The sequence below is a fragment of the Koromonas humicola genome (genome assembly GCF_059726255.1).
In genome coordinates, this window is sequence record NZ_AP040873.1 from 3,690,009 (window position 1) to 3,920,694 (window position 230,686).

Annotated in this window: 171 protein-coding genes, 1 other RNA gene and 1 pseudogene (1 of these 173 running past the window's edge); 69 read left to right on the forward strand and 104 right to left on the reverse strand. The window is 54.9% G+C overall.

The genetic code is table 11. The annotated features are described in order from the left end of the window. Window positions 1–170: 170 nt before the first annotated feature. Window positions 171–1,508, forward strand: coding sequence for a DUF8744 domain-containing protein (locus AC6IZD_RS16170; protein WP_497784479.1), 1,338 nt, complete (start codon window positions 171–173; stop codon window positions 1,506–1,508). Between the two features lie 72 nt (window positions 1,509–1,580). Next, window positions 1,581–2,705, forward strand: coding sequence for a TIGR04053 family radical SAM/SPASM domain-containing protein (locus tag AC6IZD_RS16175; RefSeq protein WP_497784481.1), 1,125 nt, complete (start codon window positions 1,581–1,583; stop codon window positions 2,703–2,705). Between the two features lie 120 nt (window positions 2,706–2,825). On the opposite strand, the gene AC6IZD_RS16180 is transcribed toward AC6IZD_RS16175, so the two are convergent. Further along, window positions 2,826–4,454, reverse strand: coding sequence for a hypothetical protein (locus AC6IZD_RS16180; protein ID WP_497784482.1), 1,629 nt, complete (start codon window positions 4,452–4,454; stop codon window positions 2,826–2,828). Between the two features lie 178 nt (window positions 4,455–4,632). Here AC6IZD_RS16180 and AC6IZD_RS16185 point away from each other — a divergent pair, with 178 nt between their 5' ends. The 5 genes from AC6IZD_RS16185 to AC6IZD_RS16205 all read left to right on the forward strand — a co-directional run bounded on the left by AC6IZD_RS16185 (window position 4,633) and on the right by AC6IZD_RS16205 (window position 8,990). Beyond that, window positions 4,633–4,998 (forward strand): VOC family protein, encoded by a 366-nt coding sequence (locus tag AC6IZD_RS16185; RefSeq protein WP_497784484.1) that lies wholly within the window; start codon window positions 4,633–4,635, stop codon window positions 4,996–4,998. 100 nt (window positions 4,999–5,098) lie between these two features. Beyond that, the gene (rpiB, locus tag AC6IZD_RS16190; protein WP_497784485.1) at window positions 5,099–5,554 is read left to right on the forward strand and encodes a ribose 5-phosphate isomerase B; all 456 of its coding nucleotides are present in this window, start codon (window positions 5,099–5,101) and stop codon (window positions 5,552–5,554) included. 5 nt (window positions 5,555–5,559) lie between these two features. Next, window positions 5,560–6,240, forward strand: coding sequence for a GDSL-type esterase/lipase family protein (locus AC6IZD_RS16195; RefSeq protein ID WP_497784486.1), 681 nt, complete (start codon window positions 5,560–5,562; stop codon window positions 6,238–6,240). Window positions 6,241–6,321: 81 nt separating this feature from the next. Beyond that, window positions 6,322–7,614, forward strand: a complete 1,293-nt coding sequence (glyA, locus tag AC6IZD_RS16200; RefSeq protein ID WP_497784488.1) for a serine hydroxymethyltransferase — start codon at window positions 6,322–6,324, stop codon at window positions 7,612–7,614. Between the two features lie 230 nt (window positions 7,615–7,844). Then, window positions 7,845–8,990 carry a glycosyltransferase family 4 protein gene (locus tag AC6IZD_RS16205; RefSeq protein WP_497784489.1) on the forward strand — a complete coding sequence of 382 codons (1,146 nt, stop codon included), beginning with the start codon at window positions 7,845–7,847 and terminating at the stop codon, window positions 8,988–8,990. 120 nt (window positions 8,991–9,110) lie between these two features. Here the strand turns inward: AC6IZD_RS16205 and AC6IZD_RS16210 are convergent, their stop codons facing one another. Then, entirely contained in the window at window positions 9,111–11,729 is a 2,619-nt protein-coding gene (locus tag AC6IZD_RS16210; RefSeq protein ID WP_497784491.1) for a M1 family metallopeptidase, read from the reverse strand. Window positions 11,730–12,000: 271 nt separating this feature from the next. Here AC6IZD_RS16210 and aldA point away from each other — a divergent pair, with 271 nt between their 5' ends. From aldA to xth, 3 genes are all read left to right on the forward strand, one after another. Further along, window positions 12,001–13,467 (forward strand): aldehyde dehydrogenase, encoded by a 1,467-nt coding sequence (aldA, locus tag AC6IZD_RS16215; protein WP_497784492.1) that lies wholly within the window; start codon window positions 12,001–12,003, stop codon window positions 13,465–13,467. Between the two features lie 104 nt (window positions 13,468–13,571). After that, entirely contained in the window at window positions 13,572–16,637 is a 3,066-nt protein-coding gene (locus AC6IZD_RS16220; RefSeq protein ID WP_497784493.1) for a glycoside hydrolase family 2 protein, read from the forward strand. Beyond that, window positions 16,634–17,404, forward strand: a complete 771-nt coding sequence (xth, locus tag AC6IZD_RS16225; protein WP_497784494.1) for an exodeoxyribonuclease III — start codon at window positions 16,634–16,636, stop codon at window positions 17,402–17,404. Before AC6IZD_RS16220 ends, xth begins: the two co-directional genes overlap by 4 nt. 171 nt (window positions 17,405–17,575) lie before the next feature. Here the strand turns inward: xth and AC6IZD_RS16230 are convergent, their stop codons facing one another. Continuing rightward, entirely contained in the window at window positions 17,576–19,147 is a 1,572-nt protein-coding gene (locus AC6IZD_RS16230; RefSeq protein ID WP_497784495.1) for an Ig-like domain-containing protein, read from the reverse strand. 467 nt (window positions 19,148–19,614) lie between these two features. Here AC6IZD_RS16230 and AC6IZD_RS16235 point away from each other — a divergent pair, with 467 nt between their 5' ends. The 4 genes from AC6IZD_RS16235 to nusB all read left to right on the forward strand — a co-directional run bounded on the left by AC6IZD_RS16235 (window position 19,615) and on the right by nusB (window position 22,208). Beyond that, entirely contained in the window at window positions 19,615–19,863 is a 249-nt protein-coding gene (locus AC6IZD_RS16235; protein WP_497784496.1) for a hypothetical protein, read from the forward strand. A 155-nt stretch (window positions 19,864–20,018) separates the two neighbouring features. Beyond that, the gene (locus AC6IZD_RS16240) at window positions 20,019–20,813 is read left to right on the forward strand and encodes an enoyl-CoA hydratase-related protein (RefSeq protein ID WP_497784497.1); all 795 of its coding nucleotides are present in this window, start codon (window positions 20,019–20,021) and stop codon (window positions 20,811–20,813) included. Window positions 20,814–20,928: 115 nt separating this feature from the next. Beyond that, window positions 20,929–21,762 (forward strand): 6,7-dimethyl-8-ribityllumazine synthase, encoded by an 834-nt coding sequence (gene ribH / locus AC6IZD_RS16245; RefSeq protein WP_497784498.1) that lies wholly within the window; start codon window positions 20,929–20,931, stop codon window positions 21,760–21,762. Between the two features lie 14 nt (window positions 21,763–21,776). Further along, window positions 21,777–22,208: a transcription antitermination factor NusB gene (gene nusB / locus AC6IZD_RS16250; protein ID WP_497784499.1), complete on the forward strand. Its 432-nt coding sequence runs from the start codon at window positions 21,777–21,779 to the stop codon at window positions 22,206–22,208. 96 nt (window positions 22,209–22,304) lie between these two features. Here nusB and AC6IZD_RS16255 read toward each other — a convergent pair whose 3' ends face one another. Next, entirely contained in the window at window positions 22,305–22,685 is a 381-nt protein-coding gene (locus AC6IZD_RS16255; RefSeq protein ID WP_497784500.1) for a VOC family protein, read from the reverse strand. Window positions 22,686–23,002: 317 nt separating this feature from the next. Here AC6IZD_RS16255 and AC6IZD_RS16260 point away from each other — a divergent pair, with 317 nt between their 5' ends. From AC6IZD_RS16260 to AC6IZD_RS16285, 6 genes are all read left to right on the forward strand, one after another. Next, the gene (locus tag AC6IZD_RS16260) at window positions 23,003–23,731 is read left to right on the forward strand and encodes a polysaccharide deacetylase family protein (protein ID WP_497784501.1); all 729 of its coding nucleotides are present in this window, start codon (window positions 23,003–23,005) and stop codon (window positions 23,729–23,731) included. Window positions 23,732–23,928: 197 nt separating this feature from the next. Continuing rightward, window positions 23,929–25,461 (forward strand): 2-isopropylmalate synthase, encoded by a 1,533-nt coding sequence (locus AC6IZD_RS16265; protein WP_497784502.1) that lies wholly within the window; start codon window positions 23,929–23,931, stop codon window positions 25,459–25,461. Window positions 25,462–25,700: 239 nt separating this feature from the next. After that, complete coding sequence (locus AC6IZD_RS16270) at window positions 25,701–26,282, forward strand: hypothetical protein (protein WP_497784503.1); 582 nt, start codon at window positions 25,701–25,703, stop codon at window positions 26,280–26,282. Window positions 26,283–26,321: 39 nt separating this feature from the next. Next, window positions 26,322–26,855, forward strand: a complete 534-nt coding sequence (locus tag AC6IZD_RS16275; RefSeq protein ID WP_497784504.1) for a hypothetical protein — start codon at window positions 26,322–26,324, stop codon at window positions 26,853–26,855. A 111-nt stretch (window positions 26,856–26,966) separates the two neighbouring features. Then, an RNA gene (gene rnpB / locus AC6IZD_RS16280) (RNase P RNA component class A) lies at window positions 26,967–27,390 on the forward strand. Between the two features lie 782 nt (window positions 27,391–28,172). Beyond that, a complete protein-coding gene (locus AC6IZD_RS16285) occupies window positions 28,173–29,363 on the forward strand; it encodes an alpha/beta hydrolase family protein (protein WP_497784506.1) in 1,191 nt (396 codons plus the stop codon). A gap of 200 nt (window positions 29,364–29,563) precedes the next feature. On the opposite strand, the gene AC6IZD_RS16290 is transcribed toward AC6IZD_RS16285, so the two are convergent. From AC6IZD_RS16290 to AC6IZD_RS16300, 3 genes are all read right to left on the reverse strand, one after another. Further along, window positions 29,564–30,151, reverse strand: a complete 588-nt coding sequence (locus AC6IZD_RS16290; RefSeq protein WP_497784507.1) for a hypothetical protein — start codon at window positions 30,149–30,151, stop codon at window positions 29,564–29,566. Window positions 30,152–30,261: 110 nt separating this feature from the next. Beyond that, on the reverse strand, window positions 30,262–30,606 hold the full coding sequence (locus tag AC6IZD_RS16295; RefSeq protein ID WP_497784508.1) for a hypothetical protein: 345 nt from the start codon (window positions 30,604–30,606) through the stop codon (window positions 30,262–30,264). Between the two features lie 168 nt (window positions 30,607–30,774). Beyond that, window positions 30,775–32,838: a sigma 54-interacting transcriptional regulator gene (locus tag AC6IZD_RS16300; RefSeq protein ID WP_497784509.1), complete on the reverse strand. Its 2,064-nt coding sequence runs from the start codon at window positions 32,836–32,838 to the stop codon at window positions 30,775–30,777. A 97-nt stretch (window positions 32,839–32,935) separates the two neighbouring features. Here AC6IZD_RS16300 and AC6IZD_RS16305 point away from each other — a divergent pair, with 97 nt between their 5' ends. Both AC6IZD_RS16305 and AC6IZD_RS16310 read left to right on the forward strand, forming a co-directional pair. Then, on the forward strand, window positions 32,936–33,361 hold the full coding sequence (locus AC6IZD_RS16305; RefSeq protein WP_497784510.1) for a nucleoside deaminase: 426 nt from the start codon (window positions 32,936–32,938) through the stop codon (window positions 33,359–33,361). A gap of 228 nt (window positions 33,362–33,589) precedes the next feature. Next, on the forward strand, window positions 33,590–35,695 hold the full coding sequence (locus tag AC6IZD_RS16310) for a YncE family protein (protein ID WP_497784511.1): 2,106 nt from the start codon (window positions 33,590–33,592) through the stop codon (window positions 35,693–35,695). Between the two features lie 62 nt (window positions 35,696–35,757). On the opposite strand, the gene AC6IZD_RS16315 is transcribed toward AC6IZD_RS16310, so the two are convergent. Further along, complete coding sequence (locus AC6IZD_RS16315; protein ID WP_497784512.1) at window positions 35,758–39,228, reverse strand: tetratricopeptide repeat protein; 3,471 nt, start codon at window positions 39,226–39,228, stop codon at window positions 35,758–35,760. Window positions 39,229–39,595: 367 nt separating this feature from the next. Here AC6IZD_RS16315 and AC6IZD_RS16320 point away from each other — a divergent pair, with 367 nt between their 5' ends. Continuing rightward, a complete protein-coding gene (locus tag AC6IZD_RS16320) occupies window positions 39,596–40,426 on the forward strand; it encodes an SDR family NAD(P)-dependent oxidoreductase (protein ID WP_497784514.1) in 831 nt (276 codons plus the stop codon). A 428-nt stretch (window positions 40,427–40,854) separates the two neighbouring features. Continuing rightward, complete coding sequence (locus AC6IZD_RS16325; RefSeq protein WP_497784515.1) at window positions 40,855–41,634, forward strand: 3-oxoacyl-ACP reductase family protein; 780 nt, start codon at window positions 40,855–40,857, stop codon at window positions 41,632–41,634. A gap of 37 nt (window positions 41,635–41,671) precedes the next feature. Here the strand turns inward: AC6IZD_RS16325 and AC6IZD_RS16330 are convergent, their stop codons facing one another. The 7 genes from AC6IZD_RS16330 to AC6IZD_RS16360 form a co-directional block, all read right to left on the reverse strand. After that, on the reverse strand, window positions 41,672–42,256 hold the full coding sequence (locus AC6IZD_RS16330; protein ID WP_497784516.1) for a poly(R)-hydroxyalkanoic acid synthase subunit PhaE: 585 nt from the start codon (window positions 42,254–42,256) through the stop codon (window positions 41,672–41,674). A gap of 82 nt (window positions 42,257–42,338) precedes the next feature. Beyond that, on the reverse strand, window positions 42,339–42,926 hold the full coding sequence (locus AC6IZD_RS16335; RefSeq protein ID WP_497784517.1) for a hypothetical protein: 588 nt from the start codon (window positions 42,924–42,926) through the stop codon (window positions 42,339–42,341). A 160-nt stretch (window positions 42,927–43,086) separates the two neighbouring features. After that, window positions 43,087–43,905 (reverse strand): 3-oxoacyl-ACP reductase family protein, encoded by an 819-nt coding sequence (locus AC6IZD_RS16340; RefSeq protein ID WP_497784519.1) that lies wholly within the window; start codon window positions 43,903–43,905, stop codon window positions 43,087–43,089. A gap of 600 nt (window positions 43,906–44,505) precedes the next feature. Next, window positions 44,506–45,318, reverse strand: a complete 813-nt coding sequence (locus tag AC6IZD_RS16345; RefSeq protein WP_497784520.1) for an alpha/beta fold hydrolase — start codon at window positions 45,316–45,318, stop codon at window positions 44,506–44,508. Window positions 45,319–45,479: 161 nt separating this feature from the next. Continuing rightward, on the reverse strand, window positions 45,480–48,134 hold the full coding sequence (locus AC6IZD_RS16350; protein WP_497784522.1) for a chitobiase/beta-hexosaminidase C-terminal domain-containing protein: 2,655 nt from the start codon (window positions 48,132–48,134) through the stop codon (window positions 45,480–45,482). Window positions 48,135–48,156: 22 nt separating this feature from the next. After that, the gene (locus AC6IZD_RS16355; protein WP_497784524.1) at window positions 48,157–49,587 is read right to left on the reverse strand and encodes a glycoside hydrolase family 30 protein; all 1,431 of its coding nucleotides are present in this window, start codon (window positions 49,585–49,587) and stop codon (window positions 48,157–48,159) included. Between the two features lie 117 nt (window positions 49,588–49,704). Further along, window positions 49,705–53,460 (reverse strand): carboxypeptidase-like regulatory domain-containing protein, encoded by a 3,756-nt coding sequence (locus AC6IZD_RS16360; RefSeq protein WP_497784526.1) that lies wholly within the window; start codon window positions 53,458–53,460, stop codon window positions 49,705–49,707. A gap of 420 nt (window positions 53,461–53,880) precedes the next feature. On the opposite strand from AC6IZD_RS16360, the gene AC6IZD_RS16365 reads away from it, so the two are divergent. Further along, the gene (locus AC6IZD_RS16365) at window positions 53,881–56,067 is read left to right on the forward strand and encodes a winged helix-turn-helix domain-containing protein (protein WP_497784527.1); all 2,187 of its coding nucleotides are present in this window, start codon (window positions 53,881–53,883) and stop codon (window positions 56,065–56,067) included. A 49-nt stretch (window positions 56,068–56,116) separates the two neighbouring features. Here AC6IZD_RS16365 and AC6IZD_RS16370 read toward each other — a convergent pair whose 3' ends face one another. From AC6IZD_RS16370 to AC6IZD_RS16410, 9 genes are all read right to left on the reverse strand, one after another. Beyond that, window positions 56,117–57,751, reverse strand: coding sequence for a carboxylesterase/lipase family protein (locus tag AC6IZD_RS16370; RefSeq protein ID WP_497784529.1), 1,635 nt, complete (start codon window positions 57,749–57,751; stop codon window positions 56,117–56,119). A gap of 42 nt (window positions 57,752–57,793) precedes the next feature. Continuing rightward, window positions 57,794–58,801: a DUF362 domain-containing protein gene (locus tag AC6IZD_RS16375; protein WP_497784530.1), complete on the reverse strand. Its 1,008-nt coding sequence runs from the start codon at window positions 58,799–58,801 to the stop codon at window positions 57,794–57,796. Between the two features lie 5 nt (window positions 58,802–58,806). Beyond that, the gene (locus AC6IZD_RS16380) at window positions 58,807–59,814 is read right to left on the reverse strand and encodes a DUF362 domain-containing protein (RefSeq protein ID WP_497784532.1); all 1,008 of its coding nucleotides are present in this window, start codon (window positions 59,812–59,814) and stop codon (window positions 58,807–58,809) included. 31 nt (window positions 59,815–59,845) lie between these two features. Then, complete coding sequence (locus AC6IZD_RS16385; protein WP_497784533.1) at window positions 59,846–60,346, reverse strand: DUF6599 family protein; 501 nt, start codon at window positions 60,344–60,346, stop codon at window positions 59,846–59,848. Then, window positions 60,343–62,013 (reverse strand): 4Fe-4S binding protein, encoded by a 1,671-nt coding sequence (locus tag AC6IZD_RS16390; RefSeq protein WP_497784534.1) that lies wholly within the window; start codon window positions 62,011–62,013, stop codon window positions 60,343–60,345. Before AC6IZD_RS16390 ends, AC6IZD_RS16385 begins: the two co-directional genes overlap by 4 nt. 162 nt (window positions 62,014–62,175) lie before the next feature. Beyond that, window positions 62,176–62,913, reverse strand: coding sequence for a PEGA domain-containing protein (locus AC6IZD_RS16395; protein ID WP_497784536.1), 738 nt, complete (start codon window positions 62,911–62,913; stop codon window positions 62,176–62,178). Window positions 62,914–63,032: 119 nt separating this feature from the next. Next, window positions 63,033–63,854, reverse strand: a complete 822-nt coding sequence (locus AC6IZD_RS16400; RefSeq protein WP_497784538.1) for an SDR family NAD(P)-dependent oxidoreductase — start codon at window positions 63,852–63,854, stop codon at window positions 63,033–63,035. After that, complete coding sequence (gene metX, locus AC6IZD_RS16405) at window positions 63,838–64,995, reverse strand: homoserine O-acetyltransferase MetX (RefSeq protein ID WP_497784540.1); 1,158 nt, start codon at window positions 64,993–64,995, stop codon at window positions 63,838–63,840. The genes AC6IZD_RS16400 and metX overlap by 17 nt, the downstream gene beginning before the upstream one ends. 2 nt (window positions 64,996–64,997) lie before the next feature. Continuing rightward, window positions 64,998–66,341, reverse strand: coding sequence for a homocysteine synthase (locus tag AC6IZD_RS16410; protein ID WP_497784541.1), 1,344 nt, complete (start codon window positions 66,339–66,341; stop codon window positions 64,998–65,000). A 311-nt stretch (window positions 66,342–66,652) separates the two neighbouring features. Between AC6IZD_RS16410 and AC6IZD_RS16415 the strand changes: the two genes are divergently transcribed. After that, the gene (locus tag AC6IZD_RS16415) at window positions 66,653–67,111 is read left to right on the forward strand and encodes a hypothetical protein (protein WP_497784543.1); all 459 of its coding nucleotides are present in this window, start codon (window positions 66,653–66,655) and stop codon (window positions 67,109–67,111) included. A gap of 62 nt (window positions 67,112–67,173) precedes the next feature. On the opposite strand, the gene AC6IZD_RS16420 is transcribed toward AC6IZD_RS16415, so the two are convergent. After that, the gene (locus AC6IZD_RS16420) at window positions 67,174–68,787 is read right to left on the reverse strand and encodes an acyl-CoA mutase large subunit family protein (RefSeq protein ID WP_497784544.1); all 1,614 of its coding nucleotides are present in this window, start codon (window positions 68,785–68,787) and stop codon (window positions 67,174–67,176) included. 583 nt (window positions 68,788–69,370) lie between these two features. Between AC6IZD_RS16420 and AC6IZD_RS16425 the strand changes: the two genes are divergently transcribed. Both AC6IZD_RS16425 and glgC read left to right on the forward strand, forming a co-directional pair. Then, window positions 69,371–69,640, forward strand: a complete 270-nt coding sequence (locus AC6IZD_RS16425) for a hypothetical protein (RefSeq protein ID WP_497784545.1) — start codon at window positions 69,371–69,373, stop codon at window positions 69,638–69,640. 159 nt (window positions 69,641–69,799) lie between these two features. Beyond that, the gene (glgC, locus tag AC6IZD_RS16430) at window positions 69,800–71,050 is read left to right on the forward strand and encodes a glucose-1-phosphate adenylyltransferase (protein WP_497784546.1); all 1,251 of its coding nucleotides are present in this window, start codon (window positions 69,800–69,802) and stop codon (window positions 71,048–71,050) included. A 60-nt stretch (window positions 71,051–71,110) separates the two neighbouring features. Here the strand turns inward: glgC and AC6IZD_RS16435 are convergent, their stop codons facing one another. Further along, window positions 71,111–72,220 carry an NAD(P)/FAD-dependent oxidoreductase gene (locus AC6IZD_RS16435; RefSeq protein WP_497784547.1) on the reverse strand — a complete coding sequence of 370 codons (1,110 nt, stop codon included), beginning with the start codon at window positions 72,218–72,220 and terminating at the stop codon, window positions 71,111–71,113. Between the two features lie 17 nt (window positions 72,221–72,237). After that, window positions 72,238–73,287: a type III polyketide synthase gene (locus AC6IZD_RS16440; protein ID WP_497784549.1), complete on the reverse strand. Its 1,050-nt coding sequence runs from the start codon at window positions 73,285–73,287 to the stop codon at window positions 72,238–72,240. 369 nt (window positions 73,288–73,656) lie between these two features. On the opposite strand from AC6IZD_RS16440, the gene AC6IZD_RS16445 reads away from it, so the two are divergent. The 7 genes and pseudogenes from AC6IZD_RS16445 to AC6IZD_RS16475 all read left to right on the forward strand — a co-directional run bounded on the left by AC6IZD_RS16445 (window position 73,657) and on the right by AC6IZD_RS16475 (window position 79,956). Next, window positions 73,657–73,851, forward strand: coding sequence for a hypothetical protein (locus AC6IZD_RS16445; protein ID WP_497784551.1), 195 nt, complete (start codon window positions 73,657–73,659; stop codon window positions 73,849–73,851). A gap of 44 nt (window positions 73,852–73,895) precedes the next feature. Then, window positions 73,896–74,648, forward strand: coding sequence for an iron-containing redox enzyme family protein (locus AC6IZD_RS16450; protein ID WP_497784552.1), 753 nt, complete (start codon window positions 73,896–73,898; stop codon window positions 74,646–74,648). Beyond that, window positions 74,649–76,916 carry a protein kinase domain-containing protein gene (locus tag AC6IZD_RS16455; protein WP_497784553.1) on the forward strand — a complete coding sequence of 756 codons (2,268 nt, stop codon included), beginning with the start codon at window positions 74,649–74,651 and terminating at the stop codon, window positions 76,914–76,916. A 2-nt stretch (window positions 76,917–76,918) separates the two neighbouring features. Continuing rightward, window positions 76,919–78,598, forward strand: coding sequence for a S53 family peptidase (locus tag AC6IZD_RS16460; RefSeq protein WP_497784554.1), 1,680 nt, complete (start codon window positions 76,919–76,921; stop codon window positions 78,596–78,598). 54 nt (window positions 78,599–78,652) lie between these two features. After that, window positions 78,653–79,204, forward strand: a complete 552-nt coding sequence (locus tag AC6IZD_RS16465; protein ID WP_497784555.1) for a sigma-70 family RNA polymerase sigma factor — start codon at window positions 78,653–78,655, stop codon at window positions 79,202–79,204. Beyond that, a pseudogene (locus AC6IZD_RS16470) lies at window positions 79,201–79,296 on the forward strand (zf-HC2 domain-containing protein); the annotation flags it as partial. The gene AC6IZD_RS16465 and the pseudogene AC6IZD_RS16470, both read left to right, overlap by 4 nt. A 207-nt stretch (window positions 79,297–79,503) precedes the next feature. Beyond that, entirely contained in the window at window positions 79,504–79,956 is a 453-nt protein-coding gene (locus AC6IZD_RS16475; RefSeq protein WP_497787605.1) for a hypothetical protein, read from the forward strand. Window positions 79,957–79,962: 6 nt separating this feature from the next. Here the strand turns inward: AC6IZD_RS16475 and AC6IZD_RS16480 are convergent, their stop codons facing one another. From AC6IZD_RS16480 to AC6IZD_RS16500, 5 genes are all read right to left on the reverse strand, one after another. Then, window positions 79,963–80,391 (reverse strand): c-type cytochrome, encoded by a 429-nt coding sequence (locus AC6IZD_RS16480; protein WP_497784557.1) that lies wholly within the window; start codon window positions 80,389–80,391, stop codon window positions 79,963–79,965. A gap of 13 nt (window positions 80,392–80,404) precedes the next feature. Continuing rightward, window positions 80,405–80,902 carry a heme-binding domain-containing protein gene (locus AC6IZD_RS16485; RefSeq protein ID WP_497784558.1) on the reverse strand — a complete coding sequence of 166 codons (498 nt, stop codon included), beginning with the start codon at window positions 80,900–80,902 and terminating at the stop codon, window positions 80,405–80,407. Window positions 80,903–80,908: 6 nt separating this feature from the next. Next, the gene (locus AC6IZD_RS16490; RefSeq protein WP_497784559.1) at window positions 80,909–81,907 is read right to left on the reverse strand and encodes a metallophosphoesterase family protein; all 999 of its coding nucleotides are present in this window, start codon (window positions 81,905–81,907) and stop codon (window positions 80,909–80,911) included. A gap of 210 nt (window positions 81,908–82,117) precedes the next feature. Continuing rightward, window positions 82,118–82,759 carry a cytidylate kinase-like family protein gene (locus AC6IZD_RS16495; protein ID WP_497784560.1) on the reverse strand — a complete coding sequence of 214 codons (642 nt, stop codon included), beginning with the start codon at window positions 82,757–82,759 and terminating at the stop codon, window positions 82,118–82,120. Window positions 82,760–82,890: 131 nt separating this feature from the next. Next, window positions 82,891–84,189 (reverse strand): 4Fe-4S dicluster domain-containing protein, encoded by a 1,299-nt coding sequence (locus AC6IZD_RS16500; protein ID WP_497784561.1) that lies wholly within the window; start codon window positions 84,187–84,189, stop codon window positions 82,891–82,893. 271 nt (window positions 84,190–84,460) lie between these two features. Between AC6IZD_RS16500 and AC6IZD_RS16505 the strand changes: the two genes are divergently transcribed. Continuing rightward, window positions 84,461–86,098: a glycosyltransferase family protein gene (locus AC6IZD_RS16505; RefSeq protein WP_497784562.1), complete on the forward strand. Its 1,638-nt coding sequence runs from the start codon at window positions 84,461–84,463 to the stop codon at window positions 86,096–86,098. Between the two features lie 58 nt (window positions 86,099–86,156). Here AC6IZD_RS16505 and coaA read toward each other — a convergent pair whose 3' ends face one another. Beyond that, window positions 86,157–87,143 carry a type I pantothenate kinase gene (gene coaA, locus AC6IZD_RS16510; RefSeq protein ID WP_497784563.1) on the reverse strand — a complete coding sequence of 329 codons (987 nt, stop codon included), beginning with the start codon at window positions 87,141–87,143 and terminating at the stop codon, window positions 86,157–86,159. A gap of 149 nt (window positions 87,144–87,292) precedes the next feature. Here coaA and AC6IZD_RS16515 point away from each other — a divergent pair, with 149 nt between their 5' ends. Both AC6IZD_RS16515 and AC6IZD_RS16520 read left to right on the forward strand, forming a co-directional pair. Then, on the forward strand, window positions 87,293–87,727 hold the full coding sequence (locus AC6IZD_RS16515; protein ID WP_497784564.1) for a TOBE domain-containing protein: 435 nt from the start codon (window positions 87,293–87,295) through the stop codon (window positions 87,725–87,727). A gap of 52 nt (window positions 87,728–87,779) precedes the next feature. Next, complete coding sequence (locus AC6IZD_RS16520; RefSeq protein ID WP_497784566.1) at window positions 87,780–89,111, forward strand: MFS transporter; 1,332 nt, start codon at window positions 87,780–87,782, stop codon at window positions 89,109–89,111. A 343-nt stretch (window positions 89,112–89,454) separates the two neighbouring features. Here AC6IZD_RS16520 and AC6IZD_RS16525 read toward each other — a convergent pair whose 3' ends face one another. From AC6IZD_RS16525 to AC6IZD_RS16545, 5 genes are all read right to left on the reverse strand, one after another. Continuing rightward, window positions 89,455–90,762: an amidase gene (locus tag AC6IZD_RS16525; protein WP_497784567.1), complete on the reverse strand. Its 1,308-nt coding sequence runs from the start codon at window positions 90,760–90,762 to the stop codon at window positions 89,455–89,457. A gap of 1 nt (window position 90,763) precedes the next feature. Further along, a complete protein-coding gene (locus tag AC6IZD_RS16530; protein WP_497784568.1) occupies window positions 90,764–91,642 on the reverse strand; it encodes an LpxI family protein in 879 nt (292 codons plus the stop codon). Window positions 91,643–91,767: 125 nt separating this feature from the next. Further along, window positions 91,768–92,544 carry an acyl-ACP--UDP-N-acetylglucosamine O-acyltransferase gene (lpxA, locus tag AC6IZD_RS16535; RefSeq protein ID WP_497784569.1) on the reverse strand — a complete coding sequence of 259 codons (777 nt, stop codon included), beginning with the start codon at window positions 92,542–92,544 and terminating at the stop codon, window positions 91,768–91,770. Beyond that, the gene (fabZ, locus tag AC6IZD_RS16540; RefSeq protein WP_497784570.1) at window positions 92,544–93,056 is read right to left on the reverse strand and encodes a 3-hydroxyacyl-ACP dehydratase FabZ; all 513 of its coding nucleotides are present in this window, start codon (window positions 93,054–93,056) and stop codon (window positions 92,544–92,546) included. Before fabZ ends, lpxA begins: the two co-directional genes overlap by 1 nt. 102 nt (window positions 93,057–93,158) lie before the next feature. Next, window positions 93,159–94,508: a DUF6531 domain-containing protein gene (locus AC6IZD_RS16545; protein ID WP_497784572.1), complete on the reverse strand. Its 1,350-nt coding sequence runs from the start codon at window positions 94,506–94,508 to the stop codon at window positions 93,159–93,161. 169 nt (window positions 94,509–94,677) lie between these two features. On the opposite strand from AC6IZD_RS16545, the gene AC6IZD_RS16550 reads away from it, so the two are divergent. After that, window positions 94,678–95,835 carry a M20 family metallopeptidase gene (locus tag AC6IZD_RS16550; protein WP_497784573.1) on the forward strand — a complete coding sequence of 386 codons (1,158 nt, stop codon included), beginning with the start codon at window positions 94,678–94,680 and terminating at the stop codon, window positions 95,833–95,835. Window positions 95,836–95,960: 125 nt separating this feature from the next. After that, window positions 95,961–96,137, forward strand: coding sequence for a twin-arginine translocase TatA/TatE family subunit (gene tatA / locus AC6IZD_RS16555; RefSeq protein ID WP_497775105.1), 177 nt, complete (start codon window positions 95,961–95,963; stop codon window positions 96,135–96,137). A 79-nt stretch (window positions 96,138–96,216) separates the two neighbouring features. Here tatA and AC6IZD_RS16560 read toward each other — a convergent pair whose 3' ends face one another. Further along, a complete protein-coding gene (locus AC6IZD_RS16560) occupies window positions 96,217–96,816 on the reverse strand; it encodes a Maf family protein (protein ID WP_497784574.1) in 600 nt (199 codons plus the stop codon). Between the two features lie 48 nt (window positions 96,817–96,864). Here AC6IZD_RS16560 and treZ point away from each other — a divergent pair, with 48 nt between their 5' ends. After that, complete coding sequence (gene treZ, locus AC6IZD_RS16565; protein ID WP_497784575.1) at window positions 96,865–98,613, forward strand: malto-oligosyltrehalose trehalohydrolase; 1,749 nt, start codon at window positions 96,865–96,867, stop codon at window positions 98,611–98,613. A gap of 69 nt (window positions 98,614–98,682) precedes the next feature. Here treZ and AC6IZD_RS16570 read toward each other — a convergent pair whose 3' ends face one another. From AC6IZD_RS16570 to AC6IZD_RS16585, 4 genes are all read right to left on the reverse strand, one after another. Then, on the reverse strand, window positions 98,683–99,441 hold the full coding sequence (locus tag AC6IZD_RS16570; RefSeq protein WP_497784577.1) for a PEGA domain-containing protein: 759 nt from the start codon (window positions 99,439–99,441) through the stop codon (window positions 98,683–98,685). Window positions 99,442–99,664: 223 nt separating this feature from the next. Beyond that, window positions 99,665–100,258 (reverse strand): hypothetical protein, encoded by a 594-nt coding sequence (locus AC6IZD_RS16575; RefSeq protein ID WP_497784578.1) that lies wholly within the window; start codon window positions 100,256–100,258, stop codon window positions 99,665–99,667. A 198-nt stretch (window positions 100,259–100,456) separates the two neighbouring features. Then, window positions 100,457–104,845, reverse strand: a complete 4,389-nt coding sequence (locus AC6IZD_RS16580) for a chitobiase/beta-hexosaminidase C-terminal domain-containing protein (RefSeq protein ID WP_497784579.1) — start codon at window positions 104,843–104,845, stop codon at window positions 100,457–100,459. Between the two features lie 1,842 nt (window positions 104,846–106,687). Further along, complete coding sequence (locus AC6IZD_RS16585) at window positions 106,688–107,269, reverse strand: hypothetical protein (RefSeq protein WP_497784580.1); 582 nt, start codon at window positions 107,267–107,269, stop codon at window positions 106,688–106,690. A 387-nt stretch (window positions 107,270–107,656) separates the two neighbouring features. Between AC6IZD_RS16585 and AC6IZD_RS16590 the strand changes: the two genes are divergently transcribed. Both AC6IZD_RS16590 and AC6IZD_RS16595 read left to right on the forward strand, forming a co-directional pair. After that, the gene (locus AC6IZD_RS16590) at window positions 107,657–110,161 is read left to right on the forward strand and encodes a hypothetical protein (protein ID WP_497784581.1); all 2,505 of its coding nucleotides are present in this window, start codon (window positions 107,657–107,659) and stop codon (window positions 110,159–110,161) included. Further along, window positions 110,158–113,475, forward strand: a complete 3,318-nt coding sequence (locus tag AC6IZD_RS16595) for a site-specific integrase (RefSeq protein ID WP_497784583.1) — start codon at window positions 110,158–110,160, stop codon at window positions 113,473–113,475. Before AC6IZD_RS16590 ends, AC6IZD_RS16595 begins: the two co-directional genes overlap by 4 nt. 976 nt (window positions 113,476–114,451) lie before the next feature. Here the strand turns inward: AC6IZD_RS16595 and AC6IZD_RS16600 are convergent. The 4 genes from AC6IZD_RS16600 to AC6IZD_RS16615 all read right to left on the reverse strand — a co-directional run bounded on the left by AC6IZD_RS16600 (window position 114,452) and on the right by AC6IZD_RS16615 (window position 115,848). After that, window positions 114,452–114,697, reverse strand: a complete 246-nt coding sequence (locus tag AC6IZD_RS16600) for a hypothetical protein (RefSeq protein ID WP_497784584.1) — start codon at window positions 114,695–114,697, stop codon at window positions 114,452–114,454. Window positions 114,698–114,772: 75 nt separating this feature from the next. Further along, window positions 114,773–115,198 (reverse strand): type II toxin-antitoxin system VapC family toxin, encoded by a 426-nt coding sequence (locus AC6IZD_RS16605; RefSeq protein WP_497784586.1) that lies wholly within the window; start codon window positions 115,196–115,198, stop codon window positions 114,773–114,775. Then, on the reverse strand, window positions 115,195–115,509 hold the full coding sequence (locus AC6IZD_RS16610; protein WP_497784588.1) for a type II toxin-antitoxin system Phd/YefM family antitoxin: 315 nt from the start codon (window positions 115,507–115,509) through the stop codon (window positions 115,195–115,197). The genes AC6IZD_RS16605 and AC6IZD_RS16610 overlap by 4 nt, the downstream gene beginning before the upstream one ends. A 105-nt stretch (window positions 115,510–115,614) precedes the next feature. Further along, window positions 115,615–115,848, reverse strand: coding sequence for a hypothetical protein (locus tag AC6IZD_RS16615; RefSeq protein ID WP_497784589.1), 234 nt, complete (start codon window positions 115,846–115,848; stop codon window positions 115,615–115,617). Between the two features lie 225 nt (window positions 115,849–116,073). On the opposite strand from AC6IZD_RS16615, the gene AC6IZD_RS16620 reads away from it, so the two are divergent. The 3 genes from AC6IZD_RS16620 (at window position 116,074) to AC6IZD_RS16630 (ending at window position 120,192) form a co-directional block, all read left to right on the forward strand. After that, window positions 116,074–116,283: a hypothetical protein gene (locus AC6IZD_RS16620; RefSeq protein WP_497784590.1), complete on the forward strand. Its 210-nt coding sequence runs from the start codon at window positions 116,074–116,076 to the stop codon at window positions 116,281–116,283. A 179-nt stretch (window positions 116,284–116,462) separates the two neighbouring features. Continuing rightward, window positions 116,463–118,868 carry a DEAD/DEAH box helicase gene (locus AC6IZD_RS16625; protein WP_497784592.1) on the forward strand — a complete coding sequence of 802 codons (2,406 nt, stop codon included), beginning with the start codon at window positions 116,463–116,465 and terminating at the stop codon, window positions 118,866–118,868. Next, a complete protein-coding gene (locus AC6IZD_RS16630) occupies window positions 118,858–120,192 on the forward strand; it encodes a ribonuclease H-like domain-containing protein (RefSeq protein WP_497784593.1) in 1,335 nt (444 codons plus the stop codon). The genes AC6IZD_RS16625 and AC6IZD_RS16630 overlap by 11 nt, the downstream gene beginning before the upstream one ends. 105 nt (window positions 120,193–120,297) lie before the next feature. Here the strand turns inward: AC6IZD_RS16630 and AC6IZD_RS16635 are convergent, their stop codons facing one another. The 3 genes from AC6IZD_RS16635 to AC6IZD_RS16645 form a co-directional block, all read right to left on the reverse strand. Beyond that, the gene (locus AC6IZD_RS16635) at window positions 120,298–121,434 is read right to left on the reverse strand and encodes a metallophosphoesterase (RefSeq protein WP_497784594.1); all 1,137 of its coding nucleotides are present in this window, start codon (window positions 121,432–121,434) and stop codon (window positions 120,298–120,300) included. A gap of 98 nt (window positions 121,435–121,532) precedes the next feature. Then, window positions 121,533–122,204, reverse strand: coding sequence for an NAD(P)H-binding protein (locus tag AC6IZD_RS16640; RefSeq protein ID WP_497784596.1), 672 nt, complete (start codon window positions 122,202–122,204; stop codon window positions 121,533–121,535). Then, window positions 122,201–123,172: an SDR family oxidoreductase gene (locus AC6IZD_RS16645; RefSeq protein WP_497784597.1), complete on the reverse strand. Its 972-nt coding sequence runs from the start codon at window positions 123,170–123,172 to the stop codon at window positions 122,201–122,203. The genes AC6IZD_RS16640 and AC6IZD_RS16645 overlap by 4 nt, the downstream gene beginning before the upstream one ends. A gap of 89 nt (window positions 123,173–123,261) precedes the next feature. On the opposite strand from AC6IZD_RS16645, the gene AC6IZD_RS16650 reads away from it, so the two are divergent. From AC6IZD_RS16650 to arsM, 3 genes are all read left to right on the forward strand, one after another. Further along, the gene (locus tag AC6IZD_RS16650) at window positions 123,262–123,900 is read left to right on the forward strand and encodes a TetR/AcrR family transcriptional regulator (RefSeq protein ID WP_497784598.1); all 639 of its coding nucleotides are present in this window, start codon (window positions 123,262–123,264) and stop codon (window positions 123,898–123,900) included. Window positions 123,901–124,343: 443 nt separating this feature from the next. Beyond that, complete coding sequence (locus tag AC6IZD_RS16655; protein ID WP_497784600.1) at window positions 124,344–124,736, forward strand: ArsR family transcriptional regulator; 393 nt, start codon at window positions 124,344–124,346, stop codon at window positions 124,734–124,736. Window positions 124,737–124,748: 12 nt separating this feature from the next. After that, window positions 124,749–125,567, forward strand: a complete 819-nt coding sequence (arsM, locus tag AC6IZD_RS16660; RefSeq protein ID WP_497784602.1) for an arsenite methyltransferase — start codon at window positions 124,749–124,751, stop codon at window positions 125,565–125,567. 190 nt (window positions 125,568–125,757) lie between these two features. Here arsM and arsB read toward each other — a convergent pair whose 3' ends face one another. The 7 genes from arsB to AC6IZD_RS16695 all read right to left on the reverse strand — a co-directional run bounded on the left by arsB (window position 125,758) and on the right by AC6IZD_RS16695 (window position 133,291). Continuing rightward, the gene (gene arsB, locus AC6IZD_RS16665; protein ID WP_497784603.1) at window positions 125,758–126,849 is read right to left on the reverse strand and encodes an ACR3 family arsenite efflux transporter; all 1,092 of its coding nucleotides are present in this window, start codon (window positions 126,847–126,849) and stop codon (window positions 125,758–125,760) included. A gap of 231 nt (window positions 126,850–127,080) precedes the next feature. Continuing rightward, entirely contained in the window at window positions 127,081–128,199 is a 1,119-nt protein-coding gene (locus AC6IZD_RS16670) for an XdhC family aldehyde oxidoreductase maturation factor (protein ID WP_497784605.1), read from the reverse strand. Window positions 128,200–128,284: 85 nt separating this feature from the next. Continuing rightward, window positions 128,285–130,060: an arsenical pump-driving ATPase gene (arsA, locus tag AC6IZD_RS16675; protein WP_497784606.1), complete on the reverse strand. Its 1,776-nt coding sequence runs from the start codon at window positions 130,058–130,060 to the stop codon at window positions 128,285–128,287. A 15-nt stretch (window positions 130,061–130,075) separates the two neighbouring features. Next, window positions 130,076–130,438, reverse strand: a complete 363-nt coding sequence (arsD, locus tag AC6IZD_RS16680; protein ID WP_497784608.1) for an arsenite efflux transporter metallochaperone ArsD — start codon at window positions 130,436–130,438, stop codon at window positions 130,076–130,078. 1 nt (window position 130,439) lies between these two features. Further along, window positions 130,440–130,925: an arsenate reductase ArsC gene (locus AC6IZD_RS16685; protein WP_497784609.1), complete on the reverse strand. Its 486-nt coding sequence runs from the start codon at window positions 130,923–130,925 to the stop codon at window positions 130,440–130,442. Beyond that, window positions 130,922–131,293 (reverse strand): ArsR/SmtB family transcription factor, encoded by a 372-nt coding sequence (locus AC6IZD_RS16690; protein ID WP_497784611.1) that lies wholly within the window; start codon window positions 131,291–131,293, stop codon window positions 130,922–130,924. Before AC6IZD_RS16690 ends, AC6IZD_RS16685 begins: the two co-directional genes overlap by 4 nt. Before the next feature lie 714 nt (window positions 131,294–132,007). After that, window positions 132,008–133,291: a prolipoprotein diacylglyceryl transferase gene (locus tag AC6IZD_RS16695; RefSeq protein WP_497784612.1), complete on the reverse strand. Its 1,284-nt coding sequence runs from the start codon at window positions 133,289–133,291 to the stop codon at window positions 132,008–132,010. A gap of 182 nt (window positions 133,292–133,473) precedes the next feature. On the opposite strand from AC6IZD_RS16695, the gene AC6IZD_RS16700 reads away from it, so the two are divergent. The 5 genes from AC6IZD_RS16700 (at window position 133,474) to AC6IZD_RS16720 (ending at window position 138,943) form a co-directional block, all read left to right on the forward strand. Continuing rightward, complete coding sequence (locus AC6IZD_RS16700; protein ID WP_497787595.1) at window positions 133,474–134,571, forward strand: tyrosine-type recombinase/integrase; 1,098 nt, start codon at window positions 133,474–133,476, stop codon at window positions 134,569–134,571. 236 nt (window positions 134,572–134,807) lie between these two features. Continuing rightward, window positions 134,808–135,965 (forward strand): iron-containing alcohol dehydrogenase, encoded by a 1,158-nt coding sequence (locus AC6IZD_RS16705; protein ID WP_497784613.1) that lies wholly within the window; start codon window positions 134,808–134,810, stop codon window positions 135,963–135,965. 308 nt (window positions 135,966–136,273) lie between these two features. Then, window positions 136,274–137,044: a hypothetical protein gene (locus tag AC6IZD_RS16710; RefSeq protein ID WP_497784614.1), complete on the forward strand. Its 771-nt coding sequence runs from the start codon at window positions 136,274–136,276 to the stop codon at window positions 137,042–137,044. Window positions 137,045–137,058: 14 nt separating this feature from the next. Next, on the forward strand, window positions 137,059–137,556 hold the full coding sequence (locus AC6IZD_RS16715; protein WP_497784615.1) for a hypothetical protein: 498 nt from the start codon (window positions 137,059–137,061) through the stop codon (window positions 137,554–137,556). A 142-nt stretch (window positions 137,557–137,698) separates the two neighbouring features. Continuing rightward, complete coding sequence (locus AC6IZD_RS16720; RefSeq protein WP_497784616.1) at window positions 137,699–138,943, forward strand: type II toxin-antitoxin system HipA family toxin; 1,245 nt, start codon at window positions 137,699–137,701, stop codon at window positions 138,941–138,943. A 398-nt stretch (window positions 138,944–139,341) separates the two neighbouring features. Here the strand turns inward: AC6IZD_RS16720 and AC6IZD_RS16725 are convergent, their stop codons facing one another. After that, entirely contained in the window at window positions 139,342–140,082 is a 741-nt protein-coding gene (locus tag AC6IZD_RS16725) for a hypothetical protein (protein WP_497784617.1), read from the reverse strand. 567 nt (window positions 140,083–140,649) lie between these two features. After that, the gene (locus AC6IZD_RS16730) at window positions 140,650–141,360 is read right to left on the reverse strand and encodes an XRE family transcriptional regulator (protein ID WP_497784618.1); all 711 of its coding nucleotides are present in this window, start codon (window positions 141,358–141,360) and stop codon (window positions 140,650–140,652) included. Between the two features lie 979 nt (window positions 141,361–142,339). On the opposite strand from AC6IZD_RS16730, the gene AC6IZD_RS16735 reads away from it, so the two are divergent. The 8 genes from AC6IZD_RS16735 (at window position 142,340) to AC6IZD_RS16770 (ending at window position 150,780) form a co-directional block, all read left to right on the forward strand. Further along, the gene (locus tag AC6IZD_RS16735; protein WP_497784619.1) at window positions 142,340–142,831 is read left to right on the forward strand and encodes a Csu type fimbrial protein; all 492 of its coding nucleotides are present in this window, start codon (window positions 142,340–142,342) and stop codon (window positions 142,829–142,831) included. Between the two features lie 42 nt (window positions 142,832–142,873). Next, complete coding sequence (locus tag AC6IZD_RS16740) at window positions 142,874–143,611, forward strand: fimbrial biogenesis chaperone (RefSeq protein ID WP_497784621.1); 738 nt, start codon at window positions 142,874–142,876, stop codon at window positions 143,609–143,611. Between the two features lie 37 nt (window positions 143,612–143,648). Beyond that, complete coding sequence (locus tag AC6IZD_RS16745) at window positions 143,649–146,051, forward strand: fimbria/pilus outer membrane usher protein (protein WP_497784622.1); 2,403 nt, start codon at window positions 143,649–143,651, stop codon at window positions 146,049–146,051. Between the two features lie 20 nt (window positions 146,052–146,071). Further along, on the forward strand, window positions 146,072–146,884 hold the full coding sequence (locus AC6IZD_RS16750; protein WP_497784623.1) for a Csu type fimbrial protein: 813 nt from the start codon (window positions 146,072–146,074) through the stop codon (window positions 146,882–146,884). 398 nt (window positions 146,885–147,282) lie between these two features. Continuing rightward, window positions 147,283–147,561, forward strand: coding sequence for a hypothetical protein (locus tag AC6IZD_RS16755; protein ID WP_497784624.1), 279 nt, complete (start codon window positions 147,283–147,285; stop codon window positions 147,559–147,561). A gap of 229 nt (window positions 147,562–147,790) precedes the next feature. Continuing rightward, window positions 147,791–148,570, forward strand: a complete 780-nt coding sequence (locus AC6IZD_RS16760) for a tyrosine-protein phosphatase (protein WP_497784626.1) — start codon at window positions 147,791–147,793, stop codon at window positions 148,568–148,570. A gap of 1,094 nt (window positions 148,571–149,664) precedes the next feature. After that, window positions 149,665–149,868, forward strand: a complete 204-nt coding sequence (locus tag AC6IZD_RS16765) for a Com family DNA-binding transcriptional regulator (RefSeq protein WP_497784627.1) — start codon at window positions 149,665–149,667, stop codon at window positions 149,866–149,868. Between the two features lie 300 nt (window positions 149,869–150,168). Continuing rightward, on the forward strand, window positions 150,169–150,780 hold the full coding sequence (locus AC6IZD_RS16770) for a heparin lyase I family protein (protein ID WP_497787596.1): 612 nt from the start codon (window positions 150,169–150,171) through the stop codon (window positions 150,778–150,780). An 83-nt stretch (window positions 150,781–150,863) separates the two neighbouring features. On the opposite strand, the gene AC6IZD_RS16775 is transcribed toward AC6IZD_RS16770, so the two are convergent. The 14 genes from AC6IZD_RS16775 to nusG all read right to left on the reverse strand — a co-directional run bounded on the left by AC6IZD_RS16775 (window position 150,864) and on the right by nusG (window position 168,756). After that, the gene (locus tag AC6IZD_RS16775) at window positions 150,864–151,634 is read right to left on the reverse strand and encodes a heparin lyase I family protein (RefSeq protein ID WP_497784629.1); all 771 of its coding nucleotides are present in this window, start codon (window positions 151,632–151,634) and stop codon (window positions 150,864–150,866) included. Then, on the reverse strand, window positions 151,631–152,863 hold the full coding sequence (locus AC6IZD_RS16780) for a glycosyltransferase family 4 protein (protein WP_497784630.1): 1,233 nt from the start codon (window positions 152,861–152,863) through the stop codon (window positions 151,631–151,633). Before AC6IZD_RS16780 ends, AC6IZD_RS16775 begins: the two co-directional genes overlap by 4 nt. A gap of 509 nt (window positions 152,864–153,372) precedes the next feature. Further along, window positions 153,373–154,521, reverse strand: a complete 1,149-nt coding sequence (locus AC6IZD_RS16785; RefSeq protein ID WP_497784631.1) for a glycosyltransferase family 4 protein — start codon at window positions 154,519–154,521, stop codon at window positions 153,373–153,375. After that, a complete protein-coding gene (locus AC6IZD_RS16790) occupies window positions 154,518–155,519 on the reverse strand; it encodes a D-glucuronyl C5-epimerase family protein (protein WP_497784633.1) in 1,002 nt (333 codons plus the stop codon). The genes AC6IZD_RS16785 and AC6IZD_RS16790 overlap by 4 nt, the downstream gene beginning before the upstream one ends. After that, the gene (locus AC6IZD_RS16795) at window positions 155,509–156,816 is read right to left on the reverse strand and encodes a hypothetical protein (protein WP_497784634.1); all 1,308 of its coding nucleotides are present in this window, start codon (window positions 156,814–156,816) and stop codon (window positions 155,509–155,511) included. Before AC6IZD_RS16795 ends, AC6IZD_RS16790 begins: the two co-directional genes overlap by 11 nt. Window positions 156,817–156,819: 3 nt before the next feature. Then, window positions 156,820–158,136, reverse strand: coding sequence for a glycosyltransferase family 4 protein (locus AC6IZD_RS16800; RefSeq protein WP_497784636.1), 1,317 nt, complete (start codon window positions 158,134–158,136; stop codon window positions 156,820–156,822). Then, window positions 158,099–159,403 (reverse strand): nucleotide sugar dehydrogenase, encoded by a 1,305-nt coding sequence (locus tag AC6IZD_RS16805; RefSeq protein WP_497784638.1) that lies wholly within the window; start codon window positions 159,401–159,403, stop codon window positions 158,099–158,101. Before AC6IZD_RS16805 ends, AC6IZD_RS16800 begins: the two co-directional genes overlap by 38 nt. Before the next feature lie 12 nt (window positions 159,404–159,415). Further along, the gene (locus AC6IZD_RS16810; protein WP_497784639.1) at window positions 159,416–160,828 is read right to left on the reverse strand and encodes a hypothetical protein; all 1,413 of its coding nucleotides are present in this window, start codon (window positions 160,826–160,828) and stop codon (window positions 159,416–159,418) included. Then, window positions 160,818–161,945, reverse strand: a complete 1,128-nt coding sequence (locus tag AC6IZD_RS16815) for an acyltransferase family protein (RefSeq protein WP_497784641.1) — start codon at window positions 161,943–161,945, stop codon at window positions 160,818–160,820. The genes AC6IZD_RS16810 and AC6IZD_RS16815 overlap by 11 nt, the downstream gene beginning before the upstream one ends. A gap of 150 nt (window positions 161,946–162,095) precedes the next feature. After that, the gene (locus AC6IZD_RS16820; RefSeq protein WP_497784643.1) at window positions 162,096–163,088 is read right to left on the reverse strand and encodes a polysaccharide biosynthesis/export family protein; all 993 of its coding nucleotides are present in this window, start codon (window positions 163,086–163,088) and stop codon (window positions 162,096–162,098) included. A gap of 59 nt (window positions 163,089–163,147) precedes the next feature. After that, on the reverse strand, window positions 163,148–165,487 hold the full coding sequence (locus AC6IZD_RS16825) for a GumC family protein (RefSeq protein ID WP_497784644.1): 2,340 nt from the start codon (window positions 165,485–165,487) through the stop codon (window positions 163,148–163,150). 197 nt (window positions 165,488–165,684) lie between these two features. After that, the gene (locus AC6IZD_RS16830) at window positions 165,685–167,178 is read right to left on the reverse strand and encodes a sugar transferase (protein ID WP_497784645.1); all 1,494 of its coding nucleotides are present in this window, start codon (window positions 167,176–167,178) and stop codon (window positions 165,685–165,687) included. Between the two features lie 152 nt (window positions 167,179–167,330). Continuing rightward, a complete protein-coding gene (locus AC6IZD_RS16835; protein WP_497784646.1) occupies window positions 167,331–167,978 on the reverse strand; it encodes a TetR/AcrR family transcriptional regulator in 648 nt (215 codons plus the stop codon). Window positions 167,979–168,255: 277 nt separating this feature from the next. After that, window positions 168,256–168,756 carry a transcription termination/antitermination protein NusG gene (nusG, locus tag AC6IZD_RS16840; RefSeq protein ID WP_497787597.1) on the reverse strand — a complete coding sequence of 167 codons (501 nt, stop codon included), beginning with the start codon at window positions 168,754–168,756 and terminating at the stop codon, window positions 168,256–168,258. A 2,552-nt stretch (window positions 168,757–171,308) separates the two neighbouring features. On the opposite strand from nusG, the gene AC6IZD_RS16845 reads away from it, so the two are divergent. Continuing rightward, entirely contained in the window at window positions 171,309–173,645 is a 2,337-nt protein-coding gene (locus AC6IZD_RS16845; RefSeq protein ID WP_497784647.1) for a WD40/YVTN/BNR-like repeat-containing protein, read from the forward strand. Between the two features lie 380 nt (window positions 173,646–174,025). On the opposite strand, the gene AC6IZD_RS16850 is transcribed toward AC6IZD_RS16845, so the two are convergent. Next, window positions 174,026–177,085 carry a TonB-dependent receptor gene (locus AC6IZD_RS16850; protein ID WP_497784648.1) on the reverse strand — a complete coding sequence of 1,020 codons (3,060 nt, stop codon included), beginning with the start codon at window positions 177,083–177,085 and terminating at the stop codon, window positions 174,026–174,028. Window positions 177,086–177,632: 547 nt separating this feature from the next. Here AC6IZD_RS16850 and AC6IZD_RS16855 point away from each other — a divergent pair. Next, a complete protein-coding gene (locus AC6IZD_RS16855; RefSeq protein WP_497784650.1) occupies window positions 177,633–178,655 on the forward strand; it encodes a S1/P1 nuclease in 1,023 nt (340 codons plus the stop codon). 37 nt (window positions 178,656–178,692) lie between these two features. On the opposite strand, the gene AC6IZD_RS16860 is transcribed toward AC6IZD_RS16855, so the two are convergent. Continuing rightward, window positions 178,693–181,296 (reverse strand): DNA topoisomerase 3, encoded by a 2,604-nt coding sequence (locus tag AC6IZD_RS16860; RefSeq protein ID WP_497784651.1) that lies wholly within the window; start codon window positions 181,294–181,296, stop codon window positions 178,693–178,695. 108 nt (window positions 181,297–181,404) lie between these two features. Next, the gene (locus tag AC6IZD_RS16865; RefSeq protein ID WP_497784652.1) at window positions 181,405–181,608 is read right to left on the reverse strand and encodes a hypothetical protein; all 204 of its coding nucleotides are present in this window, start codon (window positions 181,606–181,608) and stop codon (window positions 181,405–181,407) included. A gap of 603 nt (window positions 181,609–182,211) precedes the next feature. On the opposite strand from AC6IZD_RS16865, the gene AC6IZD_RS16870 reads away from it, so the two are divergent. Beyond that, window positions 182,212–183,081 carry a hypothetical protein gene (locus AC6IZD_RS16870; RefSeq protein WP_497784653.1) on the forward strand — a complete coding sequence of 290 codons (870 nt, stop codon included), beginning with the start codon at window positions 182,212–182,214 and terminating at the stop codon, window positions 183,079–183,081. A 468-nt stretch (window positions 183,082–183,549) separates the two neighbouring features. Here the strand turns inward: AC6IZD_RS16870 and AC6IZD_RS16875 are convergent, their stop codons facing one another. Together AC6IZD_RS16875 and AC6IZD_RS16880 are read right to left on the reverse strand one after the other, a co-directional pair. Continuing rightward, window positions 183,550–184,239, reverse strand: coding sequence for a hypothetical protein (locus AC6IZD_RS16875; protein ID WP_497784655.1), 690 nt, complete (start codon window positions 184,237–184,239; stop codon window positions 183,550–183,552). Between the two features lie 530 nt (window positions 184,240–184,769). After that, the gene (locus AC6IZD_RS16880; RefSeq protein ID WP_497784656.1) at window positions 184,770–185,030 is read right to left on the reverse strand and encodes a hypothetical protein; all 261 of its coding nucleotides are present in this window, start codon (window positions 185,028–185,030) and stop codon (window positions 184,770–184,772) included. Between the two features lie 583 nt (window positions 185,031–185,613). On the opposite strand from AC6IZD_RS16880, the gene cas5c reads away from it, so the two are divergent. The 3 genes from cas5c to cas7c are packed head-to-tail and all read left to right on the forward strand — an operon-like array spanning window position 185,614 to window position 189,158. Next, entirely contained in the window at window positions 185,614–186,378 is a 765-nt protein-coding gene (gene cas5c / locus AC6IZD_RS16885) for a type I-C CRISPR-associated protein Cas5c (protein WP_497784657.1), read from the forward strand. Window position 186,379: 1 nt separating this feature from the next. Next, window positions 186,380–188,320, forward strand: coding sequence for a type I-C CRISPR-associated protein Cas8c/Csd1 (gene cas8c, locus AC6IZD_RS16890; protein ID WP_497784659.1), 1,941 nt, complete (start codon window positions 186,380–186,382; stop codon window positions 188,318–188,320). Further along, the gene (gene cas7c / locus AC6IZD_RS16895) at window positions 188,313–189,158 is read left to right on the forward strand and encodes a type I-C CRISPR-associated protein Cas7/Csd2 (RefSeq protein WP_497784660.1); all 846 of its coding nucleotides are present in this window, start codon (window positions 188,313–188,315) and stop codon (window positions 189,156–189,158) included. The genes cas8c and cas7c overlap by 8 nt, the downstream gene beginning before the upstream one ends. A gap of 937 nt (window positions 189,159–190,095) precedes the next feature. Here cas7c and AC6IZD_RS16900 read toward each other — a convergent pair. From AC6IZD_RS16900 to AC6IZD_RS16955, 12 genes are all read right to left on the reverse strand, one after another. Further along, complete coding sequence (locus AC6IZD_RS16900) at window positions 190,096–190,305, reverse strand: hypothetical protein (RefSeq protein ID WP_497784661.1); 210 nt, start codon at window positions 190,303–190,305, stop codon at window positions 190,096–190,098. Between the two features lie 1,021 nt (window positions 190,306–191,326). Next, window positions 191,327–193,399 carry a cytochrome c3 family protein gene (locus AC6IZD_RS16905; protein ID WP_497784663.1) on the reverse strand — a complete coding sequence of 691 codons (2,073 nt, stop codon included), beginning with the start codon at window positions 193,397–193,399 and terminating at the stop codon, window positions 191,327–191,329. Further along, on the reverse strand, window positions 193,381–195,237 hold the full coding sequence (locus AC6IZD_RS16910; protein ID WP_497784664.1) for a hypothetical protein: 1,857 nt from the start codon (window positions 195,235–195,237) through the stop codon (window positions 193,381–193,383). Before AC6IZD_RS16910 ends, AC6IZD_RS16905 begins: the two co-directional genes overlap by 19 nt. Next, window positions 195,238–196,257: a peptidylprolyl isomerase gene (locus AC6IZD_RS16915; RefSeq protein ID WP_497784665.1), complete on the reverse strand. Its 1,020-nt coding sequence runs from the start codon at window positions 196,255–196,257 to the stop codon at window positions 195,238–195,240. Between the two features lie 61 nt (window positions 196,258–196,318). Then, on the reverse strand, window positions 196,319–197,179 hold the full coding sequence (locus AC6IZD_RS16920) for a hypothetical protein (protein ID WP_497784666.1): 861 nt from the start codon (window positions 197,177–197,179) through the stop codon (window positions 196,319–196,321). 128 nt (window positions 197,180–197,307) lie between these two features. Continuing rightward, window positions 197,308–198,585: a 6-bladed beta-propeller gene (locus AC6IZD_RS16925; protein WP_497784667.1), complete on the reverse strand. Its 1,278-nt coding sequence runs from the start codon at window positions 198,583–198,585 to the stop codon at window positions 197,308–197,310. 1 nt (window position 198,586) lies between these two features. Then, complete coding sequence (locus AC6IZD_RS16930) at window positions 198,587–200,014, reverse strand: cytochrome c3 family protein (protein ID WP_497784669.1); 1,428 nt, start codon at window positions 200,012–200,014, stop codon at window positions 198,587–198,589. A gap of 268 nt (window positions 200,015–200,282) precedes the next feature. After that, window positions 200,283–201,212, reverse strand: coding sequence for a VWA domain-containing protein (locus AC6IZD_RS16935; RefSeq protein ID WP_497784671.1), 930 nt, complete (start codon window positions 201,210–201,212; stop codon window positions 200,283–200,285). Window positions 201,213–201,476: 264 nt separating this feature from the next. Next, window positions 201,477–201,947 (reverse strand): hypothetical protein, encoded by a 471-nt coding sequence (locus AC6IZD_RS16940; protein WP_497784672.1) that lies wholly within the window; start codon window positions 201,945–201,947, stop codon window positions 201,477–201,479. A gap of 144 nt (window positions 201,948–202,091) precedes the next feature. Beyond that, on the reverse strand, window positions 202,092–203,372 hold the full coding sequence (gene hemA / locus AC6IZD_RS16945; protein WP_497784673.1) for a glutamyl-tRNA reductase: 1,281 nt from the start codon (window positions 203,370–203,372) through the stop codon (window positions 202,092–202,094). Between the two features lie 217 nt (window positions 203,373–203,589). Further along, a complete protein-coding gene (locus tag AC6IZD_RS16950) occupies window positions 203,590–205,086 on the reverse strand; it encodes a sigma-54-dependent transcriptional regulator (protein ID WP_497784674.1) in 1,497 nt (498 codons plus the stop codon). A 78-nt stretch (window positions 205,087–205,164) separates the two neighbouring features. Then, window positions 205,165–206,220, reverse strand: a complete 1,056-nt coding sequence (locus AC6IZD_RS16955; RefSeq protein WP_497784675.1) for a sensor histidine kinase — start codon at window positions 206,218–206,220, stop codon at window positions 205,165–205,167. A gap of 257 nt (window positions 206,221–206,477) precedes the next feature. Here AC6IZD_RS16955 and AC6IZD_RS16960 point away from each other — a divergent pair, with 257 nt between their 5' ends. After that, the gene (locus AC6IZD_RS16960; RefSeq protein WP_497787598.1) at window positions 206,478–207,371 is read left to right on the forward strand and encodes a YihY/virulence factor BrkB family protein; all 894 of its coding nucleotides are present in this window, start codon (window positions 206,478–206,480) and stop codon (window positions 207,369–207,371) included. 52 nt (window positions 207,372–207,423) lie between these two features. On the opposite strand, the gene ccsA is transcribed toward AC6IZD_RS16960, so the two are convergent. The 14 genes from ccsA to AC6IZD_RS17030 all read right to left on the reverse strand — a co-directional run. Continuing rightward, complete coding sequence (gene ccsA, locus AC6IZD_RS16965; protein ID WP_497784676.1) at window positions 207,424–208,842, reverse strand: cytochrome c biogenesis protein CcsA; 1,419 nt, start codon at window positions 208,840–208,842, stop codon at window positions 207,424–207,426. A gap of 31 nt (window positions 208,843–208,873) precedes the next feature. Further along, the gene (gene resB, locus AC6IZD_RS16970) at window positions 208,874–210,331 is read right to left on the reverse strand and encodes a cytochrome c biogenesis protein ResB (protein WP_497784677.1); all 1,458 of its coding nucleotides are present in this window, start codon (window positions 210,329–210,331) and stop codon (window positions 208,874–208,876) included. A 505-nt stretch (window positions 210,332–210,836) separates the two neighbouring features. Next, window positions 210,837–211,493: a tetratricopeptide repeat protein gene (locus AC6IZD_RS16975; protein WP_497784678.1), complete on the reverse strand. Its 657-nt coding sequence runs from the start codon at window positions 211,491–211,493 to the stop codon at window positions 210,837–210,839. A gap of 294 nt (window positions 211,494–211,787) precedes the next feature. Next, on the reverse strand, window positions 211,788–213,164 hold the full coding sequence (locus AC6IZD_RS16980; protein ID WP_497784679.1) for a hypothetical protein: 1,377 nt from the start codon (window positions 213,162–213,164) through the stop codon (window positions 211,788–211,790). Between the two features lie 104 nt (window positions 213,165–213,268). Beyond that, complete coding sequence (locus tag AC6IZD_RS16985) at window positions 213,269–215,497, reverse strand: tetratricopeptide repeat protein (RefSeq protein ID WP_497784680.1); 2,229 nt, start codon at window positions 215,495–215,497, stop codon at window positions 213,269–213,271. A gap of 141 nt (window positions 215,498–215,638) precedes the next feature. Then, window positions 215,639–217,498 carry a cytochrome c3 family protein gene (locus tag AC6IZD_RS16990; RefSeq protein WP_497784682.1) on the reverse strand — a complete coding sequence of 620 codons (1,860 nt, stop codon included), beginning with the start codon at window positions 217,496–217,498 and terminating at the stop codon, window positions 215,639–215,641. A 101-nt stretch (window positions 217,499–217,599) separates the two neighbouring features. Beyond that, the gene (locus AC6IZD_RS16995) at window positions 217,600–218,649 is read right to left on the reverse strand and encodes a 6-bladed beta-propeller (RefSeq protein WP_497784683.1); all 1,050 of its coding nucleotides are present in this window, start codon (window positions 218,647–218,649) and stop codon (window positions 217,600–217,602) included. Between the two features lie 35 nt (window positions 218,650–218,684). Continuing rightward, the gene (locus AC6IZD_RS17000; protein WP_497784684.1) at window positions 218,685–220,487 is read right to left on the reverse strand and encodes a hypothetical protein; all 1,803 of its coding nucleotides are present in this window, start codon (window positions 220,485–220,487) and stop codon (window positions 218,685–218,687) included. Between the two features lie 34 nt (window positions 220,488–220,521). After that, a complete protein-coding gene (locus tag AC6IZD_RS17005; RefSeq protein ID WP_497784685.1) occupies window positions 220,522–221,595 on the reverse strand; it encodes a peptidylprolyl isomerase in 1,074 nt (357 codons plus the stop codon). 86 nt (window positions 221,596–221,681) lie between these two features. Then, window positions 221,682–222,719, reverse strand: coding sequence for a hypothetical protein (locus AC6IZD_RS17010; RefSeq protein WP_497784686.1), 1,038 nt, complete (start codon window positions 222,717–222,719; stop codon window positions 221,682–221,684). A gap of 127 nt (window positions 222,720–222,846) precedes the next feature. Continuing rightward, complete coding sequence (locus AC6IZD_RS17015) at window positions 222,847–224,133, reverse strand: SMP-30/gluconolactonase/LRE family protein (protein WP_497784688.1); 1,287 nt, start codon at window positions 224,131–224,133, stop codon at window positions 222,847–222,849. Window positions 224,134–224,148: 15 nt separating this feature from the next. Beyond that, window positions 224,149–225,558: a cytochrome c3 family protein gene (locus AC6IZD_RS17020; protein ID WP_497784689.1), complete on the reverse strand. Its 1,410-nt coding sequence runs from the start codon at window positions 225,556–225,558 to the stop codon at window positions 224,149–224,151. A gap of 291 nt (window positions 225,559–225,849) precedes the next feature. After that, complete coding sequence (locus AC6IZD_RS17025) at window positions 225,850–227,994, reverse strand: hypothetical protein (protein WP_497784691.1); 2,145 nt, start codon at window positions 227,992–227,994, stop codon at window positions 225,850–225,852. Between the two features lie 734 nt (window positions 227,995–228,728). Continuing rightward, window positions 228,729–230,686, reverse strand: partial view of a YDG domain-containing protein gene (locus AC6IZD_RS17030; protein WP_497784693.1) — the final stretch only. It continues 9,547 nt past the right edge of the window; the window shows 1,958 of its 11,505 coding nt (coding positions 9,548–11,505); its start codon lies beyond the right edge, outside the window — the gene reads right to left on this strand; the stop codon is at window positions 228,729–228,731.

Genomic DNA, 230,686 nt, shown 5'->3' on the forward strand with positions numbered 1-230,686 from the left:
AAACGATGACCAAAGTCACGGGCGCACAAAATTCCGGTTCTTACTTCCGGAAAGCCCGGCTTTGCCCTGCGAGTGACCTTAGTCATGGCGATTGCGAGTCAACCAAACTAGCCTCAGGTCACAGGCGGTTCCGGCGCAAACTCCTGGATCCGGCATGGAGGCTTCATCTCATGGCAGCACACGAGACAAACCTGGCACACATCAGCCCTTCCCTCACCGCGCAGGTAGAAGGAACAAAGCAGCGCGAGCGCGCTCTCGCCCGAATGGTAATGACTTACATCTCCACCGGATTAGCTTTCATGCTTTTGCCAGGCACGTTCCTCGGGGTTTGGAATCTGCTCTCGATCAGCGATAAGCACGCCGCAAACTCTGTCTCTGCCGCATGGATACAGGCCCACGGCCACGCACAGGTATTTGGCTGGATCGGCACTTTCATTCTCGGCATCGGCTTCTATTCCATTCCTAAGATGAAGCACGCCAAGCCATTCGCCATGTGGGAAGCGTGGGTTTGCTGGGCGATGTGGACAGCGGGTGTTCTCCTACGCTGGGCCGCGACCGTCTATGAATGGCACTGGCGCATTTCGCTTCCGGCTTCAGCAGCGCTTGAGTTGTTTGCTTTCTTGCTCTTCTTCAAGACTGTCTCTTCGCATCGCCCCGCCGAGCGCTCGAATGCCAAGCCAAAACTCGATCGATGGATTTTCGTCGTTATTGCCGGAACGATCGGTCTGATGGGCACGCTGATCGCAAACCTCATCGGCTCAATCCAAGTTGCGCTTCATGCAACCTCGCCAGCCTTCGAGCAGAGCTTTGATCAGCGCTTCCTTGTACTAATGGCGTGGGGCTTCATGGTTCCATTTGTCTGGGGATTCAGCGCCCGCTGGTTGTCCGTCTTCGTCGGACTGCGTCCTGCTTGCGAACGCGGCTTGATGGTGCTGATCACCGTAAACTCCATCGGAGTTCTCTCTGCGCTCTTTGGATATTTCCGCGTCGCTGTATTCCTGCTGCTCGCCGCATCGATACTGTCCCTGTTTGCCCTCAGAATCGCATTCCGCGCTGCGCAGCCCGCAAAGATTCAAGGCGTTCACGGCTCATTCCCGTACTTCGTGCGCCTCGCCTACGCGTGGCTTGTTGTCGCCGCGCTGCTCGGAGTGTGGGCGGCCCTTATCGCTCATCCTGATGGCATCTGGGGAGCGTCTCGCCATGCGCTCACCGTAGGCTTCGTTTCCACCATGGTTTTCGCCATCGGACAGCGCGTCCTTCCTGCATTCAGCGGAATGCGCCTGCTCTACAGCCCGCGGCTTATGGGCACTAGTCTCGTTGTTTTGACCATCGGATGCTTCCTGCGCGTCACATCCGAAGTGCTGGCTTACCAGGAGTTCGCGCTGACTGCATGGAAGGTTCTGCCGGTCTCGGCCGTTATCGAACTCAGCGCAGTCACGCTTTTCGCCATCAATCTTGCAGCAACATTCCTCACCAAGCCTCCTTCGCGGCTGGTGCAAATCAAGTAGCTTGCCTCGTGACCTAAGTCATTTTCGCCGGGAGCTTCGCAATGCGAAGCTCCTGTACTTGGGGGAGCATTCATGACATCAGCAGCAACGCTAACTGGTCCGGCGGCATTCAAGGGCATCGACTTCGACGAGCGTCCGTTCCTCGTCATATGGGAAGCTACTCAGGCATGCGATCTCGCCTGTGTTCATTGCCGTGCCTGCGCGCAGCCTGCCCGCAATCCACTGGAGCTCTCGACCCAAGAAGCCAAGCGCCTGATCGATGACATCGCCGCGATGAAAGCACCGTTGTTCGTAATCAGCGGCGGTGACCCTCTGAAGCGTCCTGATGTTTATGAACTTGTAGAGTACGCCGCCGGCCTCGGCTTGCGTCCATCCATGACGCCCAGTGCGACTCCGCTCCTCACTCGCGAAGCAATCGCAAAACTCAAAGACAGTGGTCTCGCGCGACTCGCCATCAGCCTCGACGGTCCCACTGCCGAAATCCACGACGGATTCCGCCGCGTAAAAGGCTCGTTCGATCTCACCATCCAGGGAGCACGGTGGGCGCGTGAACTCGGACTCTCCGTGCAGATCAACACCACCATCACACGCCACAATCTCGAGCACCTCGATAGCATCATCAAATTGCTTGAGGACCTCGACATCGCGCTCTGGAGCGTTTTCTTCCTCGTGCCCACCGGACGAGGCTCTGACATCGACCTCATTTCAGCCGAGGAGTTCGAGGACGTTTTCGCCAAGCTCTACGAAACATCGCGTCGAGTGAACTTCGACATCAAGAGCACGGAAGCTCAGCACTATCGTCGTTATCTCCTGCAGCGCCGCACCGAACTCAAGCGCCAGGGGCAGACCACCCAACTTCCGCCCGTGCTCGGCACTGCCTCCGAAGATGGCATCGGTCGCGCACCAAAGGGCATCAATGACGGCAAAGGCTTCGCTTTCGTGTCGCATATCGGCGAAGTCTTCCCTAGCGGCTTCCTTCCAATCTCTGCTGGAAACGTGCGCAAACAGCCGCTCTCAACCCTCTATCGCGAGAGCCCGCTGTTTCAATCTTTGCGCGATGCAAACAATCTCGAAGGCAAATGCGGGCGATGCGAATATAAGCAGATCTGCGGAGGTTCCCGCGCTCGCGCTTTCGCTCTTACTGAAAACGCGTTTGCCGAAGAACCATGCTGCGTCTATCAGCCGCGATCAAATTGAGCGCGGCTTTAGAGTGATTTCACTGTGCTCGCGGGTGCCCCACCTTCGACGCGCATTTTGTGCGCGGCTAAGGTGGGATGCAAAGGCCAATGGAACATCAACCCTGGCCCCCGCGGTTGATCAGTGCGATTTCTGGTAGATGTCATAGCACTCATATTCCGACACCTTGCCCATCCAGAACTGCGCTCCGCAAAATTCCTTCGTTCGCTGGAAATGATGATTGAGAAGCCGTATGTTCGCCGCAGCCGACCTCGCAGGCTTAGGCGACGCTAGCCCACCGGCAGGGACAACAATGATCGCGTTGCTCGGCGGTGCGTCCAGCACTCGGCTTGCGTCTGCGGATCTCTTCATAGACCATGTCCAGTACGCTTCATGCCAGTTGGCAAAGATGTTTTTGCCGAAGTACGGCTCCATGCCAACTCCGTAGAAGTTCACACAGTAGATCGGCCTGTGTCCCACATACGACGCTAGATAATTGGCCGTGGCTTTCGCTGCCGAATACGGTCCTTGAATCTCCGCATAGATCGTTTTCGCTGTGGACGGTATTTGTAACATCACCAGCACTGCAACCATCACCGCGAGTAGCCTCTTTGGTGCTTCAGACTTCGCTAGCTCCGCGCTCGCCCACGCGCCCCACACCGACACAAGGAATGCCGTCAGCGCCATTCCATAGTGCCACGGCCTCGACCACACAAATCCCATTGCCAGCACTGTGAACAGAAATGGAAGCGCGCAAAGGAACTGTCGCACGGCGATAAACCACAAAAGCACCATCGTAAGAATCACGACGCCCTGCACGATCCCAAACGGTTCCTTACCAGTGCTGATCGGATATATCAGAAGCAGCCCACTCGCAATTACGACGGAGACGAATCCGCCCTTACGCGTAGCGACGAGCCAGATCGCAACGATCAGAATCAACACAACTACCCACGAAGGCTCCATCCCACTCGCCTTCGCAAATGCCGAGAAGCCATCCAGTGCACTGGTTAAGCTCTCTAGCCTTGCTCCCTTCTTCAACTGAACAGCGGCTTTGAAACTGCAATCGGGATATGGTGCAGCGAGAACTTTGGCCACGAGCGCGGAAACCATCACCAGCGCGCCGCCCGCGAGTACCTCCATCAGTTGCGTTCCCCGCAACCGTCCGTTCCAGAACTCGCGAAACGTTTCCCACGCAAACGCAATCGTGATCCCCATCGCGATCGTGAATCCGTGCATGTTGGTCTGTGCCAGCAATGCCAACGCAATCGCAAACGGAATCACACGTACGGGCTTCGTCCTCCAAAGTGCTGCAGCCGCAAAGGCGAGGAAAGTCGACAGCGCGTAGCTTCGAGTTACCACCGGATATTGGTATTGATAGTAGAAAGCGAACGGGATCAGAAATCGTACCGGCTTTGGTAGAGGACTCCACCGCAGCCAGATGTACATTCCTCCGGCGACCAGCGCGACAGAGATCCACCCCAGGAACGCATATGGCATCTGCAGCCGGGCAAACAGCCACAGCAGCAAATGCCACAGCGGAGGACTTCCCTCATAACCCATCTGGTGCAGAATCCCCGGAATGCTGAGGTCCCGCGCGATCAACCAAGCCTGCGCCTCATCTGACCAGGGCTCGTGAAACCAGGAAGCTATCGCCGCAATTCCCGTGCACAGAACGAGGATCACCCATTCAGCCCAGGAACTTACGCTCGGCCTACGAATCGCAAACCTAACGCCCGTCGTTCTGGATTCCTGTTGGCGTACAGTCACAGGCGATTCCTGACAAATTGTTTGCAAACTGCCATCCACAACCGAACGTAGCACAAACATGACTAGGGTTTAAGAGTGAACATCTTCTAATCGATTGGGCGCTATTTGAATTTTCCGGTACACTTTGATTTTTGTAGACGTAAGCTCTCGATGAACATTCCTCGCAATAGGAGGCTGCATGGCTTCAATCACTGGCTTTGGCGGAGCATTCTTGCGCGCAAATGATCCAGAAGCTCTGTACCGATGGTACGAGCAGCACCTCGGTCTAGTCCGGTCCCAGGGATGTTTCACGTTTCCGGCCTCCACTCTGCGCGCTCCGGTTGTTTTCTCCTTTTTCGGACAAGAGGATGCATACTTTCCTCCGGCACAGAAAGCGATTATCAATCTTCAGGTCGATGACTTGGATCAAGTGTTGGACCGTTTGGTGGATGAAGGAGTCACCGTCGACCCAAAACGCGAAACCTACGATTTCGGAAAGTTTGGCTGGTTCACAGACCCAGAAGGAAATCGAGTCGAGCTTTGGCAGCCTGTCGCAACTGACTGATGCCGAACCAACTTACTTTGGGCATGGCCTGGGCCAACGCACGTACCAGATGAATCAAGGAACCTGTCCACCCAGAACTGACTCCGGGTACAATACTGGAATGAAAATCGCTTTGGGCGCTGACCACGCGGGCTATCTTTTAAAGGACCAGATTCGGCAATACGTGGCTGCCCTCGGCCATCAGGTGATCGACGAGGGTACGAACACTTCCGACTCGGTTGACTATCCTGATTTTGCAGCCAAAGTCGCTGAAGACGTGGCCGCTGGCAAAGCCGAACGTGGCATTCTCGTCTGCGGCTCCGGAATCGGTATGGCAATCGCGGCCAACAAGGTCCCGGGCGTCCGCGCTGCAAACATATGCAGCGAATACGAAGCGCAGATGTCTCGCGAGCACAACAACCTGAACGTGCTCACTCTAGGTGCGCGCATTCTGGACGAAAACTCCGCCAAGCACATCGTGCAGATCTGGCTCGATACACCTTTCTCCGGCGGACGTCACTCCGGGCGCATCGAAAAGATTCACGAGATAGAGAAGACACACACACTTCAGAGCTAAGCCTGATGCCCGCTGAATGGGAGGACGACAGAGTACTCGGTGAAGACTGGGCCGCACTCGACCAGTTTCGCCATGCAAACGCCACTCTGCCTCCGCCATCTTCCGGCGAGCCCCGCGTAGTGTTGATCGGTGATTCGATCACCGAAGGCTGGCGCTGGACCGTCACGCCGCACGGCCCAGAAATGGGCCGTTTCTTTCCATGCAAGCCCTACATCAATCGCGGCATCTCCGGACAGATCACCTCGCAGATTCTCATTCGCTTCCGGCAGGACGTCATTGAACTCCATCCAGCAGCAGTCGTGATCCTTGCTGGAACAAATGACCTCTCCAACAGTCCGCGCGAGAGCACGATCAAGACCATCGAGAACAACTTGGCCAGCATGGCTGAATTGGCTCACCTGCACGGCATCAGCGTTGTGCTCAGCTCAATCACTCCGGTCGCCGAGTACCCATGGAGTCCGGAGATGCGTCCGTTTCCTCGCATTGTAGCCATTAACAAGTGGGCGCAGGAGTATTGCACAGCCAACGACCACACCTATCTTGACCTGTTCACCCCGCTCGCGACGCCCTCTGGAGCCATGCGCCCTGATTTCAGCGATGACGGCGTTCACCCGAACGACGCTGGATACACGGCAATGGCGCCGCACCTTGAGCGAGCAATCGCAACCGCGCTGAAACCAAGCTAGTGCGCAGCTCAATCGACCGCTGCCCTTTTCACCCGTGCCCGTTCCGTCGTACCCTATTTATTCAGTCCCACAGGAGCTCTTATGTCGAATTCGACTATGTCGCGGTCGCTTAGCGCAGTGGACCCCGAGATCGCACAAGCAATTTACAACGAGGAAAATCGTCAGCACGAAGGCCTCGAACTGATTGCGTCCGAAAACTTTGTGAGTGAAGCGGTATTGGAAGCAGCAGGTTCGGTCTTCACCAACAAGTACGCCGAGGGCTATCCCGCGAAGCGCTACTACGGTGGATGCGAGTTCACCGACATAGTCGAGAACCTCGCTCGTGATCGGGCCAAGCAGATCTTCGGAGCCGAGCATGCCAACGTGCAACCGCACTCCGGTTCGTCCGCCAATATGGCTGCTTACGCCGCCATCATTCAACCGGGCGACACCATCATGGGACTCGACCTCGCTCATGGCGGCCACCTCACGCACGGCCACAAGTTGAGCTTCAGCGGCAAAACTTACAAAGTCGTCAGCTACGGAGTGACTCGGGAGACTGAGACTCTCGACTATGACGAGATGGAGCGCATTGCCGTGCGCGAGCAGCCAAAGCTAATCATCGGCGGCGGCTCTGCTTACCCGCGCATTATCGACTTCGCCCGCATGCGCCAGATCGCGGATAAGGTTGGTGCCTATTACCTGGTGGACATGGCACACTTCGCTGGTCTCGTCGCTGGAGGCGCGCATCCTTCTCCGGTGCCGCACGCGCACATCGTCACCACTACGACCCACAAAACGCTGCGCGGACCGCGCTCGGGAATGATCCTCAGCAAGCAGGAGTTCGCGGCAGCCATCGACAAGTCAGTATTCCCCGGATGCCAGGGTGGACCGCTCGTTCACATCCTTGCCGCAAAGGCTGTCTGCTTCAAGGAAGCACTGCAACCCAGCTTCAAGGAGTACGCCGAGCAGATCGTGGCCAACGCAAAGGTACTCGCGCAGGTGCTGGCCGACGAAGGCTATCGCATCATCTCCGGCGGAACCGACACTCACCTGATGCTCGTCGATGTCTTCAGCAAGGGCATGCTGGGCAGTGAAGCCGAGAAGGCTCTGGGAGTGGCTGGAATCACGGTCAACAAGAACGCGATTCCGTTCGACACCAATCCGCCGATGAAGCCTTCGGGCATTCGCCTTGGCACTCCGGCGTTGACCACTCGCGGAATGAAGGAAGCCGAGATGAAGCAAATCGGCCACTGGATCGCCCGCTCGCTCGAGCAGCGCAATGACGAGGCAGCGCTGAAGGCAATCCGAAAGCAGGTGTTCGAGTTTTGCGAACAATTCCCGCTCTATCCGGAGCGTCGCAAGGCACACGAGCCTGAGACTCTGCACGCATAACGAACTTCTGAACAGAAAGCACGGCTTCGGCCGTGCTTTTCGTTTGAAGAAGAAACGCCTCTGCATTTACTGAAAAGTCTATAGCTCAAAGCGCTCCAGGTGACCAGTCAGGCAATGGTTTGTCTCGCTGTCGAATCCATTAACAATTCAATCACTCCTGATGCTCCGAACCATTATCGCCAAAGTTAATAGTTCACTCCGCGCATGCTCTACTCGGATACACTTAGGGCATGCGAATCGCCATCGACGTTCGACGGATGTACGAGTTTGGTCTTGCGACCTACATCCGCAATGTCGTGCGCACTCTGGGCCAGATCGACTCAACGAACGAGTACTTTCTTGTGGGTGCGGCGCAGCGCTTCGAGCAACTCGGTTCACTGCCAGACAATTTCCATCTGCTTCCACTGCAGAATCCGGAAGCCACCTTCGCCACTTATGTCGAGATGCACAAGGTGATAGCCGCGCACGAAGTGGACCTGGTCCATGTGCCGCATGTGTCGTGGCGACCTATCATGTTGCGGGCTCCGTACGTGGTTACAGTTCACGACCTGCTGGATTACATGTATCGCGCGCGCACAAACAACGGCCTACGACGCATGGTGCACTCGTACATGACAAAACAAGTTGTGCATCATGCGGCACGGATATTCGCGGTCTCCAACTTCACAAAGCGCGATGTGGCCCGCTACTTCGGAGTGGAGCCAGAGAAGATCGAAGTGGTGTACAACGCGCTTGACGAAACCTTCCAGCGCGGTCACGCCACTCCAGCCGAGCAGGAAATGATTCGCGGACGTTACCAGGTGGACTCGCCGTTTCTACTGTATGCGGGGCGCATCAGCCCACACAAGAATGTTGCCCGCATCATCGAAGCGTTCTCGGCCCTAAAAGCGGAGTTAGCAAAGGAAGGCGCATTTCCTGACCTGAAGCTGATCATCATCGGCGACGAGGTTTCGAAGAATCCCGATATACGGCGTGCGGTGATTCGCAGCGGCATGCAGCACGACGTGCGATTCCTCGGCTATGTGTCCATTGATGTGCTGCGCATCTTCTTCGACATGGCCAAAGTGTTTGTGTTTCCGTCGCTGTACGAAGGATTTGGATTGCCACCGCTGGAAGCGATGGCGCACGGAACTCCCGTGGTCGCCTCGAATACTTCTTCCCTGCCCGAAGTGGTGGGAAATGCCGCACTGCTGGTGAATCCGGAAAACGTTTTTGAGATCAGTCGCGCGCTGCAGAGGGTGCTGACGGATCAATGCTTGCGCGACCGCATGAAATCTGCCGGCATCGAGCAGGCACAGAAGTTTTCTTGGGAGACATCGGTCAGAAGCATGCTCAAAGTGTATGAGCAGGTTGTGGCGGAGCGAAAGCGGCAGTAAAGAACTTCAGATCTGAAAATCGAAAAATCAAAAGCAAGAACCCCACATCTGCTGATACGGCAGATGTGGGGGCACCATACCAAATTCTCAATTCCAGATTCAACCCTCAAGGTTGCTGCGCTACTGCTGGCCCGTCGCGGTGCTGGCTCGGTGCTGAGTGAGCCACTGGGATAGAGGCGCGGCGTTGCGCTGTTTCATTTCTACACAGCCGGTCGAGGTTTCCTGAGCCTCGCGCATTTCGCGTTCGGCACCGGGTTCAGGATGCTGCGCTAGAAACTCATCGGCTTCCTTGCGTAGGTTAGGATCGCAGAACGAACTAGTAGCGCTGATGATGAAGCGCGGACCGCGATCGGTGGACTTCTTCTTGTAATCGTCATAGTGAGACTTCACAAACTGCCAGCTCTGCTCGGTCGCGAAGCCATTCTGAAGCACTATGCCGGTCACGAACAGATCCTGATTGCGCACGGCAGGGGTGAGAGTCCACTCAAGAGTGCGGCGCAGCAGGGCGGGGTCGCGGAAATTGGCGAGGGCCATGAAGTACGTGTAGTACTCCTGCGGGCTCTCGGCAGTATTCAGCTTCTGGCGGAATGCGTCGTAGAGCTGCGCATCGCCGTGTTCGGCGGCGACGCGGACAGCAGCTTGCGCAAGGTTTGGCTCCACCGACTTGGGATCAGACATGTAGGACTTGGTCAGTTGGCGGCTGTGCGCGATGACCTTGGTATCTTCGCCGATGTTGCCGAGAGTTCGGAAAGCCAATGCGCGAAGCGATGCAGTTTCGGGTGATTCGCCCGGCTTGGGCGCTATACCAGTTTGGTCGAGCATGGGCTGGAGGTAGGCGCGAACAAAGGACTGGAACTGCGGGCGGTCCGCGTCAGTCAACAGGTAGCGATACATGTACGTGAGGCGAGTGACAGCTTCCTCAACCAGAACGCGAGTGTGATCCTGACGCAGGTTTTCGAGAAGCGAAAGATAGTCGGGCACGCGATGGGCTCCGGAACGCACGAGGGCCCATTCGTTGTCGAGCAGAGAAATGCGCTCGGCAGGAGTGAGGGACTGCTCAAGGTTGGTGCCGGTGCGCTGCAACGTGCTGGGGTCATACCCATAACGGTAATAGCCCACGGCGTTGGAATTGGGAAATACCCACCCGCATCCCTGCACCGTGAAGCTCTGCTGCGCGGCACCGAGGAGCTGGCAGTGCTGAGTTCCGGCATTATCTCCGGCGACCTTCATACAAAGTGGAATCTGCCAGACGGTCCCAGTCGAAGCATTGAACAGCTTTGAATCAAAGAAGAAGCGCTTCTGCGAGGCGTCGATGTGTGTAGTGCCGTTGGTGCACTGAGATGCGAGTTGCACGAAGGGCACGCCAGCCTGGGTAACAAAGGATGGCATGATCTTATCCACGGGCTTGCCCGAGGAGGCGGTCATAGCGCCCCAGAAATCTTCGGCGGTAGCGTTGGCAAATGAGTGAGCCGAGAGATAGCTGCTTACGCCTTTGCGAAACTCTTCGTGTCCTAGATAGGACTCGAGCATATCGAGAACCGCAGCGGTTTTGCCGTAGGCGATGCCGTCAAAGAGCGCATCGATTTCCTTGGGCGTGGACGCCTGGTTGCGAATGGGGCGCGTGGCTTGCACGGAGTCCACATCCATCGATTGGCTGGCGCGGCGCACGCGATCAAGTTCGACCTTCCACTCGGGCTTCCATGCTTCCAAGGGCTTGGAGGCCATCCACGTGGCGAAGCCTTCGTTGAGCCAGATGTCGTCCCACCACTTCATAGTGACAAGATCGCCGAACCACTGGTGCGCCATCTCGTGAGCGATCACAGAGGCGATCTCGCGCTTGTTGCCTTGGGACATGGTCTTCTCGTCGCCGAGCAAGAGTGGCTCACGATAGAAGATTGCTCCGGTGTTTTCCATGGCTCCGGCTTCGAAGTCGGGAACAGCAAGCTGATCGAGCTTCTTGAACGGATACTTGATGCCGTAGTAGCGGTCGTAGAACTCGAGGATGTGCTTGGTGGCTTCGAGGGCGTAGGCACCTTGCGCTTCCTTGCCCGGGACGGAGCAGATGCGAAGAGGAATGCCGTCCTGCTCGCCACTGATGCACTTCCAGTCGCCGATGGCGAGGGCGACAAGGTAGGTGGACATCTTGGGACTGGTGCTGAATTTGATGGTGTGCTTGTTGCCGGGGCCGGGCGTGTCGGACACGATGCTGCCATTCGAGATGGCGGTGTCTCCGGCATCGACGACGGCGGCTATGTCAAACGTGGCCTTGTAGGCGGGTTCGTCGAATGACGGAAACGCCCAGCGCGCACTGGTGGATTCGAACTGTGTCACCGCGTACTTGCGATGGGTACCCTGACTGACATAAAGGCCACGCAATTTGCTGTTGAGCACGCCTGTGTAGTGAATCGTGAGCGTGGCAGCGCCGGCGGGGATTGCGTTGTCGAAGGTGAGCGTTGCCATCTGATCGGCGGCGTTGAGCGCAATCTTCGCAGTCTGGGTGTTTCCGGCGGCGGTCACAGTGGCGCGATCAAACTTGATATCGACGGCATTGAGAGTAATGGTGCGCGTGGGTGCTGGCACCTGGACATCAATGGTCTCATCACCGATGAAGGTGTTGTTGGAGAACTCAGGCTGAAAAGTGATTTGATAGTGCGTGGGAATGGCAGACGCCGGAAGGCGTTGTGCCCAGGCTCCAGCGCAACTCAACCAGAGCGAAATAAACAGCAAAAGTTTCTTCATAAGCTCTCCTCTACAACATAGGAAATTGGTTAGCTTCTCAGATGCGAGCCGAAGTTGAAATGCCGCCAGGCAGGAACTAACGATGACGAGTGGCAACGCGGCTGTTCCCTGCAGGCCTTAGTCCCTCTTCCAGAAACTTCTATTTTTTACGAATAGCAAATTGCAGTCAAAATTTTGCTTCGATAGCACTGCGTCCTTGGCGGGAGCGGGAGGATAATTTGCTCCGCGATTGCCACCTATGCAGGATGCCATCGTGAGAAGGAGTTATCTGATGAATCATACGGTCGCGAGTACACACTACAGAATGTTCATCGATGGTCAATTTGCCGACACGTCGAGCGGCAAGACGATTCCAGTTATCAATCCGTCAAACGAAGAATTCATAGCAGAAGTTCCCGCGTGCACTGCTGCGGACGCAGATGCGGCAGTGCTGGCGGCAGAAAAAGCGCAGAAGAGCTGGGCAAAACTGCCTGCGATTCAGCGTGCAGGCTACCTGCGAGAGATTGCATCCATCGTTCGCGCGCATGTGGATGAGATTGCTCACACGCTGAGCGAAGAACAAGGCAAGATCCTGAGCCTGGCCAAGGTCGAAGCAGAATTCACGGCGAGCTACTTCGATTACATGGCTGAGTTCGCACGTCGCTATATGGGTGAGGTTATCCAGAGCGATCGCCCGAATGAAAATATACTGCTATTCAAATTGCCAATCGGCGTGATTGCCGGGATTCTGCCCTGGAACTTCCCGTTCTTCCTGATCGCTCGGAAGATGGCTCCGGCGCTGGTGACAGGCAACACAATTGTGATTAAACCCAGCAGTGAGACCCCTCTGAATGCGTATTTGTTTGCCGAACTGGTGGCGAAATCAACATTGCCGAGAGGCGTGTTCAACCTCGTGTCTGGTTCTGGATCAGTTGTGGGCAACGCACTGGCTGGCAATCCGAAGGTCGGCATGATTAGCATGACAGGCAGCGTAGAAGGCGGCGTAGCCGTGATGAGGGCTGCATCCGAAAACGTGACCAAGGTGTCGCTCGAACTCGGCGGCAAAGCTCCGGCAATAGTGACGCCGAGTGCGGACTTGGATTTGGCGGCAAAGGCAATTTGCGCATCGAGGATCATCAACACGGGCCAAGTGTGCAATTGCGCAGAGCGCGTGTATGTCCACGAATCTGTAGCCGACAAATTCGTAGAGAAAGTCACGAAGCTGATGAAAGCCACAACAGTAGGCGATGTGCTAGCGCAGCCCGAAGTCGAGATGGGTCCACTCGTCAGCAAGCAGCAGTTGGAGAATGTCACTGCAGCGGTGGAGAAAGCCGTAAACGACGGCGCCAAAATCGTCACGGGCGGCAAGAGGATGGCGACGAAGAAGGGTTTCTACTTTGAGCCGACGGTGCTGACCGAATGCAAGCACGAAACGCAGATCATGCAGAAAGAAATCTTTGGACCGGTGCTGCCAGTGACCACGTACAAGGATCTGGATGAAGCGATCGAAAAGGCCAACGATTGCGAGTACGGACTAACGTCGTCCATCTACACGACTGACCTCGACACGACAATGCGCGCCTGCAATGAATTGAAGTTTGGCGAGACATATGTGAATCGCGAAAACTTTGAAGCCATGCAGGGATTCCACGCAGGATGGAGGAAGTCGGGTATCGGTGGCGCGGACGGCTCGCACGGGCTGGACGAGTATTTGCAAACCCATGTTGTGTATCTCGATTACGACCGCGACAAGAAGTAAGGAACTGCGAGTTATAGGAACGGCTCTTGTGCTTGAATGCACGAGGGCCTTTCTATTTGCGGGCATAGAATGGTGTCGTTGAAAAAACGTTGGGCAGGAAGAGCATGGGAAAGATTTGTCGTGCGCCGAAGGGATGGTTGAGTGCGTTGTTGTTTTTGCTGCTATGCGAGCAGTTGTTTGCTGCACCACAGGTGGAACGCAAGATTTGGAACTTTGACGCGGACTGGCGGTTTACAAAGTCGGACCCGGCTGGTGCGCAGAGGATCGCATTCGATGATGGTGCATGGGAGTCGGTGTCGCTTCCACATACATTCAATGATGTCGATACGTTTGACGACTGGTCGCTGCCAGGACACCGCGGCGAGCAGAATCAGTGGAGCGGAAGGACGTGGTATCGAAGACGGTTCAGGCTGCCACAGGAGTATCGCGGAAAGCGAGTGTTCATCGAGTTTGAGGGAGTGCGGCAGGTTGCCGAAGTTTACTTGAATGGCGTGCTGCTGGGGACGAGCAAGACGGGGTTTACGCCATTTGGATTTGAGCTGACGGAGCAGTTGAAGTTTGGCTCACAGGAGAACGTGCTGGCAGTGATGTGCGACAACCGGTTTGCACGGGATCCGCTGGATGCGGGAACAGCGGAGGCTCTGCGAAAGGCAGGGGCGCTGGGGCCGGTGGTGAATACCGATCTGGTGGCGATGGCGCGAGAGCAGAATGAGGCGCTGCCGGACAAGATAGAGGAACTGAGGGCGGATCAGATTCCGTGGAACAATCCGCACTGGCATCCGGCGCATGGAGGGATTTATCGCAACGTGCGGCTGTATGTGGTGGACCCGCTGCATGTGGAGCTTCCGCTGTGGAGCTTTTTACAGACGGCGGGGCCGTATGCGTATGCAACGAAGGTGGAGAACGACGCAGCAGAAATTGCGGTGGAAGTGCCGGTGGTGAATGGGCGCACAACACGACAACACTGCGAACTGCGCATTGAGGTGGTGGATGAGAGCGGGAAGGCGGTGGGAGCGGCTTCGCAGCAGGTGGCGATGGAGGCGGGAGAACGGAGAACGTTCACGCTACGGACGAGGATTGGGAAGCCGGAGGCATGGTCAACGGAACATCCGACGCTGTATAGCGTAGTGAGCACGATCGTCGTGAAGGGCGCGGCGGTGGATCGGAGCGAGATTCCGCTGGGGATTCGGGTGGCGAGGTGGGATGCGAAGCGAGGTTTCTTTTTGAATGGCGAGCACGTAAAGCTGCACGGCTGGGGACAGAAGCCTACAGATGAATGGCCGGGACTGGGTGCGGCGATGCCGGACTGGATGCATTTTTACACGCTGCAAATGATGAAGGATGCAGGCGGGAATTTCGTGCGCTGGGGACACGCGGCTGCAGGGGAGGCGCAGATTGCGGCTTCGGACAGGCTGGGGATGGTGGTGGATCAGCCGGGGGTGGATGGAGAATCGGACACGGTGAAAGCGGCATGGAAGCTGAGGGTGGAGGCTTTCAGGGATGCGGTCCTCTATTTCAGGAACAATCCGTCGATTGTGATGTGGGAGGCGGGAAATCAGAAAGTCACGCGCGAGCATGCGAAAGAGCTGCACGAGATTGTGGATCGATTTGATCCGCATGGCGGGCGCGTGGTGGGGTATCGGAGGGCCGACAAGACGACGACAGAGTTTATGGAAGTGGGAGTGGGGACCGAGGGCGGACGCGAAATCGCCGAGTTACCGGTGGTGGAGGGTGAGTACGATCGAGAGGAGTCTCCGCGAAGAGTGTGGGATACGGCGACACCGCCGAACTTTGGGTATCCGGAAGCGAAGGGGCAGACGTACCAGTTGACGTCCGAACAGTTTGCAGTGAATCAGGTGGCGCAGTATGTGAGGAAGCTGGGAGCGCGAGATCACTCGGGCGGAGCGAACTGGATTTTTTCGGACTCGACGAGCGGCGGACGCGTGGGAGTGGAGGTGGCACGCGCGGGTGGCGAGGTGGACGGCGTGCGTCTGCCGAAAGAGGCTTATTTCGTCTGCGCGACGATGTGGAGGGGCGATCCGCAGGTGCATATCGTTGGGCACTGGAATTATTCGGAGGGGACGAGGAAGCCGGTGTATGTGGCATCGAACGGCGAGGCGGTGGAACTGTTTCTGAATGGAGTGTCGCTGGGGCGAGGCGAGAGGTCGGACGGGTATCTGTTTACGTTTCCTGATGTGCGGTGCGCGGCAGGTGAACTGCGGGCAGTGGCGTATCGGCAGGGGAAGGTGGTTGCCGAGGATCGCAGGCACACGACTGGAGCAGCGGTGGCGCTGACGATGACACCGATCACGGGGCCAGGAGGATGGAGGGCGGATGGATCGGATGTTGCGCTGGTCGACGTGGAGGCGGTGGACGCGAGGGGCGAGCGGGTTCCGACTTGGCAGGGGCGAGTGGATTTTGAACTGAGCGGGCCGGGAGTGTGGCGCGGGGGGTACAACAGCGGCAAGGTGAAATCGACGAACAATCGGTATCTCGATTTAGAGGCGGGAGTGAATCGGGTGGCAATTCGGGCGACGAGGACGGCGGGAGTAGTTACGCTGGAGGCGAACAGCGATGGACTCAGCGCAGCGATGCTGCAGTTGGAATCGAATGCATTTGTGGCGAAGGATGGACTGGCAACGCAAATGCCCGCGGTGCCCGAAGCGCATCTGGTAAACAGCTCGGGAGAGATCGAGTCGGTGGCGAGTCCGGCGCGTGAGTCGGCGGGAAGGTTTTTGCTGGCATTCAACTATTCCGGGCCAGCTGGGACAGCGGTGCACGTCGAGTCCGCGGCGGCGAATGGGAAAAGCGCGTATTATGATGCGCCATCGGCAATGACGGAGCTGCCACGAGAGTTGGCCGGTGCGGAGTGGGTGCAGGCGAGCTACCGCGAGAGCATGTATTCGGCGGTGGACTTGATGCAGTTGCGCATTGTAGGTGGTAGCGCGGTCTACATCGCTCATGATGAACGCCTCGGAGTACCGGGCTGGCTCTTGCAGCAGTTCAAGCCGACAGCGATGACCATTGGGGTGAATGGAGTAGCCATGCGGGTTTATTCGCACATGGCAGCGCAGGAAGAGAGCTTGACGCTGGGTTCCAATACCGACGATGCAGCGGGCAAGCAGGGGATGATGTACGTGGTGTTTGTGAATTCCAACCGGGAGAGATGACTATCAAAATCGCTAGCTGGAATGTGAATTCGATACGTGCGCGGATGGAGCATGTGAAATCGTGGCTCGGCGCCGTGCAACCGGACGTGCTGCTGATGCAGGAACTGAAGGGAACGGAGTTTCCGGCAGAGGCGTTCAAGGAGCTGGGATACGAGAGCGCGGCGGTGACGCAGAAGGCATACAACGGCGTGGCCACGTTGTCGCGAACTCCGATAGAGACGCTGTGCACTGCGCTGATGGGCAATGAGCAAGATAGCCATGCGCGATTCCTCGAAACGAAGATCGATGGAATTCGCGTAGTGAACGTGTATATGCCAAATGGAAATCCGGTGGGGAGCGAGAATTTTGCCTACAAGCTGGCGTGGATGGAACGAGTATCCAAGCAGATGAAAGTGTGGGTGGACGGGGGGCTTCCGGTGGTCGTGGCAGGAGATATGAACGTCATTCCCGAAGACCTGGACTGCCATAAGCCAGCATCGTGGGCGAAGGATGCTCTATTCCAACCAGAGCCGAGAGCGGCGTATCGAGCACTGCTGGAGATGGGATACACGGATGCGTTCAGGAAGCTACATCCGGGAGAAGCGGGGTGCTTCACGTTCTGGGATTACTTCCGGCAGGCGTTCCAGAACAATCGCGGGATCAGGATCGATCACTTCCTACTGTCGCCCGCGCTGGCGGACAGGCTGGTGCGATGCGAGATCGACAAAGGGCCGCGAGGGATGGAGAAGCCTTCGGACCATACGCCCATTGTGTTGGAGTTGCGGTAGAGCGGATGCATCGTAGGGGCGCGGGGGACTGGTGGTTGGTGACCTCGGGCGGCGGTGAAGATGCAGGCGGCGGCCGGGGTCCTTCGCTTCGCTCAGGATGACACCCTCAAAGCAACATAAAAAGAGGGGCGAGTTAATCGCCCCTTCAGGTTTTGTTGCAGTTACCGCTTGTTACTTCACGGTGATACTGAGGCTCGTCTTGTAGATCGCACCTTTGCTGTCCCAAGCCTGCACGGTGACTGCGCGCGTGCCGGTGCTCAGCGTCAGGCTAGTGTTGAGGCTCGCCGTATAGGTTAGATATTTGCTCACACCATCCACGTAGATCCGCATGGAGGTGATCGGATTTGCAGACCTTGCGGTTGCGGTGAAGTTCACGGCTCCGCTTACGGTTGCATTCGGTGTGGGAGAGGTCACGGTGACGCCGTAGCTGCTACTTGTGGTTGTGCTTGTGGTGGGCGGATTCACACCGATGTTAAGCGGTACGGCGCCGGTCATGTGATTCTTCATGAAGGGCTTCCCTACTGCTTTGACGAACACCTTGTAGCTTCCGGAAGCCAGGGCGAAACCGCTGAAGTCATACGAGGTCTGTGTGACGGGCACGTCTGCAACCTTCATCAGATTGGTGCCATCGGTTGAAACGAAGACACGGTAGTAGCTGAGAGTGTTGCTGTTGCCGCTGATACTCCAGGAGACCTTGGATCCCGAAGACGAACCGCTGATGCTGACGCAGTTGTCGATGCCGCTCTCGAGTTCCGTTCCCTCTTCGTAGTCGTTCCAGGTGGCGAGTTGAACGGCGAACATCTGACGAGCCGAAGAGTAGTACTTCGCCATCTGGGCAAAACCGTTCAGGAAGGTCTGACCGCAGTTCTGATACATCACGCGGTTGGCGCTCCAAGCTGCGAGTTTGTCGTTGAAGCCCTTGTAAAGAGTGCCGTAGGCGAGGTCAGGCAGGTTGTTGACGGCGGTGTTGTAAAAGTTCTGGAGATAACCACTGCCGATGTCCGAAGGATTGGAAGCATTCGGGGAAACCCATGCGAAGGCGCCGCCAAAGGCCGAGTTGGTGAAGGCACTGGCATTGCGCTGGATGAAGATGGGATTTCCGGGAACGCTCGACTTCACACGCGCCCAGTCGATTGAATACCTCTCGACTCCGAAGAAGAAGACGACGGGACGACCGTTGTAACGGATGTAGGTGGAAGAGGTTTCGAAATTGTTGTAGGCGTACGTCAGATCCGAAATCATCTGGGTGGTGACGTTGCAACCATAGGTGGCGGCGCAAGCCTTCAACGCACCCACATCTTCCATGATGGCGAACTGGAATCCGCTGCGCTTCTCGGCTTCGGCGCGCAGCAACTTCGTTGCGCCATTGACGCGGGTGTTACCAGGGCCATACCAATCAACGATGGCACCATCGAGTCCGCGGCTGGCCATATCGGCAACCTGCTTGGCGACCTGGGTGGAGTTGTTGGACTCGTAGCCGACGTTCATGTGGCTGGTGCTGCCAAACCATGCCATCAGGTGGGCGTAAACCTTGCCGTTAAATCCGGGATAGAAAAGCGACTTGATGGAAACTTTGCTGACATTGGTGGCGCCAATGTTGCCGTTCGATTGCGTCTGGAAGGTTGAAGCCGCGCTGGTGTTATTGCTGGTTTCGGCGGCAAGAGTTGTGTTTGGCACCACGGGGGTGCTGGCGGAAAGCAAGGACGAGGTTGCGAGGACTAGCGTCAATACGAATCGTTTCATTAATACTTCCCCTCAAGGCCCAAGCATTTGCTTCGTGACGAAGTGGCACTTGCTCACGAAACCGCGATCCAGCTCAGAACTCGGTACTGCAGAAAATCGGTACTGCAGATGAATTGGTATTTTTGGACTGACTGGAGGGTAAGCTGTGCAGGGCGTAACTGCTGTTCGCTGAAAGCCTAAGGGGACGCTGTTTTTCTGCCCGATTACCTAAGCTGCTCGACCTCAGGGGGGTGCAGGCAGATAGGTAATTAAGAGGTGAATACAAGGCGAAGGATCGGGAATCTACACTAGTGCGTTTTGCGGAATCAGCAGGTTGCGACTATAGTTTTGCTGGTCGGCCCTAAGAGTCTGACTCGAGGTTGTACGGAATGGGGTCCGGGCATTTTGTCCCTCAGGGCTTCCATTGGACGCCGCACCTCATCCATAGATTTCTCAGCGCCAAGCGAGATTACAAGCAGAGGAGATTCATGTCCGAACCAAATCCCGAATCAGTGCAAAAGATTCCTTTGCCGATTAGCAAGGAACTCCGCACGCTTGCGCATGACCTCAGCAACTCCATCGAAACCATCATGCAGGCCACGTACCTCCTCAGTCAGGCCAAATTCGATGACACTAATAAGAAGTGGATCGACCTCATTGACCAAGCAACGCGTGATGCCGCCAAGATTAATCGTGAGATACGCGATGTGCTGCGTACGCGCAGTGAAGAATCCTAAGCCGTAAAACTCCGCCTAATAGAAGTCCGATACCCAGGATTGCGTCTGCAGTCGCGGTCGCAACCTGGGTCACGACTCACATTTCCCTTCCCGCCAGCCGGATTGTCTGCATCATCTTCCATTGGTACACTCGTGGGTCATTCAGGAGAACGTCTATGCCTGCGTTGCCGCCATTTGAAAATCTCCGGTACGAAAAAAGAAGTCAGATAGCATTCATCACCATTGCGCGCCCGAAGGTGCTGAACGCCCTGAACAACGCCACACTTCGCGAACTAATGCTGGCCTTCCAGTCGGTTCGCGACGATGACGATGTGCGGGTAGCGATTATCACGGGCGAAGGGGACAAAGCTTTTGTCGCGGGTGCCGACATCGCCGAACTCGCCAAGTTGAACGCAACCGAAGGCGAAATGTTGGCGCAGCGCGGTCAGGCTGTGTTTTCGCTAATCGAAAACTGTGGCAAGCCAGTGATCGCGGCAGTGAACGGTTTTGCTTTGGGCGGAGGCTGCGAACTGGCACTCGCCTGCACGATTCGCGTTGCCTCGGAAAATGCACGATTCGGACAACCAGAAATCAAGCTAGGTCTGATTCCCGGTTATGGTGGATCGCAGCGCCTGCCCAGGCTGGTTGGAAAAGGCGTGGCGCTCCACATCGTCTTGACTGGCGAGATGCTGCGGGCGGAGGAAGCGTATCGGATCGGGTTGGTGAACGCAGTTCTGCCAGCTGCCGAATTGCTGACTCATGCCGAAGCTTTGGCCCATCGCATCATTGCCAATGCGCCGCTGGCGACCCGATACTGCTTGGAAGCGGTGAACAGGGGCATGGAGATGCCACTCCGCGAAGCATTGTCTTATGAAGCTTCGCTGTTTGGTCTGTGCTGCGCCACCGAGGACAAGAACGAGGGAACGCGGGCGTTTCTCGAAAAGCGCGCGCCTCAATTCAAGAGCGCTTAATAGCCGAATGGGTGAGCACGTCTCGGATGAGCACCAGGTTCAGATTCGGTCATGTAACGCGTGACTGCCGCCCTTGGTGCTCCTGAGGAGCCGGTACTGTGATAAAAAAGAGGATGTGATTCGCTCATTTCATCGCTTAATGCTGCCTGCCTCGGACGAGGACTTCCGCTCGCTCGAAGAGTTCTTTTCCGCACTGGGCTTCGCTCCAGGCGAGTCCTGGAATGGACGCCGCTCCCAAGGACGCAAATTCGAAGCTTTTGAATCGGGTGTCGAACTGGCGATAGGCCAGGATATGCCTCCGGCCGAACTCGTGGTTGAGGTCGACAACGCCGATATCGTCGCTGAAGCTGCGCGTGCGAAGGGCTATAAGTTCGTTCAGGAAATTGCGGATCACGATTGGGGCGCGCGCGTGTTCGTGCTGGAAATCCCAGCAGGTTTCGGGCGACTAGCTGTTTTCAGCTACAACGAGAATTGGCGACAGCCGACAAAAGAATCGCAACTGGACGCGACGGGCATGAAGTTCGCCGTGATTGTCTCGCGATTCAATGCTTTTATCACCGAGCGACTGCTGAGCGGTGCGACTGACGCACTTCGGCGCACCGGTGCCGTCGCATCTGATATCGAGATCATTCGCGTTCCGGGAGCATTCGAAATCCCTGCCACGGCCAAAATGCTGGCCGAAACTGGAAAGTATGACGCCCTGGTCGGTATCGGCTGCCTGCTTCGTGGAGACACCGCGCACTACGATGTAATCGTGAACGAAGTGACGCGCGGCATTGGCGAGGTCACGCTTGCAACAGGTGTTCCGATCGGCTTTGGCGTGCTCACTTGCGACACTCTCGAACAGGCCATCGATCGCGCAGGATTGAAAATGGGCAACAAGGGTTTTGAGGCTGCATTGGCCGCCCTGGAATTGGCTGCACTGAAGCGCACGCTCCAGAACAAGTAACAACAGAAGGAATCATGGGTACAAGACGTAAATCACGCGAACTGGCGCTGCAAATGCTGTTCCAGGCTGATATGGGTAAGCAGTCGGTCGAACACGTGCGCAAAACTTTTTGGGCCGAGCGCCGCGACCTCGAAGACAGCGTCCGCAATTTTGCGGACGACATTTTCCGGGTTGCCATGGAGCGCTATGACGAGATCAGCCAGTTGCTCGAAGGTCACACCGAGCACTGGCGGCTGGAGCGCATGGCGGCCGTGGATCGCAACATCCTACGCGCAGGAGTGGCGGAATTCCTTGGATTCCCGAAAACTCCGCGCCCGGTAATTATCAACGAAGCGCTGGAAATCGCACGCAGATTCTCCACCCCTGAGTCGGTGCAGTTTATCAATGGCGTGCTCGACTCGGTCGCCCGCAAGCTGGAACCCCAGACAGCAGCGACGAAGAAGTAATATCCGCTGCCGCTCCTGTCTTTCGCTCATATCAACAAGCACTCAGATACTCCACATATGCCCGAGCGGCATATGTGGATTGAGTTGCCACCTGCCTTAGTAGTTTGAGATTTCAACCAAATTCTTGTCGGGGTCGCGAAGATAGATGGAACGCATTCTACCCATCGCTCCGTTGCGCTCCACGGGACCATCCTCGATGCGAATCTTTTGTTCGTTGAGTTCGCGAATTACTTCATCAAGAGGAGTCGAGGTAATCAAGCAGATGTCGCCTGCTCCGCTAGTGGGATGGGCCGCCTTGGGGTTGACCTCGTGCCCGCGCTGCTGAAGCTTGATCATCTGCTCGCCGAAGGCAAGGGCCTTGCGGCCATCTACGGTTGATAACTCCATGCCAAGCACTTCCGTGTAAAAGTCAACGGCGGCATCCAGGTTGGCGACGGTGAGAACCAAATGATCGAGCGAATCTATGGTGATGGCCATGTCAGACGGATCATACTCGCACCTGTGCCGCCTCGCTCACAATCTTTTGCATAGAAGCCTTTGCGGATGGATGACGACATCGCGGTGCGTGAGCTATCCCATTTCTGGGTGGTGTATTAGGAATTCGATTCCCAGAGTTGGAAAATCGCCAACAGATGGGCCACCCTGTCGCGGGGAGACCGTAATTGTGGAACTTGGCTCTGATAGAGCGTAAAGTGCTGGCTGTGGTGATCGAACGAAAACTGCGAAAGATGATTACTGAACCTCGCGCACGTGTTCTCCTGCTTTGCCTTCTCCTGCTTCTGTGTCAATCGGTCTTGGCTTCAGAAAAGGCTCCGGATTCTGCTCCCTTTCGCTGGGATCAAGGTGCGATTGTTCGCGGCGATGTGTCGCAAAAACGTATTGCCCTGGTATTCACTGGCGGCGATTACGGCGAAGGTACGGACGCAATACTCACTACGCTCAAGCAGTTTCAGATTAAGGCAGGCTTCTTCGTGACCGGCGGGTATTTGCAGCACGAAGGACGTGGGGACCTGCTGCGGCGCGCGTTGCGCGATGGTCACTATGTCGGGCCCCATTCGGACCAGCATCCGCTCTACTGCTCATGGGAGGATCGGGGGAAAACTCTGATCACCCGAGAACAGTTTGAGAACGACCTGAAGAAGAACATCAACGATTTGAAAAAGCTTGGCGCGCTTTCTTCCGGGCCAGTCTATTTCATTCCGCCTTACGAGTGGTTCAACGCCGAACAGGCGGAATGGGCACGGCAGATGGAGGTGCGGATGTTCAACTTCTCTCCGGGGTCTGGCTCCAACCGTGATTACATGCCGGAGAGCGACCCTCGGTTCGTGTCGTCGCAGAAGATTGCGGAAGGCATCCTGGAGTACGAGAAAAAGGACCCGAACGGGCTGAACGGGTACATTCTGCTTTTGCACCTTGGGGCCGATCGCAACGACAAAATGTTCCGCCAACTCGGGCCTTTGCTCACCACGCTGAAAGAGCGAGGATACACGTTCGTCCGAATAGACGAACTACTGCACAAATGAACGTCGCGAAACAGGAACCATTTCGGAAGCAGTAGTTTTTCGAGATCCGGCAGGTTTCGCCGATTGTTCCGGGGCAAACTGATCCATCCATTCGAACGGCTTATAGTGCCGGGACTAATCTGCTCCTGCTGTATGCTGGAACGGTAAGGCTTCCCTCCGTCAGCATATCCAACAACATTCAATTGAGGAACGCGGGAATGAAAATTACTTCGAAGATAGCTGTATTTGACACCACATTGAGAGATGGCGAACAAGCAGCAGGAACACGGCTCGGCAGTCGCGACAAGATGACGCTTGCCCGCCAGCTTGCACGCCTCAAAGTGGACATCATCGAAGCTGGGTTTCCGGCGTCCTCGCCTGAGGATTTCGACGCGGTAAAGAAGATCGCGCAGGAGATCGAGGGTCCAACGATCTGCGCATTGTCGCGCGCAGTGGAAGCAGACATTGAGGCCTGCGGCAAAGCATTGGCCAAGGCGTCGAAGCCGCGTATCCATACGGGTATCGGCGTTTCAGACATTCACATCATGGGCAAGTTTCGCGACGATCGCTATGGCAAAACGCTTGAAGCCAAGAAGGCGAAGCTGATCATGCTGGCAGTGGATGCGGTGAAGCGCGCAAAGAACCTGGTGAAGGATGTCCAGTTCTATGCCGAAGACGCAGGGCGAGCGGAGCCAACCTATCTTCACCGGATGCTCGAAGCAGTGATCGACGCCGGCGCGACGGTGGTGAACATTCCCGACACCACGGGCTACACTGTGCCGGAGCAGTACGGGGCCCTGATTGCTGGTATTCGCGACAACGTGCCGAATATCGCGAAAGCGACAATCAGCGTGCACTGCCATGACGATCTCGGACTGGCGGTGGCGAACTCGCTGGCCGGTATTCGCAACGGCGCACGACAGGTAGAGGGCACGATCAACGGCATTGGCGAGCGGGCGGGAAATGCGGCGCTGGAAGAAGTGGTGATGGGCATCCGAACTCGCGCCGACTACTACGGACTGAGCACAGGAGTAGAGCCGAAAGAGTTTTACCGCACGAGCCGCATGGTTTCAGACATGCTCGGCATGCCTGTGCCAGCGAACAAAGCCGTGATTGGGGCAAATGCTTTTTCGCACAGCTCGGGCATTCACGTCGACGGGTTCCTGAAAGATCGCGAGACGTACGAGATCATGCGCCCGGTAGATGTGGGATTTGAGGACAGCAAAGTCGTGCTGACGGCCCGCACGGGACGACACGGCCTGCGCTCGCGTCTGGAGAAGCTTGGGTATGAGCTTTCGCGGACAGAGATGGAAACGATGTATCAGCGCTTCTTGACCGTCGCGGACAAAAAACAGGAAGTGCTGGATGAAGATCTCGTCGCACTGATTCACGACGAGCTTCCTCCGACGGAGCAGGCACTGAAGTTGGAATATCTACACAGCTACAGCGGGACCGCAGCGATTCCAACGGCGACAGTGCGTTTGCTGATCAAAGGCAAAACACACGAGGGCGCAGCGATCGGCGATGGGCCGGTCGATGCTGTTTACAGGGCGATCTCTGTGGTGACCGGAACAAAGGCGAAGCTCGTGCGATACGACATTCGGGCTGTAACTTCGGGAACGGAAGCCGTTGGTGAAGTGACGGTTCATCTAGAGATGGACGGTCGTCGCGCGATGGGCCGCGGAGCCTCGACCGACATCATTGAAGCCAGCGCTAAGGCTTATGTGGATGGACTGAATCGATTAGGGTGATGAACACCTTTGCATGACCGAGGCCCGCATCAGCAGATGTGGGCTTTGCTGTTTGCGCGATATTTGGTTGCACTCGCTACTACATTCGTAATTTGAATTCGTAGCACTACATTCCGCACCACTGCAATGTTGCCTGTCGATAGGCCACCTGAGAGCGTGCGTCCGAATCCCATTCACTAGCCAGCGGAAAGCAAAACTCAGCTTGTGGAGAATTCTCCGAAGGAGAATGGGGAAGGCCCATGAACCTCTCTCAAATTGATCCGAAGTATATCGTGCTCGCGGCGGTAGTGATCGTCGCGATTATTGTTTTGGCGGCGATCTACGCACGGGATCGAGCCAGAAACCGCGCCAGACTTCGCGAGCGCTTCGGGCCCGAATACAGCCGGACCGTGCGCGAAGAAGGCTCTGAGCGTCGGGCCGAAGCACAGCTTGCGCAGCGTGCACAGCGGGTTGAAAAGCTCAGCATTCGCGAACTCAATCCGATGGAACGCGACAGGTTCATCAATCAATGGAACGCGTTGCAACTCCGGTTTGTCGATTCACCTAAGGGAGCAGTGGCCGAAGCTGATGACCTGATCGGCCTGGTAATGCAGACGCGCGGGTATCCCGTGAGCGACTTCGAGCAGCGTGCTGCTGACATTTCGGTGGACCATCCGATCGTGGTTGAGAACTATCGCGCGGCTCACGCCATTGCAAACCGTGTGCGCAACAACGAGGCAGGAACCGAAGACCTGCGCAAGGCGATGATCCACTACCGTACGCTTTTCGAAGACATGGTGAGCGTACCGACCACAGGACAGAGCAATCGCGAAGTAGCGTAACCGCTACGAACAGACCAACGACAGGGACGAGGAATATCCATGGCACAATCCAACATACAGAAGCGCGAAATCACCACGGCCGAACTGGCCGGCTATCCGGTCAAGGAAACCGCCGATCCACAGGGAGGTCCCCGGCTGGTGAACAGGGAGGCTGAGGGTGAAGCGCAGATGCAAAACGCAAAGCAGGACATGCGGGAGCGCGTGCAGGATGAACGAGTGCGCGAGCACGAGGTAGCTGCCGCAAATGTCAGAACTCAAGACAACCGCGTGCAGCAGACGAACGTTCGTCCGAATGCTTCGAGCCCGATGCCACTGTTCTCGGAAACTGAGATGAACAACTTCCGCTCACAGTGGATCAGGGTGCAGACCGGGTTCGTCGACGAGCCGCGACGTACGGTGCAAGACGCCGACCAGCTTGTGGCTACCGTAATGCAACGCTTGGCGCAAGGCTTTGCCAACGAACGATCCACGCTTGAAAAGCAATGGGATCACGGCGATAACGTCTCGACCGAGGACCTACGTCTGGCGCTACAGCGCTACAGATCGTTCTTCGACCGCCTCTTGAGCATCTAGGCGCATGAACATGGGCCACTGAAAAGTGGCCCATTCGCTTGCCTAAAAAAGCCAGGGCGACCAAGGATCGCAAGAAGCCTCTGCTCCCCCTGTATAATCAAACGAAGTTAGCGTTGGGATCGGGTGATCGCCGCCCGTACGGCTTACGTCGGCTTTGGCTGGACAGTGTCGCGCGGGGGGAGGAAAGTCCGAACTCCATAGAGCAGTGTGCCGGATAACGTCCGGGAGCTTGGCTTCAAGGCCATTCGACGGAAAGTGCCACAGAGAAGATACCGCCTCTCGCGAGGTAAGGGTGAAAAGGTGCGGTAAGAGCGCACCGGGCGTTCAGTAATGAACGTTGCATGGCAAACCCCACACGGAGCAAGACCAAATAGGGACGGAGTGATCAGGTGCGCAAGCGCCTGATCTGCGAGCCGGCTCGGTTCGCCAAACGTTCGGGTAGGTTGCTTGAGTGCCGCGGTAACGCGTCGCCTAGATGAATGATCGCCACGGCAGCAATGCCGTACAGAATTCGGCTTACAGATCCCAACGCTACACTCCTTCCTGCCGCCCAGATGCGGCTCAGCTTTACATCGGACAAAGCGCAATAAAATGGGCGACGCATGATTCACGCCGCCCATCTGTAATCTGCCCGTCAACGAATTAGCTGAGGTTACTGAGGCTGGTTGGTGTTCCCGCTGTTACCTGATGTACCGGAGCTTTGGCTGTTGCTCGTGTCGCTGCTGCTGCTCGAATGCTTCTTGTGCTTCTTGTGATGACGGCTGCTGCCGCTGGAGGAGCCACCGGAGCCCGAGCTCATATCACCACTGGTGCTACCACTCTGTCCGGAGCTCATGGAACCCGGGTTTTGCTGGCTATCGCTTTGCCCAGAGCTCATTGAGCCCTGATTGCTGCCACTTTGACCCTGGCTACCCGAGCTCTGGCCGTAGCTTCCCGAACCTTGGTTCGAGCCCTGTCCTGAGCTAGTTGATCCCTGATTGCTTGAGCTCCCACTCTGCGATCCCATGGAGGATGAGCTTCCGCTTGTGTCCGTGCTGCTAGAACTGCCTGTCTGTGCGAACAGAACCGCAGTGGACAGAAGCAAGCTGCCTCCTAAGAGCAATACCTTCTTGTGCATTATTCGAACCTCCCGCAGTTCAGATGCGCACGTTGGAGCCCGGTGCGTTGCGTCATAATGCGCCCAAATTCCAGCGGGCCCATGTACTGGAAATCCATTAACCTCGTCTGCTTCGCTTTTCAGCTCGCAATGTTTTCCTCTGGATGCGGTTGTGTCGAGCCGCGTTTTCAAGGATTGATAGAATCTCTGTACGAACAACTATGATTCGCTCTCGATACGCACGCTGGATGAACAACTGGGAGTTCCGCTTGGAGACCCGCGACAACAATCGCGTGGTGCGTCCATTTGAATGGGGTCTGGATTGGACCGAAGATTTCCCTGGCAGTGATCCTGCCGTGGCAAATGCATCGCCTGAGGAACAGAAGCAGCATTTCTTTGCCTTGAACGACCAGCTTGTCGCCAGCAGCGATGAGTTTTTCGGCTACAAGACTCCGACGGATTTTCGGCTTGAGGAGCGCCCTATCCGCGTTCACGGAACGGGCAGCAACGCTAATCCGGAAGTGGACGACGCAAAGTATGCAGGGCAGTTTGGGACCTTCTTGCGCTTCACTTCGCCGGTACGCTCGCCTTACCAAGAGAATAACCTGGCGAACGCACGCTGGTTTCCCGTCCCACAGCGAGAAGGAAAGCCGAAGCGAGTGATGATCATCATTCCGCAGTGGAATGGGGATGCTATCAGTCACAACGCATTCGCTCGTCTGTTCAGGATGCTAGGTATCTCGACGTTGCGGATCAGCATGCCGTATCACGATATTCGCATGCCGGCCGAGCTTCACCGCGCAGACTACTCGGTGAGCGCGAACATTGGACGCACAATTCACGCTGCGCATCAGGGCATCATTGACATTCGCTGCTGTGTGGATTGGCTGGAACAGCAAGGCTATACGGAGTTCGGAGTACTCGGCACGAGCCTGGGATCATGCTACGCGTTTATTGCGAGCGCGCATGACAGGCGATTGCGTGTGAACGTCTTCAACCACGCATCGACTTACTTTGGCGATGTGGTGTGGACCGGATTCTCGACGCGCCATGTGCGCCAGGGCATTGAAGAAGTTCTCAATGCAGACGAGCTTCGGCACGCACTGGATTGCGTGAGCCCCATGAACTACTTCGATAAGTTCGAACGCTGGCCCAAACAGGTATTGATGATTCACACCAAGTACGACCGAACGTTCTTGCCCGAGTTCAGCCAGAGAATTGCTGACGAATTTCGCAGTCGCAATCTCGAAGCGCAAATCAAGTGCTTGCCATGCGGGCACTACACGCTCGGCGAGTCGCCTTACAAGTACATGGATGGATATCTGGTGACCCGCTTCGTCGCAGGCGCATTCAACCGTGCTTACGCCAAGGGTGAAGCGGTTGAGACGGAGACGCTGGAAGTTACTTCGTAGGGCAACTTCGAAATCCAGACGCTACTTTCGAATTTTCTGGAGCCAGAGAAGATCGGCGCATATAAGAACAGTTGCTCGTCCCCCCAAAAAAGGGCGCGTTGCGGCCACGCTTCGCGCCCTATGCTTTCTCAAAACAATCCACACTCAGACCTGTGCTTGCAGTTCCCGCGTGTACTGACGAGGAAGAGTGCGCATATTGCTTAATGCGACTGAGCCATCAGCACAGTGCCATTGAAGCTGGACCATTCATGCGTGAGTCCGTCAACCCATTGAATGGCCCTGCAATAGGCAGCGTTAATTACATCGCGCCGCAACTGCAACAGGCGCACGCAGTCGGATGTAGAACCAGATTGCACTCCGCGAAGCACGAGCGCAGTACGAGCAATGATGTCGATCTCCGCGATCACCTTTTCGGGCGAAAGCTGTCGCAGAAATGTCACTTGCTCGCGAGAAAGCGGATCGTGTCCGGCGTGGGTACACGGAACAGCGGAATAACTTTCGGCCGCGATTTGTATTTCGTCGCGAACCTCCTCTACAGACGCTCGCGCTGTTGCGGAATTTGCCCACTGGATCAGCCAGTCGTGAAAGACGGCATTCGAGCTATTGGAGAGCTCGGACGCATTTACAACTGCTCTTTCAGCGGCCTCTGATGACCCTGTGATCAACAACGCCATCCAGCACAGGCGATCGTGTTCTGTAGCTATGATCGCCTTCTTCTGCTCGGTTGTGGCGTACCGAACATCTCGTTGGATTTCTTCTTTGCGCTTTCCGAGACAAAACAAAGTCATACAGCAATCTTCTCCAATAAAATCAATGCCCAGATCACAACTGACCCGGGCATTGATTCCGGGGGAGGTTGTGCGAAGTCCGTGCGCGACGATGTTTCGCCGGCTTGTGCTCATTTGTTCCACGCCAGAACTCGAGCACCACGTGACGCTCTCGCCTGGCCAGGGGGGACGATCCGGTGGTGCCCCGGATCAAGGGCCAGATTCAAACGTTCACAGATGTCGAGTGCATACGAGTTCTGCGCTACGAACTTCGCTCCAATACCTCCCAACCAAGTCAAAACAGCCTCTCCCGTCGGATCGACGAAAGTCACCTCGGAAAGATCGACCAAAAGTTTGGGTAAAGTCGTACATCGGGTGACCAGGAGCTTTAGGTCTTCAGCGAATGACCCCACGAATCGACCTTCGATTGCCATCACCATTGTCCCGTCTGCTTCGCTGCATTCGACCCTCAACATGCTCCTGGCCACCTGACCTGTTCACTGCGGAATGATTGAATGCAGGTATCGTGCCAGTTTCAGACAGTGCGGAAAACGCGGCAAATGTGAGAATTACGAATGGAGCAGACTGCGATGCCTTGCCCAAATAACGGCAGTGCCTAAATGTGGTCAATCGATTCGGTTGGTCTATTCACCATTGGGGCGGGATATGCCAAGGCGACGCATTTTGTTCTGGAGAGTAGTGCGCTTGAGACCAAGCCGTTCGGCCGCACCACCCTTTCCGGAGATGCGTCCGGAGGAGGCTTGCAGTGCATCGAGGATCGCCTGACGTTCAGCGCTCTCAAAGGTGGTGCCCGCGCCAACGCTGGATACCGACGAACGCTTTAGCTCCTGCACAGGAACTTTCAATTCGTCGCCCTGAGTCAGGATGACCGCGCGCTCGATGAAGTTTTCGAGTTCGCGAACATTGCCGGGCCATGCGGCATTGGCCATGGCGTCCATTGCTTCGCGAGAGATGGTCTGGATGCGCTTCTGCATGCGCCTTGAGAGGCGTGAGACGAAGTAATGCACCAGCAGCGGAATGTCTTCGCGACGCTCGCGTAACGGTGGAATCTCGATGGGGAACACGTTGAGACGATAAAAGAGATCCTCGCGGAACTGATTGTTGCGGATCATAGCGCTGAGGTCGCGGTGAGTTGCTGCGATGAGCCGCACATCCACATGGATTGTTCTTGTGCTTCCGAGTCGTTCGAATTCCTGCTCCTGCAATGCACGAAGCAGCTTAGGCTGCAGTTCGAGAGCGATGTCGCCGATCTCGTCGAGGAATAAAGTGCCGTGATCGGCAATTTCGAAGCGGCCACGCTTCTGCATGAGAGCGCCAGTGAATGCGCCCTTCTCGTGACCGAAAAGCTCGCTCTCAACGAGCCCGGAAGGAATGGCGGCGCAATTGAGGCGAACGAATGTGCGTTCTTTCCGAGTGCTGAGGCTGTGAATGGCACGCGCAATCAACTCTTTGCCTGTGCCGGTTTCGCCATACAAAAGAACGGTTGAGCCAGTTGGCGCCACAATGGCGACCTGGTCGAGAACTCTGCGCAGGGCAGCGCTTTTGCCAACAATGTCTTCGAAATTGTATTCGGAACGAATTTCAGATTCGAGGTAGAGCCGCTCTTCTTCGAGGCGATCCTTGGTGGCATTAAGACGGCGATAGGCGAGAGCGTTGTCAACCGCTAGAGAAACCTGCGTGCCGATTTGTGCAAGAAGGTCCAAATCCTCCTGACCAAAGTGGTTTGGGCGACGACTTCCTAGACCAATCACTCCGAGCGGACCGTTCGAGGTTGCAAGCGGAGCTATAGCCAAGGTCTCGATTTCCTCTTCGCGCATCCGGTCTGAAATGGCGCACGGAAGAGTATCAATCTCCGGTCGACTCCAGAGCTCAGTGCGGCGAGCGTTCATCTTGTCAAGCTTCTCTGCGGTAAGCTCAGCGGCTGGAATATCAACCAGCGATCCCTTCCCGTCAGGAAAATCGAGCGCTACACATTCCAGTCGCTTTTGCGTTTTGTCTATCAACCAGAACGCGGCGAAGTCGTTGGCGAAAAACTTGCGAACAGAAGTTGAAACAGCGCGGAACAGCGAATCGAGGTCGAGATGAAGGACTGCGTGGTTGTTGATCTCAAGCAACAGTCGCAAGCGATCTCGCTCTTCGGCGAGTTGGCGCTGGTAGGATTCGGCAGCGTCGGTTGCCAAGGCGCTCTCAAGCGCAGTGGCCACGTGCGAGGCGACCGACTGCATCAGCTCAATGTTTTCGGCACTGACCTCGCCGCGGGACGAACTGGAGAAGGTGAGAGCTCCCAGCTTCCTTCGCGATGTAGCAATCGGAAAGATGTATCCGCTACTGAGGTTGGTGTGTCGTAACCGTGACTCGAATTCGGGGATGGTGCACATCTCCGCCCGAAGATCAGCTATGTAGATGGGCTTTTCTTGCTGGATTGCTCGTTCCAGGACCGTCCCGATATAAGAGAACTCCAGGCCGATCTCAACTGTTGGATCCTGCTGCACCCGGTCGAGCGCGCTGAGACGAATGGACTTTCCATCCTCGGTCAACAACAAAATGCTGATGGCATCGAATGAAATGATGGCGGACAGCAGGCGGCGCAGGCTTTGCAGCACAGCCTGCAGATTGGGCTGATGCGCGATTGCGCTCGATACCTGAAGTAATGCCCGGTACCGTCCGGTTTCCTGCCTGGTCTCCACGCCATTGCTCTGCATACGTCATTAAGCTAGCACTCCTGCTCACCACATGTCAGCCATGAGCTTTACTTACGCCATTTCTAAGCAATAATGGACAGCCATGAAAGACGTTTACCTGGAAACCGCGATCGAGGAGGCCCGCCTCGGTTTGCGCGAAGGAGGAATTCCGATTGGCTCGGTATTGGTGTATCAGAACCGCATCCTTGGGCGGGGACATAACAGGCGTGTGCAGCGAGGCAGCCCAATTTTGCATGGAGAGATGGACGCTCTGGACAATGCTGCACGCCAACCAGCAGCGGTGTATCGGGAGTCGGCGCTCTACACCACTTTGTCGCCATGCTCTATGTGCTCAGGAGCCATCCTGTTGTACGGTATCCCGAAGGTGGTGATTGGGGAGAATCAAACCTTTCTGGGCGATGAGGAACTTCTGCGTTCGCGCGGCGTGAAGGTTGAAGTCGTACAGAGCGATGAGTGCATTCGCCTGATGCAGGAGTTCATTCGATTGAATCCGACGTTATGGAACTAAGATATTGGGACGCTGTAGCAGTCATGCGTTCCGAAGTTTAATTTTCCTTAGGTGCAGCCTCTACCCTAAGCACCGCATCTACCCGCTCCAATACAGGACTGCTGGACAAGATTGCCCAGCAGCGCTCCTCTGCATTTTGACGCGCAATATTCGTCTTCGCCCTTCCAGCTTTTGGCTCAGATTGCGCTAATCAGTACAACAGCTCAGCCGCAAGGCATCAGAGGTTCCATGCGCAAACGATTGTTGCTCGGTTCGTTCGTGACCTTATTGGTCGCGTCACCCTGTCTGCTAAAAGCACAAACCAGTTGGAACGTTGGAGACGTGTTTATCGGAGCGGGCAGCAGTTACCAAGTGTGGCGCAACGGAAGCATGCTTGAAACGTTTGCCGCTGGATCCGGACAGGCGGGCGGCTGCGCGTTCGATTCGCAATTCAACCTCTATGCAACCAGCGGCGTAAGTTCCACCTCTGGGGCAGTGATCGAGTTCAGCGGCGCATCTCACGGCGCGGGCGCACCAACGATTATGGGGACTCTCAATGTACCGGTGTACGCCGAATCGCTGGTCTTCGACGCGAGCGGACACTTTTACGTAGGAAGTCCAAACAGCTCTGTGCTGCAGTTCACTCCCAATCTGCCACCTAACGGTCCAGGGGGCATTTCGTATCAGGGCCCTGTTGCGATCAGTGCGGCCGGAGTTGCAGACCAACTCGATTTGGCAACGGACCAGACTAGCCTATTCTTTGGTTCGAGTAGCGCCTTCCAAAAAAACACATCGACAAGCATCAACCGCGTGGACATGACGAACGTGAGCACTGAGTCGGTCGGCGCGACGGCGTCCGATACAGCGTGGTCGGTGAGACTGTTGCCAGCAGCAAACATAAATCCAACCACACACGCACCGCTGAATGGGATGTTGATAGCTCAGGACAGTGCGGTAGTCCGTTTGGATGCTTCCGGCAAAGTCGTAAACACATTCAGAATCTCGAAAACGAAGAGCCTCCGCTTCCTTGCGCTCGACCCGGACGGGGCCTCGTTCTGGGTGGCAGACGTAGGCAGTGCGAACGTCCTCCGTGTAAGTCTGTCGACCGGACAAACATTGACAACTATCAATCTAAGTTCCAAGCCTGTAATTGGCGGAGTTTGCGTACTTGGCAGTCAGCAGCTGAATATCGTCCCCCTAAGGTTTGCTGCTGGAAGTAACGTGGCTCGAGTGGCAAGCTTTGGAGATCCACAGATCGATGCGGCGACGCTGCAGCCTACGGTGGACAACACCGGACAAACACAGAGCACGAATTACCACACATGGTCGGCGACGATTGACTCCGTATCATCTCCGTACACTCTCGTTATCAGCGCAACAGGAGAAGGCCCCCAGCCAGCGCCGACCACTATCGAGAATGCAAGTTCTCCTCTCGGATATCTGAGCCGGTTTGACGAATACTTCTGCGGCCAAGGAGAGCCCGTATTTTCCGACTTCCCTTGCAGCAGCGTGTTTCCGAGTGGCGGACCAACTCTTGTGCCGATTCCGTACACGGATCAGACTGTCGGCAATTTCGGCATTCCGACGGTGACTGGAAGTGGCACGCATTTAGCGCAGGGCAACAGAGTGGTGTATCGTGTCGCAAATCCACCCGCGACGGGAAGTATCGTTACGGCGATTCACTTTCTGCAGCCTCCTGCATGCCCGGTAAATGGAACCTTGATTAGCCCAATCCTGACGGGAACGAGCAACACTGCAAACTGCTACGTCCCGGCGGCCTGTCCGTCAGGTAATTCGAACTTCTTCGTCAACAGCCCAAGATTCATACTGGACCCGAGCGAAGGTCCTCCGACTGATGCGGCAGCGAATCACCAGTTCGCGTTCGACACCACGGTCAACTATTTCCGCGACACTGGAATCTCGGGCGGGGGCGGTCGGAGCGATCACGCAGTGGCAGACCGCTGTCCATCCTCGAATGGCGGAGCATGCATCGCAAGCGCAACATTCAACAATCCACTTCCGAAGTCGACCTACAAGATTGGCTCGAACATCGCTGTGAAGGTCAGCGTTACCGACTGCACGGGCAGTGCGTTGCCGAACGCAAACGTCTCACCGAACGCGATGACCGTCTCCGTTACCGGACCGCAAGACCAGGTGGAAACTGCGACGGGACAGTCATTCCAGTTCTTCACGCAAAACGGAGGCGCGGGTGGCACTTACTCTGGGAACCTCGTCACCAATAATCTCGTGCCAGGCTTGACGACAATCTGCGTGACTTCTACGACAACGTCGAGCACTACAACGGGAGCGGGGCAGTTTGTACCTGTTTGTACGGCGGTAACCATGGTGAAGTAGTTTCGTCTAATTATGTTGGGAGCCGGAGCGAGTTGCTCCGGCTCTATTTTGTTCATCACGAATTAACGCGCGATGGCCAGTAAGTCACTACGCTTCGTGATGCTATCGCCTGATTCCTTTGAAAGCTGATCTATCATTCGGCGGGCTTCCTGCAGGTTTCGATCCGCTTCTCCACCTTCCCCGCTGGCGCGCATCGTGTTTGCGAGCAGATAGCGGATCTGGGCAGTTTGTGCACGGAAGCCAAGACGCTCGCTCTGCTCGAGAGCGCTGTTGAGCTCTCGTCGAGCATTCGCAAGATCTTTCTTCGCAATCAGTCCTTCGGAAAAAGCAACGCCGGCCGCAATCTCCTGATACTTCAATCCGAGAGTGCGCGCTTGATCTTCAGCGGAGCGCAGACGCGGAAGTGCGACGGAGATGTCTCCTGCTTTCAACATCGCTTTGGCAACATTGATCTTTGAAGTAAGGAGTAAGTGCGGATCTGCATCAGGATGAGACACGGACTTCATCGACTGTTCATAGAACGCGCGAGCGCCCTTGATATCCCCGGCATAGAACAGGCGGTCGCCTTGATAGTTCAGTAGTTCCGCTATCACGTCAGGATTCTTGAGATCACGCGCAATCGCCAAGGCCTCGTCCAGAGGTTGCTGCGACTCTGCCCATCGTCCAGACAGATTCAACGCATTGCCGTAAGCGCCAAGCACTTCGGCAACCCAAAAGCCGTGCTCCTGCAACTCGCGAAAAGTCTGAGCAGCTTCAGTGGTGGACTTCAAGGCCGCGCCGAAATTTCCCTGCTGCTCAAAGGCGAAGGCGATGCTTTGCTCATCCATTGCGGCTCCACGGCGATCTCCTGTCTGACGGCGAATGTCGAGCGCTTTCCGATAATTGCTAAGCGCGCGATCGTTCTGACCGGTATAGGTCGCGACGTCTCCGAGATTGTGCAAGGTGTCTGCAACATCGCTCGGGATTTTAAGTTGCTCGCGCAGGTGTAAGGCTTGTTCGTAATAACTCAGTGCGTCGTCGTATTGCGCTTTATTGACGTATATCAATGCGATGTTGTTCAGGTTTACAGCCTCGAGAGTTTTGTCCCCGAGATTACGCTCAATCTGCAGCGACTCCTTGTACGCCTTGAGGGCGCGGTCGTAATCACTGCGTTCGTTGTAAAGATTTCCGTAATCGATCAACGTGTCGGCGAGTCCGCGGTTATCGCCAATGGCGCGTTGGATGCGAATGGCGTCTTCAAAACCCTGAATGGCGGGCTCCATTTTGCCCTGCCGAGTTTGTATTTGAGCAATCGTGTGAAGGCTCTCAGCAATTCCCTGCTGTTGGCCAAGGCGACGGCGAATGTCAAGGGATTCCTGAGCGTAGCGCAGCGCGTCATCGGGCTTGTTCAACTGCCGATATGCAACACCAATATCCTGCAGCACCTTTGCTCTTCGTTCATCGTTACCGAACTGGATCGTTAGCGCCAGAGCCCGGTTGAGGGTTTCGATGCTGTCCTGCGGGTTGAGCCGAACGGTTTCGACTTTACCCATTCCAATAAGCGCATCAACAGATTTCGGATCGTGACTTAGTATTCGCTGAAACTGTTCGCGCGCCTTGTCGTAGGCTCCGGTCGAAAGATACAGCTTCGCAAGTGCGAACTGAAGGTCATCATCTTCTGGCGAAAGCGTTGCCAGTTGCTCGTAATTTCGAATCGCGGTTTCGGTGTCGTTGATGACCCGGGAGTGGCTTGCTCGAATCATCAGCCTTTCGCGTTCCGGGAGATTCGTACTGAGGTCAACCGCCTTTCGCGATGCAGATGCAGCCTCAGTGGCATAGCCCAGTTCCGCATAGGATTGGCCGAGTCGCCAGTATGCCAACGCGAACTCAGGATCGTGCTTTACAGAACTTTCGAATCGCTTCTGCGCAGCCAGGTGATTACCCTCGCGCTCGGACTGCAATCCTGCGGTGTATTCACGTAAGGCATCGACAGACTTTGTAGAAGGAACAAAGGCCGCGGCGCGCAATTCTTGTATCGCTGCATCGGGTAGAGACAAGTTCTCCTGTACCGAGCGCGACAGATTGCCGATGGCAGGAAGCAACTGGCTTTCGTCTGAAACTGTGGCCTTGAGATTCTTCGTGTGCGAGTTCTTGAAGTCCTGAATTGTCGCTTCAATCTCAAGCACATTGCCATGCCGCGCATACTGTCCTGAGATGAGTTGGTCAGAGCTGCTGAAATCGGCAACGCGACGGAGTGTGCTCTCGTCGATCGGTGCGCCAGGTGAAATCCTCAAATCTCTGAGAACCTGATAAATACGATCGGCGGACGCGATATGCAGCCATGGAGATTGGCCGACTCCACTGCTCAGTGTTTCTGCAATGCTTGCCCCGACCCAGTCAAGCGCAGGGTCGCCGGTCGCATTGCGAAACGGGAGAAACGCAATCGACACAGCAGGTGTCGCATTTACAGCATGTTGCGGGGCCGATGGGAAAGATCTGTGACGAAGTCCGATGAACACGGCGATTAAAACTGCCACGAGTGCCACTGTTGCGACGGCGTATGCGGCGTTCTTCACCTTGGCGGAGGCGGACCGCCGAATCTTCTTCACCTTAACCGCGCTGCCAGACTGCCAAAGTTCGAGATCCCGAAGTATCTCGCTAGCGTTCTGGTAGCGGCGTGAGCGATCGCGTTCAAGGGATTTGGCGACGATATCGCTCAGCACGGGAGGAATCGCCTTATCGACTTGCGATGCGTGCACAGCGGGTTCCTGCGACCGTTTGAGCAGGCTGGCGATCGCAGTGTCAGCTTTGTAAGGGCCTCGGCCAGTGAGGAGTTCAAAGAAGATAAGTCCGACAGCAAAGAGGTCCGAGCGAGCATCGACCGCCGTACCCATTGCTTGTTCGGGGGACATGTATTCCATCGTCCCAACGAGTACGCCCGTCTGCGTGAGTCCATCAAGTCCAAACGGACGTGCGAGGCCGAAGTCCATGACGACGATACGTCCATGTTGATCGCGCATGATGTTCTGCGGCTTCAGGTCGCGATGGATCACACCTTCGACATGCGCCGCCTCCAATGCGCGACACACCTGCTTCATTATCTCTACAGCTTCGTTGGCGGAGAACTTACCTTTCTGCTGCAACAGTGAGCGCAGATCATCACCCTCGACGTACTCCATAGTGATGAACTTTGCACCATCAGCTTCGCCGATGTCGTAAATGCGGATTACATTGCGATGAGTGATCTGGCGGGCGAGAATGATCTCCTGCTTGAAGCGCGCAAGCATCTCGGCATTCCCGGCCATTTCCGCGCGAATCGTTTTGAGCGCCACAGTGCGATCAAGTTCGCGATCATGTGCCTTGTAGACCGCACCCATGCCGCCCTGGCCGAGCAGCTCCATAATCTGATAGCGACCGACCAGCAAGGTGCCTGTCTCGTAGACAGGCCCGACCTGCGAGTGAACTCCGGAGTTACTGCTTCGCGATGCCCGGACTGCGGCGATGCCGCCAACTATGGTCGCATCGTCATCAGGGATCTTCTCAGGTATTCCCATGCAATGCCTTCCACTTGAAGCACGCCCGCAGGCCATGCATCACGGTGCTCACGGAGAGTTTTGATCTACAAAGAAGAACTTGCACGAGTTATCGCGCCAGCCCCACGCCTGACGTGCGCTGTAGTATATGGCGAAATCAGAGCTGACGAGCAAAGAACTGCGATTTGCTGCTCAACATTCCTGAGGTGACGGCGGCCTCGCGAGCGATGGGACCGTGGGAGGTATCTATTTTCTGAACGAAAAGCGGTTTCGAAGTCTGCTCCGATTCCATTCTGAACGCATCTCATAAATTATGCTGCACTGCACAAATCAAGAATTGTCAGGAAATCACTGTGCATGATCGTGTTTGGGGAAGGTGAGAAGAACTATGTCTTTTAGTCTTTGTTGCAAGACGGCGCTAGTCACGGGATCCGGGCGGGGTATTGGACGGGCTATAGCAGAGAAGCTGGCTGCGGCTGGAGCCAAGGTGATGGTCAACGACCTTGATGAATCCGCGCTTTGCGAAACGGAAGCAGCCTTTAAAAGGTCCGGCTACAGGGTCGAGCACTGTACAGGTGATCTTGTAGATCCTTCGACTCCGGACAAACTAGTGCAGAAGACGATCGAATCTTTTGGCTCGCTCGATATCATCGTGAACAACGCCGGATATAGCTGGGATGGAGTGATACAGAAGACGACAGACGAACAGTTTCTCGCCATGCTCGAAATCCACCTGTTAGTTCCCTTTCGGATCTTGCGAGCGGCTTCGTCGTACATAAGAGACAAAGCAAAAGAAGAGATCGCGGCGGGCAAGACCGTGATGCGCAAGGTCGTAAACATTACCTCCATCGCCGGAACGGACGGCAATGCAGGCCAGGCGGGATACTCATCCGGCAAAGCAGGTGTGATTGGACTGACAAAGACACTCGCCAAGGAATGGGGCCGTTACAACGTGAATGTAAACGCCGTAGGATTTGGCCTGATCAACACCCGCCTGGTGCAACCGCTAACGGGCGAGAACGCCAACATGGAGATGCACGGACATCAGATCAAAATCGGAGTACAACCATCCATGCTGGAGTCGGTGAAGCACTCGTGTCCGTTGGGGCGACTCGGCACTCCAGAGGAAGCAGCAGGCGCAGTGCTGTTCTTCTGCTCTCCATTATCTGACTACGTCACAGGCGAAGTTCTGATCTGTGGCGGAGGGTTCCACTTCTGAGTTGAATCCAATCTGAAATGAAGAGCGCAGCAAGGAGAACACCTGCTGCGCTCGCTTTTTGTAAGAATGGCTACACCGTAGCTGCTTGCCTATTACGCAGCGGCAGCTTTTACTCTTTTGCTCGAGCGCTGGTCGTCATCATCCTCAAGCAGCATTCGAAGTTCGACAAAGTGCTCGATGCTGTACTCGTGCCCCGAATCATATGAATCCACTTGCGGCCTTTGTTCTTGAGGTTCAGTTTTGGTTGTCGCTTCGCGGTCATAAGACATCACTCACCTCAGTAAGTGCTCTGAATTGTAAGCCACATTGTTCATACAATGGCGAGAAAAGCAGAGTACATGAACACTGTCATCTCGCGCCCTGAGAGACGCATCGCAATTGAAGTCTTCCGCTACAAAAGTGAAAGCGGTGTCGGCAGGAGTTGTTGAATGGCGGCTGAGAAGTGGATTGGGAAAGAGCGACGCGTTGGCGCTCTCGGAGGAAAGGTGGCCCTTGTCACCGGGGCATCTCGTGGCATTGGTCGTGCCATTGCTGTTGAGCTCGCGCACCGAAGCGCGATTGTGGCCGTTAACTATCGGACGAATCGCGAGCTGGCGGAATCGCTGGCTGAAGAGATTTGCCAGTTCGGTGGACGTTGCGAGGTGTTTCAGGGCGACGTGTCTTCGAGTGCTGAGGCCCGCAAGATCGTGCAAGGTGTATTGGACAGGCTGGGGCGAATCGACATTCTGGTAAACAACGCTGGGATTACGCGGGACAAGTCCCTGGGCAAGATGACCGATGAGGATTGGGCGCACGTTATTAACGTCAATCTGAACGGAACCTTCTACTGCACGAGCGCTGTGTTGCCAGTGATGATGGAGCAGAAGTTCGGCAGGATTATCAACATCAGCTCACTCATAGGACAGATCGGCGGATTCGGCCAGGCCAATTATGCTGCGAGCAAAGGCGGCATTGCGGCATTCACGAAAGCGCTCGCGCTGGAAACGGCGAAGCACAACATCACGGCAAACTGCATAGCGCCTGGTTATACCGGGACAGAGATGGTGGCGGCGATGCCGGAAGAGGTTCTTACCAAAATAAAGACGAAGATTCCTCTGCGTCGTTTGGGCAGGCCAGAGGAGATCGCAAAGGCGGCGGCGTTCCTGGCCCTGGATGGTGATTACATCACCGGGCAGGAACTCGCGATCAATGGTGGTATTGCAATGTGAGGTGCTGGCGAGTTTTGAACGCTCGCCTGCAACTCCATCAACTTGCTTTCTTCTCCTGTTGCTCGCTCTGAGGTGCCGATTCGCTTGGAACGGGCATTGTGCGCAACTCCGCCTCTGACTTCGCATCACCCGACTGCTCCACCGGAAGCGAACGGTCGACCTCTGGCACTTGATTGAGCGTTTCGGTCTGCGATGCTGGCTGTGATTGCAACGGCTGCTCGGCAGCATGTATGGCCGACTCGGACGAAATCTGTGCAGGCTCGGGGTAGTTTGACTTCGATGCATTCTCTGTCGCGAATCGAAGAAGAGTTGTGAGCTTATTGTCCATGTCATCAAGCAGCAATTCGAGATTGGACAACCGCTCAGCCAGACTTAGAACTTCCTCCCGCGACGGCATGTTGAGTTGTTCCAACGCACTCAACATCATCTTCTTCTGAGCTTCACGGAAAGGCGCCGTCATGAAGAAGCTCTCAAGCATTGCGCCAGTGGCTTGGCTGTATGCTTCCGAATTCACGGTCTCGCCCATGGCCTTTGCCCAGACCTCCATGTAGGAATCGCGCATCTTCCGCCACGGCTCAAATGGGTCTAATGGTTTCGTTATCTCAGGCTTTGTTTCGTTCATAAAAGATCCTCACGCAGTTCGCAAAAGTAAATGGAGCGCCCTGATGCGGCGCTCCGAGATGTGATGAAGATTTGTGCAGTTCTTATGCCTTGGCGGCAGCTGCCTTCACAGCCTTGCTGGCGGAATTCAGGATGTCTTTCTGAGCCGTGATGACAGTTTCTACCGTTTGCTGAACCGTGTTCGCAACAGCTTCGTTGGAAGTGCCCGCGATGCCGGGTTGCTGCTTCACAACTTCGCTGACGACTCTTGATTGCTTCGCTGCGTAATTCAGCAATGAAGCCTGAACTTCAACCGTGCGCTGTACGGATTGTTGTACGAGGTTCGTGATTTCGCTTTGCGCTTTGCTCGTGTCGTGGCTAACTTCCTTCGCGGCTTCCACAAACGCGGAGCTCTGCTCGACAGCGACATCGAGTAACTGCTTCTGCAACTCCACATAGCCTGCGAACGCCTGACCGGCGAGGTCAAACAGGAATGAGCCCGGAATCGCTGGATTCAAGCCTTTCTTGTAGGCTGCAACGAGCTGCGCGTTCTGTTCAGCAGCTAGATCGAGCGACGTCTTACTGGCTTTTACGGTTTCGGCAAATCCCTTCTGGAGCAAAGTGGCATACGACGCTGGGCAAAGGGTGTTTCCTGCTGCTTCGGGTTCAGGCTTGCTGGATTTCGTGCTCATGTTCTCTCCTGGGAGCATTAGCGATTGCTGCGCACTATGCTGCATTGCAGCAATGTTACTCCGCTTTACTGCCGTGTCAAGTGAATAGTTGACGAGTTCGTCGGAGGGCCAAGGTGGGTGTCAACTGGGACACCCACTCGAAGGCTTATCGATTGCCGAATCACATGTGCACTCCGCCATTCACATTGAGTTCGTGTCCGGTGATATAGCTGCCATCGGTAATGAGGAAGGCGGCAGCTTTTGCAATTTCCTGAGGCTGGCCGAGGCGCTTCAACGGGATCTTTGCCTCGATGCTCTTCAGCACCTCATCAGGCATTGCTGCGACCATGTCGGTTGCTGTATAGCCCGGAGCAATCACGTTGGCAGTGATGTTGTACTGAGCAACTTCAAGCGCGACAGTCTTGGTGAAGGCAATGATGGCGCCCTTGCTGGCCGCATAGTTTGCCTGCCCATAAGCTCCGGCCTGACCCACGATAGACGCGATGTTGACGATGCGGCCATAGCGGTTCTGAATCATCGAGGGCAGTGCCGCGCGCGTGCAGAAGAACGTGCCGTTGAGATTCGTGTTGAGCACGTCGTTCCATTCCTGGTCCGACATCTTGCGCAGAGTGCGGTCACGCGTGATCCCCGCGTTGTTCACGAGAATGTCGATCTGCTTGTAGTGATCCAACACTGCTTCCATCACGCACTTCGAATCTTCGTTGGAGGAAACGTCGCCTTGAATAAGCAGACTGTCAGAACCGAGGCCGTTGATCTCTACAGCGACCTTGTCTGCCTCTGTTGCGCTGGAACGATAGTTGATGGCGACCGATGCGCCGCGGCTTGCAAGTTCAAGCGCAATCGCGCGTCCGATTCCGCGCGCGCCACCAGTTACAAGCGCTACTTTTCCAAGCAAAGGCTTGGGGTGGATCGTCACCACCTTGTTAGCGTGCGATCTCGGTTGAAGTTGCCCATAATCTCCGATAGCTACGGTCGCCATATATCCACATTCTCCTCGAATCAGTAATGAATTCTTTCGTTCGAACGTACAGACAGGCATTTCCGACACTGATCCTGTCTCCGTCAGTCACAAATGAATGACGTAGTTCGCACCTCTGAAACTTCACTCGAGGCGCGTCAGGGTGAGCGAGTAACAGGCATCCTCTACCTGTGAGACTCGACACCTTTACGTTGTGCTGTGTATTACCCCTCGGCAGTCGCAGATGTGGCGAGTGGCTGAGCCATTAGCTTCTGCCGATGTTCTGGCTTGCCGAAGAGAATCCCACGATCAAGTTCCCTTGTTCTGTGACCGGTATCACTCGTATAGATGGCGGCCGTGGGCAACCTTTGCACGCGATTGTCCATCTCGCACCCATTCCGGATACACCGGTAGTGGATTTACATGCGTCGATATATTTGCTGGATCCGGTCGGGAATCGAGCGATCTACCGCGCGTTGCTTACGGTACCGCGAGTGTGCCGGAAATGAATCAGGAACAGAACCAACCCGTTCCCGCGCCACTTACTGTGAAAAGATTCAGACCTGACGTACAACGATTCAAATGTTTGTACCGCGGTGCGAGTTCGCGAAGAAGGCAGATTTAGCTACCGCTTTCCACCGCCTCTGACATATTCAACGCGCGCAGAAGTTCAGCGGTAAACTCGTCGAACGCATTTCTCTCGCTGTGAGGGCAGTGTTCTCCATTGTCGATCAAGCGAATCTCGGAAGACGGAAGCTCAGATCGAACAGCGTCCAGTTCTCCAGGATCGGTGCGCGGGTCGCGAGCACCATGAATGAATGTTGCTGGAGCCTGCAAATCCCGCAGTCGTCCGTCATAAAGGTCTGCCGTACCTGAGTCGGCGAGCTTTGCGATTTGCAGCCATGTAGACCCCTCCATCTTCACCAACTCGCGCCAGTAGTTTTCACCATGCTCATGGGCGAGAACCGCAGATACGCGTGGACCAAAGCTTTCGGGAGCAGATGCCATAGCCTCAAAGAACTGGCGCGACGCAATCTTGCGACGGAAGTAATGAAAGGATTCGAGGATGAGACCACGACAGCGTTGGGGAGCCATCAGGCCGATGTTTACTGCGATGACCGAACCATCGCTGTGCCCCCAAAGTGTCGCTTCCCGAATCCCCAATGCGTCGAGGAAGAGCAATGTTTCCTCAGCCGCTCGATAATGAAAGTCGGCGCCAGACTCGGCAGGCTTGGTCGAAAGCCCATAACCGCTCCGATCGGGGATCAGGACTCTGTGCGACTTCAGATCACGTAGCTGTCTGTTGAGGGGATAGATGTGGTATCCCCAGCCACCATGGAGGAAGACGAGAGGTGCGCCGTTCCCAAACTCGCGATAGTGAATCTCGGCAGGGCGTCCTGCTAGTGGCGAATTCTCGATGCTGACAAATGGCATGCGCTCTACTCTGTAAGACCACTACTGTAAGTGAGATGAGTGTCGGGCTGAGGAATCGTCGTAAAAGATCGAGAATCTTCGAACAAACAGGAGCGTTGTCATGACAACAAAAAAACGCAGTTCCGATATTCCGGAACTGCGCGAGGATCAGGATGCGACTTCTAGTTGAATTGGAACCAGTTGAGGTTTGCGCCTCCGGACTTGATGACCATGTAGACGTCATGCACGCCGGTGGTTGATCCGTTCATCGTTCCGGCTACGGTTTGCCAAGATTGCCAGCCTCCGGTGCTCGGCAAGCTTGCCGTGGCAGCTACCGTACCACTCGGGCTGTCGAGGTGGAACTCGACGGAGCCGCCGCAGCTTCCGCTGCAAGCAACACGCAGGTTCATTCCGCTCACGCCGGTTCCAAAATCCACGTTCTTGTAAACAGCGGTCGAACCGGTTGAGCTGTAGCCTAGATCAAAGCCGGCAGCAGTCCCGTCGCTGTTGGTTTCAGTCTGGAACCCTGTCACGGAACTGTAGCTGGACGTCATGACCTTGGACTTGGCATTCAGCGTTGGCACTGCAGCCTGAGAACCGCTCCACGTGAAGGTCGCGGCCGTCTGGCTGGCTAGCGTGTACGAGAGCGTTTGATCGCCCCACTGGATCTGGAACGACATGGAGCTGGACGTGTCATTGAATGCGACCAGCACCTTGGAACCATCCGGATTCACATATGCACTGCTGAGAAGTCCGGGCGCGTTGCTGGAGTAGATTCGAGTGGCGCCGGGCAGAATGTATTTGCTGTACATTCCGAGCGTATAGTACTCGAGATTGTAGTTGATAGCACCAGTGGTGCTGTTGACCGTGATGGGAGCCGTGCAGGTTCCGCACCCGCCATAGTGAGGCCCGAGGTTTTCGTCCACAGCAAGGCTCCACTTTACGTATGCCTTGCTCCAGTTGCGCATGACTTGGGTGATCTCTTCGAAGTCCGACTGGCCCTGGTTGTTCACCCAGGTACCACCGGAGTGTTCGGTTTGGTATTGCCCAAATTGCGGATACTGGTTGTGCAACAGCGTCTGCGCTCCGGGAGTTCCACCGTATCCGTGCCACGCGATTCCGGCAACTTGGGTCGAGGCCGCGATCGTGGAATCACTGAACACTGTCTGCGGGAAGCTCGTGCCATCCCAGTTGTGGTCGTATACCAATACTTTGGTCTTCAGATTATTGGCGGTAAGTGCCGGCAGGATGAAGTCACGCAGAACCGTCGTTTGCTGGTCCGCCTGCATGCACATTCCGGGGTAACTGGTTGGCGTGTAGAGCGGCTCATTCTGCAGAGAGATGTAATCGATATCGACGCCTGCAGCACCGTACGCCTGGATATATTTGACGAAGTAGTTTGCGAATGGCGTGTACATGCTGCTCAACAGTGTGTTGCTTGAGCAGGCTTGGCCCACCATGGAACCGTTCGTCTTCATCCAACCCGGCGGGCTCCACGGGTTAGCCATGATCTTGAGCTGAGGATTGAGCTGCTTTGCCTTCAGCGTCAGTGGCAGAATGTCAGCCTGATCATGGGAAATGGAGAAGTTGGCCAACGAAGGATCGGCCACACCATTGTTGTCGTCATACGAGTACAGTGTGCGCGCCAAATCCGAAGAGCCCATTGGATTGCGCATGAAGCTGAGACCGATTCCGTTGCCCTCGCGGGTGAACAGATTCTTCATCGCTGCATCGCGTTCAGAGGTAGGGGCAACCTGATTCAGGAGGTATCCCGCAGTGTCAGTAAATGCCGCGCCGAAGCCTTCGATCTGCTGATAGGTTTGCATTTCGTCAACAACGATGGTTGCGGTTGATGCTGAAGCGGTTCCTGTCGCGAAAGTCACGTTCGGCTGCGCTTCCAATTTGTGTCCGTAATCGGCACTCGTTATGACAACCGCGACAGGCGTTCCGCTGGAACTGCCGGTCTGGATTACATAAGTGGACGAAGCAACAGCGCTGGTGGTGTATCCAGGCGCAGAGGCGATCGCCTTGATAGTGGTCGTAGCACTTACAGGAATCGGACTGCTGTACACGGAGGACGATGTCGTAGGCGTGGTGCCGTCCGTCGTGTAGTAGATAATCGCACCCGCCGTAGTATCAGAGATTGTTACAGATTGCGCAGTGTTGTACGTGCCTGCGGCTGGAGAAAACGTCGGTGTCGCAACCGTCGGCGCCTGAATTGTGTACGTCGCCGAGGCCGTCGCACTCGTTGTGTATCCCGATGCGGTGGCAATGGCCTTGATCGTCGTCGTAGAGCTTACAGGTATGGCAGTGCTATAGACCGAAGACGATGTTGTCGGCGTGGTGCCGTCCGTTGTGTAGTAGATAGTCGCACCAGACGTGCTGTCGGAGATGGTCACCGATTGCGTACTGGTGTACGTTCCTGCGGCTGGCGAGAAGGTCGGGGTAGCAGCCGTCGGCGTCTGAATTGTGTAGGTGGCCGAAGCCGTCGCACTCGTCGTGTAACCGGACGCGGTGGCAATCGCCTTGATCGTCGTCGTAGAGCTTACAGGTATGGCAGTGCTATAGACCGAGGACGATGTGGTTGGCGTGGTGCCATCTGTCGTGTAATAGATCGTCGCGCCAGAAGTACTGTCCGCAATGGTCACTGACTGCGTGCCGGTATAAGTGCCTGCAGCTGGCGAGAAGGTTGGAGTCGCTGCCGTCGGAGTTGGAATCAGTGTAGAGGAAGAACCAGAACCTCCGCCGCTGCAACTGGAGATGGCGATCAACGCTGTAATTACAAATGCTATTAATAAGCCGTAACGAAACTTTGTATTACTGAAATATTTCAGCATTTCTGTCTCCGGGTACAGTAGTTCAGGCACCCCACGTTAGGGTGGTGACGGAATCCGCATCCAAATTGACTTCGGCTGAACCAGTGCCGAGTTGCACCGCTATGGAGCGAGCCGGACCTGTGTTGGTAAGCACGAGCGACCGCTTTCCATCAGGATTCACAAAGGCGACATGTGCCAGGCCCGCGATCTCTCCATCGGATCCGACGCGACGAGCGCCTCGGCGCACTGCACGTGAATAGTGAGCCATTGCCCAGTAGATACCGTTGCGCGTCAGCTCTCCTGTCTTCGAGTTGCGAGTGATCATGCCTGCACATTGGAAGGGTCCGATGTTGGGACCACCGTTCTCATCCAACATGTAGTTCCACACAATGACGCAGCGAGCCCAGTTGCGCATGATGCCGGCAAACGTGGTTCCCCACTTGCACCAGTTCGTCACGTAATCTTTCTCCGCAACGTCACTGCCGCCCTCGGTAAAGTACATGTGCTTGTCAGGGTGGAAGTCATGCACTCGTGTCATGAACTCGGGCTTGCCGACATATCCGTGCCATGCAACACCATCGACGTACTTGTTCAGTTCGGGCTTATCGAGTTGGCACGTCACACGTCCCCAGAGGTCATAGTTGTGGTCAAGAAGCCAAATCTTTGTGTCGAGATTGTTCCGCAGCAATTGCGGACCAAGCTGGCGAACGATGAATTCGGCTTCGTACTCCTGCCCCCAGAGGCAGGCTGGCATTCTTCCGTCCTGGTCGGTATCGACCTCGTTCTGCGTGGTCAACGCATTCACGCGCACACCTTCGTTTTGGTACTCCTGCAGGAAGCGAACGAGATAACGCGCGTAAGTCTCATAATTCCGCTTGGTCATTGCGCCACCAAGCATGGTGCCGCTGGACTTCATCCAACCCGGCGGGCTCCAGGGAGAGGCGAGCAAGAACAGATCAGGATTGATGGAGCGCGCGGCTCTGATGGCCGGAAGGATCATTTCCTTGTCGTGTTCCATCGAGAATCGCTTTAGTTCAGGGTCAGGATCGCCATCGCAATAGGAGTACGGTTTGCATGAATAATCGCTTGCGCCAATGCAGATTCGGCTGACGCTGCAACCCATTTGCGACGGATCAAAGATTTCGTGTAATAGCTCATCCCGCTTTTCAGGCGTGAGCGCATTGAAGTTGTGACACGCGGCATCTGTCAGCGCGGCTCCGAAGCCAAGCACTTCCTGAAACTTCTTGCCTTCATCAAGCACAACAACATCGCGAGAACGCGGTTTTGCGGCCTTCCATTGAACTGGATTTTGAGCTTGGAATCGTTTTTCACCGGATGTGACATGAATGCTGATGGATCCGGTTGGAGAGGGGGCAACCCGAGACGGGTCAGAGTGCGGGAGTACAGATTCGGCCATCGCCGAGGTCGCCACTCCAGCCACTGCGAGTTTCATGAAATCGCGACGAGTTTTCACGCTGGTATCCCATTTGCAACCGCGCCGTAACGGCGTGGAACATCCTCTGCGAGCTTGTAAAAGTTCGTAAAAAGATGAAAAAAGGCCCGCAACTTACGCTGCGGGCCTCGCTTGTGGTTAGAAGTACAACTTTACAGCCAGTTGCAACACGCGGGCGTTGCCGCCATTGTTGTACTCGCCAAAGTAGTTGCCGATGTTACCCTTCTGGCCAGCAGGACGGAGCTTGCTGGGCTGAACCGGGCTTGCCTTCGACCAATTGCTCCAGTTTCCGAACAGGTTGCCCCACGGATTGAGTTGGTCGTTAACGTTCGGGCTGCCCATGTCGGTGTTGATCCCCCAGAATTGCGGGTGATTGAACACGTTGAACGCCTCGGCACGGAGCTGGAGGTAGCGCGATTCATTGCCACCGAGCGGGATGTTCTTATACGCCGACATATCGAAGTTATTCGTTCCGCCGTTGCGCAGATAGCCGCGACGCTGCGGGGTAGAGGTGCCGATTTCAGGTAGAGCATAAGCACTCGGGTTCAGGTGAGAATACGGATTTCCACCATTGCCCTTGGTCGGGTTGAACAGAGTGACGGTGTTCGGACCTTCCGTGTAGGAACCAGTGATTTCAGGCGCGATGTACCAGCCATTGATCGTGTAGTTGGTTCCTGCGCTTCCAGCCGTGCCCTTGATGAACTGAGCCAAACCTTCCAACTGATAACCATCGGTGATGTAGGAGAGAAGCTTCGAACCACCGAGGTGCTTGCTGAACTTAGGCAGCGAATAAACGTAGTTGATGACCAGGTTGTGCGGGCGATCGAACGATGCATACCCGTAGTTGAACTTCCGCACGCCGCCGGGAAGGATGTTGGTCCAATCACCGTCTGCGCTGGAGGTTACCAAGGTCTTCGAGAACGTGTAAGCCACGCCGAAAGTCAGGTTGTTGCCGAAACGACGATTCAAAGCGACCTGCAGCGAGTTGTAGTTGCCGACGCCGTCCCAGGTCCAGTACTCGATATCCCCATAGCCCTGATAAGGAGCCAGGAAGACCTGATTGAAGGCGTTGTCGCCCATATAGTGGAATCCCTTCGAGGTCCAAGCCGAACCGATCCAGGAGGATTCATCGGTAACAACGTGGTTGTTGTTGCCGTACTTCGAAGGATCCTGAGCGGCGAGCGTGAACGTGGTCTCGTAAGGAACGGCGTTCAGGTTGTGCTTCTGCGAGAGATGACGCTGAACATTGCCAACATAAGACACATCCAGGATGGTGTTCCAGCCTATGTCATTCTGAATGCCGAAGCTGTAGCTGTAGATGGTAGGAACCTTGCCAGTCTTGTCGAAGCCATAGACCTTGAAAGGTGCCATCGGCGCCGTCGCAGCAAGAGAGGGAAGCGCATCGACCGTGCCGCCCTTGAACGTCGGGTCAGCACCGTTCATGTTGCCAACTGCCAGGTTGTAGATCGGGTTGCCTTGGAAGCGGTCGTGCGCGATACGGAAGCCGGTGCGAACAACGTGCTTCGAGTTCCCGGTCAAATCGTAAGCGAGACCGATGCTCGGCTCAGGCATGAACCAACGGTTCTGGAAGCCACCGGCATATCCGCCGTTTGCAGCCGAAACCATACCATTGAACTGGTTACCGGATCCGGGAACGATGGAGCCGATCATGTTCTGAGCGACTTTCGCGCCGGAAACAGGATCGTAACCGGTGTTTCCGCCATCAGCCGGCGTCGGCTTGTAGAGGCGAACAGTCTGTCTGGGATCCCAGGCAGAAGGATCGAAGTAGCTGACTTGATTGCGAGCATCGTACTGCGGCTGGACCCAGGCGTAACGCATGCCGTAATCCAAGGTCAATCGGCTGGTCACCTTAAAGGTGTCCTGCACGAAGAACTCAACGTTCCAGTAGCGATAGAAGCCGCGCGGACGGCCATTCTGCTGCTGGAAGCTGGTGTAGTTTCCGAGCAGAGCGTTCGCGTAGCTGTCGCCCGTGTCAAGAGAAGCCGGAAGATCCTTGTTGTTGGTGGAGAAGTTGAACGAACCGTTCGCGTTGCCCCAAGAGCCCTGGTCCTTGCGGCTGCGTTCAACTAGGATGCCGGCCTTCAACATGTGCTTGCCGACCATCTTGGAAAGATTGTCGTTGAAGTCAATGACAGTCGCGCCATTGCGCCAAGGAATTGAACCCAAATAGCTCCAGGTGCCGGTCTGGTTATTACGGGCGCCGAAGCTGAAGTCAGGGATTGGCGAATCCGCGCCAACCGGGTAAACCAGCGGAATATTCAGGTTGTACTTGCTGGCAAGAACTGCATCATTAACAGAGTTGATCCACTGTCTGTTGACGGACCAGCCAAACGACACGTCATTGACCATCGTCGGCGAGAGGGTGCTAGTAAGGTGCAGAACCGTGTTGTAGCCCGGTTCATTCAGCTTCATACCGCCAGGGAACATGAAGTTAGAAATACCCTGGGGGCTCATGCCTTCAGGCAGGCCTTGGGAGCCGTCATTGTTGGCATAGCTGTAGTATGCGCGGTTGGCAGAGTTGATCTGGTAATCAAGACGGCCAATATCTTCGCGACGGGGGTGAGTCGTGGTCTTGTTGGTGATGTAGTTGTACTGATAGCACTGTGACTTCCCATCACTGCCGCAAGTCATTCGCGGATCCCAATCAGAAGCGCGCGGGCGTGGATATACGGCCTTGAGAGCCGCCTGCATGTTCTTGTTGATGTTGGGAAGCTGCTTGCCAGGATAAGGATTGCCGTTAGGATCCTTGATCGTGACCAGGTTGCCATAGCCGTCTCGGCTCTGGGAGAAGTCGCCGTTCAGTTCAGCCTCGGTAGGGACATACACCTTATCGAAGCCATCCGGCAGAAGCTGGCGATACCACTCCTGATTGAAGAAGAAGAACACCTTGTCACGGTTCTTGTTGAAGTCGGTTCCCGGAATGAGCACCGGTCCGCCGATCTGTCCGCCGAAGTAGTTGTAGCGATACTTCTGCTTCGGGTTGGGTTCGCTAGATTTCGCGGCATCTGGATGAGCTTGGAAATAGACAGCATTCGCCTGCTTGTCGTACCACTGCTCAGCGTTGAAACCCTCATGACGATGGAACCAACGAAGATTGCCGTGGAACTGATTGTCGCCACCCTTCGTGGTGACCGAGACCTGGCCGGCGGCGGACTTGCCGTATTCCGCCTGATAGTTCGAGGTCAGCACCTTGACTTCAGCAATGGCGTCAGGGTTGATGGTGATCTGTGTGGCGCAGTTGCAACCATTGTCGACGTTGTTGATGCCGTCAATGGTAAAGCCGGTCATACCGCCACGACCGCCGTTCACCTGGATGTTGCCGAGCCCGCCCTTGCTGGACTGTTGTCCATTGAACGTGCTGACAACGCCGGGGATGACCTTGAGGTAGTCAAGGATCATGCGGCCGTTCATGCCGAGGTCATTGAGCTGTTGACCAGTGATCGTTGCAGAACGTTCAGCGCTTTCGCTCTGAACCTGGATCTGGCCCGCATCGGCTTCGACCGTCACGGTCTCTTTGCTGCCACCAACCGCGAGCTTGAACTCGCCGGTATTCAAGTGGTCGCCGTTGGAGAGCGGGATTCCGATCTTATCCAACTGCTTGAAGCCTGCTGCAGAAACTGTGACCGAATAGGTGCCCTTGGGCAGAGAGGGGAAATAGAAGACACCCCGAGCATCCGTGGTTGTGACCTGGTGTACGCCGATGGACTTGTCTTCGACGGTAACGGTCGCTTTCGGAACGATAGCTCCCGAAGCATCCTTTACCTCGCCGGTGATCGTGCCATTGATAACTTGGGCGATCGCGGCGGAACAAATCATCAGCAGGAGAACAAGTACCAGCACCGGCACATGCCAGCGCTTCGCTACTTGGGACATAGATGTTCCTTCCTCCATGAATATGTAAAACAAGACAACTCGTGCAAGGCGTCCACCTTTACTGGTCCCTGTAGGCCTGAACTCAGTTGGCGAATCTGCCACTTTACTTCTTGAGGGCTCATCTCTCCGGGAGGGGTCTCAAACGCACTCCCCACCCGTGGACTTGCTCCGGTTTATCTTCTGCTAAGCTCTGAACCGCAGCGAGAGTACTAAGGACACGGAACCCAAGCAAGAATGGGCCGTGGATGCTTTCCTAATGAATCTCCACGAAGAACTTCAGCGATTCATCAGCGGTGATTTCCCCTTTAGAATCAGCTACACTGAGCTGCACAGGAATGAAATATGTCATTTTGGAGTTTCTCGCCCGGGGACGCCGAGGTTTGTGCCTGAGGCATGAAATATCTAGAGAGATCGGTCACGATGCCGTTTCAAGGTGACTTCCGTATTGGCGACTGGAAGATCGAGCCTGCTCGGAACCGGATGCAGGACGGTAATTCAGTTGTGCGTCTCGAGCCGAAGGTGATGCTCGTACTCGTCGAGCTAGCTACCCACTCCGGCCAAGTGCTCTCAAAGGAAGAACTCATCCAGGCGGTCTGGCCCAACGTTTATGTCAGCGAAGCGTCGTTAACCCGATGCATCTCTGAGCTTCGCCACGCGCTGAACGACGATCCGCATGCGCCACGTGTAATCGAGACGATTAACAAGCAAGGGTATCGGCTCATGGTGCCCGTCACCTTTGAGGCGCCTCCGGAAGAAGAAGCGCTACCTGAACCCGAACCGATCGCAGAAACTGCAACAGCTTCGCTGGAGCCAGCAGACGCCCTAGCGGTGGCCGAGCTTTCCCCGAAGCGGTCATCGATGTTCAGAGCGAGAATCGCGGCGGCGTGGCCGTCCCTGGTGGCTGGGTTCCTGCTCGCAGCTATCCCGGCACTCATTTGGGCGATGCATTCGAGGCAGTCCTCAGAATATGGAGATGTCCGCATTGTTCCATTTACGTCCTATCCGGGCCGCGCTACCTCTCCAACCTTCTCGCCCGATGGCAACCAGATAGCATTTATCTGGAACGGCGGGGTGAAGGACGAGAATCCTAACCTTTATATAAAGCTCATCGGGAGCGAACCTCCGCTGCGGGTCACGTCAACGCCCGACGCGAAATACAGTCCGGCATGGTCCCCTGACGGCAAGTGGATCGCATTCTTATCTCAGTCTTCAAAAGGCAACGGAATCTTCCTCGTACCAGTCACTGGAGGCGAGGAGCGGCAGGTGTATCGACTCCATGGCGCAGTGGACAGTGACAGCCCCGGGCTTTCCTGGTCGCCTACTGGCGATAAGCTGCTATTCTCGGACGACAAGACGCAGGACAGTTCGTCTTCTATCTATTCCCTGTCACTGAAAACCTTTGAAGCAAAACAACTTACACGCCCCGACCCGAGTTGGGACGGCGACACCTCTCCGGCGTACTCCCCTGACGGACGAAAGATCGCATTCGTGCGCGGCGCGGATGCGGCTACGCGCAACGTGTACATCATGGACGCGGACGGCAGCAATATCCGCCAAGTCACGTTCCGTCAGAGGCAGAAGTATGGGCTTGCGTGGACAACTGACGGCAGGAAAATTGTATTCTCCAGCGATGAGGGAGGAAGTCCGGGCTTGTGGCAGGTATCGATACAAGGGGGCGCACCTGAGCGCCTTCCGTTTGGCACGGACAACGCTCGGGATCCAGCAATGTCTGCCGATGGCGACCGCGCCGCTTACTCCCAGGGCGTCAACATCTGGAGCATTCTGAAGCTCGATCTCAAGAACCCTGGGGCTGCGCCAATCATACTGTCATCATCGATGACACAAGACTCCGCTCCGAAATGGTCTCCGGATGACAGGCTGATTGCGTATCAGTCGATACGTTCTGGTGCGCAGGAGATCTGGCTCTCAGACAGAGACGGCTCCCGGCCGATGAAACTGACGTCGTTCGACGGCCCGCTCACAGGAAGTCCCAGTTGGTCTCCTGACGGAAGGCAGATTGCATTCGACAGCCGCGTTGGCGACCGTTCGCATATCTATATTATGGAGGCCGATGGCCGGAATCGAAGAGCGCTCACTTCAGGCGCTGCGAACGACATCATTCCGAACTGGTCTCATGACTCGAAGTGGGTTTACTTTGGCGCGAAGCGCAGTGATCGCTGGCAAATCTGGAAGGTTTCCCCTACCACTGGCGAGGCGCGGCAAGTAACTCATGACGGCGGATTTGTAGCGGCTGAGTCTGCGGATGGTCAGTGGGTTTACTACACCAAGTACGCTTTGCCTGGCCTTTGGCGACAGCCTGTGGCGGGAGGAAAAGAAGAGCTTGCCGCGCCCGGACCACCAGTGAACTATTGGGGAAGCTGGTGCATTACATCTGATGGCGTCTATTACGTCGATAAGGACGAGTCGGGATGGTCGATCCGCTTTCTTGCGAAGAACGCGAACATGCCGATTCTGGTTCTGCGATTGGCAAAGCAGCCTCCGGCGTTCTCGTGTATCAGCGTATCTCACGACGGACACTGGATGCTCATGTCAGACGAGACATCATCGGCAATCAACATTCAGATTGCTACTGGATTGAAGAGATAAGCGAGTTTAGGAAAAGCTGAGGCCCGCCGCTAAAGGCGGGCCTTCTCGTTTACCTGCCCTGTATTGGTTCCGATGCTTGTCCTGGTTCGTTGCGTTTCGGTGTAGCCAACGCCTCTACCAGATCAAGTCGCTTCTTCCACGGATCGGAAGACGCCACCGGCCCTTGCAAGGTGAAATCCATAATGATGTCGGAATCCGGTTTGTATGCCGGCCACTCCGGCAGACCAGCGCCACTTGGCTTTCCGGTTTTCGCGAAATTCACCCAATATGCGTGGCACTTTCGAGCGATTGCTTCGTCCTGATCAGTGGTCTTCACATTGTGTACGGCCTTGATCGTGTCAAATAAAAACGGAATCTCCGTCGCATGCGGAGCGCCCTTCAGGAACGAGCGCATGGATTCCGCCACGTACGAGAAGCGGTATTCGTATGCTGGAGAGCCAGATGCGGCAACCGCGCGAGCCACGAAGCGCGCAGGTTCCACCATCATCTGGTCGGAAGCTATGCGAACACCAACCATCATGACGTTGTCTGATTTTTCGGGATTGAATGCGGCCTTTGCCTTCTCAACTTCAGGACCAAACGGAGCGAAGATATCGTCCATCGTACGGCCGCGAGGGAAGCCGATATCCGAGCTATTTGCGCCGATCATGACAGGGATCTTCGGCCAATGTCCCGACAGCAGACCCGACTGTGGGCTTTCACGAACGATGTAGCCATCGAGCATGGGGCCGGAATATGTGTTTGCAGCCTGCCACATGGTCGCCATATTCAGCCCCGCGACGACCTTGTCGGCTGGGAGCTTACGAAGCGCAGCGAGGGCGCTGGCGTCCGTTCCTTCGATTCCAACACTCTTGGCAAAATTCACGCCGAGTTCTTCGGCTGAGGGATTCCCTTGCGGCGATCTCTTGTCGAGATAACGCAATCCCATCAGGTGATCGCGACCGCCTCCAGATTCAACGATTGCCTTTTGGAATAACCCTTGAGCAACGGGCGATGTAAGAAGAGTTAATACCGAGCCGCCACCTGCCGACTCTCCAAAGATGGTTACGTTCTTAGGATCGCCTCCGAATGAAGCGATGTTGCGCTGCACCCATTTCAGCGCGGCGATCTGATCCATGTAGCCGTAATTTCCGAGCGGTCCGTTCGGAGTTTCCTTGGTCAGCGCCGGATGTGCGAAGAATCCGAAACGCCCGACGCGATAGTTGAAGCTGACGAACACTACGCCGTCTTCCGCGAAGTGCGTGCCGTCATAAACACTCGGCGACGTGCCGCCATTTACGAAGCCTCCACCGTAAATCCAAACCATGACTGGCAGCTTCTTAGCCGTGGGTTGCGAGGGCTTCCAGACGTTAACGTACAGGCAGTCCTCGCTTAGTGGCCCGCCGAGCGGTGCGGCGTCGGATGGGAATGGCACCTGCAAGCAATCGGCGCCGAAACTGGTTGCGGTTCGGACACCCTTCCACGGGCTGACGGGCTGTGGAGCTTTCCATCGCAGATCGCCGACCGGAGGGGCGGCGAAAGGCACACCGAGGAATGACACTACGCTGCCATTGACGGCACCCTTGATCTCACCACTGTCGATTTTTGCCTGATCTGGAGCCGAGGCCGTTGCGGCCAAGGCACTGGAGGCAACAAAGAGAACTCCAAGAGCGAGTAGCTTTGTGAATGAATTAGTTCGTTCCATGACACCCGTTTCTGCGGTATGTGCGCTTATGAAATGCGGTACTTATCCCAACGTTACCAGTCGCGAGTTGACCTTCTCAAAATCGAATTTACCTAAGCCGCGCTCGCTGGCTAATTTCAAATATGGCATGGCATCCACGCCAAGGTTCCAATACGTCTTGGCGACGTAGGCATCGATTGCCACCGGATCGGTTCCGGCCACCATGGTCTTCTTTAGAGCGACGTCGGCCAAGCTTCCGCCGGTTGGGCCGTTGCGCACGAGAATGCGATAGCAGTCCACCATCGTTAGTGTAGGCCGAACGAAATCGGCCAGGTCAACGAGGCTCTCGTGGATGTGCTGGTGCAATTGGCTTCGCGAACCACCTAGCATTCCAAACCAATTCTTCATGCCGAGAGTCGCGCCGCTGAGACTGTGGTGCTTAGCGATTGGGAGATTGATGATCTTGTCGGACGTAAGGAATGGCTCGAAGATTTGCCAATTGCGCAGACCTTGCCCCTCGAGATCGACTTCGCGGAATCGACTCGGATCAGGCAGAACCACCTCGGCGCCGGCAGAGCGAGCGGCTTCAGCTATTCCTGAGCGTTGAAAGCAGCGGCGTGGATCGTTACAACTGACGTCGGTGACGATAACCTTCTTCGCGCCAGATTTCACGCACTGCCGAACGACTTCGGCGACAACATCGGGGTTGGTGTTGGCCGCCTGTTCGGGAGTGCGATCCCATCCAATGTTTGGCTTTACGAGAACGACATCGGAACGGGAAATGAATCGCTCAATCCCGCCGAGTTCGCGAAGCGCAGCCTGCACCAACTGCACGGGTTCGCCGCCCTGAGCGATGACCACATCGGGGAATCTCGTATCGGGTGCGACGAGGTGGCTACGCTTAACGTTGGTTAGAACGGTTTCAACCGGCTTGCGGCTACGCCCGCTCAGCCATGTGCCAAGCGCAGCAGTACACGCTCCAATTGCACCGAGCTTCGATAACGTAAAGAGCGCTTCGCGGCGACTGACGCCGCCGCTGTTTTCCGATTGCATCTCGTTACCGCTCTTCATGACCTTTACACCTCTACGAGCGTGATTCGTCCGGGATCATTGGTGCCGAGCCGATGCATGTGATCGGCAGCGGTGCTGATATAACGCGGTGCACGACCCTCGGCTTCGAGCGTTTTCAAACCTTTTTCTGCGCGCTTGTGCTCGATCATCTGCCACGCGGTGTGGTCCAATGCAACCGGGTCGCTGCCGACAATGAGACTGTCGGCTCGCCATACATACTCGGGCTTGTAGCCGGGACCGCCGTGGTAACAGGCACTGGTCGCATCGCAGATGGTAAAGCGAACCTTCTTGCGGATAGACGGAAGCATGTTCACGTCGGCAACAGCGGGATTGCAGCCATTATCGTGGCAGCTCTGCGGGTTGTTGATGACGCCATACATGTTCTTCATGCTGGCCGTGACGCCCGCGCCGCCGTGATCCTTCAGCAAAGGAACATTGATCGTAACGTTGCACATGCGCGTAAGAATCTTGGACAGGCAACAACTGGCTACCCCGAACTTCTCAGGAACATCCTCATAGCCGACGGCGTCCGTACCGATGCAACGAACTTTGCAGGGAGCGGAGGAAAGCTTGAATCCCGCCCGCTCCAGTTCGTGATTCGTTCGATCCCAAATCACGATGTCATCGGGTTTGATTCCGGCCTGCTGCAGTCGCTCGGCAATGGCTTCGACCAGCGTGACGTTGGTCGAGAGCCCGTGCCCAGCAATGGTGTTGACCTTGAGTCCGACTACTTCGCCGGGTTTCACAAGTCGCTTCCATGGATCGATGGGATTCTTGATGCCGAAGTAAGATTCCATCGCACGATCAAGTAGCGCGCGAACTCGCGCTGGATCGGGTGTTGAACCATTGCCACGCAGAGCGCCGTCCTTTGCGATCACGATCTTCGATTTGCCAGACGCGACCGTATGAACGCTATTCGCCAGAGCCAATGCGTCTCCAGCTCCCAGGGCTACAGTCCCGGCAACACAGGTCTTCAAAAAGTCGCGACGGTTGGTGTCCTGCTTTGAGCTCATGAATGCCTCCTATCGGCGGTTGCGCACGGCCTTACTTCGAGATTCGCTTTTCGATTCCCTGCCCCAAACTGATCAGAGCCTGCTGTGTGTCCGGTGAATCCTGGTATGCAACGATGCGAACGAGATACGGTCCTTTGCGGAACACAACGCTTTGACTAAACGCACGAGCTGCATCTCCGAGCGGAACCGACTTAGCATCGCCAGCGGGATCGGCATCGAAAATCGTCTTCGCGGCGTTGGCGTCGCTCATGTGATACACATCGGCGACGGCTTCGAGCTTGTTCTGGAACTTGTAATCAGAGGTGGCTGCGTTCTTGAATCCTGCCTTTATATATTGCTCAGCCCCACCGTCGATGTAGTCAGAAAGATTGGCTGACGTAAATGTTCGCGTATCGCCGGTCTTTTCCCAGCCTGCAATTTCGTTGGACGCGGGCAACGGCGCAGCGCCTCCCTGTTTCTTGCATCCTGCAGCAATCAGCAATGCCAGCATCAATAGCACGCTGGCAGCGCGCAGAGTATTGCGCATCGTCATTTCTTACCTCTTTCCTTGATTCTGTTAAGAAGAATCTGATTATCACGCGACCGGCTTTCGCCGACGCTGGTGACCGCGATGGCGGGACGGTCTTGCAGCACGCACGCATGCTCGCATGAGCCACAGCCTACGCATCGCTCGGGATTGACGCGCGGCTGCTTGATCGTTTTCGGCTTGCCGCTCGCATCGATAACTTCAGCTTCCTGCACGTAAATGGCTTTTGGCGAGGTCGGGCACCACTCCTCGCACACGATGCAGTCGGTAGCCATTGCCCAAGGCAAACAGCGCCCGCGATCATAGAACGCGGTCCCGATGCGGATGGGTTTTGTATCGCTGCTACCGCCTACTCCGACAACCCAGCCTTTTTCTTTCGCTGTGATTTCCCAAATAGCACCCGTTGGACACACTTGCGAACAGAGGACGCAGCTTGGCTCGCAGTATCCAATGTGCGGCACGACAACGGGCGTCCACAGCCCTTCGAGTCCGGCTTGGGTGAATGCGGGATGCAACGCGTTGTTGGGACAAACCTTCATGCACTCGCCACAGCGGATGCAACGCTGCAGAAAGTCGCTCTCTTTCAGCGACCCTGGCGGACGAAGTAGATGCTCGTCGCGTCCGGCGGCAAATCCAGCGGTGCTACGAAGTAGCGGAACAGCAGCCGCACCTGCGGCCAGTCCGGTGATGGCCTTGCGACGCCGCAGATTCGGAGTCTCTTGCGTTAGCGACGTTTCGGGGAAGAACTTAAACGAGACACTCTTCTCGGGACACGATTCGACGCAGTTCAGGCAAAGTACGCACTCGGACTTGTGCCACTTCGCGGTCGCAATGGGATCGTCGCCGCCCTGGCAATGCATGAGACAACGATTGCAGTTGTTGCAGCTTTTCGGGTCCTTCTGCAGACCCAGAATCGACCAGCGCGAAACGATACCGAGCAAGGCTCCAAGAGGGCAGATTGCACGGCACCAGAATCTCGTGACTCGCAGATTGAGCGCGAGGATGAATATAAAAATGATGCCGAGAAAAACTCCGGTCCGAAAGTATGGCTGCTTGAAGGACAGCAGCGCTGTCGCGCCCAGAATAGTGTGCAACCCTGCGCCGACAAACTGGAACGGGACGAACTTGCTGTGCTCAAGCCATCCCAGTGAACCATTGAGCGCGTAGTTCAGACCAGGCAGCACGGAAAGGCCAAGCGAACGCACAAGGAAGGAGAACGGATCGACCCATCCCACCAACCCCGAACCAAACGCTGTCGCCACGAGCACGGCAAACAGAACGTAGTATTTTGTGTTCTGCCAGCGCTTGTAATGATTGGACTCAATCAGTTGTTTGCCGCGCTTGCTCTCCGATTTCCAGCTACCCAGGAAATGATGAATGGAGCCCATGGGACAGATCCATCCACAGAAGAAGCGACCGAAGAACAGCGTGCCAATGAGGATCAGCAGCGACCAGAGGAGTCCGCGATAAAGCGCGTGGCTGGCAAGCGCGTTTGAAATGCTGACCAAGGGGTCGAGTTCGAAGAAGAGTCGAACAGGATAACCGAGTCGGACGTCGCTACCGGCGTTGCGAACGGAGCCGCGAAATTCGGTGAACAGCAACAGCAGGAAAAACAGAACAAAGAAGCTGATCTGCGACAAACGACGAAGCTTCACTACATTGCCGCGGTCCACGGTACTCGCCCCCAAACACTAGTTCGAAACATCTTTCACAAGGAAATTAAATTAGAAGTCCTGGAACTACTTTCGTCAACGGCCAACACACGCCGTTAGCCCTGACCGTGCCATTGCTCACAGCGCTGTGTGGCAACGGTCACCAAGCCAGAATTGCAGAACCTACTTCACGACCGCAGGGGCCGATGGCTTGTCGGGAAGCTGTCGCTGTACGAAGATGATCCGCTTGATTCGGTTGCGAGGATAGTCCGTCTTCTTGTCGGCTGTAATTACGCGAACCGATTCCCAACTCACGCTTTCCACATCACCGCTGACAGTAGTACCGTCGCGCATTTCCAGGATATCGTTGGGTGCTGAGAGCTCGATTTCGATTGCTCCACCATTGGCGTCCTCGGCACGGACCTCAAATGGATATTCCGCGGTGGTGTACCCTGCTCTCGTCAGCACGAGCAAATGCGATCCTTCAGGAACACGTAAGACCTTCGGAGTGGTGCCAAGCCATTGATTGTCGATCTGGATATTTGCTCCCGAAGGTAGCGAACGAAAACTCATCGACACAGTGTGCGCCGCAAGCTTGTGATCTGGAGAAACCGCGATGTCCTTCACGCCAAACGCCACACGTGTTGGCTTTCCGGCGGCGACGAAGTTGATCTGCTGCTTCACCTTCTGGCTGGGTTCGAGCCTCTGAGCGATGTAAAGGGATCCGTTGCCTACGATCGCGTTTTCCTTGTCGTAAAAAACGAGCGTGAGGTCGGACGTTGGGAACACGGTGTCGCTGATGTTCTCGACTTCAAGATCCAAAGAGTAGTAGTTTGGTTTGCCGCCGGAGAATCCTACCTGCACAAAATCGCCAAACGTAACCTGAATTAGTGGCTTCTCCGATGGCCAGGTAAGAACCAACCTCTTATCTTTTCCCTGCATGCTGCAACATAGTAAGAAGAAAAGCACGAGAACTGATGCGGCTCTGGTTCGCATGCTCTTCTTCTTACCACAGCTTCCCCGTTGTCAGAAAGCAATTCTTACCCGCAGAGCACCGATCCGCCGTTCACGTTTAAAACTTCGCCGCTGATGTGGCGTGCCCAGTCGGAGGACAGGAAGACGACAGGGTTTGCGATGTCATCAGGAGTTGCGACGCGCTGCAGCGGGATGGAGCGTGCGATTTCGTCATAGCGTCCACTGCGCTCGAACTCGGATTTGTTCAACTCGGTATCAACCCAGCCGGGAGCGACGCAGTTCACGCGAATGTGCGGTGCTAGCTCGGTGGCGAGTGATTTGGCGAAACTGATCTGTCCGCCCTTGGACGCTGCGTAATTGCTATATCCAGCCTCGCCGCGTTGACCAGCGGTGGAACTGATGATGGTGATGGCTCCACGACTGCTGCGCTTTAGTTCCGGAACTGCGGCGTGACAGATTGCCCAGGTGCCTTTCAGATTGGAATCGATCACGCGATCCCAGAGCTTCTCATCGAGCTGCTCGATCGGCGCTCCTTCCCAGATGCCAGCGTTTGCAACAACGATATCCAGCTTGCCGTAGGTCTTTACCGCTTCCTGCACAAGATGCTGGGAGGTTTCCACGCTGGTGATGTCACCACGGACAGCGAGTGCCTGTCCGCCGGTAGCGTGCACAAAGTCTAAGACTTCTTCGGCGGCCTGATCGGCCTGCAGGTAGTTGAACACCACTTGCGCACCGGCTTCGGTGAAGCGTTCCACGATGGCGCGGCCAATGCCACGCGACCCGCCACTCACGATTGCAACGCGGTTCTGAAGAAGCTTTTCAGGGGACAAACGAACAGCAACAGCGTCAACTAGATTCTCTTGTACTGTCTCAGGCAAGGTCGCCATTGCGCACTCCTTCAGTTACTCCGAGTTCCAGGCCGCGAAATGAATCAAGTGCCGCGTCATGGTGATTCACGAATGCCCGCAGTGAATGGATAAGCTTGTCAGGCTCGGCGAGGAAAGAATCATGACCATGCGATGAAACGATCGCTTCATACAGGCAATCAACGCCTGCAGCGCGCAATTCCTCGGCGAACGCACGCACATCGCTCTCAGGAAACAGCACATCGCTCGAAATACCGAACAGCAACACCTTGGCACGAATTCTCTCCCATGCGTGGCCGTCCCAATCGCGCTGCGGATCGAAGAGATCCATGGCGCGGGTGATGGTGAGGTAAGCGTTGGCGTCGAAACGCTCCCAGAAGATTTTTCCCTGGTATTCCAGATAGCCCGCGATGTCGAAGCGTCCCTCTTCCGATTCCCAGGGAGCAGTTCCCTTGCGGTCAGCCTTGCGACCATGGCGCTCGTGGAAGAGTTCGGCAGACTTATATGTCGTCATGGCGATGCCACGCGCCTGAGCGAGACCTGTGCGCGGGCCGGGGCCGTCATAGTAGTCGCCGCCGCGCCACTCGGGATCGAGCTTAATCACCTCACGCTGCAGGTGATTAAGCGCCAGCCCAAGAGCGTTCAACTGCGTGGTGCCCATGGCGATTACGCGGTCCACCCATTCCGGAAACTCCACTGCCCACTGCAGCGCCTGCATGCCACCAATCGAAGGCCCGATGACGGTCTTCAGGTGATGAATGCCTAGTTCCTGCAGGCCGAGCTTTTCGGCGCGTACCCAATCGCGAACCGTGACCTGCGGGAAGCTGCTCCCGTAAGGACGGCCAGTTGCAGGATCGAGCGATGCCGCGCTGGTTGAACCGTAGCAGGATCCGATCACGTTGAAACACACCACGCATTCGCGGTCGAGGTCGAAAACACGGGTCAGCAGATCGGGCCACCACTGGTCCACCCGCGAGGATCCAGATAGCGCGTGGCAGACCAGCGTGACATTACTGCAATCCTCCTTGGGCTCGCCGTAAATCGCATAACGCAGATTCACGGTCGGCAAGGTCCGGCCACTCTCGAGCTCAAACGGACGGAGCTTTGTGATCGAGACCGTTCCTTGCGTCAGGTGCAGGTTTCGTAAATGGTTGGTAGCCATGGCTATTTTCCTGTTCCCCGGCCAGCCGGTTCGGGCTGCGTGTGCTTGGTACCGTTGGCCGCTTCAATGGCCTGCGCCAGATCGTGGATGATGTCGCGCACGTCTTCGATTCCGATAGACAAGCGAACCAGTTCTGGAGTGACGCCCGTGTCAGCCTGCTCCTCGGTGCTCAGTTGTTGGTGAGTGGTAGAGGCAGGATGAATGATGAGCGACTTGGAATCGCCAATATTCGCAACGTGACTGAAGAGCTTCACAGAATCGATCAGCTTGCGACCGGATTCGTATCCGCCTTTGATACCGAACGTCAGCAGCGCACCCTGTCCATTCGGCAGATACTTCTTCGCACGAGCGTAGTACTTGCTGGATTCGAGACCCGGGTAATTGACCCACTCGACGCCGGGATGCGTCTCGAGGTAGTTGGCCACCTTCAGCGCGTTTTCGGAGTGACGCTCCATTCTGAGGTGCAAGGTTTCGGCTCCCTGCAAAAGTAGGAACGAGCTGAAAGGTGACAACGCCGCGCCAGTGTCGCGCAAGCCCTGTACGCGAGCCTTCAGAATGAAAGCGAGGTTTCCAAATGCCGTGGTGTAGCTGATGCCGTGATAGCTCGGGTCAGGATCGACGAAATCCTTCTTGAATCGGGGCGAGGCTGCCCAATCGAACTTGCCACCATCAACAATGATTCCGCCAATCGTTGTGCCATGTCCGCCGATGAACTTAGTAGCCGAATTGAGAACGATGTCAGCGCCCCACTCGATCGGTCGCGTGAGCGCAGGCGATGCGGAAGTGTTATCGATGACGAGCGGAATGCCGTGTTCATGTGCGATCTTGGCCAGCGTTTCTATATCGGCAACATCGAGCTTGGGATTGCCGAGAGTCTCGGTGTAGAGGGCCTTGGTCTTGTCGGTGATCGCTGCGCGCAGCCCGTCAAAATCATCTGCATCCACGAACTTAACGGTGATTCCCAGGCGCGGCAGCGTGTAGTGGAACAGATTGTAGGTGCCACCGTAGAGCGAGGTAGTCGAAACGATCTCATCACCGGCTCCGGCCAGCGTGGTTGCTACCAACGTTTCAGCCGCCTGTCCCGAGGCGGTTGCCAAGCCCGCCAAGCCGCCTTCGAGGGCCGCAATGCGGTTCTCGAACACGTCGGTGGTGGGATTCATGATGCGGGTGTAGATGTTTCCGAACTCCTGCAAGCCGAAGAGTCGCGCAGCGTGATCGCTGTCGTCAAACACATAGCTCGTGGTCTGGTAGATGGGCACCGCGCGTGCCTTCGTGGTCTTATCCGCAGTCTGTCCACCGTGAACGGCGATTGTGGCTAGTTGATGTTTCTTCTCGTTCTCAGGCATCGCGTGAACTCCTATTTCGGAAATTTGTTCGTATAAACGAAAACGACCCAGGCTCTGGGCCGTGGGTCGTTTAGAAACTCTCTGATATCGCTTGGCTGTCTATCTAGGCTTTTGCGAACTCTCAAGTGCGCCCACGGCTGTACGCATGCACATCATCTGCATGCACATGGCCATGGCCGTAAGAATGAGAGTAACGCTCAGCATCACTCTGCGTTTCTACAGGAAGTCGCTCGCAAATGTCAAGGCGCAAATTCTCAACTTCTCACTGAAGTACGCGCCAACACTGCCGATAACACTTTATTGGAGACTCCATGAAGATCGTTTGCGCCCTCGTCCTGCTCTGCTGCGCGGTTCCGGCGTTCGCCGGCTCCGGCCAAAGCGCTACCGTACATTCCATGCGCAAGGTTTCGTGTGAACCGACAGCGGTGATCGTGAACCCTGCCCTGTCCGGGATGTTGCAAACGGTTCCTGACGATGCAAACGCGGGGGATTGCACGGAATACGAGCTTCGCACGGAGAGGGTGAGTTACATCGTTCGTCCGAACCGCCAAATTCTGCTTCAGCTTGGAACGGACGTCTCGATAAGGCTGGTGAAGAACGAACTTCTGCTACGTGCGGCGGACACCCCGAAAGAAATTCGCTGCACTGTGATTTCAATGACGATGCGCAAAGAAGGACAGCAGAGGCAAGTCCGGCCAACAGCAAGAGACTGCTACAACGATGTGGGTGCACAGATTCCATGCGCCGAAGCGACTTCGTATCGGCGGTAGCGCACTACATGAAAGGAAAGGCGCGGATCGCTCCGCGCCTTCTGTATTTCGTTGTGAGTGGATCAGATAACCATGACTTCTTTGTACTCGCCGAAGACCTTGCGCATTGCATCGCAAATTTCGCCGAGGGTGGCATTCTTCTCCACTGCGTCCACGATGACCGGCATCATGTTTCCGCCGCCGCGCGCAGTCTCGTCTACGGCGCGAACCGCAGCATCAACAACCGCCTGATCGCGTTTCGCACGGAAGGCACGCAGGCGCTCCACCTGACGACGCTCGAGTTCAGGATCGATCTTCTGCAGCGGAACCGGCTTCTCGTGATCCACGGTGTAAGAGTTCACACCAACCACGATCTGTTCCTTGCTATCGACCGCTTTCTGATACTCGTAGGATGAGTTCTGGATTTCTTGCTGCACGAAGCCGCGTTCAATGGCTTTCAGCATTCCACCCATCGTATCGATCTTGCCAATGTATTCAGAGGCGCGCTTTTCGATTTCGCTTGTCAGCGTTTCGATGTAGTAGGAGCCAGCCACGGGATCGATCGCCGCAGTTACGCCGCTTTCATATCCGATGATCTGCTGCGTGCGCAACGCGATGCGGGCTGAATCTTCGGTCGGCAGCGCCAGAGCTTCGTCAAACGAGTTGGTGTGCAGCGACTGGGTACCACCGAGAACCGCGGCCAACGCCTGCAGAGCCGTACGAACGATGTTGTTCTGGGGCTGCTGGGCAGTCAGAGTGGATCCACCAGTCTGGGTGTGGAAGCGCAGCATCAGGGCCTTCGGGGCGGTTGCGCCAAAGCGCTCGCGCATGATCTTTGCCCACATACGGCGTGCCGCACGGAACTTCGCGATCTCTTCGAGGAAGTTATTGTGGCAAGCGAAGAAGAATGAGAGGCGCGGAGCGAACTTGTTGACATCCAGTCCGGCATCAACTGCGGCCTGCACGTAGGTGATACCGTCGGCCAACGTGAATGCGACTTCCTGAACGGCGGTCGAACCAGCTTCGCGCATGTGGTAACCGCTGATGGAAATCGTGTTCCATTCAGGCACGTTCTGGTTGCAATAAGCGAAGATGTCGGTAATCAAGCGCATCGCGGACTTCGGCGGGTAGATGTAGGTACCGCGAGCGACGTATTCCTTCAGCACGTCATTCTGAATCGTGCCGCTCAGCTTCTTCGGGTCGAAGCCATTGCGCTTCGCAACTGCGATGTACAGCGAGAGCAGAACCGCTGCCGACGAGTTGATCGTCATCGAAGTGGAAACCTTCTCCAGATCGATGCTGTCGAACAAACGCTGCATGTCCTCGATGTTGTCGATGGCCACACCGACTTTGCCCACTTCGCCGAGAGCGAACGGGCTGTCGCTGTCATAACCAATCTGGGTCGGAAGATCGAACGCAACAGACAGGCCCATGGTGCCTTGGCTGAGCAGGAAGCGATAGCGCTTGTTGCTCTCTTCGGCATCGCCCATGCCAGCATACTGACGCATGGTCCAAAGGCGCCCACGATACATGGTGGGCTGTACGCCGCGGGTATAGGGGAAGCCACCCGGCGCGCTTAGTTCCTGCTCGTAGTTGAAGTCAGCCAAGTCGGCTGGGGTGTAATAAGGGTTCACTACGATGTGGGATGTAGTTTCAAAAACTTTATCTGGCTTCTTAGTCGCTGCTTTTTCAGACATTGGCCGGCCTCAAGGCTTAAATTCTGGAGCGCTTCCGGCGTGCCCGCCAGAAGGAGCTCAATCCAAAATAGAGAAACATAGCGCCAATTACTCCAGCGAGCACCACTCGCTCCGGTCCTGCCTCGTGGGCCGCAAATTTCTTGTATTCATGGAGAAAGGCGCTAACGATAATTACGGAAAAGCACAGGAATATAAATCCGCTAACTTCCAGAAACAACACTCTAAGCGTGCCCAGTACGGACGAAAGAAAAGCAGCCGCACCCGAACGGACCCCGCGAAAAACGCGCTTGTTCCGGCCCGGAGTACCACGCAGTTGCCGGAAGGCGGTTCCCGCCCCGGCACCCAAGAGGGCGCCGAGCGAGGATCGTCTCGCACGAGGCTGTGCATCGCTCATGTTTCGTATTGTAACGCCCACGGGCATGGGTTCGGCAGATTGCATTCATAACAAACGCCTGTTTCGACTGTTTTGCCCTGAATGTGCCCAATTGTGCCGCAAAAAACTTATGCCGCCGCTAATGGCATCTAAGGGAAACGTAGGGCCTTCAACGGGAGACTCATTGTGGATCAAAAACTAGAAAGGCTCATGAAGCAGCTCGGAGAAGCTATAAACGACTCTATTTCCGACTCCGAGCAGATCGCCGAAGTCATTTCTCGTATCAAGACTGACGGTTATGACATTTTCGTGGTTCTAGAGGCCACGGTAGGTTTCAACAAACGAGAATCTGAAACTCCCCTTGCAGCACCGTCCCAAGGTGAACCGGAACTGAAGATGAGTCCCCAGGACGCTCGTTTCCTGAAATCGCTCAGGATCTCCGTCGATCCCAAACCAGGGCGCGACGAAAAAGCCGCCTAGCGCGCCTTCCGACATGTGAACATCTAACATCTCAACTGCCAACCGAGGATGGGTCCTGTGCTACCATCCTCTGTTGTCGTTCACGTGGTTCCGCGCGCAGCGTTCCTGTGCTGCAGTTCGGGCACTCTTCAGTCGAAAACTCTTCAGTCAGGATAGACGATGAAGGACACTCTGGGAGTTTTACTAGCTGGCGGGGCAGGCGAGCGCCTTTATCCGCTTACCCGCGACCGAGCAAAGCCTGCGGTTACTTTTGGCGGTATATACCGCATTATTGATGTCACGCTCTCAAACTGCATTAATTCCAACTTGCGGCGTGTCTACATCCTCACGCAATACAAGGCGTTATCTCTGAACCGTCACATCCGTGAAGCCTGGACCGTGGTGGCCAGCGAGTTGGGTGAGTTCATCGAAATTCTGCCTCCGATGAAGCGCGTCAGCGAAGACTGGTACAAGGGCACGGCAGACGCTGTTTACCAAAACATCTACTCCATCGGCAGTGAGCGCTCGAAATACGTATTGATCCTCTCGGGCGATCACATCTACAAGATGAATTACGAGTTGATGCTGGAGCAGCACTGCCAGTCAGGTGCCGACGTCACGCTGGCAACGATCCTGATCGATCCCAGCGAGTCGCGCAGCTTCGGAGTTGTGGAACTGGCTCAGGATGGACGCGTCACAGGGTTCCAGGAGAAGCCGAAAAAGACGGATTTACGCTCTCCTTATGATCCGACGAAGATCTCGGCGTCGATGGGCATTTACCTGTTCAACACAGACGTACTGATTCCCGCCCTGCTCAAAGATGCTGAGGATCCCGAGTCGCGTCACGACTTTGGTTACAACATCCTTCCCAAGATGGTGGACGACTACAAGGTTTACTCGTACAACTTCATCGACGAGAACCGGAAAGAGGCTCTGTACTGGCGCGACGTGGGAACTCTCGAAGCTTACTACGACGCGAACATCGATCTGGCGGCGGTGAATCCGGTATTCAATCTTTACGACCAGAGTTGGCCTATTCGCGGCTACCAGCGCCAGTATCCCCCGGCAAAGTTCGTCTTTGCCGAGCCGGGCCGCACGGGATTGGCCATCGACTCGGTTATCAGCCAGGGAAGCATCATCTCGGGCGGTACCGTCCGGAGAAGCGTGCTGTCGCCTGACGTGCGCATCAACTCGTATTGCGAAGTGGATTCGAGCATCATCTTCAGCCACGTGAATGTCGGCCGTCACTGCCGCATTCGCAAGGCGATCATCGATCGAGACGTTCACCTGCCCGAAGGAACAGTGATCGGATACGACACGGAAGCCGACCGGCAGAAATATTTCGTTACTGAAAGTGGCATCACGGTGGTCACGCGCGACTACTCACTTTTCGAGAGTCCGGTTGCGGTGGATTACTACAGTAGCGAGTAAGTGCGAATCTCTTCTGAGGCCCGGATGCGTCCGGGCCTTTCTTCGTGGGCGAAACCAAACTCACGCCGTAAGCACAGTCCAACCAAACGCGAGGAGATCCCTGGCGCCAACTTGCAACGGAGAGATGTTCCTGGTGTGCATGGCCAACAATCTGCCAAATATCTGAGGTGATTTCGTGAATGCATAAAATACCCGCGTCCGCAGCCAGGGATGATCGTCCATCAAGAGCATCAACTCGCCCATAAGGCGCGGCAGTCGGCTTAGCCTCTGGTGGGTCGATTGATACTGGGCAAAATCCCCTGAAGACATTGCATCGGCCAATGCGATCGCTTGCTGGAACGCCAAACTGAGTCCATCGCCGGTTATGGCGTCGGGCGAACCCGATGCATCGCCAATGAGAGCGACCTTCTCAGAAACGACCGCGTTGAGCTTGCGAGTGGCTGTGACGGCACCCATCGAACGATCACACGGTTGCCGGCCAGAGAGATGCTTGTACAGCTTTGGGAATGACGGCAGAACATCTTCCAGACGCAAGTGCTGGCCGGTCGTGATCAATGTGGCACTGATTTCATCGGCGGTTACCGGTGTCACGTAAACTTGCCCGCAATTGGCCCAATGCACTTCAACAAACGAAGACCACGGCACGACCTTATAGTGGTAGCGAAAGCCGTATCGCCGTCTATACAACTTGCCCGCGCCGAGACCAGCCATCTCGCGCAGCTTAGAATTCTGCCCATCGGCACACACCACAAACCGGCTACGCACGACCTTGTCAGCCACCGTTACGCGGCCCAGTTCCGCAGAGGTCACGCGCTCACCCCAGCGTAGTGTGACACCCACACTTCCTGCTCTGCTGGTAAGTGCCTGATGCAGAATGGTGCGTTTCAATGCCAGTCCCGTGCCTTGCTGGAACCGCGCAAAGGTCTCGCCCGCCGCATCAATGAAGCGAATGCCTTCGAATGGAGCCGATTCAACGAGGCTTAAGTCAACGCCTAGCTCACGAAGGGCGAGCAGTCCGTCGGGCATGATGCCTTCGCCGCAAGCCTTGTCAATTGGTGGACGAGCACTGTCGGCTAGCATCACAGAGAAGCCCCGCTGGGCCGCAGCTATCGCAACGGCGAGCCCCGCCGGACCTCCGCCAACGATAAAGACGTCCGTGCTCGAATCCAATTGCAATCGCTCATCTCCTACCAGCGAAGCAGCACAAGCTCGGCGCAGAAACCGGGCCCCATGGCGGCAAGAATCGAATAGCTACCCTCGGGCGGACGCCGCTCGCGCATGAAGCTGTTGAGTACCACAAGCACGGATGCAGAAGACAAGTTGCCCACTTTGCGCAGTGCTTCCCACGATGCATCCAGAGCACCCCGGGGCAGTTGCAAGGCGGCTGATGTTGCGGCCAGCACCTTGGGACCGCCAGTGTGCATGATCCAGCTATGAACGTCGTCCTTTGATAGTCCGTTGTCTCTGAGAAACGTGCAGACGTCATGCGCGAGATGCTCAAACACCATGTCAGGAACTTTGGGTGAGAGCACGATCCGAAAGCCCTTCTCCGAAATATCCCACCCCATCACGTCTTCGGTATTGGGATAAAACGACGAGCGAGTCGCGAGAACCTGCGGCCCTACAGAGTTCAACTCCGCACCAGTAACGATTACTGCCGCTGCGCCATCGCCGAACAACGCAGACGAGATGAGATTTGCGACTGACATATCGTCGCGCTGCCAAGTCAGCGAGCACAGTTCCACGGAGATCAGTGCGGCCGCTTGTTGGGGGAAAGCGCGTACGTAATCTGCAGCGCGTGCAATTCCTGCAGCACCTGCGACGCAGCCTAAGCCGAAAATTGGAATACGTTTCACGTTCAGCGGCAGCTTGATTCGGTTGATAAGGCGCGCATCAATGGAAGGACTTGCGATGCCGGTCACGGACACGAAGAAGATGGCGCCAATGTTCTCCAACTTCAGACCTGCGTCTGCCACTGCGTCGAGCAAAGCTTTCTCGGCCAACTCCTCTGCTGCCTCGATCCACTGATTGTTGGCCTTCCCCCATGTATCCAGCGGCAAATAACAATCAAGCGGGAGCACGAGGTGCCGCTGCTCGACTCCCACACGCGACAACATGCGGCTCAGGTCGCCGGGGTTGGGCACCTTCTCATCCCACTGCGACTGCAATGCCTCTGCGATCTCTTTTTGGCTGAAGCAATGTTTCGGGTACGCTGTCGCGACTCCGCTGATGCGCATGAAGATGTGCCTTGCAAACTGGATTCAACGGCTAACAGATATGGATGTCGAGAATACGCCACAGTCGGCAACAAGTACTGCAAATTCCGACCATAACCAAAACCTTGATACCAAAAAGCGCTTGCGCCTTAATCCTAAGGTGACGGGGAGAAACTTCGGCGCGCGATCAAAGTTGACATCACTTGCCGGGGTGACATATAACACACCACCTCGGGAGCAGATTACTCCCGACAGTATCCGTGTACCCGGTAGTCTCAGGATTCGGAAAGCCGAAGAACTGCTGAGCTTGTATCGATTTAACTCTCTCCTAATTGCAACGCTGTTCATCCATGCATACGGAATCTTTTTCGACAGACAGGAGGTTTCGAATTGGCCGACGCACAAGCAAAGCTGAAGAAGCTCGAGGATGCGGGAATCCTCGAGCGCAAACATTTCAATGCCGAAGAACTTGCAATGATCGAAAAGATCGACGACGAAGAGATCGAGATCCTGATTCGGCTTCGCAAGAAAATGGGCCCCTCAGCCGAAGGCCGACATCACATTCGGCCAAATTTCATTGTGTAGCACGCACGCTGAGAGTACTTCAGCCTGCTTCAGGATGGTGGCCCATGAACAACGCCTCAATGCCGTCCTCCGCACAGACATCACGCGTTCGGATCGAGCAAACGCCTGCTTCGCTCGGCTCGATGTTGTGGCTAAAGATCACTCTCGCGCAGGAGATGCTGAACACCGCAGCTAAGCAGTTTTGGAGTTCTCGCGAGATACGAAAACTGTTCCCCGCTTTTCTGGTGGAGCTCTACTGGCTGGTTAGCTGCAGTGTTCCGTTGATGCGCTCGGCACACGCTCGCGCATTGGAACTGAGCTCACGCGATCCGCTTGCTGCTATTACCGCTGCATATCTCAAAGAACACATTCAAGAAGAAGCGCACCATGACGAGTGGCTGCTGGAGGATCTCGTTGCAAGTGGCATTAGCCGCCACATGGTTACGAACCGCTGGGCCGACACCGCCATCGCGTCGCTTGTCGGCGCACAGTACTTCTGGATACGGCATGCGCATCCGGCTGCAATCTTCGGATACCTTGCGGCAATCGAAGGCAATCCACCAGTTCCCGAACACCTGGACGAAATTCAATTGCTCACCGGACATCCGCCGGAAGTCTTCCGTTGTCTGCGACAACATGCCGCTGATGACATTGAGCACCTACGGCAATTGCGCTGCACGATAACGTCACTGCCTCTGGATGCAAAGCAGGAGGCGCTGATTGCAAGAAGCGCATACGGAACCGCCGATGGTCTGGTCCGCATTTTCGATGAGATCCAAGCCAAAGCTGTGCTGACTTCCTCGGCAGGAGGAGCTTGATTGACTGAAAGCACCATTGCACATTACCGGGTCCTCGGCGAATTGGGCCGCGGCGGGATGGGAGTAGTGTGCAAGGCCGAAGACGTGCGACTTCGACGAATGGTCGCTCTGAAGTTTCTCCCGAGTCACCTCCTTCGAGATCAGACCCGCCGCGAGCGATTGCTGCGCGAAGCTCGTGCAGCATCGAGCCTTGATCATCCGAACATCTGCACGATTCACGAAATCGAGGAGACCGATGATGGTCAGATCGTGCTCGTCATGGCCTACTATGACGGCGAGACATTAGCCTCGCGGATTCAGCGTGGGCCTCTACAATTGGAATCCGCAGCAGCGATCACGCGCAGCATTCTGTGCGGCTTGAAACACGCACACGAACGCGGAGTGATCCATCGGGACATCAAGCCTTCGAACGTTGTACTGACTGCCAGCGGAGAGGTGAAAATCGTCGATTTTGGGCTGGCTAAGATAACGGACTCGACGGACTCCCTGACCGAAACAGACGCGTTGCTGGGCACAGTCTCATATGTGCCACCCGAACTGTTGCGCGGACAGCAAGCAGATCATCGGGCTGACATCTGGTCTTCGGGCGTCGTCTTCTTCGAAATGCTTGCGGGCCGTCCGCCATTCACGGGTGCGAACAACTACGCAGTAATGCACTCGATCATGAACGACCAAGCACCGCCCATCCTGGTTTATCGCCCCGAACTTCCCGCCACAGTTCATACAACGTTATTGCGCGCTCTGGCAAAGCATCGAGCAGATCGGTATCAGAGTGCCGAGGAGTTCATTCTCGATCTCGACCGGCTTACGGGCGTGCAACCGTCATCTGGATCATCAAGCTCCATTGCCGTGGCAGCAAGTGCGCCCCCAGAGAAATCGATCGTTGTACTACCGTTCTCGGTGCTCGGCTCTGACGGACAGGGGGAGGTTTTCAGCGAAGGTCTCTTCGACGAAGTCATCACCGATTTATCAACCGTGTCGAACCTTCGCGTGATTTGCCGAACGTCTGCTATGCGCTTGAAAGGCACGACAGACGATTTGAAGAAACTTGCCTCCGACTTGAAGGTGCAGTACGTGATGGAAGGCGCCGTACGCACAAGCGGCAACACTCTTCGGGTCACTGCGAAGTTGATCAATCCTGCAACCGACTCGCTGATCTGGGCTGAAAAGTTTTCGGGCACGCTTGAGGATGTCTTCGCGATACAGGAGAACCTGTCGCGAAAGATCGTGGAGGCATTGAAGGTCAAGCTGAGTCCGACCGAATCTCTACGTATCGCGGAGAAACCGATTCAGGATATTCGCGCGTATGAGTTCTACCTGAAGGCTAAGCAGGAGATCCTTTCCTACTCGCGCGAAGGATTGAAGCGAGCTCTCGACTATCTCGATCAGGGTGAAAAGATTATCGGAGAGAACGTGCTACTGCTCTCCTCCGTAGGGCAAGTTCATTGGCAATTTGTGAACGCAGGAATCTCAACCAGTCCGGAGCATCTCGAAATTGCAGAACGTTGTGCGCAGCGCATATTGCAACTCGATCAAAACTCGGGGCATGGAGTTCGTCTGCTTGGGCTGATCGCAGCTGCGCAAGGAAAGACACAAGAGGCCGTCCGGCTGCTGAAGAAGTCACTGGAGAAGAACCCGAACGATCCAGATACTTTGAGCTGGCTCTGCGCAATTTGTAGTCTGTGCGGTAAAGGGTATGCCGTGACTGCGATGGCGCAAAGATTGATTGATATCGATCCGCTGACAACCATGTGGCATATGGTGCCTGGCATTGTCGCCATGCTCTCCGGAGAATTTGGCAGGGCGTTAGCACCTTTCGAACGCGCATTGCAGAGCGATCCACAGAACGCGATGTTGCGATTGGCTCGCGGGCAAATCCTTGCTCTGAACGGGCGCAAAGCAGAGGCGATCTCCGCGCTGGAACAGCTTGCAACAGATTGTCCTGGCAACTTCTTCTCACAGCTCGGTACCTTCTACGCCTACGCGCTGAAGGGGGACAAGGATGCCGCTCTCAAGTGCCTCGATGAGGACCTGAAAACTGCCGCAGCAGCAGACCTGAACTACGCCTGGATTACTGCGCAAGCACTTGCCATGCTCAATCAGCAGCAGGCGGCGATGGAGTGGCTGACGACTGCTGTCAATCGTGGCTTCATCAACTTCCCGCTACTCCACCACCTTGATCCATTCCTCGAAAACCTACGTAGCGAATCCGCATTCGCTGAATTGATGCAGACCACGCGTGAACAATGGGAAGCCTTTGAGGTATAGAGATGGATTGGGCACGCACATCTAGTCCGCAGCGGACTGAATTGCATAGCCATGCGCACATGCCGGTGGCGGGAGAGCGCAAGTCGGGCGGCATCGACCCCAGTTCACAACTAGAGGTTACGGTTATACTGCGGCGCAGAAACGAACTGCCAGACCTCCACTCTGAGTTGAGCACTGAACCGCTACATCTCCGCAGTCACCTTACGCACGAATCACTGACGCGTGCGCACGGAGCACTCAGGTCTGACATCGAATTAGTACAGCGATTCGCGAGTGAGCACGGCTTGCGCGTGACTAGCACTGATTCTCACAGCCGGGCGATGGTGGTCAGCGGCAGCGCTCGCGATATCGAACGCGCATTCGATGTCACGTTGGTACACATGCAGCATGCCAGCGGAAGTTATCGCTCGCTCGAAGGTTCGGTCAGCGTCCCGCAAGAACTGGGCGATATTGTGCAGAGCGTGCTTGGACTCAACACTCGACCTTGTGCACGGCGTTCAAGAGTGCAACATCACAGACACACGACTTCACCCTTCTGGACAGTAAGTGAAATGGCCCGGGCCTACGGGTTTCCAGCCAGCGTGAGTGCGACGGGGCAGACGATAGCTCTGGTTGAGCTTGGTGGCGGATATCACGAAGAGGACCTGCATCGATTTTTCCAGAGCCTAAACCGAGCTACGCCTCCGATCCGATGCATCGAGATCAAAGGCGCAAAGAACTCGCCAGCCCCGAAGGATCGCATTCGAAAGCTGCTGGAAGTCACCGCCGGGAAACGCAAACTCTCCGAAGTCTCCAAGGATGTACTTGCGGCAGCACAGTGCACGATCGAAATGACAATGGACATCGAACTCGCCGCTGCGTTCGCTCCTGGCGCTGAGATTGTGGTGTACATGGCTCCTCCAGATGAACAGGGGATATACAATGCACTGCGCCGGGCCCTAAGCGAGAAACATTCGTTGCCCGCGGCAATCTCGATTAGCTGGGGAGAGCCCGAAACGAATGTCTCCCGCGCTTACCTGCACAGCATTGACGAAGTACTGCAGGACGCTGCGATGTTGGGCGTAACCGTGTGCACGTCATCTGGCGACGAAGGTGCGATGAACGGATCGACTGACGACCAACCCACTGTGAACTTCCCTTCCAGTAGTCCTCATGTGCTTGGCTGTGGAGGCAGTACAGTTGAACGCGTTGTGGGTACGAACATCAGCGAGAGAGTGTGGAATTGCGCCCTGCACGGTATTCACGGTGCAAGTGGGGGCGGAGTGAGCCAGAGATTTGAGCTGCCCAAATGGCAGATGAATTCAAAGGTGCCGAAAAGTCCAAAGGGGAGGAGTGGGCGAGGCGTTCCGGATGTGTCTGGTCCGGCAGATCCGCATTGCGGATGCGAGATCGTCGTCGGTGGAGAGGTATGCTCATCGGCAGGAACGAGCGCCGTAGCCCCTCTCTGGGCCGCGCTGGTGGCCTGCGTAAACTCACAACTCGGTGTGCGGGCAGGATTCATCAACCCTCTATTCTACAAGCTCTGCAGTCCCGGAGCTGCCACCGAACGTCGCAGACCGCTGCGTGATATCACGGAGGGCGACAACGGTTTCTACAAGGCAGGACCGGGGTGGAACGCCTGCACCGGTCTTGGCTCGCCGATGGTGCATTTACTTCTGGAGGCCCTACGACGTTCATCGTGAGACCGCAACTTTCTGGGAATAAATTCAAGATTCCTGAGTTACGTACATTGAGCTGTGGCTGAAACTCGCAACGATTCCGGATCGTTTGAAGAACTCGTGATGCCGCTCTTGCCGCGGCTCTATAACTTTGCCCACTGGCTTACGCACGATCGCAGTGAGGCTGAGGACCTGCTGCAGGAAACGTGTATGAAAGCTCTCAAGGGATTCGATTCATTCAAGCAAGGAACAAACTTCCGCGCATGGATGTACCGAATTTTGCGCAACGCGTTTCTAACGTCGCGGACCGGCTTGCAGGCAGCCCCGCTGTCGCTCGACGATGATGAACGCGAGCATACGGAACCGGCTACCAGCACGACACCGGAATCGATTTTTTTGGCCAGCCTCGATCAGCAGACGATCCAACATGCGCTTGAAACACTTTCGGTGCCCTATCGTGAAGTGATTTTGCTTTGCGACATGGAGGAGTTGAGCTACCAGGAGATTTCTGAAACTTTGGGGATACCGATTGGAACCGTTATGTCCCGCCTGTCGCGCGCAAGAAAGGCAATCCGAGGGATGCTCAAAGATGTCGGGCTTCGTGGCGTCTCACGAGGTACACAGCAATGACCTGCGAAGAGGCGTGCAGCAAACTGGAACCGTATGTCGATAAGGAACTCCCTGCGGATGAATCAGCGAACCTGGAGTTTCACATACGGAACTGTGCCGAGTGTTCGGCCCAGGCTCTCAGAATGTTGCAGATGAAAAACATGGTGCGAACGGCAGCCACTCGATATGTACCATCGCCAGAGTTCAGAACTCGCCTCGAACAGAGTATTCGTGGTCGACACAAAGCCTCGTGGCTCCCGTTTGCCTTGCCCAAGCTAGTCCCTGCTGCGGCTCTCGCTATACTTCTGATCGCCTCTATCATGTTCTTCAATCTCCGATCCCAACGCGAACGCGCATTCACGGAGATTGCTGACCTGCACGTCGCCAATCTGGCAAGCACTAATCCGGTGGATGTAGTTTCCTCGGATCGGCACACAGTGAAGCCGTGGTTTGCTGGCAAGCTTCCTTTCACATTCAATCTTCCGGAGTTGCAAAACTCGCCCTACACGCTCGACGGTGGGCGCGTGACATATTTTCAGCACAACCCCGGGGCACAGCTGCTGTTCACGATCCGCAAGCATTACCTGTCCGTCTTTATCTTTCGCGACTCGCAAGCGAAATTTCCGCTGCTCGCAATGCCTAGCGCGACGCGACTCGAATTTCACATTGAAAGCTGGAGTGAAGGTGGCCTGCGATATTACGTAATCAGCGACGCTCCGGCGTCTGATGTCCATGCACTAAGCACATTGATCAAAGACGCGAATCGTCGCTGATGACAGCTAGCGATTGGTAGTGTTTGTCGCACTCTTCTGGGAGGATAGAAGCTTGAGATAGTGAATGATATCTGCCCGTTCGTCCGCCTTCGGAATGTGGAAATCCATTTTGTTATCGGCGACAACAGAGTCAGTATCCGTCAACCAGCGGTCTAACCGCGCTTCATCCCACGCGAACCCCGCCGATTTCATTCCTGCGGAATAATCGAAGCCCGGCGCTGTTCCTACCTGCCGGCCAAACACATCGCCCAACCGTGGTCCTTCCTTGTTGCGCTCGAGCGAATGACACCCCGTGCAGCGCTTTTCAAATAACTGCTTACCTCTATCCGCATCTGCCGTGGTTTGGCTCATGCCGGAAAGAGTCATGAGCATCGACGCTGCCACCAGCGTGCACAGTCCAACTGCTCGCATATTCACGCGAAAAGATCGGTTCATCGGTTGCTCCAATTCAATGCGGTTCCTGATTGAGAAGGCGCTTTCGTTCTTGTTTTACCCAGCGCTGAACTAACTTCTGTTCTGGCTCAGTGAGTCGGGCTGCGGGGTGCAGTAGAACGTATTGCCTGAGCGGCATTTTTCCATCGCGAACCTGGCTTGCGATCTTCGACAGCAAGTCGATTTGGTGATCGATGGGGTAATGGCTCCAGCGCGAGAGGTCGAGGTGTTTACGTCCTTCGTGGACATCGTGTTCCACGAGCCACGACGCAGGGGCGATCCGGCTATAGAGTGGCCACTGCGTGCCGTCCGAATGGCAATCACCGCACTTCCGCGCGACGAGTTGACGAACTTCATCGGGCGCTGACGCACCCTCCAACACAGTATCTTTGGCTGCAGTTCGCGAGCGCAGGTCTCCCCACGGGTGCACCATCGAGAGCGCCGCGACAGCGAGCGGAAGCACACCTGCGCCGATCCAAACAGTCGTTCCTAGCAGTCGTTTTCCCATCGGCATATGCATCTACTCTGAGCCGGCCTTCGCCGCCTCCGCACCACCCGCCAGAGTGGAATCTACAACCGCCAATTGGCTCCTCTGCGGAACGAAATGAACATTTGTCAGGCCTAATACGCTTTGCAGCTTCTCTGCGGGGACCTTCATCGGCCCCGGCGAGGGCGCTGTACCCGGAGCAGGTTGAGGAAAGGCCGTGGACATGGCCGTATGGAAACTTACGTTTCCCTCGACCTTCTGCATGACTTGGTGAATGTGGCCATTCAGAACTGTGAGCGAACCGAAGCGCTTCAGAATCGCGAGCGCTTGTTCGCTGTCGGCTGTTCCCCAGCCCCAATCCGGATACACGGCCCACAACGGGATGTGTGCGAACAGGACAACGGGTATGCTGCTGCCAAGATCAGCTACATCGTTCTTCAGCCACGCGAGCTGATCGGCGCCTAGCTTGCCCATTCCTTCAAGTTGGACAACATTCACCAATCCGACAAAATGCACGCCCTTGTGATCGAAACTGTACCAACCATTTCCGGCCGTACCCTTGCCGTATCGCTGCATGTAAAGCTTGCCATCATCAACCGAGGTGTCGTGTTCGCCGGGAACGTAGAAGATGCTCTTCTTGGTCGCCGAGAGCACTTGGTCCATGGTGTCGAACTCAGTGGCTTTTGAAGTGTGCGACAGGTCCCCAGTGTGGATCAGGAAATCCGGGGACGTTGAGACGGAGTTTATTCTCTCAACGGCCTTCTGCAGTGTGGCCGTGACGTCGGTATTAGCTGGCTTGTTGAATCCGATGTGGCTGTCACTGATCTGAATGAAGTTGAAATCTGCCGGCCTCTGTCGTGGCGTGGTAGCTCCAAAAACGCTGGAAATAGGCACCCCGCCGGCAAAACTCCACAGGATTCCGGTTCCAGCCCACGCCATGCATTCCAGAAATCCCCTGCGGTCGATGCCGTCTGAGGATTCCACTTTTTCTGCTCCTGGAAGCTTGCCGTTCTGACTGTTTAAGCGTCGCATTTAGCCTCTCCTCTGCTACGCGCGTGACCACGCGTGGAGAGGAGAACCGAGGAGGGTAAGTGTTTATTCCCAAAGACGACGCATTATCGTGTGCTGGACCGAGATTTAAGAATGCACTCTAAAGAGAGGCGCGCCCGAGGCAAACGAGTTTTCTACAACTATTCTGAATCAAATGCGAATCGACGAACGCGTCGATTACGACCGCAAGTTCTAAACAGCCATTTCTCCGACCTGCTCTTTGGCTGAGAGTTTCACGGTGTTCGCGACCAGCTCAGCACAGGTGTCGATACCGATCGTACTGTTCAGGAACATGTGATAGAGGCAGCGGTCGGTCACAGTGCAGCCATAATAGTCCTCTGTGTAGCGAGCGCGCTCTGCATCCATGCGGCGCAGAACACCCTGAAGGTCCTTTTCGTGGGGGTGGCGCGTCTTCATTCGCTCAAGTTTTTCCATCAACGGAGCGTAGATCATGACGTGCAAAGCATGAGGGTTCCTGCGCAATACACATTGCGAGCTACGACCCACGATCACGCACTTGCCCGCCTTCCCTGCCTCTTCAATCACGCGGGCGGTAAACTGCTGCAGGGAGTCGCGATCCACGCCCGTGTCGGCCACACCGCCAACGTACACCTCAGGGCCACCATGCTTGAATCCGGCGAGTACGCGTTCCCACCAAGCCACACATTGCTCATCCGCCTGCTCAGCCCACTTCCTGTCGACCTTTCCCATGGCGGCGACGCGCTCGATGATCTGCTTGTCGAGGAACTTCCAGCCGAGCAACTCTGCTACACGGCGACCGACCTCAGAGCCTCCACTGCCGTACTCTCTCGCAATCGTCACAACATTCAACATGGCATCCTCCCTACTGTCTTGCTCTGCTGGCCGCCGTTTCTAGTCCAAACTTCGATGAAAGCAGCTTCATAAATGATGTTCCGCTCCATCCTAATTCCTGGAATAGAGCTTTTGGCCAGCTCCGGTTCCGCTCAGCTATTCCTATGCGTGAACTCATGATGTGAAAGCAGGTACTCAAGATAACGCGACTTCATTTGGCTGCTCGCCATGGCCTGCTTCAACGGCGGCAGTCGTAAGATGACTCCCAGAATGGCGGCCATCGCACGGTGGCTAAACAAGGCACGGTTATCGAAGATAAGATCCTGCAGTTTCCCGCGCTCAATCGCCATGATCACCGTTCTGTGCGCTGTGTTTACGGGCGTAATCACCCGGCGAGAACGCAGCCGCAGCTTTGCAGCACCTTCCGTTCTGCACTGACGCACACAGACGCCACATCCGAGACACAGTTCCTCATTTACCCGAGCTTTCTTCAACTTTGGGCGTTTGGGATCGCCTTTCGAAACAAGTCCCATGGCCTCCACGGGGCAGGCCTCCACACAGCGCCCACACCCTGAGCACTTATCGGACACGATTTCGGGCAGGAAATTCGTCGTTGCTATCGGGTTCAACACGGCGAACCGCTTGGCCGCCAGCATCGCTTCGCAGCAGCAACCACAGCAATTGCAGATGAACGTGACCTGCTCACGTACGTTTTCGCCAAATTGCACCAGAGCGTGCTCGATTGCTGTTTGCAGAAGGTCCAGACCTTCGCTCGCATCCACACGGCGCGCGATGCCGTGCTTGATCAGCGAATTGGCCGTGGAACCGAATGTCATACAGATATCCATCGGCGCATCGCACGCACGATTTAAATGCTGCATCTTGTGACGGCAGTAGCACGTGCCGATTGCCATATGCGAAGCGGTCTTCACGACTTCGGACGCTCGCTCGTAATCAAGTACATGCAGCGTGTTGTCTGTGGCCAGAGCCGGTTCATTCACAAACACGCGGCCCAGTTGCATCTCGCCTCCGGTGAACAGGGCGCGAATAAAATCTTCTTCTACATTCAGATATTGGTAGAACAGCTCTGCCAGCAGCTTCTGGTCGTAGCTGTTTCCTACCCGCATCATTGAGAACTCGAAAAAGCCAGCCATTGGAGGCGGGAGCACGTAAGCCTGTTCGCCATGAATTTCGGTATCGACCATCATTCCGCGAGAGGCTAGCCGGTCAAGGATCGCGCGAGACTCAGCTTCGCTTTTCTTCCAAACGCGGGCAGCGGAATCTAGATTGAATGGCTTTATTGGGAGCAGTGAGACGAGTTCAGCCTCTTCAGGTGAGAACAGTACTTGCAGGATTTGGAACAATAACTCGGTAGGCGGGGCACCCTGTGGAAACCGGTTCAGCCTCTCCGATAACTTTCGATAACTCTCGCGTGCGGTCTGGTGCGACACTGGCGCGCTCCTTCCCGCCGGAACCCGGCCCCGTACACGTAAATACTGCCCACTATCGCTACATCACAACTACAAATACCCCCAATTTCACTTGCTTGCAAGCAGGTACAACAGTCACAGGCGAAGAAAGCCGCCTTTTTCACGCCAACGCCGAGGTTTATGAACCATCTTTGGCCACGTAGAATGAACTCCGAACCTCATGTCCAGTGGCGATCAAAGCTCGAACAGATTCCTCAATTTGTTGATAGGCGCAATTCTCTTCTGCGGAACAATGGCGTTTGTTCTTTGGCAGAACGCGCACCTGACGGTGCTTTGGGATCTAAGTTACATTCTTGAAAACGCTACCCGAATGTCTCTCGGGCAGATTCCGTATCGTGACTTCCCGTTCCCCTACGCGCCTCTGACATTTGCTTTCCAGGCTGCGATCATCAAGGTCTTCGGACGTGCGGTCATCAATCATTATCTGTACGCATCGATCACCGCGGGAATCGCCACCGTCCTGACCTGGCGTATTTTGCTCCGGATCCTTCCGAGTTCGTACCGCTGGACAGCCGTTCTACTCTCGCTACCGCTCATATTTCTCGGCACCAGCAGCATTCTCCCCATTCCGTTCTACGATTCCGATTGCACGCTGTTCGTGCTCTTGTGCATATGGCTGCTGTTGCGAGTTGAATCGTGGAACTACCCCCCGCTTGCAACCTTTGTGGTTGGAATGCTCATGGCCATTCCGCCTTTCATCAAGCAAAACACTGGGCTGGCATTCCTGCTAAGTGCCTGCACGTGCTGCCTGTACGTTGCGATTCGCGGCAACAAGCGATGCGCGATCCTGGTGGCCGGAGCCGTCACGGGATTTGCTTCGATACTTTTGCTGATCCAGATCATTGCCGGATTGGGGAACTACTATCATTGGACGATCCAGTTCGCCGCATCGCGCCGCTTGCCTGGACTCTCCACCATGATCGCGACGTACACAGATCCGGCTCTGATCTGGATTTACGTGGCGTTCGGCATCGGTTTTGCATTGTACTTCTGGGGCTATGGACGGAATGGGAGGAGATGGGCCAGTCTGGCACTGCTATCGGTTCCGTTTCTCTGGGCGGTGGTAGAGCTGGTTCTGCAGCAGGATGCCTCTGACCGAGTCGAGGCGCTGCTTCATCTTTGGCCGCCATTATTGCTCGCCTCCATAGTGGCAGTGCTGCTGAGGCTGCCTCGCGCAGATTCCTTTTCGCAGTTGTTCCCGCTCGTTATCCTTGGCATGATCCATGGAGCGTTCCTGTCTCAACAGCTTTGGGGTTCTACATACGCACTGTGGCCCTTGCTGATGCTGCTGATCGCAACGCTTATCAGTGTTCTGATCGGGCGTGATCAACAGAGTGCGAGCGAAGGAGGTTCGTCCGCGAGACTTCCCTTCACTGTGTTCGTCGCAGTCATTTCGGTTACCTTTTTGATTGCTGGCGGATATTACGCGCTCAGCCACGAACGACTGGATTACGTTGACCTGACCGGTGACACCCTGGATCACTGCAGCCTGCCTGCCCTGCACGGGATTGCAATGCGCGGCAGCTGGATGTCAGATTTCGAAGAACTTGTCGCATACACCGAGCGCAAAATCCCGCACGATGACGCTATCCTTACACTCCCGGGCGAGGACCTTTTCTACTTCACAACCGGGCGCGTGCCTAAGTTTCCAGTCGTGATGATGGACAACACCGTCAATCCCTACTCGGCTTCCCAACTGGTGCAATTAGCTCAAGAGCGAAACGTGCAATGGATTATCGTGAAGCGCTCACTACAACTGCAGGAAGACCCTACGCCCTTCCGTCCGCAGTTCCTCTCTGAGGCAAACCAATACTTCGAACCTGTGGAGTCATTGAACAATTACGACATCTATAGACGGAAGCAAAACTAGACTCCAACAACATAAAAGGCCGGAGCTAGAGCCCCGGCCAGATTCACTCCGAGATCTTCTAAACTCGGCGCAGCCAGACTTCTTGTACGCGGTGATCTGGCCCTTTCTGCATGACTACCTGTGCGCGCTCACGCGTTGGAGCCACATTCATGACCAGGTTCGGTAGATTGATGCGCTCCCAAATGGTCTCCGCGAGCTTCCTCGCTTCATCCTCCTCGAGATCCGCATAGCGATGGAAATAGGATCTCGGATTGCGGAATGCCGTGCTCTTCAACAGCATGAAACGTTCTAGGTACCAACGACGGATACATGACTCTTCGGCATCGACATAGATGGAGAAGTCGATCAAGTCGCTGGCAAAAAGCATCGGCGAGCGCCGCCCACCGACGTGATTCATCTGCAGCAGATTCAATCCTTCGAGGATCAATATCTCCGGTCGTCTGATCTCCAGGAACTCGTTGGGCACGATGTCATAGCTGTCGTGAGAATACACAGGCACTTTCAGGATCTTGTCGCCTTGGCGAAGAGCGACCATGAAGTCGAGCATCCGGTGGAGGTCGTAGCTCTCCGGAAACCCCTTCTTCTCCATCAATCCACGCTCTTCGAGCAATGCATTGGGATGAAGGAATCCATCGGTGGTCACCAGTTCGACACTGGGGTGATCGGCCCAACGCGAAAGAACCTGCGTCAGCACACGCGAGAATGTGCTCTTTCCGACGGCGACGCTTCCGGTGACAGCGATGACATATGTAGGACGCACGCTCGGGCGTCCGAGAAAAGCATTCTTCACCCGCCCCAAGCCATTCACCATGGCGATGTGAATGTTGAGCAAACGCCCCAGCGGGAGATAGATTGCCTCAACCTCTTCCAGAGAGACCGGGTCATTAAGCCCGCGCAATGAGTCCAGATCCTCATCGCTGATCTCCAGAGGCATGTTTGCTCTGAGCTGTGCCCAGTCCTGTCGGCTGAACTTGTCATAAAGATGCGGAAACATCTTGTGCATCTCGTCAGCGTTTCGACTTTGGGCCGTCTTGCTGTTCGCCATCGAAATCCCTTTGCTGTTGTCGGATGTATCGTGCAACCTTGCCGTTGCTAGTTTAGGTCACTAGCGCTGTTCGCGCCACGTGCGACGACTACCGACTCAAATCCCGATTGTTTGACCTTCCACTTGCGAAGGGGATAGCATTCGTCGCAGTGACAGCTAAGAGCAAAACCGCCCCCAAGGCTGAAGACCTGTTGCCTCTTCGCGACGCCGCGGCGCAACTTGGCATAAGTTTCCCGACAATCAAGCAGTGGATTTACAAGAAGAAGCTTCGCAGTGTGAAGACTCTTGGGGGACATCATCGCATCCCGCAGAGCGAACTCGATCGCCTGCTGTTTCGCACTCGAGGCAAGAACGAAGAAGAACGAAGCGAGGCCTTTCATCGCGTCAGTGGCCGCAACCAACTCGTGGGACGCATCGAATCGGTTCGAACCAGCGGCTTGATGGCAGAAGTTGTGCTCTCGATTGGCGACCAGCAAATTACAGCGATCATTACGGCACGCTCCGCACGCGAAATGCAGCTCAAAGCCGGACAGACTGCCGCGGCCCTCATTAAATCCACGGAAGTCATGATCCTGCGCGTGTGATTTGGCGGACTTCAAGCCTGACTCCTGCTGTTCATCATCTAACTGAGTGACAATGCCTTCTGATCAGCCGACCCCGCGCTGGCGTTTTCTGCTTCGCGCTCTCGAACATCGAAATTATCGTCTCTTCTTCAGCGGCCAGAGCCTCTCGTTAATCGGCACGTGGATGACGCGCATCGCCACAAGCTGGCTCGTCTATCGCCTCACGGGCTCGGCATGGATGCTCGGTTTTATCGGATTCCTCGGGCAAGTCCCCACTTTCTTATTGGGACCTTTTGCCGGTGTGTGGGTTGATCGCTGGAGTCGGCATCGCACGCTGGTTTGGACCCAGGTCTTCTCGATGGTGCAGTCCTTTGCGCTCGCGATACTGTCCTTCAGTGGACACATCGCAGTGTGGGAAATCGCCGCGCTTAGCGTCTTGCAAGGAGTAATCAATGCATTCGACACGCCCGCGCGTCAGGCATTTCTGCTTGAGATGGTGGGCGACCGCGCGGTTCTTTCCAATGCCATCGCGCTCAACTCGACAATGGTCAACGCCGCTCGCTTGCTCGGTCCCTCGATTGGAGGCTTGATCATTGCGCAGTTCGGAGAAGCGTGGTGTTTCGCGATCGACGGGTTCAGCTATATTGCCGTCATTCTCAGCCTGCTTCTGATGACAGTTGCGGCGGGAGCGCCGCGACGGCTCGAAGAAGAGAATCTCTGGCGTGAACTGTCGGAAGGCTTCAGCTACGTTTCAGGCTCGGTTGCGATGAGCTCAATCCTGCTGCTGCTTGCCGTCGTGAGCCTGGTCGGAATGCCGTATTCTGTTCTGCTGCCAATCTTCGCCTCACAAGTCTTCCACGGCGGCGCGCACACGCTTGGACTGCTGATGGGAGCGACCGGAGTTGGCGCACTCACCGCAGCACTCACGATGGCGGCACGTCGTTCGATCATCGGATTGGGACGGCGCATTGGAGTGGCTGCAATACTCTTCGGCGGCGGAATTCTGGTCTTCTCGCTATCCCGGAGCCTGCCGGCTGCGGTATTGATGCTGCTCGTCACCGGCTTCGCCATGATGCAACACATGGCTGCCAGTAATACCATCCTGCAGACAATTGCCGATCCTGATAAGCGTGGGCGCGTTATGAGCTACTACACGATGGCTTTCATGGGAATGACGCCTTTCGGTTCGCTCTTCGGCGGAGCGGTCGCTGCGCGCTTCGGCGCTCCCCGGGCGCTGACCGTCAGCGGAATCATCTGCATCGCCTCTGCGGCAATCTACTTTGCGGTACTGCCTTCGATCCGACGTGCGTTGCGCCCCATATATATCGAATTGGGTATTCTGCCGCAGATGAACCAGGCTATAAACTCCGCGTCCAACCTGGCTTCCGACAATGCTCCGAGATGAAAAAAGGCCACCGGACGCCCGGTGGCCAAGTCGCAGAGTTCAGAGCTTAGAAGTGCTTCCTAAAGAAATATTGAACTGTCCCGGGGTGGCCTTAGCCGTCACCCGAACACAGGCAGGACCGTGGTCCCGCACTTCGATAGCTCGTAGCTATGATATGCAAATTTCAGTCCATTTGCAGCCGGTTCATAGGTCATTGAAAACCATGAGCTTACGCGAAGACAGAAACGGAGAACGAACGGGGATCCTATGGAAAGCGGAAAGAGAGCCACCCCGATCCTCCGCTTTTCAGTAGATTTACTTAACTCCCTATAACTTTCTGTTTCAGAAATTCTCAGTGGACACTTCAAATCTGGAGCGCTCTCTCCAGCTCTCGCGCTGCACTTAGTGCTGTCCAATCCTTGCCCCAAGCCGCGCTTACCTGCACTCCCACCATGCGGCCGCAAGGAACGGAAACTGTCGGCCACCCGAGCACATTGAATGGCCGTGTGTTGCGAAGCATTTTCAGTTCGAGCACCCGGGCCTCGGGTCCGTCGATCTGCTCGAAGGTAGGCGGCAAGATGGGAGACGTTGGCGTCAAGACGACATCTACGCCCGGTACGCCTGCGCGATTTCTCTCGCGCATCAACTCCAGCCATCGCCGAGCCTCTACATAAGCTTCGACCCCGACCTTCTTGCCATTCACGATTCTGGGAAGCGTCCGAGGGTCGTACAGATCGCTCTTTTGGGCAACCGACTCGGCGTGATACGCCCAGCTCTCGGCGTTACTGGCCTTACGGTCTTCACTGATTTCGATGTCAACTTCCTTGATCTTCCAGCCAATGCGACGTGCGGCCTCAAGTGTCCGCTCGAAGCCAGCCTTGACCTCTGGGGCTAGATCGTCGCAGAAATACTTTCGGGCGACGCCGCAGCGGAGGTCCGATGCACTGATCCACTGTGTCGATTGCTCGGCCAGAACGGCAAACAACTCGCCTGCGTCTTCCACGGTACGCGCCAGAGGCCCGACATGATCATAGGAAAACGCCAGAGGAATCACTCCAGCAGCCGGAACAACGCCATAGGTGGGCTTGAATCCCACGACTCCGCAGCATGCTGCCGGCAGACGGATAGAGCCAGCGGTATCGGTTCCGACGGCGCCAAAGCACATCCCAGCAGCCACTGCCGCTGCCGAACCTGATGAGGATCCACCACAGACCCGGTTCCGGTCCAGCGGATTGCGCGCCGCTCCAAATGCACTCACCACGCCACTGCCGCCGTAGGCGAATTCGTGGAGGTTCGTCTTGCCTATGAAGATTGCTCCCGCAGCACGCAATCGCCGAATACATTCTGCGTCAGCTTCGGACGGAGCCGCATTTTCAAGCACGCGGCTTGCTGCCGTGGTGCGCATTCCTCGGATGTCGATCAGGTCCTTGATCGCCAAGGGCACGCCAGCAAGCGTTCCGGTGGAAGAGGCTCCCTTCCGTCGTGCGTTGTCGCACTCTTCAGCCTCGCGAAGCGCTTCGTCTTTCGCCAGGCTGATGAATGTCCGCAGTTCCTGATTCTCGGCCTCAGCCTTTTCAAGACAGGCTCCCACCACGCTGGAGGCTGAAACCTCACCCTTTGCGAGCGCCCTGCGCAGCTCCGTCAAGCTTCGCTGTGTAATCTCGATTGGCAATTCATCCTCGTGCACTAGTAGGATGCCCCGGATAAGGCGCCGCTTCCTCAGCAATGATGGCGATTTCTGCCCGGTCAGCGGCAGCAATTACACTTTCACGATCGAGCATTAGACACTTGTTCGCATCCAGAGCCAGACAGCTCGCACCTGCCTTCACCATCGTTTCGATGGTCCTTATGCCAATAACTGGCACGTCAAAACGCATATCCTGATTGGGTTTGGCGACCTTGACGACTGTGAGAGCCCGGCTCAGGGTGCTAGCCTCGCCCTTCAGGGTCTGCATCAGCTCTCCGGCCCTGAGGATCGCTTCGTCGGTGCCTTCCATTGCCTCGATGGCGACGCAAGCGGCTTCGGCGATCACTACAGTCTGTCCAATGTCGAACCTGGCAACGTGATGTGCGACGGCACGCCCGTAGGTGATATTCGTCTGCTCCTGATCTGTGGGAGCTCTGCGCGTCAGAACGCCAACCCGAGCCAGCATGGGCTCAAGCAGGCTGGTCGAATTTTGCAGGTGGATGCCTTCGTCGGCCAGCACCTTGGCAACAGCGCCAATCAACGAATCGGTGTTGCGGGTAGCCAAACTCATCAGCAGCTTCGCGAGCTTCCAATCCGGCTTGATCGCGCTAAATATCTGCTTGTGTTTGACCTGCCCGGCCATGATGGCTTCGCTCACGCCCTCTTTCTTGAAGGTGTCGATCAGTTTGCCCAGTTCTCCCAAGGAAAGCCAGTGCACGGAAGCCGCGCCGCGCTTCTCAATCGCTGCATCGGTTTCCTCGCGAATGGCCGCTACGACCACCTCATAACCTTTGGCGCGTGCTGCGTCCAAAACCAGAAACGGAAACTTACCATTGCCTGCAATCAATCCCAGACGTGCACCCATCGTGTCGCTCCCCTTGGCGTAGCCACCTACACAATAAAGCCGGAGCATAAGGCTCCGGCCAGTCTATCGTCCACTCTTACTCTTAACTCAAGCTCAGAATTTCCCATTCCGAGCACAATCCAATTCTATTTCAGAACTCCGCGCTCGCTCTTGCGGATGAATTCTAGGAGTGACCTCACGTCCTCGGTCAGTTCACCCTCGCTCTCGATTCTCTCGAGCGCTTGCGTGGTATTCAGCTTAGCGGCCAACAGAATGCGGAACGCCCGCTGAATCTTCTGCACGCGCTCCTTACTGAACCCTCTGCGCTCCAATCCCACGGAGTTTGCGCCAAAGGCGTGCACATCGCGCACCGCGCTGGTCTTTGAGAATGGCAGGACATCCTGCGTAATCGTCGTTCCGCCACCGATATACGAGTGTGCACCCACGGTCACGAACTGATGCACGGGGCAAAGCGCCCCCACCACAGCCCAGTCCTCAACGGTCACGTGACCAGCCAGTGTAGCGGCGTTCGCCATGATTACGTTGTCGCCAATATGGCAGTCATGCGCGATGTGGGCATAGGCCATAATCAGGCAATTCGAGCCCATCGATGTCAGCCCGCCGCCCTTGATGGTTCCACGATGAATGGTGACGTACTCGCGAATCTCGTTGTGATCGCCCATCTCGAGCCGTGTTGGCTCGCCCTTGAAGGTCAAATCCTGAGGGCCCATGCCGACTACGGCAAAGGGATGGATTCGATTGTGGCTACCCATCTTGGTGGGTCCGGTGAGAACCACATGCGACAACAATTCGCAGTGTTCGCCCAATTCCACGTCAGGTCCGACAACGCAAAACGGCCCAATCGTGCACGACTCGGGAACGTGCGCCTTGGAATCCACTACTGCACTGGGATGAATGGCCATTATTCCGCCGATCCTTCAGCCTTCTTGGTGCTGACAAGCTGGCACATCACAGTTGCTTCGCAAACCTTCTTGCCGTCGACGGTGATAACGCCTTCCATCTTCACGGCCAGCGTGCGCCAGTTGACTACGTTGACTTCAATGCGCAACTGGTCGCCCGGAATCACCTGACGGCGGAACTTCGCGCGATCGATGCCGGTAAACACCGTCAGCATCTCATGGCGATTGGGAATCTCGGTCATGAGCAGGGTGGCACCTGCCTGCGCGATCGCCTCAATCATCAGCACGCCTGGCATGATCGGATTGCCCGGGAAGTGGCCGCGGAAAAACTCTTCATTCACCGTCACGTTCTTGATGGCGACAATGCGCTTCTGCCGCTCCAGTTCGACAACTCGGTCGATCAACAGGAACGGATAACGATGCGGCAGGATCTTTTGAATTGCGACGCTGTCGAGAGGCAACTTCTCAAGAATTTCAGGCGTAACAGTGGTGTCAGGACTATGGAATTCGCTCATTGAACTTCCCGTGGATTGGTAACAAAAAGTATAGCAGCCAGAGATGGTCAGAACGAAGTTCTAATCCCGTCCCTCCGCGACAATCCTTCCGAGAGCGTTGTTCTACTTCAGAAGAGATGTGGAGCTAACCTCCGCATGTTTATTCACGCCCACACGACTACACATCTGGGACAAAGACTCACGTCGGCGTTCACCATTCAGAGAATACAGGGAGGACGGAACCTCAAGATGCAAATTGCTCGGCTTACACACCAGGGTAAGTTTCCCCAGAGCGTTGTTCCCTGACTGTCGCTCAATTTCAAGAGTCCAGGCAGAATGTTTACCCAAATACTCTTCACGCACCTCATAACCTGCTGAATTGAAAAAGTAACGGACACGTCCATCATTCGCATCCACAGTATTGATCTTTGATCTGTCTTCTGCAGGCGCACCGTAGTGCACAACCCAATGATCTCCGATGCTTGTGTCCTGTTGCTTGAGTCTGTCTTCGCCATCGAATTGATTTCGCACGTTCAAGTCGTACCCCGCCGCGCAATCGGAAGGTTCCAACAAACGTAGAGCCGAATCCGGGAGCACAGGATTCTTTCGTCGACAGGCAGCGATGTTTGTAGGACCAGTTTCATGCACCCAGGTCATATTGAACTGATTGTCGTAACCAAATTCCTGTTTTTCGCCCAGCCAACTCCAGGTGTCAGCCAATGCGCCCAACGCGTTGTAGTGGTAGTTCACCCACCGACGACCGCTGTCGTCCTGTATTCGCCGGATACGTCCAGACGGGTCCACGTCGAAGGCAACGTAGCGCCCTTCAGGTGTCGTGACCCGCTGAATATTTCCAGACTTGTCCCGCTGAATCGAAAGGCGTTTTCCTTCCGCATTTCTAACTTCTATCACCGCACACTGCCCAAGGTTCGTGCTTGCTGGGCTGCAACCATGAATCGTGTACTGGAGGCCATTGCTCAGTTGCACCGTCCATCCCCCGCGACCATTCCACACGATGTGCGATTCATAGAACTCGCGCGGGCTCGTTTTGTTCACAAATACCGCGTCCGCATACCCGGTCCCTTGCGAGATGCGCACATATCTCTCGCGCGAGCCGTCGGCCATCACCAGTTCTACCCATGAGAACTTGTCTGCATCGCCAACAATGAACATGTCGTAACAGGTGCTGCCCCCAATGCCAAACGATCTCGAACGTTGATCCATATTGCGCTGCGTGCGAACTAATTTGATGGGGATGCTCCCGGGCACATACATATCTGTGTAGGTCCGGTAATAGATACCAGTTTCGATGTCGAAGGGGTCCGCCGTCGTAGCATTCACGCTCAGCAGAGAGTTCGTGTCTCGATGTGCCAATTCACCATCTCTCAGCACCTGAGCCAATAGTGCTGGAACATAGATCAGTACAAAACACACCCCAATCAACCACCCACGTATGCCACAAATCAATTTCACCGAGACCTCCTGACCTGCGCACAAGTGACAAAGCATCCAGACAGCCAATGTGAACCGGCCAGCAGGCCTGATCAACCAACCCCATTGGCGCATTGCTGATTGCTCCCGAAATGGGATTACACCTGCTGCTTCGAGTTCCAGTTCCCTCGTCGTACAATCCGAACTCACGATGCCTTCACGCACACGATCTCCGTTCCTTCAGCAACTGACCGGTCAATTGCCGGAGATGGCCTCCACACTCCGCCGTTATGTTGAACAGGAGTCTCCGTCCAATTCGCCTGACCTTATTTCAGCGCTGCTGGATATCATCGCTTCCGATTTCGCGCCCCTCACTCGGCAGATACGCCAGCACAAATTGTCCAGATACGGCTCGGCGCTCCAGATCGATATTCCGGGGCCGAGACGAGCGCCACGCATTCTGTTGCTCGGCCACACGGACACCGTGTACCCGGTCGGAACCCTTCAGACGATGCCTTGGAGGGAACAACGTGGACGGCTCTATGGCCCGGGAGTTTTCGATATGAAGGCAGGCATCGTACAGGCACTGTTCGCCGTTCGAACTCTCCTCTCCCAAGGCCCACTCCCCTGCTCCGTCAGCTTGTTTTTGGTCCCAGATGAAGAAAGCGGGAGTCCAGCTTCGCGAGTCATAACCCAGCGACTGGCCCTACGCTCCAGCGCGGTTCTCGTCCTCGAACCAGCTTTCGGCGCCGATGGGTCTTGCAAGACTTCGCGCAAGGGCATTGCCCGATACACGATTCGGGTCCATGGACAGGCAGCTCATGCTGGGCTGGACTTCGAGCGCGGAGCATCGGCAATCACTGAGGCCGCAAACCAGGTAATAGCAATCTCAGGACTTTCGCGCCCCGAACGTGGACTGACACTGAACCCCGGGATCATTTCAGGAGGAACCCGCCCGAACGTCGTAGCGGATTTCGCTGAAATTATCGTAGATGTGAGGTTTCTCACAGCTTCCCAAGCGTCCCGCGTAGATGCTTGTATGCACAAGCTCAAGCCGATAGATCGCAGATGCCGAATAGAGGTGCTGGGCGGGGTGGAACGCAGTTCTTTCGAACGATCACCCGCTACGGTTCGACTCTATAGGCTGGCGGCTCAGGCGGCGAAAGAAATTGGATTTCACCTCGGCGAAGCTGCTGTCGGGGGAGCCTCAGACGGAAACCTTACTGCGGCGCTCGGTGTTCCGACGCTTGATGGCCTTGGTGCCGTAGGGGACAACGCCCATTCGCCCGGAGAGTACGTGGTAGCTCGCGAAATGCCCCGCCGTAGTGCTCTATTGGCGGAACTAATAATGACTCTGGCCAGACCTTAAGGGGTTTCATCCCTTTGACGCACCGCCAGAGGTACCCTAAACTGATAGAGATTCGACAGCCTGCAGGTGGACGAAGATTTCCGATACACCTCGAACAGTCTGAGCGAAATTGGAGAATACACACAATGTTCGGTGGAAAAATTGGCGTCCCGGAACTGCTCGTCATCCTCGTGATCGCGCTCATCATCTTTGGCCCCTCGAAGATCTCTGAGCTGGGCAAAGGCCTCGGCGAAGGCATCAAGAACTTCAAGAGCGCCGTTAAGGATGGCGAAGCGACCCCGGCCGAGCCTGAAAAGAAGTAGATCGGCGCGCACTGCAGGTTCAGAGTGGATTCAGGGATTGCGCCTCGCGCACTGACGAGGCGCTTCCCAGGTTGAGTATTCAAACACGCGTGGAAGACTGCGTTCGTTTTTCTTCCGCGCGCTTCAGTATCCTGCACAGCCTCGCTACAGGTAGCCCAACTACATTGAAGTAGCACCCTCGTATCCGCGGAATCCACTGCGAAGCCCTGCCTTGAATTCCATAAGCCCCAGCTTTGTCCATTGGCTCGCCGGTGGCCACATAGGCTTCAATCTCTTCTGGCGACATTGTGGAGAATTCCACGTCGGTTACTTCGGATTCCACATCCGAGACCACGGATCCATGGCCGTTGTAACGAGCCACACATACTCCTGTAGTCACCTGATGAATCCGTCCGCTTAGTTGCATGAGCATTCGTTTTGCGTCTTCGGCGTCTACCGGCTTGCCAAGACTCGCGCCATCGACCACTACGGTCGTGTCGGCTCCTACCACAACGGCATCATGCGACGAGTACTTCAGAACCTCCAGGGCCTTCTCGCGCGCTAGGCGCCTCACGTATTCAAAAGGGTCCTCGCCCTCGCGAGGTGTTTCATCCACTTCTGCGGGGCGTACTTCAAAATCAATTCCGGCATTCCGCAGCAACTCTGCCCGCCGCGGAGACTGCGAAGCAAGTATCAGCATAAGTTCATTCTACGCAACCTTCCTCCCACGTTCGCTCGTCCTACCAGCGTGCAAACCGCAAGTCAGCCTTCTCCACTGGGTGCCACTGTCCGAGGCGATCTCGTTGATTTTTATCTCTGGGCACCGAATCTCAGCTCAGTCAGCCTTCGTCTGCTTCGTCCAGACGCGCCGCCCCGAACGTATCCAATGCTGCCCGCAGCGGGATATTGGTCCCTGACGCTGCCTGCCGGCGCTGGTGATCGCTATCAATATGTCAGCGGAGATCTCTCGCTTCCGGATCCCGTTTCAAGATTGCTGCCTGAAGGCGTGCACGGGCCTACAGAAATCGTGAATCCTACATTTCCCTGGACTGACAGCATCTGGCGCGGGCTTCCACTCGCGAACTACATCATTTACGAGTTGCACGTGGGCACGTTCACGCCGGAAGGCACACTCGATGCGGCTATCTCGCGTCTCGACTACCTTCACGATCTGGGCATAACTGTCATCGAGTTGATGCCGCTCAATGCCACTCCTGGCAGCCGAAATTGGGGGTACGACGGGGTTGGACTTTATGCCGTACAAGCGAATTACGGTGGTCCGGACGCGCTACGACGGTTTGTGAATGCCGCCCACCAACATGGACTCGCGGTGATCATCGATGTCGTCTATAACCACTTCGGGAATGAAGGAAACTACCTATCGCAGTTCGGCCCTTACTTCTCTAACAGGCACGAAACGCCTTGGGGCAACGGCATCAATTACGACGATGCAGGCTCTGCTCACGTTCGTCGATTTATCGTCGAGAATGCCATTTACTGGTTGCGCGAATATCATCTCGACGGCCTAAGACTCGATGCCGTGCAGACGATCAAAGACGACTCTCCACAACATATCGTCGCGGAAATCGCAGCTCGGGCTCACCAATTTGGAGCATCCGAAAGGCGCACAGTCGTAGTCACCTGCGAGACGGATGAAAACCAACCTCGATATGTGCTTCCGCCCGAAAACGCTGGATATGACGCAGATGCCGTCTGGAGCGATGACTTCCATCACGCGATCCACGTGTTGCTAACGGGCGAGAACAAGGGCTACTACCAGGACTTTGCGAACCCTCAGCGCATCGACCAAATCATCCTGAAGATTCTTTCCGAGCCTTTCGCTTTCCAGGGAGAGCCGTTTCAGTTTTGGCAAGGCAAGCCCCGCGGGGCCTCGCCTGCTGGTGTGCCTCTTCCTTCACAAGTCGTTTGCATTCAGAACCACGATCAGGTTGGAAATCGTGCGCTCGGAGAACGACTCACAGCACTTGCTCCGGCGGGAGCCAGAAAGCTCGCGGCAGCACTCCTGCTGCTCTCTCCCCACACGCCACTGATTTTTATGGGGCAGGAATACGACGAGTCAGCGCCATTCCAGTTCTTCACCGATTATGGAGATCCTGTTCTGCAAAAGGCAGTCTCCGAAGGCCGTCGTCGCGAGTTTGCAGATTTCGATTGGACCGAAGTTCCCGACCCGCAAGATCCAGCAACGTTTGAGCGCTCGCGGTTGCAGTGGTCTCAAAATCCGGAAAACCTGGACATGCTCGCCTGGTACCGCATGCTGCTGCGCCTGCGACGGAAATATGTTCTACCGAATGCACGCACAGCTCACGCCGAATGGAGCAGCGATCACATCTTGAACGTCCAATCTCCGAATGACGCGCCACAACTGCAGATTCTAGCGAGCAACGGAGCACCCCTCCCCACATTGGGCAACGAGTGGAAACTGGAATTGGAGAATGACCAGGACGGATATCAAGTGCAGGTTTTTGTGCGGCGCTAGGAAGTTATGAAATGCGGGTTCGTAGCATCCACATTGCATTCGAACCCGCACCCAATGATTGTGGGCATTTCATCGCTCGACGGCGGCAGGCTCACGCTGTACTAGCATGATCCGCTTCACCTGATTGCGGTCTATCGTCTTCAGGGTTCCCACTGCACGCACTACGACACTGGTGGCATCCATCGATTCCACATCTCCCGTCAGAGTTGTGCCATCACGCATCTCGATAGTGTCGTGGGCCAGCGCACCTAGTTCGTAGCTAATCGTGCCACCCGAAACATCATCAGGCCCGAATTCAACCGGATATGTTCCCGTGTTGAATCCCTCGTGACTGAACTCGAGAGAATGTTTGCCCAATGCAAACTCAACCTGTTTCGGCGTAACGCCAACTTCCTGTCCATCCACTTTCAAACTTGCACCAGCAGGAATTGAATACACGGTGATCCGCAGTTTCTTAGGCGGGGCGGCTGGACCAAGTTCCTTAGGCAATGCGGTTGCCACGATCTTCAGCGATACCGGCTGAGCGCCTGTAACGTGGAACGGCAGCGTAAATCGCACTTTCTCACCCACCCCAACGCGGTTCAAGGTCATGTATCCGTTCCCGATTCTCATGTTGTCCTTGCTGAAGAAGAACACATCAAACGAAGCATCCGGGATGGGCTTAGTCCAAAGGTTTTCGGCGGTTACTTCCACCATGTACGCACTTTCGGAACCGACGGAATTAAGTTTCGCGAACTTTCCGAGAGTGAAGCGCACGACGGGGTGTTCATTAGAAGGCCAAAGAATCGTTGTGGGTGCATCCTTCGCCTGCAGTGCGATGGCGAACAAGAGAACCACCGAAATTACGAGCTTCGTTTGAAACCTTCTCGAGCAATTAGGCGTGGTCAGCATGGGTATCGTCAATGGTGCCGCGAGACGATTGAAGAATCAATTCAATTCTCGTGGGATTAGAAAAGTGGTATTGCGGTACGGAGCAGTACCTTACCCGCACAGTGGGGCGGCAGACTACGCCGCCGCCGGTGTCAAGCGTTAGAGAAGAACCGAGCGACGGTCAGTCTATACGCATGTCGCTGTCATAATCGACTACGAGCGATTGGTCTTTCAGATGCACGGCGCGAATATCTAATTTCTCCAGAGTCAGAGGGTAGCCACTTGTTTCGGTGGATTTCGTCAGGATCTGGCGCAGCATTTGGGCTGCGTTGATCTTGATGCTCGACGGCACCTTGTGGCTCAGAAACGGAGAGAGCAGGAAGTTAACTTCCGCCGAGTCGCTCACGCGATCAACCCTTGCGTCTGTCACTCCAATGATTTCCCCTTCCGCACTGGGAGCCAATGAGATCACGGTGTTCATCGATATTGGAAAGCCGATACAGCGACCGCCGATTTGCTTGCCATACTTACCGGCCGTATGTACGCGCACTAGGATGCGGTCTCCAGAAAAGCTTAGGTGCGGATCTTCCGCATAGAGGAAACACGGCGAATGTGGGTCGCCTTTGAGGTAATAACGCTGGTCGGTTGTGGCAAACAAATGCGCCTTCAGCGTGCGCTCAAGTGAAGCAGATGAAAGCTTGAACTGCCCAGCCTCGCAGACTGGAACACAGCAAAGTAGCAGACAGCAGGACAATACAGTGGAACGAATCGACATGATCTTACCCAAACAGAGCCAAAGAATGGCGAACCGTCGCGCGGCGACGCGAGGCAACTGAACTCAGCCTAAAAGAGAGACTCTGAATTAAAGAATACTCCTGTTGCTCTGCTCCGAGCCTCGCATATCGGACACAAATACTGCTGACGAACTCCATTACAAATTAGGCAAGAGTTGAACTGCTTTGTTCCATGGCTTCTAGTTTACGGTGAGCGTCAGATTTGCCGTCTGCTGAATTGTCCCCGAAGTGGCCGTTACTGTCACATTGTAGGTAACGGGACCCTGCGAACCACCGCTACCGCTGGCGCCGCCGCCTCCCCCGCATCCGGCTACCAAGCCAAGCGCGAAGACCAGTGCCAACATGAACGCTCTGTCCAGCAACCGTCGCCGCCGAGCAAAGAAACATGCCACAATGGCAAGTCCACCTGTTGGCAGGAACCATGGTCCATTGCGTCTCACCAGACTTGTTCGCGAGTTCACCGAAATCGTCAATTGGGTCGTTATGGCGGACCCTGATGGCATCGCTGTCATGGGATTGAACGAACATGTTGCATTTGCGGGCAGTCCTGAGCAGGCGAAGTTCACGGTGGAATTGAAACCGTACTGCGGGGTAACGGTTAATGTCGTCGATACTTGCGAGCCAGAGTACAGAATCAGCGAAGTTGGTGACGCGCTGAATTTGAAGCTGGGCGTAATCGTGTAGGTGGCACTCGCAACAGCGCTGGTGGCGTAGCCACTCGCCACGGCGATGGCTTTGATCGTTTGCGAAACCGACACATTAATCGCTCCACTGTAAACGGTTGAGTTTGTCGTCGGCTCGGCTCCGTCCGTTGTGTAATAAATGACCGCTCCCGCCGTTGTATCGCTGAGCAACACAGTCTGCGGGGCCGTGTAGGTTCCCATTGGGACGTTGAATGTAGGCGTAGCCGCTGGAGGAAGACTAATGGTGTAGGCTGCTGACGCTATTGGACTCAGCGCGTGCCCGTTAGCCACGGCGACAGCCAAGATGGTCTCTGTGGTCGAAACTGAAATCGGTCCACTGTAGACGGAAGAGGTTGCGTTTGGCGCAACTCCGTTTGTGGTGTAGTAGATCGTCGCTCCATCGGTCTGGTCCGAGATTGTCAGCGTTTGTGCCGAGTTGTACGTTCCTGGAGCCAGGCTGAACGTGGGAGGTGCGGCGGGCGCTGGAGGCGGCGCTATCTCAGTTCCGGCGAGCGTATACACCCACACATCGTTAAGCACTCCCCGACCGCCTTGTGAATCGAACGCCGTCCCTCCAAACAGCCAGAGATTTCCACTGGAGTCCGTCCAGGTGGCAGCACCAAGTCTTCCACCGGGAGTATTGCCATTGGCGGGAATTCCAAATGTTCCGTACTGCCCAGGCGCCCCCCAGCTTTGGAATGGAATCGAACTGCTGCCGCTCATCCATCTCCATTGGTTGATGTAAGGATTGAATTCCCAAAGGTCATTGAGCCAGCCTGCTTCTAAATGGTCGTTTTCAGCACCGAGGCCGCCTAAGAGCCAGAAGTTTCCAGCGGCATCGGTCCAGGTCGCCGATTGGATTCGCTCAGAGGGGATATTGGCGGGTGCGAACACGCCCTGTGTGCCATAAACCCCGCTGCCGGATTTAGCTCCGCCGCCGATGCTGTTCGCACTGGTGAAGGCCCATTCGTTCAAGGAAGGATAAAACTCCAGCATGTCGTTCAGGTAGGGACCGACCCCGACCGTATCAACCCCCAGACCCCCAAATATCCATAAATTGCCACTGTTGTCGGTCCAGCGCGCAGGAGACACAAGGCTCCAAGGTATGACGCCTGGCGCTGGAATTCCCACCAGTCCATAAATTCCCGGCCAGCCTGCACCTACTCCGGGTACAGACTTTTTGCCGCCCATCCATGCCCATTGATTGGTAGAGGGACTAAATTTCCAAAGATCGTTTGGATAGCCTTGGAACCCTCTGGAGTCATATCCGAGCCCCCCAAACATCCAGACATTGCCCTTGCGATCGGTCCAAGTGGTAGGGTCCCTTCTGCCTCCCGGAATATTCGCTGGCGCGGGGATTCCGAACGAACCGTACTGTCCACGCTGGCCGCAATAAAGGCACGGTACCACATCACTTCCCCCCATCCAGGTCCATTCATTGGTGGAGGTATCGAATCTCCAGACATCGTTGAGAAGCCCGTGGGTGCCGGAGCCATCGAATCCTTCTCCTCCAAACAGCCAGAGACTCCCATTCTCGTCTGTCCAACTTGCGGCGCTCAAGCGCCCTCCTGGAGTGGTTGTGCTGGCGGGCGAACCTAGAATTCCGTATACCCCTTGCACGCCGCAGTCAGCTAGACCGCCAGTGCAGGTCAGAGTGGAGCCGCCACTCATCCACGTCCATTCCCGCGTGGCAGGACTAAACCTCCAAAGGTCATTGAGTCTCCCCGAGTTTCCGGCCGAATCGTATCCCCAGCCTCCGAACATCCAAAAGTTCCCTTTGTTGTCGCTCCAGGTCGATGCACTTGACCGGGCTCCCGGTGAGTTCGACGGGGCTGAAATCGCGAGTGTGCCGTACCATCCTGCGGTGCCGCAGGCGCCCTTGATGGAACAGGCTGCAGGAATCAAATTGCTTCCCCCCATCCAGGTCCATTGGCCTGAGTTCGACCCGACTACGTAGGCCGCGCTGGCCACGGGGCTGTTCAGGTAACCCTCTGCGACTGCCATTGCCTGCAATGTCTCGGAAGAGGAAACGGTAATCGGTCCCGTGTACCTTATGTTCGGTGTGGTTGGTGCCGTGCCGGTTGCGTAGTAGATGGTTGCGCCGGGAGTGGTGTCGGATATCGTGACTGTTTGAGCAGTCGGATAAGTTCCCGAAGTCAGGCTAAAGGCGGGTGTTGCAGGAACGGGAAAATTCGCCATGTAGCTCGCGGTCGCGATATTGCTGTTTGCATATCCGGGGGCGCTGGCAAGTGCCTCGATTGTTTCTGTCGAGGAGACGGTGATGGGGCCCGTATACTCTGCAACCGGTAGCTTGCCATTGATCAGGTACTCGATTCTTGCTCCAGGAGTTGAGTCTTCGATCATGACGGTCTGCCAACTGGTATATGTCCCTGAACCTGGAGAAATGACCGGCGTGGCGGTTACCGGCACGTTGCCGGTATTGGGTTGGAATTCCCAGAGGTCGTTCAAAATTCCAGCAGTTCCTACTCCGTCCAACCCGGCGCCACCGAACAGCAGGAAATTGCCTTGCGCATCGGTCCAACCGGAAGCATGGTACCGCCCGCCGGGAGTACTCGCCAGGGATGGAGTCTGATAGTTGCCGTAAGAGCCGAGGACCCCGCACCAATTCGCAAGTATTGCGCAAAAGATGGAGTTCTCGGTGCTCCCTCCCATCCAAGCCCACTGGCCAGTGGTGGGGTTGAACTCCCATAGATCGTTTAGGAATGCACTGACGTTGTCGGCGTCATAGCCAACTCCACCAAACAGCCAGAGGTTTCCTTTTCGGTCGGTCCATCCTACGGATCCCACTCTGGCGCCGGGTACATTATTCATATCGGGCGTCTGCAAAGTGCCGTAGACTCCCGCCGCGGTTTTTCCGGTGACTGCCACCGGCTCTCCGCTGATCCACGTCCACTGGTTGGCTACCGGATCGTATTCCCAAAGATCATTCAAGTATGCCGAAAGATTTTCCTGACTCACGATACCGCCAAACATCCAAAGTTCCCCACTCGGGCCGACCCAGCTCACAGCCGAGTTGCGTGCGCCGGGTACGTTGCCCATTGCAGGCGTTCCTTTTGTGCCCGGCACGCTTAATTGGGCGATCGTGTTTCCGCCACTCACCCATGTCCATTGGCCAGTGGCGGGAACAAACTTCCAAAGGTCGTTTAGATTGCCCTTCGTACCCGTCGAGTCATAACCCACGCCGCCAAACAGCCACAGGGTTCCTTGGCCATCTGTCCAACTTACTGCGTCGCGCCGTGCCCCAGGGGCATTGGAAGGCGAGCCAGTACCGAGCGGTCCGTAGATACCGATTTGATTCGCCTCTACGCTTCCGCTTACCCAAGTCCACAGTCCACTCGATGGGGCGTACATCCACAGGTCGTTCGAGTAAGAAGAGATGCCGGTGTAGCTATAGCTTCCGCCACCAAACAGCCAGAGATTTCCCTCCTTATCCGTCCAGCTCACGGCACCTGATCGCCCGGCTGGAATATTGTTTGCCCCAGGCGTCCCTTGAATGCCACTCTGACCTTGGCCAACTCCAGTTTCCTTCGGCAAGATGTCCTCGCCGCCCGACCATGTCCACTGGCTAGTGTCGGGGTTAAACTTCCAGAGGTCGTTCAGGTAGCCCGGATTACCCCCGGAATCGAATCCGCTGCCCCCGAAAAGCCAGAGATTGCCCTTGTTATCCCTCCAAGTGACGGGCTGCTCCCGGGCGCCTGGAACATTCGCAGACGCCGGCGTCCCGAGTGTCCCGTAGACACCAATGCCTTCTGATACACGACTGCCTGCCATCCATGCCCACTCGTTCGTTTGCGCTTTCGCGGATGAACACGTTGCGGCGATCACCATGACGATCAAAACAATCGTTGCGCGGTAAGCAGTCAAACGCTGCCTGCACGCAGGCCTAGCAACGCCGCCCGAAGTAATTTGGTCCGAGTAAGAAGGAATACAAGAAGGACCTCTGTGCCTAAGCTTGGCTTCTGGAGTGGACAATCTGATTCTCTCGCTGATTAATTTCGGAAAAAGTGTACGCATGAAGCTAACTAATAAACCACTGTGTCAGCAACCAGAATTCAATCGAAGTGGTGGAACCTTTGGGCGTTGAAGTGGCTCTTCGTCTGCTCGGACTGCGAGGCTGGAGCGAGGCGGCGAATTGCGTGGACGCATCGCACAGGAGGGTGTTGCGATTGAATTAACAGCCAATGCAACGAAGCGGCCTTTTCGCCTCAATGGCGAAACGGACGCGCCTGGTGCTGGGAACCCGCTCGCAGTTATTGGAAACTGGTCCCCGCCTTACGTTCATTCTTGTATTGCCACCTCTAGAACTAGACCGAGTGGAAATCAATCAGTTGCATGCTTCGTCACAAAGTCGGCATGCATAAGTTCCTCGTTTTCATAGGCTTTGGATCAGCAAAGAGTGGGCACGATTATTGCGCGAGTGCGCAGCAATGTTCCGTCACAGCAAATCACGCATATGCGTTGATGTGCGAATCTACCTGCGAAAACGCAGCTTGCGATGCAAGGCTCAACTCTCCCCGCGACAAAACTTAGAGCATCTGAAGCTCGTATGTGAACATTGCGCCCATCTGTGTCGCATGCGAATTCGCATGACGTGCATCGAGAGCTTTTCACCGCCTGCAAAATCGACGGACTCTACAACTGCACAATTGCATCTTTCAGCGTATCGGTCCACGTCGCCTGACCTGCTGCGACCTGTCTATTTGCCGTCGTTCTCGCAGGTAGCAACAGGCACAGTAGCGACCTGCAGGAACCTCCTCGCTCTTTTGATTGGAATCTTGTGAATGTTGCAGATGCTGACATTACATGCGAAATCGCATGACTCGAATTGGAGCTACTTATTGACACTGCAAAAATGCAGGTGCCCTCGCCGGTGAACGGGCGGGCCAGATCTAGGCTGCAACGCCCTCACTTACTGCATCGTCGCATTCAACACCACCGGTGTTTTCGCAGCTTTGAATTCAGGGCATTCTGGGAGGCTTCGAATTCACAGGTGATTTCACAGGTGGTACCGCAGGTAGTGCGAAGGCTGTTTCAAAACTCAGACTGGCTCCGACGGCTAGAACTGCGCTATTGCAGGTAAAGCCGCGGGATCCAGAACTTTTGATTAATCTCTTCAGCCCTGCGAGAGCTAGGTTGTGAACTAGGTAGGCATTGCAAACGCATGCGAAATCGCAGTGCCTGATTTCTGCGTCGTTGGCGCGGTTGCGATATCGACGGCTGAAGTGCATGCGAAATTGCAGAAAAGACTTCTTTCTCTTGCGGCAAGGATTCTGCGATTTTGCAGGCAGCACTAACTGTCAAATTGCAGCCTGCGGCTGCGCGCTACCAGCCAGACTTGGAACTCCGCAGGCAACGGCGCATGCAATTGTACAGACGTCTTCTGGAGCTTTGAATGTTTGCGTCGGAATTGCAGGTGAAAATGCATCCCGCGAGCGCGTGGCTCGAACAGTAAAACGACTATTCCCAGCTAGGAACGATGGCATTGAGGTGCAAAGGTCCGAGTCTGGCACCTGTTGCTACGACTGATGATGGGAGCGGTAGTTAATCGAACAAACGGTCTGAGATGCAGTTATGCAGCAATGCTTAGTTTGAGTGGGCTAATTTCGGTAGGACACAATCTAAACTGACCAGCAACAAGTAATGACACAACACGTTTACTGAAGACATTACAAATTGCTCCGACTTAATGCGACATTAATTCTGTTCTCATCCACCATTAGACTGTTTCTCCTGTTCCATCTTCTCGAGTTCAGCGAATGCGGTTCGAAGTTCTTCGGCTGCCGTGTTTGATGTGACTGCTTCCTTTGGTTGGAAATTGGATTGGAAGCGTTCAAACTCCCACGGGTCCTCGAGCACCTGCGAAAGCCGGTAGAGGGCGTTACCCAAATCAACCATGTTGCGAAACTCGATCTGGATGTGCCCCCTCTCGATGGTGATGTTGAGCGGCAGAGTCTCGAGCGTTGCCGAGATGTCGTCCTTTTGAATGAATTGTCGCAGACGCTTCTTCGGCGGTGGATTATCTTCCCTGCGCTGACAACGAACCAGTTCCTCAGGATTGTCACTCTCCGCCACCTTATCCAGAAACGCTTCCAGTGTCCCGCGCTCGATCAGCAAGCTACGTCCAACCTTGGCGTCTGTCGAAATCGCCTGCATGAGCACCTGAGCCGCTCTCGGTTTCAACGAAAATAGCCGCTCGATATCCCGGCGTTCGTAGTGACTTCGAATCGAGTCTCGGACCGAACGCTTGATCTCGGATAGACTCGCCATCCAGGACGTTCGTCGCGCCATAAACACCCTCTCGTGTTATGAGCACTTTAACCCGTTTCGCACGAAATGGAAATCTACTGCGCGAATGCGCAGCGAGAATCATGAGTAACGACAGCAATGAACAACTGAGCACGGGCGGTCCAAGTTGGACGTAAGGGCTTCACCCTGATGATGGGTCTCGGTAACATGAGTCAAGCAGATACCCATCCTGCAAGTTATCGTTAGCCGCCACAAGAGAAAGAAATGATTTCTGATGATGACTTGCCGATGTTATATTCCGCACAATAACTCTGATGAGCGATTTGCCAAATACCTACCTTCATTTCCCCGGGACGCCTTGTCGTAATGACGTACGCTAACGAATCTCACAACCCATTTGCCACGACCAGCTCGCCAACCAGATCAGAAGTGCTGCAACGGCTGCCTGATCCGAAAGATAGGCGATTGTTGGCACGGCTGTTCTTCATTGCCAAAGCACCGGCGCGACTCTACAGATTCGATATCCTGCTGGCCAACGTACGCGCGATCTGCAGTACTTGGAACGATTCCCCGTTCCGCGGCTTTCTGCCGAAGGGATTAGAAGAAGCGCTTCCCGAGCTCGAACGGATCACGGATCAACTGATCAGCATCCAGTTTCGCGCAGCTACAGAAATCCGTTACCGCGTCCAGTGCGCTCCGTACTCGGTTCTAACCTGTTCCCCGCTGGAGACCCCAGCCCCTGGCAGATATCATCTTCTTCAAGCGCACTTCTTACTGGCCGTCTATCTTCAGTTTCAAAACGAACTGGCTCGGATCAAAGAGAAACTAGACGAAAGTGATCGGAAACGTTATGGGTATATCGAAATTCGCTCTTGGCGCGATGGATTGGTTACGTACAACGCCAGTCTGGCTATCCGTGATATCGCGTTAGAACCCCACGGAGAAACGAACGAACTGGGCGGGAATTGGGCGAACGATCTTCTACAGAAACTTCCTCTCAGAAATCCGCCGCGGGAATTCGCTCGAGGGTCGCGCATACTGCTGAAGACGTTTGACCAATCCTTGGGATACAGCACGACAGGCGCTAATCCAGCGCTAAAAAGGCCCGACTACATTTCAGCGTTCTTAAGGTTAGCGCATAGACTTCGACGACGCTCCACCCGCCGTCACTTTGGTCGCATTGGAGGGGTACGCATTAACATCGCGCTCCAAGATCCTGAGGACGCAATCTATGTCGGCGAAACAGAGATTAACGATCCGTATGGAGACATAAAGCCTCCCAAAAACGCGCCTCCGCTCCGATTCACGTATCTCAGAAAGTCAGAGGAGCACGAAAGCTCTGAAGAAATGCTTCGTTCTGACAACTGCCCACAAGAGTTTCAGAACGAACTACTGCTCTCATGGAGAACAGCCAACGAGTTGTTCACCACCTCACGCTCCTCGTTCAAGGGTTTCTCTGTGGCGCAACAAAATCATGTCATCCGCCACAACAAGGTGTTTCCTTTCGCCAATGACCGACTTCTCCGTAGCGAATTGCGCTCGCTAGATCTTGAATTCCGGACCGCAATCGAGGGAATCATGTCCCGTTTCCCAACGATTGATGACGAAGAATTGATGCAGGTCGAGATCAGGCTCATTGCACTGATCATGCTCTGGACTGGTAGCTCCTTGAAACGAGTCGCCTCAGCTGTATGCATAGATCACGTGGGCGATGAGATAGCTGGTCAGGAAAAGGGGAAGCTCGCATTTGTGACTTCACTCAATTGTTTCAGGAGTGCGGTCGAGTTCCCTCATTATCGGCAAGTACAGGGCGATGGCGGCGATTTCGATCGAAGGCAGCAAGATTATTTTGTCGTCCCTGACAGTGCGAGACTTGGCAATCTGATCGCCCGGTTTAGGGCCGTGGTACCCAGGCTACACAGAGGCGAGGGAGATAGTGATCGAAGGCTGTTCAGGCACACTCCGGAAGCCTATCGTGAAAAGGTGTCAGAGCTATTGAAAGATGGCGGCGACCGACTGACGGAAACTCGGCTGTCCAACGCGTTGTTCAGCCAAGTCTTGAACAGCACCGGAAAAGACGTTGTTGCAGCCACAATGATTGGTGGCGCGAAATCGCAGCTATGCCGCGTGCCAATGTACTACGCCTGTCGCTCTCTGGAAAACATCGCAAACATCTATTCAGACGTCGTCAGCCAGTGTTGTGATCGGGCACAGAGTACGTCTCTTCCCCAAGAGGTGCTCATTGACGATGAAAGTGGCCAGGGAATCCATATAGGCGTTCGTCTTTGCCCCACCCGGGATGCCGTATCTCAGCTAATTGAGCACCTCAAAGACGCGCTGAGCGAGCCCATGAGGACCCTTGAAGATCGCCTTCTGTACCATAACGCGTACACACTCTATACCGTTTTGTACTTCGGCGTAGGTACAGCGATCAGAGCTGTGACAGACCCACTTGTACGACCATCCGAGATCAGCCCGGACACGGGCCTCGCACTAATAAGTGATAAGGACACCGATAGAGGAACAAAGGGCCGGCTTGCCCTAATAGTTCCTGACTTGAAACGCCAACTAGAGCACTACGCCGAACACATTGCTGGCGATTGCCCCAAAGATTGGCATTGTTACTTCATGAACGAGTGGAAGAAAGAGCCAGTCAGCCCGAAGACTATCGCCAATTATCTGCCACCATGGTTTCGGGTTTTCCCAACTGGATTCAATCGCCGATTTACATTTAATGAACTGTTGGAAGCCGACTGCCCGCCGGAGATTGTCCGTGTCCTTGTCATGGGACACGCGGTGCTGGGAGATGAGGTCTGGAGCAGGAACTCCACCTTTGCATACACGCCCGATCGATTGAAGATCTTGCGCGAACACCTCACAAACCTACTTACAGGATTGGGATTTCAGCCCTTTAAGAGCAAATGGAGACAATGAGCGAGCAAATACAGGCAGCGGGTGCACCCGCCCCGAAGTCCCTCTGGGACACCGGTGCTTTTCGATTCAAGGATGAGGAACTCTCTGCCGCCGACGACTTCAGAGAATGGCTGTCGGCAGTGCAGGACCTCGAACTGGCCTCCTTTATTGCACATGTACATGAGAACACTCCGGCGAAACGCTTCCCTGCAAAACACGTACTAGAGCTCGAAAGGCTTATATATCGCTGCTGCGATATTCCTCACGGCCGGTGGGTCGCATTGGAGCTGTTAGGGAAATGCATTTTTCACATAAACAATCTGGGCAAAGGTCCGATACCTCCCGCGCGGCTAGTCCAGCTGCTCAAACGCGAGCAGAGCACCTTGCGTTACGGCACAGTCTCGGCTCACTGGACGATCCGCGAGTGGAAGAACTGTGCAAGGAATTGGATCGACCGGCTGGCACACGAGAGTAATACAAAAGACAACATCCCCGTTTCGTTGGTCGTGATCGTATCGATCCTCGACGGCAGTGTGCTCGATGCGGATACCGCAATCGCATTAGTTGAAGCTTGTGCCGAAAAGCTCGATCGATTCGGCATTTCCAAGATTGGGGTATACGCAGATTTGCCTCTCGCTTGGCGGGGCCTCGATGCCGAAGAAACCCGGAGGTGGTACGGGAATTTAAGACTTGGTGCATTAATCGCGAGGGTCTCACCAGGTTCTGCCCAAGCACTTCTGGGAAGTACCTCGCGACGACAAAGAAGAAATGAAATCTGCCGTGCAATCTGGAAGGACTTCGCCACCGAGTTCGACAGCTACTTAAAGTCGCGCCCGATCGAAGTGGATGATCGATGGCGGCCACCATCAACGGAGCGCGGTCTGAGACCGAGATCCCTTGCCGCAATGATGAGGGTGATGCAGCAGGGACTTGTTACGGAGATTCCATCGCTCGTTCTCGAATGTTTATGTCGGCGCATCCACGGACGGAGCCTGTCCGCATCTGCCATCGGCCGAATCACCGGAGACCCACGGATTCCGCAAAAAGATGCTACCCCTCCGGGTGATGTGATCAATCGCCCTTTGGCCGCTGTCCTCGATGAGGATCGTAAGATTCCCACAACTCATCAGCTCGCAGTTGCTGCTAAAAGCAGCGAACTCGCAAAAGAATGCAAGGAACTCGCAGAAGAGATCAATGAAGAGGCTGAAGAGGAACCGTTCTGGCTTGTTTTCCTCCGCGACTGCTTCCGGAACGAAACTAAGTGGATGGAAATCGAAAGAAGACTGCTGAATTACGGAGAAGTGAAGACTAAATACGAGAACGATCTTCGCGTCCAAGCAGTTTCTGGCCCTTCCCAACCGGCTGGCGATGCAGTGTCCGAATTCTGTGCTCCCCCGTTTGGTCAACTGCTGGTTGATTTCGCCTGCGAACTACTTAGATACGAAGCTTCCAGCGGAAAGCGTTGGAAACCTCAGACCGTAGCTGGGTGTGTATTGACCGTTGGTCGACGGTTCGGCTGCTTCTTGGGGAACGAGGATCTCACGACGATCCCCACAGGAGATCTGGAGTCAAGATACCTGGACACAATCGAAAACGCGGCGCTTGAAAGCGTGAACCCCCGGAGCATGCAGCGTTCGGTGTCCTGGGCTCTCAAGGAATTCAATCGTTTTCTTAATCGGAGGCGACCAGGTCTGCCCTCGGTCTCCGAGTCGGTTGTGTTCAAATCATTCCGTGGCTTGATTGCGGTCGACGCGCGGATCGTGTCCCTGGAAGATTGTTTCGCGATCATCGACTGGGTCAAGGCGAACGTAAAAGACGTGCAAATACGAAACGCGGCGATCGCCGTTCTGATACTCGGCTTTGGGGCCGGACTCCGGAGAATGGAAGCATTTGGGCTGCGCCGGGTTGATTGGGACGTAAAGAGTGAGGAGTCACCACTATTCATACACGAGTGGGAAGGCCGAAAACTCAAGACACCAAACGCAAAACGATGCATTCCCGTCGACACCTTGATCCATCCTGACCTTCTCGACGAAGCCCGGAGGGCGATGGACGCGATATCAACCAATGACAATGACCCTCATCTGTTCGGAAGCATAGGCAGCGATGAGTCTCCACGAAACAGAGTTATTGCAGCCATTCACAAGGCGATGGGAGAAGTCACCGGCGACAGCACGATGCACTATCATCTGCTGCGGCATTCGTTTGCAACATGGACGATGCTTCGATTGTTAGGTGCCGATCACCCAATAATCTGCGAGCTGTTCAAAGATCGGCTTCCTAAGACGTACGAGTGGCTAACAGGTGTGGCAGAGTCGAAAGGCCAGGGTTCATCAAACTTCAGGAAGCGCCTATATGGAAACGAGACTATAGCAAACGACCATGCCTGGGCTTTGGCCTGCCTTCTCGGGCATTGCTCTCCGTCCTCCGTTTCAGTGGAACACTACGTGCATTGTCTCGATCTTGTGGCGCCTTACCTATTGGCGCAGGCTCTCGGTGGATATACAGAGGAGGACCTTCAAAAGGCGGTTGCACTCAAATCCTCCACTGCCTCAAACAAGCGCTCTCGACATCAGATGTCTACCGAGGATATGGCTCGTGAGCTAATTGCTAAGAGCTTCACTCGCAGCGCGAAGGCAGCGGCCAAAGCAAAACTGCAACCGACACAAGCACACTGGATTGAGTCGATCTACGAGTTGCTCCACTATCGCGCGGTCACTGGACAAGAGATCTGCGATATCGCACCTTATTTGGGGATGGATCCAAATCTAGCGGAGGCGATTTTCAGACGTTCGAAATGGGTGTTCCGGTCAAGTATTAAACAGAGTGGCACCGCACGATCATCTGCGAAGCAGATGTATGCCGATCCGGAGCTCTGGTTCCCTGCGCAGCCAGCCGATGAGCTAAAGGCGGAATACTGCAAGTTGGGCGATGAGATTGAAAAGCAGGTCCGTGAAAATCCTGCCCTAGCGCTCAACGCACTCCGCGCATACATCGGTAGCGCAGCATTGGGGACTGGAACCCGATTTGAAGATCCGGATGCGGCGGACAAACTCTGCACCTTCTTGAAAATGATCGGCGTTCGATATGCCGAGCAAACGGTGCTGCTGAACGGAGCCGCGCCCGAGATTGAAGCTATATGGAGAGAAAAGTTCGGAAGCCGGCTCAAGGTGGGCAACAGAAAGCATTCAGCAGGGCTGCATGCCATTGTCGAGGTCACATCCGGCGGCAAGGGCCAAACTCTTCACTTTGCGATGGGAATTGCGTTCCTCCGGTTCGGTGAAGGAACTGATTCGATTACCGGCGCACTGGCGGGCACGGATGACCGTGGCTAAACTTGTCGCGGAAGACTACTGTGCACTATTTGCAAATCAGAGTACTTCGAAGCAGCCAATACCCCCCTAGTATCCTTAAACTTGCCGTCTGCGATTATCGGACAGGTCTGGCCGATTAAGCCCACAGTTTGGCCGTTCCAAGTGATTGATAATTCGTGCCAGAGTTTCTTGTTTAACGGCACAGTTTTGGCCAACAGTCCGATCAGCGGGGAGAGTTTGGCCAACCTTCGATTCGGCCTGGAATATGTCGACTGGCCGGCCTTGCACTCGATGCCGAGCTCCTCTATCAACCGCGGCCACCGATGCCGCCATATTCTCCGACTTGGAGCAGATTGATGAAGGGATAGATGGATGGATGAAGGAGTGTCGGATCAGCTCATGCGGGCGGCAGGAGTTACGGGAGGGCCGGATGACTGGGAAGAGGAAGAATACCGGCAAGCAGGCAAGCTCCTCCATGGGTCCTCCATGGGATTAACGGGAATGGCTCTCTCAGATCATCAGGCGCCTTGAGCGAATAATAGCCGCTCGACGCGCCACTCAGGGATATAGGACATGAGTCGAGCATAAAGAAGCTCAGGCACTTTGCTCAACAGCTTTCCCGAATTGATGTGTACCAAATACGTAACCAATGGGCCGAAACCGAACCTCACCGAGCCTGACAGAACAGACGGGCGGGCCTTGAGCGCAGCCCGTAAATGCGGGCTTGCTGAACTTAGGAAAATCGGGAGCGCACTCAACGTGGTCAGCGATCCTTCGACTCGTTACTAATCGCAAAGGCTCAGTACTGAATCCCGCCTTGATGGTTCGGTGTCCTGCAATACTACATCGCCCGCAGGGGCAGCCCGAGACAAACACCAGAGAGTAATGCAAGCTGATTTCCTTAAGTGCTGAAACTGCACGCCAAAGTCATCCCCGAGTAGGCGGAACTAATACTCGCTTCCACTGCAACCGCGGCAAAATCGCACACGATGATTCGTCATCCAGTGTTCGCCGCGTCCTTCGCTGCAACAGCTGGATCAATCTCAACGCCGACGGCAGGCACATTAGCGGGAATTGCAGCGACGAAGTTGCCCCTTCCACAGCTCGGCTCGAGCACGACGTCGGAGTTCGTCAGATTGCCAAAATACCGTTCAATGAGGCGGTCGGCCGCCCACTGTGGCGTGAAGTACTGATCAAGTTCTTCCGTTTGTACCTCAGGCTCGAAAAGACTTGGAAAGGTCATGTTATGCCTCAAAAAGCAAAAGGCCCCGGAGAACCGGAGCCAGAGCGTTGCTTATCGCGTGAATCTAATGCGGGATCAATCCCAAGGATTGAGGATCGAAATTCCGGTAGGAGAAACGTCGTCTACGTTGCGGGTCACGAGGATCAAGTTGTGCTGCTGAGCGGTGGCGGCCAGAAGACCGTCCAGAACGGGGAGTTTGTGATTCTTCTCCGACTTTGCTTTCGCGGTCATCACTCCCCATCGCTCTGCAATGGGATCGTCAACGCTCAGTATTCGATCCTCAAATCTGGCCCGAACATCGGAAGCTAACCATGCTTCCAGTCTTGCGCGCTTGGCGGCATCCTGGAGCAGATTGATGCCTTTCCGAATCTCCCCAATGGTGAGCACGCTGATGAAGATGAGCGTCTCATCTGTCGAGTCCACCCACTTTACGACCTTCGGTTCTGGCTTTGGCTTGAAGAGCTCCGACACTACGTTCGTGTCCAGCAGGAATCCACTCACAGTTCAACATCCCTTCCATAGTCAGGTTCGCGCTCAAGATTCAGTTCCACTCCTGCGAGTGGGGACTGAGCGAAAAACTGGCTCAACGTTGTGCGTTGCTCTGCTCGCTTCGTTAATTTTCTATACTGTTCAACTGGCAGTACCACGACGTCATCTTTGCCTTGCTTCGTAACGATCTGTGGACCTTCGGCTCTCGCGCGGCGAATCAACTCGCTAAATCGGGCCTTGGCGGTTTGGACCTGCCAGCTTCGGTGCTCTTGCTGAGCGTTCTTCTTGGGTTTTACTTTTGCTTTCTTCTTGGGAACGGGCACGGTCACCTCCACTATGACTAGACTGACCAGATTATACTACGTTTCCAGCGTATGGCGCACCAAACCGGAGTCCGGTACAGTCGTACCGAACTTCGGTGTAGGCGGTTAAGCAAAGATTAGAAGTTGCTTGCACATCGCACGTTCTGCTGCTGCGCTGGGTATCTTCTCGACGTGATGCTCAATGCGGCGTGCCTCGGCCTGCCAAACCGCGACGCTTGCATCTGTTACGCCAGGACGAGGCGTGAACGAATCGAGCGTCGTAGCTGCAAGCCGCTTTTCGCGCAGGTCCTCGTAGCTATCGTATAGCTGAAGGCTTGTGACTCGTGCCGTTCCCCCCATTGCCCTACCGGAAACCTTATAGACAAGAGCCGGATGTAGCGATCCAAATGGACGAAGAATTCCGCCGACGGTCGATCAGTTCCGGTTTGCAGCTATCGGCTTCAATGAGCGGTTCGAACCAACTAAGGGATAGATAACCGCGCTGTCAGGAACACCAAAGCCCGCACGGGCCTATGTGGCTAGCCTAACTGCCTTATTTTCGGATGCGTCCTTCGCGAAGCGACGGTGATCACGACAGTACGAGTAGGGTCGGATAGTGATGCGTGCCGTCCGGCGTATCGGTATCATGGGCGCCGCGGAGCCGTGATTGCGCTGGTAGCGGCGCGAGCTAGGCGCGAAGAGTACGTCGGCCCGTGGCTGCCGGAAAGAACCCTGAGTTTGGCTTCCGAGATCGACCTCCTCGCGATCAAGCTGCGCTGGACCTTTAGGTTCTGAGTCATCAATACGCCGGGATAGTTCGTCCAACGTTGTCTCTAAAATGCCGAACACAGCCAGAATCGATCTTAGAAGTAGTCGAATCAGCAATTGCTCGAACTGCGTTGTTGATAGCCGGCGGTCTGGATGCTAAGCTAAGATAGCGAACAAAAGGCGAACACAATTCGCGGAGTTCTCGCATGTCTCAGTCAGCGCTCGCAAGAAATTCCACAACACTAGACACCGTTCGCCAAGTTCTAGGCAATCTTGCTGGCCGTCACACTGCGGACATGGTGCTGACTTGTGTGAGACAGATTCCGGCGCGCGAGGCGACGTTCCAGCCTATGCCGGATTGGGTGAGGAGCGAACTCTGCCAAGCGTATCGTGCGAAGGGGATCAACCAGCTGTACTCGCATCAGGCGAGCACGGCCGAGGTCGTTCACGATGGAAAGAACGTAGTCGTAGTTACACCGACCGCCTCGGGTAAGACGCTCTGCTACAACCTTCCGGTGTTGAACTCAGTACTGGAGAATCCCGATACCCGCGCGCTCTACCTGTTTCCAACCAAGGCCTTAGCGCAGGACCAGCTTGCGGAGCTGCATGATCTGGCGACACGCCTCGAAGATCGTTTCGGAGTCTTCACCTACGACGGTGATACACCGAGTGATGCGCGCAAGGCGATACGTGAGCGCGGGCACATTGTCCTCACGAATCCTGACATGCTCCATACGGGCATTCTTCCCCACCACACGAAGTGGATGAGATTGTTCGAAAATCTTCGCTATATCGTGCTCGATGAACTGCACACGTATCGCGGAGTTTTCGGCAGTCATCTCGCGAATGTTTTGCGCAGGCTGCGGCGCATCGCGAACTTCTATGGCTCCGATCCGCAGTTCATCTGCTGCTCCGCTACGATTGCCAATCCCGGCGAGTTGGCGTCGCAACTGATCGCGAAGGATCTTGAGGTCGTTCAGGAGAACGGCGCTCCTGCAGGCGAGAAACTGTTCGTCTTCTACAACCCACCCGTAGTCAACAAGAATCTGGGTATCCGCCGCAGCTACATCAACGAGGCTACCCGAGTTGCGAAAGAGCTAATTGCCCGTAGGCTACAGACGATCGTATTCGCGAACAGCCGTTTGCACACAGAGGTCATGCTCACCTATCTGCAACAAGCGAATAGACCAAAGCCCGGACAGTCGGAGCCGATCCGCGGCTATCGGGGCGGCTACCTGCCACGCGAGCGACGGGAAATCGAACGCGGTCTGCGTGAAGGGCACATTCGCGGCGTTGTCGCAACCAGCGCTCTCGAACTGGGAATCGACATTGGATCGCTCGACGCAAGCGTGATGGCGGGCTACGCGGGATCGATTGCATCAACATGGCAGCGCGCCGGGCGCGCAGGCAGACGCAGCGGGACCTCGTGTGCAGTGTTTGTCGCATCTTCGGCGCCGCTCGATCAGTACATCGTCCAGCATCCAGAGTATTTCTTCGAAAGCTCTCCTGAGCACGGCCACATCCAGCCCGACAACCTAGAAATTCTCATCAATCACCTGAAGTGCGCGGCCTTTGAACTACCACTTTCGCCCGACGAGCGATTTGGCAGCATCGACCTGCCCGACATCTGCGAGCGACTCGCGGAAGCAGGATTCCTCCACCGAAGCGGAAACAATTGGCACTGGATTCAGGAGAGCTATCCGGCGGACACGATCAGTCTGCGTTCGGTCACATCCGACAACTTCATCATCATCGACACGACCGGCGACGACGGCGGCAAGCCCGAAGTGATTGGAGAGGTGGACTTCACTTCCGCGCTCACGACAGTTCATCCGAAGGCGATCTACATCCATCAGGGACAGCAGTATCACGTCGAGCGCCTTGATTTTGATCACCGCAAGGCATACATCAAGCGCGTAAATGTTGATTACTACACCGACGCAATTCGCTACACACAGGTGCGCGTGCTTGAAATCGCCCAGGAAGAACTTACTCCCGGCCCCGCTGCGCGTTCGCACGGAGACGTTCTTGTGCGGTCGCAGGTCGTCGGGTTCAAGAAGATCAAATTCTTCACCAACGAAAACATTGGCTCCGGCAAACTTGAATTGCCGGAGAACGAAATGCACACCACCGCCTACTGGGTCACCTTGGAAAAAGCGCTTTTGGCGAGACTGCCTTTTTCGCTTTCAGAGAGGCAGAGTGGAATCTTCGGCCTTCTGCATGCCATGGCTTCTATCGCGACGTTGCTCTTGATGTGCGACCGGGGGGATATCGGAACCGCCGTCGGCGAACGGCCGCCGAGTGCCGGGTCGGCCGTCGAGTGGCAGGAGTTTTCTGCCTCGCCGGAAAGTGAGAAGGAGTTCTTCCGTCCCAACCTCTACATCTACGATGCCTATCCCGGCGGAATCGGATTCAGTGAGCCTCTCTATGGCATGCACGATCTGCTGGTTGCGCGCACGCGTGAACTGATCGAGGGATGTCCTTGCGAGAGCGGCTGTCCGTCGTGTGTAGGACCTGCGGGAGATAACAGCAAGCACGCAAAGGAAGTTGCCTTGACGATTTTGTCGCGGCTCCACGCCTCTGTTCTAGCGGAAAATAAAGATGCTGAGTAATCCGCAAAGCCCAACGCGTGACCGCTTTGCAGGATTGAAGGCGCTGCAACGCCCGTCGGCATCAGCGATCGTTGATCACGAACTCGTGCCGGTTGCGGACGATACCGCAGGCGACAGCGCGGTGACACTTGCCGCAGGGTCGGCGAGGCTTGTTTCGATTCTCGGTGCAACGGTAAACACCAACGGTTATGGCGACCACCTTCGCCTCCGCTGCTGGCACGGCACCAGCGCGCCGTGCACTCCGACAGAAGCGGCCATGCGTCTGTTCGCTCCGCAAGCTCACGAAGACGCGCTCGATCCGCAGCGCTGGCTCTTTCTCGACACAGAAACCACAGGTCTCTCAGGAGGAACCGGCACCTATCCTTTTCTTGTGGGCCTCGGTTGGTTCGACGGTGGAGGTTTGGAGATCGAGCAGTTGTTCATGCGCGAGTACAACGAGGAACAATCACTGCTGGCCGCGCTCGCTGAGCGGATGGAAGAGCGTCCGGTGTTGGTGACCTTCAACGGCAAGTCGTTCGATTGGCCCCTTCTCGAGACACGCTACCGCATGACGAGGAAGATCACTGTGCCCACTCCCAAGGCACACCTCGATTTCTTGCATCCCGCACGTAATCTCTGGCGGATCCGGCTCGGCTCGGTCAGGCTCTCGCGGTTGGAAAAACACGTGCTCGCATGGGATCGCGGCGACGATCTGCCTTCCGAGCAGATTCCGCGCATCTACCAGGACTTCGTGCGATGCGGCTACGCCGATCCCTTGGTCTCCGTATTTCTGCACAATCAGATGGACTTGCGTGGTCTCGCCGGACTCGCGATCCGGATAATGACGCTTCTAGCAGAGGGTTCTTCGGTTAATGACGGCTTCGAACTTTATGGCCTGTCGCGAATGTGCGAACGCCGCGGAGATACCAACCGCGCCCGCAGATTGTACGAACAGACACTTGGCGCCGAACTGCCAAAGGGGGAGGATCGCGCTGCTCGCGCATCGCTCGCACGTCTTGCGAAGCGCGATGGAGACTGGAAACGCGCACGCGAACTCTGGGAGAGCGTGCTCGGTAACTCGCGTGAGGGTTATGAAGCGTATGAGCAGCTCGCGATCTACTTCGAACATCAAGCGCGGCAACCGCAACGTGCGCTGGCCATCACCAACGAAGCAGTTTCACAACTCCGACGGGCGAACCAAACAAGGATGATTGCCGCAGGCGCCTATCGGTGCACAAAAGAGAAGTTTGAGCATCGACGCAATCGTTTGGCGTGCAAGGTAGCACAAACCCCGTCCAAGATGTTGCTCAAACACACGGGAGATAGTTCGCGATCTCTCTTTTAGAAACGCATTACTTCCGAATTGCCCGTTACACGCCCGGAACGCACGGAATCGCTAGAAGACTGGCTACATCCCAGCATTCATCATGATGACGAGGCGGTCAGGGATTCACTCTTTTGCGTTGGTTTGCACACGGCAAGACTTCAGCACGATGCGCAGCAACTCCCCGCGTTGCCAGAGTCGCATTCGCGGACCCCACGTCCCCGTTCCTCTCCCCACGATAACCGTCATTCCATTTACGGAGTAGCGTCCCGCCAGCAGCGGAAATGCCAAGCGCACGAGATAGCGGAAAGGCCAGATCTGCCCGTCATGCGTGTGGCCGGATAACATGAGGTTTGCTCCGTGTGTGGCCGCGACATCTGCGTGCGCGGGCACGTGCGACACAAACACCGTTGCCCCTGCAGGACGATTTGCAAGTGCGCGATCGATGGCACTGATGGCGTCCCGAGAGCCGCGGGTTCGGAATGCCGCATCGTCGATTCCGGAAATGACAAGTCCGGGCAAGGCCTCTACGTGCTCATCGTGCAGTACGCGGAATCCCGCCCGCTCAAAGACCCCAAGGATTGGGCCCGCCCCTGCATACATTTCATGGTTACCGGTCACAACAAACACGCCGCACGGCGCTCGAAACTGCCGCAACAAAGGTAGCCACTGCTCGTGCATATATTGGGGAGCTTCAAAAATATCTCCTGCCAGGATCAATGCGTCGGGATGCAAGGACTGGATCTGCGTCGCACGAGCGCTTGCCCAGCGTTCATCGAGCATAGGTCCGAGATGCATGTCGCTAGCAACCACGAGCACCGTACCGTCTGCTGCAGCAGGCAGGCCAGGCACGCTGACCTCGTAACTGGTGACCACAGGGCTTCGCACCGCCTGCACAATCGAAATGAAAATTAGCACACTGGCCGCACCGAATGTTGCCGTTCGAATCACTGGAGTCCAATGCACCAGCAACAGCCCGAACCCAGTGACCACATCGGCGAACAGAAAAGTGACCAGGAGAAGAAAAGCTACGCCGATCCAGTTAGCGCCCACGTACTCAAGCGCACGTGCAAAACCGTTGAGTTCAAAGTGTTCCAGAAGACGAGCTGCAAGATAGCTGGAAGCCAGGATAATGCCGCAAGCTACGACAGCCCAGGTGGGCAGATGGTGCGAGAGGACGGGAACTGAAACAAGCCGCCTCAACACGTAGGCGTTCATCAGCGACCAAACGAGTAAGGCAATGATCATGAACAAGGTACGCACGTTCTATCCATTCCGAGGGTAGCCTTGAATTCAAGCGCAGAGTGACAGACTCGCGCAGAAAGCCTGGAAGTACTGCAGAAGTAACTCGCCATCGACCTCTACGACGTGGTGGCTAAATCGCAGATGTTGGCCGGTTGCAGAATGTGCTTTGGAACACTATTTCTCGCTACCGCGAGCATCGCCTTCCCCAGCTGCTCTGTTGTAACGATGTGTCGCGGAAATGCTCTTCGTAGCATGGGAAGCAGCCAGCCGCCTAGTGTTGAGAACGCGCGATACGCTTTGGTTTTCGAGCGTTCGCCGTGTGCTGGTTCAATCGCTCCCGGGCGGAACATGTATGCATCCTTGAACGGCATGCGTAGAAGCGCATTCTCCGTGCGGCCCTTCACACGTGCCCACATCGAACGCCCCTGCTCGGTGCTATCGGTCCCCATGCCGGAAACGTAGGTGAAAACCATCCCACGATTCAGCCGCACGAGGGTTTCCGCTGCAGCAATCGTGATGTCGTACGTTATTTGTTCGTAACCCGCTTGTGTCATTCCCATTGACGAAACTCCGAGGCAGAAGAAGCATGCATCAAAGCCCTTCAGTTGTGGTTCCAGATTGCGGTAATTTCTGAGGTCATCGTGCACAATCTCGTGCAGCTTCGGGTGTCGTATGCCCGTGGCGTTTCGTCCAACTGTCACAACCCGGTTGACATCAGCGGCCAACAGGCACTCCCGCAACACGCCCTGTCCTACCATTCCCGTTGCCCCAAATATCAGTACGTTCATGCCTTCTTCACCTCCAGTGCAACCGGCCATGACACCCCAGTGAGTTCTTCAGAGACCTGCCATAGTCGCGTAGCTATCTTCTCGTCCTTTGCCTGCGAGGCCACGAATGACGGCTTCACTGCGCCTTTCAACTCGTAGAATCCGTTTGGGCCGTAATAGCCACCGCTCTCGGCCAACGGAGAGGTTGCGGCGAACAGTGTTGGCAAGGCTCCGGCAGCAGCGGAGTGCGAGAAGAAGATTGCTAACAGTTTGCTCACCTGCCACTTCAAACTGCGAGTTCCTTCCGACGCGGGACCGTTGGCTATCAGGTTCGTCAGTGCAAATCCCGGATGCGCAGCAAGTGCCATCAGTCCCCATTTGTTTGAAAGACTGCGGCGCTGCAGTTCGAAGCTGAACATCAGCATCGCTAGCTTTGATTGCGAGTACGCCTTCCATGGAACGTATTTGCGTTCCCCTTGCAGATCTTCGAAATCAATGGCACCGTCACGATGCGCTAGACTGCTCAGGTTCACCACGCGGGGACTACGTGCCTTTAGCAGCAGGGGCATAAGTCGAGCCGTAAGCGCAAAGTGTCCAAGGTAATTCGTTCCAAATTGCATTTCGAAGCCATCGACAGTCGTGTGACGAGACGGCAGAGACATCACAGCAGCGTTGTTCACCAGCAGGTGGAGCGGACTTCCGTCGGCTAGCAACCGATCCGCGCAGGCAGCCACTGAGGCGAGGCTGGCAAGATCGAGCAACTCATAGCGCACTTCCGCGCGCTGAGCCCGCGAGGCGATCTGGCGAACGGCCTCATGGCCTCTGACTGGATTGCGGCCAGCTACTATCACCCTCGCTCCCGCCTGGGCAAGCGCCAGTGCGGTCTCGAACCCGAGCCCACCGGTGCCGGTAATTAGTGCCATCTTCCCTTTCTGGTTGGGTATGTCATTCACTGTGGACGGCTTACCCCGTGACTGCTGCTGATCCATGGAACCTCTCTTGGCGGCCTGTCATGTTGACAGTTTTCGTCTATATGTCAGTGTTGACATTTTGACATGATTTGTCAAGATAAAGAGAGATGAAAAGCGAGAAGAAATCCAAGGTTCTGGATGCGGCGGAAGTCGTTTTTATGCGTTACGGTTTTCGGCGAGTCACAATGCACGACATCGCCAGTGAAGCTCAGATGTCACGACCGGCGCTGTATCTAATGTTCTGCAACAAAGAAGAGATCTTTAAAGCGGCGATTCTGCGTCGTGCGAGAAGGCATTTGTTGGAGATCAGGGAGAGTGTGAATGACCGCCCTACCACAGCAGAGAAACTAAAGTTCGCCTTCGAAGTGTGGTCAGTTCGCGGATTCGAGTTGATGTCGACGATGCCCGATGCTAAGGAGCTTTTAAGTTGTACTCTCGGATTTGCGGGAGACATGATTCAGCAGTTGAACGCCGATTTCGAGCAACAGATAGCATCGATACTGGAACCAGTTGTGGCCTCTGCTGAACGTCAAACGCTCACCGCAACACAGATTGCTCACCTGCTGAACACTTCCGTACACGGGTTCAAGGAGACCGCATCGAACGTTTCGGAATTGCGAGTGATGATCCACGGCATGATTGGTCTTATTGTTGGCGGACTTGCGGTTGCGCAAATGAACGCAAACCCGCCAGCCGAAACCGCAGAGCCTGGCGATCGTCACCGTTTAGCGCGACACAAAAGATGAAGGTATGTAAGTGACCGTTCACGCGTCTGAACTACGACGATGCCACTTCGCGTTCTCTGCGTAGGCGTTTCCCAAATTCCGCAATCTCCAGTTTGCCCGTCATCCAGCCGTAATTCTTAATGATGCGGAGCATCTATTTCACCGGTCGCTGCGGAGAGAGCCGGTAGTGCATTCCGAGTGACTACATACGAGCGCCACAACAACTGGCAGGAGTTGGCATGCTCTCCGATCTCGTGGCTGATGCGAGCCGAATTCCACAACAGAATCCCGTCTCACCACTTGCGTTCCACAATTCGCGAAGTATGTTTCCGATTGCGTAGGCAAAGCCGGTTACCTGCTGGAATAATGCTCTCTTCATTTAATCCCTCGCATTCGCAGAAGCGAATATGTGAGCAGTTTATGATTGGCATAATATATTTGATACGCAAACCTCCTGATCGCCCATGAGATTCAACAGGCGCAAGCGCCGACAGCCCCTGAAACAGCTTCTCCATAACTGCAATTGTGTTCTTCTCAGCCATGCGAGAAATCCTAGCACAACATATATTCTGAATGCGTCACAGCCGCTTGTGTCGCGCCACCTGGCATATCTGCGAAAGAGGGGGCTCGTTGAGGCTAGGCGCGATGGGAAGTGGATGCATTATCGCATCGCAATCCCTAAAGAACCGTTTGCTCGCGAACTGTTGAAATGTACGTTGCAGTGGCTTGCCAATGACAAAGGTATGCAGCGCGATCGGGAACGCTTGTCGAGAGCTTGCTGTGCACCCCAGAAGTTTGTGAACTTGCAGGGAGCCCCAAGCCCAACTCCAGTTGTCAACGTAGGACAGCACTCATAAGGAGGAGTTCAGATGAAGGACGAAAAGATTACTGCTGCCGTTCAAGAGCACTATGCTGCCGTCGCACGTGGCGAAGCTTCGGCATGTGGCGCGCCGGTTGAAGATGTTGCACGCTCAATCGGGTATAGCGATGAGGAACTCGCGCTTGCGGGCGACGCTAACCTCGGGTTGGGATGTGGCAACCCGCTCGCGCTTACGCAGATTAAGCCCGGCATGACTGTACTCGATCTGGGTTCTGGCGCCGGATTCGACGCATTCCTGGCATGGAATCGGGTAGGCTCTACCGGCCGCGTCATTGGAGTCGATATGACGGATGACATGTTGAATCGTGCACGCGAGAATGCGGCAAAGAGGGGCGCAGGGAATGTCGAATTCCGCAAAGGGTTTATCGAGGATCTGCCAGTTGAGAGCAATTCGGTGGATTACGTTATCAGCAATTGTGTGATCAATCTTTCGTCGGACAAGCCAGCTGTGTTTCGGGAGATCGCTCGTGTCCTGAAGCCCGGCGGACACTTTGCTGTGAGCGACATTGTGTTGTTGAAGGCCTTACCCCAGGAACTTATGCGTGACGTGAGCGCCTATGTCGGATGTATCTCCGGGGCAAGCCTGCTGACCGATTACTTGAGCGCGGTGCTTTTAGCTGGACTGAAGAATCTGAGCATTCCTGCAATTTCGCATGGCGAGGACCTGATCAAGATGCTTGCGCCAGAAGCAAGCTGTGGGACCAGCACCTCCTGTTGTGGATCCGTGTCCTCCCTGAAATCTCCCAATTCAGTGATTCAGGAAGCTGCCGCAGCTGTGGCCTCGATCAAGTTGCACGGCAAGAAATGAACCTAGACGTGCTTCGTTGATCTCCGAGAAGAACGGCGGTAGTCAGGTCAGGTGACCAGCTACCGCCAATACCCCACGAACCAGAGTCCCGCCCAGACCTCTAATTGCATGCATCGGGCTTCAAAGTGTGGTCGGCGCGCATTCTCAACCACGATTACTGCGACGCTTTGCTCCGTTTCGTGAGCGAATCTCAGTCTGCTAGAGCTCCAGAATGCGCTGGTTCAGCCATATTGGGAGCTTCTTCGAAATAGCGGCGCTGGAAGTAGAATGCAACATTCACCAGCGCGATCATCACTGGAACCTCGACGAGCGGGCCGATCACAGCAGCGAATGCCGCCCCAGAGTTGATGCCGAAGACAGAGACAGCCACTGCGATCGCGAGTTCAAAATTGTTTGACGCAGCGGTGAATGAGAGAGTGGTCGTCTTGGCGTAATCCGCACCAAGTCTTTTTCCCATCAGGAACGACACTACGAACATCACAACGAAATAGATCAGCAGCGGCACGGCGATTCGCAGCACGTCCAGAGGAAGGCGAACAATGTATTCGCCTTTTAACGAAAACATGATGACGATCGTGAACAACAGGGCGATCAGGGTAAGCGGGCTGACCTTGCGCACGAAGGTCCGCTCATACCACTCGCGACTCTTGAACCGAAGCAGCACAGTACGTGTCGCGAGCCCCGCCAGGAACGGAATTCCGAGATAGATAAAGACGCTCTTCGCGATCTGCGCGATGGAGATATTCACAAATGTACTGTGTAGTCCAAGCTTGGCTGGTACGACCGTGATGAAGATCCAAGCGTAGAGAGAATAGAAACAGACCTGGAAGAGCGAGTTGAAAGCTACAAGTCCGGCCGCATACTGCGTGTCGCCTTTAGCAAGTTCATTCCACACGATGACCATCGCGATACAGCGTGCGAGGCCGATCATGATGAGACCAGTCATGTACTCGGGGCGATCACGCAAAAAGAAAATCGCGAGGGCGAACATCAGAATTGGCCCGATGACCCAGTTCTGAACCAGCGAAAGTGTCAGCACACTCTTATCGCGGAATACCTCACTCAGTTCCTCGTACTTCACTTTTGTGAAAGGCGGGTACATCATCACGATGAGCCCCACTGCGATTGGAACTGACGTCGTGCCGATGCTGAGCCGATTCAGCAAAGGTACAATTCCAGGCACGAGCCACCCGGAAACGACTCCGATTACCATCGCTGCAAAGATCCAAGCTGTCAGATAACGATCGATAAACCCTAAACTGCGTGATGCCGAGTTTCCCAATTCTCATCTCCTGTAGAAATGCATATAGATTGACTTCCATTTGACGAAGAGGTGCACAGCGGCAGCCATCTGATTGGCAATTCGCGTGCCATCCAGATCACGTCATCACGGCTATTTGCAGTGAATTAACGGACCTGCAAGCTGGCGGCGTGCACCACAACTGCACACGCAAGGTATACGTGTGCACAACTGGAACACATGAGTGCGTATTTTGAGGACACACCGCGCGGCTCAAACCTTGGCGGAGGGAGTGATAATTTGGCAGCAAGAGGCTGTTGTACTGCGAGCCCTTTTCTCACCCTTCTCGTGCTCTGCCCTTACCTTGATCAGTTCGCCAACGATACTGACGCCAAGCTCCTCTGGTGTTTCAGCCCCAATATCTGTGCCGATTGGGGCGTGAACCCGAGCGAGTTGTTCTCGTGTACATCCGTTGCTGACTAGTTCGTCGAAGACTTTGTCTCGCTTGCTCCTGCTGCCAATCATGCCTATGTAGGCGACATTGCGTTGCAGTACTTGCTTCAGAACAACCTTATCGAACAGATGCCCCCTCGTCACAATCACGAGATAGCTGCTTTCATCCATTGGCAGTTCTGGCATTGCTGCAAACGAGTCGATCACCAAAACTTCGGTGGGCTCGGGGAATCTGTTGCGATTGGCGTACTCCTCGCGATCATCAAGCACGATGGTCTTGAATCCCACACTATTACTCAATGGCGCAATCCTTTGCGATACATGCCCTGCGCCAAAGATGTACACCGTCCCTGCTGGACGCAAAGGCTCTACCAGGAAGCGCTGATTGTCGATCACTTCTGCGTGAATCGATATCTTGGCGGGACCGGCAATGAGTTTCTCAAGCATGTAGGGATCGCAATCCAAATGGCCAACAAGAGTCTTGTCGGGTTTAACCAGGCAGCGCTGCGCTTTCAGTACCTTCCCATCTGGTGCCTGATCGAGAATCGTCACGAACCATGCCTTCTCGCTACGCTCAAACACCTCCGCAGCGGCCCGGAACACAGCACTATTGTTCTCGTCAGAAGCGTCAATAGCATCGATGAGGACCTCGCCCGTACCGCCGCAGATCATGTCGCTTCCCGACGCGTCATTGCTGGTCAGATCGAACGCATGCATGAGCGAATGCTTGCGAGATAGAGCGTCCTCGGCCAAACGGATGTTTTCCGCCTCCAGCCGACCTCCACCGATGCTGCCTGAGATACCATTTGCGCTAACGATCATCTTCGCGCCATCGGTGCGGGGCGCCGATCCTACGTTGTCGAAGATAGTCACAACAGCAAAGCTCTCACCCCTTTGCAGCAACTGCACCATTTCACTGAACAGCTTCTGTGAGTTCATCGTTTCTCCCGAAGCTATTGCTTCATCTGCTCAAAAGAAGTGTGCAAACGAAGTTCCAAATCATTTCCCGACCTTCGTTCGTATTTCAGCCACGCGTCGGGAGCGCTTTGCCGCCGCTCGCGGCGAGCGCAAGCAGCCGATCCACTCCAACCGGTTCATCCCTGAGTAAAGGCACCACCGCCGATCGTTTCGAATGCAATCGTGCAACAAGGTCGATTTCGCGCAATTCATTAAGCGCTCGCTGTTTCAGTAAAGTCGAATTGGTCTGAGCAGCGGCAACGCTCTGGTTGATAACCCAAGCCCAGGGCTCAATTCCTGCGCGCCGAAGATCCGCTTGCAGGTTCGCCGCTTCCAGTACCGGTGTAGGCTCAGCAAGGGTGACTAACAACACCTTGGTCCGTGTCGCATCCTGTAATTGCATCATGGGCGTGACCTGATTCTGATTACCCATTAATCGCATGACCTCACGGTGATACGCGCCCGTAGCATCGAGCAGCAACAATGTATGACCTGTGGGGGCGGTATCCAGCACTACGAACTTCTTGTCCGCCTCGCGTATTACGCGGGAGAACGCCTGGAAGACAGCTATCTCCTCCGTGCACGGAGAGCGCAGGTCCTCTTCCAGCAGGGCACGGCCTTCTGCATCAAGGTGTGCGCCTTTCATGGCGAGAACGTGTTGGCGGTAGTTCTCTGTTTCGACCTGTGGATCAATGCGACTCACCGTTAGGTTGTCGATGCTTCCTTCAAGCGTCTCAGAGATATGGGCGGCCGGATCTGAAGTAGAGAGATGAACGGGGAATCCGCGATGCGCCAACTCAACCGCAACTGCCGCAGCCAAAGTGGTCTTGCCCACTCCACCTTTTCCCATCAGCATCACCAATCCGTGCTTGCCGGCTGCGATTTCGTCGATCAATGAAGAGATGTCAGGGAGGTTATCGGCCTTTTGCTGATTGGCAAGGCCTGCCGACGGAGTGCGCGTGTCACTGAGTAATTGCCGAAGCGCTTCAACTCCTACCAGGTTGAAAGACTTCAGCGGAATCCGCTCGGATGGTAAGGACTTCAAGACCTCGGGGATCGACGCCAGCGCGGCCTTCTCACGTTCACAAATTGCAAACGCGAGTTCATCACTCTTTGCCTCTTCTGAAGGCATCACTCCATTGATGACCAGAACCTGCTCAGATATGCCGATCGCAGCGAGTTCCTCACATGTGCGGGCCACCTCGCGCAAAGTCCCTTTCTGTGCGCGGGCCACCAGAATCAAGCGCGTGCGCGTTCCGTCACCAAGCGCAGAAAGTGCTGCTTTGTATTGCTCATGCTGTTTGTCGAGTCCAGCCAGAGGACCAAGGCAAGAGGCATCGCCTTTGCCCGAATCCAGAAATCCGCTCCATGCACCAGGCAGTTGCAGCAATCGAATCGTATGCCCGGTCGGAGCGGTATCGAAGATGATGTGTTCGTAGCTAGAAGTAAGAGAATTGTCAGTCAGCAGCGCAGTGAACTCATCAAACGCGGCAATCTCAGTGGTACATGCACCTGAAAGTTGCTCTTCGATGCCTCTGACAACTGAGTTTGGCAGCACTCCGCGCACCGGGCCCACAATACGATCACGGTATGCCTGTGCCGCCGCCTGGGGATCTATCTCCAACGCAGACAGGTTACGAATCGCGGGAATCTCCAGGATCGAATTGCCGATGGAAATTCCAAACACTTGGCCGACGTTTGATGCCGGATCGGTGCTCACCAGCAATACGCGTTTTCCTGATTCGGCCAGTTGTATCGCAGACGCACACGCAATCGAAGTTTTGCCCACCCCTCCCTTGCCTGTGAAGAACAGGAAGCGAGGCGGGTTATCGAGGAATTTCATCCCAGCCTCCAGCGCTTAGCAGCAGCGCCCACCTGAACAGCAGGAATTGATTGTCTTAAGCGCGGGCGCAGACTGTGCGATTCCTACCCAACGTGCCAACTCAGTGCGATCTGGATACCGACCCGCGAGAGCGATCTGGCCATCGACCAGTACCAGGGGCAGAGCATCTGCTCCTGAGCGGTCGAGAAAGGTCTTTACAGTCGGGTTCTCAGCAAAAGCCATTGGTTGCTGTGCAAGATTGAAGCGCTCGATCTTCGCACCGTTCTGTTTCGCCCATTCCACATCGGCGGCAAACGTGACCAGGTTCTTATCGACATCAACGCCGCAGACGCCCGTACTGCAACACAAAGCCGGATCGAATACTTGAATACTTTTCATTTCAGTTCTCCTTAGAAATTGTCGCGATGCGATCCAGTTCCGCCTTTAAGCGGACAGGATCTTTCTCTAATTCCTTCAATGGCAGTGCGAAGAGTGCCTCGATGCTCGCGCGCAGAGCGCGGTATGCTGACATGAAAGCCGCATCGACTTCGGCATCGCTACCCGATGCGTGCGCAGGATCATCAACTCCCCAATGAGCGCGCAAAACCGGACCGAGATACGCGGGACATGTTTCTCCCGCAGCATTGGAACAGACTGTGATTACGACATCGGGAGTCAACGGCAGATTGTCCCATGACTTGCTGTGACATCCTTTCGTCGAGATGCCTTCTCGGCTCAAGAGCCCTATTGTCCGTGGATGTACGGAGCCGGTTGGTTTGCTTCCAGCGCTCATGGCCTTCCAGCCAGACGGAGCAAGGTGATTGAAAATCGCTTCGGCGAGAATGGACCGGCACGAGTTCCCGGTGCAGAGGAAGAGAATGTTCATTTCGCTTTCTCCACGGAAGTGAGCGGCGGAAGAACAGCGTCGCAGCACTTTGAGGCAGTTCGCAGATCAGCACACTTCTCTGGATGACCAGCACAACACTCTTCAGTCAGATATGCGATCAGATCGAGCATCAACGGAATGTTTGCTCTATAGCGTTGGAACCTGCCTTCTTGCTCGACTGTCACCAAGCCAGTGTGAGTAAGCTCCTTCAAGTGGAAGGAGAGATTGGTGGGAGGCACTTTCAGAGTCGAAGCAATTTCCCCTGCCACCATGCCATCTGGTCCCTGCTTGACCAGCAAACGATAAGCGTCCAGCCTAACCCCGGACGACAGCGATTCGAATACTGAGAGGGCAACTCTCTTTTGCATAATGCAATACTACAACAAGTATTGAAACGACATCAGCGCTTCCTGATAACAATTTAGCCGTGCAGCAGATCTTGGCGCTCGTCGAGTCCTCGAGAGTAGTCGATTAGAAATTTTCGGTCGCGATTACAGGATTGTGTCCGAATGGTCGCCAATCCGGAAGCAGTCGTGTTTTCGGCGTCATCGGGTTGGCCCTGATTAGTGGGCACGGTGGTGGAAGGTATCGATGGAGGTAACCGCCCTTCGCATGAAGCGTCCAAGAATAGCTTGTGAATCATCGTACGTGGCTGCGGTGGAATAAAGCAACGACGCCGCCCCCAAAATACGGCGGCCTATATACAAAACTCGAAGCAGTTTTCCAGGAAACAAGCCAATGTGGGTGCGAATATGCCCTTCGATCCGTCTCACTCAGTGCTCTTCGACGGTGACAATGCAATTCGGCATTGGAAAGGCAAACTGCTACTGACCTGATATATAGGATTGTTAGACCGGCATCTGCAAAGCTAGACATCATCGCTATTCCTTGCAGGGAAACAGTTGCGTCTGACGATGTATTTGGGGCCCGAGCCTGCCAGACAAATGCGGCAGATCACCCCGCGTCATTACTTCGAAACTGAAGAACGCTCGGAGTCGGCCAAAGCACTACTTCTGTCAAGCTGGATGAACTGCCTAATGGGGGCGGCTCTCTCCCAACCGCCGACATTAGGATGCTGTCAATTAATCGTCACTATTCTCGTCCTCGGGATTGGCGGGATCGGATTCACGGCCCGAGTCGACGTCGTCTGGTTTGCTCTCGTCCTCCTCTTGCTGTTCGATCGCCTTCCGATCGATAATCTTGTCGCACTTGCTGCGTTTCCGGGGCTCACTCGGGCGGAGCGCGCTTTCACTTCTTCCGCAAATGTGCGCCAAACGAGTTTTCGGAGCAAATTCAAGCAGGTCATTGCCCGTCGGTTGTAGCCAGTTGTAAAGCGCTTGTATCCGAGCGCGCAAATCCTCCCGGGTTGGGGTGTATCGCATCACATGAAAAAGCGCTAACTGGTGGGGTGCGCAGGCCTTTGCCGCCGCGGCACTGCGATGGATTACGACAGGAATTTCAGTCTTCGAATCCAGGATCTGTCTCGCTCGCTCAACCAAACCCCAATCAAACACGCTTATGATGTTTTCTCCTTTCCTGTAGGCCTGAATGAGAAATAGCCAGAGCAGCGCTACTAACCCATTCGGCTTCAGAAGGTCGTCATGTGTAGACGGCCTGAAACAATTCTGAATGCTTAAGATTTGAGGATCCGTATTCTCCTTCACCTGTATTCGGGAGAGCGACACCCATTCAAGGACAAATGGCCTCGACATCACAACATCACGCCGTGGGCTTTTGGACGGACGACGCCCGGACTCGTGCGAGGCTGCTTGCGCAACGGCTGGCTCACGATCTTGTTCAACGATGTCGTTTTGCTGATCGTTTTGATCAGAATTGGCAGCCATTTGCCCGAGATTAGCGTCTGATGCCTGTACATTCTCGATAGCTGAGCTGCTGTCGCATGCGCCTTCTATCACAGATAAGCTGGCTGGCTCGGAGTCGCATGAGGCTTCGGTTGCAATGGTGGCTTGATCGCCATCCGACTTGACGGCATCCCGGAGATCACTTTGCCGATCATCTCCAGAGGCTGCACTTGCAGCCACCTGCCCTCCAGTAGCTTCGGATACCGGTTCCACAATCTTGGCGGCGAAGCTGTTAGCGGATTCGCCGTCCTCATTGTCGCCATTCGGACGGACGATGCCCTTTGAAGGATCTTCCTGGTCGGCTTCACAGACTGGGTTCTGAACACCCTGCTCAACAATAGCTTCGGATTCCTGTTGGGGGCTTCCTACAGCTAAGCTGTCGTGTTCGCCTTCAGAAGTTCTCGTCTTGGATTCAGGTTGCGCATTCTCGCTTCTTGGGTTGGAGCCACAACTCGAGGCGGGTTCTTCGCCCCCGATGTTCTGGCTATGGTCATCTTCGGTCATTAGTTCCTCCGCGTACACGAATTTAGTAAAAAAGCAACCGACACACTGGGCGGCTACTTGGCCCCAGAATTACATTCTTGGGAATTATTTGTCCAGTTCTATTTCTTTCGGCTGCATCGCTCGTCTATAAAAGAGAAATGACTTTGCGTACGGTCAATGATCTCGTCGCTTCGTATGCCCGGATGCTAAGCACAACCACGCTAAATAAAGAGACGATCAGAACCTATGCCGCGGACGTACGCAGATTTCTGGAATGGTGGGGCAATAACGGCGGCACCCCAATGGCCATAGCACGGGATCCAGAGATTCCGAGAAGGTATCGCGACTGCTTGAGAGAGGCACACAAAGTCACAACGGTGAACCGAAAGCTCACCGCCATACGTTCCTATATCGCCTGGTCATCCGGATCCCCTCAGTCGGCTCCGGGTACACGCTTGGAAACTTTCAAGCTTTCAATTGAAGATAGGGCGGAACCCGAGGTTCTCACGGTGGATCAGCAGCGTCATCTGCTGCAGGTTCTGCGCTTACGCCAAAACCTACAAGAATCAGCAATTGTCCTGCTTGCGCTGAGGTGCGGCCTGCACCTGTGGGAGCTTTGTTCGCTTACTTGGGACCATGTCAAGCTGAGCAGTCCACCCGCAATTCTCGTTCTTGCAGGAGATCGGCGAAGGATCGACATAGACGAAGAGTTACAGCACCTACTATTGCGCATCAAAGGATCAAACAACCCGGATCGGAGGACAAAGGTGTTACTCGGCCCCCAAAAAGCGGGGCTGAACCGACGCACGGTGCACAACGTACTGCTTCGATTGTCCATCGCCTGTAATTTTCGGTTTACCTATACGACTCTCCGACGGACGTTTTATCGCAATCTGGCAAGCGTGGCGTCCGCGTCAACATTCGCCGAAATCGCGGGATTAAAGAGCGGTCAGTCGGTTCTTCAGTATCTGTGGCATCAGCCCTCTTTCAATCACCGTAACGAGCCAATAAGGAGAGCGCTGATAGAGATCTCCGGAAATCGGTGCGAGAGATGTGGAATGGAAGCGCAGTATGATCAATTCTTCGATCTGTATTTCTTGAAGATACTCCCAGTTTCACCAATCCCAGCTGTTGATCCTCGCAATCTTCAGAATGTCGTGTTGCTGTGTCCAAACTGCAGTCGTTCGGCTGATTTCTCACCTGATAGCGACATCATCAGGATGCAACTTCTCGAAATCGTTCGTCGGAGAAGCCAAACGAAAGTTGAGAATGACTGTGTTTCAATGAGGCTCAGGGAGTGAACTATTGTAAAGCGCGTTCATTTGATGGACGGGGTTGATCTGCGATAGTGAGAGTTCCGGCGGTTCGACGCCGATAGGCGAACAATCCCCAGCGTCCCTATAGTGCACTTGAAAGTGTCGGTTTTGCCGATTCAGGAACTCAGTAGAAACGATATGCTCGACGCCTTAAGAATTCGCAACTCATTTCTATATTTGTTTCTCTATTGGTAACCTCAGATTCCGAGGTGAGTTCGCATATGGAGTTCGAGTTTACTACCGCACAGCAGATTCTTTTCGGACGCGGCAAGATTGCACAACTGCCACCCATCGCTGCCCGGCATGATCTTCGCCGCGTGATGGTGCTTACAGGGAGATCTCCAGCACGCGTGCAACCTGTCATCGATTTACTGACTGGGGCTGGAATCGAAGTCGATCTCTTCTCTGTTCCCAGCGAGCCAAGTGTTCCGCTGCTTCAACAGGCGGTGGAGCAAGCCATAAAGACCGCCTGCAAAGGGGTAGTCGCGATTGGTGGCGGCTCGGTGATCGATACGGGAAAGGCTATCGCAGCGCTGCTGCGTAACACCGAGGATGTATTTGACTATCTTGAAGTCATCGGCAAGGGCCGTGCGCTCGCGATCCCGAGTGCGCCGTGCATTGCAATCCCCACAACTGCAGGAACCGGAGCGGAAGTCACGCGAAACGCAGTGCTCTTCTCTCCCGAACATGCGGTAAAGGTTAGCCTGCGCTCGGCGACCATGCTACCAGTTGCGGCGATTGTTGATCCTGATCTCACGCGCGCTATTCCGGCAAACACGACAGCGTGGTCAGGCATGGATGCACTAACCCAACTAATCGAGCCCTATGTCTCAGCCCGCGCAAACGTTTTTACAGATGCACTCTGCCTGCAGGCGATTCCGATTGCAGCGCGGGCACTGCCTCGGGCCTTTCGAAATGGAGCTGACATGGACGCCCGCACCGACATGGCGCTAGCCAGTCTGTTTGGAGGTTTAGCTCTAGCGAATTCCGGCCTCGGAGTAGTGCATGGATTTGCGGGGCCATTAGGAGGAATGTTCAATGCCCCACATGGAGCTATCTGCGCTGCAATCCTGCCACATGGAATGGCGGCGAACATTGCTCACCTGCGACGGGCGAACGACTCCGGCGACACGCTTGAACGCTACCGCAATGTGGCTCGGATGCTAACAGATCGTGCGAACGCCGAACCTGAAGATGGAGTGCAATTTGTCCGGCAGTTGAGTCGCGAATTGGATATCCCGCCCCTCTCGAAGTTCGGTATGACCGAGGCAGATACTACACAGGTAGTGGAGAAGTCATCGCGCGCGAGCAGCATGAAAGCAAATCCAGTGGTTCTCTCTTCAGAAGAGCTCTCGAATATCTACTTGCATTCGCTCTAGCCCGGTCTTTTTTTGACCTGCCGATTAGTGCACCGAAGCCCGCGAAACCCGGAATGAAGAGGCAAGAGCGAAGTGTCGTAGTGACCCTCGCGGAACGTGCCGTACATAGTACGTCGAGATTGATGTAATCACGCGAAAGCCCGTGATTACTCATTTCATACTCCCGCAGCCCTGACCTGCAGTGGGATAATGGCGGGCCATGCAGGATTAGTCGATTGAACTAGATTGAATTCGTTTGCTGTGAATGTAACAGGTCTTCGCAGTCTGATGTGCAGTGGCATGAATTCCGTTCATAAAAAGGGGAGAGCATGAACATTGCCGGATTCGTTACCCGTACTGTGCAGCCTTGGCGTCCGTTGGCAGTTTGTGCCGTTAGCACGCTTTTGTTTCTTCAAAGCCCTGCGGTTTATTCGCAATCGAGCCTCGAGAGCGATGTGGACAATGCCCGCATCGTTGAAATGACTCGCAAGGGACTGGGGAATGACGTGATTATTGCCAGAATAAAGGCGAGCGCGACGAGATTTAGCCTTTCGGATGATGATCTCGCCAACCTCAAGAAGGCTGGTGTTTCAGACGTCGTTGTGGCGGCAATGATCCAGTCGACACAGTTGACTAGCCCGAAGGTCACCATCGACGGAAACCCCGTTGAAGTACGTACGATCGGCGAGCAGAAAGTGGGCGGGCGCCTTGGGCACTTTGCCACTGTAGGTATCAAGTCCGTCAAGAGCAAAGCCTATATTCAAGGACAGCACGCTTCGCTAATCGCTTCCCCAAAAGCAGTCATCGAGATTCAGCTTCCGCCCAATGACAACATTGATAATTACATTGTGGTCGAAATGGACAATAAAGGTGACCGTAGGGAAATCGAGATGGGATCAGCCCACGGAACCGTAGGAGGGAAGGTTGGCATCCGTGCCGATCGAATTGTGCACACTTCTTCGACGCCGCTTGGCGGAAGACGTTACAGAATATCTTCAGTGAAGGGATATAAGCGCGGCGAGTACATTTTGTATTCGGTTGGCTCCGCTGACTTTCCACATGGCATTTACGGACAGGGATACGATTTCACGGTCCAGTAACTAACGCCATGAAAATGAGACTACTTCGTTCAACCGCTGCATTAGCTCTGTCCGCCCTTCTCTCCGTCTTTGCTTGGTCGCAAGCAAAGGAAAACGAAAAGGCAAGCATCGTTCTGTTGACCGACGGCACTCCAATCCACCTAGTGCTCATGGATGACCTGCAAGGAAAAGAACTGCGGGTTAATCAAACTGTTCACTTCAAAGTGCGTGAGGATCTGCTCATTGGATCCCAGCTCGTGGTAAAGACAGGTGCCAATGCAGTTGGGCACATCGAGTCAATCTCTAAGGGCGGTCTTTTGGGAAAATCAGGTCGGCTCGTGTTGCTGTTCGACTACGTAGAGACTACGGCAGGTGTAAAACTCCGATTGAGGGGAGGAATGGGAGTCAGCGGAGGAAAGGGCGGCGCACTGACAGCGGTTTCCGCGCTCTGGTACGGCCCGAATGCAAACCTGCCAGTAGGAACAGTAATCAATGCATACGTCAGCCAAGACCAGCGGATCAAGCTACCATGAGTTCCATTCTAAAGGATTCTGTCGTCCGACCATCTACTCGAAGCTGGTCCGGATTCTTTGCGACTGTTGGCTCGAGTTCTCGTCCAGGCCATTGCACCCGAAGCTCCCACTCTTGACGGCCTCCTGAAGGAGCATTACCGCGATGATGAGAGTGTGGTCAGATAACAGTTCGGCCGGAGTTCTCGATGGCAATGGGCAGCGTGGAAGCACGTTCGTTTACGAATCTGCTGCAGCTGGCGCACGTGCTGTTTCGGTGACGATGCCTGTTCGGCTTGCCTCTTGGGACACGCCGCTTGGAGTTGCTCCGGTCTTTGAAATGAACCTGCCTGAAGGCGCCCTCCGCGAAAGATTACGTTCAGCATTCGCAAAAGCGAACGGACGCTTTGACGATCTTGACTTGCTTGCGATTGTTGGTCGCTCTCAACTTGGGCGCATTCGCGTTACCGGCGCAGACGATCAACTCGAGGAAAGCGTGCCGTTCCAGTCCGTCGATGAAATCCTTTCAAGCCGAAGAGGCTGCGACTTCTGTCGATACCTAATTGAGAAGTTCGCGACATCGTCCGGCATCAGCGGTGTGCAGCCGAAGTTTCTGGTTCGCGATGAAGGGATGTTTGCGGCGGGACAAGGCACAAAGCGTGCACTTTCTCCTCCTTTTCGCGGTGCGACTCACATCGTAAAGTTCTGGGATGCGACAGAATTTCCACAACTCGCGGCCAACGAGTACTTCTGTTTGAAGGCAGCTGAGCGATGCGGCTTGGATGTGCCGCAGCATCGGCTCGCGGACGACGGAAGCGCACTGGTGATGGATCGCTTTGATCTGCGTCCGGACGGGACCTATCGCGGGTTCGAAGACTTCTGCGTACTTAACGCGCGACGCACGGACGAGAAGTATCGCGGCAGCTATGAGACGAACGTAATGAAGCGCTTCCAGCAGTTCGCGAACTCCCCGACAGTGCTGGAAGAGAGCCTGAAATTGTTCACGTTGATCGCTCTGAATTGCGCAATCCGCAACGGCGACGCCCACTTAAAGAACTTCGGCATGGTGTACGACAACGTTCAAGGAGAGGCACACCTTGCTCCCGTGTACGACCTGGTCACAACAACTGCTTACATTCGGGAAGATCGAATGGCTCTGACGCTCAACGGCACAAATCAATGGCCGACAGCCAAAGATCTGATTCGGGTTGGAGAGGGAAGATCATTAGGGACTCGGCGTATGTTGATCGAGATTCTGGAGCGAATTGGCAATGCTGTTTCCGATACTGTGGCAGATATTAAGGCATACAGCAAGGAGCACGCGGAGTTTGCTCCCGTCGCCGAGCAGATGACCGGCCAGTGGGAAGAGGGACTGGACCTGACTACCGGTCGAACAGAATCGGCTGTGTGAATTGCAGTTCTGTTCTCGATTCTCTCTGAATTCAACGCCTGTGATTGAGATCGAGCAAGGTGCCACACTTGAACATTGGTGGCGTCATATGCTGTCTGAGAAACTCCCTGGCGAGAAGTGCCACAAAGGTGATTTCGGGATCCCCGCTCAACTAGTTCAAAGAGTGAAGCCCACTCACTGCAGCCTGTAATTTGATGTCAAACTCGGGATCTGTCCCGACAATCTTCTCGGCTCGTAATGAGTTTTCTGCCCCTATGAGTGCGGCCTCCCAAGAGTTGTCACATTCTCGATCTGTGAACTCTTGGACGACTGAATTCAGAAATTGCATATCCGCATCGATATCGTATGCAAGTACAGGTCGCCAATCCTGCCGGATGTACACGGTGCAGTCAGTGCCTCTACCTCCCTGATCCACTAATACCGCTATGGGAACGCCAGAGGTCGCTGTTATGTCGCGAAAATATGTAACTATGATAGCTTCGCGATTCGGCACAGGTGATGTCATTCCAGACCTTGTTTCTGCCCAGCAATTCTTTCCGCACTATCAGTTGCTCGGCCAGTATCTTGAGATCGGATGCAGTAGCGTCCCATTCCCAAGGGACATCGCTCAACGCAGTACGGATATCACAATCCGGAATTCTTCCAATTGCATCAATCCAGTACGCCAGCATCTGATTCACAGCTGATATATCGGCCGTTGGCGTTAGTAACTTAAGCTCCGGCAACGTTGCCAATTGCCGAATAGGGTCCAAAGGGTATGTCCCCAAATTATAACTGACCCCACCAAAGCAAAAGCCGTTGTCTATCAACAGGACCTTGTATTTCTTCTCCTGCGAGCGTCGCCAGAATACAAACTGCCTGCGATCCTTGTTGCCTGTCCACGCGTCAAAAACAGCCGCGCCAACAATGGCGATCTGATTCGACAATATCGCGCTCTTAGGAAGGTAATCGTACACCCTGCCATGCAGAAGACTTATGGGGAATTTCGACGCAAGGTGATGCTGAAGTTCAGTTTCGGTGCTATCCGGAAAGGATCGTAGCTCGTCGAGAATATGTTCGTCCAATACTGCTTCTTGCAATTCCGGAACGGGCAGTCCAGCTAAGATAGCAAGCCGTCGGGCAAGCACCTCACTTGCCAACACTCGATTTCCCTGGGGATTCCCTCGAAGCTTAACGACACAAAGCTCGTTCTCATCTGAATACATGAGGTGGGGACTGGAACCACCTCGAAGTGGACGAACATACTTCACCAAGCGAAGTTGCATTGACATCCAATCTTGCTATTTCTGGGTCATCAACACAGTAATACTGTGGTGGGCATCCGTACAGTTACGTCCGTAATGAGGATTGTGTGGTCTGGATCACAAACCTGGCGAGCTTCATATCTCAGTAAATCAGCGATTGCTCGCTGAGATGACCGCCGAGATCGCGGCAGCTCACTTACAGAATTGGAGCAATAGACCCAAAGTCGACGGTGTGGGGCCGCTTAAAGAGAACCTTGAAATCAATGGCTTTCAGCTTCAGTGGCGCTGCTTTTATCTGCATGAAGCGCTCGTACGGGGGAAGAACCATTCACTGCTGAAGCAAATTTACCTAGCAATAACGCTGCGAAAATCGATGTGATCGCATATGCCGGTAAAAACAACAACCACTTGACCATATTAACTTCTCTCTTAGCACTACTTGCTTTTCCTAATGCTAGCACGTCACACCGGTGTGCTTACGTGAACCACTCGACCCACAACATACCTCGAAGCTTGCAACTGCCTCTTAAGCTGGATGAATTCCGATGGAAAATCGGGGCGATCTGCTCGTAGGCAAATTGTGTTCGCACACATCTCGGCCCACCGCACCGCCAATCGGCTATCCTTTTGGACAAGATAAAGTCTAGCCCCCTGGTTGCTACATAAGTCATAGTTATACCGATCTACGAGCAGTACCGATCGCTTACCGATCCGGGGGAACATCGGCTGTGAATTTGCCACGTCAGAGTTGACGGCAATAAGTCGTGTCCAGTCCGAGCGAGGTTGGTTCTTTTTGCAAGGGCAGAGAGGCACCGTGTCGAACACTACCTCGGAACAGATATCATTGAATTGAATTGTCGGACTCATCGCTGCTCTCGCATGAATCACAGGCACTCTTATGAGTTCAGGTAGCGTCTTCCGTTTTGTCCCTATAAAATGCGACAGATCAAGATGAAGCACATTGAGCATCGCATCCAAGTTGTCGATGCTAAGCCTACGTTTGCCGTGCAGAAAGTTTGAGATGTGGGCCTGCTGTACGCCAATCAAGCGCGCCAGTCCTGCTTGTGTGATTTCTCGTGAGGCGACTGCTTCGAGAACATGCAGTCGAATGATTTCATGCAAGTCTGAAATGAGCATAGATGTTGCCCGCGTGCACTGACCAAGATCAGACATAGAAGCTCTGAATCCTAGATTGTAGCTGACTCACTCAGAGAAGCACGTTCCACCCGGCGTTCACGTGTTTCGACTCGAGCTGTCGAGCAGATCAGAAGTGATTCTGCGAGCGCCGAAATCAGGCCATTATTTCTCGGTGGTTATTCCCGATAAGAGTGTTCCCTAGCAAATTGAGCAGAATTTTGTAGACGCAAGTTGTTGGACATCGCATCTCAATTCCCGGGGCTCTCGATGTTTCTGTTTAAGTTTTCCGTTAGACCGACCGTATATTCCACTGCTCCCTGCCGGCGCTCTGTTCCTGTTCAGAGTTCGAGGCAGGAGGCGAAGCACGTTGGCGGCCGTCACTGTGGAGGGTATCCGTGAACGCTCGGGTAGCGATGCTCATGTTCGTTCTTGCGATGTGTTCATCGCCAGTTCCCGCACAGTCACATAAAATGGTTACCTCATTCTCGGTGAGCGTAACCGTCTCTTCCAGCTGCGAAGTAGTACCGTATCAACCTGCTAAGAAAGACAGCCCCGTCAAAACAAGATTCAGCAACCGTCCCAATGTCGTGGTCACTTGTACTATGCCCACGGATTATGTAATCACCTTGGGACCTGACGTGACCCGCAGCAAAAGACAAGTGACTCCAGAATTTGCGGCGTCGGCACTTGCACAATCGGTGGCCCTGGAGCACTCGAGTCATCTTCGAGCCGAAGACCTACAGCCGACAGCTAATACCCTCTCCCCAAAGACAGTGTTCCTGACGGTAGCCTACTAGCTCTTGAGCCTACCGAATCCGTGAGCAAACCTCTGAACTGATCACATCTCACCATCACACAAGAGCCTCAGAATCGTCGCATCCGAGGCACACCTTTGTGTCGTTAACTGATACGAAACTGTTACCGCAGCATTACTGATGGACTCTTGTTCCACCCTTCCTGCTCAAAATAACATTTCGGCACCAGCAACATTAGAAATCAATTAGGAGCGAATCCCTTGAAGTTCCCCAGGATGTTATCTGCGCTGGTTGCCAGCGCAGTGCTCGGACTCTTGTCGGCCCCGGCGTATGCCTCCAGCGTTACAACCACATTCGGCGTGAGTGCCACAGTGCTGCCTGCATGTACCGTCACCGCTAACGATCTGCCATTTGGCAATTACTCAGCCGTATCTCTTGATGCCAATACCACGCTTTCGGTCACCTGCACCAACACGACCTCCTACAATGTCGGACTGAATGCTGGAACTTACAGCGGCGCAACAACGACTAGTCGCAAGATGAGCGGCCCCTCGTCGTCTTCTTTGAACTATGCACTGTTTAGGGACTCTGCGAAGGCTCAGAATTGGGGCATTGCTGTGGGCACAGACACGTTTGCAAGCACGGGTGACGGAACTCCGCACACCATCAGCGTGTACGGCAACATTCCGGCAGGCCAGTACGTGACTCCTGGCAGTTACTCAGACACCATCACGGTCACGGTTAGCTATTAACTCCTTGCACTATCTACACCACATATTTGGTATCTGATGTTCTTGAATCGATCATTTCGATATAAGGCGGCGGTCTGTGCAGTCACCGCCTTTCTTTTCGTGTTAACTGCTTCGTCCGCTTCGGCGCAGTCACTGGCGGTTCTGCCTGTAAATGTATTCCTGTCGCCGGGACAGACCGCAACGAGTCTTACAGTTTCCAATTCAGGAAAGAGCGACACCGCGATTCAAATCCGTGCTTATAAATGGGTGCAACAAGGCAATGATGACAAACTCGCAGAGACTGACGAGATCCTGCTGAGTCCGCCTCTGGCCAAGATTGCGCCAGGAGCGACTCAGGTAGTGCGCCTGATCCTGCGTCATCCTCCACAGCTTGAGGAAGCTACCTATCGAATTTTGATCGACCAGATTCCCCCTCCAGGCGAGCCAGGTGTAGTGCATTTTGTCTTGCGGCTCTCCATTCCGGTCTTTGCGATGCCTCCCGTGAAGTGTACGGCTGGCGTGCAGTTCCATCTTGAGCGCAGCAACAACGAACTGGATCTAGTAGCATCCAACAGCGGCTGCCTGCACGAAGCAGTGCGCGACATAGAGCTCACGACGAAGGATGGCCGCAAGTTCAAGACGGAATCAGGTGGCTTGCCCTACGTGCTCCACGGTGATACCCGGCGTTGGCGTATTGCCACAGAATCGCCGATCTCCGCCTTCGACGATACTCTACATCTGTCAGCGCGCATGAACGGTGGTGCGGTTGACCAGCAGGTTTCCATCGTTGAGGGGCACTGAGCTCACACCACGAAAGTGGGCCCAGCGTTTACGGATCGTGGGGCTCTCGTTTCTGGCATTCACGGCTTCACTCGGCATGGCTGCCCCTTCGGGCAGTGAACTGGGTGCCGGGACAGTGGGCGACATAAGCTCAGCTGCGGATCCCGCTACTTATGCTGAGCCCGCCACCCCAAGTTTCGATACGCGGCTTCTTCTCGAAATTGAAATCAATGGCCATACGACCGGCAAGATTGGTGAGTTTGTGCTGCGCCGTAATCGATTGATGGCGCGTGCCACGGAGTTGCGAGATCTTGGGCTAAAAGTTCCAGTATCCCGCGCATCCGAAGTTAATTCGCTCATCCCGCTCGCTGACATTCGAGGGATAACCTGGGTGCTCGATGAAAAGAATCAGGTGCTGAAACTCACGGCCGACGACGTCGCGATTGTTCCCTCCCAACTGCTGGTCAGCCGAGAAGATTTGGAATGGAACCATGTGATCACAAGCGGGACTGGTATCACGGTGAATCATGACATCATCGGCAGCTATGTAGGGGCTCACTCAAGTGCCAGTGGCCTCTTCGATATTCGAGCGTTTTCGCCGCAGGGGAACTTCACCTCGGGCCTGCTTGCGTATGCCGGTTCCGCCCCGGGGCGCACGGGGAAACAAAGTGCGGTACGTCTTGATACTGCGTACACGTTCGCTGACGTAAGCACGCTCCGACGCTACAGTGTGGGAGATTTCGTAACCAGTGGGCTTTCGTGGACGCGTTTACTTCGAATGGAAGGCGTGCAGATCCGCTCTGACTTTAGCATGCGGCCCGATCTTGTCACGTTTCCATTGCCTGGGCTCAGTGGTTCGGCCGCTGTTCCCTCCACGGTCAACGTCCTGATGAATGGCAACAATGTTGTCTCTCAGGATGTTGCGCCAGGGCCCTTTGAGATTCCGCAGCTACCGGTGGTGACGGGTGCTGGAACAGTTTCAATGACTGTGACGAACGCACTAGGCCAGCAGACAACCGTCTCACAACCTTTCTATGCCAGTGCGTCGTTGCTGGCTCCGCACTTGCAGACATTCGCAGGGCAACTCGGCTTTGTACGTCGAAACTGGGGAACAGTGAGTAATGATTATGGAAGGCTGGCAGGTTCCGCGACTTATCGCCGCGGCATGACGAGGACTTTCACCCTGGAAGGCGGCGCGGAGGGAACGTCTGGAGCGTTCACGGCAGGTGCGGGTGCCGTACTGCAGGTTGGACACTGGGGCGTACTCAACGTAGCCGCCTCGCCCAGTTTCTCGTCAGGTCATGTAGGCGCGCAGAGCTCAGTGGGCGCACAGCGCATTGGCAGAACGTTCAGCATCGGGGCTGCGGCTACTTTCGCCACTCGCGACTATCGCGATGTGGCTTCCATGAACGATTCCGGGATCACGCGAAAGCAAGTCAGCACCTTTAGTAATTGCTCTTTTCGGCGTTACGGTTCTGTGGGCTTGGGCTATGCGGAGTTAACCCAGGATCCGGCTAGCGCGACAAGAGCCGCGGGATCGACTACTTCAACCCATTCACAACTCTTCACTGCCAATTATTCCGTTCAGGTTCACCGCGCCTCGCTTTATGCGACGTTGTTTAAGAATTTAAACAGCACTTCCACTAATGCCAGCGGCGTGCAAGTTGGGCTCACCTTTTCGTTCGGCAAGTATCGCTCGGCGAGTGTCACGGGATCGAACGACGGCGGCCAGATACAGCTTCAGCAGGCAGCCCCGCAGGTTGGCGACTGGGGCTATCAGTTCTACGGCTCTGGTGGAGATTCCACGCGCGCGTTTGCCCAGGGGCAATACAAATCGCGAGTCGGACTATTCACGGCTGGGGTGGATCGCACCGGCAATCAGACTAGTGCACAGGTGGAGTCGCAGGGTGCAGTGTCGCTCGTCGACAAAACACTTTTCGCCTCTAATGAGATCTTCGACAGCTTCGCGGTGGTTGATACACGTCCTGTAACAAATGTTCGGGTCTATGAGGAAAACCGCAAGGTAGGGACGACAGGTAAAAACGGACGCGTTCTGGTCCCAGACCTGCGTTCATTTGACCTGAACCACATAAGCATTGAAGCAATCGATGTGCCTGCGGACGCGACCCTCGAGTCTGATAGGAGAGCGGTACGGCCTCAGGATCGTTCTGGCGTGCTCGTGAAATTTCCGATCCGGTTTAGCCATTCAGCTCTACTGAAACTAGTGGACGACTCAGGCGTGACGGTGCCACAAGGCAGCACCGCAACATTGTTGTCCACCGGAGCAGTTGCACCGGTGGGTTATGAGGGGCAGGCTTACCTGGAGAACCTAGACGCCCATAATGTGCTCTCGGTCGAATATCCCAATGGGAAAAGGTGCACCGTTGAGTTTGAGTACAGGGCAGTTCCCGGTGATATTCCCTCTCTTGGACCACTACGTTGCGCGCAGGGACGCCTATGAGGATAAGAACATCAATAGTTTTGTTTTTTCTCCTTGCCGTCGCAGTGTCAAACACGCTTGCACAAGGGGGCGGTGGAGGGTGCAAGCTGAGCTTTACTGCGCTGACATTTGGAACTTACACCAGTGCTCAGATCGACAGCACCGCCACTGGAAAGGTTACAAACTGCAATGGAACCTCTTGGGAGATTCCCATGGGACCGGGGACAGGGACGGGAGCAACAGTCACCAACCGTTTCATGACTTCACCGAGTGGCGCCACCCTCAACTATCAACTCTTCATGGATTCGGCACGGACGCTCAATTGGGGGAATACTACAGGAACCGAAGTAACGGGATCCGGCAATACAACGGTCACCGTCTACGGACGAGTTCCGGCAGACCAGTATCCCACTCCGGGATCATACACGGACACTGTAAACTCAGCGACCACCACACTTATCATTTCGGCAACGGTGCAAGCCAAGTGCACTGTCTCGGCCAGCACGCTTGCATTCGGTTCTTACTCCGGGGCACGGCTCACCAGTACCTCGACAATCACTGCAATCTGCACAAACACAACTCCGTACAATATCTCCCTTGATTCGGGGACTGCGTCCGGTGCAACGGTATCGACTCGAAAGATGAGATCGTCTTCCTCATCAACACTGAGCTACAGTTTGTACCGGGATTCCGGATACACATCGAATTGGGGAAACACAATTGGCACGGACACCGTTGCGAAGACGGGCACAGGAACTGCACAGGCAGTCACGGTATACGGCAGCATTCCCGCAGGGCAGTACGTTACCCCTGGCAGTTATTCCGACACCATTACCGTTACTCTTACTTATTAGGGAGTAGCGCTTAAGCAGCTGACAAGGCTCACTTCCGCGGGCTCGGAGTATCCCAAAATAGTCTTGGCAGCATGATATAGAAACTTCATCCTCAATTTCCAAAACTAGTACGCTCATGGGTGCAACTGACGAAGACCATGGTGAGGCAATGGTTCCCGCCGACGTTTATGAACGTCAATTCCATCTCCTTACTCCTTTGAGTATGGTGCACCAACTTCCGATCTGTCGTGACTAGATCCTGAAGGTCACCTCCAGCAGCTTCAGCACCAATCCAGTCCAAAGACTCCAGCTCTAGGCTGATGCAAACCGTCTTCAACTCGTTAACTCCCCACAACCTTCAACACCTGTCCGCTCTCGAACCGGAGCGTCCCAGAGAACCGATCGAAAGGAGATTCCATTTGTTCCGTACAGACCTATACAACGTGATTCATGATTTACGTGAGAATTGGGGATGTTGGGACGTCATAGCGCGTGCTGATGCGATCACTCGGTTACGCAGGTTACAACTCTCCATCGCAACGCTCGCACTGGTCGCTGGGTGTAGCAAGTCCTCCATCCGCCGACTTGAGATCATCGGCAAACTGCCTTCTGAAATCAAAATGCTAATCCGGGCCGGAGAGCCTGCAGGAAGGTTCCTTGCCAGAAGCTCGGGAGCCACGCCCGGTACACCCGCATAATGAGCTCGCCACGGTGCGAAGCCGACGCAATGCTAGAAGCATCTTTGATGCACTCCACGGATCCATCTCTCTCCACGATTGGCGCCTACAACCTCTTCAGCATCTTCTAGCCATCGTGCTGCCCGGTGAAATCTTATCGCTCGTCCCCTTACTTCTGGAAAAGGCGCATACAGACGCGATAGGAGTTCGTATAGCCACTCTCTTATGTCAAACTAGGTCCATACATATCATGCTTTTTCCTAAATTCTTTTCAGACCGGACGCCCGCAGAACATCTTGAACGGGCCGATATGGTCGATTTGCACTGCCATATATTGCCAGCTATCGACGACGGAGCCCAGAACTGGGAGACCTCACTTGAAATGTGCCGGATGGCGGTCGCCGATGGTATCAGGCACATTGTCGCCACGCCACACTCCAATTACGAATACGAGTACGATCGGAAGGAACTGCAGGATGTAGTGTCCGAATTGAGCCGGAGGGTGCCGAACTTACAACTTACGTTGGGCTGCGACATGCATTTGAGCCATCGCAACATTGAGTGCTCGCTGGCGGATCGACACAGCTACTCGATTGGGCAGACTAGGTATGTTCTGGTGGAATTCGATGATCTGTTCATTCCTCCGGCACTTACCTATCTCGTTTCACAAATGCTGTCGCACGGGATGGTACCCATCCTGACCCACCCGGAGCGCAACCCAATTTTTCTGCACAATCCGGCTAGACTATATGAGTACGTTGACCTCGGATGTGCCGTGCAGGTGACCGCGAATTCGCTAACTGGCTTCTGGGGGAAGGAATCAAAGCGCTTTGCAATGAACCTGCTGCAACAAGGCTTGGTTGATATTGTCGCGTCTGATGGTCACGGGCTGAGGCATCGCACGCCAATTCTTTCAGCTGCACGAAAGATAGTTTCTTCGAGGTTCGGCTCTGTTGCTGCGGACCTGTTATTTGCCTCCAATCCCCGCGCCGTTGTCGAAGACAGCACCCTTCCGAGGTTCGGCGGCTAGGGTCAGGGTGGAAATACAGGGAAGCTTCTATGCACCTCCCGCAGAACCCTATCTTATCCAGTTAGCTTATTTCGACTTTTTCTTCTGTGCTGCCCAGCGTTTCTTCTGCGCCTCGGCAATGCGCCTTCTAGCTTCTGGGCTGAGCACCCTCTTGGGACTCTTCTCCTAGTCCTGCACTGGTGTGCTTTTCGGCTTGCGCCCGCGCCGGACCGGGGCCTGTTGACCGGAGTGAATTGCCTCAAGCGCCGCGATCGCTTTGTCTAATCGATCACGCTCGGCTTGTGTCCATGGGAGAAGATTCCTTTCAGGATATGAACTTTAGGCTAGGTCGTGAATACGGATTGTTCTCTGTCAAAGCGGCTCTAAACTGTTACTTTTCGCAATGTGCTGACCCTGTTTCTAGGCCAACGCTAACATGACCTTGCCCCTTGAGAACCATCTGCTTTGACTCGAAACCCTTGCCGTGGTTTGAGACAGCTCACTAGCTGCTTTGGACTCTCCAAGGCGTGCCCTTTCTTATGGTTCTAGTGTCCATTGAGACAGAACCGTTTCGCAGGAAGTACGCCCATGTCGGTTTGTTCCCTGCCAAATGGAAGAAACGTGACCAGATGAACGGTCGCGCAATCTATTTCGCTTGGGTTAGAAATTGTTTCGGGATCAAAGAGCTGGAACCACTACAGCAAGAGAACTTGTTTTCCGCGTCTGTGAAATCCTTTTCCGAAGCTGGACTCGACTATCGCCTACCGCTTTAGGTAGTAGGTTTGTGTGCGATCTATCGTTCCGCGGCCTGCGGAGACGCTCAAGGCAAGAGTTCTTTAAGGCCTTCGCGTTGCTTAAGCAATCCAAAAACCTAGTTGGCGTCTTCTTGAATTGCACATCAGGTCGAAGCCATAAAATTGCCCAGCTACCACTGGCATCGGCCTACTTTGATTCCATTTGCGTTAACACTAACGATAGGCGTTCTTCACGGCCGTCAACTTGATCAGCTTCTTTTTTGGTCTGAGAAGTGCATAACCATGAAGCATGCGGAGCAATGGCTAAAGCTGGTAGCCAAGATGCCGATACAGTTGAAGAGGAAAACTCATTCTTAACCCATGAACCCGATTTCAAAAACATCCCGAAGCCAAACGGAGCCTCGTCTCTTAGTTGTGGATTCATCCATTTCCGAAATCGAAACAATCACTCTGCTACGGTGTCCTCAGTGCAGGAGGATGCTGGCCAAATGTGCTGTCACGGGAATGATCGAAATCTCTTGTCCCCGATGCAAGGCCTTGGTGAGAACGAAATTCAGTAGGTAGCACCAGAACAACCCCGAGCACCTGAGAGTGCCGCAGTTCGCAATTAGCGGAGTGGCGAATTGCCAGATTATCGCGAGTGCCTAGAGCACCACTGGAGAGGTCAACACCATGTGGGCGCTCGTTCGTCCGACCATCTTAGGCCCTAAGTTTCGAACATCCAAGACAACATCATTCGCAAAGTACTTAGGATTGGGGCTAGTGATGCTGCAGTTTGTAGCATGCGGGTCAAATCCCTCTACCCCGAGCAAGACTGCTGTAGCGCACACCATCGAATGGTGCAACAGCAACTGGTACCCCTATATGGCGCCAGATGAACAACCAGTTCTTCCAAACTCCCAGTCCGCCAAGTTCTCATTAGATCAAGGTCAACGTCCACTTTCAGATACAGATCTGGTTGACCGGGCCGAAATTGTGAGCACCACGAATTGGCGGTACGGCGAGGATGTCTGGGTTCAATTCGATCAGAAAGTGGACGACGGTCCACCAATTACTTCGTCATGGTTCGTTATAGGACAACTGCACCAGACGGGGGACCCCGGAGAGCAAGGTATATCACCGATTTTTGCGCAGTATCTTGTCAATGACCACACCTTGGAGGTCGTTGCTCGTGCCTCTCCGGAGGCCCAACTCATTAAGACTCCGCCATCAATTCTTCTGTACAGAGACGATGAATTCCAGCGTGGAGTCTGGAACCAGTGGCAGTACCATTTCCGCATAGTCCCAGGGAGCGGAAACGGACTAGTGGAATCGTGGCGCAACGGACAGCAAGTAATCGATTACCAGGGTCCGGTGGGCTACAACGATGTGGTCGGACCGCACTGGCAGTTGGGCGCCTATCGCTCCTCCGCTCCTGAATTAATTACGGTCGAGTATCGAAATTGCAGCATCACTTTCGGTCGTTCGGAAAGCTGATGCTAAAGGTCGGCACATCGCGCCTGAGAAGAACCACGACAACTCCGATAATGCAGGGAAGCAAACACGTTGCTGCGAGCTGATTACAGCCCCCACGGGGAAACACGTTTCCGGTTTGAGCGGAAGCTATTTTGTTCGCCCAAGATGATTTTGTAGTTCCTATATTCGACAGTGATGGTCTCCGACGAGGTACTGCGATATATGCCCATCTGCCAATGAGGACCTCTAGTCTCGTTGTAACCGAACGGGCCTTTGTACCGGAAGATGTGCTTGCCGTTGCGCCAGCCCTCGACAAGTCCACTATCATCTCCGCGCGTCACGCGGAAGTGGTACTTCCAGTGATCCCAAGTGCCGAGGACGTAATCGTCGTCTCGATAAAGAACGTTATCGATTGCATTTCTCGTCATGGGTCTTTCTCGCGAGGATCGCGCAACTATCTCAAGGACGTGCCCCTTAAAAAGGTACTGCGCGAAAATGGGGGTCATACCATGCTCTCCAGGATCCTCCGTCTGATGCAGCTGACCGACAACGACCCAAGGAGACGTAATGTTTGGGATGTCATGAACCTTCAGGTCAAACTCCACCCAAATGTCTTGATCGTACGGCCAGCATCTTGTGCTCACAATCTCTGCCCGTTCTACGGCTAGCACGTCCGGCCACGGTCTCATGCCTGGCTTCAGGGTGAAGCGGATTGTTTCGGGAGTTGGAAATTCCGGAGATTGAGTGGGCGCGCTATAGATATACCAGTTTTCACCGCTCCATTGCAGATCTGGAAATTTGCCTGTGCAGGCAGCGTTATTTCCAGAGGCAATTGCCACAAAAAGAACGAGGACCCACAACAAAATAAGTTTCATCTACCACGCCCCGCGGAAATATTCACTGGACTACCGGGGGATTCCATCAATTGACGCAGACGTGCCGCGCATGTGGAGATATCAAATTCCGCCGCAACCCAATCCTGGCCTCGAATGCCAAGCTCATGACGCTTCTCCGGCGAGCGCGAAAGCGCAAGGAGGGCCTCAGCCAATTTTATGGAATCTCTTTCCGGGACGATGATACCGCGATCCGGACCGACGAGTTCGGTGATGCCTCCGCTGGGCGTTGTAATAACCGGCAGACCGGCGGACATCGCTTCCATCAGAAACACAGGAATTCCTTCCTGCGCGCCAGAAGCCGTTGTGACGCTTGGAAGAACCGCCGCGTCGTAGAATCCCGAGACAAGCTTCGTGAGCAGTTCATCGTGCGAGACGACTCCGTGCCATTTCACCTGTTCAGCAAGCCCAAGCGTTCTAGCGAGCTCTTTCAATTTTGGTTCGAGAGGGCCTGAGCCGCAAAACTCCGCAGTAATGCGGCAGCCGCCTTCGCCCGCTCGTGCCAGGGCGCGCAGTAGATATTGATGGCCCTTCACCTCCACAAAGTGCGCCGCGCAGATGATGCGGAGTGAGCCGTCCGCCGGGCGGACCGGCGGTATCGCATTCCTCTGCAGGCAAACTCCCATGTGCACCACCACGGGCGAGGCGTTCACCTCCGGAATCGCCCTCTTCAGTTCGGTCGCCCCACGCTCGTTGATGGCGCGCACAAACCCCGCCTGCAAGAACTTCTGAGGCAGCAAGTTCTTCTGGGCTATGTCGTAACGGTGCGCGGTGATGCTGAACGGGACTCCTGAAAGCCGCGAGGCTATCATCGCCAGCGTGGAAGGCACAGCAATCCAGTGTGCGTGGATGTGGTCCACTTTCAGTTCGCGGACCTTCTCGGCAAGCCACACTCCTTTCGGAAATACAACAATGTTACGCAAGAGTAAGCGCGGCGGACGCGAACACAAGAGATCGCGCAGCGCACCAAACAGCTTACGGGGACGCAGGAGCACTGCTCGCAGCAGCGGCGGCATGAACCTCACCGAAAATAAAGAATCGGCGAGCGTGATGGGAAGGAAGCGCTTTCCCGAGTTATGAATAATCCGTCCACCCTGCACCGGACAGATCGAGATCCGGTAACCGTGCGCGATGTGCTGCTCCATCTCCGGAAAAATGAAGGTCTCCTCATCGCCGAACGGAAGTCGCTTGGTCACATAAAGGACGTGCATTCACTCAAGCTCCGTGTTTTCGTGGCTATCTCAACAATTCAGATAAAGAGAAGAAGAGGATCCAATTGCGGTGTGTCTCTGATATTGAGGTTCTTCTTCACAGAAGATACATTTCGTAATCATTCGCAACAAAACGACCACTTAACGTCTGCATTCGACCGAGATGGGGGTCTTCATCACCCAATCAAGGACAGCGCCGAGTTTGGCGTAATCTAACGCCGGTTGGGCCGCAAAAGCGTGGATACTTGCGACCTGACTGAATGATCGTCTAGACCTTCCTAGATCATGCCTTGCAGACGGAAGCCGGGACGCACTGATTTCGCTGCTCATACTCAGGTACCTGCAGAATGCAGGGCTCGCTTTCGGCTGGGCTTTTCCACCCTGTAGCTCGGCTGCGGCCAATAGCTGTTCGTCTCTCGCGAATATGCGAGAGTGGCTCGACGAGCGTTTCCAGCCGCAGTTGGCTGGATGCGATCACCGAGTCGCTTCTGGTCGCGAGGTAAACTAAGTCAGAGAGTCGCGTCGTATTCCAGAATGCTTTGTGCGGCCTCAATCCAGCCTGTGACCGGAAAGTGCCTTTGCCGAGCCGTCTCTGCGGCTTCGAGTCTTGCGGAAATCGGGAGACTATAGAAATCCAGAATTGCAGAGGCGATTTCTTCGGATGTCGCAGTGTCAACAACTTTGGTCAATGCCATGCCCAGATCGGTCGCGATTGCGGGGATACTCTCGCGGGTTGCGATCAGCGGCAAGCCATTGGATAGCGCCATGTTAGCTACACCGCTTTCGGACCCGAATCCCTTGTACGGACACAGCAAAGCGTCAACGCCGGAGAGGACCGACGGCATCTCTTCTTCCGGCACAAATCCCACGCGGAGGTCGATACCGTCAGGAGCCGTTGCGATCAGCGTCTCGCACGCCCGCCAGTATTTTGCGTCTTCGCGTCTAGGGGCGCCGGCGATGCGCAACCGTACATTCACGCCATTTCTGCGGAGAACCTGAACGGCCTCAATTGACTCCGCAACTTTCTTGTTCGGGCGCAATGAGCCAACAACAAGGACCGTTGGCTCTTCGTCCGAAGCCGCGCCACGCGAAACTCCGTCATAGGAGAGGGTTCCGTGCTTCATGTGAAATATGCGTGAGCGTGGGATGCCAATCTGCTGTACCAAGCGCTCGGCCAGCGAGGGACTCATGACACCGATTCCGTCACAGTTTTGGTATGCCAGCCGATAGAGCCATCGCTCCGCGCCTTGTAACGAATGCGGGTAACGCAATGTGTGCTGGTAAATGTCATCGAGCCTGTAGATAGTTCGCGCACCCCGCACGTTCGCAGCGAGCAGAGGCGCTAACGAAACCGGGACCTGCGGCCCAAAGCAAACAATCACGACGAGCGTGTCCCTCTTGGCATGCACTAGAATCTTGAACGCTCCGATGACCGACACAGAGAGCATCGTCAAGAGTTTCCTCAATCCGAACTTGCGACGCGACATGGGCAGAACGGTGCGAGCGGAGACAACTGGCTCATAGTCCTGCAGCGGAGCGATGTAGTGCACTGACGCGCCGAGCTGCTGCAACGCAGCGGCCGTATCACTCACTTCACGGCCCAGCCCCGAGCCGATACATTCGGTGTAGACAATCATTTGTAACTTGTCGCCCGTCATTCGACTTCTCCCATCTCCACCTGACGCAGCTTCTGCACAAACTTTGCGGCGATAGCTCTTGCCCTGCAAATGCACGAACGCTCGTATGCCTCGAAAACATTAGCGAATGCGTGATAACGGCCGCCATATGCGGGGAATATTTCGGCTAGCGTTCGTAACTGCACGATGCAGAGCGAGTGGTAGAAAGGACTGGACAAGTTGCCTTTCAGGTCGTAGTACGACCATCTACCTGAGTCATAACTCGGCAGGCACTCCGCTAAATCATGCGCACAATAGCTAGAGAACGCCGTAACGTCCTGCCGCTGAGATAAAAGCGCGTAGTCGGCAATTCCAACGAGTGCAAAAATCCATCCATTCAACACTCCCCGAAGCGCGCCCCCAGGGTACTCTTCAAGAACACGGGAATTTTTATAGGTTGAGACGAGACCTTCGCCCGACGTCTCGACGAGAAGCGAGTAAGCGCGCGCGCAGCACTCGCGGAGGCGAGTCGCATCAGCATCGCCCAGGGCAGCAAGGCGGGACATGAGAGAAAGCGCCTGTCCCTGAGCCATTGCGGAATAGACCGAGATCACCGGCCGCCGGAGCCCAGTCCAGCAGGGCCACCCGCCACGATCAGTCATGGCATCAAGCGCCCATTGTCCCGCAGCTGCGGCTTTCCGGAGTGCATCAGAATCTGTCCGCTCAGACAAAAGCCATCGGTCCCAGTTGCCAAGTCCCCATTGAAGAATTGCGATTGGGAATGCAAAGCTGCGCGTTGTGTCCGTGTTAACAAGGGGCACACCGAGTGGGCCAGTTTCTCCCTTCCAGTCAGCCTTACCTTGTAAGTCGTTGAAGTAGCCTTCCAGCCGCCCAGCAACAAAACAGCGTCCTCGCCCCTGCTCAATGTGCTGGTAGCTGTTGCCGAAGGCGTACCGCGACCATTTTTTGGCCCGCATGAAGTACCGCTTCGCTGTCAGAAAAACTCCACCCGATTGTCCGTTGATCGCTTTACTGGGCATTCAACTGACCCTCATTCGGAAGATAGCTGCAGTGAACTTCTCCTCGCATCGAAAATGCCACCCAAGCGGCAAGCACGCCGACTACCGCGAGTTCCACCAGCGCTCCCCACAGGACTACGTTCCCAAAGTTGCTACTGAAGAACGCCACTAAGCGCGCAACGTTTGCGGCTACATACGCCGCTAGGGTCGTCAAGGTGTACAAGCGGCCGCGGCCGACAACGAACGAAAGGCGCGCGACCATGGCGTTCGTACCCATTGCGACAAGCCAGACGAGAAAGCTCGGCAGCAGCGAAGTTAACATTACGGCGTTGTTGCTGGGGCCATGGCTGTGTCTTGTTAGAAAGTGAACGGCCGGACCGAGCGCAAGGATTACGGCGGCTGCAAATACTGTGAGGCCGCCAAGTGTAGCGAGTACACTGGTAACAAAAATTGCCCTTTGACGCTCGGGACGTTGTGCGATCTTCACCATCAGCATGTTGGTGGCGGGCAGGACGAGAAATCCCTGCACTGAAAGTGCGATGCGTTGTGCCAGCGCCGCAGCCGACGCGGTTCCCACTGCTGCGTGCGAGGCGCAGAACAGCACAACAAACTGGGTGGCGACGAATCCTCCGGTTTCGAGACTAGCGTAGCTCAAAAATTGAATGAAGCCAGGAAGCAGCGGGGCGGTGACGCTCCCCTGCCCCGTCTCGGACTTAGAGAAGCGGTCTGAGAGCCATGCACCAAGGACGGCTGCTACCAGATACGCTCCGCAAAGGACCGGAGTGACCAAGAATGGCTTCTTTCGGAAGAGACTGCCGACTGCAATCAAAGTGACAAATGCAATGTTGTTGAAAAAGAGCAACCCCTGGGCGCGCGCGAAGAGTCCCCGGGCATTCATGAACGCTGTGCCCAGCCCCAGCAGCGTGACGAGCGTGACAGCGGGAGCGATGAACGACGCGCCAACCGTGACTTCCAACCTGCGCTGATGGCGCAACGCAAAAACAAGTGCACCGCACCACAGCAGAACACCCGCCGCTACGCCGCACTGAAGCAGTCGCCGACGTAACATCGGAAGATATGAATGTGGCTCAGGCGCGCCCGGCTGGTTGGCAGATGCCGCCAGCGCAGTTGTAAACGGACCACCCGTAAAGGTGAGAATGTACGTTGGCAGAGCGGTTAACTGGTAGAACAGGTCCGTGGACGATGAGAACCCATACACGATGGCGATTATCATCTCGCGCAAGATACCGACCATGCGCGAGCCTGCAACAAAGGAAAAGGTCGAAAGCACATTGAGCTTGTCTGAAAACCGACTCATCGTTCAATCTCGCCCTGCTCCGGCAACGTGCGCATTGGCACCGATGTTCAATGCGCGATAAAACTCGCTTTCGAGCTTCATGAAGTGCGCTTCCCAGGTCCAATGTTCGACCACGTAGCGGCGGGCAGCTTGACCGAGTCGCAAGCGCAGCGCGGAGTCCTCGAGCAGCATCCGCACAGCTTCAGCAAACTCCTCGGGAGTATCTGCGATCAAGAGATGTTCGCCTTTGGTTGCGCCAATGCCCTCATTGGCGACAGACGTTGCGACGACCGCCTTCGAGGCCGCAAGGTACTCGATCAACTTGTTCTGCATTCCACCCCCAGCTTGCATCGGGTTAATGCAGACCGTGGCTTCAGCAAGATATGTCGAGGGATCGGGAACGGTTCCGGTTACCGTGACGCCAGGAAGCTCGCCGAGTTTCAGCACTTCGGCTGAAGGCTCCCGCCCGACGATGGACCACGTCACATCGGGGCGTTGCGCTTGAATAAGCGGCCACACATACGTTGCAAACCATTGCACGGCCTGTATATTGGTCGGTGTACGCATGACTCCGTTAAAGACCAGATGGTTCGGCTTCTCCAAAACGCGAGTGCGGGAGAAGCGGTCTATGTCGGTGCCGTGCGCTACAAAGACGTGGTTATTGATGACCGGCAGCGACTCTTTACGGCAGGCCTCGCTGATCGCCTCATAGTCCTTCGGCCCGATCAAAACCGTGCGAGTAAACTTTCGCCAGATTCGGGCTTCGTAGCGTGCCATAAGCCAGCTCTCCAGCGTATAGAACACCTTGTAGAGAATGGTCGGCGCGTTGCTCGCTATGCGGTGCGTGTTGAGCGTCTGCGAGAGCTGCATGGCGAGGAACGTCGCGGGACGAGCGTCTTCGGCATCGTCAGACGATTCACGACCCAGCCCGGCGACGACTTCGGCGCTGCGGACATAATAGGTATAAACGATGTCGTACGCTCCCGCTGCGATCTGGCGGCGGACCTCGCGCTCCTGTGCGGCATGGGAGAACAGCGCTACTTGGACCGGGAGGCGGGGGATTTTTAGCAGCCCACGCAGAATCGAGACGATGGTGTGCTTATACAATTCCACGCGACGGCAGGTCTGGCGCAACCAGCGCAAATCTTCGGCATCGGGCACTCCTCCGGCGTTCACGCAGTAAAGGTCTATAGCGTGTCCGCGTGCTTTCAGAAAAGCAAGCAGATGAGCGACGGTCATCTGGTCCGCGCGACGCATAGGTAGCGGCGTACGGCTATACACTACGGCGATGCGCAGCGGACGGTTAGTCCGTTGCACCTTCATGGTCTTTGGAAATTTCATGAACAATCCTGAGAGAGCTGAGGTTTTCGATGCGCGCCGCATGAAGGGTTAACTGCCCGGCCCACCCCTTGGTGTCGATTGCGAGATCGAAATATTGCGATTCGACCTGCTCGCGCCCGATCAGGATCTTACGCAACGTGGGCAGGCTCGAAAAGGCGTATCCGAGGTTCTGCCCCAGCAGCCGAGAGGGCTCAACGTGCGGATCGTAGATCGAGAGGTCGTAACCTTCGCGCAGGAGCTTGCGCGCCAGGTCGACGCCCGGACTCTCGCGCAAATCGTCACTGTTATCTTTGAAGGAGATGCCCAGCATGAGAACCTTTGCGTTCGGCTTCAGTCCTTTTGTGCACAGTTCAAACAGGAAGTGCTTGTGCACGTCGTTTGAGTGTATTACGGAGCCGATGAGTGGCGTGTACGCGCCGACCTCGCTCGACATGTGCTGAAGAGCACGTACGTCCTTCGGAAGGCAGGAGCCGCCGAAAGGTCCGCCGGGGCGCAGGTAGTAGGGCGAGATATTCAGCTTCGTGTCGGAGACGAAGATTTCATGCACCTTCGCGGGGTCGATACCAAGACAGACGCAGACGCGCCCGATCTCGTTCGCAAAGCCAACTTTGATCGCATGCCAGGTGTTGTCGGCGAACTTGGTGAACTCGGCCTCGGCATAACGGACATAGAAGATTGGGGCATTGAGGTCCTTGCACAGCTTCGCCATCTTCGCCGAGGGCTTTCCGCCGCGCGTGCCGATAATGACCTTTGGGGGATCGAAGTAGTCCTTGATAGCAAACGACTCACGCAAAAACTCGGGGTCGTAAACCAACTCGATGAGCCGCTCAAAGTCCTCGCCCAACTCAGCAATGAAAATGGGCGCGATCAGGCCCTCGATCGTTCCGGGCCGAATTGTAGAGCGATAAACGACCGTCAGCGGACTTGCACTCTTCTTGATGTGAGATGCGATCTGCCGCGTCACCTCGGCAATGTAGCTCATGTTGTGCGCGCCGTCCGGCAGACTCGGCGTCCCCACGCAAACGAACGCCACATCGCACGCGTCGAGCTGCTCGTCGATCTTGACGCAGGCCTTAATTCGCCTCTCCGCTAGGCCCCTCTTCAGCAACTCGTCCAGTCCTGGCTCCACAATTGGACATCGGCCTCTATTGATGGAGGAGACCTTCGTCTCATTCACGTCGAAGCCGACAACTTCATGCCCCTCTCCTGCCAGACAGCACATAGCCGTAAGGCCCACATACCCAAGTCCGAATACCGCTATTTTCATTCTGCTTAACCTTTACTGTTCTATTAGTGAAACGGAGTCGCCTGTCTCTAGCTCATCAAAGTTGTAATGACTTATCTCCAGGGGCTGGTACTTAAGCCGGAATACGACAATTGCAGCCACGCAAATAATCGCGTTTACGCCAAGCATCGCACTGAGATTGCCTGTGACATTCGTCGTGATCTGGGAGGAAATCAGCATTGCGGCAAAAAAAGCGGGAAGAAGTCTTCCCTGGGAAATGAAGCATGCGAAAGACGAAGCAGCAAACGAAAAGTACAGGAAATAAAGCACGTTGAAGATCATGAGTGGCACCACGCCGTACGCGCTCAAGATGTACCCGTAGAGAATCATGATCAGCGATGTTCCCGTCAAGACAAACTTGCGGATAGCCTGCTGTGAGAGGAGGGTCTGCATGACGTACCATTCGCCGGTCGGGTTCTTTGTGCCCAGCGAACTCTCCGGCAAAACGAGCCCCCGGACCTCGGCCTCGACCTGCTCCGCTTCAAGGTTTATTAACTTCGGATCTTTCTCGTATGCGGAATACCACACCTGTCCTTGCGCCGGAATTCGCATTGCTATCCCGGCCATGGCTAGCTGCAAGGAGCCTGCACTTACGACGCGGGAGTATACGTAACCAAGGCCAATGCCGCACACGAGCATGGTAGCCACCGCGCCCTTTAGGAGCGACACTCTGAACTTTGTTCCGGATAACGCGAGATAGGTCCCCACATATGCCGTGATCACCATGAGCGGAGCGGTAAGTTTATCGGAGCCAAGTATTGCGGCAGCAACCAACGCAATAAATGCGAAGCCTCCTAGTCGAGGATATCTCCCTGCAGCTCTCAGGCAGCCCAACATCATCACAACGGCCATCCGGTATCTCTGGAGAATCAGATATCCACGTCCGCCATAATGTGACACGAACGTGAACTTATCTATTCCAGACAGAAGCGGGAAACCATAAACGATGTAAAAGAGATATATTGCGCAGACATAAGACAGCGCTACTGTAATGACCAGCTTGCACGACGATCGCTTTAAGTTGTTTCCTATCTGCGCTGGCGCCGCGAGTTCCACGCGGCGCCAATTAGAAGCCAACGGCCACATTGCGTAGAGCAACCCGAGCCAGAAGAATGCGTCAGTTTGTTGCCCCACCCCCCCCCCCAATTCCTTAAGAGTCGCGCCGCCGCATATGACCACTCCGGCGATCATCTCGGAGAATCGAAGCACCACAAATGGAAGAGACAGCAGGATGTGAGCGCGCGAGTGTCGATATGACAGCTTGTACGTTAGGAGCAGCAACCCAATTCCAAGAAAGGAGCTCGCCTCCGGGAATAGCAAGCTGACTAGCCAGCCCATGCCCCACATAATTCCGATAATTGCGGGAACCGACTGCTTGGCTGATCGTGTCGTGCCACTAAGCTTCAACTCTGCCCCTACTCTGTTTACCCATTAGCTCAAGCCTTTTCCCAGACAGCGCCCCAAGATGTCTGAATTTGTTGATAACTGTTTTCAGCGCGCGCTTGCGGCGTTCTGCGATTTCGGCGCACAGGTACGCTGCAACCAGAACCGTGGCAACGACGAGAACTCCTCCGACCTTTGAATGTTCTGACGAGGGAAACAGTGACGTGAAGAAGGCAAGCAGAGGAAGATGTATTACGTAGAGAGTGAAACTCCCTCCGGCAAGCCACCGTATGACGGCCTCTGCCCTAGGCGTCCAGATCTGCCGGTCTCTAGTAGCCATTTCAAAGCCCACGATGACAAGCGCCACCCCGATGCCGATACAGATATAAAAGACAAAGGACTTGACCACTACGTGGGGGTGCTCAAAGATCCACATGCCAGTGGTCCGCTTTGCGAGAAGCAATCGCGTGAGCAGTAATACCAACATGCCCGCACAAAGGCAGAGAATTCCTGTCTGCTTCTCAGCCTGACCGTTGCGGGAGCGACGGGAAATGACGTCGTAGCAGAGCGCTCCCAGTAACCACAGCGGCAGGTACGCAAGAATCTTCGGACCTACAAGGCACATCCATGCACTTACCGCAAAGATACGATTCCGCGCAGGCGTGTACATCAGAATAGCAAGCAGAACGTAGTACCAGACTTCGAAGCTCAGCGACCAATACGGCTCTGCGCTCCCAACTACTGCATGGCGCATCCATATTTCGTTCGTAAACGTGAGATATGAAGCGATTTCCCGCAACGAAGTGCTCGCGTTGAAGAAGTGCAGCGATGCGTAAAATGCCGGATTTCTGATCTGACCAATGTGGTCAATGAGCAACGTTATAGCGATAGTAAGAATTGCTACTGGGTAGACTCTCACGATTCGAGCAACGGCATATGACTTCCAGTCTGCCTCTTTTGAGACCGACACAAAGCGAATCACAAAGCCAGATAATACAAAGAACGTAGCGACAGCTACATTCGCTTCGCTGAGGACCAGTGGCAACCAATGAATGACTACTGTGCGCGAGTGACCCAACACCACGCCAAATGCCGCAATAAAGCGGAGGAGATCCAGAAACACGGATATGTTTCTCTTCAATGAGACGTTCCCTATAAGCTCGTCTTGTGTGTTCCACTGCGAAAAGACGAGACGTGGTTCGACTCCGCGCACCATGACACGATTTTGAATTGAAAAAGCGTTTCGTCCTTCATGCAGTCAGCCTCGAATCCGCATACGGATCCGCATGATCTAGTGATACGCAATACCGGAGTAGACGGCGGCTCCGGCGGCGCTTTGCATCAGCGACGCGGGGCTGCTCCCCATAAGGCTCTTGAGTGCGCTGTTGGGCACGAACAGAACGTCATCCGTGCTGAGGGCGATGTCGGGCTTCTTGCCCTGCATGATCTTCTTAAGGTCGACCTTCTCCTCGCGCATTCCTTGAGACGTTTTGCGGAGGAGCGTTGTACGTCCCAGGGATGCGGTACGGTTCGGGCCGCCTCCGAGCGCCAGAAGTTGCAGCACACTCATCTTCCCTTCGTCCTGCATTATGAATCCGCCGGGGCGCCCCACGTCTCCGAGGATATATGCGATTCCGGCCTTCGGCACGATGACAATGTCTCCGGGGCGAAGCTCGACGTTGCTGGCCAGCAACTCGCTGGCATTATTTGAGAGGCTCGCACGCACGACCGTGTGATCGGAGGATCTATTCACCGTAATCTGCTGCGATGCCGCCGCTGTTGCGCCGCCGGCATCGGCGATGACATCAACCAGCGTGCGCTTGCCAATGAGTGGATAGAAACCCGGACGGATGACTTCCCCGACAACGGAAACGCCCTGGGTGCCTGAAAGCGCGCCACCCGCAGTTACCGACGCATACTCCCGAATCTCCACTGTCACACGTGGGTCCAGCACATACCCACCTTCCTGCAACCTTCCCTTAATGAGCTTTTTCGCCTCGTCCGTGCTCATGCCGGAAAGATGAAGCGGACCCAGGAGCAGCAGCTCCGCATTCCCCATCTCGTCTACTCGAATACTCTGCGTCAGCTCAGGCACGTCAAACACGATTATCGCGAGAAAATCACCAGCGGCGATGGCCGTTCGCGCGGAGCTGATGCCGTTCAGGGCAAATGTCGCTCGGTCGCTTGTGCTGGACTGCAACGCCTTAAGATCGGTCGAACCCACTTGCGCCAGCCCGGCGAGACCAACACACATCAGCAACGTAAGAATCAGGAAACTTCTCATATCTTCTCCAATCCGCTTTCGTCCATTGCCCTCGACTGCTGCGGCCAGAACGCTAATACTTAATTCTCGGTCCGGAGGTAGTCCTCGTACTTTGCAGCGTGGTAGCCGTAGTATGAGTAGTATTCTCCTGAATTCATGTCCACGCCATTGATCAACACTCCAGCGATCGGCGCATTTGCTCGGAAAAGCAAGTCCCGGCAGCGCACCAGTGTTTGTTGTGTCGTGGCCTCCGCTCTCACCACAAGCAGCACTGCGTCTACGACGCTGGAGAGCACGACAGGATCAGTCACGGAGAGCACGGGCGGGGTATCGATCACAACAAAATCGAACATTTTCCGCCATGACTCGAGACACTCCTTCATGCGCATCGAGCCAAGCAATTCGGCGGGATATGGTGGTTTCATCCCAGATGGCAACACAGAGAGACCTGGGATATTCGGCAACTGTATTAGTGCTGATGACAGGTTGTCAGTTTGATCGCTCAGGACGCCACTCAACCCGGGACCGACATTGGACTTGCTATTGAGTCGAGGAAGCAACGATGGACGGCGCAAATCCGCCTCAACTAGTAGCACCTTTGAGCCTTGCTGTGTCAGCGATATCGCAAAATTCAAGCTGGTCGTCGACTTTCCTTCGCCAGGCAGTGCGCTAGTGATCATAATCGCCCGGGGAGGAGCATCTACATTCGACAGCAATATCGAGGTCCTCAAGCTCCGGTAAGCTTCAGCAGTTTGCGAGTTCGGATCGTTCAGAATGGTAAGCTCGCCATCTTGTTCAGCGAGCTTCTTCTTTTGCAATTTCGGCACAATCCCTAGCGAGGGCAGCTCAGCAACGGTTTCCACTTGCGCAGGAGTGTGAATTGTGAAGTCAAGCCCATCTCGGACAAACGCTAGGCATACCCCTCCCAACAGGCCGCATGCAAATCCTAGCGCAAGATTTAATGGATAATCTGGGCGCTTGGGGCTCGGAGCGGTTCTAGCCGAGTCGACCATCACAATATTGGTCGAGTGCAAGCCTGCAAGCACCCCACCCTCTTTCAGTTTCGAGAGCAGATCCATGTAGAGTTCGCGGGTCGTGTCTGCTTCTTGCAGAGCAATTGTGTACTGGTTGGCGACATTCTGCAGTTTACTTGCATCAGCTTTCTGCTCTTCATAAGACGCCCGCACCATATCTTCGGCCTGCTTGGCTCCTAGATATTCGTTTTCGGCGCGGGCCGCCACCTTCCGGAGCTCGGCTTGAATGGAGCCGTCTATTTCGCTCATCTGATTACGGATCTGAACCACTTGCGGATAATTCGGACCGAACTTGGTCGTCGCCTGCGCATACTGAATTCTGAGCAGCGCCTCTTGTGCACGAAGCGTCTCAACTAGCGCAAGCGAATTTGGGCTCATCGCGCCTTCTGTGTCGCCCGACTTTGCAAAGCTTGCGATCAGTTCGGGATTGCCCTGCTTAAGTACGCGGTAAATGGCTTCTTTGGATATTCTATTTCCCTGGGCCTGCGTCAGTTGACGACTCAGGTCTTGAAGCTTATCCATGGCTGGCCACGACGATAAGCTCGCTCCGTAATTCCCGCTTTTCGCTCCGCCTTGCGATTGCACGCCCTGCCGCCCCGGAAGCATCACACCCAATATGCCGGCTTCTTTCTGAAGCGTCTCGAGCTTTTGCTGGGAAACGTCTACCTGCGCCTTCAGATCAGAAAGTTGCTTGGAAAGCCAATCAGAGGCTTGCGCGGTAGCCGAATAGCGCACTCGAAAATACTGCTCTTGATAATCGTTAACTAGCGTGTTCACCACATCGGCCGCGACCTTCGGGTCGGGGCTGAGGAAGCTAACCTCTACCAGTCGTGTGCCACTGACTGCTTTTACTTTTAGGTTCTTTTCAAAGACCCTGCGAACATTTCTGCGTCGTATAGGCGCATTCTCTAGAGGAAGCTCTAACTCGGCCTTGATGCGCTTGCCATCGAACATATCTAGCGGGTTGATCAATGGCGGTTTTGTTGCAAACTCTTTACGCTTTTCGAGCCCTAGCTGTTCCGTAACATGGAATAGCAGAGAGTCACTTCGGAGGACTTCGGTTTCTGTCTGGATTGCGACATTGTAGTCGAGGCCATCTGCTCCGCTGGCTAGCCCCTGCAATGAGTCCAACCCTAAGAGGTCGGAGTTTTCCTTGTTAATCTCTATCCTAGCGACCGCCTCATATTTGGGCGTCATAATAAAAGAGATAAAGAAGGCCAGACCAACCGCCGCAATGACGCAGAGTGCGATCAGCCGTTTGTCTTTCTGAATTACTCGCCAGATCTCGGACAGCGCGAGATCGTTCTCTTTCGGCTGTACGCTATGCCTCAGAATGTGAGTTCTCGATACCTGAGGCTCTCGTGTCAAGAGTGGATTGCTTTCCATGTTTGTCTTCAATTCTTCGATTTGTTGAAGCTGATAGTTCGCTGTAGGTGATACCCGAAATCAGCACCCACAGTGTGAGATGGACTCGCATTGGCGAGACATGCCCGGCTGAGCCGGGACTAGCGTGCTTGACGTGTCGCGCTGAAGTGTTCAGAAGGCCGCACAAATGCTCAGACAAATGAGAGGCGATTCACAGACTAAGTTCCACTGCCCGCAGCTACTACGCCAAAGGTCTTTGCTAAAACCTTGAGATCGAGCCAGAGGCTCCAATTCTCAACATACTCAAGATCTAGTTCTATGTAATTCTCAAAAGACGGGTTATTCCTCGCCTCAACTTGCCAAAGTCCAGTAATTCCGGGAAGGGCATCCAATCGGCGCAGGTGTTCCAATGCATATTGCTTGTATTCACCTGGCAACGGAGGACGTGGTCCCACTAGGCTCATCTCGCCTCGTAGAACGTTCCACAATTGGGGCACCTCATCAATGCTCCATTTACGCAAAATCCGTCCCAGCCGGGTTATACGTGGATCGTCAGATATCTTAAAGAGTATCCTGTCCCGCTCATTCAGGTGGCTCAAGGCGTCTTTCAGTATCTCCGCGTCAGCTATCATCGTTCGGAATTTATGACACCTGAATATTTTTCCTTTTTTCCCGACCCTTTCAGCGCTGTAGAAGATTGGACCTCGAGAATCCAGTTTGATGAAGATGGCAGTTAGAAGTACCACTGGGGATACAAAAATCAGTCCTAAGGTAGACAGTGCTATGTCAATTGCGCGCTTGAACAAATGCTGCAGGGAGGCAACAGGCTGCCGATAGAGCGCTATCGTGGGAAACTGGCCAATTGATTCGAGCGTTGCACCTATTGCCAGGCCATCATATAGATCTGGAACTACTCGAACGTTAACACCCAGGAACCGAGCTCTTTTTGCAATTTCTTTTATGAGGTCTCGGTCGCCGATATCAGTTATCAGAACCTCGTCGATGAAGTAGCTGCGCACGAGTACGTCTAGGTCGGCAATCCCACCCATGAGGTCACTGTCGTTGGAAGCCGGGTCTGTTCGCTTGGTACGTCTCCTATCGACAAAGCCTCTGAATACGTAGCCTAAATCAGCATTGTTCTCTACATACTGCCGCAACGCTTGGCCAACTCGGCCTGCCCCGACGATAAGTACGTTCCGTTGCTCAGTTAGTCCCTCGATCGCCTGATTGCGCCACCAATAACGCCACAAAAGCAGGACGGCGGTACTGAGAGCCACGGTCGTCCCGATAACCTCACGCGAGATTATCTTGATTCCAGACAAATAGACAAACGATGTAAGAACGAGTGCTGCCGCCCCGATTGCCTTTAGCGGCTCCAAAGGCTCAAAGCTCCTACGCTGCATGCAGGGCCGGGAGTAGAGATTCCTAGCATAGAAGAACAACACCACGAGAGCAGAAAAGAGCAGCAAAAAGCCAACATGCATCGCCATTTGCGCTTTGCCCATTGGATCATGCCAAGGCCATGTTCTGAACCGAAACCACAAGCTGGCCAGCGAACTGAGCCAGATCAGGGCAACATCCATCATGATCAAGAAGTCACGCGTAATCTTATTATTGTCAAATCGCGTCTGCTTCTTGGAATCGTTGACCTGAAGTTCCGAAGGTTGTAGTCCTAATCCATCCGCACTGCCAAGTTCCGACGTACTTGCCATTTCAAATCTCTCGATGTCGAAAGCGATACGAACCTGCGCTTAATCAGTCGCAAGATCGCGATTAACGTGACAGAAGGGGAGTATTCCGCACTTAGTTTGTTGCTTCTACTTGAAGAGAAAACGACCCAAAAAAGGATGGTGGGGCCGATTACTCAGTAAACGGGTGCCTCGGAGCATGTCCTCGGGTGGAATGCCGGCTTCGATGTTGGCAGGAGTACTTGGAGCCAATAACTGGAATACGTTGCGACAGCCTCGCTGGCATTGGCGTGAACATCAGCGCCGGTAAGTAGCCGAAACATACCTTCGTGAACGAGCGTTGTCAGCACAAAACTAATCGTTGCTGTAGAAGTGTCCAGATTTCTCACAGTGCCGTCTTCAATACAACGCTCAAAATACTGTGCTATTTCCTGAAAGATGGAGCCCACTTGCTTGCGCCAGATGAACTCGCTGCCATGCCTCATTTCGAGCAAGCTGACTCCTAATAACCTGAGTAGATCTGGCTGATACATTGCAATCTCGACCAAGTACTCAATGATCAACGGCACTACAATTTCAGGATTGCCAACCTGGTCTAGACCACTTTGCAGTTCTTTCCGAAACCGCACGCGTGAGAAACGAGATTGGAGTGCCTCCCAGAACATATCCTGCTTCCTTGGAAAATATCGAAACAGGGTTGCTTCATTCACATCGGCAAGCCTAGCGATCTCACGGGTCGCGGTGCCATTGAATCCTTGTCTGGAAAACAGCTGCACAGACGCATCGAGAATTCGTCGCTTAGTGTCGCCGGTATTGTTATTCATTTGGGGGAGGTTTTAGTTAGTCCAGAGTTTGCGAACCACTTGCTGTTAGATCTGTTTTGGACGCTTTCGCTCCTGCAGACACTTTCAGGACTCAGTCAGGAAGTAATGACTTTCACGGACTCGCGACTGGGCTTCAGCAGCAAGTAAGTGATCGCTTCATCCCCGTCCATGTAACAGAGTAGGGTGATTGCATTTGCGGCTTGCAGTACGGTGGAAGCCTTCGCTATGCAAGATAAGGCTACGGTTGCGGGATAGGACGACATTGAAAAGAGAAATTCTAGCGCACAGCTTCGAGACTCATTGCATCCAGTTCGATTGCCATACTTCTCTGTATGTAGTCTAGAGTAACCACCACTCGCGATTCGTTCTTCTCGCGCACCAAAATGCCTTCATATCCGGATAGTGGCCCATCAATGATTCGAACCTTTTCGCCGACCGTCAAATAGGGATGTGGTGATACCCGGCAAAGATCAATGCTAGATCGGAGCTTTTCCAGTTCCGCGGCCTGAAGTGGCGTTCCTTCATTGCCAGCGCCAACGATTCTTATCACACCAGGGGAGCTCAAAACTGCGCCTCGTTCATGCCGCCCAAACCTTGCGAATATGTAATTAGGAAAGAGCGGCAGTTGCAACTGAACGGTCGATCCATTCTTCCATTTTCGCTTGGTCGCCCACGTTGGCAGGTAAGACTCTATCTCCCTCGCCTGAAAACGGAGGGCCACATTCTTCTCGTGCTTAGTCTGTGTATAGATCGCAAACCATTGAAGGGAGTGCGCCATCTCAGGCGAAACACCAGCCCCAGGAAAGCTATCGGAAGCTGGAACCCAACTGAACGAGTAAGACAAGGCTTCGCCATCCCCACTTAGGAGGTGATTTTACAAACCACAAGTTAGCGTCGTCGCAACGGTATGCTCGCCAAAGAAGTGAATGACGATGACGAGATTCCAAGCGCGTTATGCGCTGGTCATGTAAGCGCTTGCTTGTTTTCTGATTTCCAAATAAGGCTATCGCCGAGAGACATGAATTGCAAGACTTACCTTAATCAAAAACTAATTTTTTACGTACGCTTGCGACTAAATACACCTACCGTCCGATCCCCTGGCACGAAGAAGTATTGACGGAAGCTTCGCGCTACCTTGTACTAACTCGCAATTGCTCTTAAGCTCAGTCTGCAGACTGGAGTTGCTCGCCTTATTGTGCTGACCGTTTCAGCGCAAAATTAGCCACTAATTAGAGCTGCAGTGAAGTAGAGGAGTGCGGGCGAGCTGCTCATTGCCGGTTTTTGCAAACCGATGACAACAGCCTCATTGCGGCCAGTTCGGTGCGGCGCATCGGTTTTTTGGGGTTTTGGGGAAAGGACAACGCCGAACTCGCACGGTCTCGGTCGACGATTTGGACCATGCGTGCCCTGCAGTTCTTTCACAGGAATGAGAAAATTGCTTGTGGGTAGTTTCCGCAAACTGTTGGCGGCAACGAAATGCTGCGATCCTGCGCAAAGATATGCTGCAGCAGGGGAGCTCAGGGGGCAGAGTTAAGCTGCAAGCTGACGCGATCGAATACTGCAAGCATTCGGGGCAACACATTTCCCCCGGGCGGGCTGAGGTCGAATTGGCGATAACTCAATGTTGGGCGATTTCTCGCACTTTATTGGTGGAGTATCTTGCTCATCGCCTTTTGGAGTGCCGCTTTGTAGTGTTCATTTCCTGGTTCACTGGCGTTACTTGAGAATTTGAGTGACCCCAAGCTACCAAGAGGATTCCGTTCATGCAGAGTACAACCGCGAGAGGTGTCGACAACAGGGCTAGCCATGAAGTATCCCGATCTTGGGGAAAGTCACCGTCGTTGGCGGATTGAAGCCATCCTTCAATCGATTAGTAACCTGGTCAGCACTGGCATACTGTCCGCCGTTTGGTGGCAGCATTTCATTGCACAGCCTTTAATACTGGCCCCTGGCATAGCACCAGCAATAAGTGACACAACTAAGCGGTACGCGCGAACCTGATCTACATGGGATTGTGTTGTAGTTTAAGGTTCCCATCGGCCATATGCACGGCCGATTCACTGCACGACAGGTTGCAGCGCTCGGACCACGATCGCCCATTGCAATGTACCGCCCCCGCAAAGGCATCCAGATGGTCTTACCATATTCTCAGCACACGAGCTTCCCGATAATCAGTGGTCGCAACTTCTGGCCTTCTAGGTGCCGGCATGATCTCGAAAGGTGTTCATGTTCTAGATGATGATGAACTCTTTTGCTCTCTGCTGTCGTTCTCGTAGAATGGAGAACTATGTTTTTCGACAAGACTTCGAAGCCTGCTGAACACACTCCGTCCGAGCTGGTGACCTGCCCCGTGTGTTCTCACACGACCTCTGTTCCGATGAAACCAGACGCACTGTCGGCCGAAACGTTCACGTGTAGGTGCGGAATTTGTATCAACTCCGAATTAGGGTTCTACACATCGCCGAAAAAGCCATAGATGCCCCGATACGCACTAGGCGCATTAATACAATGACGGCGGCAGCTTCCAGTTCTGACAATTACACATTCAGCGTCACAATGAGTGTTGTTCTTTACACTCGGCAGGCTAGCTTCTAGCTAACACTGCTACTTCCCATCGAAAAGGTCACCTAAATAGGCGCTAGGCGGGTGAACTGCTGAACATGCCTCCTATAGACTTTCAGCAGTCGACCTCACCCCTCGAAGAGGATAGCGGTAAAGCAACCCAAGAACGACAGGCCAGCGCCTTTGATTGGAGAGCACAAACACACGGCGAGACTTGAATTGTACTTTCCCGCTTCTCCGATTTCCACAAAGCTGGACGGCCGCTGCCGGGTATGCAGCGTTGATGGCAGAATAGCCAAGCATTAACCGAGCTGAGCACGTCGTCGCCCCCTCGGGACGCATTCAAGGTACGCCAAACATCTTCTCGATGGCCAAACTGGAGCTGTGTTCACCCAAGTTGCCATTCTGCGTCAGGCTATGTTCTGTCACCTTCTGGAAGGAAAACTCAATTACAAATTTCCTTCCAAAGAAGATTTTCGTCTGGCAACCTCGATTGACTAATGTTTCTCCTAACATCCTGTTTTCCCCGGCCCCGTTCACCAGCGCCAAACAGCTCTGATAGTCAGCGGAATCTCATCCACTGACTTCAACCTCTCCAACAAACAAGATTCGCTGTTTTCAGTCAAGGGTGTACCGAGCATTTAAAGGGCCAAGAAGTCATGACGTGCTCTGGCGTGCACGATCGTTCTCTGTGATTGCTGCAGACCGTCGGTGAGCTACTTTCGAAATTCGCAACTTACGCCTGACACCGCACGTAAGGAGTCGAACATGCTACGAAAACCGAGAGCTACTGGCTTTGTTCTTACCCCGCAGAAGTCGCATGTGCTTGTGTGTGTGATAGCCGCAATGTTTTACGTTGCTGTGGGTTCCCCGACGACGTGGGCACAAAAGAAACCGGTTGAACGCCTCAAAGAAATCCAACGGCGTGGACGGTGGTTCTTCGATCAAAGGGCTTACCCATCCGGACGCATTCGAGGTGATGCGAAAATGCGGGCGGTGCGACAGGCGCAAGCGATGCCGATTGAGCAGGCTCAGGCGAACAGCCGCATTAAAGGTAGTTGGACGCTGATAGGACCAAGACCAGGAACTTCGTTTTGGAATTCCGCAACTGACGGTGGAAATTCCGGACGAGTTACTGCGCTTGCGGTTGACCCGCGCAATCAGAACGTAGTGTATTTGGGAGCGGCAGATGGTGGAGTTTGGAAGACCTCCGATGCAGGACTTAACTGGAATGCCCTTACCGATCGGCAGCCATCCTTGAGCATAGGATCAATCGCGCTCGACCCTGTAAACCCCGATATTGTTTACGTCGGTACAGGTGAGGAAAACTTCAATGGAGATGGATATGGTGGCGCTGGGATCCTGAAATCCACTGACGGAGGAGCTAGTTGGACACAATTACCCGGGCCGTTTGTATTCAATACAAACGGAGGGTCACATATCGGTTCACTGTCGGTGAGCCCAGGTAGTAACGGACAGGTACTGCTGGCGGCCGTGTCTTCGTTTGGCGGAACTATACCTTGGGGCGGAGCTGTGATGCGCTCATCAGATGGTGGCGTCACTTGGGTGGCCGTGTTGCCCGGTATCGCTACAGCCGTTCTGTTCAACCCTGATCCCTCCTCCGGAATAGCTTATGCAGCCTTGGGAAGCCCGTACGGAGATACCTACAATGCGATCTATAGATCCACCGATTCCGGACAGACGTGGAACGTGATCTCCGGAACAGGAAGCCGCGTGATCCCCGCCTCTGGCCTCGGTAGAATCGGTCTAGCCATATCGGCATCAAACCCTTCGATTCTCTACGCAGCAATTGCTCTGCCCCTTGGCAGTCCGTTGTCGGGAATAGCAGGTGTATTCAAAACCACTGATGCCGGGGCAAATTGGGATCGGGTTGGAGACCCTCCATCTTGTTGCAGTTGGTATGAAGGTGGTATTGCGGTAGACCCAAACAATCCAAACATTGTGATCACAGGTGGTTTTGCTGCTTCCATGTCTCTCGATGGGGGCGCGAGTTGGAGAGATATTTCTGTAGGTTCGAATGGTATAGCCCTTCACCCAGATCAGCATGCTTTCGCATTCTCATCGGATGGGACAAAGTTATATCTCGGGAACGATGGTGGAGCGTACAGTGCGACAGGTTTCTCGTCGAACAATTCGTTTGCGTGGACCGACCTCAATGCGACCATTGCGACCATGCAGTTCTATCCCGGACTCGCGGTGCATCCCACCTCGTCGTTGGCGCTTGGTGGAACACAGGACAATGGCACCCAATTCTACTCCGGGAAATCACTTTGGACCGTCACTACCTGTGGAGACGGAGGTCCCACCGTCATGGATCCGCAGGTGCCCACAAATGTATATGCTTATTGCGTTGGCGATTTCGCGTTCTTGCAAAAGTCTACAACTGGCGGAACTGACAGATCAGGATGGTTTTCGGCGCAAGCTGGTATAAATGACGCCGATCGGCGGCAATTTATCGCACCCTTGACCATCGACATCAAAGATCCTTTGCGCCTCTACTTTGGGACCTATCGTGTTTATCAAACGATCGATGGTGCCAGGTCTTGGCAAGCGATCTCTCCCGACCTGACGCAGGGCGGAGAAGTTTCTGCCCTCGCAGTTGCGCCTTCGGACAGTAACACCGTTTATGTAGGAAGTAGCGACGGCATGTTAAGTGTCACATCAAGCGCTGGTGCGGGCACGGGAGCTTCGTGGATAAATCGCACTGCTGGCCTACCAAATCGCTTTATCTCCGCAATCGCGGTAAACCCGAAAGCTGCGCAACAAGCCTACGTTGCTCTATCCGGCTTTGATAGCGGCCATCTGTACTTCACCTCCGATGGCGGTACGACTTGGAAGAATGTGAGCGGAAATCTGCCCAACATTCCTCTGAATGACATGGTTGTCGATCCTAAGTTTGCAAACACGATCTATGTGGCCAGCGACGTGGGTGTATTCATCAGCCGCAATGGAGGCGCAAGTTGGACGAATTTAAGTGTTGGGCTTCCTCAGGCTGTGGCGCTCTCCATCAAATTACAGTCCTCAACTAGAACGTTGTTTGTGGCGACTCACGGTAGAAGTGTGTGGACTCTAAAACTGCAATGACGCGAGCATCGTGAAGACGATTGGGGAAGGCCCAACGTATAGTCGAAAACTGACTAGCGACCGCTCCTCCGGCCTATCTTCGATTCACTGCTCGCAGCAGGAGGCGTACCGAAGATCAAAGCCACGACTGAATCGCCGTATTCCAATCCGGAAAAGGGTTGCAGACTAGACGGATGTAACTATCTTCGAAAGAGTAGAAATGGACATGATTATGGGGAGCATTGGGATGCCCTCTGGTGTAACAACACGAGGGCTCAATCCCTACTGAGTGATCTTCTTCCGTGACGCACATGTTAGGCCGCCCCCAAATAGGCGGCCGAATACTTCGGCTCATGCGAAAGGGCTGGCCAAAGCCAGCCCTGGTTAGGTCAGGTGAACAATTAGAAGGTAAAGCGGGCGCCGAACTCGCCTTCAAAGGCAAAGGCGGTTGACGAACTGGTCGGATTGGTGAAGCCAGAAGGCTGGCCAATCTTGCCAGAGGTGGTCGTGTAGAAGTAGTTGTTGCCGTAGTTGGCGCGATTCGTGAGGTTGAAGCCTTGGAAGCTGAGCTGTAATCTGCGCTGTTCACCGAGTTTGAAGTTCTTGCTCACGCGAGCGTCAAGCTCAAAGATCGGAGCGCCACGAAGACTGTCATACGGCACTATGTGGGCAGTGCCTGCTGCGAGTGCAGCACGCGCCGCCGCGCCATTATGACCTGCGCCTGAGCTGTCGTACATGTAGTAGTTCTTCGGCGCGTTGTTGTCCACCACCACCGGACGCGAGTAGCCAGTACCGAGTCCGAGGATGTCATAACCTGCGTTCAGATCGTACGGCCTCGCAGAACCGAACTGAAGGATCGGAGCGGCTTCGAGTCCGAATGGCATGTTCACGATTCCACTGATCGTGATGTGGTGACGTTCATCGAATGGCGTTGGGCCGAAGTCCCAGCTCGCTAGCGGATGTAGCGGATTGTGCGGATAGCTGTGATAGCTGGACTGGGAGCTGGACAGTGTCGGGGGGCCTCCGGAAGCGGTCGCATAACCTACCGCGCGACTCAGAGTGTAGTTCGCGATCAGGCTGAAGTTCTTGACCATCCGCTGGCGATAGCTCAGATTCAGGCCATCGTAGCGGGAACGGCCAATCGACTGATTGTCCATGATGCGGCCGAGCGCAGGAACCCCCGCTGCATTGAACGCTGCTGTGAAAGGACGTACGCCGGTGGCAGGATCTTTGGGGTTAATGTTGATATCAACGTTGGAGTGGAGTCCGAGAGTATGAACGTACTCAGCCTCGAAGACCGCCTTCTGGTTCATTGCCCACTGGTAACCAAGATTGAATTCTTCGGTGTAGGGATTACGATATTTTGGGTCCATGGTACGGCCAGTACTGCCTGTGGCGAGTAGCGATGAAGCCGCTGGAATGTTGGCTAACACCGTTGCGACGTTTGCCGCGGAGTAGGTCCACTGTGAAAGAGGGGTGCTGAATCCGGGAACTGTGTCGTTCACCCCAATCGAAAGCGCCTGCTGATAGACAGTCGGGTTGGCCATCTGCTCCATCCATAACGGAATGTTCTGATAGACATTCCCGAAATACAGACCGTAGCCGCCGTGCAGAACATGCTTCCCAGCGCCAGTCAGGTCATAGGCGAAGCCCACACGCGGACTGAAGTCCTTGTTGTCGTCGTGCGGCTTCACAGCATAGGCGCTGTTGATTGCTTGCAGCTCAAGGAAGGTCTTGCTCTTGCCAATAGCGCTGCCACCAATGAGATTGACGTCCTTATCCCAGCGAACGCCAAGGTTCAGCGTCAAACGCTTCGTGGCCTTCCAGTCATCCTGAAAGTAAAGTCCGACCTGCTTCGTCCCACCTGGAACGTTCGTGCGGGAGTCACCATTCGAAATTGACATGCCGCCGACCAGTCCTGGGTTTGCAAATCCGCCAGATAACGCAGCAATAGCAGACGGATCTGTGAGGAAGTCGATTTCGAGGGTTGAGTTGGACGAAAAATAGCCACCAAGAGACGGGTTCCAGATGTAATCGACACCCGTTTTCAGTGTGTGTTTGCCGAGCGTCTTCGTGATGTCGTCGCGCCACTGCCATTTTCGCTGAAACGACTGCTGCGGTACGTTCGTATTTGTGCCGAACCATTCGCCGCTGGCGAAAGTGATGTAAGGTGCATTCTTTGTGGTTACATCGATGATGTTGTTCCAGTACTGAAAGCCAAAGGTGAAGCTGTTTACCAGCGTCTCAGACAGCACCGAATTCAACGTTAAGTTCGCGATCTGCATGTGGTTCAGCGTGACATTTCCACCCGTGAGATCGCCATTTCCATCAGACTGATCGTTGAAGCTGTTGTTCGCCTGAGATGTGTAGCTAATGTAGGCGTTTTCCTTGTCGCTGAACTTGTAATCGAGTCGTCCGTTCAGGCGGTTTTCGAAGAATGGGGTTGGGATGTTTGTGGCAGGCTCAGCAGCCATGCCCAGTTGCGTGGCCGCAATCTGGAGTTCATTAAGGGAGTTTCCAGTTTCAGGAATACTGGTATGTTCGCGCTGGCGCTCGAAGGCGAAGAACACGAACGATTTGTTCTTTACAATCGGCCCGCCGATCGAACCACCGAACTGTTGACGGCTATATGGTCCGTTGGACGTGCTGCCATCGGCCAGCTTCTTATCCGCATTGAACTTCTCGTCACGAAAATAAGCGAAAGCTGAACCGTGGAAGCTATTCGTGCCGGACTTGGTAATCATATTGATCGCGGCGCCTTCGGAACGGCCATTTGCGGCAGAGAATCGTTGCGTCGAAATCACAAATTCTTCTACAGCTTCAAGCGGAAGCTGCATTACTGTACCCCCGACCGTGCTGTCCTTATTGTCAACGCCGTTAACGGTAACATTCACTTCGCGGCCCACGTTACCGTTCACCGACAGAACCGCGGAGCGATTCTTCGTGGGATCAAACGAGTCAGCCGACTTCACACCAGGTGCAAGATACGCTAGGTTAGCGACGTCGCGTCCCAATAGAGGCAGTTCTTCGACTTCCTTCGGTGTGATTTCCTGGCTCACGGAGGTCTTGGCTTGGTCTACCAGTTGAATATCCTCTGATACCTCGATCACTTCAGACGCCTGCCCTGGTTTTAGACCCGCCGCGACTGTTGCCGTTTGGCCTACAAGCAGTTCCAGAGATTGCGAGAAGGTCGCGAAACCACCTTTTGAAACCTTAACGACGTACGCGCCCGCTGACAGTTGGTCGAAGCGGAAATCTCCCAATGCGTTTGTAGTCGTGGTACGGATGGCACCTGTCCCTCGGTTCGTCGCGGTAACGGTGGCTCCGACGATCACCGCCCCACCCTTGTCCGAGGCCGTACCTGCGATTGTGCCGGTAGCCGTTGCCTGCGCGAACACGAGGGTCGGCGCGCTAATCGCAACCAATGTGACGACTAAAAGCAGATTCAATAGCTTCTTCATTAGTGTCTTGCCTCCCTGCCCACAAAAAGGGCAGATTTCGAGCGGTAGATCCGCGTTCATTCCGAAGGGAGTTAATTCAGAGCTTGTTTTTACGCATCTGCAGAAGATGGATACACGTCTCCTATGAGCTGTCCTGAGGACAACTTCTCAGGACTTCGCAACTCATCTATCACACCCGCTCGTCGTGTAGTCATCAGACAGGATCAGGTTTGAGCTGTCCGAAGTTGGAGGTTGCGATCTATATGAGGGCTACCGGTTAGTGCCCACGGAAGCATCAGCTTCCATCACAGGTTGTGAGTGTGACAAGCACGTGTGTGTCCAAATGCTCGCCCATTGTAAGTTGTTGACTTGTCGGGTATTCCCATACAGCAACGCGCAGAGCACCTATGAGTAACTGAAAATGGCGGATTCAGAGTCTATGAAACTTGAGAGATTGATCAAGAAATGAAGGAGTTCAGTCGCTAACGCAGCTTGTGCAGCGCGAACCTCCGAAAGTGTCCGCGTATTGACGCGACAGACCGCGCATGTTTATCTCTCTTCAGAGACTATGAACCGCATTCTCGCTGCTTTACTGACCGTTGTGCTCTTCGTTCCCAATTTCGCTTGGGCTTGGGGCCGCGAAGGCCACCAAATCATTGCCAAAGTTGCCGAAAATCATCTGGATGAAGCGACCAAGATTATGGTGCAGTCGCTCATCGGCAACAATCATTTGTACTCTATCGCTTCATGGGCCGACGAAATCAGGAAGGAACGGCGTGAGACTGGACCGTGGCATTATGTCGATATTCCGCTCGGAGGCACGTACATTGCAAACCGCGATTGTGCTCTCCCTCATAGCTGCGTAGTCGACCAGATTTCACACGACCTGGCGGTGCTCGCGGACAGGCACGCGAGCAGAGAGCAACGGGCGGAGGCTTTGAAATTTGTTGTGCATTTTGTGGGTGACATCCACCAGCCTTTGCATGCAGTTGGAGATTCCAGAGGTGGCAATGGCATCCATGTGCGCTTCATGGGCAGCTCTCAATGCGGCCGCTACGAATGCGAGCTTCACGGCGTGTGGGATTCAAGCATGATCTTCCAAATGGGACTTCGGCGTGACGAGTACGCGCTACGCCTTGAAGAACTCATCCGCCACGAGCACCTGAAAAATATCGATGGTGGAAGGCCTGAGCAGTGGGCGAACGAATCCGCCGGACTAGTGAAGCCCGCGTGGGTCGCAGATAAGGCGGATCTGAACGAGGCGTACTATGAGCGTGAGATCCGCGTTGCTGATCGACAAATGGCGCTCGCAGGCCTGCGCCTAGCGAAGGTGCTAAACGAGACCCTTGGAAAGATCACTCCGCGCGATTTCACCCCGGCCAACAGCGAGAAACATAAGAACGTCGTCCCCGCAAATGCATCAGGCGACAAAGTCTGGGTAAACACTAACAGCGGCGTTTATCACTGTCCCGCAAGCAAATGGTACGGAAACACAAAACATCGTGAGTACATGACCCAGGCGGAGGCGCAGAAGCACGGATACCGGCCGGCGTCTGTTCAAGACTGTGCTGTATACGCGCCGCAGTCCTGAACGCACGGAGGATGCTGCGCCGTCCGATGTGAGCCGACTACAGTACCAATTCAAACAGTTCTGCAATCTTCGCATGAACTTCGGGACTCTGCTCGCGTGTCAGCACCAGCACCGCCGCCGGTCGCAGTGCCGGGAGCTGCTCGCGCAGCAGTTCGCAATCAGCGAGATAGCCCTGGCTCGACCGTAGTGCACGCTCTGCATCCTCAATCGCAATCAGAGCCGGGGTTCGCTTTGCTAGCATCTGCGGAAACCCTGCCACGCTCAGTCGCTCCGCTGCAAGGTAAAGGAACTTCAGCCGCCCGTTTAAATAGTCCCAGCACGCGGCCCGAAGCGCCTCCCGGGTGCGGTTCGCATGAATGCAGTCGCACGCCACCCCGCGCTTGCGCAGCATCGCAACTTCTGCATCCATCCACTCCCCCTGAGCGCTCACTACCAGCGTGGTTCCCTCAAGCGCGAGTCCGGCCAGTTGGTAGCACAACGTCTTCCCCGCTCCGGCAGGAAGCGCCAGCAAATGGTCTTTGCCCGACAGCGCAGCCAGACACGCGGCTTTCTGCCCCGGGAGAAACTTCTTGTATCCGAACCGCTCCTCCAGCAGCGCATTCAGCTGTGCTGCCTTCGATGGCTTCTTAGCCTTGGCCTGCGCTAAAACTGCAGTGCCTGCTTTTGCGTTTCTTGCAGCCTGACCTGTCTTCTGGGCAGGAGCGAACCGCATCCTTGGCGTCAGCCGTATCTTTTCCACAACAGTGCTTACATACGCGCCGATGCCTTCGAGGAACGGTCCAAGCTGTGCCTGTCCCTGGTGGATCTTCTTCAGATATGCTTCCCATTGGCCAGTCATCGCCGGACTCTTCACCTCCGGATGCACAACCTCGATCAAATGGATTCCTTTGTCCGTCGCTTCCAGCATTTTTCCGCTGCGCACAATGTATCCACGCTTCAGTAGCACCTCGATGATCGCGGCCCGCGTGGCCGGTGTTCCCAGCCCGGTGTCCTTCATCGCATCCGATAGTTCTTTCTCATCCAGCGTCTGCCCCGCCGTCTGCATTGCCGTGAGCAGAGTGCCCTCGGTAAACCGCTTGGGCGGCTTGGTTTTCTTCTTCTTGGCATTGATTTCAGCCACTTGTTGCGGCTGGCCCTCCGCCAGATCCGGAGGCAGCACTTGCTCCGCCTCGTCCTCATCACCGCCTTTGGAACCCTTCTTCCTCCTTTCCGGTGCAGGATCCAGCACCTTCCAACCCATCTGCTGCACCAGCGTTCCCGACGTGCGGAAGTGATCCACAATGGCTTCTGTGCCATCTTGTCCGGGGTTCGTAATCGCGGTAATCACGGTCGTGGTGGCCTGCAGATGATCCTCGTGCCACATTGTCAAAAAGCGCCGACACACCAGGTCGTAGATCTTGCGCTCCTGAGGGCTGAGGCTCAGCTTCCCGGGATTCACCGCGTTTGGCAGAATCGCGTGGTGGTCGCTCACCTTACTGTCATCTACGAAACGCCGACTCAGCGGCCGTGTTCCCGTGCCCTCAGCCACGCGCTGTGAATACTGCGGTGCAACCACATCCGCAATTTTCCGAACCGTCTTCGCCACATCGGCTGATAAATGGCGACTGTCCGTGCGGGGATAGCTGATGAGCTTGTGGCGTTCATAAAGCGCCTGCGCGTATGTCAGCGTTTCCTGCGCGCTGAACCCGAACAGTCGATTGGCGTGACGCTGCAGTTCCGTCAGGTCATACAATAACGGCGGCTGCGTGCGCTGCGTCTCAGACTTTACTGACTCGATCGTCACCGCGCCAGTTCGCGCCCGTTCGAGGATCTGCCGCGCCTCTTCCCCGTCCGCCGGAAGACGCGACAGTTTCGCCTGGGCCTCTTTCTCGCTCCCCTGTTCGCGCGACCGGAACCATGTGCCCGTAAAGACCTGCTGCTTCCGCTCGCCTTGGCCTTCAAACTTGGCGATCACCTCGATGTACTCTTCCGGCACAAACTGCCGAAGGACAAGCTCCCGCTCTACCACCATGGCCAGCGTGGGCGTCTGCACGCGTCCTACCGAGAGTTCTTCGTTGTAAATCAGGGAATAGGCCCGCGAGAGGTTCATTCCAACTAGCCAGTCGGCGCGGCTCCGCCCATGCGCGGCATCGGCCAGTCCGTCGTAGGTACTGTCGGGGCGCAAGTTCTCAAAGCCTTTGCGGATCGCATCGGCAGTCATCGATGAGATCCAGAGCCGGGTTACCGGCTTATCGCAGATCGCCGCGCCGTAGATGTAGCGAAAGATCAGTTCTCCTTCCCGGCCGGCATCCGTTGCGCAAACCACCTGCGCCACTCGCGGCGAGGTCAGAATCTTCCGTACCACCTCAAACTGGTCCTTGGTCTTTTCATACACGACCAGCGGCCATTCGGCAGGAAGCATGGGCAGCAAGTCCAGCCTCCAATGCTTCCACTCGGAATGCATCTCGTGAGGCTGCGCCAGAGAAACAAGGTGCCCGATGGCCCAGGTCACCACATATCCGTTTCCGTGCAGATATCCTTGACCCTTTTTGGCGGCTCCGAGAACGCGGGCTATATCGCGCGCAACGGAGGGCTTTTCGGCCAGGACGGCGGTCACTGTGGCACTGGCCGACGATATTGGTGCTTCAACTATGCCACTCATTCCACTAAGTTACATCTCGACACTTCGATTGCCAAAACCTCCACAATGGAGAGGCAACGACTCGGGCATACCTGCGTAGTTTCAGATCAAGTCAAGTGCTCAGGAGGCTTACGTGTAGTCGGCATGCCGATCCGCCACAACATCCGGCGCGAAGTCATATTCCACGTAAAGAGCTCGGGGAACTCGACAGCATTCTGCTTCGGACTTCGTGGACAGACTCAACGTGACCGGGGGTGTTCTCGTCGCGAGCAATGAAGAGTACTTCAGTACCACTCCTGCGACTTCTCGCGCCGGACGACAGATGACAGCCATTTCGCGACGATCACAGCGTGCGACGGGGAAAGGACGGGAAGTCCGATTTGCACGTCGTCCTTCTACTCGCTCAATTCAGAGGGTATAGAGAGAACAGAACCCGCGGTTCACATAGCCGATTCTGTTCGGCCGTTAGTCAAGTTCCGTCCCTCTTCCCACTGGGCCGTCATCTGCTCGGCGACGGGAGCAAACTCCGCATTCCAAGGGGAGATCGTGCCGGCGCCTGGAATTACATCCGCTCTGATGCCGCAATGCTTCGCGCAAAGACCCAATCTGCTATCGCAAAGGTGCACATGCGATCTCGACCTGTGCTGCTGCGGTCTGATCGATGCGACGCGTTAGCTCCTCCGCCGAGAGAGGGATGGCCTATTCCCTTTGCCTCTATCTCGAAGACATCGGCACGTACATATCCACACGCACATTAGGTCTAACTGGGACGTTCAAGTGTCTCGCCCGGAGTTGCGGGCACAAGCCCTTACTTCGATCCCAATCAGTAGAGATATCTGAAATCGCGGCCCGCCTGCAGTCTCGTCTCTTCTCCTGCCTCCCGTAAGCCGACCTGACCACAGTGGACAAGTTAGGCCTTCTGGCGGCACTTCCATCTTGACCACAGGCAACAAGATGATCTCCCATAAGCTGCTGATAACAGGGTACATTTCTATTGTCAAACCGTCTGCAAGGGCTCAGAATGCCAGCATGGCAGCCATTATTCCCATAAACAAGAATCGGTACTTTAGCCCCTGCCCCGAGGCGCCAGAATCGCTGTTTGCATCGCGACCACTTGACGATGATCATTGGGAGGAGCTTTGGAAGAGAGCGACCTGCGCAGCGGACGAAGCCTCATCTATCGTTGCCAACACTGAGAGTACAGATACGCAGGTGGACCGCGGAATCGCTTGGGTGCAGCTACCGGATGGCCGCTCGCGCTTTGCTTGCTGGGTGCGCAGGACTGACAAGGATGGTTGTTACTCAACTCGCCCCGGTTTTCGAATTCAGCCGGTACTCCCTGAGGAATCCATCAATGTGCAACGCGCTTACGCTGAATCGTTCGCGCGCGTATTGCGGAACGCCGGCATTCCCTGCAAGGTCGGTATTAGTCTCTCGCCTACACCAGTCAAGCAACTAGAACCTGGACAGGAGGATCCTGCGCATTGCGTCGACCCACAGCTGGCATTCTTTCCTCCCCGTATTTCTTTGCTCAGGCGAGAATTGGACGAGTGGTTTGAAAGGAGCGGGTTCAGCAATGACTTCGGATGGTACTTACCGAGATCGGAAGAATTCAAAAGATTAAAGATCGGCTACTTTGAAGACGCCGAACTTGTTCTGATTTTCGATGGTAGTGGGCTGTATGAGGTCCTGAACTATCATTCGCCAAGACAACTCGAAGACGAGTTTCTTTACATTCTTGCTAAACATGGGTACTACTTCAGTTTGGGAAACGCGTGGAATTTAGGGCTCTACAACATCCGCTGATTTCCGTAACCTTTCATATGTCCCAACGCGCGGAGATATTATCGCATCAGATGCACCCGAGGAATTCTCACTCAAGACTCCGCCCACAGCTTCACGCGAGTTTGCGTGTATGCAGACGACTAGCGTTATTGTGGTTACCTCCCCAGGTGCTGACGGCAATCAATTCTGCCACTCGACACAAAACAAAGCTGCCACCCAGTGCAGCCTAATACTGCAATCAGTGCAGAAGAATGCTGCCAGACGTCACTATGCGCGAATCAACCGGCATCATCCACGCCGGAGGCGCGCGGGAAGATTACCAAAACATAACTGGCGCTTTATCAGTCGGTGCCGAACTCCTGGCCACGACCCCCGAACGATTCCCAGAAACGGATAGTGAGACACTGGGCGATTTATCGACAAGTATCACAAATGACCTTCGGTTTTTGTCACGGTGCGGAGTGCATACAGCCTATTTTCGCTGCGTGATTACTTGAAGAGGTCATACAGGAACGCCCAAGCGAGCAGAGGCGGCATAAACAGGAAAAATGCGGCTATGAACAGAACTAGAGGAGCAAGGGCGAGTGGTTCGATAAAGCCAAACCCGCTTGGGTAATAAGAGATTTCAGGGCGTTCAACATTGACAAGCACAATCAACCGCTCCCCTTTGCGAAGGGTCGCTAGTTTCTCTCCCGCCTTGTGGTTCAGGAAGTAATCTCGCGCAGTTCTGCCAGCGAATTGCTTCCCTCGAAAGCTGTATGCATATCGCATTTCGGCGCGGAAGACTTTCTTATCAACCGGAGTGGTGTAGTAGGCGAGTTCAACAGTTGCCTCAACCGGGGCGCCGTTCTTTGTGCTATGCCGCAGCCAAAGCTCTCTTATCGCCAATAGAAGGAGTGACAGGTTCAGATATGCGTAATGCGAGGGAATCTCTGGCTGGAATGACTGTCCTTCTTCGCGTTGTTGCTCGGTCTCGGCTGCCGCTCGGCGCGACAGATTCTTTCGGTGTTCTCTGTACTTGAGCAGGAGTAGCGAGAAAACGAGCAACGCAAACCACAGAACAACCAGTGCTGCGCAGATGGAAGTTGGATGAGCGTGCTTGAAAACCAGCACTGCACTAAGCGCCAGCGATACAGCCCAGACAATTGTGACCCTCAAAAGCCAGCGTGTTATCGTCACCCGCACCACTCTACGCCGAATGATGACAGAGTTCCACGATTCTTGGTGGTATCAGGCATCCCGCTCCGTGGGATGTCTGCGAAATAGGCCGAGGAGAGACGTCGTCGCCGTGAACTCTAAGACGTCAGAAATTTGCCTGAACTGTTGAGAGTTACCCCGAGCAGATTCCTCTAATCGAGCATGCCGCCAAGATCAGTAATCCGCGGTGGGCCGGCGGGTCTCACTTGGGATGAGATTCAAGAATTAGGACAATTCGGGAAACATCTATTACGAGAGACGAGCAACTGGAGAAATCAGATCGCTTCCATCTAAGACAGCCGCGAAAGCGGCCGCCCCAACACTGCTTCCTCCAAAACAGTTTGTTAAACCGTCGTGCTTGTTGAGGAACAGGCACTTCTGGATAGACCTCTCGGAGGAGTTCCGGCAGGAGGACCCGCACAAGAAACGTTGGCTCCATGCCACAGCGTTGAGCATCAGAAGGGAGTCGACGACTCGGCTCCCGTCTGATGCTTCGAGTAAACCTCTTTACCCTATTCTTTCCAGGAGCTTGTCTTCGTCGCTTTCTTCTGTGCGGCCCATCTCTTCTTTTGTGCCGCTGCGATACGCTTCCGGGCTTCGGGGCTCATCACCCGCTTCGTGCTTTTCTCCGCTGATTCCGATTTCTTCCTGGGTTTGCGACCACGCTTTGCAGGAAGTGTTGCTCCACTGTCAATTGCTTCAAGAGCAGAAATTGCTTTATCCAGACGGTCGCGCTCGGCGCGAAGGTCGGCAATAATCTTGTTTGTGTCCATAGGGGAAAAATCCTTTCAGAATATGAACAGAGTTACCTCGATTGTCTCGATCAGGCCTCTCAAGTTATTAGTTCATTTGCCTTTCGCTTACTCCGTGGCGCAGTCGCTACCGATCTTGTTGGTTCATTCTTGCCATTCGTGTTGTCCTTGAGCCTTGAATGGCAAAGGAAGTGTATCGCAATACTACAAGTCTCTTCTATTCTGACGGAACTGTCGTCCAATACAGTCATCCTACAGACCGCGAAACGGCCGTTGGTGAAATAGCACATTGAACTTCCAGGCAGGATCTGCCGATTAGCAAAACACATCTTTTCTGCTACGCTGCTTTTAGTTAATTACGTCAAAATTGGCCTGAGCAACGCATGTTTCGCCGTTGTGTTCGCAATGAAGCCATCAGCGAAGCGATAGAGGTCGAGACATTCCATGGGATACAAAGCAGTACCCCCTGTCATTCAGCATTTTGGATATTGTGTCGCGCGAGATTAAAGCCGCCGCGCGGAACTGTAAAGCGCCACGAGAGTTCCACACTTGACGAGATCCGAATTAGACATGGCTTAAACCCCACCGCAATTGGAGTTCATGAATGTATAAAGCGCGTAACAGTATTGAATTCCAGCTCTGGGGCCGATACGCGCTCTTTACTGATCCTTTGACGAGGGTAGGAGGAGAAAAATGCTCCTATCACGTACCGACGTATGAGGCTCTAAAGGGAGTGGCTAAGTCGATTTACTGGCAACCCACGTTCACTTGGGTTATTGATGCAGTGCGAGTGATGAGACTCTTTCGCACGCAGACCAAAGGTGTCAAGCCGCTAAAGTACAACGGCGGTGCCAATGAGCTTTCGATTTACACGTATCTCACCGGTGAACCTCTGGCTTCCGGCGATCCCCCCGGTGTCGAATATCAGGTTCGCGCACATTTCGAGTGGAACAATCACCAGGTGGCACTGAAAAATGACCAGAACGAACACAAGCACCATCGGATTGCATTACGGATGCTGGAGCGAGGCGGTCGTCAAGACATTTTTCTCGGCACGCGCGAATGCCAGGGCTACGTAATGCCATGCGAGTTTGGCTCCGGTAAAAGCGCGTACGACAACTGTGTCGAACTTGCCTTCGGAGTGATGTTCCATGGCTTCGATTATCCTGATGAGACGGGAATACCGATGCTTGGTACGAGGTTCTGGCGGCCACTAATGCGTAATGGGATCATCGAGTTCCTACGTCCCGATTGCCCAGATAACGGTGCCATGATTCGCAAACCAATCCACCCGATGCAGGCCAAACAGTTTGGTTTTGGCGCAAGAATTCGGAACTCCGACTCAGAAGCTGCGGAGCTAGATTCCTGACATGGGTTTGATCCAGAAGCTCTATGAAACTTATGAAAGGTGCAATGGCGCGCCGCCATTTATAAAAGACCCTTTACTGCCCGTGAGCCATTCGCTGCAACAAGCACACGTAGATGTGGTTTTGGACAGACAAGGAAACTTCCTGCGTGCGCAAGCAATTCCTAAAGCCGAGATTGTAATACAGACGACAGAAGATTCAGCTGCGCGCTCAGGGATCAAGCCTCCTCCTCATCCGCTATGTGACAAGGTGCAATACTGCGCAGGTGATTACGTCGCATATGGAGGTGCGAAGCGGTCGTTCTATTCCGAGTACTTGGCGCAACTTCAGAACTGGTGTGCTTCACCGTATGGACACGCAAAAGTTCGGGCGGTGCTGAACTACGTTCGTAAAGGTACGCTCGTTCAAGACCTTGTGAAAGCAACAGTCCTTTACTGTGACGTAAAAGGCAAGAGACTCCTGACCGAGTGGCCTGATACAGCGACCTTGCCACAAACATTCCGCTCTCTTGTCGCTACGAACGGGCAGCGCGATCAAGGCGATCTAGTTGTGCGCTGGCGTGTAGAAACCACCCCCGACGATAATGAAACAGTGGTTTCCGACGATCCTGACGTTCAAGCTGCCTGGTCAAAATTTGATGCGAGTTCGAATGGCAAGATGGGGCTGTGTATGGTGGCAGGAACCCAAGCCCCAATAGCTACTAAGCACCCCAAACGCCTCCGCCACTCCCTTGATGGAGCCAAGCTGATCTCATCCAACGACGAACAGAATTTCACATTTCGTGGTCGCTTTTGGGAAGCGAATGAGGCATGCAGTGTCAGCTTCGAGGTATCCCAAAAGGCGCATAGCGCGTTGCGATGGCTTATCAATCGTCAAGTTGGGTCGATTCGCAATGGAGAGCAGGTGATCGTGGCTTGGTCACCCGGGGGAGAGGATGTTCCGCAGCTCATGGTGAGCACCGCTCAACTGCTGGCGCCCGAACAGAGAACGGGTGCGAATGAAGTTCTGTACACAGGCGATGCAGGTCAACGGTTTGCGCTTCAGCTGAATAGATTAATAACGGGATACCGCGCGAACCTAGGTGCCACAAGTACGGTTGTGGTCGTGGGTCTAGACTCAGCGTCGCCCGGACGGATAGCGGTGATCTACTACCGCGAACTGACCGGCTCAGAGTTCCTCGCCAGACTAGAGCAGTGGCACACCCGCTACGCATGGCCTCCATCAAACGGCAGACTGCAGTTCACCAGTACGCCCTCACATCGCGACGTTGCCGAAGCTGCTTTCAGCGTGAGCGGAAGACCTCTCGATGAAAAGCTGCGTAAGAAGACGATTGAACGTCTGCTGCCATGCATCGTGGACGCGGCACCTTTGCCACGCGACATAGTCGAGTCTGTGATAGACAAAGTATTGAACAGAGCCGCATTTGGAAATCACAAGCGAATGTGGGAATGGGAAAAACGACTTGAGATTGCCTGTGGTCTTTACAGGGGATACCGGAAGGAGAAGCAATACCAGATGTCCCTCGAACAGGGTCGCAACTCACGCGATTATTTATTTGGGCGCCTGCTCGCGATTGCTGACCATATTGAAAGCAGGGCATTGCACGTCGCCAGCGAGGATCGCGATACGAATGCGATGCGCCTCATGCAGCGCTTTGCCTCACACCCGAATTCTACCTGGTGCGCGCTGGAATTCGCGCTTAGACCTTCTGAGACGAGATTGCGTGCCAACCTCCCCGATGTGCTCTCTCGTCTTCAGCAAACGCTCGATAACGTAATGAGCAGCTTCCGTCATGACGACTTCACGAGCGACCGCCCTCTATCGGGAGAGTTTCTGCTCGGCTTTCACTGCCAGCGCGCCGCTTTGCGGGAGCAGGCGGAGGGCCACCAATCTGTTCCAGGGTTACACAACGAGGTAGCACAGGGAGAGAGAGAAATTGAGTAAGGCCCTGCAGAACAAAATCGACTTCGCAGTGGTTCTCCGCGTTCAGCACGCAAACCCCAATGGCGATCCTCTTAATGGCAACCGTCCACGCACGGACTATAGCGGTATGGGCGAGATCAGCGACGTCTGCCTAAAGAGGAAAATTCGCGACCGATTGATGGAATTAAAATTTCCCGTCTTCGTCCAGTCTGATGACCGCAGGACGGATGAATTCAAGTCCCTACGGGACCGGGCGGAAGCCACACTGGGCAACGCATTCGGCACTGCAGATATGGCGGCAAGGGCATGTGAGACTTGGATCGACGTCCGCAGCTTTGGCCAGCTCTTCGCGCTTTCGAAGAGAGGAAAATCAAAAGCAAATGGGGACGTTGCGGACGCTGCTGTCTCTATTGGAATTCGCGGCCCCGTTTCCATACACCCTGCTTTTAGCATTCAGCCTGTCGAGGTCACCAGCATCCAGATCACGAAGAGTGTTAACTCCGAAGGAGATGGGAGCAAGCGCAGTTCGGACACTAGGGGAATGAAGCACCGAGTGGAAACCGGCATCTATGTTTTCTTTGGCAGCATCAATCCGCAATTAGCAGAACGGACTGGCTTCAGTGAACAGGACGCGGAAACATTTAAGTCGATCTTGCCGAAGCTTTTTGAGAATGACGCCTCTTCCGCTCGTCCCGAGGGCAGCATGGAGGTTCTCAAAGTGGTTTGGTGGAAACACCGTTCGAAAGCAGGTCAATACTCTTCCGCCAAGGTCCACCGTTCGTTAACAGTTGCACCAGACGGGAAGATTGAGATTGCTTGCTTAGACGACTTGGCTCCCGAGGTGATTTCTGGCTTCTGATCGATGGAATTAAGGGAGTGCAATACACGGAGTGATCTGCTGTCGCGTTCAGTCCTTCAGCATTCGGCAGTGCATTCAGCAGTGGGCGCTCACGGATCGGAGTGGTCGACATACTGCTGGAGTGCCAACGCGAGAAGATGCAGAGACGATGATCTGCCACCCGGGGTTTTGATGAAAACTTATGGCGGCGGTACGATATTGTCTAGCAAGTGTCACCCGCTCACGCGCGAGTGTGGATTGAAACCCTATGTTCGATGTCGAGCTTTTTAAAACGACATTTAGCTCGCAGGCAGATGTGAACTAAGTTCCATCTCCTGCGAGCGGTTCGCTGATAATTCCTTCCAGCGTCTCAGCTCTGAAACCCTACCCACAAGCAGCTATGTTCCAACCGAACCCTTGATCCCCGTCGAGTGTGCGTTGCTGCACCGCCCGAACAACCTAATATCGCGTCCCGCAGAATTCCAGCATTAGAATTCTTCGGTACCATATGGGGCAAAGCATGCGCCAATTCCTAGTACTTAATTAATACCCAGTCAAACACTGCAAGTGCGGGCAGAAACGACAATCAGCTATCGGCCCCGCCGACGAGTGTTCCCTACAATAGATCAGGACGATAGACCCCAACGTTCGAGTTGCGAGGGGCCCCAATCCATCCACAACACCTCTCCTTGTAATACCCGACAGTTGTTCCTGATACCAATTCCCTTCCCCTCGAAGGTTATCACCGCTCTTCTCACCCATAGCACTGAGTTCGACAGCAAACCGCGGTTTTCACACCCAGACACAAACATCGAAGGGAGTCCCATTGCGATTTCGCGAGTGGTTTTCATGCGCCCGCAAAAAGAGCCATCCGCATTACCTCAGCGCACTTCTGCACGCTTCCTCTCTTCCGCAAGACGGCGACCTTGTGATCTATCCATGCCGATACTGTGGAGGGTTACATGTTGGGCACAGCGGCACTCGGCGCCGCCATAAAGAAACCGCCAAGCCAAATTGCAAATGCGAACAGCAGTTCACGGCGCTTGAGCGAGCAATTGCTCGAACTAGTGGTCGGCTCAACCGCGCACGAGATCTGCATCTGCAGATCGCCAGAACTGCACGGGAGGAACGACGCAGAAATGGCCAGCGGATCAAATGCCTCTCTCATCACCTAGCGAAACTTCGAGCAGAGCTGCAGCAATTTCGCCAGACGTTGGATTCGCAATAACGCTACGGAGGGACTCCTTGGAGAACTATCTGTTGCCGCGATCCTCAGGTTGACAATGAATAGCTTAGAGTCTTCTAAAGGTTCGAGACAAGGAGAAAAGAGCACCCTCAAACGTTGAATACCGCTACTCAGCGGCATTCCAATCTCTGAGGCAGTCAGGTCGAGGACGACCAGACGATTACTGTCGAAGAACGCCCTGCTTCAACTTTGAAGTGACAGTCATCACGGAAGTAGATAAGGAATCGAGCTATTGCTCCGACTTCCGCGGTACTTTTCTGGCCTAACCCATACCATGCGGTTCAGCAAGAGGATCACTCGTCATCTATCGGTGCCCCATTTTTGTTATGCACTTCACTTGGGACACACCCAACCGCGAATGGCCACAGCGGGTGTGCCGAGGATTGCGCAAGCATTCGGTTCCATCCGTTAATGGGCCCACCTCTTGACCACGATCACAAACAAAGGAGAAGCATGAATATTTGCCGAAATTGCGGTATGCCACTCGACGCAAACAACGAATCCCAACCAGTATGCCCTAGCTGTGGAGAGCCGTCTGTTTCTGGATGCGATCACGAAGTTGAGGTACTCGAATTCAATTCGGACACGGATCTCAACCGTGGGATTCGGAACCGGAGAGAATTCCGAACAACATGCGTTCGCTGCGGGTCCATCGCAACAGGAAACTCAGTTATGACCTGCAGCAACTCGAGATGCAAAGAGACTTGGCGGGTCAATCATTGTCGACATTGTAAGGAACCCGTTGACAGTAGGGACCCAGAAACACCCCGATGCATCAAGTGTGGATGGTTGGTCTGTGCGAAATGTTCGGCCTGCGACTGCTCGTCGTAGGCCACTTAACATTGGGCCCCTTCTGGTACATGCATCGCGATCGAAAGTTCAACCGCGAATTGTACAAGTACGAGACACTAAGTACTCAACTCACGCACATTCTGCAGAAACGTCAATGTGCCGTCGAAAAACGTGACGATGTCGTTGCCATATGGTGCACGTGCCCGTGGCAGTAGAGAGAACAAGAACCGGTGGCGCGATCATAGGAAATTTCTTCGTTAGCGAGTGCGGCAACTACGTTTGCATCGAAGTTCACTAGCCGTTCGCCATTAATTCCAGCAGACTGTCCAGCTACCCCGTGTGCCGCGTGGCAGACAGAACACGAGAAACCTGCATTGATGTGCCTAGCGTGCTCGCTGAAGCTGGTATTCGCCACAATTCTATCCAGGTCATGACATTTCCCGCACAACCCATACGGCCCGGAGACGGTGAGATCTGGAGTGGGGTATAGATTTGTGATCTTCCCGCCCGTGGCCCCTGACTGGCTCATTTCGTACCGGCGCTCCAAAATGTGAGAATACTTCGAGCCATGGGGGCCGTTGGGTGCTGATCCACCAGAGTCGCGATTATCGTCGCTGTTGTGACAGTCAGTGCAGAGGATCTGAGTGCCGATGCTTCGTCCTGCCGTTCGACCATCTAATTTGACCATGTAGGTCCGCAGACTGGGTTGCGAGTAGCCACTCGTGCGTTCGTGGAGCACTGGATGGCTGGAATGAGATGAAGTTGCCAACTGGGTCCGCACATCGAGCGGATCTGCACCAGAGATCGCTCGCGAAGGGCTGTATCCATATCGTGAATCGGAAATCTTGCCGCTACTCGATGAATGGCAGCGCAGGCAGTTCTCATACTGATGTTGTGCCTCTTTTAGCACAGTCGTTCCATCTGTCGCGCTGATTCCCCCAACGCCGTTTTGAGATGGCCGTAGCGACTGGTCATTGGAACTAGTCCTCTTCTTCGCAGCATGAGCATTGTGGCAGTCTACGCAGGTCGCGTGCCGATTCTGATTAAGTAATGTAGGCTCGTGAACCGCGTGAACCTGCGTAATTGATGGGAATGGGTGTCCGATCTTCGAGAATTCCGAAAGCACATCTGCAGGCTTTGGCGTTACGCGGGAGCTCCCGTCGTGGCAACCGAGGCAAGTTCGTTCGCTCCCTCCCGTGTTCGCTAAGGTACTCGCACGAGCATCACGCGCGGTCGCCATCGCTCGCAAGGATAGGGCAGTCGAAGTCGTAGACGTGTTATCGAGCAAAAGCCATCCGGTTGTCTGACCGTTGTGGGGAGTATGACAAGATAGGCACCCGTTCTGACCAACTGTTGGATGGGTGCTCATGCTCACGTCGATCGAGAGACGATTTGTCGCAGTGGCGTGGGCGCTTGCCGACCATTGCGTAGCGCTTGTACGCGTAAGGCTCCGAGCCCCAGAGCGCATTGCCGTAGGCGTCGCAGCGCTAGTGGTTGTCGTGCTCGTAGTCGAAGTATCCGTCCTGCTCAGATCATGACACGCTAGGCAAATCTCACTATTTGTATTGTCACGAACGAGAAAATTTGGACTGTTCGGATCGATGTTCTGTACGTGCGGGTTATGGCACGTGGTGCACTCAATATTCCCACTGATCAGCTTCACAGAGCCGGTTGAGTCTACCGGGGCTCCTGTGGATATAAACGTACTGTTGAGGCCCGCTGCATCCTTGATCGGCAGCGCAAGGCTGATTGGGTGCGACGAGCGCAAGTCGGTTCCGACCAGCTTTTGCATGGTCGAGTTCATCTGAACGGTTCCGTACGCCGTCGTTTGCCCTGGCGCAACCGTACCATCGTGGCAACTCAGGCACATGTTGCTGGTACCGCCTAATTTGGGCGTTGTGCTTTGCTGCACGTAAGTTGAACTGGTGTAAAGTTTGTCCTTATACGTCTCGGTTGAGAGCTGTTGGTTCCAGAGGGCATGGGTCTGTACACCATCCCTGCCATTCATTCCCGAGTGGGGTGCGTGGCAATACAAGCACGCGCCAGTCAGGGAGCCTGTGACGGTCGCGCTCCTCATGGGCGACATGTCATGCGCACCTAGCACATCGCGAGTTACCGTCTGGCCGAGCACTGCCGTGGTAAGCGCCAGCGCGGCGGCAGCCACGCGCAAAGGATGCCACCCGCGCCGGACATTTTGTATCGCGCTTAGAAGATGTTGAACCATCGAGACACACCAATGTAGTACGAACCGACGACTGTTGGCTGTGATCCGGTCGTGCTGAACCCTTGCAGTAGTCGCGTGAATCCACCGGTGAAGTACATGCGACGAACCTGATACTGCAGCGTGCTGGTGAACTGCTCGTTGCGGTTGCGACTAGTATTTGTCGATACCGTCGAGCTTAGTGATTTGGAAAAGCTGGCCGATACAGTCAAATGAGGAGTTGGACTCGAACCGAGGCCGATTCCCCAACCTGTGCCGCTGAACCGCACCAAGGCTGCAGGGTCAATGACTGTACCTGTTGTCGGAGCTGTGGACAGGCCGCTCGCGGTCTGGATTGCATTGCCACTCGACGTGGAGTAAGTACCGCTGACGCTTAGCATTCGAGTGCCGAGCGAAGTCATATAACTCCGCGACCGGCTCTCCGAAGTTGCATCTTGCGTCAGTCCGCTTCGCGAGGCGTGAGCACCGGCGCTCCAGCGGAAAGATCGTGATAGCTTGCGCGAGATGCTACCGGAGTAGCCGAGCCCGTTCGTCATGTAGGACACGAGTGTCGTCTGTGTGTTCTGCGAGTAGTTGAAACTGCCCGATGCCTCCCAATTTCCGAACTTCCGCGTGTAGGAGGTCGAACTAGTCACACCCACAGAAGATTGGTTCCGGGCGTCAATCTCGGTGCGAACAATGGACGTATTCGCATTAAAGTAACCCTTCGCGAGATACCACGAGTAGCTCGCCATCCCGCTGTAGCTGCGAGACGAGAGTGTCTGCCCATAATAGGCCTGTGAACGGTAATCCATTGTACCCACCAGCGAAAGGTGCAGCGGGCTTAGCGTGTAACCGATATACGAGCTCACATCCAGCCCGTGGCTTCCCTGCTGATCGGTGCTGGACAGGATGCCACCGCTGTCGAGAATCTGCTGCTGAAGCGTTCCGATCAGGTTATCGGTGTAGTTGGCATTCGCGCCCATCGTCAACTGAGACAGAGGGCTGAAGCCGACGCCCGAACTCAACGTATTCACTGTAGTGTTGTAGTTGCTGTACTGCGACGTTGAATGGGTGATCGACTGATCACCGGAAATATTGAACGAGCCATTCAGCGGCAATGGATGGCTAACGCTTAGTCCCTGAGATTCGCCGTTTGTGTGGCTTTTCGTTTCGGAGTCGAACGTGACCTGTGGATACAACGAATCGGTATTGTAATTGCGATAGTTGCCGCTAACATCAAAACTTCGCACGCGATACGAGTATGAAACGGAGATATTTCTGTAAGACGCCTCGTTCTGCTCGTCGCTGCCATAGATCGAATGGGTGCTGTGTCCCTTCGTGAAGCTGAAGGTCACATTTGGAGTGTTGGGAATCCGTAAGCCCCAAGTCACTCCAAGGTCATTGTCGTTCCCGTGAGTTGTGTAGTCGGCCACACCCGGAACGGTGTAGCGGCCCGAACTGTTATACGTCGTGTTATACGTAATGCTTGCCGGAAAGTATCCACCCGAAAACAGGTTCGCCGTCGAAACCAATCCGGTTGCATTGGAGATGGACTGATATGTCGAATTCGCTCGCGACTGGTTGAAGAACGGTGATGCAGTAAAGGTCAGGAAGTTGGGCGAATGATAATTTCCGCTCAGGGTACCGTTTCCGCCGACATTGAGCGAGTGATCTGACTGGGACGTGTTACTGTAGTCCGCCGAGTAGCCAACCTGCGCTACGCCGTTCAGCGTCATCTCCACGTCAGGTCCAACCTGCAATTGTGCCGATGCAGAAAGAGCGAGCGTCAGCAGCACTATAAACGTTCCGCAGATCGCGCGCCCACTCAAACCCCACAGCCCTCTTTCCTGAATGCTCACTTACAGCTGTTCAATCTTCGCCTTTGCGCGCAATGTCTTGCCAAGGTCAGCGCGAAGTTGCTCGCTGCGATCGCTCACCAGTTTCTTGCGCAACCCATCTTTCACCTGCTCGAATGGCCGCATGCCAGCCGGAACATGTGCGTTCAGCCGAATCACACAGTAGGCATCGTCCACCTGGATGAGGTCGCTCACTTCTCCCGGCTTCAGCGCCGTTGCAGCCTTCACCACTTGCGGGGGGAGCTTCGAACCATCCACTGCACGGTGGTCGCCCATCATCACGCGAAAATCGTCTTCCGAAATCTTCTCGGCGAGCAGCCCAAACTCCTGATACGACTTGGTGCCTTTCGCTTGGCGAAGAGCGTTTTCCGCCCGCTTATGCGCATCGGCCTTCTGCGCTGCAGTGGCGTTCGGCTTGGGCAGGATGGAAATACTCTGGAATGCGATCGAATCGTTGTATCGGAACATCTCCGGATGTTCGTGGTAGTACTTCTTCAACTCCAGATCGCTGACTGCGGACCTGGCTTTGACCTGCGTCTTCAGAAACTGCTCGATTAACAGGCTGCGCTTGATCTTTGTTTGCAGCAATGTCTGCGAGTTGTTCACCTCTTCGCGCATGAACTCGTGGTAATCCTCGGGGCTCTGGAATTGATTCCGGAAGGCTTTCATCGCCTTCTGCATGCGCGCGGGAGGAATCGTCATGTTGCGGCGCTGCGCTTCCTGGTACACAAGTTCCTCGAAGACGATCATCTTCATAGCGCCGGCGCGAATGTCAGCCTCCATGCTCTTCGGAAATCCGCCATTGTGCTGTTTGGCGTACGGGAACATGTGATACATCTCGCGCAGAAGATCGCGATCGGTGAGCACGGTCCCATTCACGCGAACAACAGGCTTGCCGGCCACTGCGGGAGCGCCGGGAAGCGAAGGCCGTTGCAACGTTCGTGCATGAGACGTTGCAAACTGCGCCGAAGCTGGCAAACTCGCCAGTATGAGTACGCTACTAAGTAAAGCAAAGCACTTCATCAGGAAGGTCTCCACAACACGAGAACGGGGGAGGACTGTTCCCCTCCCCCAAGTGGGACAACTAGATCGTCTTCACACCGTCAATTCCGTGCATCTCATTGCCCTCACCGCCGTGGCACTGGCGGCAGAACTGAGAAACGGAGTTGCTGCCCGTCTTCGGGTTGTAGTAACCGCGGACGAAGAACATCGTCTTGTAATTGCCTTCAGCGCCGTTAATCGTGCCATGATACGCAGTCTGGCTGTGCTGATCGTGGCAGGAGATGCAGGTCACCATCGGCTCTTTCGATCCGTTGTCGAACAGCTCGGCCGTGAAGCCGTAATTCGCAATGAACTTCGTCATGTTCGTGCCGGGCGTGATCGAAGCGAACTTTGTGCTGTCTGCGTTAAGGGTGATTGTGCAATCCCAGTCGTACTTGCCATTGCAACCAACCACAGCGGCTGGTCCCACTGGGTGATCGTTCTGGTAGTTGCCAGCGGTCGAACCGTCGTTGCCGAGCAGCGTCGGGGCGGTGCCGCCCACGATTGGAAGGGTCTCGACCGTGGTGCCCTTCATCATGCCGACCTTCGCCAGATTACCGTCGTGGCAGCTCAGGCACATCATGATGCCGGTGGTCGCATCGAACGGACTGCTGTAGGCAGTGGGCAGAGTGACTGGATAACCACCCCAATCGCCAAACGCGATGGTCTTGTTGTATAGCGGGCTCAGGTCCTGACCCCAGAGGGCCAGGTTGCCGGAAACAGCTTTGGTTGTGTCGGTGGCACCGTTACCGGCAGCACCGCTGTGGGGAGCGTGGCAGGAAACGCAGCCACGGCCATAGGCGTTGTGGGCGCCGAGGACGTCACCCGTTTGATCCGGAGCATCCTGGGCCATCAATGTGCCAGCCGTCAGCACGGCCAACATAAGTAGAAATACTTTCTTCATAATAAACAACCTCCTGAAAGTTACTGCAAATGCAACAACGCACTGCGTACTTCAGAGGTCGAGGGCAGCCTAACAGATTTGTCTGCCTCGATCTCTTGGCCGCCCATAAGACAGCCAAGCTTGCGAGATCAAGGAGCGGTAACACCCTTGTTGTGTTCCTTCGATTCCTTTCCAGGAAGCGAGGACTTACCCGGAGCGGGGGATGTATCTGCCCGCTCCGTATTCTTTCTCAATTCTTCTGCTTCTGCATCGCTCACGTAGCGGAACACTTGCACGCGTCCAATGTACTGCTCGGACACAATCACGCGATTCTGCCGATCGATGGCAATTCCATATGCCTCATTGAATTCGGCAGGTCTGCCTCCGGGTCCACCGAAGTAGATCAGCAGTTGTCCATTGCGATCGAAGACTTGCACGCGCTGCTGAACCCCGTCCACCACCCAGATGTGTCCGTCGCCATCCACGGCGATGCCTTTAGGTCGCGCAAACGATCCCGGCCCATCGCCGGACTTGCCAAATTGACCGATGTACTCCCCCGTCGCATCGAACATCTCTACCCTATTGTTCAGCGTGTCGGTGACGAAGACCGTCCCGTCCTTCTGATCGACAGCGACGTTGGTAGGTAACGAGAAGGCACCTTGGTCGGTGAGGGTATGTTTCTTTCCCGTGATACCAATCTTTCGAAGTAGCTTGTAGTTGTCTGGGCTGTAAACCAGCACCTGATCGCGTTGCGTGTCCACCACGTACAGCAGGCGGTTCTCCGTGTCTATCGCGATACCGGCCGGACTTACCATGATGTCGCCGCCGAAGGTGGTCACCATCTCGTGCTTGGCGTTCATCACGAGTACGTGCCTGAGCTTCGTATCTGTGATGAACAGACGGTCATCGTCATCGATGGCAATCCCGTTGATCAGGCCAAAGCTCGCTTCATAGCGATTGCGGATGAGCTTTACATCTTTGTTTTCGACATCGAAGATGAATACCGCCGAGACACCCTGGTCCGCCGCGTAGATCTTCCCCTTCGAATCGACTGCGATGCCGTACACGCGAATGAGCTGGTATGGAATCTTGATGTCTTTGCGATCCTGTACCGGCTTATCTCCGGCGATGCGATCCATCCAGCTTTGCTTTGGCTTCTTCTTTAGGGCCTCAAAAGCGGTCCAGTCTATCTTTTCGCCTGTTAGCTGAGTCACGTACTTGATACGCGGAATGGCCGGAGGGTTGGGCCACACCAGCTTGCTGATGTCGTATACGACGCGACCCTGCTGCTGTGCGGAACTAGCTTTGCCGGAAGTCTTCTTCTTGTCCGCACCGAAAGCGATCGGCGCCGCTAGGGCGGCAATCACCGTTGCGCAGCAGACGATGTTTCTTACCTTTCGAAAACCACGCAAGCTTTGGGCAGACATACTATTTCGCTCCAAGGGTCCCAGCCGCCTTCAGGTTCAGCGGATTGGTATGACAGTTCTTACAGAATTGCGCGTTCGCCTCTTGATCTTTCACTAGCATCGCCGACTTTGACGAGCTGTGGGGCTGGTGACAAACCAAGCAGTTCAGCTGTGTTTTCAGCTTCCCTGTGCTCAAGTCCATAATGTCCGTCACGGGATGGTGCTCAACCGGATGCCCAGCTCCGTTTTTGAGCGGCAGGATCGTGATCTTCCGAAAATAGTTCTCCGGCAGCTTCACTTTCCCATCGAAGATCGTCACCATGTGCTCCGCTTCGAGCTTCTGAGGCTCCACATCTGCTCCGTGGCACTCGAGGCAAAGATTGTTCGCAGAATTACTGCGCAGCAGGTGCAGGTACTTGCCGCCGTGTCCGACGTGGCACGTCAAACAACCCTGTTGAAACGCAGGCTGGTGCAGGTGCAACTTCGAGTGCTGCTCGGCGATATCGGAATGGCACCCGAGGCACGCGCTGACCGGATCAGGTTTCAGCATTCCTTGCGACTTACCGGCATGCGCGTCGTGGCAGTCGGTGCAATCTCCACCGGCTCCGGGGTGCTGAACTGGAGCTTTCTCGATCGCTTCGGCCTGGTCGGAATGACAAGTGACACACATCGCCTTCCTGTCCGTATTTGTCAGAGCGACCTTGCCGTCTTTTGCCGGCGCGTGGCAGCTATCGCAAGCCTTGGACTCGAATGGACTGTGCAGAACGGGCTGCATCAACTTCGGGCTGCGCGACTGATGCGGATCGTGACACCTCACGCAATCTGTTGCGGCAAACGGCTGATTGTTGTGCGCAGCGGCCAGTTTTGGATCTTTCGCGTCGTGGCAGTCGAGACAGAGCGCAGGGGCACTTTTGGTCAGATGGTATTTTGTCTCTGACTTTCCGTCTTGCCCGTTCTTATGGGTTACGTGGCAAGAGTTGCATCCCATGTCGAGCGCCGCGTGTCGGCTACCTTTATCCGGAGTATTCAATCCCTGAGCGTGGCAATCGAGGCACAGGTTCTCGCCTTTGCTCCCTGTCTCTGCCTTCTTTAGGAGACCTTTGTTTGCGGATACATGAGGATCGTGACAAGAGAGGCAATTGCGCGAAACGGGAGGATGCACTCCTGCATTGCGGGACTTCATCTGCTCGTGACAGCCCGTGCACAATGCGGTGGATGTCGGCTTCACCAATCGAATTCGGGTAACATCGGAGCCCTTATCTGCGCCCTTGAGTATCTCGTGACAAGAAGTACATCCCATGCCAACCGCAGGGTGGACATTGGCACCCTTCGACTTATCGTTGTGACACTCAATGCATTTTGCGTCAGGGGTGTCGGGCGACAGCGGCACTGGGTGTAGCTTCGCTTCTGACGTAACTGAAAGCAGCAGAGCGGTAATCAGAGTGCTCAACGCAAGCTTCATAGGGGCACCGAAAGCTTCTACTTTGCATTCTGAGTACCACCTTTTTCACCTTCCCCACCAATTTCTGTTTAGACGTTTGAAATAGCGAATTCTGTGATCACGATTGAGGGCGAAGACGGGATGATTGTGGCTGAAATTTCGCGTTTTTTTACGCAATTCTGTGTAAAAAGACGCACGAAAGTCCACGCCGCCACTGAGAACGGTACATGGATTATTCATTGCTATTCGACAAATCCAATCGCGGCCGCTTGGCGGCTTAATACAGCGACCATTCTTCGTACATCCGCCTTGAACGGAATTGCAGTCGTCGATCACGGGTGGCGAGGATCTCAACTGAGTGCTGTCGATTCGTGTGTTCTGCAGCCTCGTAGGTGAGAATGTATCCACTGTGCAGATCATTGATCACTTCGCGAAGAATTCTCTGGGCGTCGCGGCTCGAAGGATAGCTCAATCCTCCGGTGGCATTGGCAAGCGCCTCGAGTCGCGCCCGCCCTTCTCCATTGCTCGATTCCTTCTGTCGCGGATTCACGCAGTAGATTGCAGACTGCAGCTTCGCCGCTTCCTCAATTGCGTCAGACAATGAATGTATGCTTTCGGTGTCGATGCCGTCAGAGAACAAGATGATGGCGTTTCGAGCTTCCGGCTCGCGACTTGAGCGCAGCAAATCTGTTGCGGTCACCACTGCGTCGTACAAGGGGGTAGTGCCTGAAGGCTTAATGGCACTGAGCTTATTCTGTGCAGAGGTTTCAGTGCAGTTGCTGGTGCAGATCACGACCGGCTTCGTGCCTCCAAATGAGATGATGGAGACTCTGTCACGCTCACCCCACGCGGAGTTCGCAACAAAGTTCCGCACTTCCGAGACTTCTTCGATAATCTGCGACTCTAACGAATCACTGCTGTCGAGCAGAATAACGATATCAAGTGGGCTCTCTGACGCTCGAGCGAAGCTCCGGAACTGGCGAACAATCGTTCCATTATCGACAACAGCAACGTCGGACGCGGTCAACTCTTTCACGGCTCGCCCTTGACGATCGGAGGCGGAGAATGCAAGCCGAACTTCCGTTGTGCCGGTCTGCAAAGTGAACCCGGTCTTGTCGGCTGCATCGAGAGGCATCGAGCTCAGCACGACCGCCAAAAAGAGCGAGAGCAGGAAGACCACGATCCCTTGCTTGCTTGAAAGTCTCATTTCCACTCCGGTCTCCGTCGCGAACGGATGTATCGAGTCATGCATGAATGCTTGAGTTGCCTTACCTCATAAGGCAGGAACGTCGTGCGATTCCGTCCCGCCTTTCTGAGTCGGACAGCCGCTGGACAATCAGCTAACAATGGGCACACTTCACCATCAGCCGCATTGACACATGTTTGGCTGCAGTCAATTCAATGAATCAGGTGGATGATTACGACTTAAGATGAACCGGGCGCATGCCGCCCCGGTTCAACAACGTTGCTTTTATCGGCCGCTGGAAATCATTGACGTGTGTGGAGGGTTGCGCACTTCGTAGTTGGCACTGCGTTCCATCATCCGAGTTGCAGCCTCTTTGCGCGCTTCTTCGCGTTCCCAGTCGCCGCGCAGTGTCATCTGCTGAATAGCAAATCGCGACCTCGACTTTTCGTCATCGGAGAACAGCAGCAGTTCATTCTTACGAATGAGAAATTGAATGTTCTCGGCAAGCGGCATGAACTCATCTGCGTGCCGCCCCACAACTACATAAACAACCTTGTCGCCGATGATCGTGTACTCAGGACACGCAGTTTGAGTCTGCCCTTGCTGACCTGCCATCGCAGCCATGAAGCTCTTTTGTGCGGTGCACTCAGTCATGCGCATCTTGATGACGGTCCCCTTGAAGGACCAGTTGGACTGCGCCTGTAAACAAACAGCGGCGCTCATCAGAAGCATGAAAAGCAGGGCAATGCGCCTCATCTATCCTCCTCGGGAATTCCGATTTTCCGCGTAGCAATTAATCTCTTCGATTAATTAAGCGGCAGATGAGTTCGCTGACTTAAGGATAAGTTCGCGCTTGGTTACTAGAGTGTACCCCGTATGCAGAATGGAGCCGTGTACGACTTAGTCGCCGACCTTGGCCTTCAGGTTGTGGTGTTCGAGTTGGAATAGCTGCTGGACCGCACTGGTGAGTTCTGTACGCTCCGGCACTTCTTTCAGTTGCCGAGCTAGACTCGCCGATATGCGCTGCGAAATATGCACGGAGAGTGCCTGCAACGCGACTTCCTGATCTTGCGTGAATGGGCCGAACTGATCTCGCAGCAGATCCATTTCTTGCTGACAGATTGCTTCGAGTCTCTCACGCATTCCGGAGATTGTGATCAGCATGGATTGCGAAAGCAGTTTGCTGCGGAATCCCGCAGCCTCGTCGGCGATGATGTGTTCGGCAGCAACGCGCATGGGCCGACGTCCTTCGCGTTGGTCCATTGCACTGCACAGATCGTCGAGGTCAAGCAGGGTCACGCCATCAATCTGGCGGGCATGGGGATCAATTGTGCGAGGAACAGCAGTATCGACAAGCATTAGCGGCTTGCCTTCTCGCTCGCGTACAACGGCTTCCAGTTCTTCTGGCGATAGCAGGATTCGTTGCGACGCGGCCGAGATGACCAGATCCGCCAGCAAGAGCTGTTCGCGCAAGTTCTCGGATTCAACTGCTCTGACGTTGCACTGCTTCGCTAGGTGCCGTGCGTGCTCCCAGGTGCGGTTCACAATGATGATGTCTCTCGCGCCTGCATTCTGGAGTTCACGCACGGCCAGAAGAGCCATCTGACCGGCGCCGAGTACGAGGATGCGACAATTGCTCAGGTCATCCAAGGATTGTTGACACACCAGAAGCGCCGCCTGCGCCACCGTCGTGGTGTTGGCTGGCGCACCGAGTTCCTGCCGCACTCTTCCGGCTACGCTGAATGCTTTTGCCATCAGAGAATCCAGGAACCGTCCCGTGGTACTCGCACGTTGTGCCTGCTGCCAAGCCACGAGCATGCAATCGGTCGCGTCAGGTTCTCCAAAGACCGCACAGTCAATGCCCGCTGTGATCCGAAATACATGACTCACCGCAGAGTCACCGACCAAGCGGTAGAAGTTGGACCATTCCTGCAGTTTCAGATTTCTTGAACGTGTGAGGTAACGAAGAACAGAATTTGCGGCCTCGGAGGCGTCTTGGGTCCAAACGAGGAATTCCGTGCGATTGCAATTCGAGACAACGATGACTTCGTCTATGGCGTTCGAACGCACCAGGGTGGAAAGAGCTTCCGTCTTCTGGTCGGGAGTCAGCAGAAAGCGTTCTCGCGTTCGCAGCTTGGCGCTGCAAATGCTTATGCCGATGACGACCAGGGTCGGTTCCACAGTATTCTCCCTACCGGTCTCTTAACGCACATTGAGGGCCAAATGGGGCGGGGAACTTTCGAAGAGACATTGCCCTGTTTTCAGAGACTTACATTTTCGGAGTAAGGCTACGCTATGGATCGGAACTTATTTCGGTGTGGGAATTAGCGCAGACGTGCGGACGATTCCGCATTATCGCCTGCAAGTCTCAGGGCAGAATTGCCGCTTCTATACCGATTTAATGAGGTGGTGCACTTACCTCTTCGTCTTCCGAGTGCATCAGTCCGAACTTCTTTAGCTTATAGCGCAAGGCATCGCGACTAATGTCCAACAACTTGGCAGCTTGGGTCTGATTCCTGTTCGCCTGGTTCATCGCCATTTCGACGAAGGTTCGCTCGATTTCTTCAAGACTGGTTCCACCGTTAGGAATCGACAACCGCGGCAGGTTCTTCCCATTCACCACCTGAACTTCAGATTGCGGCGCGAACGATCCACCGACTCCGGGCGCAGTCACACCCGACGAGACTTCGAAGGCCGTCAAACTGCTGAGCGGTGAACCCACCGAGAAAGGCAGATACACGGGCCGCAGCATATCGTCGTCTTCCAGGATCATTGCGCGCTCAATTGCGTTCTTCAGTTCGCGTACATTGCCCGGCCAGTCATACTTGAGCAGCAGTTCCCGCGTCTCCGGCGTAATTCCCTTCACCGACTTACGGAATCGCTTGTTGTAGCGCTCAATGAAGAAGTTGACCAGCGGCAGAATGTCTTCCCGGCGCTCTCGAAGAGGCGGCAGAAAAATGGAGATGATCGCCAATCGGTAATACAGGTCCTGTCGGAATTGCCCTTCGCGTACTGCCCTCTCCAGATCGCGATTGCTGGCGGCAATGACGCGAACGTCGACTTCCTGATCTTTCACCCCGCCCACTCTGCGGATGACCTGCTCTTCGAGAACCCGGAGCAGTTTTGCCTGCAGCAGCCCCGACAATTCTCCAATTTCGTCCAAGAACAGGGTGCCGCCATCCGCCTGCTCGAAAAGGCCCTTCTTCATGGTCTTCGCGTCGGTAAAAGCGCCCTTCTCGTGTCCGAAGAGTTCGGCTTCCATCAGCGTTTCTGGGATTGCCGAGCAGTTGATCACGATTAGCGGCTTGTCTTTTCGGCGGCTCTCAAAGTGGATCGCGCGCGAGATCAGGTCCTTACCCGTGCCGCTTTCGCCTTGGATCAGGATGGTGGTGGCTTCGCTCGAAGCGACCTTGTTGACGAACATCATCAGGTCCCGCATACGCTGGGACTCGCCGACTACGTCGTGATAAGCGGCACGGCGCCGCTGTAGGACTTCCTTTTTGAGGGTCTCGTTTTCCGAACGCAACTGCGTTGCTTCGAGTGCATTCTTTACCGCCACCCGCAGTTCGTCGTAGTCGATCGGCTTACCGATGAAGTCATACGCCCCCTGCTTCAGGGCCTGCTTCACGTCCTCCAGCTGGGGGTCTGCGGTAATCATGATGACAGCCCGGGCGTCCCCAGCCTGTTTCAGCCGCTCCAATACCTGCAATCCGTTCATATCGGGCAGGCGTACGTCCAGCAACACCAGATCCGGCGATTCATTCCGCGCCAGGCGCAGTCCATTGGTCCCCGTCTCTGCTTCCGAGACAAGGTATCCCCACTCTTCGCACTTTTGGCGCAAAGACCAACGTACTAGCTTCTCGTCATCGACGATTAATACTTTTTCACTCGGCATCTATATTGTTGTCTGAACCGGCATTTGAGAGTATCACGAACCGACCTATCCGGTGCCCCCTGAATTCCCCTTACGGTCTCACTCCGTAGCCCTAATCCGCGGAATTACCATTGTGAACACACTCCCCTTGCCGACCTCACTTTCGGCATCGATCGTCCCACTGTGATCCTCAACAATGCGCCGCGCCAGCGAGAGTCCCAAGCCCGTTCCATTTCCCTTGGTGGTGAAAAACGGCCTGAAGATGTTTGGCAGGACCTGCGGCGGAATCCCCTGCCCCGTATCCCTGACCCGCACTGTGACGTTCTGCGCATCCGAGTCGAACGTCACTTTGACGCTCCCGCCTTCATGACATGCCTGCACGGCATTGAGGAGCAGGTTGAGCACGACTTGATGAATCTGGCCGCTATCAAACTCCAACTTCGGAATCTCTTGGTCGCAATTAACATCCAGATCAACCTTCTTAGCGGCCGCCTGATCGCGAGCAAATAGAGATGCGTGCTGGACCACCGACACGAGGTCCCCAACCTGGAAGCTTGGGGCCTTCGGCCTTGCAATCTCCAACAGTTCCGTCACGATCTTATTAATGTGAACGATCTCCTGCTTCACCTCGCCCGTCACTGAACGAGCTGCCGATTCCGGAGGCAGATCGCGCCCGATGATCTCGATCACCCCGGCTATTCCCGCCAGGGGATTTCGGATTTCATGAGCCAGGCCTGCTGCCATTTCGCCTAAAGTCGCTAGGTGCTCGGCGCGAGACATCTGGGTCCGATGCAAGCGCTGAATCTCTTCCCGGCTCTCGCGCAACTGCTGCACCATCTCGTTGAAGTGTCGCCCTAGGTCGCCTATCTCATCATTGCGGTCGGCAAAATCAACATTCACGAAAAGGTCACCAGCGCGGACCTGCGCAATTTTGCTCTGCAGTTCAGCCATTGGCCGCTGAATCATGACCGCCAGCACCACAAACAGGACGGAGCAAATTGCCACCGCTCCGGCCACAGCGACCGCAAGTACTCGGTTGCGCACCGGATCCTGCAGTGTGAGCGTGACCAGCACGAATAGCAGCAACCCCATCAGCAAGACGAGTGCGACCGGCCACAGGGTCTTGACCTGCCAATTCATTCGAAGCGATCTCACCCGATCACTCTCCAGGTACCGTCCATATCTGAATTATCGAAGACCTGCGCAAAATTGCAAACTGAATTGCATCATCACCGAGGCAATCGGCCTTTCCCTGCTTGACGAGAACCAGCCAGCAGAGGCTTGTTCCGCTGGACAAACCTGTCAGGCGATTGCGCTTCTAAATGCCAATGTCTTCAACACCAATCTCCTCAAGCAAGGACAATTCCCCTTGGAAAGGTGGGGGCCTAAGCGTAAAGCAGCTCGCATTGAAAGTGTGGCAGGGCATAAATGATGATGATGTTCTGGGCCGCGCCGGCCAGCTCGCTTACTTCTTCTTCTTCGCCATATTCCCACTGGGAATCTTCCTGACCGCGCTACTTGGAGTCTTTGCCGGTCCGGGATCCCCCGCGGCTGAGAGCCTCGCCAGCTATATCACTCGTGCTATGCCTGGGGCTGCTGCCGGACTGGTGAATCAAACTCTGCACACGGCGTTGCAGGCCAGTGGAGGAGGAAAGCTGACCTTCGGCGTTCTGTTTGCACTGCTTTCGGCCTCGTCCGGAACCGCGGCCTTGATGGATACACTGAACGTGGTTTTCGGGGTCAAGGAAGGCCGCTCAATGATCAAGCAGCGCGCAATCGCCTTGGGCCTGACCGTAGCGCTGGGAGTTCTGATCTTTGTCGCGGTAACGATCGTGGTGGGCGGCAGCCATGTGGCGAACATAATCGGCGGGGGGACCCTAAAGGCGGTCTGGCAGATTCTGCAGTACCCAGTGGCGGTGGCTTTTCTGCTGCTGTCGTATTCGATGGTGTACTACTTTGCTCCAAACGTTGAACATCCCAAGTGGCATTGGGTCACTCCGGGTGCAGCAGTCGGAGTGCTGTTGTGGATCGCCGTCTCGTTCGGATTGCGCGTGTACCTGCACTTTTTCAATAGTTACAGCGCCACATACGGCGCGCTTGGCGCTGTGATGATCCTGTTGCTCTGGTTCTACGTCACAGGATTGGCAATGCTGGTCGGAGGCGAGATCAACGCCATCATCGAACGGGCTGGCACCGGAGAGACCAAGCAGCAAGAACCTGCCGAGCATCGTCCCGCCGGGAAGATCGAGCGAGAAAAGGCGGGTCGCCAAGCTCAGCAGGAGATCAATCCCGACCGTGTGGCATAGCATATAGAAAGGGCCGCCGCAAACTGCGACGGCCCTGGTTGCAAATACTCGATTAACCAGCCGCGTAGGCGTGCAGTCCCGGCAAAAGGTAAGTCACGCCAAAGAACGTGAAGATAACGACTGCGAACCCCAGGATGGCAAACCAGGCCGCGCGACGTCCCTTCCAGCCGCGCGTGATGCGCATGTGTAGGTAGCCCGCGTACACCAGCCAGGTGATTGCCGCCCAGGTTTCCTTCGGATCCCAGCTCCAGTAGCTTCCCCAAGCTTGATTAGCCCAGTAAGCGCCTGCCGCGATCATCAGGGTCAGCAACGGGAACGCAATGCAGATGATCTTGTAGGTCACGTTATCCAGTACGTCTGCCGTCGGCAGCATCTTCTGCAGCCCCTCACGTCGCCACAACAGCAGGAGGTACAACAGGCCCGCCACGACTCCACCGATCATGCCTGCCAGCAGGAACGGATTCGCCGGAAGCGCAGTCGAGTACAGCCCGTCGGCTTCAGGAGCAGCGTACTGTCCGTTCTTAACGCGGGCGATGAAGATCGCCGTACCAGCGGCCTGCAGCAGAATCGTTATGAACATCGCCTTGCTGGCCGCGTCGAAGAGCGAGCGATCCTTCTTTACCTGCGCCACGATGTACAGCAGCAGCGGAGCCACTGCCGATGCCAGGACCAGCATGTAGAGCCAGCCAAGGTCGGGAATGCGGATAAACAGCGGGTTCCCGCGCGAAATCATCACTTCGGTCTTTTGCTGAAGATCGTAGGCAGTCACCGCAAGCGAACCACCGGAGCGGAACCTCGTGATCAGCATGCCCGCATATACCGCAACCATCCCGGTCGACGTCAGGGCCTGGAAGGATTCGGTCTTCATGTCGTCCTGAATCAGGAACATCATTGCGAGAGCGAAGCTCACGGCACAGGCTGCATACGAGAGCATTGCCAGGGTCACGTGGACCTGCAGCCAGGTCGACTGCAGCGCCGGAACCAGCGGACGAACATCGCTCGGCAATAGTTGCATCAGAATGACCGAAACGACAGAAATCGGCATCGTGATCGAGCCAATGATCTTGACCTTGTACGCCTTCTCAGCAATGACGGTCAGCAACGCCAGCGTCCAGACGAAACTCAACAGCATCTCGTACATGTTCGAGAACGGCGGACGCCCTGCAACCGACCACCGATGCGCCACGGCAGCCGTATTCGCGACGAATCCAGCAATAGTCAGGAGCGACGCGATGTTCACATAGCGTTCAATCCCGGCTACGCCGTAACCCATGTACAGCGTGGCCGCGCCTGCATACAGCACCAGCGCCGTGTACAGCATGTTGGACTCGCCATAGATTGGCCCGGTGTGAGCCTTCGCCGCGGCCAGTAACGCAACGATCAGCGCAAAGGCGATTCCCAGTCCCACTAGAGCCAGCAGAACGGAACCTGTCGCCTGCCGCTGCTGTGTCTCTACTTGTACGTCTTGCATAGCTTTATGACTCCTGCGTTCACCCTCGGCTCTAGGCCTTGGTCAGCGTAATCTCTTCAACTTTTTCGTTGGACTTCGAACCGGCTTCGCTACCCAATTCCTGCTCGAGCGCCGCCTTGATTTCGGCAAACTTCGCTTTCAAACGATCGCGATTCTTGTTGCTCGTGCCACCAACCCACAGCAACTTTCCGCCTTTGCCGTCGTCGACCACTGCCGCCCAGACGCGCACGTGCTGCGAGTAGAAGGCAATCACCAAACCAATAGCCATCAGCACAACGCCGATCCAGACACCAAACTGACCAGGCTGGTGCGACACCTCTAAGCCCGTGTACTTCGACCACGTCGCACTCTTCAGCGCGAGTTCGTACGGAGCATCCTGGCCCTGGGTACTGTTCAGTTGCGAATAAAGAATCCAGAGCTTTTTGGTGTTACCGCTCGCGTCGGTGAGGCCGAACTGCACAGCGGGGTTCTCTGGGTCTTCGGACTTGTTGTAAACCTCGTTGTCCTGAACGTAGTAATCCGGGACCCAGCGCAGAATGCTAAGAGTCTCTCCGTCGCTCAGCTTCGCCGAGCCCTTAAGCGGAATCTCGACTACCTCGGGGGCGCCAGCTTTGGTCGGAGTGGCAGTTACGGTCAACGTCTTTGGCGTGCCCGACTGTCCCATGCTCGATTGATAGAGGCGGAGTCCCTTATAGGTCAGCGGATCGTTGACGATGATCGTCTTGTGAACCGTTTCTTTTCCATCTTCAAGAATCGTCAGCTTCGACCACCACTTCTTGGGGCTGCCGTCAGCGTAGGTTTCTTCTCCGGCTGCATCACAGCGAATAAGGAATGGAATGGTTTTCTTCGATTGTCCGCCCTTGTCATCGCGCAACGTAATCTGGTTGCGGGCCTCGCCTTCGGGCACCATGATGTTGCCGCGGTAGCCAACAATACCGTCCATGATGTATCCCGCGAAGATGAACAGTAGGCTCAGGTGCACGATGAATACGGCGAACACAGAGAAGCGCTGCTTTTGTGCGAATAGTCCGCGCGCCCCGTTATCAGAGACTTCCGATGGGCTTAGCCCTAAACGACTCAGCACACTCTGTGTGATCGAAAGCGCTTTTGTCTCATCCTTGACCGGTATCTTTACTTGCTCCGGCAGACTCGGACGGAACGATGGAGGCGCAAACCGGATTGGATTGGAATAGAGCTTCCAAGCATTCGGCCAACGATCAACCGATACGAAAATCAGGCACAGGCAGAATAGGCAGAGCAGAACAAGGAACCACCAGGCGTGGAAAATATCAGTCAGGCCAAGTCGGTCCAATAGCGCCAGCGTTTCAGGCGAATACGCCTTCTGCAAGTCCTCAGGCTCTGTGGTGGGTCGCTGTAACACAACAGTACCCACCGCCGAGAAGATACCAACGACAATGATAAGAAGGATACCCGTGCGCACCGAAGCCAGCGCCTGATACACCTTGTTCCAAACAGACTTGAAACCCATCGAGGGCTACCTACTTTCCAAAATCTAGAATCCGAATTGCAAGCGTTGGGCCATCCGTCGCGCCCCGCCCTAAGTTACTGAAAACAGTCCACAACTTTGAATTTGAGCCACGAGGAATGGGGGATTTCGCCCATTTCTTAGCCGCTTTTCGCGTGTATTCACTCACGATTCTTTAATCCCACGCATAGAGCCTGAATCAGCGATGGCGGTTTTGAGCCACCCAGCGATCACAGATTCAATGCTCAGGTAAACACAAGCTTATTCCTGCCTATTCCCTATTCCTTGTGATAACAGTCACAGAAGCGCTAATTCAGTGGGCGTCCAGCGGGAAATGCGATCAGGAACTTTGTCAGTGAGAGGTACTGCGGGCAGCTTAAGAGCACAGTGTCGTGAAGTTCCGATGTGCAAGAGGAGTAGCACGAATCGCTGCTACCCAGCCTGATTTAACTCACTCTCAAATGAAATGGGGCGCAGCATTGAGCCACGCCCCATAATTGATCTTGAACTACGATTTTGGGAGTTTCTTAACTTTCTCAATCATCTGCACAACTTGCGCTTTGTGAGGGTTGTCGGGATTGTATTTCAGAAAGGTTTGCCAGGATTCGATGGCACCTTTCGGATCGTTCTTACCCATCAAGCGCACCACACCTGTGTTGTAAAGCGCATTAGCATTCTTGGGATCAGCTTTAATGACCATCGCAAATTCTTGGAGAGACTGGTCTGGATCTCCCGCTCTGAAGTACGCATTCCCGAGGTTGGTGCGAACCTCAGCATCTTCCTTAACCTTCAGGGCGCGCTCGTAATAACCAACTGCAAGCTTCGGGTTTCCTGATTTCATCGCCGCAATGCCAGCCTGCGATAGCAAGTCGAAGTTGTTTGGATCGCTCTTTACCTTCTCGAAGATAGGATCGTCTGGCACTTGCATCGCTGCCGCTTGTGGTGGCATACCAGGCTGAGCATTCGCCGTAATCTGCTGCTGTGCCACCGCTCCCTGAGGCCCCTGTGTCGGACCGTGGAACAAGGCTCCAAGTGCGATTCCCAGCACAAGGCTGATCGCGCCAAGCGAGTAGACCTTAATAGAAGTCCATTCCGTTTGCGGCTCGGCAGTACTGCTCTCAGGGGAGCCCGAGGAAACAGCGACCGAGGTTGTTTCGTTTTCCATCTGTTATAAAACTCCTATGAAATAGGCGAGCAGATAACTAGCGCCATGCGTGCGCGGTTACATCACTCCACCTGGCCGCCCTTGCACATTACCGCAGGACAAAGCCCTACCTCAGTAATGCTGAGCATTTTTGCTTCCAACGATAGTACCCCGTCCAGTCATTCTGATTACTAGGATATGGATCACATCTCGAAGCCTCTGCTTCGATCCTTCCACGAACTCTGGCGCACTGAATGCGTCATATGCCCCTGATCAACAAGTCTTGACTCGTTGCCTCCTAACGCCGCATTGCCGTTAGTTTCGGGTGAAAACCGCCGCAATGTGATCGGAGAAGACCAATCGGTAATGTGGATCTGCACTCAGAGCGATTGCAAGCGGGGTTTCCTTGGGAATCAATATGACGCCCGCGCGTTCTAGCGTTGGATCACCCGAGTAAGCTCCACTCATGGTGTTGAACGCAGTCTGGTCAAATTCGTCGCCGTACAGGTCATTACGGCCATCGATCGACACCGGATATCCGGGCAAATACCAGATCAGGAAACCTCCCCAGCCGAAATCGTTATAGAGAGGCCCCGCAGCCGGATGTCGCCGCAAATAATTGACCGCGTCGACCGGGTAATCCGCACTGATCGCCTGGTCCAGTCCGCGGAGGTTAAACCCGGTATTCCTTGCCGTAAGAAACAGCGCTCCCGAAAGTAGCACAGCAACGAGCGCCAACTCGGGCAATTTCAGCCTGCGTTTTTCTGCATCCCCTGCCGGGAAATCGGCCAGAATCAGAGCGGCACTCACGGCCAGAAACCATGCATCCCTTAGTGTTCGATATCCAAGCGCACCCGCGATGATCAACAGTGCGACCTTGAACATATCAACCCTCTTGCGCCACAACACAAAAACCAGAGCGCAAACTCCGATAATCACCAGGAAGTAGTCTGAGGGATGCTGAAAATCAAGTGGCTGCAGTTCCTGGCTGTAAAGGTAAGGGACTTTCGATGTCGAGTATCCCAACACAACTTCGAACAGATGATATGTATAAGGGCCGATGCAGCAGGCCGCGGCGCAGCCAACAAAAACTCCGATGAGTATCTTGATGGGAATCGACGAAGCTGGGAGTAACCTCACACCGATTCCCCTGTCGCCGATCATCCTCCGTAGAAGATTCGCCGCAACATAGAGTGCCAGCACAAATAGCCCATAGACAAACTGCACATGAAGGTTGGCCCAGACCACAAACACCACAGGAAGTAAGTAGAGCGTCTTCGGATCTGCGCGGCGGCCAGCCTCCAACAACATGGCGAGCATCACCGCATATAGAAGCATCGAGCAGTACGCCGGTCTGGGAAGCAGATTGAACAAAAACGCCAGGCAGGACACGCCGCAAAGGATCCAAGAACGCCAGAAATCTCCCGAAAGTCGATACAACGCCCAGAACAATGCCCAACCCACTGCAACAGTCAGCACAATTCCAAACCATGCGATCCCAGTCAGCCCCAACCACGCGTAGGCCCGAGAGAGCAACACCTCGTAGCCCCAGGCATACGCAATCCATGGCTTGGCCGCAGCCGTGCCGGAAAGAATACCCGTGTGAGGAACTGCCCCATTTGCAACGATCCAATCCCCCACTTTCAAATGCCACCACACGTCAGCATCCCGAACTGGAGCTTTAGGTATCATGCTCAACGACGCTAAGCCAGCAAGCAGAAATGCAAGTGCCGACAACTGCAAACCCCTCAGCTTAGTTAGTGTTTTGAGCTCTGCGTACATGGACATCGCTACTGTTACTCTTTCACTTGGGATTGGCGAACTTTCTCAGCCGCAGAGGCGGCTTGCGCGCGTGCGTGCTGGGCTTCCCGCATCAGGCCTTGGGATTCGTAAATATCAGCTAGCCTCCACCACGCGCTTTCTCGACCATCTGCCAGCAAAGCATTGAAACTCGAACCGAGCGAAACCGCGTCGCCATGATATGGGCTCGAGTTTTCAGCCTTGTCGAATAAAGTCAATGCCTTCGCGGGCTGCCCCAGGTCCAGATTCAGCACGCCCAGTTCTAAATACAATTGATGCGGATGCGACGAATGCTCCACCGCCTGGCTCAGAACCGTTGCTGCTTCAACGTACCGCCCTTGTTCTCGGAACAGCATCGCGAGCAATGTCGACGTTTGCTCCATAGGGACAAGCTCCAGGGATCGACGCAACTCCTTCTCGGCTTGTTTCTGCTGCCCCATGGAATACAGCGCGACACCCTTCAGGTAGTGTAAGTCCGGGTTCTCCTCAAAGATGCGTTCGGCCAAGTCCAGCTTTTCTAACGCCTCCGGGCTCCGTTTGAGTGCGTTGAGGATGCCGGCCGCATCGAGATAATAAGTAAACCTTTCCGCATTTCCCAGGCTTCCCGAACTAGTTGGTGGCTGATTGAATGAAATTTTATTGCAGTCAATCTTCAGAGCGCTCACAATTTTGGCTGTTTCAGGAAGGTTCCGCACAAAGACTGCTGCTTGTGTATCAAGGTAAACAGTGCTCCAGCCCTTGCTTCCGCACGCATCAACATTGGGTAGACCCTGTCCTACAATATGGTTTACCAATATCACGGCAGTGTTGATGCCCCTGCGATTCGCTTCTTCGGTCCACTTGGCAGAATCCAGCGGCTCCTGCAGCAGTTCTAGTGAACGAAAGAAGAGGCTGCCATCAAAAGGAGCCCCGCGACCGTCGATGTAATCAGGATAAGTCGGCGAAAGTGTCCATGTGGCAAAGCCGCCAAGATTGTATTCGTTGTAGATGTTTCCCGGCAGGTGCTGACTCTTGATGAATGATGCGGCGCTTTCCGGATACCACGAAGCCGCCCCCACTCCAAAAAAAGAAAACTGACCAGGCGTCCGCAAGTAATACCTGTTTGTAATCAAGTCTCCGATCCTTACTCCTGCAAAGACTGCGACTGCGCAAAAGATCGAGACCGTGACGAGAGCGCGGAAATGTTTCAGACCATAGCGCTCGAAAGCTGACTCTAGCCAGCTGAGACTGAGCCCATCTGCAAGTATCGACCCACCGATGATGGCCGTAACTATTGCGAATGGACCTGCCAATCGGACCGAGTGGAAGCACTCGTACACTGCTATGCCCAGGATTATTGCTGCGGCGATTCGTCGCTGGCATAAACCGACAAGCATCGCCACAAGAGCTGCTCCAATCAACCACCAGACGGCACTTCCCGGATCTCGCCACGCCAGATCGTGCAGAATGGTGCTTGGCGTTAAAGAGAGACGATCTAGCTCCGTGACCCAGATCGTGCTGTGCACCGGAAGCACTCTCATCATTCCGACGTAGTTGCGAATTCCCCATGGATTTACGAAACTTGCACAAAGGCAAAGCAGCAGCCATGGTGTGGCGTGACGGAGGCGGCTGAATGCTGCTGGGCGCCGTTCCGCAAACAGCATTTCCCCAAATTCAAGGAGCACATACGCAGCACACATACTCAGTCCAGCAACATATCCAAGGTGCAAGTTGACCCAGAGCAACATGAGAGGTGGTAACAGCCACAACGCTGCACGTCCAGATCGGAAGTATTGCCAAAGCAGACTGACGAATGCGGCAAGCAACACCTCCGAGAACATCTCGGCGCGAGGAGGCGTGCGTTCCGCAATAATTGGGACTGCGATGATTGCCAGGATAGCCGTTGCCTGCTGGCCACGACGCAAAATGAAGGCAACCGTCCCGACACACGCTGCCGCTGCTAGCCATGAAAGGAGAGAGTAACCACCCGCCAGATAAGTGCAGTAAAGCACCACCTGCGAGAGGGCTGGGTATATCCATTCATGTCCCGCGCCGGTATAGGACAAAACATCGACGGATGGAATCGCTTTGTGTTGGATAATCCATCGTCCGGTAGCCAACTGCCAGCCAAGATCCGGGTCACTGACTGTTCTCAGCCCCGCGATCCCTGCATAAACCAACGCAAGAGCTGGAATGACAAGAGCCAAGTATTTGGGTGGGCTTAGCTGCAAATTGATAGTCTTCATCGGAATGAGAGATCTCTGGATCTTACTTAACCGAGGGATATTCACAGAGATTCCCTCTCGCGTTGATCGCCTTAGGAAACATCAGCTTACACGACTCAATTTGACGCAGTTTGTGGAGACGTGTCACGCTACCATCCCGCACTAAAACGGCCGAGGCGAAGCCTCTGTCAGCCGCTCTATCTGCTGAGTGCCTCCCGACGCATAGTGCCGGACCATGTGGCAGGTCAGCGAGCAAGTGCCGTCAGCGTTATACAAGGTGGAAGACCCGTTTGGCGCAACGACCCTCACATCGAAATTGATCAAGCGCCGACCAGAAGATCCCGAAGTGCTTCCTGGAGGAACACCGTGCGCGCTGTGACATGCCGAGCAGGAAAGGCCTTTGCCGATATGTACGCTGTGTTGGGCGAAACTCTTGTTCAACATGATGTTGTCAATGTCGTGACACTTAGCACAAAGAGCATAGGGGCCACTGCTGCGGGGGTAGGGAGAGGCAATGGTGTTGAGATTGATCACCTGCGTGCCTGGGCCACCTGTTGGCCAGGTGCCTCCCTCATTCACCTTGCTAGGGACATACTCACGCTCAAGAATATGGTCGTAAATTGAACCGTGAGGCCCATTTGGCGCGGACCCGCCGAATTCGCGGCTTTGGTCGCTGTTATGGCAGTCCGTACAGAATAGACGAATCGGTCCTGGTTGTAATGATCGAATCGGGTTCGTTCCAGTCCGATCGAGCATAGAGGTCAGTAGGCTGGGCTGAGCATCCAGAGTAGGATTCGCATCGCGCATCACCGGATGGCTGGAGGTCGAAGTCACTCCAAACTGGAGGATCAAATTAAGCTCGTCACCGCCCCACAATGCGCGAGTGGGCAAATACCCGTAGGTTGTCTCCAATTTCCGCTTGCCTACGCTGTTGCCGTGACAACGCAAGCAGGTCTCGTACTGATTAACAGCCGGGCCTGCAAGGCTAGAGCCATCAGCAGCGATACCCGCAGCTCCAAACTGCGAAGGCCGAAGTGTTGGTGGAGCAGTGAATGACCCCGTTACCATCAGCTTGGAAGAATGCGAATTATGGCAATCTACGCAGCTTGCATGCCGATTCTGATCTAGAACTGTGGACTCGTTGGTGGAATGCAAGTTGTCGGTAGTAGGAAATGGATGGCCTCTTTTTTCCACTTCGCTGTACACATCCAGGATTGGCACTGCCAGCTTGTCGCTTCCGCCGTTGTGGCAATTGATGCAGCTTTGGGATGCATCGTCCGCATTCGGGGCCGCGGTAGTCGAATGACGGAGCAAGCCCTTTGCGCCACCTGCGTTGTGCGGCATGTGGCAGGACTCGCAGCCGGAGTCAGCTACGCTAAGGTAACCACCAAGGCCAGCGGATGGACGGAATAGTGCGGTGGTGTTTGCGTGCGCGCTCGTGTCCCATGACTCAAGCGGATTTTCGATTCCCTTCACCTTTCGCTGGACGACCGTGTGGCAGGATAGACAGAGGCCACTCTTGCGATTATCCAGTACCAGGAAATTGAGGGAATACTTGTCGAGTGATTGCCTGTGAGGATCGTGGCAACTGGTACACTCCACGTTACCTTTGATCAACTGAACCGACTTCGTCTGGTCCGCAGTCTGCCCAGAGCTGTGGAGCGACTCAACCAGACTTGACGCGTCGTCCGGAGGTGTTGCCGTCAAACTAAAAGGATGCGACGCTTCAAGCTTGTCCAGCGGATTACTGAGGGCCGCTGACATGCTGAGCTTGCCATAAGGTACTGACTGGCCTAACGCAACCGTTCCATCATGGCAGCTCAAGCAAAGATTGCTGGCCGAACCGAGCGAGGGTTGACGTTGCGTGTTTTGAACAGTGCTGCTGGAGTATGTGTTGCCCAAGGGCTTTACCGAGAGCGTCTGGCTCCACAATGGTCCCTCTTTGATGCCGGAGTGGGGTGCATGACAATAGAGGCAGGCATTTGCATTCGGTCCATGAATGGGAGATGTCCCCGCACTCATGTCATGCACTCCCAAAACGTCGTGAGTTGGAAGTTGCACTTGAGCCGGCAATGGTGCGCTGAAAGACAGCAGCAGTATTGCGCAAACACCAAATAGGCGCCTCACCGCAGCACTCCTTCAGTTTTCGCCTTCACCCCCTGATACTTGAACACTTGGACCCGATGGTTGTAGGAGTCTACAACGTAAATATGGTCGCTCTGGTCGATGAATAAACCTGCCGGTAATTGGAATTCGCCCATCTTCGTTCCACGACTACCAAAGGTATAGAGCAATTGGCCCTCTATGTTGAAAACCTGCACAATGCCCCAAGCGCCTTCAACGACATAGATGTGCCCTTCCGAATCCAGTCCAATTCCCTTGGGACGGAAGAACTGTCCGTTAGAGTCCCCCAGATTGCCGATCACACCTTTATAAGTGCCTTCTCGATCGAACATTTGGACGCGAAAATTCATTGCGTCAACGACCGCCACTACTCCTCCTTTGGCTAACACTTCGGTCGGAAAGTGAAATTCCCCCTTTTCCGTACCGTGCGTACCAAACGAAGTTATAACTTGCCCATTCGTGTCCAGCGCAAAAATCTTGTCACGCAGCGTGTCTGTTACATATATCCGCTGCGTCTCTGGATCGATTGTGATGCCAGTCGGCCGCTTGTAAAAGCCCTCGCCACCTTTCAAGCTACCCAATGCAGTACGAAACTTGCCATTTGCATCGAAGACAAAAATCTTGCCGGCTTGCGAATCCGTCACATAGATGTTGTCCTTTGCATCCACAGCTACGCACTGCGGCATAAGCATTGAGTCTTTACTTTTCTCTTTTCTCTCCAGAAACTTATACTTGTGCTGGGCCTGGTCGAAGATGTGCACTCCACCCACGCCAGGATCCGTAACAATGATGCGTCCATGTGAATCCACCGCAACACTGTATGGCCGCACTAACAACTTGTAGTCTGGGGCGCCAATCACCACATTGACTAGCTTCGTCCAGAAACCAGGCTTCCCGCGAACGTCGTTTTCGGAACTGAGGGTCCGTTCAAAACTCAACTTCCGTCCGCCTTCCAGTAACAGATCTGGAGGCGTGTCTTCTGCATCTACGTTTTTCTTTGCCTTACCCGCAAACGCAAAGGCTGCAAGAAGCAGAACCAGGAGAAACACAGCCCAGCCCCTCCGCACTTTCGATGCGCGGCAGCTTAAAACACGTTGAACCATCGGGAGAAACTCAAGTAGAACGAGTTTAGCACGAACGGCCCATTCTTAATGGACGTCGCCGACTGGTTAACATTTGAATATCCACCACTTAGAGTCATCTTACGCAGTCTGTAATCAAAATGCGCGTTGTAGATATGGCTCTCAGTGAAGGTGCTGGTGGGTGACGCCTCGATCGTGCTCCGCGACCTAGAGTAAGCGCCTGACACGTTCAACCGACGGAAGATTCTTGTCGATCCGCTCGCGGTAATACTACGTCCGTTGAATAGCATGAAGTCGCTCGTCAGAACTCCCGCCCCAACGACCGGAGTCAAAACTCCGGAGGAGTTGAGTACAGACGTCCCCCTGGATTGTGAGTAGCTTCCGGAAACCGAGTAGCGCCGCCAAGCCAAACTGTTCGAGAACGACTCGGAACCGGAACTGTTTCCCTCTTGCCGCGAAATTCCACTGTGCGCTGCGCGGAAGGATGCACTCCAGTACGTAGTCTCACTGAACTTGCGCCTGATCGAACCACCATAGTTGTAACTGCTCGTAGTGGCGATACCGTATAGGGTCTGAACGTCCTGCGAGTAGGAAAAATCGGCTGACGTGTTCCAGCGCCCCACTTTGCGATCAACACCAACGTTCCCGATCAACGACGTAGCGCTGTTGCCTTCTTTACCTGCCGAGTCAACCATTCCAAAGCCGAAATGCATGAACCCGAATAGGTTGTGGGCAAATTGATAGTTCAGCATACCGCTGAACTGCGTGTTCACATAGTCGTGGCCTAAGTAGCTCGTTGAGTTTCTTGAAGCATTGGCAGTTGCCATCCAGCCGTGGCCTATGTTCAAGCTCGCGCCACCGCTCAGGCTCAAAGAATGTGAACCATTGTCCGATTTTAGAATGCCACTGCCCTGGCTAATGACGGCCGTCAGATTGGTAGTGTATTGAGCCTGGGTAGAAAATGAGAGGCGACTGAACGGCATGAAGGTTGAACCTGCCCCCGCCGTGCTAGTCGAACCATTATTGCCGCCATTGCTGCTGTTCTCATACGTCGAGTGGCTCCAGTTGAGATTCAGCCCGCCTCTGAACGGCAAATTATGTTGTGCTGACGCCGAATACGTTGAGGTGCTGCTGGTGCCGCTGCTCGCAAAACCTAGTAGGCTGGAATACTCGTAATTCGAGTTGGCATGATTGAAGCTGCCGGACAGGTTGAACCCTAGCAGTTTGTAACTAGAGCCCATATTGAAGTTCTTGGTTGAGTTGTGATTGTCACCGGTGGCGCCAAGGGCGTTGTAATCCGAGCTACTAATTGAATAGGTCGCATACACCGGAGGCATATCGGGGAGCACTTCGTTAACGGACACGCCAAAGCTCTGTCCTGAGCCGTGCGTCTCTAGCGCTCCCCCCACTCCGACCAAGCCAAATTCACTGTTATTGCTAACACCTTTTCCGTAGAAAACCGAGACTGGGAAGCTGCTGCCCGAGAACAAGCTCATCGAAGTATCAATGCCGCTGTCACGGTTGACGGCTCCCGATTCATTATTATTCTTGTTGCGATCCCAATATGGCCGCACCGCAAAAGAAAGAAAGCCGGGATTATAGTAATAGCCTGTCAACGACCCACTGCCGAGCAGATTCTGGTTATGATTGGAGCCGGAATCCCCGAACCCTGCCGAGTATCCGGCCCCCAGCGTCCCGTTCAGCTTCATTTTTAGGTTATCCCCAATCATGAGTTGCGCCTGCATTGATCCCACGCAGAACACGCCCATGAGCAGAAGCCAAGCCGCGCCCCTCGTCGCAATCATCCATTTCTCAGCAGCGGCACACATATAGTTCGTCCTACAGAATCTCTACCTTAGCGTTTTTGCGGAGCTTCTCGCCAAGTGCTGAACGGACTTGCTGCGTCTTTTGTTTTTGAAGGTCCGACCGCAGTTTGTCCTTTACTTCTGTAAAAGGCGTCACGCCTGCAGTTGTATGCGACACCAACCGAATCACCGTATAGCAGTTTTGAATCTGTATAAGGTCGCTCACTTGGCCGGGCTTTAGTGCCAGTGCCGCCTTCACTATTTCCGGCGGAAGTTTTGACCGTTCCGCATCCTTGCGGTCACCCATGTTTACGTGCCAGTCGTCGTCTGACATTTTTTCCGCCAAAAGTCCGAACTCACGATAGCTCTTGGTTGCTTTGGCAAGACGGAGCGCATCTTCGGCACGATTGCGTGCTTCTTTCGCAATTTCCGGACCGCCTTTTTGCGGCGGCAGTATGGAAATGGTTTGGAGCCTAAAGCTCTCTGCATGAGCGTACAGGGCCGGATTCTTGAGGTAAGCTGCTTTCGCCTCCATCGGCGTGACTTGCGCTTTCGCCGCGACCTCAGTCTTCAGCATCCGCTCAATGAGAAGCGATCGCCGTATCTTTTCGCGCAACACAGCCTTGTCGCCCTTCATCTCCGCTTGCATGTATTGCTCGTAGCTCGCTTGGCTGGGGAACTGCTTTCGGAAGGCCACTTCGGCGCTTGCTACCTTTTCGGGCGACACGCTCAACTTTCTCCGCTTGCCTTCCTGATACAGAAGTTCCTCAAACACAATCATGTCGAGGGCGCCCTTACGTATTTGGGGCTCAAGATCTTTTGGAAAGCCGTTGTGCTGTTGCGCATACGGGAAAATCGCATACATCTCACGGAGCAGGTCCACTTCGCTCAGAACAGCGCCGTTCACCCGAGCTACCGGTTTATTTGCCATCGCGCTTACGACCGCGGGAGAGAGACTGCCCGTCAATTTCTTTGAATCCGGGGCGGGTGTCGTTGCGGATGATACGACCGGGACCTTGATGCCTGTCGGGGCATGGGATGCGACTTGCGCAGAAGTGGCCAGCGCCCCTGTCAGCATCACAGCGAGAATTTGCGATCGGAATGCCATAAAACCTCTTTAGTTCTGCACTTCATTTGTAAGAAAGGGGGAGGGATGCTCCCCTCCCCCAACTCGTCCATAACAGACGGGTTTGATTAGAACGCGGTCGGAATCGAGATTCCGGACGCTTCGTTCGCACCACCAGGGCCGGAGAAGTGGCACTGACGGCAGAACTGGGTGGCCGAAGAGGCCTTGGTTCCGTTTGAAACATTGGCCGCTGGGTTGTAAGGAGCGGCAACGAAGAAGTAGGTCGGGACCGTACCAATGCTGCTGCCGTTCGGCGAAGCAGTGGTGGTGTACATGCTGTGCGGGGTGTGGCAGGTGGTGCAAACCACGTACGCGTCATCCAGGTTCGCGCTCAGATCAGTCGCGAAGCCTGCGCCAGCGCGGGCTTGGGTGATGGTCGGGAGACCGTAGTTCTTGTAGAACTCGGCCATCGTGCTGCCGGCGAAGGTGGACGACGCTTTAATCGTTCCGCCCTGAGCCGACAGGGTGAAGAAACCCTTGGCCGAGTTGATAGCGCCGTGTCCAACGGTTCCAAGAGTTGCGCTCGGTCCCACTGGGTGATCGTTCTTGTAGTTGTTGGTGCTGCCGCCGTCGTTGCCGAGCAGCGTCGGGATGTCATTCAAGCCGTAAGAAGCAGGCAGCATGCCAGCAGCCTGTTCGAAGGACTTATTGGTCATCATCGCGCCCTTGGCGACGTTACCGTCGTGGCAGGACAAGCACATCGCGATACCGGTGATCTGACGCTCAGACGATGCTGCGGTGATGGTCAATGCGCCCAGCTTGGTGGCATCATCCGGGTTGTCAGGGAAGCCGAAGGAGTGATTGTAAACCGGAGTCAGATCCTGTCCCCAGAGAACTTCATCGCCAGAGTCACCGGTCGTGGCAACTGCTGCGCCATTGACGTCTACGACACCACCGTTACCACGTGCACCGCTGTGCGGAGTGTGGCAGCCGACGCAACCGCGTCCGCCATTCTGGTGAGCGCCCAACTTATCAATCGAGAAACCTGTGCTGGGTTTTGTGGTGACTTGGGAAGACCAGTTTCCAGCGACGAACTGCGGTGTCTGTGCGAATGACATGGTCGCGAATACGGCCACGCACAGCACAACGAACATAAACTTCTTCATGTTAAAGAAACCTCCTGAAAAGGTCAGTGCAACTTCAGTTAATCCGGATTAAGACTTTGTCCGAATCCGTTTTTGGCGCTCATTGAGCGTCCAAAACCTGCTGCGACCTCTATGTGTCGCTAAATTCTTAGGGCTTTGCGTCTCCCCGCCCTGTGTTTGGCTCCGCTGCCGCCTTAGGCGCGGAATCCACTGTCGACTTACCAGACTTCTCTTGCTTCTTCTTTATCGCCTCATCGTCGCGGCGTTTCTTTTCAGCTTTCGCTTCGGCGTTGGTGAAGTACCGGAAGATCTGCATCCTGCCCGGCAGTTGTTCCGTGGTCAGCACCCGATTATTCTTGTCGATCGCCACGCCCGCAATGCTCTGAAACATTCCCGGATAAAGACCGTGAGTGCCCATATAGAGCAGCAAGCGTCCTTGGGGTGTAAAGACCTGCAACCGGTCTTGCACCGCGTCCGCTACCCAGACATGACCGTCGGAGTCGATGGCGATCCCTTTGGGCCGCGCAAAGAACCCGGGACCGTCGCCCGCTTTCCCGAATGTGCGGATGAAATTGCCTTCTGCGTCAAAAATCTCAATCCTGTTGTTCCAGGTGTCCGAGACGTACACGTTCCCATCCTGGTCCACGGCAACGTAGGTGGGCTTCGCAAACTCTCCGGGCACGGTCGAGGCATGCTTCGTGCCTGGCTTCCCCAATTTGCGGATTAACTTGTAAGGCGCATCCGCGTCGTAAACCAGTACTAGGTCCTGCTCAGCGTCAGTCACATAGAGAAGGCGGTTCTCGTTATCGACAGCCATGCCGCCAGGATCTAGTAAGCCTTCGGTGATTGTTGCTTCCAACTTGTGCTGAGGGCTGAACACCAGCACGCGCTTCATTCCGCTGTCAGCCGCGAACAAGGTGTCGCCGTCATCGATCGCCAACCCGGTCAGCCATTTGAAATTGGCATCCGAGCCGTTCTTGATCATGCCGTAGTCGCCAGTTTCGGTGTTAACGATGAAAATGGCGCGAACCTTGCTATCTGCGATGTAGGCGTGTCCTTTGGAATCGACAGCAACGCCGCTCGGGACCACGAGCTGCCAGCGAGGATGCCTGTCTTCCATTCCTTCGCCAGTGGCAACACCCGAGACCCGATCCATCCAGCTTTGCTTCTTCTTCTCCGACTTCTTCACGATCAACTTCTCGCCCGACCAGTAATCGAGATACTTGACGCGCGTGATGTCAGGGGGGTTCGGCCAGACAATCCGGGAGAGATCCAAGCCTTCCAGGATGTTCCTTGTCTTCGGCGGCTCCGGAGCTACGTTGTTCTTCTTCTTGGCGGACGCCGACGGAGCAGTACCCAGAGCCAAGCCAATCGCAAGTAACATCGCAGTCAGTCTCTTACCGCGCCGCACCGAATTTTGATCAACTGCAAACATCTGTATTTCCCTCAACTATTTGCCGAGTTCTTTGTGACAGTTAGCGCAGAACAACATATTGTTCGCTTGATCTTTCACCAGAAGGTCCGGTTCTGCGGAGGCGTGCGGTTGGTGACACGTCGCGCAGTTGAGTGGCACGGTGGTATGCGTTACATCATCCACCTGGTCCACAACCGGATGCTTGTCGGTCGGATGTCCGCGTCCATACTTGATCGGCAATGGTGCAATCTTCCTGAAATAGTCCTCTGGAAGCTTCACTTTGCCGTCGAAGATGGTCACGAGGTGTTCGCTCTCTAATTTCTCGTGAACCACGTCCGGTCCGTGACACTCCAGGCATAGCTTGTTCGGCGTCGCGGCGCGCAGCAGGTGGACGTTCTCTCCGCCGTGCGGCTCGTGGCAGGTAGAGCACCCCTGCTCGAACGCTGGCTGATGCAAGTGCTTTTTCTTGTGCTCCTCGGCCTGAGTCGCGTGGCAGCCGAGGCAAACATTCACCGCATCGGGCTTTGGGAATCCCGGTGACTTCCCAGCATGCGGGTTATGACAGTCAGTGCAATCGCCTGCCGCTCCCGGGTGCTGCACCTTCGACTTCTCAATCTTGTCCGCCTGCTCGGAGTGGCAGGTAACGCAAGTTTCTTTTGGCGTCGCCGTTGTCAGCACTACCTTGCCGTCTTTTGCCGGCTGATGGCAGGAATCGCATTGCCCACCCGCAAAAGGCATATGGGTGAACTTCGCCATCAGGTGCTTTTGCGATGACTGGTGTGGATCGTGACAAGTCAGACAGTCGGCTTTCCCGAAAGGCTGATTGCCGTGCTTCTTGGCGAGTTCCGCATCTTTCGGATCATGGCAGTCAATGCAAATTGCGGGCGAATTCTTCGTCAGATGGTAGTCAAACTCGCGATTGCCGCGTTCGCCTGTCTTGTGCGTGATGTGACAGGTATCGCAACCCATATCCAACGCCGCGTGACGACTGCCGTCCTTCGGGACATCGACGCCGATCTTGTGACATGTCAGACAGAGATTCGTGTCCTTACTGTCGCCGCTTGCTGGCTTGAGCAGTTGATTCCTGTTGTCGCTCTGGTGTGCGTCATGACATTTGACGCAGTCGCGAACGGCCGGAGCGTGAACCTTACCCTTGGCTTCGGCAGCATTTTTGTCGGCGTGGCAAGTAAGGCAGAGTGCATGGGAAGTGGTGGTGATCAGCTTGGTGCGGGTAATATCCTTATTCACCCTGATCTCGTGACAGCTGGTACACCCCATTGCTATCGCAGAATGGACCGACTTCCCCTTGGTTTTATCCTCATGGCACTGCAAGCATGTCGCTGGATCTTGCTTGGGTTCCAGAGGAACCGGATGCTTTCCCGCCCAAGCCGACGCGACAAGTGCGCCTACCAGAACCATGATCGAGATTGACTTCTGAAACTTCACAGCGACCTCACGCCATCTACCGTGCAATTGCTTTTCCGTTGTCGCTGGACCTAGTGGATTTCCTCCTGCTACAAGGGCCTAAGTTCTTGAGGAATATGCAACATACATTTTCGCGATACTGACCACGGAGTCGCCCGAGATGATGCGAATTGCAACAGAGCGCAAGAACGGCTGCGGCTTCTTACACAGGCTCTCAATAGACATTGGTCAAATCCCGCACCAAAGTAACGAAGCTTTACCGCAGGGGACTTTGACACTTAACAGAGGACGGGATCCTTGTTACCTTAGGTTCTATTTGCCAGATAGGCGTCGATATCCGGCACCACACGGAATAGCGCGCATCGCCGGATTCGCGAACAGGGCCTCTCTGGTCCACACCCAACTCGTTGGATCTTGCCAAACCGGGTCCGTCTCGTTGGCCGCGAGGACGTTAACCCGAAATTCATCGCACACGCGATCCAGGTCCCAGCCCCGTACAACATCAGGATCGTTGAACAATGAAGTGATATAAGGAGAAGCCTTCTTGCACTTCAAACTGTCGCCGCCAAACACGCTGCCGCAGTCTTCGTCTCCCATTGCTGCCTGCCGCGTCGAATACAAATGGTTCATCAGCACCTCGTTCTGGACGGGGTTGTATTGCACCACCGCCTCGGCCGAGGTCGCCTGGTCAAGCCTGCGGTACCCTTCTCGCAACCAGAAAGTGCGCTGCCCAAATCCTGGTTCCCCCAAGAAAGTCTCTGTACGCGGAAACTTGCCGTCATCCGCCATCGGCGCATAGCAGCGCAACACAACGAGTTGGCACCCAGTGCCCGCAATCCCGACCAGCAACGAGAAAACCAGCGACACCCTGATCCACCCGGCACTCAACCACCGCGGGGCTTCGCCGTTTCGATGAAAGAACAATTCGTACACGACTGGTGCAGTCCAAATAAGGAGGACAAACTGGACGACAAGCATCCCTCTGAATCCCAGGTCGTTGGACCCAGTGGAACTCGACTGCAAGACGCTCATCAGCAACAAGCAGACGGCGAACATTACCCACGCCATCCGTCTGTTCTTGCTCAGCGGCGTCTTGCTCTGGAAATCCATTCGCATCCATAGCGCCATCGCCATGAAGAAGACGCCAAACTCTAGGACATAGACAATCAGCAGAACCGGTACTTTCAGCGCCTCCAGCAGCAAGGTACTGTGTATACCAATATTGCCAAGCCACTCCAGCGCCAAGGGGAAATCCCGCATCGCAATAAACGCGAATTGTCCTGCGCTCCCATTGCCCCCCGGAGAGACATCGACACGTTTAGAAAGCAGATCCATCAGGTATTGCGACGAGAGCAGCAGCGAAAATAATGCTGCCGCGACAAACGTTGCGAGTGTCCGAAACTGCTTCCGCAACAATTCCATCAAGGCCCAGACAACTGCGAACGCTGCAAACGTAAATGTCACGTAAGCCGACAGGCCTGCCGCGCTGGAGAATGCCAAGCCGCATATGCACACAGCCCACACGCGTTGCCGTATCGAACTTGTCTCATCGATTGCCGAGAACACCAGCAGGCCGGCCATGCACGCACTGAGCGCCGAGACATGATGTGGCACCCACAGCAGGGAACCCAACCAAGATGTAACCTGGTTCGGATCCCACCATTCCATATCGCCTAGAAATACATGACCGAGCGCAACCACTGCCGTATATGGAAGAAGGTCCAGTCCCGTCACCGCGAGCAGCGCAATTCCAAGAACTGCTTTACCGCGGAGATGTTTCGTCTCACCAAGGAAATATTTAAGGAATAGCGGGATGAGCGATGCGAGCCCAAGTCCGCTCCAGAACACACTTGCATTCAGACAGGCCTTTGCGCTAATGCCAAATAAATGCATCGGTAAAGCGCACACGACATACCAATAGTAGTAATACCGAAGAACAGGAACGTCACCTAATCCATAGAACGGATTTCGAGGCGGCACCATCCTCGCCGCTGCGTCCACGAACGGCACTCTCACGGAGTGATCGAACGCCACATAACTCACGTAAAGGCGATTTCCTATTTGCAGATCCGCCAGCGAAACCTGCACCAAGAAGAACCAGGCCAGCATCATCCCCAAGCAAATCCAAGTACTGCGACCGACATTGGGGAAGTATGGTTTGCGAGGAGGAAAGCGCCGTATGCCTGTGGCTAGAGAAGCCCCCGCCAGCGACAGAAAGACCGCAAGCGTGACCTGATAGGAAAACATTCTCGTCACAAGCACGGCGACGATGGGCACTATGGCTACTGAAAACGCCACGCTGAACAGAACTTTCTCGGCAAAGGATCGGCATCGAAAACCGAATGCATTGCTACTCAAGCCCAGTAGATACCCGGTAGGGAGGAGAAAGAGCGCGAAAGCAAGGGCCGCGTACGTGGTCTGCACCAGATCGGCAAGCATGTAGTTCTGCATCAACATTTCCCGATTACTTCAGTCGTCATCCCTCCCACGCCGGGGAAGTGAAGAAACAAAGATCGCACGAACATTACGTTCTCCTGAGACCTGTCCGGTACAACCTCGGAATCGCGCGTGAGATGGAGTCCCGCTGAAAATCAGCATTCTGTTTGCGCAACTCGCGGCTCCCTCGACCGTACGCCGCCAACAATCGCGAAGGGAGGCATCCACGCCACAACGGACTCCGGGCGTCTGCGCTGGGGACTTGAATTAGCCCCGTACCAAAGACTCACGCCGCTCAGCTGTGCATCCGCATGGCGTGTGTTTCGACTTTCAGATATTTAAAAACTCCGCAGCCCCTAGCAGGTGAGAAAGAGCGAGACCAGTCACAACCCGGCCGCTCATGTTTCACCGTGAGCTGCCACACCGCTCCGCAGCTTTTTGCGTACAGGCCAATTTTTTTGGAGAGCTAAGTGTCTCACGATTTGCAATTCCAAATCTAGGTTAATGAATTCACTACAGGGTCGTATCTGGCCACATCGGGCGCTTAAACCACTTTGCCGAGTCGACCTTATTAGCTGCAGTAACTTGATGCGGAGTGCATCATGTGAAGAGATCGTGCGGGTGGTCGCACCCGCAGAAGACTTCTAGGCATCCAGTAGTATTGATTAACAATGTTCGGGGAAGAAAGTCCCGCTTCCCCGAACATCTCGCGCCCTGCGATGCACAATAAATAAAGTTTCCAGTAAGCGTTACACCTATTTGATCGTTATCGATGCACTCCCTATTGCGCTTTTGCCATATCCGCTACCGACCGCGATGGCCTTAATCGTTGTCGTGCTCGATACCGTGATCGGTCCCGTGTACAAATTGGAAGCAGTTGTCGGTGTAGAGCCGTCGAGCGTGTAGTAGATTGGCACTCCCGCCACGCCAGTTATCGTGACCGATTGCGGCGTGGTGTACGTGCCGTATGCAGGCGAGAACGTCGGCGTGGCTGCCACAATCGTTATGGATGCACTTCCGATCGCGCTACTCCCAAATCCGTTACCAACAGCGACGGCCTTGATCGTCGTCGTGCTCGATACCGTGATCGGCCCCATGTACAAATTGGAGGCAGCTGTCGGAGTAGAACCGTCGGTCGTGTAGTAGATCGGCACCCCCGACGTACTGGTTATCGCCACCGATTGCTGGGTGGTGTACGTGCCGTATGCAGGCGAAAACGTCGGTGTGGCAGCCACAATCGTTATGGATGCACTTCCGATCGCGCTGCTCCCAAATCCGTTACCGGCAGCGATAGCCTTGAGTGTAGTCGTGCTCGATACGGCTATTGGCCCGGTATAGAGCGTCGAAGACGTCGTCGGGGTTGTTCCATCAGTGGTGTAGTAGATCGATGCTCCAGAACTACTGGTCAACGTTACGGTCTGTGGACTGGTGAACGTGCCATAGGCAGGCGAGAACTTCGGAGTTGACGCCACAATTGCGTATGAAGCACTCACCACCGCGCTTGTGCCATATCCGCTGCCAGCAGCGATCGCCCGTACACTCTGTGTACTGGATACCGTAATCGGCCCAGTGTAAAGCTTAGAGGACGTTGTTGGCACCGTTCCGTCCGTAGTGTAGTAGATTGACACTCCTTGGCTGCTATCGCTTATGGTGATCGTCTGCGGGCTGTTGAAGCTTCCATATGATGGAGAGAAAGTTGGATTCGCCGCCACAATGGCATAGGTACCACCGGCCACAGGACTCAGCGCCGCCCCATTTCCTCCAGCCACAGCCTTAATTGTCATAGAACTCGAGACAGTGATCGGGCCTGTGTAAAGCTTCGAAGAGGTTGTTGGCGTCGATCCATCAGTTGTGTAGTAGATGGATACTCCTGCAGCACCATCCGTGATCGTGACGGTTTGCGGTGAGTTGAATGTGCCATAGCCCGGCGAGAACACCGGAGCCGGATTGTACGACAGTGCATACACCAAGTCGATCAACTCGGGAGCCGGACTGTAATTGCTATCTCCCGGCTGGTTGTACTTGACCTGGCAGTTCCCAGTTCCGTTAACCATCGTTATGGTGTTGCCGTTCACGGTACACGAGCCGGTCACAGATACCACGACCTTGAGCCCCGATGTAGCCGTCGCAGCGACGGTAAACTGAGCGTTCAAGGCAGCACTTTGCAGTGCATGTGTGGTTACGAGAATTTGCTGTGACGCACCCGTGATCGTCAGGCTTGCCGGGGTGTACTGAATCGAATAGTTGGAACCAGCGGACAACGTGCCCTGTTTAATAGCGTACGTTCCGACATCTTCGCCAGACTGGCGTGTCAGGACACCAGCTAACTGGTCGCCTTGGAGCAGGCTTCCGTTCGTGATTCGGTATGTTAACGTCGGATCGCTCGTCCCATACATCTTCGTTTGCGCATCCGCGGTAATCGCAATGATCAGCGGCGTGACATTGATTGTTGCCGACGCGGTTTGCGTTGTGTACCTATCGCTATCCTGCGGTGTGAAGGTCACAGTCAGATTGCGCTGCCCCGCGGAGAGCAACGTGTCCGCATCCGGGCTGTACTTAAAAGTACCTGCAACCGAGACGCCATCGTCAACCGCGGTTGCATTCAACTGTGCGCTGCTTAGCTTCGTGCCATACGTGATGTCGTTTGGATTCGGCCAAACGATCGCAGGAGTAATCTTCGTTATCGTTTCCACTTGTGCGGCAGAGCTGCTGC

Bases quoted from the DNA above. Each gene is read 5' to 3' on its own strand.
- arsM (WP_497784602.1), top strand. From the start codon at position 124,749: ATGAAGGACGAAAAGATTACTGCTGCCGTTCAAGAGCACTATGCTGCC.
- AC6IZD_RS16710 (WP_497784614.1), top strand. From the start codon at position 136,274: ATGAACATTGCCGGATTCGTTACCCGTACTGTGCAGCCTTGGCGTCCG.
- AC6IZD_RS16645 (WP_497784597.1), bottom strand. From the start codon at position 123,172: ATGGATCAGCAGCAGTCACGGGGTAAGCCGTCCACAGTGAATGACATA.
- AC6IZD_RS16835 (WP_497784646.1), bottom strand. From the start codon at position 167,978: ATGAATAACAATACCGGCGACACTAAGCGACGAATTCTCGATGCGTCT.
- AC6IZD_RS16425 (WP_497784545.1), top strand. From the start codon at position 69,371: ATGAAGCAGCTCGGAGAAGCTATAAACGACTCTATTTCCGACTCCGAG.
- coaA (WP_497784563.1), bottom strand. From the start codon at position 87,143: ATGGCGAACAGCAAGACGGCCCAAAGTCGAAACGCTGACGAGATGCAC.
- AC6IZD_RS16305 (WP_497784510.1), top strand. From the start codon at position 32,936: ATGAAAGACGTTTACCTGGAAACCGCGATCGAGGAGGCCCGCCTCGGT.
- AC6IZD_RS16880 (WP_497784656.1), bottom strand. From the start codon at position 185,030: ATGGACACAAACAAGATTATTGCCGACCTTCGCGCCGAGCGCGACCGT.
- AC6IZD_RS16820 (WP_497784643.1), bottom strand. From the start codon at position 163,088: ATGAGAAGTTTCCTGATTCTTACGTTGCTGATGTGTGTTGGTCTCGCC.
- AC6IZD_RS16730 (WP_497784618.1), bottom strand. From the start codon at position 141,360: ATGTCTGATCTTGGTCAGTGCACGCGGGCAACATCTATGCTCATTTCA.
- nusB (WP_497784499.1), top strand. From the start codon at position 21,777: ATGGGTACAAGACGTAAATCACGCGAACTGGCGCTGCAAATGCTGTTC.
- AC6IZD_RS16865 (WP_497784652.1), bottom strand. From the start codon at position 181,608: ATGGCTGTCATCTGTCGTCCGGCGCGAGAAGTCGCAGGAGTGGTACTG.
- AC6IZD_RS16485 (WP_497784558.1), bottom strand. From the start codon at position 80,902: ATGCCGATGGGAAAACGACTGCTAGGAACGACTGTTTGGATCGGCGCA.
- AC6IZD_RS16625 (WP_497784592.1), top strand. From the start codon at position 116,463: ATGTCTCAGTCAGCGCTCGCAAGAAATTCCACAACACTAGACACCGTT.
- AC6IZD_RS16335 (WP_497784517.1), bottom strand. From the start codon at position 42,926: ATGAGCACGAAATCCAGCAAGCCTGAACCCGAAGCAGCAGGAAACACC.
- AC6IZD_RS16785 (WP_497784631.1), bottom strand. From the start codon at position 154,521: ATGACGGGCGACAAGTTACAAATGATTGTCTACACCGAATGTATCGGC.
- cas5c (WP_497784657.1), top strand. From the start codon at position 185,614: ATGTATAAAGCGCGTAACAGTATTGAATTCCAGCTCTGGGGCCGATAC.
- AC6IZD_RS16925 (WP_497784667.1), bottom strand. From the start codon at position 198,585: ATGTCTGCCCAAAGCTTGCGTGGTTTTCGAAAGGTAAGAAACATCGTC.
- AC6IZD_RS16845 (WP_497784647.1), top strand. From the start codon at position 171,309: ATGCTACGAAAACCGAGAGCTACTGGCTTTGTTCTTACCCCGCAGAAG.
- AC6IZD_RS16290 (WP_497784507.1), bottom strand. From the start codon at position 30,151: ATGACTTTGTTTTGTCTCGGAAAGCGCAAAGAAGAAATCCAACGAGAT.
- AC6IZD_RS16265 (WP_497784502.1), top strand. From the start codon at position 23,929: ATGAAAATTACTTCGAAGATAGCTGTATTTGACACCACATTGAGAGAT.
- AC6IZD_RS16700 (WP_497787595.1), top strand. From the start codon at position 133,474: ATGCTAAGCACAACCACGCTAAATAAAGAGACGATCAGAACCTATGCC.
- lpxA (WP_497784569.1), bottom strand. From the start codon at position 92,544: ATGGCCATTCATCCCAGTGCAGTAGTGGATTCCAAGGCGCACGTTCCC.
- AC6IZD_RS16860 (WP_497784651.1), bottom strand. From the start codon at position 181,296: ATGAGTGGCATAGTTGAAGCACCAATATCGTCGGCCAGTGCCACAGTG.
- AC6IZD_RS16690 (WP_497784611.1), bottom strand. From the start codon at position 131,293: ATGCAAAAGAGAGTTGCCCTCTCAGTATTCGAATCGCTGTCGTCCGGG.
- AC6IZD_RS16715 (WP_497784615.1), top strand. From the start codon at position 137,059: ATGAGACTACTTCGTTCAACCGCTGCATTAGCTCTGTCCGCCCTTCTC.
- AC6IZD_RS16410 (WP_497784541.1), bottom strand. From the start codon at position 66,341: ATGCCTGAGAACGAGAAGAAACATCAACTAGCCACAATCGCCGTTCAC.
- AC6IZD_RS16640 (WP_497784596.1), bottom strand. From the start codon at position 122,204: ATGAACGTACTGATATTTGGGGCAACGGGAATGGTAGGACAGGGCGTG.
- AC6IZD_RS16560 (WP_497784574.1), bottom strand. From the start codon at position 96,816: ATGCTGATACTTGCTTCGCAGTCTCCGCGGCGGGCAGAGTTGCTGCGG.
- AC6IZD_RS16950 (WP_497784674.1), bottom strand. From the start codon at position 205,086: ATGCCGAGTGAAAAAGTATTAATCGTCGATGACGAGAAGCTAGTACGT.
- AC6IZD_RS16320 (WP_497784514.1), top strand. From the start codon at position 39,596: ATGTCTTTTAGTCTTTGTTGCAAGACGGCGCTAGTCACGGGATCCGGG.
- metX (WP_497784540.1), bottom strand. From the start codon at position 64,995: ATGGCTACCAACCATTTACGAAACCTGCACCTGACGCAAGGAACGGTC.
- AC6IZD_RS16220 (WP_497784493.1), top strand. From the start codon at position 13,572: ATGGGAAAGATTTGTCGTGCGCCGAAGGGATGGTTGAGTGCGTTGTTG.
- arsD (WP_497784608.1), bottom strand. From the start codon at position 130,438: ATGAAAAGTATTCAAGTATTCGATCCGGCTTTGTGTTGCAGTACGGGC.
- AC6IZD_RS16380 (WP_497784532.1), bottom strand. From the start codon at position 59,814: ATGAGCTCAAAGCAGGACACCAACCGTCGCGACTTTTTGAAGACCTGT.
- AC6IZD_RS16235 (WP_497784496.1), top strand. From the start codon at position 19,615: ATGTCCGAACCAAATCCCGAATCAGTGCAAAAGATTCCTTTGCCGATT.
- AC6IZD_RS16350 (WP_497784522.1), bottom strand. From the start codon at position 48,134: ATGCTGAAATATTTCAGTAATACAAAGTTTCGTTACGGCTTATTAATA.
- AC6IZD_RS16685 (WP_497784609.1), bottom strand. From the start codon at position 130,925: ATGAACATTCTCTTCCTCTGCACCGGGAACTCGTGCCGGTCCATTCTC.
- rpiB (WP_497784485.1), top strand. From the start codon at position 5,099: ATGAAAATCGCTTTGGGCGCTGACCACGCGGGCTATCTTTTAAAGGAC.
- AC6IZD_RS16310 (WP_497784511.1), top strand. From the start codon at position 33,590: ATGCGCAAACGATTGTTGCTCGGTTCGTTCGTGACCTTATTGGTCGCG.
- AC6IZD_RS16170 (WP_497784479.1), top strand. From the start codon at position 171: ATGGCAGCACACGAGACAAACCTGGCACACATCAGCCCTTCCCTCACC.
- AC6IZD_RS16550 (WP_497784573.1), top strand. From the start codon at position 94,678: ATGCCTTCACGCACACGATCTCCGTTCCTTCAGCAACTGACCGGTCAA.
- AC6IZD_RS16975 (WP_497784678.1), bottom strand. From the start codon at position 211,493: ATGGAAAACGAAACAACCTCGGTCGCTGTTTCCTCGGGCTCCCCTGAG.
- AC6IZD_RS16365 (WP_497784527.1), top strand. From the start codon at position 53,881: ATGCCGTTTCAAGGTGACTTCCGTATTGGCGACTGGAAGATCGAGCCT.
- AC6IZD_RS16770 (WP_497787596.1), top strand. From the start codon at position 150,169: ATGGCGCCAGATGAACAACCAGTTCTTCCAAACTCCCAGTCCGCCAAG.
- AC6IZD_RS16440 (WP_497784549.1), bottom strand. From the start codon at position 73,287: ATGCGCATCAGCGGAGTCGCGACAGCGTACCCGAAACATTGCTTCAGC.
- AC6IZD_RS16900 (WP_497784661.1), bottom strand. From the start codon at position 190,305: ATGAGAGAGGCATTTGATCCGCTGGCCATTTCTGCGTCGTTCCTCCCG.
- AC6IZD_RS16420 (WP_497784544.1), bottom strand. From the start codon at position 68,787: ATGTCTGAAAAAGCAGCGACTAAGAAGCCAGATAAAGTTTTTGAAACT.
- AC6IZD_RS16460 (WP_497784554.1), top strand. From the start codon at position 76,919: ATGGATTGGGCACGCACATCTAGTCCGCAGCGGACTGAATTGCATAGC.
- AC6IZD_RS16630 (WP_497784593.1), top strand. From the start codon at position 118,858: ATGCTGAGTAATCCGCAAAGCCCAACGCGTGACCGCTTTGCAGGATTG.
- AC6IZD_RS16915 (WP_497784665.1), bottom strand. From the start codon at position 196,257: ATGAAGTGCTTTGCTTTACTTAGTAGCGTACTCATACTGGCGAGTTTG.
- AC6IZD_RS16765 (WP_497784627.1), top strand. From the start codon at position 149,665: ATGAACCCGATTTCAAAAACATCCCGAAGCCAAACGGAGCCTCGTCTC.
- AC6IZD_RS16505 (WP_497784562.1), top strand. From the start codon at position 84,461: ATGGCGTTTGTTCTTTGGCAGAACGCGCACCTGACGGTGCTTTGGGAT.
- AC6IZD_RS16400 (WP_497784538.1), bottom strand. From the start codon at position 63,854: ATGGCGACCTTGCCTGAGACAGTACAAGAGAATCTAGTTGACGCTGTT.
- AC6IZD_RS16205 (WP_497784489.1), top strand. From the start codon at position 7,845: ATGCGAATCGCCATCGACGTTCGACGGATGTACGAGTTTGGTCTTGCG.
- AC6IZD_RS16585 (WP_497784580.1), bottom strand. From the start codon at position 107,269: ATGGCGCGACGAACGTCCTGGATGGCGAGTCTATCCGAGATCAAGCGT.
- AC6IZD_RS16195 (WP_497784486.1), top strand. From the start codon at position 5,560: ATGCCCGCTGAATGGGAGGACGACAGAGTACTCGGTGAAGACTGGGCC.
- tatA (WP_497775105.1), top strand. From the start codon at position 95,961: ATGTTCGGTGGAAAAATTGGCGTCCCGGAACTGCTCGTCATCCTCGTG.
- AC6IZD_RS16415 (WP_497784543.1), top strand. From the start codon at position 66,653: ATGAAGATCGTTTGCGCCCTCGTCCTGCTCTGCTGCGCGGTTCCGGCG.
- AC6IZD_RS16790 (WP_497784633.1), bottom strand. From the start codon at position 155,519: ATGCCCAGTAAAGCGATCAACGGACAATCGGGTGGAGTTTTTCTGACA.
- AC6IZD_RS16285 (WP_497784506.1), top strand. From the start codon at position 28,173: ATGATTCGCTCTCGATACGCACGCTGGATGAACAACTGGGAGTTCCGC.
- AC6IZD_RS16375 (WP_497784530.1), bottom strand. From the start codon at position 58,801: ATGAAGAGCGGTAACGAGATGCAATCGGAAAACAGCGGCGGCGTCAGT.
- AC6IZD_RS16905 (WP_497784663.1), bottom strand. From the start codon at position 193,399: ATGGTTCAACATCTTCTAAGCGCGATACAAAATGTCCGGCGCGGGTGG.
- AC6IZD_RS16230 (WP_497784495.1), bottom strand. From the start codon at position 19,147: ATGAAACGATTCGTATTGACGCTAGTCCTCGCAACCTCGTCCTTGCTT.
- AC6IZD_RS16175 (WP_497784481.1), top strand. From the start codon at position 1,581: ATGACATCAGCAGCAACGCTAACTGGTCCGGCGGCATTCAAGGGCATC.
- AC6IZD_RS16325 (WP_497784515.1), top strand. From the start codon at position 40,855: ATGGCGGCTGAGAAGTGGATTGGGAAAGAGCGACGCGTTGGCGCTCTC.
- AC6IZD_RS16670 (WP_497784605.1), bottom strand. From the start codon at position 128,199: ATGAACTCACAGAAGCTGTTCAGTGAAATGGTGCAGTTGCTGCAAAGG.
- glyA (WP_497784488.1), top strand. From the start codon at position 6,322: ATGTCGAATTCGACTATGTCGCGGTCGCTTAGCGCAGTGGACCCCGAG.
- AC6IZD_RS16240 (WP_497784497.1), top strand. From the start codon at position 20,019: ATGCCTGCGTTGCCGCCATTTGAAAATCTCCGGTACGAAAAAAGAAGT.
- cas8c (WP_497784659.1), top strand. From the start codon at position 186,380: ATGGGTTTGATCCAGAAGCTCTATGAAACTTATGAAAGGTGCAATGGC.
- AC6IZD_RS16940 (WP_497784672.1), bottom strand. From the start codon at position 201,947: ATGAGGCGCATTGCCCTGCTTTTCATGCTTCTGATGAGCGCCGCTGTT.
- AC6IZD_RS16330 (WP_497784516.1), bottom strand. From the start codon at position 42,256: ATGAACGAAACAAAGCCTGAGATAACGAAACCATTAGACCCATTTGAG.
- AC6IZD_RS16450 (WP_497784552.1), top strand. From the start codon at position 73,896: ATGAACAACGCCTCAATGCCGTCCTCCGCACAGACATCACGCGTTCGG.
- AC6IZD_RS16990 (WP_497784682.1), bottom strand. From the start codon at position 217,498: ATGAGTGCGGGGACATCTCCCATTCATGGACCGAATGCAAATGCCTGC.
- AC6IZD_RS16595 (WP_497784583.1), top strand. From the start codon at position 110,158: ATGAGCGAGCAAATACAGGCAGCGGGTGCACCCGCCCCGAAGTCCCTC.
- aldA (WP_497784492.1), top strand. From the start codon at position 12,001: ATGAATCATACGGTCGCGAGTACACACTACAGAATGTTCATCGATGGT.
- AC6IZD_RS16655 (WP_497784600.1), top strand. From the start codon at position 124,344: ATGAGATTCAACAGGCGCAAGCGCCGACAGCCCCTGAAACAGCTTCTC.
- AC6IZD_RS16475 (WP_497787605.1), top strand. From the start codon at position 79,504: ATGTTCTTCAATCTCCGATCCCAACGCGAACGCGCATTCACGGAGATT.
- AC6IZD_RS16920 (WP_497784666.1), bottom strand. From the start codon at position 197,179: ATGAAGAAAGTATTTCTACTTATGTTGGCCGTGCTGACGGCTGGCACA.
- AC6IZD_RS16935 (WP_497784671.1), bottom strand. From the start codon at position 201,212: ATGAGACTTTCAAGCAAGCAAGGGATCGTGGTCTTCCTGCTCTCGCTC.
- AC6IZD_RS17005 (WP_497784685.1), bottom strand. From the start codon at position 221,595: ATGGCATTCCGATCGCAAATTCTCGCTGTGATGCTGACAGGGGCGCTG.
- AC6IZD_RS16650 (WP_497784598.1), top strand. From the start codon at position 123,262: ATGAAAAGCGAGAAGAAATCCAAGGTTCTGGATGCGGCGGAAGTCGTT.
- AC6IZD_RS16795 (WP_497784634.1), bottom strand. From the start codon at position 156,816: ATGAGTCGGTTTTCAGACAAGCTCAATGTGCTTTCGACCTTTTCCTTT.
- AC6IZD_RS16295 (WP_497784508.1), bottom strand. From the start codon at position 30,606: ATGTTGAGGGTCGAATGCAGCGAAGCAGACGGGACAATGGTGATGGCA.
- AC6IZD_RS16530 (WP_497784568.1), bottom strand. From the start codon at position 91,642: ATGGGTGCACGTCTGGGATTGATTGCAGGCAATGGTAAGTTTCCGTTT.
- AC6IZD_RS16695 (WP_497784612.1), bottom strand. From the start codon at position 133,291: ATGACCGAAGATGACCATAGCCAGAACATCGGGGGCGAAGAACCCGCC.
- AC6IZD_RS16275 (WP_497784504.1), top strand. From the start codon at position 26,322: ATGGCACAATCCAACATACAGAAGCGCGAAATCACCACGGCCGAACTG.
- arsA (WP_497784606.1), bottom strand. From the start codon at position 130,060: ATGAAATTCCTCGATAACCCGCCTCGCTTCCTGTTCTTCACAGGCAAG.
- resB (WP_497784677.1), bottom strand. From the start codon at position 210,331: ATGGGTTTCAAGTCTGTTTGGAACAAGGTGTATCAGGCGCTGGCTTCG.
- AC6IZD_RS16705 (WP_497784613.1), top strand. From the start codon at position 134,808: ATGGAGTTCGAGTTTACTACCGCACAGCAGATTCTTTTCGGACGCGGC.
- AC6IZD_RS16985 (WP_497784680.1), bottom strand. From the start codon at position 215,497: ATGAAGACTATCAATTTGCAGCTAAGCCCACCCAAATACTTGGCTCTT.
- AC6IZD_RS16270 (WP_497784503.1), top strand. From the start codon at position 25,701: ATGAACCTCTCTCAAATTGATCCGAAGTATATCGTGCTCGCGGCGGTA.
- AC6IZD_RS16520 (WP_497784566.1), top strand. From the start codon at position 87,780: ATGCCTTCTGATCAGCCGACCCCGCGCTGGCGTTTTCTGCTTCGCGCT.
- ccsA (WP_497784676.1), bottom strand. From the start codon at position 208,842: ATGCAAGACGTACAAGTAGAGACACAGCAGCGGCAGGCGACAGGTTCC.
- AC6IZD_RS16615 (WP_497784589.1), bottom strand. From the start codon at position 115,848: ATGGGGGGAACGGCACGAGTCACAAGCCTTCAGCTATACGATAGCTAC.
- AC6IZD_RS16185 (WP_497784484.1), top strand. From the start codon at position 4,633: ATGGCTTCAATCACTGGCTTTGGCGGAGCATTCTTGCGCGCAAATGAT.
- AC6IZD_RS16360 (WP_497784526.1), bottom strand. From the start codon at position 53,460: ATGTCCCAAGTAGCGAAGCGCTGGCATGTGCCGGTGCTGGTACTTGTT.
- AC6IZD_RS16800 (WP_497784636.1), bottom strand. From the start codon at position 158,136: ATGAAATTTCCAAAGACCATGAAGGTGCAACGGACTAACCGTCCGCTG.
- AC6IZD_RS16830 (WP_497784645.1), bottom strand. From the start codon at position 167,178: ATGGCAAGTACGTCGGAACTTGGCAGTGCGGATGGATTAGGACTACAA.
- AC6IZD_RS16480 (WP_497784557.1), bottom strand. From the start codon at position 80,391: ATGAACCGATCTTTTCGCGTGAATATGCGAGCAGTTGGACTGTGCACG.
- AC6IZD_RS16760 (WP_497784626.1), top strand. From the start codon at position 147,791: ATGCTTTTTCCTAAATTCTTTTCAGACCGGACGCCCGCAGAACATCTT.
- AC6IZD_RS16490 (WP_497784559.1), bottom strand. From the start codon at position 81,907: ATGCGACGCTTAAACAGTCAGAACGGCAAGCTTCCAGGAGCAGAAAAA.
- AC6IZD_RS16780 (WP_497784630.1), bottom strand. From the start codon at position 152,863: ATGCACGTCCTTTATGTGACCAAGCGACTTCCGTTCGGCGATGAGGAG.
- AC6IZD_RS16255 (WP_497784500.1), bottom strand. From the start codon at position 22,685: ATGGCCATCACCATAGATTCGCTCGATCATTTGGTTCTCACCGTCGCC.
- AC6IZD_RS16315 (WP_497784512.1), bottom strand. From the start codon at position 39,228: ATGGGAATACCTGAGAAGATCCCTGATGACGATGCGACCATAGTTGGC.
- xth (WP_497784494.1), top strand. From the start codon at position 16,634: ATGACTATCAAAATCGCTAGCTGGAATGTGAATTCGATACGTGCGCGG.
- AC6IZD_RS16210 (WP_497784491.1), bottom strand. From the start codon at position 11,729: ATGAAGAAACTTTTGCTGTTTATTTCGCTCTGGTTGAGTTGCGCTGGA.
- AC6IZD_RS16495 (WP_497784560.1), bottom strand. From the start codon at position 82,759: ATGTTGAATGTTGTGACGATTGCGAGAGAGTACGGCAGTGGAGGCTCT.
- AC6IZD_RS16370 (WP_497784529.1), bottom strand. From the start codon at position 57,751: ATGGAACGAACTAATTCATTCACAAAGCTACTCGCTCTTGGAGTTCTC.
- AC6IZD_RS16340 (WP_497784519.1), bottom strand. From the start codon at position 43,905: ATGGCGACCGTAGCTATCGGAGATTATGGGCAACTTCAACCGAGATCG.
- AC6IZD_RS16855 (WP_497784650.1), top strand. From the start codon at position 177,633: ATGAACCGCATTCTCGCTGCTTTACTGACCGTTGTGCTCTTCGTTCCC.
- glgC (WP_497784546.1), top strand. From the start codon at position 69,800: ATGAAGGACACTCTGGGAGTTTTACTAGCTGGCGGGGCAGGCGAGCGC.
- fabZ (WP_497784570.1), bottom strand. From the start codon at position 93,056: ATGAGCGAATTCCATAGTCCTGACACCACTGTTACGCCTGAAATTCTT.
- AC6IZD_RS16385 (WP_497784533.1), bottom strand. From the start codon at position 60,346: ATGACGATGCGCAATACTCTGCGCGCTGCCAGCGTGCTATTGATGCTG.
- AC6IZD_RS16775 (WP_497784629.1), bottom strand. From the start codon at position 151,634: ATGAAACTTATTTTGTTGTGGGTCCTCGTTCTTTTTGTGGCAATTGCC.
- AC6IZD_RS16850 (WP_497784648.1), bottom strand. From the start codon at position 177,085: ATGAAGAAGCTATTGAATCTGCTTTTAGTCGTCACATTGGTTGCGATT.
- AC6IZD_RS16600 (WP_497784584.1), bottom strand. From the start codon at position 114,697: ATGACCTTTCCAAGTCTTTTCGAGCCTGAGGTACAAACGGAAGAACTT.
- AC6IZD_RS17025 (WP_497784691.1), bottom strand. From the start codon at position 227,994: ATGTTGATGCAGAACTACATGCTTGCCGATCTGGTGCAGACCACGTAC.
- AC6IZD_RS16825 (WP_497784644.1), bottom strand. From the start codon at position 165,487: ATGGAAAGCAATCCACTCTTGACACGAGAGCCTCAGGTATCGAGAACT.
- AC6IZD_RS16720 (WP_497784616.1), top strand. From the start codon at position 137,699: ATGATGAGAGTGTGGTCAGATAACAGTTCGGCCGGAGTTCTCGATGGC.
- AC6IZD_RS17015 (WP_497784688.1), bottom strand. From the start codon at position 224,133: ATGTTTGCAGTTGATCAAAATTCGGTGCGGCGCGGTAAGAGACTGACT.
- AC6IZD_RS17000 (WP_497784684.1), bottom strand. From the start codon at position 220,487: ATGATTGCGACGAGGGGCGCGGCTTGGCTTCTGCTCATGGGCGTGTTC.
- AC6IZD_RS16345 (WP_497784520.1), bottom strand. From the start codon at position 45,318: ATGCCATTTGTCAGCATCGAGAATTCGCCACTAGCAGGACGCCCTGCC.
- nusG (WP_497787597.1), bottom strand. From the start codon at position 168,756: ATGGCGCACTCCCTTCAATGGTTTGCGATCTATACACAGACTAAGCAC.
- AC6IZD_RS16805 (WP_497784638.1), bottom strand. From the start codon at position 159,403: ATGAAAATAGCGGTATTCGGACTTGGGTATGTGGGCCTTACGGCTATG.
- AC6IZD_RS16575 (WP_497784578.1), bottom strand. From the start codon at position 100,258: ATGTCGATTCGTTCCACTGTATTGTCCTGCTGTCTGCTACTTTGCTGT.
- AC6IZD_RS16980 (WP_497784679.1), bottom strand. From the start codon at position 213,164: ATGATACCTAAAGCTCCAGTTCGGGATGCTGACGTGTGGTGGCATTTG.
- AC6IZD_RS17010 (WP_497784686.1), bottom strand. From the start codon at position 222,719: ATGAAGAAGTTTATGTTCGTTGTGCTGTGCGTGGCCGTATTCGCGACC.